The organism is Photorhabdus asymbiotica, from assembly GCF_003634575.1.
GTDB lineage: Bacteria > Pseudomonadota > Gammaproteobacteria > Enterobacterales > Enterobacteriaceae > Photorhabdus > Photorhabdus asymbiotica.
Genome location: NZ_RBLJ01000004.1, coordinates 403,701 through 634,386, shown reverse-complemented (window position 1 = coordinate 634,386; position 230,686 = coordinate 403,701). Strand labels below are relative to the sequence as shown.

The following is a 230,686-nucleotide window of genomic DNA, read 5'->3' as shown; positions in this document are numbered from 1 at the left end:
CATTATAAAAATAATCCCTTTCCCAGATAAGGCAATCCACGATATATAAAGCAACCTTGCATTGACTTATTTTTTACTTAATAGCCATGACACCAGACATTCAACCTATATAAGGCGACATATCAGCATGCCGCTGATATTCAAGACAATCTTTTGAGATATATTCTGCCGATACATACGGTTTTGTGTATTTCGGCGCGACACCCTCCACGGTAATTGATGGCCCCTTCCCAGCAGATGAAAAGGGAAAAAGCCAGTTAAAAAAGGTATCGCCTAACGCCCAGTAAATAAAATAGAGAAATAATAAGAGCAACGTTATTTTCAATATCTTCAATATTTTCATAACGGATTCCTTTTGATCGCAGTGTTCTCGTGTTGGCATTTAAGCAAACCGGTGATATGACTTTAGAAACATGACCTTATTTTCCAGACTCCCCTGATTGCGTTACTTCATATTCATATACATATACCGAAAATCGACTATTTGAGTACCTTTATCAATCTTTCCGCCAGGATATTCAACCCATTCGCCTTTCCCGTTAGTCACAGTCACCTTCGCCATTTTGGTTTCATCCAGTTTGGGCTTAAAGATAATTTTCCATTCCGTTCCTGGCGTTAATCTCAATCTAAAGGAACGCATGTTTAATACTTCACCCTGCAAAAATATTCTATTCGGACGTCCTTCAACTACTTTCAAAATAGGGTAAATAACCGGGCTGAAATCTATGGTATTTAATGCCGCGATTTCGCTAAGATTCGTCTGAACTGCATCGTTAATAAATGCAGTTAAACCTGTTCCCTCAGCCCCGGCTTCCTGAACAGCATCTTTCACCAGATGATGTACATCAGTATACCCTACAGTTACAAACGCTCGGTCAATTTTCCATTTGCACCGTCCCCCGCCATTAAAAGGTAATTTTGCTTGAAAGTAACCGGTTTGCGGATCAGCTCTCACATCCAAACGCAGCCCGTTATAAGTTGGTACCTTATAAAGTGACATATCAGCATGCCGCTGATATTCAAGACAATCTTTTGAGATATATTCTGCCGACACATACGGTTTTGTGTATTTCGGTGCTACTCCTTCTACTGTGATCCATTGATTATCTTTCGGCGGAGAAAGTGGTTCATCAGGGTCAGCGCAGCCTGAAGTTAATATGACTAACAATACCGGTAAGTATTTTTTTATATTTATCATGATCAGTCTTCCTCGATCCCTACAGCGTTATTTGTATAGCGCGTTAAAGCCAACACCCTGTTTATCTTGCTGCAAACTTTAATAACATTACTTTATGTAACGGGTATCTACCATTTGGGTATCGGTTTCAATATGTCCATTAGGATATTCAACCCACTCACCTTTCCCATCAGTCACGACAATCTTCGGCATTTTGGTCTCATCTAATTTTGGCTTATAGATAATTTTCCATTCCGCTCCAGGAGTTAATCTCAGTCGGAAAGGATACGAATCGACCACACCCTGTAAGAAAATTCTGTTTGGACGTCCTGCAACCACTTTTAAAACAGGGTAAATAGCCGGACTGAAATCTATAGTATTCAATACATGAGTTTCAGAAGCTTCAGAATAATTTGCTCGTTTCGCATCGTCGATAAAGGCGGTTAAACCTGTTCCCACATACGGTATAGCATCTTTCATCAAATGACTGACATCGGTATAACTCACTAATACAAAAGCCCGATTGATTTTCCATTTACACCGTCCCCCGCCATTAAAAGGTAATTTTGCTTGAAAGTAACCGGTTTGCGGATCAGCTTTCACATCCAAACGAAGCCTATTATAGGTCGGCACTTTATAAGGCGACATATCCGCATGTAACTGATATTCAAGACAATCCTTTGAAATATACTCTGCCGATACATGCGGTTTTGTGTATTTCGGTGCTACTCCTTCTACTGTGATCCATTGATTATCTTTCGGCGGAGAAAGTGATTCATTTGGATCAGCGCAGCCCGAAATTAATATGACTAACAATACCGATAAGTATTTTTTTATATTTATCATGATCAGTCTTCCTCGCTCCCTACAGCGTTATTTGTATAGCGCGTTAAAGCCAACACCCTGTTTATCTTGCTGCAAACTTTAATAACATTACTTTATGTAACGGGTATCTACCATTTGGGTATCGGTTTCAATATGTCCATTAGGATATTCAACCCATTCACCTTTCCCATCAGTCACGACAATCTTCGGCATTTTGGTCTCATCTAATTTTGGCTTATAGATAATTTTCCATTCAGAACCCGGCGTTAATTTGAATCGAAAGGGATACATGTTCATCTTACCCTGCAAGAATATTCTATTCGGACGCCCTTCAACTACTTTCAAAATAGGGTAAATAACCGGACTGAAATCTATGGTATTTAATGCCGCGATTTCGCTAAGATTCGTCTGAACTGCATCGTTAATAAATGCAGTTAAACCTGTTCCCTCAGCCCCGGCTTCCTGAACAGCATCTTTCACCAGATGATGTACATCAGTATACCCTACAGTTACAAACGCTCGGTCAATTTTCCATTTACACCGTCCCCCGCCATTAAAAGGTAATTTTGCTTGAAAGTAACCGGTTTGCGGATCAGCTCTCACATCCAAACGCAGCCCGTTATAAGTTGGTACCTTATAAAGTGACATATCAGCATGCCGCTGATATTCAAGACAATCTTTTGAGATATATTCTGCCGACACATACGGTTTTGTGTATTTCGGTGCTACTCCTTCTACTGTGATCCATTGATTATCTTTCGGCGGAGAAAGTGGTTCATCAGGGTCAGCGCAGCCTGATATTAATATGACTAACAATACCGGTAAGTATTTTTTTATATTTATCATGATCAGTCTTCCTCGATCCCTACAGCGTTATCTGTATAGCGAGTTAAAGCCAACAAGCCCTGTTTATCTTGTTGGGTGCAAATCAATGCTTGTTTTAACTGGTGATCCATCTGTAAAAATAATGCATCCCGTTGCCGAATATCAGCAACAATATCGGTCCTTTCATGCAGTGCTTTTTCAAATAATTGTTCCTGATCCCGGAAAAAATGATATTTTTCTGGTGCAACCAATTCTGCCAATCGTGCACCAATGTAACGAGCATATTTTAATGAACTATGATCAGGAAAACCCAGTGCGTCTTTCAACGCCGGGTTTTCATTCTGCGGAAACCATTTAACCTTATCCTCATCACTCATCCGTTGAAAAAATCTTTTCTGAATGTCACCGGCGCCTTTCAAATTATTTTCTGTTTCACTGTTTAATGACGGAATCAAATACAATTTTGTTTTGGTCGGTAAGGTAGTTCTGAGTCGAATATAGTTGCTGGGGTTACGTTCTTCCAACCATTCAATAACCAGATTGATTTTACAAAAATGCACTATTTTTCCGTGATGCAAAAACACTTCACCATTGTTGGTAAAATCCAACAATTCAACCGGGCTGAATAAATAACCTAGCGGTCCCCAACAATTATAAAGCCAGTTATCCAGATTTTTTTCTGGTGGTACCGCGGGGACAGGATCATCTTCATTCACGTGACGGTAATGGGTGATAGTTGCCAGCTCTTGTACTGCACTGCGTGTTAATGTTCGCGGCATCCCGTAGCTATAGAGACAAGGGTTATATTCTTTCAGTTGGGCGCTATGCAGTAATGCCAGCGCACCACCTAAGCTATGGCCGCAAACAAATAATCTTTTGTTTTTAACCAAATCCAAAATATCACTGGATACTGTTATATTTTTATTGCTGGGAACTCTTAACTCCCCAACCAAACTAAACGCATTCCAGAACCCTTTATGCACCTTACCACTGTGAATAAACCCACTACATAGCGCTTTTTCATCACAATCTAATCCCAGAGGCTGATATGTCGCATCCGTAACCGCATCCGCCATATTAGTTGTACCTCGCCAACTGATAATCAAATCATGCTTGTTAGCTACATAAAACAAATGAGTATTACCCTGTTTATTTTCTGCTTTTGAATTAACAAACTCCACCCGAGTATAACGCTCACTAAACGGTACATCATAGACAACCGGTGTCGCCGACAATGTCTCCATCTTATCGGGCAGCTTCGAAACATCCACCATTTGCCGGTTAAAAAAGTGGGGCACAGAGCCTTCAACATTAATATCACCGCTAGCATAAGCCAATACGCTCATCAAACTCTGGTTGTATGCATTGACAATTGAATATTCCTTCTGATGATGCAACTGTAAAACCCAGGCCCGGAATGGACACACTTCCAGTACATACCGACGACTTAATGGATGGACCTGATAACCTTTGGGTTCCGGGTTAGGGAAATGATAGGGTGGTGGAATATCTTTGGGGTCCCATCCTTTAAGCGACGGCAACCCATCACTGATCTGTCCAATAGTCACATAGCGATATTGGTGGCCTTCGGCTTCCGCTTTTGGCTTCACCACCGACGCCTCTTCACTGCGGATTTCTCGCAACGGGCGCTGTTCCATCTCATCGGCCAACGATTGGGCATCAATATACAATTTCACTGGATAAGCTGACAGGTCCTCTTCCCTCAGCACCCCGAAACCATCTGTCTTTCCCCGGCGCACATGATCCGGGAGTCCCCTACTTACCATGCTATAAGGCATATTGACTAAAGGTTTCCCTTGTTCATCTACTAACTGAAATTCCACCCAGTGTTTCAGTATCCTACAATCAAAACATTCTCGCGGATCTAATGTACTCATCGATATGATTTCCTTCTTTTCACACTACATATAGGCGCGCAACCCAAACATCATCTGTTGAAAGTCCCACAAGACTTCCCCCGTCTGACTATCAATCACCTTCATCATCAAAAAAGCGCCCATGCTGATGAAGAATGTCAACAAGCGGGTTACCACCAGACTGAACTGATACATCTCCCCCTGATTAGCGTAACAATCCGGGTTTAGGGTCAGGATAAGCTGGTGACCCCGCACTGGAACGCCCTTATCCAGGCGATCTATCGGGATGTTCTCCAACCGGACGATGCCGTTTATATGTGTCTGGATACGCCGGCTTAATATATGATCCGAGGAAAAATCAAATATCTTCAAAAGTTCTTGTAACGAGTTAGTTTTAAACATTATCCAAGCCGAGCCGGCAAAGCAGGAAATCAGCGACCAGAGCGATTCGTCATCTACCATCGGTGGGTAACAGGCAGAAACCGGAGTGATATTGCTGGCTGTCAGCCCCGTAGCGTTTTCTCCCGGCTGATTAATATCACCAATACCGAGATCAACGGCCTGCGAGTGATAACCGGTAAACTGACAAAAAATCGATTGCGGCAACAGGTTATTCGCCGGCTGACCATGACAGTCAAAGAAATGAAGCTGATGGCGGATATGCTGTAAAATATCGCAGTCCGTATTCAGTTGATAATAAAAAAGAAACTCAGCATCCGGCTGGAAATGCGCCGTTGGGGTAAATTTTTCAATCGGCAGATAGCGGTACGGCTGCCCACGTTTCAGCTTCGGCTCAGTCGATGCGTAAACGTGATTCAGGCTGAACAGTTGTTGCGTCTTATCTAATGGGATTTCATAATCGCTGCTCCCCTTGCTTACCGGGATTTCCGCACTGGTCATCGGCTCTAAGTGCCTTACCGGTACACAATCCAACAGAAAGGTTTGGGTAATATCAGTCAGCTCCAGATTGCCTTCAAACCGCAAAATCAGCTCAAATGTCCGATCAGCGTTCAATTTCACTGACGGATGATTCTGCTGCATATCAATGGTCACAAAATCATGGACATGAGGCAGATAATAATATTCTGTTACCAGTTGCAGAATAGAATATGGCGAGTTCTCCTTGGCGGGAAGAATGGAAACCTGCCGCTCTGTTCCCCACAGCGCCGATACCGGGTAACTGTTATGCAGCTTGATGGTTTTACCCTGCGTCCGTAACTGGATATCACAGAGATAAAAGTCAAGCCATAAGGCTAATTGTGCCGCCTGCTCACGATCACGTCCCAAAAAGAAATGCAGCGGGCGGCTTCGCCATTCCGGGGTATTGCCTGAATAATATAGCGTTAACGTTATTTCACTGTACTCTGCGGTTGTATTCAATTGCCGGTTAATCACCGTCAGCGGTTCGATATGCAGGGGACAACAGGTTTCAAAACACATTTTCTGTTCACCTTCGCCGGCAAAAATCGGTGTACCTGCCGGCAAAGTCGTCGAGCCTAAGTGATTTTCCCCAGTCGGTGAAAACTGAACGAGACTCGTTGGTGGTAACGGACGCAGCGCTTGCGGCCAAATACGCGTCATCATCCCTAACGAATATTCAGGAAAATTATCCTCAATCTTGTAGCGAATACGGGAAGCGATCAGTGCAAAGCCCTGCATTAATCGCTCAACTCCCGGATCACCGGCCCCTTCAGATAAAAAATCCGCCAAATGTGGGTTCTCTTTTGCGGCTTCCTGCGCCAGTTGCCGCATATAACTCAGTTCTTGCAGGAAAAGCGATTTTCTTCTATTCATCACACGCTCTCCTACATGATTTTTATCTGACAAAGTGTCTGTGAGGCGATTAAAACAGCCCCGCAGGAAGTTTTCATACCTTCCAGAGCGACCCCTTGTTGATTAGTCCCGACTGTTGTCGAAGTTCCTTCAACAATAGTTTGATGCCCACCACACTTTGGACAGGACACCGGATCGTTAACCCGCGCCACCCCCTTGCCCAAAACCTGAAAACACTCATCACCGCTTAATACAGAACCGCCGTGAGACGTTTTGTCACCTTGTCGTATGATATTTTTCAACATATAGATATCCCGTCAGAAATGAAAATGACTGATTGCGTCACCAAAGAAATAAGATAGTAAAAATCCTATTACCACAGGCAAAAAGCACCGCTTATGCCATGAGTTATGGTGCGTTGAATGACAGGCAGATAAAAATATATACCCATCAATTAGTCCCTCTGAATATAAGGGAACGGGATTTGAAAGTTCCGTCATACGGTCCATACGGCAGAACTCAAGTTATAATTATTAAATCATTACCAAATGGCAAGAAAAATTTTCATTTTTCTAATTTACGAAAAGTAAATTGGTAAGAAAGTATGACAAGTTCAATAAGGATTGTGTTATCACTAAACTCACGAAGAGAGAGATTATAAAAATAATCCCTTTCCCAGATAAAGCAATCCACGCTATATAAAGCAATCTGGCATTGGCGCGCAGATATTTGTTGATATATACCCAATAGATTTCAAGTTGCAGCGCGGCGGCAAGTGAACGCAGCCAACAAAGCAGCAACTTGAAGGATGAAGGGTATAAATCTCTTGGCCGCTGCCTGTTTTAATTTAAGGGAATGTTTCTGTTTTATAAAACTGCACCTTAATCAGTCAGAGTCTAACTTCTAGGGTGCAGTTCATTTTGAATGGGGGTTTGTCAGTAGTCTAAAAGATTACTTCTCTCGAATACCTTCGAGAGAAATTAATAAATCCGCTTCCTGTGATTTGGGACCCAAATCTTTTTGGAAATTAAAGTCTTTCAGTTTGATTTTACCATAAGCTTCAAAACCTGCGCGGTAACCACCCCACGGGTCATTACCTTCACCCATCAGCTCCGCATTCAGTACCACTGGCTTTGTCACACCATTTAAAGTTAGATCACCGGTAACAACATATTTCTCCCCCTCTTTTTTCACTTCGGTTGAAATGAATTTTGCTTCAGGGTATTTCTCTGCATTAAAGTAATCTTTACTACGCAGGTGTTTATCACGCTCAGCGTGGTTAGTATCCAAGCTGGCTATTTTGATCGTCACATCAACTTTATTCGCCGCCGGATTTTTCTCATCAAATGTAAAAGAACCACCAAAATCTTTAAATGTCCCATATAGCCAGCTATACCCTAAATGCTGAATGCGGAATCCAATAAAAGCATGCTGGCCTGGTATATCAATTTTATAATTGGCGGCCAATGCAGAACTTGCATTCAATAACAATGCCCCCGCAGTCAGACCAAGTAATGTCTTCTTCAACATATTTATCTCCATAATCGTTTTTTATATTATTCAGGACGGAAACCCAGCATACGCTTCAGGGTTACATCACGATCAATAAAATGGTGTTTTAACGCAGCAACAGTATGTAATAACGATAAAATCACCACTGCCCAAGCAAGGTAAAGATGAATCATTCCAGCGGTATCTGCCTGTTTGCCTTGACCGATTAATATGGCCGGCACAGTAAACCAGTCAAAGACAGTAATTGGCTGTCCATCAGCGGTCGAAATTAAATAACCACTAATCAAAATGCTAAATAGCAAGAGGTACAACAAAATATGCATTAAAATAGCACTGACTCTGGTCAAGCGGCTATAACTGGCTAATGGTTTTGGTGGTGGAGAAACAAAACGCCAGATAACACGTACAACCATTGCTATCAGCAGCACTATTCCAATGCTTTTATGAATTTCAGGTGCTTTGTGATACCACGTATCGTAATACCCCAATGTCACCATCCACAGTCCTAGTGCAAACATGCCATACACGACCAATGCAATTAGCCAGTGTAAAAGGACAGATAAATGACCGAATTGGTTAGCAGTATTCTTCCAAAGCATAATCGCTCCTTTTTAGGGTCAATGCTGGTGAGCTTTTTTAGATCAATTAAATCATAAACGATATTAATTTATTTTTTATTAAAAATTTCAACAAATAATTTGCAAAAGATTTTCAATTTAAATCAATAAAACTCATTTAACGACAAAAAAACACCAAATAACAATAAAATAGGAATAAATCACATTAAGAACAATGCACTAAAAACACATAATATATATTTTTTTATTATATTGAATTTTTAATTTTAACTAATGTAAGAATCAATTATCTTATTCTCTATTGTTCATTTTATAATTTTTTGTTTATAAGAAATTCAATTACCTAAAAAAACAAGTAACCATAGAGGAGAAATAACAATTTACTTAGCCTGATGTCCTTATACCTGACAAGTTTGACGCCAGCCTCAGCAGGTAGAAACGACAAAGTTATGCCGCCTTTAAATCCCTTATGCCTTTATACCCAATAGATTTCGAGTTGCAGCGCGGCGGCAAGTGAACGAATCCCCAGGAGCATAGATAACTCTGTGACTGGGGTGAGTGAAAGCAGCCAACGAAAGCAGCAACTTGAAGGATGAAGGGTATATATCGTATGTTCATTATTGGGACAATAAATAAAACATGAGGAATATCACTATTTACAGCAACAAATCTTACAGCATTAATCATGTAATAGTGGTAAAAATAACACCAATAAATTGTCAAAAATGAGGTTTTTATGTCAAATAACATCTTACAAGCGCTTGCTTTACTGAAGTCAAAAAAATGGGTCGACTTGACGCATAGCTTCGATAAAGATTCTCCACGTTTTTTTATGTTTGATTCAGCCGAGTTTAAAACTCTTTTTGACTATAAAGATGGCTTTTTTGTTCAACAATTTTCTTTTCCCGGTCAATACGGCACTCACATTGATGCTCCCTGCCATTTTGTTCCTAATGCCCGTTGTGTTGATGAGCTGGAATTAAAAGAATTAGTTTTACCTTTAATCGTACTTGATCAATCAGAAAGAGCGAAACTGGACCCTAATTTTTCCCTTTCTAAAGAAGATATTCTTAAATTTGAAGAAGAATATGGAATTATTGAGGCAGGTAGTTTCGTTGCACTCAGAACTGACTGGAGTAAGCGCTGGCCATCTCAGGAAAAAATGGATAATAAAGATGATTCTGGCAATAACCAAATACCTGGTTGGGGAATAGATGCCCTCAAATTTCTATTTGAAGAACGCCATATTAAAGCCGTTGGACATGAAACATTTGATACCGACGCCGCCAAAGATTTTAGAAAAAATAATGCGTTGTTGGGCGAAGGTTATGTATTAAAACAAGATACTTATCAGATAGAACTGTTGGCTAATTTGGACCAAGTACCTGTACGAGGTGCGGTCATTTTCAATATCGTGGCCAAACCTAAAAAAGTCCCTGGTTTTCCTGTTCGTTCGTTTGCCATACTGCCATGATTAGTCCCCATTCTGTCGGGCAAGGCAAACTGTAGCTCATATTAAAAGCCCCGCAGCCTTGAAATTAATGCTGCCCCATGCCGTATATTCATTACGGCATTATATACCCGTCATCTTTCAAGTTGCCTCTTTGTTGGCTGCACTCACCCCAGTCACAGAGTTATCTATGCTCCTGGGGATTCGCTCCCTGGCCGTCGCGATGCATCTTGAAATCCATAGAGTATAGTCACGATCATAATTTTCGAGAAAACACGTTTTTTGTCTCCACAACTTGGCACAAAGCAACAGTAAAGTGGAACATTATATGTTGAATATGGTATAAAACCTGCCGTTTTTTCTTATGAATCATTTTGTAGAAGGTATTGTTTGCTACAATATACCTATTCTCGTTCGTAATTTAAGGTAACCAGGTGAATATTCAGGCGATTCTTTCAGAAAAAGTCAGCCATGCGCTGATTGCAGCAGGTGCTCCAACCGACAGCGAAGCTCACATCCGCCAATCTGCTAAATCACAATTCGGCGATTATCAGGCCAATGGTGTCATGGCCGCTGCGAAAAAAGTGGGTATGCCCCCCCGACAACTGGCAGAAAAAGTTGTTAGCCTGCTGGATCTGCAAGGTATCGCCAGTAAAGTTGAAATCGCTGGCCCCGGCTTTATCAACATTTTTCTTGATAAAGCGTGGATTGCAGCAAATGTCGAAACTGCATTGAAAGATGAGAAACTGGGCATCACTCCAGTCAAACCACAAACGATTGTCGTCGATTATTCAGCGCCAAACGTGGCTAAGCAGATGCACGTTGGTCATCTGCGCTCCACGATTATTGGTGATGCCGCCGTCCGTACTCTTGAGTTTCTCGGTCATAAGGTTATCCGCGCTAACCATGTGGGTGACTGGGGAACGCAGTTCGGTATGCTGATTGCCTATCTGGAAAAAGTGCAAAATGAAAATGCCAGCGATATGGCGTTATCCGATCTGGAAGCTTTCTATCGTGAAGCGAAAAAGAATTACGATGAAGACGAAGAATTTGCCGTCCGCGCCCGCAGCTATGTGGTGAAATTGCAAGGTGGGGATGAATATTGCCGTACCATGTGGCGCAAGCTAATAGACATCACGATGGTCCAGAATCAACAAACCTATGACCGCCTGAATGTCACATTGACTAGAGATTCTGTCATGGGGGAAAGTCTGTACAACGATCTCCTGCCCGGTCTTGTCGCTGATCTAAAACAAAAAGGGCTGGCAGTAGAAAGCGACGGCGCAACCGTAGTTTACCTTGATGAGTATAAAAACAAGGAAGGTGAACCGATGGGCGTTATTATCCAGAAGAAAGATGGAGGTTACCTTTACACCACAACAGATATCGCCTGTGCAAAATACCGTTATGAGACCCTGCACGCAGACCGCATTCTTTACTACATCGATTCCCGTCAACATCAACATTTGATGCAAGCCTGGACTATCGTGCGTAAAGCGGGTTATGTACCAGAATCCGTGTCACTGGAACACCATATGTTCGGCATGATGTTAGGTAAAGATGGCAAACCATTTAAAACTCGCGCCGGTGGTACTGTCAGATTGACTGATCTGTTGGATGAAGCCATTGAACGGGCCAATACCCTTATCCGTGAAAAGAACCCGGATATGCCAAAAGATGAACTGAAAAAGGTCGTTGAAGCTGTCGGTATCGGCGCGGTGAAATATGCTGACCTCTCCAAAAGCCGCACCACAGATTACATCTTCGATTGGGATAATATGCTCGCCTTTGAAGGCAATACTGCACCTTATATGCAATATGCTTACACCCGTGTGACTTCCATTTTCAAGCGTGCCGGAATTGATGAAAACAGCCTGACACTGCCAGTTATCTTGAATGAAGAGCGCGAACAAGCGTTAGCCACCCGTTTGTTACAATTTGAAGAGACCATCACCACTGTCGCCCGTGAAGGTACACCACATGTTATGTGTGCTTACCTGTACGATTTAGCTGGGCTGTTCTCTGGCTTCTATGAACACTGTCAGATCCTCAATGCGGAAAGTGAAGCATTGCGTCAAAGCCGCCTGAAACTGGCGCTATTGACCGCTAAGACATTAAAGCAAGGTCTAAATACTTTAGGTATTGAGACAGTAGAGCGGATGTAACAGGATAATTGTTGCTTTTCTGAAAAATTGGCGTGATACGGGATATATACCCAATAGATTTCAAGATGCATCGCGACGGCAAGGGAGCGAATCCCCAGGAGCATATACCCAATAGATTTCGAGTTGCAGCGCTGCAACTCGGAATCTATCAAGTATATACCTGAACTTTATTACAAACCGCGTTGAGCGAAATCTTTCAACCGGAATCCCATTAAAGCTAATGCAGCAAAATAACTCCCCGCACCGACGATAACCACCGCCATTAATCTCAACAAACGGATTGCCATATTTCCCTGATCCCATGCTGGCATTAACCATAAAATTACCGCTAACACCGCAATCATTACCGAAATAGACACAGCCAGCTTAAATAAGAAAATTCCCCAACCGGCTAATGGCTTAAAGATATTTCGTTTACGTAATTGCCAATAAAGCATACTGGCATTAAAACAAGCCGCCAGACCGATAGAAAGGGCCAATCCTGCATGTTTTAATGGACCAATAAAAGCTAGGTTCATTAACTGAGTCAAAATCAAAGTCGCGATCGCAATTTTTACCGGCGTTTTAATATCCTGACGGGAATAGAAGCCCGGTGCCAACACTTTGACAATAATTATCCCCATCAACCCAAAGCAGTAAGCAATCAATGCCTTCTGGGTCATTTCGGCATCAAATGCAGTGAAATTACCATATTGGAACAGAGAAACTGTTAAAGGTTCTGCCAGAATGCCTAGTGCAACCGCACAGGGCAACGCCAGCAAGAAACAGAGTCGAAGCCCCCAATCCATCAGTCTGGTGTATTCCTCATGATTGCCGCTGGAAAAACTTTTCGCCAGTGAAGGTAACAGGATAGTTCCGAGCGCAACGCCTAACACACCGGAAGGTAATTCCATCAAACGGTCAGCGTAATACATCCAAGATACAGAGCCGGATACCAGAAATGAGGCGAAAATCGTATTGATAATTAATGAAATCTGGCTGACCGAAACCCCAAGAATCGCGGGTCCCATCTGTCGCATCACCCGCCATACTCCACTGTTACGGAAAGAAACGCGCGGCAATACCAGCATGCCTATTTTTTTCAGGTGGGGAAGCTGATAGGCGAGTTGCAAAACACCGCCAACCACCACCGCCCAGCCCAACGCCATCACCGGTGGATTACAATAAGGCGCGACAAACAACGCAAATACAATCATGCTGACATTAAGCAACGTCGGGGCGAAAGCAGGCACAGAAAATCGATTCCAAGTATTTAATATCGCCCCTACCAACGAAGTCAGTGATATTAGAAAAATATAGGGAAAAGTAATTCTTAACAGATTCGTCGTCAGAATAAATTTATCCGGGTTATCAGTAAAACCCGGTGCCGTAATATAAATCACCCACGGCGCCGCTAAAATACCCAGCACGGTAACAATCGCCAAGACTAACGTCAGCATACCGGAAATATAGGCAATAAACGTCCGGGTGGCTTCATCACCCTGTTGATTTTTATATTCTGCCAAAATAGGCACAAATGCCTGAGAAAATGCCCCTTCCGCAAATATACGGCGCAATAAATTAGGTAATTTAAATGCAACAAAAAAGGCATCCGATGCCGCGCCGGCGCCAAATATACGGGCAATAATGGCATCGCGGATAAATCCCAGCACCCGGGAAAACATAGTCATAGAGCTGACAGCAGCCAGCGACTTCAATAAATTCATCGTATTTATCTCAAAATCATACTAATTGATTTTAAATCAATAATATAAATGAAAATTAGCGCAAAATCTCTGCGACAAAACACTACATATCATAAAACACATCAATAAATTACCTCACCATTTAAAACGATAAAAGGGCCCTAAGGCCCTGTTTATGCAAGTCGTTATATCACGATTGAGTCACAATGACGCGAAAACTGCCTGTACGGCAGTGCACTTGTCGTTTCATTTGGTACCAAGGGGTCAAATTTTCTAAGCTGCCTGTACGGCAGTGCACAAGCTGCCCTTTATCATCAACTAAGCAATCCATTTCTAAGCTGCCTGTACGGCAGTGCACTTATGTGTAAAACCAGGTGATGCTGTTAAATTTTTCTAAGCTGCCTGTACGGCAGTGCACAACGATGTGTTATGCCTAAGTCAACTAGTGAATTTCTAAGCTGCCTGTACGGCAGTGCACTAATTTTTCAAAAGAAAAGGACGCATTATTCATTTCTAAGCTGCCTGTACGGCAGTGCACGGAGTCTATAGCGAGTTCGGATCTGACAGCCATTTCTAAGCTGCCTGTACGGCAGTGCACCCGACTATGACGGCGTGAGCATGCTTGCCGAGTTTCTAAGCTGCCTGTACGGCAGTGCACTGCTCCAGCCCCAGTTGTTGAAAACAAACGCTTTTCTAAGCTGCCTGTACGGCAGTGCACTGATTTATCCATAGAAACTACTGGTGATTTCTTTTCTAAGCTGCCTGTACGGCAGTGCACTCTAGCAAATACCGGCGCGTCTGAGTGCTCTCTTTCTAAGCTGCCTGTACGGCAGTGCACTATTCAGTTCTGATTGCGCTTCAACACTTGGATTTCTAAGCTGCCTGTACGGCAGTGCACCCGAGGAACACGGTTCCCGCTTGTTCAGCAACTTTCTAAGCTGCCTGTACGGCAGTGCACTTTCGGCAGAGAAATAGCCATATGTTTTCTTTTTTCTAAGCTGCCTGTACGGCAGTGCACTGTTGCATATTACCCCTAACCTACTGACGGTTAAAGTATATTTTAATAAAACAACGAAAAAACCCTTTTTTACAAGAGAAATAATATTCCATTGAAAATCAATAAATTAAAATCGCTCCTTAAAAAAGGGTCAAAAATAAGGCGCGGGGAATCTGGTAGATTTTCAACAGTCATTTAATTCATCATTACTAATCCGCTTTACTTTATCTGGTGACAGTACAGCTTAGTAATCAACTCTTTCCACTCCACTTTTCATCTGTCAATGCCGTTAATACATGATCCTGCCAGACTCCATTGATCATCAGGTATTTTTTGGCATAGCCTTCTCGCTCAAAACCCAATCGTTCCAATAATTTTCCACTACGATGATTATTCGGCATATAATTAGCCATAATTCGATGCATTCCCTGCTGACGTTGCATATAACGGATAGCTGGCTGTAAAGCCTCATACATCAGCCCTTTTCCCTGCCATTTTTCACCAAGAGAATATCCCAAATAACAGGCATGAAAAGCACCTCGCAATATATTACTGAAGTTTGCAACCCCCATCACTTCATTCTCATTCGGCTCAAGCAGCAAAAAATGAAAAGCCGCACTCTGTCTCTGCATTTCTGTAATTAAATTCAGTCGATTCATCCAACCAGAAGGTTGGCAATGACTTTTATCTCTGGTTGGTTCCCAAGGTTCAAGAAACTCATGATTTTCGGCATAATACTCAGCTAAACGATAAGCATCCCGCTCGTACACCAAACGTACTACCATTCGTTCCGTTATTAGACGAACTTTCGGTAAAGTGGAACGATAACCAAACATTATTTCTCCCTAACTATACCCGTTATCTTTCAAGCTGCCTCTTTGTTGGCTGCACTCACTCACCCCGGGAGCATAGTTATCTATGCTCCCGGGGATTCGTTCACTTGCCGTCGCGCTGCAACTCGAAATCTATTGGGTATATACAAATTTATCCGTCAAAAATTTAAGCCATTTACCTGTAAAATACACCTTCCAGTCATCACCTTACGACAAAAAAATATTATTCATAAATCACTATCCTAATAATTAAATTAAGTACAGAATACAGCAGAATTATATTATCCTCTCTTCTCAATATTCCAATGGTGAGCAATGTCACTGGTTTCGCAAGCACGTAGCCTAGGTAAGTACTTCCTGTTATTTGATAATTTACTGGTTGTTCTGGGCTTTTTTGTCGTCTTTCCTTTAATATCAATTCATTTTGTTGAGCAACTCGGTTGGGCTGCACTGGTCGTTGGTTTTGCACTTGGTTTACGCCAGTTTGTACAACAGGGTTTAGGCATTTTCGGTGGTGCAATTGCGGACCGTTTTGGCGCGAAACCGATGATCGTCACCGGAATGCTATTACGCGCTCTTGGTTTCGCGTTAATTGCCTTAGCCACCGAACCGTGGATACTGTGGCTTGCCTGCATATTATCCGCACTGGGGGGTACCTTATTTGATCCTCCCCGGACCGCGCTAGTCATCAAACTAACCCGACCACACGAGCGTGGCCGTTTCTTCTCGCTGCTGTTGATGCAGGACAGCGCTGGAGCGGTGATCGGCGCACTGATTGGCAGCTGGTTGCTGCAATATGACTTCCAACTTGTCTGCTGGACAGGAGCCGGTGTTTTCGTTCTGGCCGCCATCTGGAATGCATGGTTCCTCCCTGCTTACCGCATCTCTACTACCCGCACGCCCATCTGGGAAGGGATGAGACGTGTTGTTAAAGATCGCCGTTTCTTCACCTATGTATTGACATTGACCGGCTACTTTATGCTGTCTGTCCAAGTGATGTTGATGTTCCCGATTATCGTCAATGAAATCGCCGGAACACCCGCTGCGGTAAAATGGATGTACGCGATTGAAGCAACCCTATCACTGACTTTACTGTACCCAATCGCCCGTTGGAGCGAAAAACGATTCCGGTTAGAACAGCGTCTAATGGCAGGACTTTTCTTGATGAGCCTGAGTATGTTCCCAGTCGGTTTGATTGGTGAAATAAATACTTTATTTGGCCTGATTTGCTTATTCTATCTCGGTACCATCACCGCGGAACCTGCCCGTGAAACCTTAAGTGCCTCACTGGCTGATCCGCGCGCGCGTGGCAGTTACATGGGATTTAGCCGTCTTGGGCTGGCATTAGGTGGTGCCTTAGGTTATACCGGCGGTGGTTGGTTATATGATACCGGCAACACATTGAATATACCGCAACTACCTTGGTTCCTGCTTGGGACTATTGGCCTGATAACGTTATATGCCCTACACCGTCAATTTAACCAACGTAAAATTGAATCTGCCATGCTGAGTGGCAGTTAATGAGGTAAAATCTGCCCTCCAAAATAAAGGAGTCGATATGAGAAAATTTTTCTTGGGGGCAGTATTACTGCTAGCGGGGTTACTTAGTGGTTGCGATCAGTTCAAAGATGTCAGTATCAGCGAAGAGTTGATTAATGGCTATCTGGCGAAACATATCCATTACCAGAAACAGATTGAATTACATGGCCTTGCTAATGCAGATATAAAATTAACAGAACTTTCCAGCCAGATTGGTCGGACGGAACCCGACAAAATAGCATTGACTGGCCGAGCAGACGTTAACATTACATCCCTGCTTGGCCTGGCTAAAGCCGATATGAAGTTGACACTAAAAGCTCAACCTGTATTTGATCCAGAAAAAGGCGCTATTTTTCTGAAGGCGTTAGAAATCATTGATTATCAAATCACCCCGGAAAAAATGGAAACACCGGTTAACGCACTGGTTCCTTACCTGAACAAATCGCTCAGCGCATTCTTTGATACTCACCCGGTTTATGTATTGAAACCAGAGCACAGCAAAGCTGAAGCTGCTGCCAAGAAATTGGCAAAAGGGTTAGAAATCAAACCCGGTAAATTTGTTATCATGCTAACGGATAAATAATTTTAGATATCACCAAAAAGGCAAATAATTCAAAATTATTTGCCTTTTTATCATTCCAAACTAAGAGTCCAGCTCTTCTCGTAATACTTGTAACGCTTCTCGGGTAATAATTGCTAGTGTTCGATAAAAACCCGTTGTTGCATGAGCTTCCATTTTCCCCAGAAATTGCCCACACCACGGTAGCAGATATTCATCAAACAGCTCAATCTGCCCCTGAACTTCATCTTCTGCTGCTTGATCCTCCAGCCATGAAGCGGCTAACAACAGGGAACCAAACTGATCGGTTGACGCATCTGATACTGGCATACCGCGTTCAGTCAAAAACTGACGAACATCACTTTCACTCTCACTGGCATAATCAGAGCGACGGCTTGGTACACTGGCCTCATCATCACAAAACAGAGCAATATAATCAGCTTGCATTGCTGACAAATCGTAGTTTTGCTGCAAACGATCCAGCAACGCATCTTGCTCCAATGGCCATGATTGTTTCAATTTACCTTCTGCAATCATCATCAGAAGTGGTTTTAAAATCGGGTCTTGTGGCTGACGATTAAATAAAGTCCCTAAAATACGGCAGACCATTGAAAATTCATTCATCTCAGTTTCCAAATAAACAACTATTTTGCCGTTATTGTCCTCAATAGCCGGCCCTATTGTAAAGAGACGCGGGTTAATATCCCAATTTTATATCCACAACGCCAGTTGGTAATTCCCCTTTTTCAATTCGTTGAATATTTTCACTAACCGTATCCATCGCAATCTCGGGAATAGTAATAGCCGCAATATGTGGCGTCACTGTTATACGGGGATGAGTCCAGAACGGATGCATCTCTGGTAATGGTTCCTCAACAAACACATCTAACGAAGCCCCAGCGATATAACCTTTATCAATCGCCACCAACAGATCATGTTCAACCAAATGGGCACCACGTGCGATATTAATCAGATATGACTTTGGTTTTAGCTGGCTAAACAGCGATAAATTCAGAATACCACGGGTTTTTGGTGTATCAGGTAACAAATTAATCAGCACCTTACTCCCTGAGAGAAAATCGCCCAATTGATCTTCACCGTAAAAACTTTCTACCTTATTAATTTGCTTTGGAGTACGGCTCCAGCAACGCACCGTAAAGCCAAACTCAACCAAAGTTTCTGCGACACTGCGTCCTAATACACCCGCACCTAACACACCTACGACAAAATCTTTGCGATCATGGGATTCAAGTTGTTTCCACGTCCTTAGCCCTTGTTGCAGCTTATACTCATCCATGCGTCGCAAATAGTATAAAACCGTTGCTACTGCATACTCCCTCATTTGCAGCCCCATGCCTGCATCTTCAAGCCGCATCAATGGCACACCGGCGGGTAACATCCCTGGTTTTTGTTGTTCCTGCTTCAAAATAGCCTCTACTCCTGCTCCTAAAATAAAAATTCCCTTCAATCCAGAGCGATTTGCCAACATCTCATAGGGCGGAGCCCAAACCATTGCATAATCTGCGTGTTGATTATCGCCGCGTTTCCATTGACGGATATTAATATTTGGCAGTCGTTGTTGCATACCTTGAACCCACTGAGCCGCGCCAAAAAAGGGATGGTAAAAGATAATCTCCATGACTGTTTATCCTCATCTTATTTTTTCATACAGGGTTATCTGATTGACCGTAGGTTGCAAGTCCCTTTGTTAATCGTCATTACGAAAATTCTGAGAATGTTAAGTAGTTAACGAATTCATTTTTTTCTTATTAAAGGACTTGTATCTATCTATTTCAGCGGCATCAGATGGACATCAATTCATCGGGTTGCCGTTTATTTAGCTAAGCAATCAAAAAACCAAAGAAAATTATCAGAAGAGTGTTGACGCTTGTAACGCTTTTCCCTATAGTAGCGCCCCGTTGCAGCGACGATGTTAAACAGAGTGGCTGGGACAAAAAAACATGGTGAGGTGTCCGAGAGGCTGAAGGAGCACGCCTGGAAAGTGTGTATACGTGAAAACGTATCGAGGGTTCGAATCCCTCCCTCACCGCCAGAATTGAAGAGAAGCTCAGGTTAAATACCTGAGCTTTTTTATTGCATATAGCTGCGATGCAGGGAGGGTCGAGAACCCTCGTCAGGGTTCGACAAAACGGCTTGCCGTTTTGGACCGCCAACGGCGGCCCGCAGGGGGAGCGCAGCGAATCCCTCCCTCCCTCACCGCCAGAATTGAAGAGAAGCTCAGGTTAAATACCTGGGCTTTTTTATTGCATATAGCTGCGATGCAGGGAGGGTCGAGAACCCTCGTCAGGGTTCGACAAAACGGCTTGCCGTTTTGGACCGCCAACGACTCTCTGTGATTAACGAAGCTGAGGATATAGGGGAAATCAATCTTCCCGGATACAATCTACATCCTTTAACAGGAAACAGACAAGGACAGTGGGCAATTACCATTTCAGGAAATTGGCGTGTGACATTCGAATTTATCGATGGTGATGCGTACATCGTTAACTATGAGGATTATCACTGATGAAAATGTTTAACCCCCCTCATCCAGGCGAAATTATTGCTGACTCTTTGGAGGAACTGGGTTTAGGAATTCGTGACTTAGCGCGGGCATTGAATGTTGCTCCCTCTACGGTTCAACGTTTAGTATCGTGTAAAGCAGCAGTCACGCCAGAGATGGCAATAAAACTGTCACAAGTACTTGGCAGCTCTCCGCGGTTGTGGTTAAAACTGCAAGAAACTTATAGCCTCGATAAAGCAGAAAAGACCGTTGATATTTCCAAACTGACTCCGTTATTTAAATCCGCCCATGTATCTCATACTTAAAAATCAACATCCCAAGCTCAGGTTTACCCCCTGAGCTTTTTTACTTGTATATACCCCTGATGCGGGGAAAGTCGAGAACCTTCGCCTAGAGTTCGACAAAACGTTTCGCAAAAGCATTGAACAAATGAGCCTTTGACTGCTCCTCTTTCCAAAGAAACTATCAACTACCAAATGCTTCAGTTAAGCTTAAAGCACAACCTTTTTGTTTCCTCGTATTAACGCGACGTAAAATTTCAACCAATACACCAGGATATTGACCATATTCTCTGCTAATTATTCCGATATCATCGGTAACAATAAATGCCGGATAACTCGTTGATGATGCATCCATATAACTCATCAAACCAGGCATCCCATCAGGTACCGGTTTCAATGTTTCAGGATCAAGTGCTCGCGCATATACCCACGGCGGAACATGTTTACGTTGCATTTCATCCTCAAAGAAACAAGTGTTGAGTTCAACTTGATTAAATATATCACGGATCTGGTTAATATTACTGAGGTTGAAAGTGTCGAATAAAAGATGATTGAAATCATTACGCTTCAAAGATTCTTTTTCGTAACTTTTCCAGCCTCCCCCCGTTATAATATAAAGACTTTTATCTCCAGAAAATGAGATATTTTTATCTTTCATATAACGGCAGAGCAAATAAATAAAGTATGGCGAACCAATAAGACAAATATCTTTCCCTTGATGTTTTATTCGCTCAAGACTATTTAATGTCTGAACGAAATCTATGTGTTCTTCTGTTACGGTGAATGACGTAGGATATAATAACTCTACCAAGCTCATAACATATTTAAACCAAATATTATGAGCATTAAATCTATCTGGTCCCAGGTTGACCAATTCCATTTGATGATCGAACCAACTACCAATATATTTCATACCATAACTTACAGAGCCTAAGAGCCTCTCAATACTTAGTCTGTCACGTGGTACCTGACTTTTTAAGCCATTTGTGCCACTACTGGTAAACCAACTTTCAATTTCGTTCTCATTAGAAGTTAATAAGCGAGTAAACTTAAACACTGATGTTGGGAATACAGGTATATCATCAATTTCCGTAATATTGTCATCTACTTTATGTGCCTGACAGTAGTGACGGTATTCTTGACAATGTTTATAGTGATGACGAAACGCATCAAGCACAAGTTTTTTTCTAATCTTTTCCTGTTCGTCGTAAGACCAGACTAATGGATCACTCGAAAAAATCAAATCATCAATTTCTGAACTTGCTGTGATTTCTTGTTTATCAACATATGAAGTCATACCTGTTTTACCTCGGCAGCTAATATTAAAGGATATGGCAGAGTGACTGCTATACCCTTTTATACCCGTTATCTTTCAAGTTGCCTCTTTGTTGGCTGCGTTCACGCACCCCGGTCACATCGTTATCTATACCCTTCATCTTTCAAGCTGCTGCTTTGTTGGCTGCGTTCACTTACCCCAGTCACATAGTTATCTATGCTCCTGGGGATGCGTTCACTTGCCGCCGCACTGCAACTTGAAATCTATTGGGTATATGCTCCCGGGGATTCGCTCCCTTGCCGTCGCGATGCACCTTGAAATCCATAGGGTATATTACATGTGATACTTTTTAATATTATCATTGACAATATCAATTGCGTTTATTTGATGTGTAAAATCACTCATTGATTCAAAGGACAATAATATACCTTTTGCACCACATTTCTCCATTGCCAATTTAGCCGCAGTTGTACATTCCATATAATCTCCGACGGAGTTTTCTGTGATTATTTCTTCAAGTTTCTTTTCGAAATTTTCATTAGGGTGCATTGCAAGAATATAATCACTTATAAATGCACGCGTTTCCTCTTTAGCTTTCTCACTGTCTTCACTATAGTTAACCAATATCATTAACTGATGATCTATCTCTGCCAGGTCAACACCATATTCACCTGCTATGGCTTGATATCTTTTCGCATATTCATGTTTAACTTCATTGGAATCATCCCACTTAAAGATTAGAGGAATGCCTTTTTTAGCAGCCCACTCAACAACATGACAACTTGTTGCTGTTACATATTTCCGAGGCCCGTTTTGCGTATAAGCATGGGGATTCACGGATATTTTGGGGAAATTATAAAAATCGCCATTTGGATTACAATAGCCTGTTGTTAAAGCATCGTTAATAATGTCATAGCATTCTTCAAATAATTGCTGCTGGTATTGTTCAGGGCGATTGAAAAAATGCATTTCATCCTTTCTCTCGCAATCACTAAATCCTAAAATAAATCTTCCTTCGCTTAACTGATCCAATAAGCACGCTTCTTCCGCTATGCGGACAGGATGATGAGTTGTAATGACATGATTCAATGAACCAATTTTAATTTTTTCTGTTAGGCCAAGTAAAAAACCAGAAACAGTCAAAGGAGCGCCGACAACACCATTATCTGAAAAATGATTTTCACACACCAAAATCTGCTCAAAATTCAATTTGTCGACATATTCTGTTATTTCCTGCATGCGAGCTATACTTTGCTCTTGAATAGTTGTTGAATTGATAAAGTTAAGGAAGAACAAGCCAAATTTCATTTCATTTTCCTTAGCTAATATAATAGCGAACGTTGTTTTTCTTTAAGAAACGGCATTACATCAGACTGGAAGAGCTTCATGGAAGAGATAATTTCATCTACTGTTCCATTAGCTTCAAACCCACAACAAATATTTGATATTCCTGTGGCGTCAATGTCTGTTTGAATTATATCAATACATTCCTGCGGGGTTCCCACCGGATTGATTTCGTAACTGTAATCAACGCGACGATTAGTATTTTTATGTCCTTTTAAGACAAAGTCGCGCCATTGTCCTTTATTGAAATCATAGCCCTTTGTTTTGTCTGAATCATCAAAAATGGTTGTGGCATTAACATAGGAATCATACCAATGCCCCAGAAAATTCCGGCAAATTTCTTTCGCTTTCATTGAGTCATGGTCTACCGATGTTATATATGATAAGCAATGGTCGATATTATGAATATCGTGTCCATATTCTTGAGCGACCTCGTTATAAAGCTCAATTTGTGCTTTCTTTTCGTTAGTATTTATAATCCAACTTAAAATCATCGGTAAACCATGTTGAGCGGCCCATTCAGTCGTGGAAGCGGATTCAGCAACGACATAAATAGGTGCACCACCTTGACTATATGCCGTCGGCAGCACTTTTACCTTATGGAACTTAATATGTTCGTTGTCAGCTTCCATATATCCCTCAGTCATTCCATTTCGTATCAACTTATACCAACACTCCATTAAGGCACGACTGTTATTCATATCTGTGCCAAATACGCGAAAATCTTTATTGTAAAGCCCCCGACAAATACCAAATCGAAATCGTCCTTTTGACATTTGATCCAACAAATTCACCTCTTCAAGCTGGCGAACTGGATGAGCGGTGGGGAGAACAATAGCCGCAGTCCCTACATTCAATTTCTTGGTTGCGCCAAGTAAATAAGCAGCAGCCACATAAGGGTTACCAAGCAAACCAAACTCCGTGAAATGATGCTCAAGTAACCATACGGTATCAAAACCGCATTCCTCAGAGATGCGACCTAATTTAACCAACCGTTTCATTACCTCTGTTTGAGAAAATTGGGGGGGTTGGTATGTAAGCAAAAAGTTTCCAAATTTCATAGAGAGTCCTTATATTTCTATTTGAGTGATAGAGTTAACTATCTATCCCAATATACCCTTCATCCTTCAAGTTGCTGCTTTGTTGGCTGCTTTCACGCACCCCAGTCACAGAGTTATCTATGCTCCTGGGAATGCGTTCACTTGCCGCCGCGCTGCAACTCGAAATCTATTGGTATAGGTTTTAAGACAGCGAAATCACTTGATTTTCAATCTCAATTTTCATTCGGCGTTCATTGACTGCCGCAATGGTTAAATGTTCGAATGACGGCTCAATAATATCGACATCAATATCCAGACAACCATTATCCATCGCGATAGCGGCTTTCGTAACCGATTGATAAAAATTGCGCAGGACCACTAAGTTCTCACCCAAATCATGTGAGCTTCCTAGTAAAGAATATATCTTACATTGATGACTACGGATGCTTGATAGTAATGTAATAACTTCATCTTGCTTTACCCAATCGTCATTATTTGCAGTAAAAGCAATAAACGGTATATCAAGATGCATCATACTATTAATTGTAGAAGTTAAATCTTCCCAGCCAGAATCAAAGCAATCTCTCGCAAAAACCTCAGCACCCAATTTATGACCTTCAAAATCTAAATTATCTGGCAATTCATCAATAGGTAAGCTGAGATAATCAAATCCTAAAGCTCTTTCGAGAGTATATCTTAAGTTAACCACACCGACTGCGGTAATTAAAAACGAGACATTAATTTCAGATAGACTTGCATAAGCTATCCGCGCAGATAAGCTTGAAGCCAGCATACCGAGGTTATTTATTTTTCGTGTATTTAACCAATCAACCACTGCTAATAAACTCTGTTTTCCTATGGACATTGTAAATTCATCAATTGTCCCTGAACTCAATCCAACGTGGTGAAGAGAATCATAGCGGATCACATGAAATCCATTCTGCGACAAATACTCTGCCAGACCGGCAAAATGATCCATCCTGCGGGCAAAACCCGACGCAATAATAAGGGTATTTTTTCTCTTTGGACTATTTTCTTTTGGCAGCGTCTCCCAGACATGAATTTTTCTATTTTCTTCAACACAAATAACATGGTCGATGGTTTTATATCTGGATTTATTTTCCATATTCTTTTACCTATTATGGGACAAATACCAGGAACTTATCTTCTTCCAGGAATCGAGTCTGTTCTATTTCGACCGCAACATCTTTAGCAGTATAGTGGGATGGTCTTTCATGGGAAATATATGTCACCAATCGTTGTAAAGGTCTCATTCCATCATGAGCACCACCAACCCGAAATATATTATTCATTCCTGCTTCTACAATCCTTTCTGCACCTTTTAATGCTAATAAGTCTCGATACTTAAGCGCGGCCTCCCAAGGAAAAACAGATATGGTTTGCGTTTTATTTTTTCGCACATAAGGCAATATTTGCTCAATATTATCGACGTGATGAAGATACACACATCTGCCAAGTGGTTGATTTAGTTCTACACCCGCATTTGACTCAATAACCATCCAGCGCTGATGAACATCAACCTCTACTTTTAATCCAGCAAATAAACATTCTTTTTGAACTAAGGAATAGGCCGCCTTTTCATCAAAATCTTTTTTGGTGTTTGGTAATATATGCGCATATAAGTTCAATTTTTCTATCAACGCTAGCTTAAACTCTTCATAATGACTTCCCATGTAATATATATTTTGGGTGGAAAAACAAGCTTGCTGATCGTAAAAACAAACATCATGAGCCGCCCCTGTAGCTGCGGATACTAAATCAACAGGGTTATCAATAATACAAAAACTCTTTTTAGGACCAAACTTCATCACGTCAATATCGGGTGGTGCATGCTTTACAGCCCAATTAATCGCATCTTCCCCTCCCCAAGCAACAACGACATCCGCATGTTGCATAATCTCTTTTGCGAGTGATATATCGCCTTGATGTTGCCAATATACGACTGACAAAGAACGCGTTACCGGATGATGAGGGTCCACATCGATAAAACTTAGCGCTAATGCATTAGCGGTAAAAGGATCAGTTGATGAGGTTTTTATAATGCATTGATTCTTTGTTAAAATTGCACGCAATATAGACAGCACACCAGATAATGGCACATTACCCGTCAACAGATGTACGGATTTTCCTTTCGGAAAAGCTCTAATATAACTTTCATCCTGAGGTAGCCATTCATCCATAATATGGCGAGAACCAAGTTCATTTTTTACAAGATCATAAAGGCCACCTTTAGAGCACAAAATCATAGATATCCAGTTGGCCTCTAGCTTAGCCATTTCTTCTGAATATCCCATATATCTTTTTAGATCACGAATATATGTCCTGCGTCTTGAATATTCTTCATTTTTCCATCGTTGCCCTACCGTATAGAGAAAGTTGATAATGTTATGCAATTGCAATTCATTATTTTCATTATAATCAATAATGTTTTTTACTTGAGAATCATTCAATACTGGCAAATGAACACTATTATCACCAAAATTAATGGATTGCACTAAATCATCACTTTCAGGAAATATTTCAACTCGACCGTTAATAATGAATGAAATTTTTTTGTTCATATTTGCCATCCATTTAATAGGGCAATTTCAACTTAAATTGCTGTTTAACCCTCTTGCAAACGGGTTGTATAAATATTTGTTTCTTCTATTTTTGTCTTGCTGCAACGTAAATAACAAAACAAAATATACAAAGATGAAATTCTGGTTGCGAGTGACCTGTAACCTTTATCAGAATGCGATCATACTCTGCAATTTTCCGCTTAAAACTGTCAGTCTGGCTGAGTGAATCATCAACATGCTGCCTTCTCCGTTTAACAATATCTGTTAAAATAGCAAACGAAAATTTTCACATCAACAAGATTTGTTAATAAAAAGTTTCAATTAAATTGAACTATTTCAAATTAAAAGAATCGCAATTTTTTTATACGTGATAATATTCATGTAAATTATTATCTGGTTTACAAGTTAAGTTATATATAAATCAGGCAATTTTCCATAATTACCAATAGCATATACCCAATAGATTTCAAGTTGCAGCGCGGCGGCAAGTGAACGAATCCCCAGGAGCATAGATAACTATGTGACTGGGGTGAGAGAAAGCAGCCAACAAAGCAGCAACTTGAAGGATGAAGGGTATATATATTAAATTACCAACTCACGTCTGATGTAAGCAAGAAAGTCACTGAATTAACCTGTTCACGTAAATCATAAGAAATCTGCATACTGATTTCATCCGTAAAACGATATAGATCTTTCCAACCAAACTGCCTTTTTAAAATTTGTCTCGGTGGTATTGATTTAATCAGATCACCTAAATTTTCTCTAACCCATCCCCTATCCATAGAATGCTTCAACGGTGATGGCAATTCATTTGGAAATATAAACAAAGCTTTATCGTCTCTAAGCAATCTTAAAGTAATTTCGTTTAATATTTTACTATTCCGTTCAAACGACAAAAAAATCCCCTCTTTCACCATGTCAATACAAATATTAGGCACCCCAGGAGAACCACTTGGCTTATTCCTATAAGGAATTAGCCCTTCATCAAAAATTTCTTGGTAGGACTTGCCTAGGCTGTTTATTAGTGCCTCTGTATTAACTGTCATTTGTATAACCTCTGTTCTTGGTTAAGCTTGTGTATTTTGGCTCTGGCGTCTTCAAGTTGTGCTTCCGTTGCCCCATAATTTCTCAATGTTGGCTCTATCGTACTAAAATCACGATCTACAGCTGCTCTTAAGTCTTTAGAATCCTGTTCTATTTGAGTCTGAGAATTCCGGCCTCCATAAGTTGCGCTGAACTTCTGGTGAACCTCTGCCGGAATAATGATTGCTGCAACATCTTTTTCAAGAAGACTTAACTTATCCGTCTCTAAGTCAGGATATAACATTTTTAATCTCGCTCTCACAGCCGCTGCCGAAGGCATATGATCAGCATGCATCCCATTTCTTGGCCTACCTGCAAAATTTCTGTACAAATCCACTTCAAACAATTTCACCGGCGGTTTACTCAAATACACATACACCGGCGGCATATTCGGGATGGGAAGTACCAGAATATAATCGCGGAAATCCTTTTCTTCCGGCATCGGTAGCGATTCAATATCGCTGCCCACTTTGTCCGGGATCGGCAAGACGGTTATTTGCGATGGAATAAACGGCGGTTCTTCATTCCCGGTATGGGCCGGAACTTTAAATTCCTGTTCGTTCGGCGTCCATAAAATTGTCGGCCTGTTCTCTCCCGGCTCCCAGAACTCGTAATTCCCCGTGGTCTGGTTCAATCTCATCACATGAACCGGCACTTCATCCAGCCCACTTTCCGGGCTAACGTGATACCCCTGAACCGTCATCCTGCCGCTTTCTTCATCTCTGATCCAGCGGAAACGAACACGAGTCGGCGCTTTACCAAACTGTTCGGCTATTTGCCTGAGTTGATACTCACTTAAATAATCCTCCTCACCCTGATTCAGCGACGGCGAATAGAACAGTCCCATTAGCCCCACCGTTACCGGATTCGGGGCCACCAGCCAGCGTCCGGCACTGATGGCGCTACCACCGATGTAACGCATCGCCAGTGCTTCCCCTTCCGCTACTGCACTGCGGGCAGTCGCAGCCATCGCGGTCGCGGCGGCTTCGGTTTTATCTTTGCCATCACTCAACCACCGTTTATACCACGGTAATTTTTTATCCTGCGGTTTATCCGGCTCCGGCGAGTGTTTTCCGCCTTGTGGGGGCGGTTCTGGCTTCGGCGTCGTCACCGGCGCAGGCGATGACGAAACCTGATAGATCCCCATGCGCCCGAAATTATCCGCAGGTTCAGCGTCGGTTCCGGCATCAGTACAGCCTTTACCCCGCAGACAAGACTTGGTAAACACCGGGGTTGGCGGCGGGGCTTTTATCACCGGAGGCGGCCCGGATTGCACGCTTTCCGATTCCTTAACCGGCGATGAGATATTCTGAGCCGCCATATTAACCGGCGCTGTGGCCGGATGATTGGGCTGCTCCTGTTTTTCGTAACTGTCCCTCTCCGAATTAATAAACCGGGCCCGACAGGGGCAGGTACTGACACTGTCCAATGTGCCCGCCAGTTTGCGTCCCATGTCAAACACATCTGAAACACCCCCGACAATCATATAAGTACCGGGATGTTTACCACAGGTCACCTTATCCCCTTCACGCGCGGTTGCCCGCCCATTAAATGTCATGGTGTGGTCACCGGTAATAATCTGACCGCCACAGGTCGTCTTATCACCAACGAGCAAAAAATATCCTATTGCCATCTATTCGCTTCTCCATCGGCTGACCACATGAAGAATGGGTTTAGCTGAAATCACTATCATATTTTTACCACTTGTGAGTTAACAGATGGTTAATAATGCATCGAATTTAACTTAAGTTATATAGGAATAGTCCGAAAATGGCTGATTTTATCGCCTCGAATATATGTAATAACTTATTATTTATAACAAATTAAAAACACATAATTAACACTTTAGCCAACCAGGCCAATAAAAGGGAGGTGAACAAGGTACAACAGAAGTGATTGTTACAACCTATTCTTTTCGGATGAAAAATGAACGCGAACAGCCCACAAAACTATCGAGACTCTTCTGTTGAAAAAGGAAAATACGGCGGTAGTACTCAATTGCAATCAATGCTATTTAATGATTTATCGACGATGTTATCCTTGCCTTTATTTTACATTGACCTAATCCTCCATAAAATGCAGGGATATTAAAGTTTTTATATAATAAAAGGCAGATTTAAATCAACAAATGTACTTTTCAAAAAGATAGTTAACTGTATTTAATCGAAGCCCATTAACCATTAATAAAGAGTTGAAAAGCAATCAGTGTAAAAACGAACATTATTCGAACGGACGAGCATTTATACCCTATGGATTTCAAGATGCATCGCGACGGCAAGTGAGCGAATCCCTGGGAGCATAGATAACTATGTGACCGGGGTGAGTGAGTGCAGCCAACAAAGAGGCAACTTGAAAGATGACGGGTATATACCTAATAGATAACGATGTGACTGAGGTGAGTGAAAGCAGCCAACAAAGCAGCAACGTGAAAGATGCAGGGTATAAACGTATTCTCGCCGTTATTTTATGCAGTAAACCTTAAAAATAACACAATAAAAAGATGGATAAAACAATTAATCTGGCAGGATTTAAGCCCTTAAAAAAGGGGTGATTATCCGTAAAAACATAAAGAGGATACCTGATTAAAACTATTTATAATTGCCGGTAAAACAACGTAAAATCACAATATGCCATGATGATTAAACTTGATAAAAAGCGGACATTAAATAGTGGTGAAAACAATAGTTGAAACTTTATCCCGATTAAAACCAAGGATTAATACTATGACTTTTAAAATAGTTTAAAACTGGTTTATTATAAAACCATCAGTGAAAAATAAAAAAACTAACGCGGTGAATACTTATATCTCTTTTTGGAAAAAATGAAAATAAGAATATGAGTCGTTTAATCATAAAATATATTTTATAAAAGGGAATGATTTTATTAACGTTTTTAACCTGAAGTAAATTTTTTCGGATATATACCCAATAGATTTCGAGTTGCAGCGCGACGGCAAGTGAACGAATCCCCAGGAGCATAGATAACTATGTGACTGGGGTGAGTGAAAGCAGCCAACAAAGCAGCAACTTGAAAGATGAAGGGTATAGATTAAATAGTCATAATTAATACATTTTACCCCCCAAATAATAATTAAAAGATTGCTTTTCAATAAAAAGTTTCCTGATAAGATTTTTTCAGGTTATTTATTAACACTTCAACATTAACCACCATTATTTTTATAACCTCTTTATCCAATAAAAACATAAAATTGGAAAAACATTCAAATTATTAACCGAAATAATTTCCTTTTCAATAAATTGCTCTGCGTTTTTCTCTAAGTAACTTAATTAACATATTAATACTAATCACCATTGCTTATATAACCCCCGTTATTGGTTAAACCAATCTATCTGCTATTCAGAGAAATTTATCGTCTTCTTCAAACAGATATTCAAATTTCCCTGTCGGGATAAGTTGCTTTTCAATTAATAAATCCGCTGTTTTCCCTAAGCTATTAATAAACTCCTTAATACTCATACCTAACCTCTAGCATACAAACACGGATAATGGTTTACTAGCCACTATCCGCTGATTATAGTATGTAAAAAAGCTCTCTTTTCAGATAGTGTTGAAAGTAAGTGCTCTCACTCGACAATAAGCATCATAAATGAAAATGACTTCCACGTTTGAATAAGATTTTATACGATTTATATAAGCATCGTATCCACCAATAACACCTATAACAGGTGCTTTTATCATATCTTTTGACTCCGTAGGTTCTCCATATTCAGCTCTTACCGTTGTCTTATCCATTAAAGGTAAGAATGGATAAGGCAAACTACCATTATATTCATCATGATCACCATGTATATCGATTAGAGTTATCTGGACTGAATTCAATTGCCTAGATTTAGAATCAAAAACTAATGTGATTCCTTTTTCAGGTTCGCAATTGAACGATTCATCCCCTTCAAAATGAAACTTAAATATTCCTTTAGATATCTCACCATCTTCAACTAACGTTTCAGCGGTTCTTCCAAGATATTTAATTAATTTCGTAATGTCAGCCACTATTTATACCACCCTTGTTCTTTATTCAGTTGATGTAATTTTTCTCTTGTCCTGTTCAACTGCTCATCTGTATAGCCTTCTTCTCGTAGACCGGTAACTTGAGCATCAAAATTACTGTCTACCGCCGCTCTAAGATCTGATGCGTCTTTAACTTGTTTCGCCTTTGTATTCCTACCCTTATAAGTTTCACTATAGCCTCTGTGAACTCTATGGGGGATAGCTACGGATACACCACTATTGAGTATCTTATCTATGTCTTTATCTGTTGCAGCCTTACCTAACTTATTTTTTAGAAACAATTTCAACGCTGCCTTAGAAGGAATATGATCAATATCCAACCCATCATTACGACTACGTCCAGCCAGATCCTGATATTCTCCCACTTCCAACGGTTTCACCGGCGGTTTACTCAAATACACATACACCGGCGGCATATTCGGGATGGGAAGTACCAGAATATAATCGCGGAAATCCTTTTCTTCCGGCATCGGTAGCGATTCAATATCGCTGCCCACTTTGTCCGGGATCGGCAAGACGGTTATTTGTGACGGAATAAACGGCGGTTCTTCATTCCCGGTATGGGCCGGAACTTTGAATTCCTGTTCGTTCGGCGTCCATAAAATCGTCGGCCTGTTCTCTCCCGGTTCCCAGAACTCGTAATTCCCCGTGGTCTGGTTCAATCTCATCACATGAACCGGCACTTCATCTAGCCCACTTTCCGGGCTGACGTGATATCCCCGAACCGTCATCCTGCCGCTTTCTTCATCTCTGATCCAGCGGAAACGAACACGAGTCGGCGCTTTACCAAACTGTTCGGCTATTTGCCTGAGTTGATACTGACTGAGATAATCCTCCTCACCCTGATTCAGCGACGGCGAATAGAACAGTCCCATTAGCCCCACCGTTACCGGATTCGGGGCCACCAGCCAGCGTCCGGCACTGATGGCGCTACCACCGATGTAACGCATCGCCAGTGCTTCCCCTTCCGCTACTGCACTGCGGGCAGTCGCAGCCATCGCGGTCGCGGCGGCTTCGGTTTTATCTTTGCCATCACTCAACCACCGTTTATACCACGGTAATTTTTTATCCTGCGGTTTATCCGGCTCCGGCGGGTGTTTCTTATTTGGTGGCGGTGGTTCCGGTTTCGGCGGTGTCACCGGCGCAGGCGATGACGAAACCTGATAGATCCCCATGCGCCCGAAATTATCCGCGGGTTCCGCGTCGGTTCCGGCATCGGTACAGCCTTTACCCCGCAGGCAAGACTTGGTAAACACCGGGGTTGGCGGCGGGGCTTTTATCACCGGAGGCGGCCCAGACTGCACGTTTTCCGCTCCCTTAACCGGCGCTGTGGCCGGATGATTGGGCTGTTCCTGCTTTTCGTAACTGTCCCTCTCCGAATTAATGAACCTCGCCCGACAGGGACAGATACTGACACTGTCCAGCGTACCCGCCAGCTTACGCCCCATGTCAAACATGTCTGAAACACCCCCGACAATCATATAAGTACCGGGATGTTTACCACAGGTCACCTTATCCCCTTCACGCGCGGTTGCCTTCCCGTTAAATGTCATCGTGTGGTCACCGGTAATAATCTGGCCGCCACAGGTCGTCTTATCACCAACGAGCAAAAAATATCCTATTGCCATCTATTCGCTTCTCCATTGGCTAACCCGTTGGAGAGTGGATCTAACTGAAATCATCATCATGTTTTTACCATTTATTCGTTAACATAGCTGATGAATAATCAATCAGATCTCACTTAAAAAGAATATAGGAATACTCTGAAAATTGCGGATTTTATCGTCGAAAATGCATATAAAAGCCCATAGTCTGTAACAATTAAAACACATATAATTAACATTTGGCCCAAACAAACAAGAATAAACACGGACAACACGCAAAATTATCCATGGTTCTTCTATTGAAAAAGGAAAATACGGCGGTAGTACTCAATTGCCCATCAGTCAGTAATCAATGGGGTTTTTAATCAAAATTAATGCAAATTGTTATCCCCTCCCCTTTGGCTTTTTATTTCCTTATCGTTAAGCTATTAACACAAAACTTGATGTATACCTGTTATCTTTCAAGCTGCCTCTTTGTTGGCTGCACTCACTCACCCCGGTCACAGAGTTATCTATGCTCCCGGGGATTCGCTCCCTTGCCGTCGCGATGCACCTTGAAATCTATTGGGTATATAGCACTATCGTTTTGAACTAAAAGCATTATTACCGCAATTTGGAATATGATTCCTTTATTGCTTTTTCTATTACTTTTTTGGCTTATGCACAGATGAAAACTCGTAGAATGAACGGCATCCGGCCGTTTAGTGCTGTTATTGATGCCTGTTGGAAAGAACCATACTCTTTTACTCGTTTAATTAAAGATATTATTGCCGGTATTACTGTCGGTATTATCGCCATCCCACTCGCTATGGCTCTAGCTATCGGGAGCGGGGTTGCTCCACAATACGGGCTTTATACTGCCGCTATCGCCGGTATTGTTATTGCAATAACTGGCGGCTCTCGCTATAGCGTTTCCGGCCCTACCGCCGCTTTCGTCGTTATCCTCTACCCGGTATCTCAACAATTTGGTTTGAGTGGCCTGCTCATTGCAACGTTGATGTCGGGCATTATCCTGCTGGTGATGGGATTAGCCCGTTTTGGTAAGCTGATAGAGTACATCCCGCTCCCCGTCACACTGGGTTTTACTTCCGGCATCGCCATCACTATCGCAACCATGCAAGTAAAAGATTTTTTTGGTCTGCAACTGGAACATGTACCAGAGAATTATATCGATAAGGTTGCAGCTCTACTTCAAGCACTACCAACCCTACATTTGAGTGATACGCTGATTGGCCTGACTACCCTTTTAGTTCTCATTTATTGGCCTAAGTTGGGACTCAGATTACCAGGGCATCTTCCTGCTCTAATTGCGGGAGCTGCCGTGATGGGAATAATGAATTTATTTGATCAGGATGTTGCGACCATTGGCTCTAAGTTCAGTTATATTCTGAATGATGGGACGCAAGGCCAAGGTATCCCACCGATCCTGCCTCAATTTGTTTTACCGTGGCATTTACCTGATACGGGTTCCCATGACATTGAGATCAATTGGGAAACGGTTTCAGCCCTGTTGCCCGCCGCCTTTTCAATGGCCATGTTAGGCGCGATTGAATCACTGCTTTGCGCCGTCGTTCTAGATGGTATGACCGGTAAAAAGCATCACTCAAACAGTGAATTGATTGGTCAGGGGTTGGGAAATATTGTCGTCCCCTTTTTCGGTGGCATTACCGCCACCGCAGCAATTGCCCGTTCAGCTGCAAACATCAGAGCTGGTGCAACATCGCCAGTGTCAGCCATTGTTCACTCTCTACTGGTTCTACTGACTTTACTGGTATTAGCGCCTATGCTCTCTTATCTTCCACTTGCCGCTATGTCTGCCCTGTTGCTGATGGTTGCCTGGAATATGAGCGAAGTACATAAAGTTATCGATCTGATTCGCCGTGCACCAAGGGATGACATTATTGTGCTGGTGCTTTGTATGTCGCTCACGGTGTTGTTTGATATGGTTATCGCAATTACGATTGGTATCGTATTGGCTTCGCTGCTGTTTATGCGTCGAATCGCCAATATGACCCGTATTAGCCAATTACCACAAACAAATACAGATAACGGCCTGTTGGTTGTTCGCATCAATGGCCCGCTATTCTTCGCAGCGGCTGAACGTATCTTCACAGAATTAAAAGCAGAAAGTGCAGGTTATCAGACGATCCTCATGCAGTGGGATGCCGTTCCTGTATTGGATGCAGGCGGATTGCATGCTTTCCAGCGCTTTATTGATGAAGTGGGTAAAGATAAATATATCGCTGTTTGTGATATTCCATTCCAACCGTTAAAAACATTAGCCAGAGCCAGAGTTCAACTAATTGAAAATCACCTTAGTTTCCATGCAACATTGCCACAAGCCATGGAAGAATTACATTTCAATTGCAAAACAGATAATTGAAACCGTTATAAGGAGTCGGTTGGTAAATTTTTTTCAACATAATGGCGCTGTAATCCAGCGCCAGATCTATTAATTATTTGATGCATTACATTAGAAAGCGACTTTATTTACTGGTATCCAGTTCTGGGAAACCTTTTACCACGTCATCAATGGCTTTCATCTGAATCAGGAATGGTTCAAGTTTTGCCAACGGTAATGCGGACGGACCATCACATCTAGCATTCGCTGGATCAGGATGAGCTTCGAGGAACAGACCAGCAATACCAACCGCCATTCCGGCACGCGCCAGTTCCGCAACCTGAGCACGACGGCCACCAGATGCCGCACCAAACGGATCACGACATTGCAGTGAATGGGTCACATCAAAAATGACTGGATGTCCCCCCGTTGCCTGAGCCATGACATTGAAGCCCAGCATATCCACAACCAGATTGTCATAACCAAAATTGCTACCACGGTCACACAAGATCACCTGATCATTGCCGCCTTCTTTGAATTTTTCGACAATATTTCCCATCTGGCCTGGACTGATAAACTGAGGCTTTTTAACGTTAATCACCGCGCCAGTGCGAGCCATCGCCTCAACCAAATCAGTTTGACGTGCGAGGAACGCAGGCAGTTGAATCACATCAACGACTTCCGCCACGGGCTGAGCCTGTGCGGGTTCATGCACATCAGTGATAATTTTTACACCGAATTGTTTTTTCAGCTCCTGAAAAATCTTCATTCCCTCTTCCAGACCGGGGCCACGGTAAGAGTGAATTGATGATCGGTTAGCTTTATCAAAGGAGGCTTTGAAAACATAAGGAATGCCCAGTTTTTGCGTCACTGTCACATAGTGCTCGCAAATACTCATGGCCAAATCCCGTGATTCAAGGACATTCATACCACCAAAGAGAACAAACGGCAGATCGTTAGCGACCTTGATATCACCAATATTAACCACTTTCTGTTGCATACTTATACCTTCCGTTAAGGGCAAATAAATTAACTGGATAAATCAGTGCAGCACAATACATTGCTGCTCAATAGAATATATCTGCATTCTGATCATTTCTGCGATCGGGTCCTCCGGACAGTGTTCCACAAAATAATTCAAATCAGAAACCGCAATATGATTACAATCAAGTTCGGCATAAATTAGCCCTCTATCACGTATTTCATAAGGGTCATCCGGATCAAACATCAGAACAGCTTCACTGGCTTTCAACGCTAATTCCAGCTGCTTTTCTTCCATTAATGCGACTTTTATGGTCTCCAGTACTTTGAGTACGATGCTGATGTTATCGGCTTCCTGTAAATCATCCGCTGCTAATTTAGCAGTTTGGCTAATATTACCCTTAAGCCATACATCAAGCATGTATTCACTCAACGTTTCACCATTGGTTGGATTAATAAACCTTACAGGTTTATCCGGGCAATCAATACGCAGAATCAACTGTGTTGGAAAAACAACCGGCATCAATGACAGTTCTAAAGCCTGAGCAATATGGATCAGAATTACCCCTAAAATAACCGGCGAACCCTGACGAGAATGCAGTACCTTATCCAACCACAATGTATCTGACAGGCAATAAACACCACTGGCACCACCAAATTTCCAACTCTGATAAAAAAGCGCCAGCAATTTTTCCAGTTGTTCTTCTTTATTCATCTGTGGAGATATTTCACGCCTGGCTTCATCAATCAATGACTGAAGCTGTATCTCCACTGAGCGCTGAGGGAAGTCAGAACGAATGGCTCTTGATATTAACAAGATGCCACTACTTAAAGTTACGTTATTAAATTCATAATCAGCTATGGTTTTCATCACTTTTCCACTGGCCCAGTGTTATTCGTTCGTTACCGCCATAATCCTGAAAAGTCGCCACCTGCTGATAACCACTCTCAGAAAATAGGCTTCTTACAACGTCTCCCTGTTTCCAACCATGTTCCAGTAACAACCATCCATCAGGTAACAAAAAATTACGCGACAGATCAATGATCGTCTTCAGATCAGCAGTGCCCTGTTCTGCCGCAATTAATGCACTATCAGGTTCAAACCGAACATCCCCCTGAAACAGATGAGGATCTGCTTCATCTATATAAGGCGGATTACTCACAATCATATCAAATTGTTGATTATTCAACGAAGAGAACCAATTGCTGTTTAGAAAATCCACATTTTGTATTTTCAGTTTTTCAGCATTGCCCTGTGCCAACATGACCGCATCGGGATTGATATCAACACCTGTCACTTGACAGTCAGAGCGTTCGCTGGCAATCGCTAACGCAATTGCACCAGTTCCTGTGCCTAAATCCAGAATACGGCAAGGTGTTAATGATAAGCATTCCAATGCTTTTTCAACCAGACATTCAGTATCAGGACGCGGGATCAATGTGGCAGGAGAAACAGTCAATGATAACGACCAAAATTCGCGCTCGCCGGTAATATAAGCAATAGGTTCACCTTTTGCCCGACGAGCTAATAAAGTTTCAAGCTGGCTAAACTGTTCCGGGGAGATCTGTGTTTCGCCGAACGCCAGTATATAAGTCCGGGAATGGCGAGTGACGAATCCCAACAAAATTTCTGCATCCCGTTTAGGACTGTCACTTGCTGATAACTGTATTGTGGCTTGTTTAAGCCAACCCTGATAATTCATCAATCCTGCTCTGATAAAGCCGACAGTTGATCAGCCTGATACTCATTAACAATTGGCTGAATAAGCATGTCCAGTTTGCCTTCCATCACTTCATCAAGGCGATACAAAGTCAGGTTAATGCGGTGATCCGTCACCCGTCCTTGCGGGAAGTTGTAAGTCCGGTTGCGATCTGAACGATCACCAGAACCCAGCAAGTTACGGCGCTCAGAAGCTTCTGCTTCTTGACGTTTACGAACTTCAGCGGCGCGAATACGGGCCGCCAATACAGACATCGCTTTCGCTTTGTTTTTATGCTGTGAACGTTCATCCTGACATTCAACCACAATGCCAGTTGGAATGTGCGTGATACGAATTGCTGAATCCGTGGTGTTTACATGCTGCCCACCCGCACCAGATGAACGGAACGTATCAATACGCAAATCACTCGGGCTGATTTCCGGTAACTCTGCTTCCGGGATCTCCGGCAAAACTGCAACAGTACAAGCAGAAGTGTGAATACGCCCTTGTGATTCAGTTTCTGGTACACGCTGAACACGATGGCCGCCAGATTCAAATTTCAGATGGCCATAAACCTGTTCACCGGACACTTTAGCAATAATTTCTTTATAGCCACCGTGCTCACCATCATTAGCACTCATCACTTCTATTTTCCAACGGCGAGATTCAGCATAACGACTGTACATACGAAACAGATCCCCAGCGAAAATAGCCGCTTCATCACCACCGGTTCCTGCACGAACTTCAAGAAAGCAGTTACGTTCATCATCGGGATCTTTCGGCAACAGTAGCAGTTGCAGTTGCTGCTCCAGCTCCTCATTACGAGCTTTAGCGTCCTTGATTTCTTCCTGTGCCATTTCTCGCATTTCAGGATCATCAAGCATCATTTCAGCCGCTTTAAGATCATCCTGAACGGTACGCCAGGTCTTAAAACAAGTAGTCACATCAGTCAGTTGAGCATATTCCCGTGACAAAGCACGGAAACGTTCCTGATCAGCAATCACATCGGCATCACCGAGATGAGCCAAAACTTCTTCGTGACGTTCTTGTAATGCTTCCAATTTAGCAACAATAGAAGGCTTCATTCGTGGTTTCAGACCCTATTCAGAGATATGGTTAATTCTGTTCCAGCCCAAGGCTGTCACGTAATAAATTAAGACGCTCCAGGTCACCATCGCTGGCAGCCTGTTGGAGTGATTTGGTAGGAGCATGTATCAAACGGTTCGTCAATTGATGAGTCAATTGATTGATGACCTGCTCGACATTCGCCCCCTGATTGACAGCAGACAACGCTTTAGCTGTCATTTCAGCTCGCATCCGTTCTGCCTGCTCACGATATTCACGGATTGAGTTTACCGCTCCTTGTGAACGCAACCAGTCCATAAAATAACCGCTTTCCTGCTGAACAATATATTCAGCCTGAACAGCTGCCGCTTTACGCTGTGTAAGATTCTGTTGAATAATTGCTTGTAAATCATCAACGCTGTAAAGATAGACGTTATTCAATTTTTCTACATCAGGCTCTATATCACGGGGAACGGCTATATCAACCAGCAACATTGGTTGATTACGACGCAACTTTAATGCACGTTCAACCATACCTTTACCAATAATCGGCAAAGGGCTGGCAGTTGAACTGATGACAATATCGGCTTCGGCTAAACGTGTATCAATTTCAGGCAAAGTAATCACTTCAGCCTGAACTTCATTAGCCAATATCTGAGCCTTCTCTTTCGTCCTGTTAGCAATCATCATATGGTGCACTCGATGCTCTTTTAGGTGACGGGCTGCCAGCTCAATGGTTTCCCCCGCACCTACCAGCAAAATATTCAGCTCAGAAAGTGATTCAAAAATTTGCCGTGCCAGCGTACAAGCCGCAAAAGCAACTGAAACCGCATTTGAACCAATACTCGTTTCGGTTCTGACGCGTTTAGCAACAGAAAATGATTTCTGAAACAGTCGCTCCAACTCGCTCGACAAAGAACGACTGTGCTGTGACTCAGCAAAGGCTTTCTTTACTTGTCCAAGAATTTGAGGTTCCCCAAGCACCAATGAATCCAGCCCACTCGCCACTCTCATCAAGTGGCTAACCGCTTCATTATCGTGATGCCAGTAAACACTGGATTTCAAATCTCTGGGATTAAGCTGATGATATTCACACAACCAGTTAATTAACTGCTCATACAGATTATCCTGTTGCTCTACACTGAGGTAAAGCTCTGTACGGTTACAGGTTGACAACACAACGCCTCCCCTCACCAGTGGTTGCTGGAGAAGGTTATCAAGTGCCTCCCCAATCGCATCAGGGGAAAAAGTCACCCGTTCACGCAGAGATACAGGCGCAGTTTTGTGGTTAATACCAAGTGCTAACAAAGTCATATGAACTGCATTGAGTTATCAGCAGAGAGAAAATTCATCGTAAAAATGTTTTATACCCGTTATCTTTCAAGTTGCCTCTTTGTTGGCTGCACTCACTCACCCCAGTCACATAGTTATCTATGCTCCTGGGGATTCGCTCCCTTGCCGTCGCGATGCATCTTGAAATCTATTGGGTATAGACCCGTTATCTTTCAAGTTGCCTCTTTGTTGGCGGCACTCGCTCAACCCGGTCACAGAGCTATCTATGCTCCTGGGGATTCGCTCCCTTGCCGTCGCGATGCATCTTGAAATCCACAGGGTATATTTGATGAAATCATCACCCTTAATAAGGACTCTTCTTAAGCTGTGCATTCTACTTGATACGCCAGACCAATAAAAGACAATCAGCAATGTCTGATATCATTATTCAGAATATTTTTTCGAAATTTAACTGGATTAATACTTTATTCTTCATTATTAAGTAATGTAAAAATTTTCATGCTGTTAAACAGAGATTGTCGATGAAGCCAATGCAAAAATTATCACTCTTCCGCCTACTGCCACTCTCTTGTGTGCTACTAACTGCTTGTACATTAACAACACAGCCGGAAGGAACCGGGTCAGCTGATTCTCCTCAGTGGCGAGCACGCGAACAACAATTACAGCAATTGAATCAATATCAAACCCGTGGATCTTTTGCTTATCTGACTAATGAGAAAAAAGTTTATGCCCGTTTTTTCTGGCATCAATATAATCCTGAACGCTACCGTTTATTGCTGACTAATCCCTTAGGCAGCACTGAATTAGAACTCGTCGTTCAGCCCGGTATGACACAGTTAACAGATAATCAAGGCAAAAAATATTTTAGTGATAACCCTGAAGAGATCATTTATCAACTCACCGATATGCATATTCCATTGGATAATTTGCGACATTGGATAACCGGTCTACCCGGTGAAGCAAAAGACTTTACACTTGATTCTGGCTATTTATTGAAAACCGTCAGTTATCGACACAATGGCGCTACATGGTTAGTTAATTATCAATCCTACGATACTTCAACAATCCCCGCCCTTCCTAACCGTCTTGAACTGACTCAGGGCGATCGCCGCATTAAATTGAAAATGGATAACTGGACCACAAAATAATGACTCTGACCTGGCCCTCACCGGCAAAACTTAACCTGTTTCTCTATATCACTGGTCGCCGCGCTGATGGTTATCATCAATTGCAAACGCTATTTCAGTTTCTTGATTACAGCGATGACATTACGATTACCCCACGTCAAGATAATGAAATTCGTTTACTGACACCAGTAGACGGTGTGGAACCCGCTAACAACCTGATTGTTCGTGCAGCGCGTTTATTGCAATCCTACAGCCATCAACAAAATACGGGAATTGTTCACAAAGGTGCGGATATCCATATCAACAAGCGCTTACCTATGGGCGGTGGATTAGGTGGCGGTTCATCTAATGCTGCTACAGTGTTAATTGCACTGAATTATCACTGGCAAACGGGCTTCACAGACGAAACACTGGCAACCCTTGGCGTGAGTCTTGGTGCTGACGTACCCATCTTTATCAAAGGTCACGCGGCATTTGCAGAAGGTATTGGTGAAATCCTGCAACTAGCAGAACCGGAAGAAAAATGGTATCTGGTGGCTCACCCTGGTATTGAAATCTCAACTCTGCGCGTCTTCACAGATCCAGAATTAAAACGTGATACACCAATTCGCTCTCTGGCCGCATTATTAAAGGCTCCGTACACAAATGATTGTGAACCTCTTGTAAGAAAACGTTTTCGTGAGGTTGAACAGCTTCTTTCATGGCTGCTAGAATACGCGCCGTCACGCCTAACCGGAACCGGTGCATGTATATTCGGTGAATTCGAATCAGAAGCATCGGCCCGTAAGGTGTTAAATAAAGCCCCTGAGTGGTTGCATGGTTTTGTTGCGCGTGGCGTAAACAATTCACCTTTGCATAATTTTCGCTCTGGGATACCCGTGTTATTGAACCAATGAATAAATGTTTTATTTAACATTGGTCAACAATATCTCTCTGGACGCAAGCCTGAGGTTTTTCTCGTGCCCGATATGAAGCTTTTTGCTGGTAACGCTATCCCGGAACTAGCACAACGTGTTGCCAACCGCCTGTACACTAACCTTGGAGATGCTGCTGTCGGTCGTTTCAGCGACGGTGAAGTCAGCGTGCAAATTAACGAAAATGTGCGCGGTGGTGATATTTTCATCATCCAGTCCACTTGTGCACCGACTAACGACAACCTAATGGAATTAGTCGTTATGGTTGATGCACTGCGTCGTGCTTCCGCAGGACGTATTACCGCAGTAATCCCTTACTTCGGTTATGCCCGACAGGACCGCCGGGTCCGTTCAGCCCGTGTACCTATTACCGCAAAAGTGGTTGCAGACTTCCTGTCCAGTGTCGGCGTAGACCGCGTGCTAACAGTTGATCTGCATGCTGAACAGATTCAAGGTTTCTTTGATGTTCCGGTTGATAACGTATTTGGCAGCCCAATTCTGCTGGAGGATATGTTACAAAAAGAGCTGGAAAACCCTATCGTTGTTTCCCCGGATATTGGCGGGGTTGTGCGCGCCCGCGCTATCGCTAAACTGCTGAACGATACGGATATGGCTATCATTGATAAACGCCGCCCACGCGCTAACGTTTCTCAGGTGATGCACATTATTGGTGATGTCGCAGGCCGCGACTGCGTATTGGTCGATGACATGATCGATACCGGCGGCACATTGTGCAAAGCAGCTGAAGCTTTGAAAGAGCGCGGAGCCAAACGGGTATTTGCTTACGCAACTCACCCAATTTTCTCTGGCAACGCGGTAGACAACATCAAAAACTCGGTGATTGATGAAGTGGTTGTCTGTGACACCATTCCTCTGTCTGCTGAAATCAAGGCGTTAAATAAGGTTCGTACTCTGACTTTGTCAGGTATGTTAGCTGAAGCGATCCGCCGCATCAGTAATGAAGAATCAATCTCTGCGATGTTTGAACACTAAGTTTTATCTATAAACATCGCTTATTAAGAAAAAACCCGTTGTACAAAAGCTTCAACGGGTTTTTTGCTTATCTGGAATAATAATACTTTTCCATTAGCACAAACTACGACTAACTCTATTTTTGTTATGGATACCGATGATCATTGCGACGATAACGCTCATCGTAATTTCTCAACCACCAGTAACGATCTGCTATACCTTCCCGACCTCCAACACCGGCACCAGCCAGCCAAACAAGAGCACCAATAAAGACACCCAATAAAGCTGCTTCAGATAAAAACTCAGGCCAGCCAAGACTGAAGATATGGGGCAGTAATGTATAAGCGAGGCTACTCACTATGGTGAACATCCCGATGCCCATTAATACATTACCCACTATGAAGGCACTTTGACGTTTCATATGTCACCTCCAACCCTCTTCGTGAACACTAAGAACCAAAAGCTCAAAAGTTAAGCTTACTTGATATACCTGTTATCTTTCAAGTTGCCTCTTTGTTGGCTGCACTCACTCACCCCGGTCACATAGTTATCTATGCTCCCGGGGATTCGCTCCCTGGCCGTCGCGATGCATCTTGAAATCTATTGGGTATATATACATCTATATATAGTATAGCCCTATTTCATAAAAGGTCATTGCGGGCACGATCACAACTATACCCTTCATCCTTCAAGTTGCTGCTTTGTTGGCTGCTTTCACGCACCCCAGTCACATAGTTATCTATGCTCCTGGGGATGCGTTCACTTGCCGCCGCGCTGCAACTCGAAATTTATTGGGTATAAAAGAGATTTAACAACAAAACCCTAATCATTATGAGAAATGTAATGAAGAAATAATAAGTTAGGTAGCCTGAACTTCAGTTAAAGAGACGTTCAGGTTTTTAACTAAATATTGATGTATAACAATGATAGTTGTGAAACTCCATCCAGGTTATATATTTTCAAACAATGATTCCTACCGAGATAATAAAAATCATCTTATTTTCACACGACATGATAACGGTTAAAAACAGGGGATTTGTCTAATTTTTCAATGAGTAATCATGCAATTAGTATCCCCCAAAATATCCAGCGCCTAATATAGATCTGGGATTAATTTTATCCACGTTTGACTATATATCCGTCCATCAATGCAACTTACACGAACCAATGAAGATTGATTCATGAGAGGTACATGATGATGAGGATAACACTCTAGAGTAGCAACTCTAAATCTAAAATAGCCATTTTTATCGGTAGTCATATATTGGTCTTGACTACTCAATAACACAGAAGCTCCCATAGATACATCTATGTCTACATTAGGTTCACCTATGCCATTCTTATATAAATATCCAGCTATAATACCGTTTGAGAATGAAGACAACGCAACCGGAGATTCTGTGATCTCTAACCGATATGGATTATCCGTGAAACACATAGCTACAGCCTTTTCAATATCTCCCGCTTGCGCCGTTAGCGTTACTTTACCAGCACTATTAGATTGTATTAACGCCGTTATCTTACCCTCTTTATCTGTCATCCCCGACGATGGAACTACTGTTGCCCCATTATCTGCATAAAAGGTTATTTTTTGGTTTTTAACTCCATTACCCAACCGATCATACATCGTTGCAACTACCTTATTCTCATCGGTACTATTAATCCATGCATTATTTTCTTTTAATTTAAGATTAAGCGCTGCCACTGATTGAACAGCAGAAGTAAACTCGACCTGAAGAGGAGGGGCTTCTATTTGAGTATCAGCTTCCAAGCAAGCATACACATTCCCTTGACACGGAGTTGCATCAGTAGAGATTATTTCAACTGATACCTTACCCAGCACTCCCGTACCTTTTATAATTCTACGATCATTATTCTCTTTAAATACCATAGAATTATTATCTAACGTTAAAATTACATTCATCCCATGCAATAAATAGCCATCTTGAATTACGCTTACACCGACATATATCGGTTTATCCGCAATTTCCGTTTTTTCATTTAATATCCAATTTAATGTTTTAGCCTCTTTTGATGCTTGTTCGTCATTCATTTCATTCTCCAAGCTCATCACTATTATGTATATTTATATATATTATCATCGATTTAAAGTTAAAAAATGATTTCAACTTGATAACATTATGCTAATTAACAATATTCCTTACATTAAATAGAAGGAAAATGTTTAAAATTAATAGAAAATTGAATCGACTTATTAACATCGGGTAAACTTATTATCACATTATTTTTCTCTGCTTTGGTATTAGTGATATGGAAAGTTGTACAACCATCCTTACTAATTGCAACCTGCAACTCTCTTTCATTATCACCATAACCTGAAATTATCGCGGAACCATCAGTACGAACAAGTAATCTTTTACCGAAATAAACAGTACGATCCACAATCACATAACCACTACAAACACTCATGCCATCAGCAGGGACTTCCGAGGTAAATGAATAAGCTTCGATAATACCTCCTCCATCTCTCCACTCGCTAAATATTGCCTGACCTACGCCCGGTGTTACAGACCCGTCCTCCGCAGAAACAGTACAGCGAAAACTACCCGTTTCCTCAGATTGCAAATGGAAATAAGCCAACCCGAAACTATTGGGGGCAAATTGATATTTTGTACCATCCCCTTCAACAATACTTCCTGATTCAACACTCGCCAATAACCTCTTTCCTGGCGGCCCATAAACCGCAACCAAATTTTTCGGTTTTATTCTGGGATATTCATTAGATACCATCGGCGCACCTTCACTAATTGACATAATGACAGATGACATATCCGTTAGCGACAATATCACTGAACCTGGAGCAGAAACAGTATTGCCAACCTCATAATACCCGGTTCCCACGCCTTCCTGCCCCAAACAAAGCACATTTTCCGCCGGCACCACTAAAGAAACATAACCCTGCTTAACATCCTCATCACTGACTGTTATGGGTTGTGCATCCCAAGCCGCCCTCGCAATTGGCTCATAGTTGAAGTTATATCCTTGCCAGTGGAATATAACGCTGTCGCCTTTCTGCATCTGCTTATAACTAATATGCACATTTAATCCATGATGTTGTGCAAGAGACGAATAGTGAATAACGCCAGATGTTGCATCTGGATAAACTGATGGTAATAATTTTATCGATGGAGAATTAATAACTTTAATAACAGTCGGTTTAGAGAAATTTTCATTCTCGAAATCGTCAGCTGATGTATAAGTCACATTATAGCAACCATCAGGTATTTCAGAGAACGGCATAGTTACAGTAAAAAAATCAAGATTAATATTCTGAACATAATACGGTCGAGCAAGGACTCCACCAACACTTACCACGATCACGTCCCAGATTTTTATCTTCTTATTATAGGGTACTTTGATAATTAAATCTTGGTTCTGTTGAACAGAAACATCAATCAGACCATCATTATCTGCTTGCGGCAATTTTGGTGACGATAAAGGAATAACTTTATTGTCGTGATTAGTAATCATATTTCATCTCCCATTGGAATCGGTCTGAACGATAAAACAAGCTTGACTTTATCCCCTGAATCTGAATCAGGTGCTGTTAGCCAAACATTAACTTTACCTACTGTGTTGCTAGTCACATTCACTGTCGCACTACCATCCTCCTTTAATGGAATATCTGCCCAATCTTTATTATAACAATCAATGAGTGCATTATTATTCACTCTTATACGGATTTGATTAATATCATCATTGTTTTTACGGTCAATAAAAAGATATATAGAACAAGGCGTCTTCCCATCTGCCGGAGCGCCTGTAGTATAATTATAGGCGGTAAATACTATAGCTTCATCAGACTGCCGATAATTACCAAAAATAAGCGGAAAAGATATTATCTTATTAATATCTTCTTGTGGGGAAATCATTAAAACAGCCGAAAATTCTTCGCTATTTTCAATATTTTTATGTTCAAATGGAGAACGAACATAAAAATGTCCTTTTCCAGTCTCATCTAACGTCAATGTGATCTGATCTACATCAATGTTACCGTCTACAATAGAAGCACCGATAGATGTCGTAGCATAGAATTTATGCCCAGGTAGACCATATATAGTCACAATATTTTTAGGATTAAGATTAGGGTAATTGGTTAAATCACTTTTCGCCGCGTTTTCTGTGATAATCACACTTGATATGCTGTTATTCATACTGTCACCATTAACTCCATGATTTATTAATTAAAAATACAATGATAACGCTTAATAAAATATTATAGTTACGCAATAAATAAATCGCAGTTCACAAATAAAAAACATATTCGGAAAAATGGAAAATGCTCAAGCGTTTTCCCGCAAATAAATAAAAGCTCCAATCAGTTATGGAACCGTATCAATACGTCCAAACCAAACCTTAGAGTCCTTTATTCTTACACTATAAGTAATATAAACTAATCCTGGTCCATCATCATACGAGTCTACACCCGTGAAAGGTGCCTGACCAAGTAGAATAATCGCCTCTCCAGCCGCCACTTCGTCGGCAGTTACCGTATGGGGTTCAAGAGAATAAATTTTTGAAGATGGAATATCATTGACAACACCACTAACGTAAATGCGTACATTGATAACACTATCCACATCTATTTCATTTTTTTTACCCACAAAAATATGCGCATCCAGCCCTCCACCTAAAATTTTTACAAGATTGATCTTACCTCGCTGTCCAAGTTCTTCCTGATCTTTATGAGTGAAAATTCTAGGTGCCGCTAATGTACGCCTAATCTCTGGTGGTTGATTCGGTACTGACCTCGTTAAATTAAAATAGCGGGCAGATGACATAGTAACGTTTCCAATTACATCAACAACATAATAATACAACTCATTATCACCAATATTTGGAATATCAGAATATGGAACTAAAATAAATGGTTTATTAAACTGATTCATATTAGAAATCACAGCAGATTGACTTTGAGTTTCCTCACTATCTTCTCTAATCACTAAGAAAATTTGATCTCGTGGCTTAGCACTTGTATAAGATGGGATAATCACATGAAAACCTGTACTGCTATTTCCTACCTGTGGTGTTAATTTATCACCAACCAATTCTTCAATATTTGGTGCAGAAAGATTTGGAACAATATCTTCTATAATAAACAGAATGCTTGATGAAGCATTTTTTAAAAAATATGGCAGTTTTGTGAACATACGTACTGAATAGTTACCCTTAAATTTTTTAGGAAAAATTCTTAAGGCAACAAAACCTCTACTATTGGTATTAATATAATATTGATAATTATTATTTTCACTAATAAAAGGCGATATTTCTGCCGTAAGTTGTTCTCCATCATCCCCAAAAATACGTACTGGATTATCCGTTACCAAAGGAATTTGAAAATAAGGTAGCGGATCATTTGTTCCATTCAAAGCATATATATTAATGAGGAGGCTGCCATTGAAAAATTTAGAAGGTTGTTCATCATCTTCTGCCGGAGAGAGGTCTTTTATCAACGAATCGCCAATAATTATCGGTTCAAACGCGGCATGTGAAAAACCATTTTTATCAATAGGATGAAACGCAATCTCCAACTTAGCACCAAGGTCAGTAGCCTTATCCATTGAAAATGTTATGGTAAAATCATTAGCACCCGAATGAGCAGTAATAACAAATTTCGCAGTACAGGTATTTTTCTTGGTATCTCTTGAAATGCGGGGAACTTTATCAAAACTGGTATTTTTTGGGGTACTGTGCACTATGTCGGTCACTTCCGTTACTTTATGAATATCATCACCTAAATAAGTCACAGTAATAACAACCGGACACTCTTCTAAAACCGTTATTCCTGAAACGATATCTGCCGTAAGAGTCGACATAATCAAACCTCATATTAAAATTAAACATCAATAAGTAAAAAACACCTAATTTTCTATTAAAATAATGCACTTCCACAACGATGTTGACTACCTATTACCCCCTCCTAATTCTCACATAAATAAATTATTTACTTCGGCCATTATGTAATAACAATAACTCCATCATTCAGGGAATAAACATAAAAATACCTTTTCTAATGTCAATATAATCTGTCAAAATGGGAAGCACTAACGTGCATCCCAACAAATCCAATTAGCTAAACTTACTGTCCAGGTGAAACAGCATCAATGTGTCCATACCAAATCTTAGAGTTTTTATTCCTTACCTGATAAGCGATATATACTGAGCCTGGCGTGCCATCAGCATATGAGTTTACATATGAAAAAAACTCTTGACCAAGCTGAATAATACTTACTCCTGCCGCCAAGTCTTCCTTGGTTACTGTATAAGGATTAATAGTATTAATTGCTGAATATAGCTCCTCGTCCATAGTACCATTAACGTAAACACTTACATCAATAACATCATTTACATTGATTTCAGTTTCTGGCCCCACAGAAATGTAAACATCCAGTTCCCCTCCTAAAATATTTGCAAGATCTATCTTACCTCGCTGTCCGATTTCCACCTGATCTTTATGAGTGAAAATTCTGGGTGCAACTAATGTACGCTTAGCTTCTGGTGGTACATTTGGTACCGACCTCGTTAAATTAAAATAGAGAGCTGATGACACAGCGACGTTTCCTGCTACATCAATCATATAATAATATAACTCATTATCACCAACATTTGGAACACTGGCATATGGAACTAAAATCAACGGATTATCCAATTGATCCAGATCAGCTATTACAGCAGACTGGCTTTTAATTTCTTTATTACCTTCTCTTATTATTAAGAAAACTCGATCCCATGGCCTAGCATTTTCATAAAATGGGATAATCACATGAAAACCTGTACTCCTATTTCCTAGCTGTGGTATTAATTTATCACCATCCAATTCTGCAATCTTCGGCGCAGGAAGAGTTGAATAAATATTTTCTGTAATAATCAGAATGCTTGAAGACGCGTTTCTTGAAAAATATGGCAATTTTGTGAGCATACACACTGAATAGTTCCCTTTAGATTTCTTAGGGAAAACTCTTAAGGCAACAAAACCATCACTATTCGTATTAATATAATATTGATAATTATCTTTCCCGCTAATAAAAGGCAATATTTCTTCCGTCATTTCTCCTTGCTTAATCCCAAAAATACGCACTGGTCTATCCGTTACCAGAGGAATTTGAAAATAGGGTAACGCGTCTTTACTTTTACCCAGCGCATATATATTAACAAGAAGGCTGCCATTAGATTCAGAAGGCTCCTCATTATCTGCTGCCGGAGAGAAGTCTTTTATCAACGAATCGCCAATAATTGTAGGTCCAAACGCTGCATGCGAAAAACCATTTTTATCAATAGGACGAAATACAATTTCCAATTTTGCATCAGGGTCCGTAATCTTATCCATTGAGAATGTTATGGTGAAATCACTGGCACCAGAAGCAGCAGTAACAACAAATTTTGCAGTGCAGGTATTCTTCTCGACATCCCTTGAAATACGGGGGGTAGCATCAAAATGGGTATTTTCTGGGTTACTGTACATTATGTCAGTCGTTTCCGTTACTTTATGCGTATCATCACCTGAATAAGTCACAGTAATGACAACCGGGCACTCTTCTAAAACCGTTATTCCTGAAACGATATCTGCTGTAAGTGTCGACATATTAAACCTCATATTAAAGTTAAACACCAATCAGTAACAAACACTTAATTTTCTGTCAAAATAATGAGTTTATACAACGATGCTTACTCTCTATTACCTCCTTCCTGTTTGTCACATAAATAAATTATTCACTTTAGCCGTTAATGTAATAACAATAAATCTCTACTCGAAACATAAGCTTTATACCCAAATATACTCCATATAGTTACAATATATATGGGGTTAAAATTACGGTAATTGTTAAATCACTTTTCGCCATGTTGACCATTATTCATACTGTCACCATCAGCTCCATGATTCCTTGGTTGAAAATAAAATAACAACGATTAATAAAACATTATAGTATGTAATAAAGAAATCGCCAGTTCACCAATAAGAAATATGTTCTGAAAAATGGAAAATGCTTACGCATTTTCCAGCAAATAAATAAAATCCCAATCAGTTAAATTTATTTCCCAGGTGGAACAGTATCAAGGCATCCAAACCAAATCTTAGATTCCTTTTGACCTACGCTGTAAGTAATATAAACTGAACCTGGCGTACCATCACGATATGAGTCTACATTAGTAAAAGGCCCCTGACCAAGCGGAATAATAGCTTCTCCTGCCGCCACTTCATCGGCAGTTACCGTATGAGGTTCAACAGAATAAATTTTCGAAGATGGATTCTCATTTACAATACCATTAACGTAAATACGTACATTAATGACATTATTTACCTCTATTCCACTGCTTTTACCCACAGCAATATGGGCATCCACACCCCCTCCTAAAATACCATCAAGATTGATCTTAGCTGGCCACACAAATTCCAACTGCGTTCTATGATTAAAAATTATAGGTCTCGCTAATATACGCTCAATCTCTGGTGGTACATTTGGTACTGACCTCGCTAAATTAAAATAGAGGGAGGATGACATAGTTATGTTTCCCACTACATCAGCTACGTAATAGTATAACTCATTATTGCCAATATTTGGAACACTAGCATATGGAACTAAAATAAATGGACTATCCAACTGATTCAGATCAGTAATTACAGCAGATGCACTTAGCGTTTCATTATTATATTCTCTGATCATTAAAAAAATTCTATCTTTCGGTCTAACACCTTCATAGAACGGGATACTCACATGAAAACCTGTACTGCTATATCCTGTTGATGGCGTTAATCTATCACCGTCCAGCTCTTCTATATCTGGCATCACAAGCGTTGGAGCAATGTCTTCTGTAATAAACAGAATATTTGATGAAGATTTCCTTGAAAAACCCTGCAATTCGGTGAACATATTAACTACATAGTTCCCCGTTTCCTCCTGACTGGGAAAAATCTTTAAGGCAACAAAACCTTTATCATCTGTATTAATATAGTATTTATTATTATTGATCTCTTGAATAAAAGGAAATATTTCTTCCGTAAGTTGATCGCTATCATACCCAAAAATACGCACTAACTTATCCGTTACCAGGGGAATTTGAAAATAGGGTAGCGGCTCATTTTTTTCACTCAACGCATAGATATTAATAAGGAGGCTACCATTAAATTCAGAAGGCTCCTCATTATCTGCTGCCGGAGATAAATCTTTTATCAGAGAATCACCAATAACCATAGGTTCGAACGCTGCATATGAAAAACCATTTTTATCAATAGAATGAAACGCAATCTCCAATTTAGCATCGGGGTCCGTAACCTTATCCATTGAAAATGTTATAGTGGAATCACTGGCACCAGAATTAGCAGTAACAACAAATTTAGCAGTACAAGTATTTCTCTCAACATCTCTTGAAATACGGGGGGGCGTATCAAAACTGGTATTTTCCGGGTTATCGTACACTATGTCAGTCGATTCCGTTACTTTGTGAGTATCATCGCCTGAATAAGTCACCGTGATAACAACCGGGCACTCTTCTAAAACCGTTATTCCTGAAATTATATCTGCTATAAATGTCGACATATTAAACCTCATATTAAAGTTAAACACCAACAAGTAACAAACATCTAATTTCTATCAAAATAATGTTTCCCTATAATGATGCTGACTACCTATTATCTCCTCCCTACTTCTCACATAAATAAACTATTTACTTTAGCCATTACTGTAATAGCAATATATTCTTTATCCAAAAGGTATCGTAAAATACGATACAGCGCTTCCTCCTCACATTCAAAAAAAATAAGCCAGAAACCATCAGTATATGAGTCCATATATGAAAAAAACGACTGACTAAGCTGAATAACACTTACTCCAATTTTCGTATCTTCCTTGATTAATGCATGAAGATTAATAGTAATAATTACTTAATCTAACTCCTCTCCCATAGTGCCATTAACGTAAACACTTACATTAATAATATTATCTACACTGATTTCAGAGAATAATTAAATAATTGATTTTCCCTCTCTGTCCAAGTTCTAAATGATCTTGGTGAGTAAAAATTCTAGCTACAGCTAATGTATGAGAAACCTATGGTGGCCCATTAAGGATTGAATCTGTTAAAATAATGAGAAAATAGCATGGCTATGTTTTCACTATAAGTCACACTAATGACAACTGGGTACTATTCCGAAACCGTTATCGCTGAAACAATATATGTTGTAAATGTCGACATACTAAACCTTATATTAAAATTAAACCCTAATAAGTAAAAAACACCTAATCTTCTATCAAAATAACGCCCTTCGACGATGATGCTTATTACCTATTTATTACCTCCTTCCTACTTCTCACATAAATAAATTATTTATTTTAGGCATTACTGTAATAACAATAATTCGCTTATCATAACATAAAAATACCTTTTTCCAGTATCATCCAATACAATATTAGTATAACCAGAATGGGAAGCGCTAACGCGCATCCCAATAAACTCAATTAGCTAAATTAACTAAATTTACTGACCAGGTGGAACAGTGTCGATAAGTCCAAACCAAACCTTGGAGTTTTTATTCCCTACCTGATAAGTGATATATACTGTGCCCGGTGTACCATCAGCATATGAGTCCACGTATGAAAAAATCCCCTGACCGAGCTGAATAATACTCACTCCAGCCTCCACATCTTCCTTGGTTACTGTATAAGGATCAATAGTATCCATTACTGAATATAACTTCTCAGCCATAGTACCATTAATGTAAATACTTACATTAATAATATCATCTACATCGATTGCCATTTCCGACCCTACAGAAATATAAGCATCCAATCCTCCTCCTTGAATAATTAAGTAATTAATTTTTCCTTGAAGCTCAAGTTCTAAATGAGCTTGATGAGTAAAAATTCTGGCTACAGCTAATGTTCGATCAATCTGTGGTGGCTCATTAGGAACTGAACCCATCAAATTAAAATAGCGAGAAGATGACATGACTACATTTCCAATTGTATCACTCACATAATAATACAATTCATTATCGCCAACATTCGGCACACTGGCATACGGCACTAAAGCAACTGGCTGATTTAACTGATTAATCTCACTTATTACGGCAGCTCCACTTTGCTTTTCATTATCACCTTCTCGAATCATTAAAAAGATTTTATCTTTTGGTTTAGCATTTTTATAGGATGGAACAATCACACTAAATGCTGTACTCGTATTCCCTGGAGGAGGTGTTAATTTATCTCCATCAAGTTCTAAGATATTTGGTGCTGAAAGTGTTGGTTCAAGGTCTTCTGTAATAAAAAGAATACTTGATGAAGCGTTCCTTGTGAAACCTGTCAGCTCTGTGAACATTGCAACTTCATAACCGTTATTCTGTACTATCTTTCTGGGAAAAACTTTTAGGGCAACAAAACCCCTAGAATTCGTATTAATATAGTACCTATAGCTGCCTTTCAGGTGAGTAAAAGGAAGTATTTCTTCTGTTAATTTATCCTCATTATAGACAAAAATACGCACTAATTTGCTAGTTACCAGAGGAATCTGAAAATAGGGCAATGGATCATTCTTTTTACTCTCAGCATATATATGAACAGTGAGAGAAGGATTATCTATCAGTGAAGGTTTAACATCATCGGCTACTGGAGATAAATCCTTTATCAATGAATCACCAATAATTATAGGTTCAAACGCTAAACGCGAATATCCATTTTTATTAATAGTAATCAATTTTATATTCAATTCAGCTTTTTCTTTCTCTACATCCACTGAAAATGTTAGATCGATATCACCAGCACCAAGCTCGGCAGTAACAAAAAATTTCGCAGTACAAGTATTTTTCTCTATATCTCTTAAAATATTGACTTGGCTATCAAAAAGAGTCTTTTGCGGTATATTGTGAATTATGTTAGTAGATTCAGTTACCTTATTAGTGTCATCACCGGTATAATTAACAGTAATAACAATTGGACATTCTTCTAAAACAATTGCCTTTGAAGGAATATCTGCTGTAATAGTTCCCATATTATATTAAACCTTATAATTGAAGTTACACATCTGAGGAGAAATAGCCATCTATTTTTCCTCCCGTACAATCTTTTCTTTTACTTCGGTTAATTATCTATTACTTTTTCTTACTACTCGCATAAAACCGTATAAGCACTTTTATATTTATTTTTCAGGTCTAACACATGGGCCTGAATATAGCTATTATCATTTACTTGATTTACTAATAATCCAGCCAATGTTATCCTATCATGCGATAAACCATAAGCAGGATCACCTAATAAACCTGCTGCAATAAGATTTACCTCCGATGTGTTAACCATATAATCAATTGATCGGCCTATAGCAGCTTCACGCACAGTATTCCCTCTTTTACATGAGCGAAGAGGCTGCTTTTTGTCACTAAGATCCGACGACCCAGGTTGACCAACTCCAGGCCCTGCCGGATTAGGATCAACAAATACAAAGTGGTCAATTTTCACATCAGGAATAACATATTTTACATATCGCCCAGATAATGGATGTGTAAATGTCGCAGTTAATATAGCTCTTCCTACTTTTTTAACCTCAAAAAAACCACGAGCTTGATCCACATCAATCACACTTTTATCATTTGAATCAATGACACCATCATAATCAACCATGTCTGTTTTTCCAGGTAGATACTCAGGTATAAAACGCATCTTTTCCCAACCAAAGTGTACATATTTTTTGGGTACCGGAAGAGCTGAATGAATGGATTCATCATCGTTCTTCCTAACGCGATAAGGTACTATAAAGAAATTAGCAACATCCTGCTCATTAGCCTTAATTTCCACCGTTTTATTCTTAGAACCAACAGATAAATCATTCACTTTAGCCGTTACCATAACAGCAACAAACCCGCCGCTTTTGCTATATATCTGGTACTGAGCTTTCCCATCAGCATCTGTTTTACCATCACCCACTACCTGAGTAACCAGGTTTTTGTCAGTAATGGTAACTCCCTCACTATTTGTTGCACTCCAAGCCACTGTAACACCACTTTTCGCCTGCCCGGAAAAATCTTTTACCGTGGCAGTAAAGGTGTAAGTATGCCCCTCGCCTTCTCCTTCTGTTACGTGATCTGGACTAACAGTAAGAGATGCAAGCTCATCAGGACCGACAAAACTGACGTTTTTATCTACCTTCACCGGCGTTTGTTGGTTAGCCGTTTTAGCCGACACCTGCACATCCGTCACCATCACCGTACTACTTAAGGTCGCCGTTAGTTGACCCTGGGCGTCACTCACCGGACTGCTCTGTTTCGTCAGTTTTAGCCCGTCAACCGCGGGGTCTGTCTGCCAGTCAATCTCGATCGGTTGATCCACCACCAGATTGCCATGCCCATCCTTCACCGTCGCCGTGAAGGTATAAGTATCGGTGCCGTTATTATAGAGCGGGCCCTCTTTATCCACCGTCACGTCGGTGACATGATAGCTGTCGCTCAGCTCCGCAAAGCTGACTTTACTCCCCGCTTTCACTGCCGTTGGCTGACTGGCGGTTTTCGCCGACACCTGCACATCCGTCACCGCCGCCGTGCTGGTTAACGTCGCCGTCACCTGTCCCTGCGCATTACTTACCGCGCCGGGCTGTTTCGTCAGTTTTAACCCGGCCACCGCGGGGTCTGTCTGCCAGTCAATCTCGATCGGTTGATCCGCCACCAGATTGCCGTGCCCATCCTTCACCGTCGCCGTGAAGGTATAAGTATCCGTGCCGTTGTTATAGTGCTTCTCGTCTTTATCCACATCCACCGCCACGCTGGCGACATAATAGCTGTCGCTCAGTTCCGCAAAGCTGACTTTGCTCGCCGCCTTCACCGCCGTTGGCTGACCGGTCGTTTTCGCCGACACCTGCACATCCGTCACCGCCGCCGTGCTGGTTAACGTCGCCGTCACCTGTCCTTGTGCGTTACTCACCGAATTGCTTTGTTTCGTCAGTTTTAACCCGGCCACCGCGGGGTCTGTCTGCCAGTCAATCTCGATCGGTTTATCCACCACCAGATTGCCATGCCCATCTTTCACCGTCGCCGTGAAGGTATAAGTATCCGTGCCGTTGTTGTAGCGCTTCCCGTCTTTATCCACATCCACCGCCACGCTGGCGACATAATAGCTGGTGCTCAGCTCCGCAAAGCTGACTTTACTCGCCGCCTTCACCGCCGTTGGCTGACTGGCGGTTTTCGCCGACACCTGCACATCCGTCACCGCCGCCGTGCTGGTTAACGTCGCGGTGACCTGTCCCTGCGCATTACTCACCGCGCTGGGCTGTTTCGTCAGTTTTAGCCCAGCCACCGCGGGGTCTGTCTGCCAGTCAATCTCGATCGGTTGATCCGCCACCAGATTGCCGTGCCCATCCTTCACCGTCGCCATGAAGGTATAAGTATCCGTGCCGTTGTTGTAGCGCTTCCCGTCTTTATCCACATCCACCGCCACGCTGGCGACATAATAGCTGGTGCTCAGCTCCGCAAAGCTGACTTTACTCGCCGCCTTCACCGCCGTTGGCTGACTGGCGGTTTTCGCCGACACCTGCACATCCGTCACCGCCGCCGTGCTGGTTAACGTCGCCGTCACCTGTCCCTGCGCATTACTTACCGCGCCGGGCTGTTTCGTCAGTTTTAACCCGGCCACCGCGGGGTCTGTCTGCCAGTCAATCTCGATCGGTTTATCCACCACCAGATTGCCATGCCCATCTTTCACCGTCGCCGTGAAGGTATAAGTATCCGTGCCGTTGTTGTAGTGCTTCTCGTCTTTATCCACATCCACCGTCACACTGGCGACATAATAGCTGGTGCTCAGCTCCGCAAAGCTGACTTTACTCGCCGCCTTCACCGCCGTTGGCTGGCTGGCGGTTTTCGCCGACACCTGCACATCCGTCACCGCCGCCGTGCTGGTTAACGTCGCCGTCACCTGTCCCTGCGCATTACTTACCGCGCCGGGCTGTTTCGTCAGTTTTAACCCGGCCACCGCGGGGTCTGTCTGCCAGTCAATCTCGATCGGTTTATCCACCACCAGATTGCCATGCCCATCTTTCACCGTCGCCGTGAAGGTATAAGTATCCGTGCCGTTGTTGTAGTGCTTCTCGTCTTTATCCACATCCACCGTCACACTGGCGACATAATAGCTGGTGCTCAGTTCCGCAAAGCTGACTTTACTCGCCGCCTTCACCGCCGTTGGCTGGCGGGCGGTTTTCGCCGACACCTGCACATCCGTCACCGCCGCCGTGCTGGTTAACGTCGCCGTCACCTGTCCCTGCGCATTACTTACCGCGCCGGGCTGTTTCGTCAGTTTTAACCCGGCCACCGCGGGGTCTGTCTGCCAGTCAATCTCGATCGGTTTATCCACCACCAGATTGCCATGCCCATCCTTCACCGTTGCCGTGAAGGTATAAGTATCCGTGCCGTTGTTGTAGTGCTTCTCGTCTTTATCCACATCCACCGTCACACTGGCGACATAATAGCTGTCGCTCAGTTCCGCAAAGCTGACTTTGCTCGCCGCCTTCACCGCCGTTGGCTGACTGGCGGTTTTCGCCGACACCTGCACATCCGATACCTTCACCGTGCTGGTTAACGTCGCCGTCACCTGTCCCTGTGCGTTACTTACCGCGCCGGGCTGTTTCGTCAGTTTTAACCCGGCCATCGCGGGGTCTGTCTGCCAGTCAATCTCGATCGGTTTATCCACCACCAGATTGCCATGCCCATCCTTCACCGTCGCTGTGAAGGTATAAGTATCTGTGCCGTTATTATAGAGCGGGCCCTCTTTATCCACCGTCACGTCGGTGACATGATAGCTGTCACTGAGCTCCGCAAAGCTGACTTTGCTCGCCGCTTTCACCGCCGTTTGCTGACCGGTCGTTTTCGCCGACACCTGCACATCCGTCACCGCCGCCGTGCTGGTTAACGTCGCCGTCACCTGTCCCTGCGCGTTACTCACCGCACTGGGTTGTTTCGTCAGTTTTAGCCCGGCCATCGCGGGGTCTGTCTGCCAGTCAATCTCGATCGGTTTATCCACCACCAGATTGCCATGCCCATCCTTCACCGTCGCCGTGAAGGTATAAGTATCTGTGCCGTCATTATAGAGCGGCCCCGCTTTATCCACCGTCACGCTGGTGACATGATAGCTGGTGCCAGGCTCAGTAAAACTGACCTTTTTATCCGTAGTAACGCGTTCGCCATTAATACTGACACTGACTTGTATACCAGATAATGGTGTTGTACTTGTTAATGTTGCGGTTTGTTGTCCATTTTTATCTGTTGCCTCTGAATCAGGTTTTAATTTCAATCCAGGATCTTTTTGATTCGTATCCCAAACCAATTTAGCATTTTCTATCGGTGTCTTTTTATCAGCGCCAAGCAGAGTAGCTGTGTAGATATATTTCGCTTCTCCATCAGCAATTAAAGGATCTGTTGTATTAACACTCAAAGAAATATTACGTTGCAATACATGAGTTTGTATTTGCACCCTCTGCTGATCATCTTTGCTTGTACCTGTTATAGTATAATCATTTTTTCCATCCGGCTGATATTCCGGTAACTGAATCGTATAACCATTGGTATTTTTTATAATTCCGCCATTCTTCTGGAATAATTCAGGCATATCCCAAATAATATTTTTGAGTGGCGTATCTGATTGAATTTGTATTGGTTTAATTTCACCACCGTAACCAATTATTTCTATTACAGGGACTAATAATCTAAAATGTTTCTGCTTTTTCAGATAATTCAAAATAATATTATTATTTCTTTCTACTAAGTCGTAACGACTTCCTGCCAAGCTTCGTAGTGAACCAACATTTTCTGGTGAAAGCTGTTCTGATAACGGAACACCAAATCGGTAATTCATATTCAATGAAAATATGCCATCACTTTTTCCCTCTTTCCCTAATTTATAGTCAACTCCTGCTGTGATCAGTGGAATTGGCGTATAATTTACCCCAATAGTCGCTGCATATGGATCTTTTTGTCTATTGTTCGTTCCGAATAGCGCAACATTATCACCAAAATATTGTTCATATTTTATTTTAGCGCCGAGTGACGGCATTGCCGGTAAATACATGTCGGCAATAAGGTCATAACCATTTGCAGGGCGTTCATAATAATTGGTTAAATCACGGGAGTTATGCCAGTCACTCAAACGAAAATATGCATTAGCAGACATTTTTAGATAATTGGTCCACAGTTCACCACCTAAGCTAAATCGGCTGTTATTACCTGTTAAGTCATTATCATAAAAAGTGTTCGCCCCATACATCCAGTCATTTATGAATAAACGGGTCCCAATACCTAGGTTCACCGTATCACGGCTATCTTTATGACGATATCCATATTGGCTATAAATAAGCCAATGATCTTTATCATCATAGAAAGGAACGAGTAAGTCCACAGAACTTTCATCCAGGCGTCCACGATGATCAACATTTAAATTAATTTTAGCGGTACCAAACTGTGATAACCATTTCTGAGTGTTACTGGTTATCTGACTATTTAATTTATTGACAATATAATCCTGCGCTAATTTTTTCGGATCTTTATTTAACAATCCAAGGAATTCAGGGCCACGAGATAAAATTAGAGGAGGAGTATTTTGACTATCTTCTTTATGATTCTCATCCTTATGACTATTTTCGTATAACTGAGGTATTTTTGGTTTTTCACTGCTACCGTTTTTTTCTATTGCACTTCTCTTTGATAAAAAATAACCACACCGACTCTGCTCTGATCGCTTTTTCTCTTTATGAGTAATGTTTTCATGTAATTTCTTGTTAACCGGTTCGGTTGTCTGTTTTTTTCTATCAATATCATGCTTGATAACTGCTTCTGGATGATTCTGACAATTTTCAACATTAACCAAAGGCTTTACTGATTCAGATAAAGCTGGATAACTATTTAGTATTAGTGGCATAAGCACTGTAAATAAAAAACAGGCTATTAGCACACTCTTACTTACCTTATAACTTATTACATTACGAAAAATACGATAGATGCTCATCAGTAATACCATAAAGTTGTTACCATTATATTCAGTTATAGCTAATGGGCACATTAAATGACTTGCTATAACTTTGTATAATGAAAATAAATTATCAACCGATAACCATTAGTAATCACTTAGCAAAAATCTCCACAACACAAATTATTTCCCAGAGCAACATTAATTATTTACACTATTTTTTCATCAAAACATAAGAAAAAAACCCGTTGTACAAATATTTCAACGGGTTTTATGCTTACGTATGATTATAAATTCGCACTCAATTATTGTGATTTTTCCGGTAGTTGCACTCGCACATTAATCACTCTTCCATCGGGAATATCGCATAGTTCACCATCATGGTAATAAATGACTTCCCCGTCATCATTGATTCTCTTTACTCGCTTATTTTGAGCAAATATCGGCGCATCTTTATTTTGACGATGATAGCATTCGATGGTGATATCGCCGCTAGATGGGTCTACCAATTCACAAACCCAAATCAGGTTTAATCCATTGCTATCTGCCGGGACAATAGTACCGCCATGAATTCCCCATGCCCCATCTTTTGCAAAACCATTGCAGCCGCTAATGCGATATTTCCCTGTCTCTATCCGTTCGACCGTCATACCTTCCGCTTCACGAGTTAGCTCGTAATTTCCGTCTGGATAAATACTTACTACAGGGCTGGATACTTTGAGATTGCCGTTAGTATCTGCAATGCAGTTATCATTAAAAATGGCAATAGGATTATTGTTATATTTCAATCTATCGCCAACTGTCAGTTTGGCAGATATTTTTTCGTTATAAATATCAAAATCCTGTGACCCATCATTTGGAAATCCAACGTAGGCCGTTCTTTTTGTTCCCTCAATAAACTGAAAATATGCATGTCTACCCGTGTCATATGTTACATTAAAAACACCCCCAGCCCCCTTTAAATTTGCCGATGCAGCTTCAATCTGACCCGCAGGAGAAACAGAAAATACCCGATTGTTATTAATATATGCTGCCAACTCTCCACCGATTGTTAATTTGCCAGATTTCTTTTCATTGCAAATATCAAAGTCTTGTGAACCATCACCAGGAAATCCAACGTAAGCCGTTCTTTTCGTCCCCTCAAAAAACTGAAAATATGCATGCTTACCCGTATCATGTGTTACATTAAAAACCCCCGCGTTCCCCTTTATATTCGCTGACGCTGCTTCAATCTGACCCGCAGGAGAAACAGAAAATACCCGTCTGCCATTAATATCTATAGAATATCCATAGGTATCTACGCTACCGCCACGCACAATACCTGTTTTAACGTAATTGTCATACCAATTGTAAAGCGCAAACGAGACCATTGTACCTGCCGGTCTTCCACCAGATTCAGAAGCTAATACAACCGCATTACGTTCATTTGGAATTGTCTCGACTTGTTTAAACTTAGCGTTTCCCTTTATATTCACTGACTCAGCTTCAATCAAACCTTCAGGAGAAACAGAGAAAACCCGTCTGCCATTAATATCTATAGAATATCCATAGGTATCTACGCTACCGCCACGCACAATACCTGTTTTAACGTAATTGTCATACCAATTGTAAAGCGCAAACGAGACCATTGTACCTGCCGGTCTTCCACCAGATTCAGAAGCTAATACAACCGCATTACGTTCATTTGGAATTGTCTCGACTTGTTTAAACTTAGCGTTTCCCTTTATATTCGCTGACTCAGCTTCAATCAAACCTTCAGGAGAAACAGAGAAAACCCGTCTGCCATTAATATCTATCGTATATCCGTAAGTATCTACACTACTGCCACGTACAATACCTGTTTTAATATAATTATCATACCAATTGTAAAACGTATACGAGACTATTTCACTTGTTGGTCTAGCGCCCTGCGCAGAAACTAACATTGTCGCATTACGTTCGGTGGGAAGTGTTTCAACCTGTTTAAACCTAAAATACCCTGGATAATTTCCCCCATTGTTCGATACCGCATTTTTTGCCAACTCCACCGTTTCCGTTAAACCTATATTTTTCACAAAGGCATTTTTATCAGGAATATCAGCGCCGTTCTGATCTTTTGCTAATCGGTTATTAGCGTTATCATTTACATCGGAAACAAGCTTCTGAGTGACCGCCAGGGTATTACTATTGCCTATTTTATCTGTGAGTTGAACAACACCTTTTTGTGTTAATGAGGCATTTGGTACTTCTACTGCGATTTTTTGTTCTAACGCTCTATTTAATTGGACAACCAGTTTAGCGATATCCCCATTATCCAGAACATCATCGCCAGAATATGTCGCGATAAAATTAGCTACAACAGATGTTATTGTTGACGATTGACGTAATACCTTATTGAGTAGATGTACCGTAATATTATTTGGAGGAAACCCTGTCTTCAAACTTTGATCTATTTCATATCTCTCTTGACTCACTACATTAGCATTATTACCAATAGAAAAAGCTTTAAAATCATTCGTCGGTTTCATATATTCTCCTAAAATTAAACAATATCAATTCATAATCAATACATTGAGTTATTGTAAAAATAATTTTCTGTAATTTATTACAATTATATTCTAGCTTAGAAAAGGAATAATGGCGCATTGTTGCAACTTAAATTGCCCACTATTTTTTATAATTGATCGCAATGGAAAACCAAACACCTCGAAATCAGACATGTATCAGAGATATTCCCATGCAATATATGGAAATAATCCTTTTTCATCCATTTCCGAACTGGCCATTATAATTGCAAAGCTTATTAAATTTTTTCTTACAATTTCACATCATGAAAATCACTCATCGTTCAATAACCATCAGTAATCACCTAAAGCAAAGATCAGACAAACCGAATCGTGAGGTAATAATTGCTCACCTCACGCTTAAATTCATTGTTGTATTTGCTCATTAAGAAATACACCTTTATCAGTTGAATATTCAACTTTTGAGATGCAGTTCATTTGGTCCTGATGACATTATTTTTTTAACTTTTCCGGCAATTGCACGCGAACATTAATCACGCGTCCATCAGGGATATCACATAGTTCACCGTCATTATAATAAATCACTTCTCCGTCATCATTGATTCTCTTTACTCGCTTATTTTGAGCAAATATCGGCGCCTCTTTATTTTGACGGTGATAGCATTCGATGGTGATATCACCGCTAGATGAGTTTACCGATTCACAAACCCAAATCAGATTTAATCCATTGCTATCTGCTGGGACAATAGTACCGCCATGAATTCCCCATGCCCCATCTTTTGCAAAACCATTGCAGCCGCTAATACGGTATTTCCCTGTCTCTATCCTCTCGACAGTCACCCCTTCCGCTTCACGAGTTAGCTCGTAAGTTCCATCTGGATGAATATCTACAACTGGGCTGGAAACTTTAAGGTTGCCATTAGTATCCGATTTAGCGTTACTTGTTGACCAGACTTTATACCACGGATTCCATTTATTAATGCTACCGTCACCATTGCGCGCTCTATAGTATAATTCGCTCTTCGGCAAGTATGTGGCTTGCATCATCAACTCATAACCCTTAAAAGTCCCATATCCCCCTGAAAATCTAATACCTGGACCATATACACCCGGGCCGTTTAGTCCTGCTGGATATCCAAAATATGTCGAATTTTGAGGAATATTATCAAAATTATCGATTGTAGACGCTGTATTATTCCCGACAACAACCGGCTTGGTACTAATAAATTCTAAATCGAGATTTTTTACATCAGTCGCAATTTTTTGTTCTAATGCCCGATTTAATTGGGTAGCGAGTTTAACTATATCTCCATCGTCCAAAACATCATTGCCGGAATATGTCGCGATAAAATTAGCCACAACAGATGCTATTGTCGACGACTGACGTAATACCTTATTGAGCACATGAACAGTAATATTATCTGGTGGAAACCCAGTATTCAAACTCTGACTCTCTTCATATCTTTCTTGACTGACTACATTGGCATTATTACTAATAGAAAAAGCTTTAAAATCATTCTTAGGACTCATATATTCTCCTTAGATTAAATAACACTATTTTTAACAATATATCTCCTTCATCTTTCAAGCTGCTGCTTTGTTGGCTGCTTTCTCTCACCCCAGTCACATAGTTATTTATGCTCTTGGGGATGCGTTCACTTGCCGCCACGCTGCAACTTGAAATTTATTGGGTATATTGAATTATTATAAAATAATTTTCCGCAATTAGAGTTTAGCTTATAAAAATAACAATGAAATATTCTTATAACTTAGGTGATTAACTTTTTTTGCACGATGACTAGTAATAAAACCCCATAATTTGGAACTCCAAAAATATTAAAACCATTTGCATCCAATCTCTATAAGTTATTATTATTCTTTTATTTTATATCGAAAATATTCATAATAATGTTGCTTCGCTCTTTATTACAATTGCGAAACTTATTAAATTATTTCTTACAATTTTACATAATAAAAATGCCTCATCGATCAATAACTACCAGTAATCACTTAAAGGAAAGAACCGCCAAACTGAACTTTGTACTCGTCGCACCCGGCAGGTAAACTACCCTTCTTTTTGTTTTACTGCCAAAAGTGAAGAGAAATAGTGAGTAACATAAAATTAATCGTCGGTCTGGCTAATCCCGGTGCTGAATATGCTCAAACCAGACACAATGCCGGAGCTTGGTATGTTGACCTGCTAGCACAGAGCCACAATCAGTCATTGAAAGAAGAGAGTAAATTTTTCGGTTACACCGCCCGGATCAATATATATGGTCATGACGTTCGTTTGCTGGTCCCTACAACATTTATGAACCTCAGTGGTAAATCTGTCGCGGCCCTTGCCTCTTTTTACCGTATCCAACCGGATGAAATTCTGGTGGCACATGATGAACTGGATTTACCGCCCGGAGTGGCAAAAATGAAGTTGGGCGGAAGTCATGGCGGCCATAATGGTTTGAAAGATATTCAAAATAAATTTGGCAATAACCCTAATTTTTATCGCTTACGGATTGGTATCGGTCATCCTGGTGATAAAAATAAAGTTGTTGGTTTTGTACTGGGAACCCCCCCAACCAATGAAAAAAAGCTGATTGATGATGCGATTGATGAAGCACTGCGCTGCACTGACATCCTGATAAAGCAAGATATGGATAAGGCAATCAATCGGTTACATGGTTTCAAAGCCAGTGCCTGAGGCACAGAACAGATAAATCCTGTTTGCGAGATCGTGATAGCTCGCCATTCCGTGTATAATGGCGCCAATTTTTTTCTGATTCATCACAAAGGCTAGCACAGCCTTTTGATTTATAAGCAATTTAAGGTGAAAATTTATGGGATTCAAATGCGGTATCGTTGGCCTGCCTAACGTCGGGAAATCAACATTATTCAATGCGCTGACCAAAGCAGGTATCGAAGCAGCAAACTTCCCGTTCTGCACCATCGAGCCAAATACCGGTGTAGTACCTATGCCAGATCCACGGCTTGAACAACTGGCTGAAATTGTAAAACCTCAGCGAATCTTACCAACCACAATGGAATTTGTGGATATTGCAGGTTTGGTGAAAGGTGCATCAAAAGGTGAAGGTCTGGGCAACCAGTTCTTGACCAACATTCGCGAAACAGAAGCTATCGGCCATGTTGTGCGCTGTTTTGTTAACGACAATATTATTCACGTTTCTGGTCAGGTTGACCCTGCCGCTGATATTGAGATTATCAATACCGAATTAGCACTTTCCGATCTAGATACCTGTGAGCGAGCCATTCATCGCGTCCAGAAAAAAGCTAAAGGTGGTGATAAAGACGCCAAAGCAGAATTGGAAGTGCTGGAAAAATGTCTGCCTCATCTGGAACAAGCGGGTATGTTGCGGGCATTGGATCTCAGTACCGAAGAGAAAGCAGCTATTCGCTACCTAAGCTTCCTAACCTTAAAACCCACGATGTACATCGCTAACGTCAACGAAGATGGTTTCGAAAACAACCCATATCTGGATGCTGTTCGTACGATTGCGGCACAAGAAGGTTCCGTGGTTGTACCGGTTTGTGCTGCGGTAGAAGCTGATATCGCAGAGCTGGAAGATGATGAACGCGAAGAATTTATGGCTGAGCTTGGTCTGGAAGAACCTGGTTTAAATCGCGTTATCCGCGCTGGTTATCAGTTATTGAATCTGCAAACTTACTTCACTGCCGGCGTGAAAGAAGTCCGGGCATGGACCATTCCCGTTGGCGCAACTGCCCCGCAAGCTGCCGGTAAGATCCATACGGATTTCGAAAAAGGCTTTATTCGCGCCCAAACCATCGCTTTTGACGATTTTATTACTTACAAAGGCGAGCAAGGTGCAAAAGAAGCCGGCAAAATGCGTTCAGAAGGTAAAGACTATATTGTTAAAGATGGCGATGTAATGAATTTCTTGTTTAATGTCTAAATCATTTCTGTTGTCTCAGGGTAGTTTCATAGAGACGATATAAAACCATTAAAATCCACGTAGTTACGTGGATTTTTGTTTTCATAAGAGATAATTCCGAAGTGTAAGAATATATCTTATACTATAGAATATTAATTATCTGAATGAGGTGCATTATGGTATCGCGTACAATGACAGTGGATACCGGCGAAAAATTACGTGGTTTTGTAGAAAGCTTGGTCAAATCAGGTTATTACAAAACTAATAATGAAGTCGTTCGGGAAGGATTACGGTTGTTACAGGAAAAGCAAGCTGAGTCCAAACTGGAAGCGCTTCGGCAGCTAATTGATGAAGGTGATAACAGTGGCGACGTTGTAGCGTGGGATCTCAATATCTTCCTTACACGTATGAAAAATAAAACACACAATGTCCAGTAAAACATTTTTTCTAAAGCCTAAAGCTGAACAGGACTTATAGGCTATTTTTGAATACAGTTATCAAGAATTTTGCCTGGAAAAAACGTATCAACCAACAATTAATTGATAATATATTCATTATTAGAAGATAATAAATACATTCCAGAATAATATAATATTGAATTATTCAAAAAATAATTACAAAAAACAATTTTTACGACATAGACTTTACATACTACATTTTTACACTACTATTAAAATATTATATATAATTCGTACCCATTGTTCCAAGCATCATTAGTTTTAAAAAAATATATTTACCTCATAAAATAGAGCCATATATTATTGATATAAAATAAATTATAGTCCTTAATTTATATTGGGTAAAAAAATTAATAGTTTATCTAATAAATCCATGAGGAAAATAATTATGAAAAATATATTAACCAACTCTAACCATAAACTTAAAAAGGCGCAAGAATGGATAGAATACATTAAACACAAAGGCGGAGGATATCTTAAAACAGGGGAACATTCAGATAATGTTTTTACTCATTTTTTGAAAACTGAGAATCTTTCCGATGTGCAGAGTCCAGCCAATATAGCAGTAACCGATGAATATGCCGTATTTACCAAGAAATCTGCCACACCATGTAAATACCCCGTCAGCATCACTGAAGGTCTGCAAACTATTATTAATCTATGCCGAGTGGCTTCAGGTTATGACCCTTTGGACCCGGAAGGTAATGGCAATGCTGAAAAGTTTATTGCGTTTACAGATGAAATAGCAAAAGTTCCATTTCTCTCTTTACTATGGTCAGACACAAGTATTATTACTCAACAAAGTCATGATACCGATGTCCTGATTGATTCTTTTGTTGAAGCCTTTCGAGGGTTATCTCCTAAAGAGAAAATTACAATCAAGCTCTATCTAAAAGAGCTGATTCGTGCCGCTCTATCCTATGCCGATGCAAAAGAAAAACAATCTAATTTTGTACAATATGTACTTAGTAAATCACCAACTGGCGTATCACTCTTATTGTATTCCTCTGTACTGACAATAAAGGAAGTAAATAATAAAGGTACTATTAAATTCACATCTGATTATACGCTCTCACAAGCAGAATATAATCTCAGTCAGGCATCATGGGAAACTGTAAGGCCAATATTTAGTAAAGAAAATAAAACAACTATAGAATGCCTGATTAACTATATGACAACTAAGGTAAAAACATGAAATAAAATATCACGACAAACAGATTAATTGATCTATATCAATGAGATTGATACTCATATATTACTTAAATATGGAAACAATAAATTATCCTAAAATATAAATTTAATGTGGATAATATTTCATAATCGGTATTTGTATACCCATATGAAAACGTCACAGGGATAACCATTTACAAGTGAAGAACAAGTTAAATTACAACCTATCCATACTTAATATTTAATAGTGAAAAACTCTCAATTATGAATATAATTGATCCATATGAAAGTTTATTTGTTAGCAATTTAAAATCTATTAATACAAGTTTAAAAATAAAATTATTTTTTCGGAGGAAATTATCAAGACAAAAAATAAACCCAATAATATTAAATACATAACTACTAAGCAATCGAATTGTTAGAAATAGGGATTAACCCTACTCCCTATTTACAACAATACCATAACATTCAATATCTGGCTTAATAAATCTATTAAGGATAAAAATCATGGAAAATATCTTAAATAATCCTGATTATGCAGTTAAAAAAGCGAAAGAGTGGATAGAACATATTGAGAACGGAGGAACAAGGCTTCTTAAAGATTGGGAACGTTCAGACAATATTCTTATGGGTTATTCTGATGCTGGAGATTATTCCGATGTACAGAGTCCTGCGAATGGGGCTGCTACAGGAAGTTATATACAACTTGCAAGAGATTCTTCCTCATCCTCTAGCTCTCCGCTAAGCATTACCGAAGGCTTACAAACCGTTATTAATATGGCTCGTGCAGTCTCAGGCTATAATCCTTTAGATCCTCAAGGCAAAGGTAATAAAAAGAATTTCTTCTCATTTACCGCAGAATTATCTGGCGTTCCATTCCTTTCTTTGCTATCAACAAGCACACAAAATGTTGTGCAAAAAAGCCATGATGCAGAGGTTTTGATCAACTCTTTCCTGGAAAGCTTCTTAGGATTATCTCATCAGGAAAAAGAGCAGATGAAAATCCCACTGAGACAACTGGCTATCGCGGCATTATCCTATGCAGGTAAAAGGCAAGCTCAATCCAATTTCGTACAAAGTGTGCTTGCTACCTCACCAAGAGGTGGTGTGTCAGTCTTCTTGTATTGGTCTGAGTTTTCAATCTCCGCTTCCCCAGATGATAAAGGCATAATCGAATTCAAATCTCATTACCAATTGCCACAAGCAGAATATAATCTGAGATACGAATCATGGGTAAATGTAAGACCTGCATTCGAAAAAGCGCAGAAGGTATCATTAGAAGATTGGATTAACAGTATGACCACTCGGAGAAAACCAGGCAGTAATGTCAGGGCGCTTTGTATAGAATAATACGGTGAAATAATCCTAAGAATGGTGTCTGCAAAAGCGTGAAGTGGACACCATAAGTTTCATTGAACCAGCAATAAATCAATGTCATTACTTTTCAGTTGATCCAGTTCTCAACGCGAAGACCAGCAACCCGTTCAAATTCTCACACATTATTGGTTACAATAATCAATCCTTGGCTTCTGGCGTGCCCTGCTATGTATTTCAGCATCAGAACCCCTCACGCTCTTGTACTGACGGTTGCTCGCGTTCTGCCATAAAATCGTCCGTAACACCAGGACCATCAAACCAACTATCCCAAGACTCATCAATCGGAGTGATTATGCGAGTACGGCCTGCCTACAGCAATTATATCAACCCGCTTCATCCATCATGAGCACTAAAAAAGACATGTCAATCAGATATACCTGATTTTTCTTATTTAAACCCTCCAGATGTATTTGCTCTTACCTATAATATCGCCAATCAATTAATAGAGAGGAATTTCTCACAATCCCCATCATTATATTTTTCCGCGTTCAGACAGTAACATATGACAAAATTTACCTAAAATCTGCATAGCACGTTCCATTTTATCATCCCAATCAAAAGAGGCATTCAGACGAAAGGCATGGTTAAATTGTTCGCTGGTACAAAACATGCTGCCAGGTGCAATGCTGATCCCTTCTGCCAATGCTAGCTGGTAAAGTCGCTGTGCACTGAACAGAGGCTCAAATTCTAACCAAAGAAAATAACCGCCTTTTGGACAATTCACTTTTACTGACGCGGGCAGATAGTCACCAATCGCTCGTAACATTAAATGCTGGCGTTGTTCCAATGTGCGACGAAGGCGGCGTAAGTGGTTGTCATATCCCCCTTCCGCAAGATAATCAGCAATTGCTAATTGCGTCGGCATGCTGGCAGAAACGGTACTCATCATCTGTAACTGCTGGATTTTCTTAGCATGTTTTCCTGCTGCAACCCAGCCCACTCGAAATCCCGGTGCCAGGCATTTAGAAAATGAGGAGCAGTGCATAAAGTTATTTTTACTGTCCAGCGCTTTTGCCGGTACAGGTCGTTGCTGATCAAAATAGAGTTCACCATAGACATCATCTTCAATGAGTGCGACCTGATTATTGTTAAGGATATCCACCAACCGTAATTTATTTTCGGCAGACATTGTTCCCCCCAGCGGATTCTGGAAATGGGTCATTAGCCAACAGGCTTTTATTGGATATTTCTGCACCATCTCTTCCAATGCATCCAAATCAATCCCATTTTGTGGATCAGTTTTGATTGCGACCGCTTTCAGGCGCAGACGTTCAATTGCCTGTAAAGCACCGTAGAAAGCCGGCGACTCAATCACCACCCAATCGCCCGGCTCCGTAACCGACTGCAAACTGAAACTCAGTGATTCCATCGCTCCCGCGGTAATCACAATTTCTTCAGGCGAAACATGTATGCCATGCATTGCATAGCGGCGCGAGATATTACGGCGCAATTTATCATTACCCGGCGGTAAATTTGCCAAAGAGCTATGCGGTGCTATTCGCCTCGCAACTGCCGCTAACGCTTTGGAAAGTTTAGGCTGAATCAATAAGGATGGGTCTGGAAATGCTGAACCAAAGGGAATAATCGCAGGATCTTTACACGCCTGTAATACATCAAAAATAGAAGCGCTTATTTCCACGCTTTCACTTAAATGTAATCGCTTTCCCCCTTTTGCCGCCGCAAAGGGTTGCAAACGTTTAGCGACGTAATAACCCGATTGAGGACGAGAGATGATCCATCCCTGACTCTCTAGTAATTGATAAGATTGAACAACGGTCATTAAACTCAAACCTGATAACTTCACTGACTCTCTCAGTGAAGGTAATCTATCTCCCACCAGCCAGGTACCGTCTTCAATATGTTGAAGAATTTGCCGGGCAAATTGTTCATAACGCTTCATCAATTCACACCTCCTCGCAAACTGTTATAGTTAATATATAGAAAACTGTTCCTATTATAGTTATTTTTTTCATGTTTTACTTGTCCGCACACATTTCCTGCCTTTATTCAAACTAAAAATAAGAGGTCACTATGTTTGGTTTAAGTGCCCTGGAACTGGCCAGAATTCAGTTTGCGTTTACCGTTTCTTTTCACATTATCTTTCCGGCAATTACTATCGGGCTGGCAAGTTTTTTAGCCGTATTGGAAGGGTTATGGCTGAAAACACGTAATACCGATTACAAACTGCTATATCATTTTTGGTCGAAAATTTTTGCCGTTAACTTCGGTATGGGCGTGGTTTCCGGTCTGGTTATGGCCTATCAGTTTGGTACCAACTGGAGTTTTTTCTCCGACTTTGCTGGTTCGATTACCGGACCATTACTGACTTACGAAGTACTGACAGCGTTCTTTCTTGAAGCAGGTTTTCTCGGCGTTATGTTATTTGGCTGGAATCGTGTAGGTGAAAGATTGCATTTCTTTGCCACCTGCATGGTAGCTCTCGGTACGCTGATATCCACCTTTTGGATACTGGCATCCAATAGTTGGATGCAAACACCACAAGGCCATGAAATTATCAATAATCAGGTCGTTCCCGTCGACTGGTTGGCAATAATATTTAATCCCTCCTTTCCATACCGTCTGGCTCATATGTGTACTGCGGCTTTCCTCGCCTCAGCATTCTTTATTGCAGCTTCAGCGGCATGGCATTTATTGAAAGGCAATGACTCGACAGCAATGAAAAAAATGCTTTCCATGTCGATGTGGATGATCCTGATTATTGCTCCTTTACAGGCTTTGATTGGTGATGCTCACGGTCTTAATACCCTCAAACATCAACCTGTCAAAGTCGCAGCAATGGAAGGCCATTGGGAAAATCGCCCCGGTGAAGCAACTCCGTTAATTCTATTTGGCATTCCTGACATGGACCGGGAAGAAACCCGTTATGCCGTGGAAATTCCTTATCTCGCCAGCCTGATTTTGACTCATAGCATCGATAAGCAGGTTCCTGCCCTTAAGGAGTTTCCTCCAGAAGACCGACCAAATACTCTGATGGTTTTCTGGTCATTCCGGGTGATGGTCGGCCTTGGTATGTTGATGATCATTGCCGGCTGCTGGGGGCTATGGTTGCGCTATAAAAAGCGGCTTTATCAATCAAGAGCCTTCCTGCGTTTTATGTTTTTGATGGCACCTTCTGGCCTGATAGCCATTCTTGCTGGTTGGTTTACCACCGAAATAGGCCGCCAGCCGTGGGTAGTTTACGGTCTATTACGCACTAAAGATGCCGTATCTGCACACGGTGAAATGCATATGAGCATCAGTCTGCTGCTTTTTATCGTGGTTTACAGTTCAGTATTTGGTGTGGGTTACGCCTATATGATGAAACTTATCCGTAAAGGACCCAAAGAGGAGTTAGAAAATGGGTATTGATCTGCCGTTAATTTGGTTCATCATCATTGTGTTCAGTACCATGATGTACATTGTGATGGATGGTTTTGATCTTGGCATTGGACTGCTCTATCCCACGGTGAAAAATAGCAGCGACCGCGATTTAATGATGAACAGCGTTGCCCCCGTCTGGGACGGTAACGAAACCTGGCTGGTACTTGGAGGAGCGGGTTTATTCGGTGCTTTTCCTCTGGCTTATGCCGTTATCCTTGATGCACTGGCGATTCCTCTGACATTAATGTTATTCGGCCTGATATTCCGCGGTGTCGCTTTTGAGTTTCGTTTCAAATCATCCCCTGAACACCGCCATATCTGGGACAAAGCCTTTATCAGTGGCTCGGTTATTGCCACATTCGTTCAGGGGGTGGTCGTGGGTGCCTTTATACAGGGGTTCCCCGTTGAAAACCGTACTTATACGGGAGGACCTTTTGACTGGTTCTCACCCTTTCCACTGTTCTGCGGTTTTGGGCTGCTCATTGCCTACGCGCTGTTAGGCTGTGGCTGGCTGATTATGAAAACTGAAGGCCACCTACAACAGGAGATGTACCATGTCGCCCGCCCGCTCATTTTTCTGATGCTGGGTGTTATCGCTATTATCAGTTTATGGACACCATTAACTCATCCAGCAATTGCCGAACGCTGGTTTAGCTTACCTAATTTGTTGTTCTTCCTTCCTGTGCCGCTGTTAGTTGTCTGGTCCGGTTGGAAATTATTGCATTCAGTCAGACGCAGAGCACACTACACACCGTTTTTGTTAGCACTATTGCTGATTTTCCTTGGCTACAGTGGATTAGGTATCAGTATCTGGCCTAACTTGATCCCACCAGCAATCAGCTACGAAACCGCAGCAGCGCCACAACAGAGTTTAGGTTTTATGCTGGTCGGTGCCCTGCTTATCATTCCAGTGATCCTGGCTTATACCTATTGGAGCTATTATGTTTTCCGGGGGAAAGTTAACCATGAACAAGGCTACCACTAATCACAATACCCGGCGCCCTTCTGTATGGAAACGGATAGGCTGGATGGTGATGATCTGGTTATGTAGTGTGATGGCTCTTTTTGCTGTATCCAGTTTATTTCGCCTTCTGATGACAGCAGCAGGCATGAAATTAAAGTAATTGTTAACACTATTTAATAAATTGAGCTAAAGTTTTCATCAGTATTGCAGAACGGAATCTTAACCTGATGAAAACAAGTTCAAATAACACCATCTTCAAAAACCAAAAACTGTTTGTAATCAACTCTATTATAAATTTATTTTTACTTTTTATACTTTTGTTGATTAACAAACCATCAATTCCAGATTTAATTCTACCGTTACTGATAATGTTAAGTATTACAAATGTGTATTTTCTGATAAGAGTGGTACATAATTCTGCTCCTGTCAAAGAATGGCAACATTCAAGATACAAAGCAGAAATTAACGCATTGAAACAAAAAAACAGCCACCTGGATTTTCTCTGTCAAAGCCATTTCAAAATACAAAATTGCAAGCTGTTGCCTGAAAAGCTTCCAGAGATTTTTTCCCATCTCAATCGTCTGATCCCTTTCTGTGAAGCCAAAATCATCCTTTATCCATCACAACAAGAATATTCTTTCCGTACCCCCCACCAGTGCCCTTATTTCGATATGCCTCTGACTATGAGGTGGAATCTGGATGATAATATTGATAACTATGGAACACTCTGGATAAAGACACATAGAAATAGTGATCTTACCCCGGACGAAAAGAACCTGGTTCAAGATGTTGTTGCCTTAATGACAAGTAAGTTATTCCAGGAAAACCAAATCCAATGCCACCATCAAAGCATTTTGGCGGCGGAGAGAGCCTCTATTTCCCGTGAACTCCATGATTCAATTGCCCAATCGCTCTCTTTCCTGAAGATTCAAGTTAATTGCCTGTATATATGTAGTGATAATTTATCCAAGCAAAGTTTAGCCTCACTAAATATGATTAAAGATGAGTTGAATATCGCCTATCGGCAGCTAAGAGAATTACTTGCTGCTTTTCGGAATGAACAATCCCAATGCAATCTACAAGAATCTCTACAAGCTTTAATTAATGAATTTAACCACCGTTTAGGCTTCAACATTGAATTCAATTACCTGCTGGCACATCAGCATATCCCTGACAATTACAGTAAGCATTTGGTACAAATTATCAGGGAGTGTTTAAATAACTGCTATAAGCATTCTGGCGCAAACTGGATCAGTGTCCGTATTTATCCTATTGATGACAAAATCATTGTCGTTGTCAGTGACAATGGTCGAGGCGTTGATCTGAATACCATCAACAAAAACAAATTCGGATTAGCTATTATACAAGACAGGGTGAACATCATGGGTGGACAATTACAAATAAAAAATCGTAAACAAGGCGGTACAGAAATAGAAATTCAGTTTTTACTAGACTAAAAAAGCATATATACCCAAATGGTAAATACTAGCGTAGCTTATTGAATGATAATAATTAGCATTTGTGTCAATTGCTGTTACACTCATTTTAGCCATACCAGATAATTATGCTGTTAGTTAAAAAGGTAAACTCTCCGGAGGATTTTTGCGTGAAGACTAAAAAAATTGAAGAAAAAAACATTTATCGCCCTGCACCACCGAGACTTGTTCAAGTAAAAAATGTTTTTGATGTGACACCCAATATGCGAAGAATTACTTTCGCAAGTGAATGTCTGGATAGTTACCCGACTGAATGTGAGGGTGGACTTTTAAAAATATTCTTACCGCTTCCGGGACAAATAAAACCAATATTACCCACCTTATCCCCAGAAGGCCCGATATGGCCGGCAAGTGAACTTCGTCCAATTACCCGCGCTTACTCCGTTCGGGCTCTCCGGACCGAACAAAAAGAGATCGATATTGAGTTTGCGTTGCATCACGGTGGAGGACCCGCGGTGGAATTTGCTTATAGAGCAAAAATCGGTGACTGGATAGGCATTACCAACCCCGGTGGCCCTGATCCATTGCTGCCAAAGGTCAGTCACTACTATATGGCTGGCGACCCCAGCGCCCTACCCGCCATTGCGGCTTTATTAGAGACAATCAACAACCCAGATGCTACCGGGCAAGTGATTATTCGTGTCGAAAGTGAACTGGATATTCAAGATCTGAAAAAACCTGAGGGAATCTCAATCCATTGGGTTATTGGCAATGTTAAAGTCACCAACGATATCGTATCTCAGTTCAAATCCTGGTCATTACCCACAGAAGATGTCGCTTTTTGGCTCGCAGGTGAAGATAAATTGGTAAAAGAACTTCGTCGCTATATTCGCCGTGAAAAAGGTTATGAACGTCACCAAATATACGCCATTCCCTACTGGAGATATGGCTTTAATGAAGATGGTTATCACGACCTGCGCGAAGAGGTGATGGAGAGCTACAATTAATGCCTAACATCAGCCAATATACCCAATAAATTTCGAGTTGCAGCGCGACGGCAAGTGAACGAATCCCCAGGAGCATAGATAACTCTGTGACTGGGGTGAGTGAAAGCAGCCAACAAAGCAGCAACTTGAAGGATGAAGGGTATAAATACTGATGTGAAAAACTCAAGGGATCACGCCGGGCGAAACTTCAACGGCGTGTTCCCACAAGTTTATTGCATACGCTTATTCCATCTCCTACCTTTGCTTAACCAAAGAGATATTCATGTTATCAGCAAGATCACTGAGTACTGGGTTTTTGAAAACCGAAGAGCATGGCAAAAGAAATCCTGTCTCCTTTTGTAACCTGAATATAAATCTTACAACCAATAATGACTGTCCACCTAAATGGAAGAAATTATCGTTCCGGCCTACCTTATCAATGAGAAAAAGTTCGCTCCAGATCCCGGCTAACATCTCTTCAAGCTCATTTTTTGGCTGCTCATAATGCGAATGTCTATAAGTAGGTGGATCAGAATGAGATAAGGCTTTTCTATCTACCTTACCGTTCGACATTAGTGGTAGAGATTCGAGGACTACATAAGCCACCGGTATCATATGCGGCGGAAGATGTTGACAGAGATAACAACGCAGTTTCTTGACCAGATTTTCATCAGAAAATCCCTCAGATAGCGAGAAATAAGCCACTAAACACAAGTTATCCCCGACATCGTTTCTGGCAATAACCACCGCCTGATGAATACCATTATGCGCTTCCAGTAATCCCTCAATTTCCCGTAACTCAGTACGAAAACCCCAGATTTTAACTTGATGATCATGGCAATCAATATATTCAACATTATCATCATAACTGGCTACACCAGCGCTATCCTCCGCCTGAGCGCTATCCCTTCCTTGCAGTAATAATGCAAGTTCATCCGGTGGTAAGACATTAAGGTGAGATATGGATTGGTTCGGCTGCTCATTTAATGCCCAAGCCAACTGTTCCAACGCCTGCTGTACATAGTCACATAAGCGGGCCGCAGAAAGTGGAGCCGTAACCACAACCTGCGCGGTTAATCCTAAGCTATCACCATCATCTTCTACCGAGAGAGTGATTGGGTAGTTACACCTTTCATCTATCCCCAAAAGCTCCACATGAGGCCAATTGGATAAAGCAGGCTGTTCCTTATTGATTGTACTGTTACGACGGTAATTGATCAGGGATGAAAACAGCGGAGCCGGGGCAGATACACCACTACAACGCTGCACATCAGTCAATGGGATATGCTCATAGGTAAGCAGTTGCGATAAACGTTCATGGGTTTGGATTAACGCATCTGTGACACTCTGTTCATCAATATCCATGCGTAACGGCAAAAAGTTAATAAACAGTCCTACACTTTGTTCTGCTCCCGTATCACTGCCCATACGTCCAAGCAGTACAGTACCAGTCACAATCTGTTGCCGTTCACTGCTTTTTGCCAACACCAGCCCCCAGCCCAAATGCACCAAACTGGCCAAACTAACACCGTACCAGCAAGCCAAATCCCGTAAGGTTTTATTCAATTCCATTGGTAATTCAAGGTAATATTCATCAAGCGGTTCCTCACCCAGCATGGAATTATAAAAACTAAATGGCACAGTAGGTTCATCAATATCAGCCAATATCTGACGAAAATAGGCTTCATAAGCGTTATCCTCATTAACTTGACGAGAATGCGCAATCAAGTTACGAAACGGCACCGCTTCTGGCAGCAAGTTTCCCTGACCAAATAGAAAATAACCTTTCTCCCGATGCATGATTTCCTGCGTAGTATGATCTGCCAGCAAGTGATGCAACACTTCCTGAGCTAGCCAGCGTCCACTACCTGGCTCTCGTGCCACAATCAAACGCAGTAATGGCGCATCACTCAGTACCAGCTGATGATGAGAAATCGTGTGATATGCAGTGAGTTGTTCAAGAAAGGCGTCAGTCGATGTTGCAGAAAGTGCCACCTCTATCACCTGTAATGGGGCATTTCTAAGCACCACCTGAACCGGGCCACAAGCCAATCCTTCAACAAAAAAAGCAGTACGTAAAATATCGTGACGGTTAATCATCTGCTGCATAGCGTCAATATAGGTATCCAGACTGCTGCGATCATTAAACGCCATCCGAAGCATCATTTGATAGGGATCACCCCGTTGCGCCATCAAGTGGTAGAACAAAAACCTCTCTTGTAATGGTGATAAGGCGTAGATATCTTGAATATTGCGCATTCCACCCGGAACTTGACCAACCAATATATCAATATCTGCCTGACTGATATCAACCAGTGGCAATATTTCTGGCGTAATTCGTTCACATGCAGCATCAATCAAATTAGCTGGAATTGCTAGTAAATCGGCTTTCTCCAACAATAATGCCTGTTCAGACAGTATCGCTATGGAAAACAGTCGCCCTTCTTGTACGACATATTCCTGCTTTCTTAACTGTCCTATCAACTGTACGACCAACCACGAGTTACCACCGAGAGTAAAGAAATTATCATGGCGGCTAATACGTTCAAGCCCGAGTAATTCAGCCCAAATTCCTGTCAATAAGGCTTCTTTCTCCCCTTGTGGGGCTTCATAAGCCTGTCGATGATAATCCGAAATATTGGGGGCTGGTAATGCTTTACGGTCAAGTTTGCCGTTCGGTGTTAATGGGAAATTCGCTAATACCACAAAAGCGGCTGGTACCATATATTCTGGCAAGCTGGACAACAGATAATCGCGTAAGGTTTTTGAAACTTGTGTTGCTGACAGTTCAGGGGAAATAACGATATAAGCCACTAATCCCTTATTTCCCCTCTCTCCTTTAGTAGTAACAACTATTGATTCCAGCACAGACGGATGCATATTAATACGCGTTTCTATTTCACCCAGTTCAATACGAAAACCACGAATTTTTACCTGAAAGTCATTACGACCAATATATTCAATATTGCCATCGCGAGCATAACGTACCAAATCGCCGGTACGGTACATACGAGAACCCGGTTGTGGGTTAAAAGGATCAGCTAAAAAGCGTTCGGCTGTCAGTTCTGCACGATTTAGATAACCACGCGTAACACCAACTCCGCCAATATACATCTCACCAATAGCCCCTAAAGGTACCGGTTGTTGTTGGTTATCCAACAGATAAATACGCGTATTTGCCACAGGTTTTCCTATCGATACGGAACTCCCTCTATCACTTTTTTCATTGCCAAGATGGTAAATAGTAGACCAAACCGCAGTTTCTGTTGGCCCATATAAGTTCCAAATATCGCTACTGTTTTCAGATAATTTACCGACCAAACTGGTTGGCATTATTTCTCCACCACACAATATTTTTACACCTTTAAAAGCCGCGTGCTCCTCATCCACCACTAAATTATAAGTAGAAGGTGTTGCCTGAATCATCGTGATCTGATTATCAGTAATAGTCTTTATTAACGCTTCTTTATTCAGGAATAATTTCTTGGGCGCGATAAAAACTGCGGCTCCATTAATCAAAGGCAAATATATTTCCACTGCAACAATATCAAACGATATGGTAGTAGAAAACAGAACTTTCTCCTGTTTTGAGAATAATAACTTATCCGTCATGGTCAGCAAGAAATTAACAACATTACCCTGCTCAACCATAACGCCTTTAGGTTGTCCTGTCGATCCTGATGTGTAAATGACATATGCCAGATGATGAGTAGTTAATTCTGCTACATCAGGATTCTCTTGTGATAAATCCGTTAGTGATAACGAGTCAATGTCCAGATTATTATTTGCCGTTTCAAAATAATTTTTTAATGCTGCTCCACCAGCAATATCATGTAATACCAACACCGGCTTTGCATCTGCCAGAATATAACTCAACCGTTCTGGTGGATAATCTGGGTCAAGTGGCACATAACTACCACCTGCTTTCAAAATAGCGAGTAAGCCAATGACCATTGCCAAGCTTTGTTCAACACACAGGGCAACTCGGCTGTCAGGTACTACCCCACGCATGATCAAGTAATGTGCCAACTGATTTGCCTGTCGATTCAACTCCGCATAACTCAGTTTTTCCCCCGAAAATATCAGTGCGGTAGCGTCCGGTGAAGCGGCAACTTGCTGTTCAAACAGATGATGGATACAACATGCTGTTGGATATTCGGTTTGTGTTGTATTCCAAGTTTCCAATAATAATCTTCGTTCAGCCAATGGCAGAATATCCAATTGACTCACGGCAATTGCGGGTTGTTCACTTAATGCCCAAACTAATTGTTGTAACGCTTGTTGCAAATAACCGGATAACTGTAAAGCTGAAACTCTGGACATGGCGAGCAACCGAGTTGTCAGTTTTAAACTGTTGTCATCATCATGAATAATCAACATTAATGGGGCATTAATCTCATCAAAATGCTCAATACTATTATGATGATATTGATAGTGAATAAGTGCAGTAAATTCCGTTGCTGTAGAATAGATATTAGTGGGAATTATTAACAATTGTGATAAATATTCATCGATACCCAGTAATATATCTCTCACACTTTTTTCTTCAATATCCAGAAACAGGGGGTAAATGCCACAGTCCGATTGATAATATTGCAATGTGCCAATCATAACCTGTTGCTGTACACTGTATTTTGCTAATACGACTCCCCAGGCAAGATGGCATAAACTCGCTAAATCCACACCTGATTGATCCGCCTGCAAGCGTAACGCATCCGTCAAATTTGCAGACAATTTCACCTGATATTCATCATACTGATAACTCTCAAGTAAGTGACTTTCAGGACGATCATCAAGGCCAAAAGCCGTAATAAGCTCATGAGACTTTCCTGATTTTTCATATAATAAACCATTTCTATTTATCGGCAAATTTTGCATAATAATAGTATCCAAGTTTATTGAATTAATATCCAAAAAATATATTTAACTGACGATATTGCAACTGGTGGAATGAGTATTGGCTATTCTTATAATTGTTAGCTGCGCTCCCTTGCTGTTGCGATGCAGCTTGAAATCCATAGGGTATATAACCATCATCACACAATCTAAAATATTACCCATTATAAGTATACCCTTCATCCTTCAAGTTGCTGCTTTGTTGGCTGCGTTCATTCACCCCAGTCACATAGTTATCTATGCTCCTGGGGATTCGTTCACTTGCCGCCGCACTGCAACTTGAAATCTATTGGGTATAAATCCCAATTTCATCCAAAAAATAATAATTGGAAACACAAAGAAAAATTAAAAATATAATTCGACAATAAAGATATTATTATAGCAAATATTCTTTAACAACAATCATTGATGATAAAAATAATCTGTTCGAAATTAAACGATGAAAATATACCCGTCATCTTTCAAGTTGCTCTTTGTTGGCTGCACTCACCCCGGTCACATAGTTCACTATGCTCCCGGGGATTCACTTCCTTACCGTCGCGATGCATCTTGAAATCCATAGGGTATAGAACGGTTTTATCATAATCGCCACAAATGAATTTAAGATCACGCCGCGAGAATTTTTTCAAAAATTCTCGCGGCGTATTTCCCCGAATTATTCACTATAAGCCAGTAATGTTTTCCGGCACAGCTGAGAACGAATACAATCCTCTTGAGTAAAATGGATAACACTGATGGTCTCATCATCTGAAAATCTTTCTAATGCATCCTGTAACCCTGAAACCATCCCAACAGGCAAATCACACTGACTCACATCACCATTTACAATTACTGTCACATTTTCTCCAAGCCGAGTTAGAAACATTTTCATTTGGTTGACAGTAACATTCTGCGCTTCATCCAGGATCACAAATGCATTTTCAAATGTTCTACCCCGCATATAAGCAAAAGGGGCAATTTCTACTTTGCCAATTTCAGGTCGCAGACAATATTGCAGAAATGATCCCCCCATACGTTTTACTAAAACGTCATATACAGGCCGGAAATAAGGAGCAAATTTTTCAGCGATATCTCCGGGCAGAAAACCAAGATCTTCGTCTGCCTGCAATACAGGACGGGTAACAATGATCCTATCGACTTCCTTATTAATCAATGCATCTGCTGCCATTGCCGCACCAATAAAAGTCTTACCACAGCCAGCCTCCCCATTGGCAATAATCAGTTTTTTATAAGTTATAGCGCGCATATAACGATATTGAGTTTCAGTCCGTGGCAAAACTTCCGAAGTATCCCGGTTGTCACGCGCCATACCGATGGCTTCTACGCCGCCGAGTTGCACCAAAGAGGTCACGTTATCATCATCTCGGTAACGTTGATGACGCAAATCCCTTTTCATAATCCGTTTTGCTTCTCGACGTGATTTAATCGCTGCTTTCTGTCTACTCATAGCAGTAGCACCTTATCGTTGTTTTCACCCATGTGGTGGAATATCACCGATACAATAACTATACCTGTTATCTTTCAAGTTGCCTCTTTGTTGGCTGCTTTCTCTCACCCCAGTCACATAGTTATCTATGCTCTTGGGGATTCGTTCACTTGCCGCCGCGCTGCAACTTGAAATCTATTGGGTATACATCATTTCAAAAAGATAATCGCTTCCTTTCAGTTCATTTAAACGGTAATAAAACCACCACACACCCTGCCAGCTCTGATATTATTGCTAGTTCGAATCCCTCCCATTGAAAATCCAGTTAACATCTCTATCATCAACATTATTCGCGATTATTTCTGTTTAGTGAAAACTAACGAATCATTATGACAGTATAATGACAACCTTTAATTTATGACAAGAAAGCCAGAGAGTTTTTATTAAAGAATAATCGACTGTATTATCTGTTTATTTTTCCTTGAAATTTAACTAATGAAATAGCGTAATTTGATATTTACAGTGATGAATATTAATTAATATAAGCTAATCACTTATTAATATAGCGGCTTTTATACAGTAACTGGTTTAGTTTCTACGATATTGATGCATCCTATTACCACCTGGTAAAAAGGAATCTATCTGTCAGCCCCTTCTCCACCAGATGGTAACAATAACATATTACTGATTATAACAGAGCAAAATGATAGTTAATTATCTGTTCTATTAAGTACCCTTACAATTTTGAGCGCGTCGAAAACCAGCATTTTTTGCCTCAGTTTCTGTTTTAAAATAGATAGCATTCTTCTCCATAATCATCTTATACCCCGAACAATGGGAAAAATGATAAATTTTGCTATTATTATTGCCTTTAATTAATCCTGTACGTAGTGTATCTGATGGCGTCAGTTTTTTCCTACTATCTATTTGGTTACTGTTTCCCAACCCCTTTCTTTGCCCTGCTTGTGGAATACCCGCAGCCGAATTCTTATGCCACAACTCCCACTTCTGCTCACCAGTCACAAAAGGATTATGATGTCCCATAATACCAGCAATTCGATTATCTCTCTCCCGTTCCCATTTACTCGGTGGATATTGGCGATCCCAAGCCATGAATAATTGCTGTTGTTGGCGCGACATGGAAAGATTATAGCGATCGTGCATATAAAAATTAATTCGAGCTATCTGGCCTTTTACTGCATCTCGCGGTTCAAATGTTCGAGATTTAAAATCGACGTTACTGGTACACGCGCCATAAGAATTTGGCATATCCTTCGGTAACATCCCATAACTGAAATTACTGCGATCACTATTAACCTCTCCAACCGATGGCGCCAAATTATGCATATCAGATTCCATCGCCCTGAAAACAGGATCTGAAGAAACACAATTCTTTCTCCCTCCGTTTTGCCAACATTGCCGCTGATGACCAAACACCCAAGCAGGAACAATATGTTCCCATTCAATCCGTTCAGCACGGTTCTGTTGTGACCTGACTTGATAACCACACGAAGGAAGAATTGCACGCCCGCCGCTCTTACCTGTCCATTGCCAATGACAGCCACAATAAAGTGTCCCTTCCCCTGACTTAAATTGATCGTGATATACGCGGTGACGTAGTTCAGTTTTAGCTTGCTCAAAGCTCGTGGGAGCGGCAAAAGAAGATAAGGGAGTAATTAAGCTGAAACACCCGATATAAATTACCCCAAAATTAACTTTCTGTTTCAATGGTACACCTTATTTATTCAAAATATCATTTTGATCTTTCCCTTTTATGTTGCCTTATAATCGACCTATAAGACAAACATTGTTTCTCTGCATTTCTTCTTAACCCCTCTTTTAAAGCGAACGGCTATTTAACAAACTAATTGAAATATCATGAAAATCTAGTCTGACAACGCATAATTGATGCTAAAGCGCACAGAAAATAGCGGTTATTACATCATTAAAGCATGACTAATTGGGTATTATTGAATCAACACCTAGATTATGTTTTAGAGAAAGGACAAGAAATAATTATGAATAATCAAATCGAACAGCTGGTAAGAGAGCTATTACAAGTGGCAAAAAAATATGCAAAAAATGAAGATGTAACTATCATTACAAACAACCATTCAGACAATAATCTACAAATTCAGGTCATTATCTCTGATAGAAATGAGTTGGATATTACCCTGAATTCCCTGCCTGAATAAATATTCTGATTAACGGGCCCCCCTTATAATAAAAACTCAGTAACCAAATTCACTATACCCTTCATCCTTCAAGTTGCTGCTTTGTTGGCTGCGTTCATTCACCCCAGTCACATAATTATCTATTCTCCTGGGGATTCATTCACTTGCCGCCGCGCTGCAACTCGAAATCTATTGGGTATATACTATTTCATTTGAAAACGGTTAGAAAAATGCCAATCACGACTATCAAAGTACAAACTAGTCTTACTGGACCTATTTTCTCTTTAAGAATCCCCGCACTGAAAATAACGCCAAAAATCACACTAGTTTCTCTCAGGGCCGAAACCAACGCAGCAGGACTTCTTGAAAGGGCTAGGATAATCAAGCCGTGTGCAACCGACATGACTAGGCCATTGACCATACAAGTGCGTCCATTACGGCTGACATAATCTAACAATCGACGTCTGTTGACAGACGCAGCAAGCACAAACATCAAAATTCCTTCCAGTACAAACAGCCAAAGCACATATGAAAACGGATTACCGCTGAGACGTGCTCCCCGACTATCGAGCAATGTAAACACAGCGATAAAGGTGGCGGTACCGAGCGCAAAGCTAATTGCTCGTCCCTCATGATTATTCGGGAAACCACCGTGGAAAGTCAGCCACATGATCCCTAAAGCAATCGCAACAATTCCCGCAATCTGAGTGAATTCCAGATGAACACCGAGCAAAACAACGGAGATTAACGCCACAAGTAAAGGCGTTGCCCCACGTGCGATGGGGTAAACTTGACTCATGTCTCCATATTTGTAGCCAAGGCTCAAACAAACTCGATATCCAGCATGAAGAGGGGCAGAAATAATAAGGATCTTCCAAGCACTCACATCTATACCAGGCATGAACAAAAGTAATAACGCACAAAGCACACCTGAAGTAGCGGCCATAACGGTAAGAGACAAGAATTTATCTTCATCTTTCTTGACAAAAAGATTCCAACCAGCATGCATGATCGCAGAGACCATGACTAGGCCAAGTGAGATAGGGTCCATATCTTTTATTCCTTGCTAAAAGGCACTTAATTAACTATATCGCTATATTGGATGATCTTGCGGCAATACCACTATCTGGGGAATATTGATATGTTCTGGTTGTGTCATGACCCAGATAATTGTCTGAGCCACATCATTAGCACTTAATGGTCGAGCGATATCTCTTGATACTGAGGGATGTACTATAAGATCACGATGCAATTCAATCTGGACCAGACCTGGAGCAATACATGAAACCTTAACTGCACTTCTTGCAAGTTCAAGACGTAATGCTTCGCATAAAGCTTCGACAGCATGCTTAGTACCCGCATATCCACCAGCACTCTCACGTACTTTATAACCCATAACACTCGTCGTATGGATGAGATGCCCTTTCCCTTCGCGTAAAAAATGCTTCAGGACCGTATAAGTAAACCGAAATGCTGCTTCCACATTGACTCTTACCATAGAACACATTTTGTCAATATCGATCTCATTAATGGTTCCAGTGTGATTAATTCCTGCGTTATTGATCGCAAAGTCGAATCTACCAAATTTCTCCATGGCAGCATCGATTAAAGTGCCTGGAGTCTGCGCATCAGTTAAATCACCCGCAAACCAGCATAAGCTCCCTAACTCCCGCTCTAAAGCACGCAGTCGCGCTTCTCGCCGACCATGTAATACCAAGTTCATTCCATCAGCTGCCAGCCTGCGTGCTAAAGCCATCCCAATACCGCTGGATGCTCCCGTCACAATAGCCACCTTTCCACTGAGTTTAGGTTCCGTAATCATAGCTGCCTTCACTTTTTCCCGTCGTTTGTATGAAGTCTTTCTTCGCATGCCGTTCTAAATGCATTACTGATACAAAGATCTAAGGGTTGATCGTTATCCGCCCATTCAATATGCCACTGAACCCCCATGGTGAAAGCACTTGCTGAACTGAGTGAGATCGCCTCAATCACCTCATCTTCTGCGACAGCTTCTATTGCTATATTCTGCCCAGCCAGTGCAATGCCTTGGCTATGCAGGGAATTAACATCAAAAACACGATTATCGACGCCCTGATCACATAAAAGATATTCCAATAATGTTCCTTCCAAGATTTCTACTGCGTGCCGGGACTCGTATCTCTTCTCGTAAGGCAATGACTTGTCAGAACGATGATCAAGGAACCCTTCCAACGAATAAATCTTATTATGAAGCTCTCCTCCAAATGCAACATTAATCTCTTTCATGGTCTGCAAGCCCTACGGGTAAAATACGTGTAAATTTTCCCTTCTGCCATCGCACACCAACATTACTGGGTGAGCCAGTCAGCAAAACTCCATCTAATCGCGAAATAAGCGAGTTATATCCATCAGGACTATTGGCAATTTCTGGTGTAGCTGGAAGTAATATGGGAACGGCTTTTAGCTGCCTTACAACAAAATCCACATACTTGTGAAACACGGTATGGTGTGGCGTAGGGGGATAATCGCCAAAAGCAATGGACCTTAAACAGCAAGACACTCCAACTATAGGCCGTTTAATCATTAAACCAGGCCCTCGTAGGTTTACCAATAATGCCATAGGCTTTCTTCCTATATTCGATCTCCATTTCTGAATATGCATCAGCCTCTGATCGGAAATACTCATCGATTGAAGCACACGCTGCATTCCCAGAGGGGAAAGAAAGCTCCATTCGAAGAATTTCATGGCTGGCTTCAAATATGCTATCAACAAAATCAATGGTCGCTAATATATATGCCTTTTGGGATTCAGGCGTCGTGCCACAACTAGCCATGATTAACGTGAGAAATCGTTGAAACAACGGCGAATATTCAATATATCGCTTAGCATAAGTAATAATCCATTTTCAGCTGTAGTGGGTGTTACCACACAGATGCGTATATGCTTGAAATTGAGTCACCATATTCTCTCTCGCCATATCTGCGCAGCGAATCCAATCCTTGCTCTCCCAAGCGCCCAATAAATCAAGAAGTACGGAAAAATCAGAAGCCTTCCATCTATACATCAGATATTCAAAACGATGTTTGCCAATTTGCTGACGCAATCCATCAAGTCTATCGACACCACATAGCTCAATGGAATTAAATAATCTATGAATAAAAGCCATGTTACGATTATCCATGTACTTAGTCAGAAGCACGAGTGACCGTACCGCGTAGTCAAAAGTCTCCTGCACCACAGATGCCAATCGTTCAATCTCTTGTATGGTTCTATATCCAATATCCACTTTCACATGACTTCCAGGTATAACCGTGTGAATTAGGAACACCTCATCTTCAGGATTTTTTCCTGTAAGGATAGAGCGGTTCGAACTTAATACTCGGTAGTGTCTTTTTGGCTCAATGTCCTTCTCAAGCAAAAGTTTCTCTGTCACCACATGAACATCTATATCAGAGTAACGGTTACCAATACCTTCAATTAATGATCCCCCTAAAAAAGCCGCATCAGAATCTTTTAGATAGGCATTATCAAAAATAAATTTGAGGGTGAGAACCAACCCACCATTCAACATTTCTACATACTCGTTTTCCACCACACAATTTTTCATTTATAAATCCTTACCAAATTTATAGTCTTGAGAGTTTTGTGCAGCCCACTGAGCGAATACTTCATCGATGGCCTGAGCATCAAGCAGAGCGTGCACACCTTTTATGTCATGTTCAATTAATTCTGCTGCAATAGTCAGCACATCCCATGAATCTCTCTCAAGCCCGTACTCTCGAAAATGCGCTAAAATCTTTGCCAGAGTCATCGGTTGTCCTCGTGAGTAATCTCGCCAGACAGGAGACTGCGCACAACTGGCCGCTGAAAAACGGAGTCGTTGAATCACTTCATTAGGATTAACTGTATGAGCAGAATATTGTGACTCCAATTCAGCTACCGCTCGCGAGCACTGGATAACTAGATCATCTATTGATTGCTCTGTTGACCGACAAGTGTGCAGTAACATGCTAAGTTCAGTTGCATCAAAAAAGATGGAGAGCTCTCTCACCAAATCGGCAGGTTCGTCCGGAGTATGAACGAAGCCAAGCATTCGATTATGCATTCCAAGTACACTATGCAGTTGATCTGCTGTTCGCCGTGCTGCATGAGCAGAGCCCTTTAGACGCCAAAGTTTCACCGCCGTCGGCACCGAAGTTGGGGCACAATCACGTAACATGATCAATATTGATGGACTTTGAGAGTTAACCAAGTTTGTCAGCTCGATTCTGTCTGTAGTGGCCGCATTCCACTGAAATCGCCAAATATGGTGAGCCGCATTGCGCGACAGTTCCACACAAGCGATAGCCACTGGTGCAAAGCTCCGTTGGGCTAAATAGGAAATGACCTGACACGACAGTCTTCTGGCAATTGTCTCTGGCTTCAACAATATGAATGAGTGACCAAAAACGAAACTTCCCACATCCTTTCCGTACAGAGAAAGGATCACTCGCCAAGCCTCTTCAGGTACAAAATCGTTTTTATATGCTCTGATTTTCTCTGACTGCATAGTGAGATGTTCAAGCACATCTGCATATGTAATCACGTTCATTCGTCATCTACCATCTTTGCTAAACGCTCATTTAGTGGATCGAGAACATCATTGAGAGCGGCGACACATTTGACAACGCTCTTGCAACCCGATGATACGACTCATTCGACAACGTTCAGATGTATGTATGCATTTGAGAGTTTGAAGTGTTTTTTCGAAGTCATCATTAACAACGTGATAATCGTGCTCATCTGCATAGGCTAGATCTTGTAGGGCCATCCTTTGTTTGATATGAAGCTCTTGCCCCTGTTCTGTCCCCCTCTTCGAAAGACGATTTATCAGTTCTGATAAGGTCGGAGGCACAATAAATATACCAACCACGTGCTGTCGGAATTGTCTTCGCAAATTAAGATAGAGTTGAGGTGTATAGTCGAATACAAGATCACGCCCAGCCGATATGGCTTCTTGCAGTGGAGCAATTGGTGTTCCATGGACCAGGTAAAAGTCATTATCAATTTTAGCGTGTCCTCTCGCACCGAAGTTAACGTCCTTTGTAGAATTCAATCGACATAATAAGACGCCACCAGGCTGTAAAACCGCTCTTATTCGCCGAATAATACCCAAAGTCTCATCCCAGGAAAAATAGTGCAGCGACAAGCTGGAAATCACCACACTGGTCTTATCTATAGGGAAAGGATCTCGTAAATCCTGGACAAAAAATATAGCCGAAGGAGTACGAACACGCGCGCGCTTAACCATTGCAGAAGATATGTCTATCGCCTTCACTTTTAACCCAGCACGATGAATAATGGCAGTATCGCGCCCGTCTCCACAACCAATTTCTAGCACTTCTGAATCCTTAGTTCGGGCTTGGATAAGTGGCAGCCATCGCTCCAGCCAACAATCTTCCCGTTGTCTGCGCAACAAGGCGAGAAAACCACTCCTAATCAAGCCTTTCATCAGAAACGGGAGAGCGCGCCATTCAAATGTACGAAGCGATTTCATAATTTTCATTGATGACAACAATTTTTTATAAAGGGTATAAGTATGCCATGCCAGCCAGTTAGTGGGTGACTACTGATTGGCTCAGTGTCCGGTTCCTGCTTCAACGGGCGGCCTGACTGTACCCTCCCTCCACAGGCAAGCACGGCATGCCCTGCCGCTAAAATGTTACGGGTGCCGCAGACGCTGCGACTGTGCTACTGTGGGTTCGAGTCTGAATTTATAGGCTTTCAGGATGAGCATGGCATTCAATATGTCGTCATTTTGTTCGCTATCCTACGGCATATCTGGTTAATTTCAATGCAAAAATACAAATTTTGCGGGTTCATGCGGTGATGCGCCGTTGGAAGGGGTTAAACAATATATTCAGCATCAGCGTGGCTGATGATTCTTCGGGCTTTCCGAGCCCGTCCACATTCCCCTCCCGCCTTATGTCGGCGGGAGTACCCTTTAGAGGAAAAGATGGACTGAGTGAAAAGACAAAGGTACAGACTGGTAAATTCTTTTATTCTGGAGAGCCCATCAAGAGACAAATTACCGCGTTGAAATTCTCCATCCACTTGTATACCGCCAGTAAGTACCCTCATTTTAAAAGCAGACTGCATGGCTTTAAGCAAGGTAGCCGTCAGTAAAAGTTATTCTTTTTCTGTCAACAAAAGCCTATAAAGTACCCCGCCAATAATCCCGCCAATAATCGGCATCACCCAAAATAGCCATAGCTGCTCTAAAGCCCAAGTACCTTGGAATATAGCGGAAGCAGTACTTCGTGCAGGGTTGATTGAGGTGTTTGTGACAGGAATGCTAATTAAATGAATGACAGTCAACGCCAAACCTATTGCTAATGGCGCAAAACCTACAGGTGCGCGTTTATCTGTTGCACCAATAATGACTATCAGGAAAATTGCCGTCAAAACAACTTCTGCAACAATAGCTGACTGAAGCGAAAAACCACCAGGTGAATGCTCGCCAAAACCATTGGCTGCAAAATCACTAGCTGTCGCATCAAAACCAGCTTGCCCAGAAGCAATAACATATAACACTGCCGCCGCAAGAATACCGCCTATGACTTGAGAAATAATATATGGAATGATTTCTGCTGCTCTGAAACGACCACCAGCCCAAAGACCAATTGTCACTGCGGGATTGAAATGTCCCCCAGAAATATGCCCTACTGCATATATCATAGTCAAAACGGCTAAACCACATGCTAAAGCGACACCAATAAAACCAACACCTAATTCAGGAAATCCGGCAGCCAATACCGCACTACCACATCCGCCAAAAACCAAAACGAACGTTCCAAATAATTCAGCTGCTAATTTTCTTAACATGTTTTGTCCTCATCCAGTCATTAAAAAGCTACCTTGCTAAAATTAACTATAGCCAATAAATTAAAATCATGCTTATTTTTACTATAAACTCATAAATCGCCAATTTATGCAGTACTGCTGCATGAAACTCACTTTAAACATGGCATTCCATGCAACATTAATCCTGTGTAGATCCATTTTTTGGTGAAAACTGGATAACCTAAAATTAATGATCCTTAGAATAATTTCAATATTCCGTTTTAAAATGAAAAAATCCGGTGCATAAAACATAGGCACCAGATTATCACATTGATACAGGTCTTAAACGATGGGTACTATACCCGTTATCTTTCAAGTTGCCTCTTTGTTGGCTGCACTCACTCACCCCGGTCACATAGTTATCTATGCTCCCGAGGATTCGCTCCCTGGCCGTCGCGATGCATCTTGAAATCTATTGGGTATATACAATAAATGATTTTCTCATTACTGAATAAACAACTCATCTGACTACTAAAACTGAAATATTTGCATATCCGACAATCGCTGAAGCATTTGAGCCTAATAAATGGGTAGAAATGTTAGGCCGTCTGGAACCAATGATAATTAAATCTGCATTAATCTCACCAGCTGTCGATAATACTTTATCCCTTGGTGAACCAAAGGCTACAGAGAAAGATACCCGTTCCTTGGGTAAATCTATTTTTTCAGCAACTTTTGCCAACTCCTCTTCGGATCTAGCAATAGATTTCTTGGCAAAAGAGTTGAGCAAATCATAATGATAACTATAACTAATTGAAAATCTTGATATATCAGGGATAGAATGGAAAAGATGTATATTCGCATTAGACAACTTAGCCAAATACTCTGCATGCATAATCGCTTTATCGGTCAATTCATCCTCTGAAATTTCTACCGGTACTAAAATAGTCTTGTACATATGCACTCCTATATTTATATACCAAACCGAACTACTTCATTGAGTATATGAGATATTCCATTATTTGCTGTGAGTTGTTTAACTAAATCAAATAAATTATGCCATAACACCTTCTTTTCAATCATTCAGAGTCAAGATGCCATTTATGTAAAATTCGGTGAATAAAAGGTGTTACGACCAGTCCCAAAGTGATAAAGAACACACTTTCCAGAAATAGCCCGTATATAGCAATAAAATATTTACCGGATAAACTGACAGGAGCAGGATCTAATCCCTGTGAGCCAAGCATAGACAAAGCGTTTAGCAAAGATTCAGAAAATGAGTGCCCTTCTATCAGATAAAACCCCAATACACCCGGAATTATCCCAATAAAGAAAAATGTTGCCGCAATAAGATAAAAACGGGCCACTCGCCATAAAAAATGATCCAAACGAATCAGTTTTTCAGTAAATTTTTCCATAATGAATTCACCCTCAACACTTCTATATCAAATCTCAATGAAAATGAAGTCAATTAAAAACATACCAATACAGCTTTAACCTATTGATATATTATGGTAAGCCATCCGAAGATGGCCTACCAAGTTATCAATTAAATTTTTACTATACCCGTCATCTTTCAAGTTGCCTCTTTGTTGGCTGCACTCACTCATCCCAGTCACATAGTCATCTATGCTCTTGGGGATTCGCTCCCTTGCCGTCGCGATGCATCTTGAAATCCATAGGGTATATACCCGTCATCTTTCAAGTTGCTGCTTTATTGGCTGCTTTCACTCACCCCAGTCACAGAGTTATTTATGCTCCTGGGGACTCGTTCACTTGCCGCCACACTGCGGCTCGAAATCGATCAGGTATATTCTATCTAACTACCAAAACAGAAGTTTTCGAATATTTGACAACACCTGCTGCATTAGATCCCAGTAAATGAGTGGAGATATTGGGCCTCCTTGAGCCAATAACAATAAGGTCAGCACTAATTTCTATAGCAGTTTCTATTATTTCATCTCTCGGAGAACCAAAAGCAATAGAATAAGATAATTTCTCATCAGGAAAATCTATTGTATCAAGCAGCATCTTTAAATCATTCTCTGCTTTAATTGTCGCTTTATCCTTAATTTCTTCATATCCCAGTGAATATGCATTAACAATCGCTGATGAGATTGGTAACACATGAAGAATATGAAGCTTCGCGCCTGTTTTGTTAGCTAAAGACAGAGCATGCTTAACCGCCTTGCTCGTTAGTTCATCTTCTGAAATATCTACCGGTACTAAAATAGTTTTGTACATATGCACTCTCCTATATTTACATACCAAACCCGACGACTACACTTAGTATACTCAATATTTTATTGATTACTATTAGTTATTGAACCAAATGAAAACAATGACAAACAACAAGAAAAAACACTTATATTTCATATTGATGAGATCTATAATCAATGCTTCTCTCATCGCATTTCAGCTTATAAAATAAAAAATTAATCTTCATTATAATAATGAAATTATTACTACTTGTCATCAAAGCATATCAAAAATTTTTCTGTACAAGAAAAAATTAAGTTCCTTTATTCAATATATTATTTATCTCTTACAAAAAATTAATATCCAAAATACTTTTCATACATAATTTTCATTTAACATTCTTAATAAAACAGAAGCCATTTATCGCAGTAAATACCATTGAATATCTATATTGAACAGCAAAATCAATTATGAATTAAAATATCTTTTCACAGGCTGAAAAAGAAAAATATTTTCAACCATAGTACTATTTAATCAACAAGCTCAATAACAAGTTCTCTGACAATAGAACATTAAGTCTAATTTTCCCTGTACCTTCTTACTCATGGCTTTAAAATCGAAAGTTTTAGAGCAGAACTTTTAAACATGCCACTTCTGTTACCAGGACGTCAGTATCAATCAATGGGATGAAATCAATTTTAATCATGTCATTACTAAAGAATTAATTACGTAATGAAAATAATAGACATATCATATGATTTACCCCTTATTCTCCTGTATTTAATAAATAACTCTACAAAAATAAATGTTAATTTTTTGTTAAATATCTTATTGTGTAAATATTTATGTAGTTATTAATTCCATTATAATCAAAATATACAGAATATTTTTGTCACGAATAAATAATACATACAACTATATAAGACAATTCCCTTTTGTCTTTGAAAGATATAAGTATAATGTCCACATTCCGGATGAGTTTTTAGGAAAAATACCCTATTCTATTGTTTTATATAGTCTTTATTAAAAAATCAAAAAATAGATTACTGAGGTTAACTCTTCTGAAGCAGATTTAATACACACACAGTATCAATAAAGCTCATTATATGAGCATAGAGCCAATTGGAGACACTTTTTTGATTAATGTTTTGTTAGTCGATGATCATGAATTGGTCAGGGTTGGTGTAAAACGTATTCTTGATGACGTGAAAGGGATAACAGTTGCCGGAGAAGTCAACTGTGGTGAAGAGGCGATAAAATGGTGCCGAGTGAATAAAGCAGATATCGTATTAATGGACATGAATATGCCCGGTATCGGCGGCCTGGAAGCAACAAAAAGAATCTTGCGTTATTGTCCCGATATCCGCGTCATTATGTTGACTATCTATACCGAAAACCCCTTACCAATCAAGGTAATGCAAGCTGGAGCCAGAGGGTATCTCAGTAAAGCCTCTACCCCTCAAGATATGATTAACGCGATCCGTACTGTTAATGCGGGTCAACGCTATATAGCTCCCGATATTGCACAACAGATGGCACTGAGTCAGATTAACCCACAAAAAGATAATCCATTAAGTTGCCTGTCTGATCGCGAATTACAGATTATGCTGATGATCACAAAGGGACAAAAGGTCAGTGATATCTCCGAGCAACTTAATCTCAGCCCGAAAACCGTCAATAGCTATCGCTACAGAATGTTTAGTAAACTAAATATCGGTGGTGATGTAGAATTAACACATATGGCAATACGCTATGGGCTGTTCGACACAGAGAGTCTATTAAATAGTGACGGAACAATTTGATTCAAAAGCATTTTTAAAAACAGTAACCAGTCAGCCTGGTGTTTATCGAATGTATGACACCTCGGGAACGGTTATTTATGTCGGTAAAGCCAAGGATTTAAAAAAGCGGCTTTCCAGTTATTTTCGGGCGCGAGTCGCCAGCCGCAAAACTGAATCTTTGGTCAAAAATATTACTCAAATAGACGTTACTGTCACTCATACAGAAACAGAAGCGCTGCTATTAGAACATAATTACATCAAGCTTCATCAGCCCCGATATAACGTTTTGCTGCGAGACGACAAATCTTATCCTTATATTTTCCTCAGCACAGATAACCATCCCCGGCTGGCAATACATCGGGGAGCCAAACATTCTAAGGGCGAATACTTTGGCCCATTCCCAAATTCTCATGCCGTGCGTGAATCCTTAATCTTGTTGCAAAAACTTTTTCCGATCCGCCAATGTGAAGATAGTGTCTACCGCAATCGCTCCCGCCCATGTCTTCAATATCAAATTGGTCGCTGTCTTGGGCCTTGCGTTAAAGGATTAGTAAGTGAAGAAGAATATCAGCAACAGGTTGATTACATTCGTCTATTTCTTTCAGGCAAAGATCAACAAGTTTTAACCCAATTAATTAATCGAATGGAAGAAGCAAGTCAGCAACTAAAATTCGAAGATGCTGCAAAATATCGTGATCAGATTCTGGCTGTTCGTCAGGTCACTGAGAGACAATTTGTTTCAGGAACAGACGATGATTTGGATGTCATAAGCATTGCATTTGAAGCAGGAATGGCTTGTTTACATGTGCTATTTATACGCCAAGGTAAAGTGTTGGGTAGCCGCAGCTATTACCCTAAAATACCTACTGGGACAGAGCTTAACGAGATTGTACAAACATTTCTTGGTCAATTTTATTTACAAGGTAGCCAAAACCGAACTTTGCCATCAGAAATTTTGCTAGATTTTGCTCTGCAAGAAAAAGAAATTCTGTCCGATTCTTTATCTGAAATATCCGGTCGAAAAATTCATATTCAAACCCGACCTCGTGGGGACAGAGCCCGTTATCTGAAACTCGCCCGCACAAACGCTGCAACAGCTCTGGTTACTCGCTTATCTCAACAATCAACTATTCACCAAAGATTAGAATCTCTCGCTAAATTAGTTAATTTGGCAAAAATTCAAAGAATGGAATGTTTTGATATCAGTCACACTATGGGGGAACAAACTGTTGCATCTTGTGTTGTTTTTGATAGCAATGGCCCACTACGTTCTGAATATCGGCGCTATAATATAAGTGGTATTACTCCTGGTGATGATTACGCAGCCATGAATCAAGTATTGCGCCGTCGGTACGGTAAAGCATTAGATGAGTCAAAAATTCCCGACATTATTTTTATTGATGGCGGTAAAGGACAATTAACTCAGGCAATCAATGTATTCCAATCTCTTGAAGTTGAATGGGATAAAACACGTCCTCAATTGATCAGTGTTGCGAAAGGAAGCGATCGCAAAGCAGGGCTTGAAACGCTATTTTTTGCTACTGGAAGTGAAAGTATGGCATTGCCACCGGACTCTCCTGCCCTGCATGTTATTCAGCATATCCGTGACGAATCACACCATCATGCGATAACAGGGCACAGACAGCGTAGAACTAAAGTTAAAAATACCAGTATCCTGGAATCTATTGAAGGAGTTGGCCCAAAACGCCGGCAAATGTTACTAAAATATATGGGAGGTTTGCAGCCTTTGCGCAACGCAAATGTTGAAGAGATCGCAAAAATACCGACTATTTCTTATGCATTAGCAGAAAAAATTCATAATGCATTGAAACACTAAGTGCATTGATGCACCATACTTATAAATTCCACTATAGCCAGATAGTTAAGAAGCACTATGCAATTAAATATACCGACATGGCTCACCCTGTTCCGCATTGCCCTAATCCCATTTTTTATACTGGCATTTTATTTGCCATTCAAATGGGCGCCGATGGTTTGTGCCATAATTTTTATTGTCGCTGCGGCGACAGACTGGTTTGACGGTTTTCTTGCCCGCCTTTGGAAACAGACTACCCGCTTTGGCGCATTTCTTGATCCTGTTGCTGACAAAATCATGGTTGCAGCCGCACTAGTATTAGTTTGCGAGCATTATCATACCTGGTGGATAACACTACCTGCCGCAACAATGATAGCACGTGAAATTATCATCTCGTCACTTAGAGAATGGATGGCTGAATTAGGTAAACGCAGTAATGTTGCCGTTTCCTGGATGGGTAAAATAAAAACTACAGCGCAGATGGCAGCGTTGGTTGCTTTATTATGGCGCCCTAATTTTGAATTCGAACTTGGTGGATTCATATTGCTTTACGTTGCCACAGTGATGACGTTTTGGTCAATGTTTCAATATGTAAACGCAGCATGGTCTGATTTGCGTGAAGCTTGATCGAACTGACGTAAAAAACACCGAACGAACGCATCGTAACAATAATTGTGTTGACTCGATACGTTAAGTAAGTAGAATGCAACGCATCGAACGGCACATGAGGTTTACGAAAACAAATAAGTAAATCAGCCAGTTCGGAGTGGTGCGGGAATAGCTCAGTTGGTAGAGCACAACCTTGCCAAGGTTGGGGTCGCGAGTTCGAGTCTCGTTTCCCGCTCCAAAAAGCTAGTCAGGATAAATGATTAGCAGCTGATATTAAGGCGCGTTGGCAGAGTGGCCATGCAGCGGATTGCAAATCCGTCAACCTCGGTTCGACTCCGGGACGCGCCTCCAGATTCAGCCCAGGTGGTGAAATCGGTAGACACAAGGGATTTAAAATCCCTCGGCTGTAAGGCTGTGCGGGTTCAAGTCCCGCCCTGGGCACCATAATTAAAGCTTACTGAAGAACGGTAAGTTGCAGTAAAAAAGAGAACCGCCGCAAGGCGGTTTTTTTTATGTCTGAAATCACATGTTCAGAATGTATTTCTAACAGCTTAATATCCTGTCATCAAAATAATTATAACTGGGTTTCCTTATCCACTATGAATGATCGTCTATCTAATATATTACTGACTGAGCTAGCAACAAAATTGGGTATGAATGAACTTTCCTTTAATAAAGAAGGAAATTGTTTCTTATTGATCGATAATTCTATGCCAATTATCTTGCGCCGCCAGGAAGAATATTTAATCATTATTGGCCAGATAAATATAACACTTCCAGACTCAGCAAATACTAATACTCTCCAATATTTACTCAATGCAGCACTTAATCCGTTAACTAATCAAATGCCAGGTATTGGTTGGCATCAAGAATTTGGGGTCGTTGCATATAGAATATTAACTATACAACAGCTAACAACCAATCAGTTGGAAAATAAATTATCTGAATTTATTAATTGGGTAAATGAATTTTCAACATCGCTATTACAACAAAATACCTCGCAGTCGTCTTATGACAGGAGAATAATTTATGATCGAATTTAAGAATCTTGCTGCATTACAAAATGTCTCATCACAAATACAAGAACAAGTGCGTAACGAAGGTAAACTACAAATTGCTGGTCGTGAATATCATATTAATGCCGATCTACAACAAGTTTTACGTACACACCCGCAAAGTAGTCACTTTGCCCGTTTCTTTGAAGGGATAAGCAACTTTTTCTTAAATGGTAGTAGTGCCTCAGTCGCTAAAGAAGCGACTAAAACCCTCTTTTCCACGGAGGGGGCGCAACAACAACGTCTACAGAGCGCAGACTCTGTTAGCCATGCTCGCATGTTGTTTAAAGATGGCGGCCTACAAGTACCGGAACAAGTACTAGAAAGATTAAGAACGGCAGATACACATAAAATGACGGAAGCGATATCGGCTGAACATACTCTTTTACTACAGCGCGCTATGTCCGAGTCACTACAAGACACAAAAACGGGTAAAAAATTACAAGACCTGATGGGACACCAGGCAACAACTCAATTAATCAACAAACTGGTTGCTCCCCAGCAATCTTTTGTCAGTCTTGAACAATTACGTAAGCAACCTTCGGCGACTAACGCTATTGCTAATCTTGAGCCAGTTTTGATGATGGAAGAAAAGAATTTACTGGCAGCCCAACATCACCAAGAAGCAATAAGAGGTCAAGATCTTAGTCAGGGTATTTACGCTGAAACGCTTTCTGAAGATTTTTATAACCCAAACAAATTAACTGATAATGTCGACCGAGCGGCAGCCTGGATTCTCAAGGCATCGACTTCAGGTGGTAATGAATGGAGTAACTTCACTGCCCTCTTGAAGGAATATACTCATAATGGCAAGGATCTCACTGATAGCCAAGTTCTTAAGGAGCTTCATCATAGGCTGGTTCCAAATATAGAGCGTGATTATCGTGGCCCAGCCATCAGTGGAGGGAGTCTTCCTTCCAGTATAGGCGGTGCTGCAATGCTAGCACGTCATCTGGAAACATTGGATAAACAAGATCCCCAAATTGGAAAACAGCTGTTTGCAGCTGTTGTCGGCTTTCACGGTTTCACTGATGGCAATGGCAGGATGGGACGTCTTCTCTATGCGCTGACAGAACTTAGGGCTAGTCAATTCTCTCCTCTTTCTGTCAAGACAGAAAATGCTTTGCATGGAATTCACTGAGAAAAACCTGTAATAATCTAAGCCGCCGTGAGGCGGTTTTTTGTATCTGAAATTACGTTCCACTAGAGTTTTACAACTTTTACAACAAGTGCAGCCATGCACTCTGGCTCAGATGATGACGTTTGCGGCTATCTTTACTAGAGAAAGTCACAATAACCACTTTAAAAAACGCACCAACCAAAGTCAGTGCGTTAAATAAATCATTTATTGAATTGAGTTAATCCGGATAAAACTCTTGTGAAAAAATCTGATTTATATTCCAGATACATTCATCTGGAAATACATCCAACCCTGTTTCATCAGCAGCAGAAGAAACTGCATCAGCCCAAACTTTAGCAAACCAATTTTCATCAATAATTGTGCTTTTCAAACTGGGCGTTTCTTTTATATGCAATGCCAGTGCCTTTCTCTGTTCCTTGATAGTTCGTTGCCAACTTGAACCACGACGCCCAGGCTGGAATTGCCATTTTAGAAGATGGGCCAACAAAACTGCCATACGACTTGCCAGTTCACGTTTTTCACTCTTACCCACGTCCTCAATCTCCTCGGCAATATTGGCTATATCTATCTCAGAGAATTTACCTGCACGCAATAATGCTGCTTGCTCATTCGCCCAAGCGACTACATCAGTTTCGTAACGGGTATGACTCATGGTTGCCTCCGTTGATAAGTCTGCCATACAGATAATTCCTATGTGTTTTCTAAGCTGCCTGTGCGGCAGTGCACTGGGTTCAAACCTACAGGGGACAGTTTTCTAAACTGCCTGTACGGCAGTGCACATAATATTAGTCATTTTTCGACTAAACGACAATTTCTAAACTGCCTGAACGGCAGTACACATGAAGCAAGAAAACAGCAACATACAAATACATTCCTTTGGCATCATAACGCTATTACTGGAAATAAATGGCAGAACACGAAAAAATATTAAATCATCGGGATAATGATTAATTCAGGCTAAAGTTTCTATCAATTAACGATTACAATTTAAGAAATCTTCTATCCCCTTCATCTTTCAAGCTGCTGTTCGGTTGGCTGCGTTCACTTGCCACCTCGCTGCAAATTGAAATCTATTGGGTATATATTTACCCATTCAACACTCAATAAAATTAAATAATTCCCATATATGAATAGTACCTCATAGTTACATTCACTTATATTTAAAATTAATTTATCAAACAGTAATAAAACTTTATTTTTACAACAAATTAATTGTAATCATTAAACAAATCAGTTAAATAATTAAGAGCTGTCATATCAAATAGACTCATCTTATTTTCCACAACCATTCAATCTATCTTAACAGCACAATAGTACAAAATTTTTCAATTGATAAGTCACTATTTCCTTTTGCAGAATAAGATACCGTTAATTATATTGACCCTGTTTACCCTAAATGTAATCTACAATGGAATATACAATTAAACGATTCTCGTAATAAAAATATCGATAATAATTATGTTTCCGAAAAACTTGTCATTTATGGTAGTAAAGTATTAGACTGATTGCGTAATTCAAACATATCAAGCTTAGCACCTAAAAATGGACAAAAGGAATTATAATATGAGAAATAACGTAACCATATCACCTCAGATTATTAACACATTAACAGTAAGCAATGAACCTTGGGGAATCAAAGATAAAAATTCATGCTTCATTTACGGTAATCCAGCATTAAAATCTCTTCAGAATTTTTCAAATTCATTTGATTATGAAGGGCATTATGAAAATGAACTGCCTTGGGATAGTGCTCAATTTGCAGAAGAATTTATTAATCATGATAAAAAAGTGATGGAAAAAGGACACAGGATATGCTCACTAGAAACACATATATTTGGTAAAACGCAAACTCTATCATCTTATTTTTTTGAGAAATCACCTTTTTATCATGAAGATGGACGTTGCATGGGAGTTATATATCATGGATGGAAGGCAAAAGACTACTCATTAGCCTGTCTACATCAATATCACAACAAATTACCCACATCGATTATGTTCCAACCACCAACTGATCTTTTTACTCAACGTGAATGGGATGTCATTTTTCTTTTTTTACAGAAAAAAACTAAAAAACAGACTGGGCAGATATTGAATATGACCTATCGTACTGTTGAGTCTCATATGGTTCAGATATATCAAAAAATAGGCATTAACTCCAGCAAACAACTAGCAGAATATTGTCAAGCCAATAATTTTAATCACTATATACCAGAAAGATTTTTACTGTATTAAATTACGTATTAATTTCTAGTTTCTATATACCACCTTTGTCCATTATTAATGGAAGTAATAGCCAGTTCCATTGGAATATATTTTATTTATAAATATCACAGTCATATTCAATAATTTTTCAAAGGTTATTTATGCGTCAACCAGGATGTAAATGTAAAAAATCGCCTATTATTACCTCTCAGTTAACCAATACATGGGACAGAAGTTCAGATCCATGGTTTGTAAAAGATAAAGAATTACGTTTCATTTATGCAAATACCATATTTATTAAAGCTAATAAATTACCTGAAAACTTTAATGTTATCGGATATTCTGATAAAGAATTACCTACACCATTTAATTGTTTTGCTCATCTTTTCGAACAGCATGATCGTAAAGTCTTAGAATGTATGCAGCGGGTATCATCTATTGGGATTTATCCTCAAGGCTGCGGTCAACAACCTAAATCCTATTTTTGTAATAAATACCCACTAATGGATGAAAATAATCAATGTATTGGAATAATATCTCATGCCAAAGAAATAGACTATTTTGCAGTATCTCATTACATCAAGAATAATACCTCTATATCTATTCGGCTTAGGCCACCTAACAATATATTAACAAAGAAAGAATGGATTATCATTTTTCTATTCTGTTGTGGTATTAGCAATAAATGCATCGCCGATGAAATGAAAATTTCAGGCCATACTGTCGAAAAATATTTTGAATGTATCTATAAGAAACTATCAGTCAGTTCATCTATTGAATTAAGACTATTTTGCAAAGAAAATGGTTATGATACATTTATTCCATCAAAATATTTTAAACTTATCGGCCATTTTTTATTATAAATGTTCAATTTTATTCTACATATTTTTACATTGGTTATTTAATTAACATGAACGACTAATGAGATGAATATAGATTTGACAGAATAATTTTATATCAATAAATATAATTTATGATTTACATATTATATCGTTTACTTTTTGTCAACGATTTTCAACATCAGGGTAATAATTGATAATTATAGATGCGATAAGGTTCCGATTGTTACAGATATTTAAATGGAGTTTGAAATACAACTTTATCTTTCGCAACTATACTGTTTTAAGTAAGTTTTCTATTTAATTATGCTTTAAAAATTAAATTCAGAAGAATGTCGATAACCTTAATTTTATTTAAGTATAACTATTTAAAAAGCGCCTTAATCTTCCAGACTGGAAAGCTCCGATAGTCAACTCTACTGCCATATTCAACAAAAATCCTATCGAATTACGATACTTAGCATGTTACATTTAAGAAGAAATATTTAATGAATTGAACACCATTTGAATGAGATCTGCTTCCTCGGCACTGTTCTGTTTCAAAGGAATAATTCCTTTTATTTCATCATGTTATAAGTACCAGTTATCAGAATAATTCCTATTTCTGCAATTCATGACGGAACATTTATGATGCAGATCACTTATTGATCAATAGATTAAAAATCTAACTCATTAACCTGACTACTTAGTCAGCAGAACAAATAATTATTATATAAAATAATATTTATGGTGATATTTATTATTATTGAACATTTCTTTGTAAAACAATAAAGAATTTAATTAATAAATATATGTATTTTGACGAATAAATTATTATATTCTATTATATACCTAAGCTATTTTAAGTATAATCAGTGAACAAACCTCTCAGATAAAGACTTATTAACAGTGCAGGAATGACCATGAAAAATATAAGAAACAAACCCAATAATATCACCCCACAATTAATTTATACGTGGGAAAGAAGTGATGAACCCTGGGGAGCCAAAGATCTCCAGTCAAGATTTATTTATGCCAATTCCGCTTTTTATCGACTACTCAATCTGCCTGAAGATTTCGATATTACAGGGCTTTCCGTCAGTGAATTACCCTCACCTATTGCGGAATATGAAAAAGAATTTAGCCGTCAGGATCAAAAAGTTATTCAAACCATGCAACGAGTCACTTCACTAGAAACGCATCCAGTTGGCGAAAATCAGGTTAAGCAAACTTACCTCTGTAATAAATATCCGCTTTGTGATGAAAAGGGTGACTGTATTGGCATTACCTTTCATATATACAAAACACAGGATTTTTCTGTTTCTTATTATTATGAAAAAACATTGCCAGCAACACTAAAGTTTATACCACCTAACGATATACTGACTCAAACTGAATGGGAAGTTCTCTTTTTAACTCTGCGCTCAGTGGATGAAGAGCATATCAGTGAAGAATTAACGATGAGTACAGAAGATGTTGTTAATCATATTCAGTCTATTTACCAGAAATTCAATTTACCACACCATAAAGAACTAACAGACTTCTGTAAGGAAAATAAATTTGATCTTTATGTTCCAGAACGATTTATCACTATTGGTAGTATAGAACTAAGTTGACCACTAACTCAGATATTAAGCGTTAAACTCGAAAACTGTAAAAATGGAATGATAATATGAAGAATAAATTAACCATCTCACCGCAAGTAATTAACACATTGCAGCAAAGTAATGACCCCTGGGGAATAAAAGACAAAAATTCATGCTTTATTTATGGTAACCTAGCATTAAAATCTCTTAAAAACTTTTCAGATTCATTTGAATTTGAAGGACTTTACGAACATGAACTTCCCTGGGATGGCGCTGAGTTTGCACAAAATTTTATTGCTCACGATAAAAAAGTGATGGAAAAAGGGGAAAGAGTATGTTCACTTGAAACACATGTATTTGGCAAAGAGCAAATTCTATCATCTTATTTTTTTGAAAAATCTCCTATTTATCATGATGATGGCAGTTGTATAGGTGTTATATATCATGGTTGGCAAGCTCAGGACTTTTCATTAACCCGTCTATATCACGGAAAACTGCCAGCATCGATTATGTTCCAACCACCAACCGAAATTTTCACCCAACGGGAATGGGATGTTATTTTCCTCTCCTTACAAAAGTACACCAGTAAACAAATGGGCCGCATATTAAATATTTCCTATCGGACGGTCGAAGTCCATATGTCGCGGATATATAAAAAGATTGGTGTTAATTCCAGTTATCAATTGGAAGAATATTGTCGCTCGAATGATTACGATCTCTATGTACCAGAAAGATTTGTAAAGCCAGAAAGCAGAATGTTTCTTTAACCCATAAATTTATAGAGGACTTTTCCGACATGAAGAAGAACTATGCAATATCACCTCAAATTATTAACACAATGGAGATGAGCAATGAACCATGGGGAATAAAAGATAGTTCTTCAAACTTTATCTACGGCAATTCAGCAACAAAAAAATACATTCATAATTTCAAAGAATCATTTGATTACGCAGGACGCTACGATCATGAACTGCCCTGGGATGGTGCTGAATTTGCAAAAGAATTTATTACTCATGATAAAAGTGTCATGATCAAAGGAGAGAGAGTATGTTCTCTTGAAACACATGTATTTGGCAAAGAGCAAACTCTGTCTTCTTATTTTTGTGAAAAACAACCTTTTTATCATGAAGATGGGAGTTGCATAGGGATTATGTATCATCTGTGGAAAGTTAAAGAGTACTCATTGACTCACTTATATCAATATTATGACAAACTCCCATCATCCATTATACTCCAGCCACCGACAGATCTCTTTACTCAACGTGAATGGGATATTATCTTTCTCTTTCTACAGAAACACTCCAGAAAACAGATTGGACAGATACTGAATATTACCTATCATACTGTTGAGACTCATATGACCAAGATATATCGCAAAATTAACGTTAACTCCAATCAACAACTGGAAGAATATTGTCTGGCTAATAACTTTAATCACTTTATCCCAGAGAAATTTTTATTAGCTTAGATTACGTATTAATTCCCAGTTTCTCGATGCTACCTTTGTTCACTATTTATTGATAAAATAGATAGCTCTACGGGAATATGTTTTTCTTTATAAAGAATATATCTATACTCAAATGGGTTAAAAACAATAATTACCTCGAAGGATATGTATGAGTCAATCAGCATTTGGAAAATTTCCTTGTATTACCCGTCAGTTCACAAATATGTGGGATAGAAGCCCTGATCCATGGTTTGTAAAAGACAGAGAATCCCGTTTTATTTATGCCAATACGGTGTTTATAAAAGCCAATAAGTTACCTGAAAACTTTGATGTTATCGGATATACTGATGAACAATTACCAACACCAGTTAATGGTTTCTCTCATCATTTTAAAGAACATGATCGTCAGGTCTTAGAATGTATGCAACGAATATCATCTATTGGGACTTACCCTCAAGGCAATGGTCGACAACCTAAATCCTATTTTTGCGAAAAATATCCTTTGATGGACGAAAATAATCAATGTATGGGAATTATTTCTCATGCTAAAGAAGTAGAATATTTTACTGTCTCTCATTATATGGAGAATAGTACACATATAGCGGTCAGCTCCAAGCCACCTAATGATATTTTAAAAGAAACAGAGTGGATCATGATTTTTCTATTTTGCTGCGGTATCAATAACAAAGATATGGCCAATGAAATGCATATGTCATGCCGTACTGTAGAAAAATATTTCGAAAATATCTACGAAAAATTATCTGTCAGTTCAACTACAGAATTACGATCACTTTGTAAAGAAAATGGCTATGACCTATATGTTCCATCAAGATATTCTCTATCTATCGGCCACTTTTTACTGTAAGTCATCGATTTTACTATATTCTCTGATCTATCGATAATTTGGGTAATAATTAGGAATACAATTAATGATATTGCCAATTTTTCTATTTCATCAAGTTATAAAATCTTGACACTGATGCTTTATATTCCAAATACGTTGAAACGTTCTAACTAACTGATAATATACCGCCCATTGTGGCGGATGTACCGCTTTCAGAATAACCACCTACTTATCTGACTTCTAATCTTATTCTGACTTTTGATCACAGTAAGGCAATGGCCCGCGCACAACTTTCACTCAAAACTCGCATCACCGTTTCTGCACCACTTCGATTAGGATTTATTCGTATCATCCGCTTTTCTAAAGTGGGATCAGATTGACGGAATGTACTAGATAGCCGGTAAAACAATGGTGGAATTTCGAACTTTGATTCAGCACCAACTGGATAAGGCAGCGCACCAAGTTCATGTGCAAAGCAAAGGACTTGTTCTGCAATCTCGTCATAAAATTCCACCAACAACACCTTAGATTGTGCATTTGCAATAACTGCCTGTTTTACCTGCGGTATTATTCCCTGATTAAGCCGGGTAACCAGCGTTTCACTCACTTGAGCCTGCACAGCATGCATTACCGGCGCAAATACCAGCCCACGCAACACTTCTAACGCCTGAAATCCCTGCACCTGGCTTCCTCCGGAGTACATACTACGCCGGATGCTATCGATTGCCGCTTTTTGACCCGCCACGACACCAACACCTTGCGGTCCAAACAATTTAAAACTGGAAAAAGTCGACAACGCAGCGCCACATTCACAACCAATATGCTCTACTTTCATAACGGCGTAATTATCATCAACCAGTACCGGTAACGACGCCGCATTCATCAATGAAATCACTGTAGATAACTCATAAGAATCATCAATTTTCTGGCGCGTATGTTGGACCAACCCAGCTATCGGGCGATGTTGTAAAATCGCCGCACGTATTTGTTCAGATTGATTGAAATCAGCCCGTATAAGATTCAAACCCATCTGTTCAACAATGGTAGCAGTAGTAGGATATAACGGTGCATCATGAACCAACAGAGTATCACCCACGTTGACTAATGCCGCCAGACCACAGCGTATTGCCCCGGTTCCTGCTCCTTGTACCAATACAGCAGACTCAACGGAAAAGAAATCTGCAATGACACTTTCAACTCGTTGCGTCATTTGTGGTTGGTTCAACCCAGGAACTAATCCCAAATCGCCGGTAGTCAGAAAATCTGCACCGGGAAAGTGGCGGCAGATAATATCGACTAAATGAAACTGTTTCCGCTGTGCCTGTTCCATGTTCAAGCTACGTAATGGATAAGTGTTCAACATCTGCCCTCCAGCTCTCTCCCTTTATTATTGCTATCATCAATAAAGGGAGAAAGGATCTATTTATCCCTAATTATTTCGAGTTGTAGCGCAGCGGCAAGTGAACACATCCCCAGGAGCATAGATAACGATGTGATTGGGGTAAGTGAAAACAGCCAACAAAGCAGCAACTTGAAAGATGAAGAGTATATTCAATTAGCGGATACCCATCAGATAAATGACGTTAGCCAGAATACCAACAACAATCGTTGCAATCGGCCCAATAGCCATTTCAACTAAAGGACGTTTAGAAGTACGGTTAAGCAGATAAATGCCTGCCACCACCATAAATCCCATTCCCGGCAGAATAGCGTTGGAAGCAATCATTCCCCCCACTAATAAAGAAACCTCCAACATACGGGTAATGACGGTTCGGATATGATCGCCACAAGCTTTTACGCCGGGATATTTATCCAACCAAACAGCAATTTTTGCCAGTAGTTTGATTTCCATAAACATAATCACACTGCCAGCAATGAAGGCAATCCACAGGTTATTCGTGACTAATCCAGCAACAAACACGAATTTCATCCCCACCGGACTATACACTCCGGTAGCAATAGCCGTCATACCAACTAATGGAACAAAGCTGATTGCCCTAGCCAAAGCCACCAACGTGGCGTTAGCCCCTTCCCCCTGCGCCATCAATTGCAATGATACCGGCCCTTCCGCCAACAGGCTGAGTGACATCGAAGAAGCTACCGCAGTCAAGCCACCACTTAGCACCAATAACCAGATGTTATTTTGAATACGCTGTATCCGCGTGGAAAATAATCCAACTAACATCTCATTCGCACCTTTGGCTGGAACCTGTCCATCTCCTGCCACGGGAGCACGCTCTTTCATTGCAAAGTAGAACATCACAATCATCGAAATCAGTAGCGCTACCCCGTTGGGGTCCAATTGCACGGGTTTGCTGAGTGCTCCGCCAAAACTTAGTGACCCCATGGCTTTCGTCGCAATATACCCTGCCAGAGTCGCAATTAGCACCCATATCCCTTTGCGATATCCATATTGATACGCGACAACAATCGCCGGGAATAACGCAAAGCAGGCAACAATAGGATCGCCAACTTTACTCAGATTGTTCATGAAATTAACCGGCAAATGGGCAAAGATGTCGACAACAGACCGTAAACCCGTCATCAACGCGATGGCATATAACGCCCCCAAAACACCAGAAAGCACGAAACCTTTTTTACTGTTTGCGCACCAAGTGCCAATCACATCGGTGCCTAGCAGCAGGCTATGCACCAGAATAATCGGTGCTGTAAGTGAGAACGGAATACCAAAACCGATGACCAAACCAAAACTTAAGGCAAAACTGGTCGCCGCTAAGGTTTTACGATTCATACGCCCTTCAAGGTGTTCCGGCATGAGAGGACGCAGCCCATCATGGAATACCGCAATACCACGGTTAGCCATCATGGTAGAGATTCCACCAATGACAGCCAATAAACCGGCTTTCAACGGATCAATTTCCATTAAACGGGTGAAAAATTCATATTCCATCTTCTTGTCCTTATGAAGAAAAAATAGCCCTGGTAATCACCGGGATGACAGCCTCTATATCCTGACCAATAAAACCAAACGCGGTTTTCCCGGCGTTGACATACGCAATAATTTCTTCATCAGACAGGATTTTCCCCGGCATACTGAGCGTGACACATTTATCGCTCCCCACAATGGCAATTGCCATTGCCAAGGCTCCCCCACCGGTATTACAAGCCCCCAAATAATAATCTGCACTACCGTTCTTGAGTGCCATGGCAGCTTCAATGTCACTCATTAAGGTAATCGATGAAACTTTATCTCCAGACAAACGGCGTAAGGTGTCCGCAATTTTTTCTTTCTCAATTTGTCCTCCAATAACAAATCTCATATGTTTTCCTTTAGTTGAAAAATACCGTTGGGTTATCACGTAACATTAGATCAATTTCTATTTGCATTAATCCAGCATTCCTCAGCATAGGAACAAAGGTGCGGATTAAATATTCAAAACCATGACCACCATTGGCCTTCAAATGGGAACGACGGGTTATATCCATCGATAACATGACACGGTTAAGTAAACCGCGCTGGGACAATATCTGTAGCATGGCAACACGTTTTTCATCCGGGTAGTAATCGTTCTTGCCAATAGTGTCAAACTGTACATAAGCTCCCTGTTCAATCATACGCAGGATATTGTCCAAGTTGTCCCGTAAGTCACAATGCCCAATAACCACCCGCTCAATATCTACACCATGCTTTTTTAATAACGCCAGTTGCTCCAACCCCATGGTGCTTAATGAAGTATGTGTAGAGATAGGACGTCCTGTTGCTAAATGCGCTATCGCCGCAGCATGAAATACTTTCTTTTCATCAGGTGTGATAACTCCTTTACTGGAACCAATTTCCGCAATCACCCCAGCTCTCAGCGTTGTCCCATCAATACCCTGCTCAATCTCAGCAATCATTTCATCCGCCAGTTGCTGGGCGGTAGTATGCGCAACATGTCCAGGAAAAAAAGCAGACTGGTAATAACCCGTTGAGGCAATCACGTTAATGCCAGAATCCCGCATCAAATTCAGCATAAACTGTGGATTACGCCCCATGTAACGATTGGTCATTTCCACAATATTACTTACACCAAGGTTGACCAGTGTTTTCATCTCATCACAAATCAGGTCATATTGATCCAGCCGACAATCAATGTTGTTTTTAAATGACGATAAATCAATATGCAAATGCTCATGGGCATAGGTATAGCCGGACGCATCAATCCTATTTTGCTTAGTCATCGGAAAAGCTGTCCGAATAAAATAATGCAAATCAATTTACTCACCGGTCATTTCCCCATCAACAGGAATACAGTTCCCCTGGCTGTCATAAAGCCCTTCCAGCACCGGATGCCCTGACTGGATACCACTGACCAATGCCACATCACTGCGAGTCACAAATATCTGAGTGCGGAAGCACAGCACCACAGCACAGCCAACTGGATATTCACCGCTGAGGGAAAAATGGTAATCAATACTGGCACCATCCATCGGCAGCAAATGGGTAGATATAACCTGTCCGTTTGGCATAAAGACCAATGCGTTATGAGCCTGCCCACGGCGATAATGACCACCTCCATAGCAATAACTGTTGCCATTAAACCGGTGAGATATTTCTGTCAGATACAACATAGCAACACGTTCAGGCTGCTCTCCCTGAAAATTCGCAAGGATTGTACCTGTCAGTGCATGTCCCGGTTCTGCATGGGTAACGCCATACTTTGCCAATAACGGCAGTGTGCTACAGCTTGATGCCGATGGCGCATTTATCTGCGTCACCTCAACCCCTGCCTGCCGTAAAATGTCTCTTGCTTTCAGCAAAGTAAACAGGTTCGGTGCAGGCAGTGTTTGCTGCTGTTCCTCCTGCCACAATAAACAAGGAAAATGCGTTAATCCCACCAGTTTTACACCGGGCATCGCTATGATACGACGAGTAACAGCGTTCAATTCCGATAAATGAAAACCCGCTTCTTGACCGGGATAGAGATGATCATGATCATCATAAATTTTCAGCATAATGCATTGCACATGTCCCTGATGTTGCGCAATACCAGAAATTTCCTCCGCTTTTTCTAAAGAGAACACCGTGATCACTTCCGGGTGTTGCTGTATCACAGGGGAAACCATATTCCGCGGGATCTGTACCAGATGGCCTGCATGAATAACCGGAACCTTCCGTCTTATTAACGTTCTTGCTTCCTTGAAATCCACCGCTGTAACACCCTGATAGCCCAGTTCTATAAGCTTGTGTGCCAGCCAAGGATTACGTCCGATCTGTTTGGTCATCAGATACAGAGCAATATCATAGCGCTTCGCTACAGCAAGCAAGCGTCTGGCATTTGCCAACACCTGATCAACATCAATGACATAAGTATCAGGTAACAAACCTCCTTGCGCCCATAACATACGGGCAGTCTCAATCAATGCCGGATTTTGTTTGGTCAATGCATTAATAAATATGCTGTACCTCCTGTACTACTTACAGCAGTCAATGCCATTGCATACCCGTCATCTTTCAAGTTGCCTCTTTGTTGGCTGCACTCGCTCACCCCGGTCACATAGTTACCTATGCTCCCGGGGATTCGCTCCCTTGCCGTCGCGATGCATCTTGAAATCTGTAAGGTATATGATGTTTAAATCATCATTTTTTTGAATATTTGATGGAAAAAAATTTCCTTTTTCTCTGTTATCGCGCTATTACTGATCCTTTGCCTGCCAAAGGCTAAACAGGTTTGCCAGCAAATAACCCTCTTCACAGGGATGTAATTGCACGTCAAAATGTGCCAACAGCGAAGCGTTAATCACTCGCAAATGCGAAAAGGCATCAGACTGACGTACTTCCATCAACAGTTCATCATCCAGTGAACCAATTTGTTTTCCCCGGCGTGAGCGCATCAACGCATTCGCCATATGTGTTATCGCCATTTCCCCCAACGCATTCCTGACGGGGATTTGCCAATCCTGCTCAAGCTGAATCACGACCTGCAACATGCCATCACAGATATCCTGATCGATGACATTTCCTTGACAGAGCAGATTCAGTCGATTTTCCATTCCATTTTACTCCGTCCATTTTAAATCAATAACTTGGGTCCTGTTGACCAGACAGTACTCGTTGTTGATGAACCAACAATGCTGTTTTATCCACTGTGGTACGCAAAAGCTGCTGAATCGGAATATCATTAACTCTGGTTAAAATAACCGCTTCAGAAGCTTGCATAAAACAAACATTTCCACGCAACGGTACGGCAATAAGCTCCCGGAAACTTAATTCCATCTCCTTGCTAACGTTCCAAATCACTGCATCAATGTCACCCTTGGCCACCTTGTACAAACATTCGTGGTAAGAGATATCCACCAGCGTGATATCCTGTCCGGCAAAGTACACTTCAGTCATAATCTTCTGGTCAGCGGAACGATTGTCTAACCCAACTCGACGGATGTTATGCTCTTCACCCTTGCGGTAAACCAGTTGGTGTCCACCAACATAAGTGCATGGCCCCAATTCAAGTACAGCGAGAACATCACGCTGTTCCAGATAAGTTTGTGCTGCCAGACTTGACACTACAGCCATGTCATAAATGCCGTTACGCAGACATTCTACCCGGGCATCCGAACCTCTCATGTGAGCAAAGTAAAACGGAATACCCTCAAACTGCGCTTTTAAGCCACTCGCCAGCCCCTCGTACAATCGGGTATAAGGTAATGGCATCGCACAAACTACGTTACCGATATCAGCATGTACCAACAGCGCCTTGTGATTCATACTGACCAGATAACTGCCATTGCGACCCCTCCGATCCAGGCAAACCGCACCAGAACTCTCCAGTTTTTTTAATGCAAATTGTACCAATCCAACAGACAGCGCATAGTCAGATGCCAACTCATCAATCGTCTTCAAACGATTACCACAGCACTCACCTAGCAGATAACGTGCCAAGCATGCCCGAGCAACCCCCTCTTTTTTAAGCAACTCACGACTCATAGTTATTCTTCATTTTTTTGAATGTATTTATATCCAACTTAAAGAGATAAATAACAATCGGAAAATAACAAAAATGCGAATTCAGTCACGAATGAGGGCGTGATTTTTGCAATTGAGACGAAGAATCGGCCTTACCTTTGTACTGACGCAACTCAGAAAGGAGATTCTCGTTAGTGAATGAAAACTGGTTTCTGCTTCGGTAGCCAGGCCAGCCCGAAGAATGATATGAATCGGGTGAAATTACGGTATATCAGGACAGGCAACATCGATTTAAGGAAAAGATGAACACCTATAAGGCGTTCATTCCAGATAGATAATGGTTATACACTTCATCTTTCAAGTTGCTGCTTTGTTGGCTGCGGCTAGAAATCTATTGGATATATTACCTGTAACCTCTATTTCCTGGATTATGGATAAACCGTTAATCAAATCATTAGCAATCAACCAACAAAATGATAATCAACAGAAAAAAGTAGGCAAAATCCCATACGTAATCCCGGATAAGATGACCTTTATGTATGCGCCCTTAACAGGCGCATACATCAGAATCCCTTATTCAACTGAACAGGCATCAGCCCTTGGGATATAATCAAAATGTAATTCTCGATACCGGTTTCTTTTCATGCTCCAAACACCGTGAAAGCGTTCTACATTACTGGCGGTATACCTCACCGTGTGGCGAATATTGCTGTGTCCAAGATAATCTTGTATCAGTCGGGTATCCACTCCCCGGTCTGCAAGAGCAAAGCCACAGGCATGGCGCAACATATGCGGATGGGAATCTACTGAAATCTTAGCCTGTCGTCCCAATTGGTTAATCAGTTGATAAATACGCTGACGTGTAAGCGGTTTTCCGTAGCGTGACAGAAATAACCAATCGCTTTCCGCCCCTCGAAAAGTTTTACGTACTTCAAGCCACGCCTTAATCGCCTTGATTTCATAACCCAAGAGGGGATGGTTTGTACAAAACCCACCTTTCAAGCGCCGAATATACAAACTTTCATCATCCAAATCTATGTCAGATAACCGTAAATGCCTGGCTTCACTAACTCGTAAGCCATGCACAAAACTCATATATACCAGACAATAGTCGCGCTCCGGATTAGCGCTCATTTTCGCCATTGCCAGCATGCTTTCCACTTCGTATTGCGTTAGATGTCTTCGTTGACGCATTATGGTCTATCCCAAATATTTTTTATATCAACGCATGTAATATTCTGCGTTCTCTGTAACTGATTCAGACCCGGAACCAACCTTAAATCCCCCATGGTAAAAATGCCTGCACCGAAATGGCAGCAGATGACTAAATGAAATTGCTTTTGCTGTGCCTGAGCTTCACTCAAGCTGTGTAATCGATAGGTATTCAATGTCTGTTCTCCGGTCGCCCCCTATATTCTTACCATTACAAGATAAAAAGAAAAATACTGATTCGATTAACCATCACTCGCTAAATAAGTTGCCATGTCTAGAAAAACAACAGCAATTATCACAATAAACCCAACAATCATTTTAACAAAGGATATGCCAATCAGATCGATTTTTGCTGCAAATCACAAGGAAAGGTATTGATGCGGTAACGTTTGTCGACTCTTAATAGTGTTCAGTTTTTTTCTCAATTTTTTCGCCAGAAAGCTCCAGCAAAGTGATAAAACAGTAGTCTGGTAGCAATAACGTTAAGTGAAAAATATTTCGTTCCATTGCCTATTCCTGATGGCAACTTAATACGCTCTACTTACCTTTTCTCAACAGCGCTGATGGCTCAATCAGATGCGAAATTCTGTTTCTCAAAGCATCGCCAGGTCTTACCAATATTGCCACAGCAATACCCTTTATGACCAAGTCGTTTCTTTTCACATGATAAACTCAGGTATTATGACTCATCATTCCCCCTTTCTGCTAATTATTTATGCCAAAAATATGTTTTGCGAGTGTATTCACACGCTTAAAAGGCACATGTTACCTTTCGGTTATTTGTTATTTAAAACAATAAAATAGATATCATTCCGTCTTTTCCTCCAAGGGGTATTCCCGCCGACATAAGGCGGGGGGGGAATTGGGACGGGCTCGAAAAGCCCGAAGAATCATCAGCCACGCTGATGCTGAATATATTGTTTAACCCCCTCCAACGGGATAGGCAGTAGGATAATGAAAAGCATCATTAATATGTTGCAGGGTCTCGGCAAAGCTTTATATGGATAATCGGTTAGCGCCATTGCTACAGCGCAGTGAAAAAATCACCCGTGCGGAATACCGCGTGCTGTCTCTGTTGGTATGGCGGTAATTGCATTTACACGTGCATCAGCCAATCCATTGTCTTAAACTATAACGCCCGCAAATTCAAATTGGCAAAAACCACACAAGATAATCTCAACAACCCAGGAAAACAGGCACGCAGTCAGAACATGCTCTAACATCAGAATAAATTCGTGGTAAATGATTTGAATAAATTTAATGCTAACTTACCTACCTCAATAGGCATTATAGTTGCAAGATATCATGATGAATGAGTAGCAGCGTATAAAACCAGAATGTACACGTAGTAGTAAGGAGCAATTCACTTAGCTCTCTCCTTCAGCCCCTTACTACACACTCAAAAGTCAGTACTTTTGTTCGAATATTGCCCCTACTCGTCTTTCATGGAAAACAAAACAATCAAATAAGATAGAAATAAAATAATGTTAACAGTTATATTTTTCTATCTGTAAGTATTTTACATAAAAGAATAAATGATTTAATTAACAAATATAGGTAAAATGAAAAAATATTATCTTTTAACCAATTAATTATTGCAATCTATTATATGTTCAGGTTATTTTAAGTAAAATCAGTAAAAAAACCTTTCAGATAATCACTTAAATAAAAACTAATGAATTATCATGTCAAACATAAAAAATAAATCGAATAATGTCACTATGAAATTAATTGACACGTGGAAAAAAAGCAATAATCCTTACGAATATAATGGTCATTGTATCGGTATCATTTTCAATACGTATGACACTAAAAACTTCCATGTTTCTCACCGATTTTAGTCTCTACATGCTAAAAAGATGTTTACCGACAAAAAGCAGAATTTTTTCTTAAATCGAAATATTACATAAAAATAAATATGACTAGAGAAAACTCCATTATTTCATCACAAATAATAAATACCCTGGAAACGAGTAATGCACCATGGGGAATAAAAGATAAATTTTCCCATTTTCTCTATGGCAATGATGCATTGGCCAAACTTCAAAACATAAACTCTACGTATGACTATCGAGGTAAAAATGATAGTAAAACTACGTTACAACACCATGAATTATATGGATATTTTATTAAACATGCAAACCTCTCACTCAGCAAGAATGGGAAATCGTTTTCCTTTTCTTATAAAAATACAACAGAAATCAAATCAATTAATTACTTAACATCTCTTACAAAATCATAGAGAAATACATTAGAAAATTTATAGAAAATTAAACATTAACTCTGATTTACAACTGGAGGAGTACTGCAAAATAAATAATTTTAATCGCTATACACCAAAAAGGTTTTTGTTGTTTTACTTATAAATGTCGTTTATTCAAATTTTTTATAAGGTAATAATGTTATAAAGGTCAAATATGAGTCGATCAGGATGTAAAAAAGTCCCTTTTATTACTCCTCAGTTAACTAATATGTGGGATAAAAGCTCAGAACCATGGTCTGTGAAAGATAAGGAATTCCGTTTTATTTATGCAAATACCATGTTTATTAAAACAAATAAGTTACCTGAAAACTTTAATGTTATCGGATATACTGATAGAGAATTACCGACACCAGTTAATCAATTTGCTCATCTTTTTGAGGAACATGATCGTAAGGTCTTACAATGTATGCAACGAATATCATCTCTCAACACTCATCCTCAAAGCAAAAATGAGCAATCTATATCCTACTATCTCTGTAATAAGTATCCACTAATGGATGAAAATAAACAGTGTATTGGCATTATTTCTCACGCCAGAGAAATACATAATTTTACCGCGTCTCATTATATAGAGAATGACATTCCTATATCGATTAGATTTCAGCCACCCAGCAATATATTGAAAGAAAAAGAATGGATAGTTATTTTTTTATTCTGTCGCGGCGTCAACAATAGATGCATCGCCAGAGAAATGAAAATTTCATACCGTACTGTAGAAAAATATTTCGAAAATATCTATGAGAAACTATCAGTTAACTCAGCCATTGAATTAAGAATATTTTGCAAAGAGAATAATTATGATCTTTACATCCCACCTAAATACTTTCAGTCTATAGGCCATATTTTGCTATACCCTATGGATTTCAAGATGCCTCGCGACGACCAGGGAGCATAGATAACTCTGTGACCGGGGTAAGTGAGTGCAGCCAGCAAAGAGGCAACTTGAAAGATAACGGGTATATAAATAATCGATTTTATTATTACCTATTTCTCGCTGTTCTGTTTAATCAATCTGAGTTTCACTTGAATTTTTCCTAATCTGATATAGGCAATAACTTGATAAATCAAAATAAAGGGCTTAGAACGTGGTATATCATCATTTTTTTGAATATTCTTTTCCTTTTCTGTTGAGGATTTTTAGAAAATTAAGAAACCATAAAACTAGAGTGAGTATTGACTGAAACTTATAGTCGAATAACTTATTGGTAAAAGAGATCGAGACAGGGAACATGACCGGCCCCTGTTTCAATCCCAAAATTCTGGCTACCCTAAATCAACGAACAATAATTCCCAACAGAATACCTAACGCACCGAAATCAGCATCACTAAATGTCGTGTTAGCAATACCAATATCCCCAAGGACAGGCAATAAGAATACGGGTAAAAAAGTAATCAGAAAACCCTGAATAAAAGCACCGAGAATAGCACCTCTGCGACCACCTGTTGCATTACCAAAAACGCCAGCCGCAGCACCAACGAAAAAGTGTGGCACAACCCCTGGAATGATTACCGTCATCCCCAATGCATACAGAATAAACATGCCGATAACACCAGCAACAAAACTGCATAGGAAACCTACCAATACCGCATTAGGCGCATAAGGGAATACAACCGGGCAATCTAATGCAGGTTTAGCATTCGGAACCAACTTGTCGGAAATACCTTTAAACGCGGGAACAATTTCTGCAATTACCATTCTCACACCTTGTAGAATGATATATACGCCAGCAGCAAAGGTAATAGATTGCATTAACGAAAACATGAATCCATTTTTACCACCACTGACTTCTCTTACAAAATCACCACCAGCAAACAAGCAGGTGATCATAAAAATAATCGCCATTGTGAAAGCAATAGCGACCGATGTATCACGCAGAAACAGCAAACTTTTCGGGACATTCATCTCTTCCGTTGAATGCGCTTTATTGCCCAGTTTACTCCCAATAAAACCAGACAGAACATAAGAAAGCGTAGAAAAATGCCCAATGGCAACCTCATCAGAACCTGTCACTTTCTTCATATACGGATGAGCAATTGCCGGAAAAAAAACCATAGCAACACCGACAACCACAGAACCGATAACCACTAGCTTAGTTCCGCTAATCCCAGCTGTCGCCAGAATCACTGCCACCATCATAGACATAAACAGCGTGTGATGCCCTGTCAGAAAGATGAATTTCCAGGGTGTAAAACGTGCAATCAGGATATTGATTACCATGGCAAAGAACATAATCATTGCCATTTCTTTACCAAAACTTTTCTGCGCAATGGAAACAATCGCTTCGTTATTTGGTACTACGCCCTGAATACCAAAGGCATGTTGGAAAATTGCAGCAAAACCCCCCAGTGAAGAAACAACTAACCCAGCGCCCGCCCCCAAGATCACAAACCCCATTATAGTTTTTATGGTGCCTTTGATACATTCAGTCACTGGTTTTTTTTGTGCGATTAAACCAATAAGTGCGATAAATCCCACCAAGACCGCAGGTTCTGACAGCACATCACTCATCAGAAAGTGGAAGAATTCCATGGCTACCTCCGGTTACAGTGCACCAAGTTCAGTTAATGCCGCGGACAGACGCTGTTTCATCGCGGCTTTATCTACCATATTGTCCAGCGCAACAATTTTGCCATCGACTGCCTGAGCAACCAATTGCTCTGCAATATCTTTCGTGCCAACAAAAATATCGCTTTGAGTTGCCTTTGCTGATCCCAAATCAACGTGATCAACGCTAGCATCTATCCCTATATCTTTCAGAATATTTTTGATGCTCATTTCCATCATCAGGCTGGTACCTAATCCATTTCCGCAAACGACTGTGATTTTCATACTGTTTCCCATAGCAAAAAATAACGACTTAATATTTGTTAATCACGGCAAGAATCTCTTCCTTACTTTTGGCCCCCATTAATAGCTCTGTATCTTGTTGATTATCAAAAAGCTCTGCAAGTTGAGCGATCACTTCGACATGACTGTTACTGTCAGTCGCAGCCAGTACAATCAGTAGCTTAACCGGGTCGTTTTCTTCAGAGCCGAATTCAACACCCTGACTGACAACGGTTAATGCTAACGATAATTTGTTCACTCCCTCCTCAGGTCTGGCATGTGGCATAGCAATTCCCGGACCTATAACGTAATAAGGCCCAATCTCCTCATGAGAACGATAAATAGCATCAATATAACGGGGAGAAATTGCACCATTTTCCACCAGTGGTTGGCAGGCAACAGCAATAGCTTCTCGCCAATTTTTAATATTTGGGATCAATTGGATCACATCTCTGGTGAGTAAAGTTTTTAGCATCAGCTTCTCCTGGTCGAAACTTTATTCTGTTTAATGATGTTCAGCCTTCATGGGATGAAGCAGATCGCCAAAACACCATAAGTCCATTTCCGGTATCTCAAGTCATACCATTCGCAATGTGAATATATTTCATCCTCATTCTGTTAAATCTGACTTCAAATTCGCTTTCTGGTGATATTAGTCACAAATGGTAGCGCTATCTACAATCATAAGTCATAATTGTGATAGCGCTATCATTTGTTATCTGAACGATTTACCAGCATGGTAAGCACATCATGGTTTTTTTCCCCACGACTAACTTGAGATAAGGTAAAATCCCACCGTCAAATTCATAGCTGTTCATTAAAAAAATAGAAAAATATTTAATGGAAAAGACACGAAAACGCCGTAATACAGGGCGAGTAACATTACAAGATGTTGCTAAGTATGCCGGTGTCGGCTCAATGACGGTCTCACGCACATTGAGAACGCCAAGTATGGTATCGGATAAATTACGGGAAAAAATTGAACAGGCCATACAGGAATTGGGATATATCCCAAATGGTGCTGCTGGCGTACTCGCCTCAGGCCAAAGTAATATTATTGCTGTTCTTGTTCCATCATTGACAGATAAAGCTTGCGCTACATTTATACAGTCACTGCAACAAGTGCTGAATAAACACGCTTTCCAGGTTTTACTCGGATGTCATGAATATAACCGTAATAAAGAGGCCGAGATTATCATGACATTACTGCAAAGCAACGCAGCAGCACTGGTTATCTTCGGTTCTCAGTTGACAGATAAAACTTACAACAACATTTCTCATATTAATATCCCGATCATCAATGTTGCGGGAACCCATCAGCAACAGACGACTATCAATATAGAAATGGATTCTTCTGAAGCTGCCTATACCCTGACTGAGCATATGCTTAGCAAAGGTCGAAAATATATTGGCTATATTGGTGCACAAATGGATAACCGTTTACAAAATCAGCAAATTAATGGCTGGAATAGAGCAATGCTGCACCACTATCAGAATGCTGATCAAAGTATCACTACATCCGATGCTGCCAATATGCAATTTGGTCGTCAGGCAATTACTGAGATGTTATTACGTCAACCTGAATTGGAAGGTGTGATTTGTAGTCATGAAGTGATTGCCTTAGGAGTCATGTTTGAATGCCAACGTCGTCTGCTGAAAATACCTACTGATCTGGCTATCGCTTGTTTGGAAGGCTCAGATAATTGTGACCACACACAACCAACACTGACATCAATCCGCATTGACTACCCCAAGATAGGGAAAGACACAGGAAAATTGCTGGTAAAGTTGCTCAATAAACAAGATAAAGATGAACTTGAATGTCAAAATGATCAACATCATCTGTTTTCATATAAGTTCGAGCCCAGACAAAGCTCCTAGCAGAGTTGAGAATTCCAGTGATAGTGGCATAAATTGCTATGAAAACTTATATATACCCTATGGATTTCAAGATGCAGCGCGACAGCAAGGGAGCGAATCCCCGGGAGCATAGATAACTCTGTGACTGGGGTGAGTGAGTGCACAACTTGAAAGATAACGGGTAAAGTGCTACTTAGCCTCCTGTTGGCCTAGATTGGATGGTTTAAAAGGAAAGCCAGCACAATCTTCAACTCGATTTGCCATATCAGCAATTGTCGTTTCAGCAAGAGCAGTTTCCAACACACAAGTAATACGCAAAAACTCATTTTCCAATACCGGAGTAATATTGTGCCCAATATAACATTTAGGATTAGGTTTAGAGCGGTGCAACGTGAAATACAGCGGATCTTCAACTGCGCGATAAATATCTAGTAACGAAATTTGCTCCGGTGGCCGAGCCAGTAACGCTCCGCCTCCCTGGCCCATTTGTGAATAGGTAAGTCCTGCATCTGCAAGAGCACCCAGAAGCCGACGAACTACAGTCGGATTAGTATTCACACTTCTTGCGATATCTTCGGAACGCACGGCTTGCCCATGATGAAGCGCAATATCAGTAAGGATATGAATAGCTACGGCAAAACGGGTAGATGTTGGCACTGGAGGCCCCTGTATACCTTAAGGATGTTATTGAGGAACAGCAGAAAACGAGAAAAAGATCACACAATATGTAACTAATTTCGTCACATAATAATAAATAGTGAAATTCAGAATGTCAACCTGTTCGATTAACATCCTGATTCCTCCAGTTCTGCCGTCACATACGATACCATCGAAACTTCGTTACGTTGACCTCCATCTTAAACGGCATGAGCACGATCAATCTGAAGGGTATCAGCAGTCTGCTGTAATTTTACCAGCCGTCCGTCTCGCACTGTCCATATATGAACGAAACGAGAAATAAATCGTTTACCATTCTTTACTTTCCCTAAATAATTACCTAAAACAATCACATGATCACCTGACTCGAAAAATTCAGAACTTTTTACAGTAAATTCCTCAAAGTCATTAAAAAATGGCACAAAAAAATTATTAAATACGTCTTCAATTCCTTCATAAACCCCACCATGTAGAGCTCCTTCGGTAATATCCCAAATAATGTCATCCCCCATCAACTGGCGAACAATATTGATATCCCTCATAGACTCGTAAAAACGACGAACAATAGAAACATTTAATGAATCTGACATTGATAATTCTCCTTCAAATTATCCTATGATGAAAGATGGCCGGCTTTTAATAAACAGACCAACCTGATATCTTGGGATATTCAATCAAAAAGATCCGATGGAACCTTGAATTAACATCCCCGGAAAATAATTCGAGCATCTTTCATCTTAGGCTATCCATAGTGGGTAAGATATCCCCTTACTTAGGTAAGCATAAGTATCCATAGAAGCTCATCACACGTATTTTGGCATCGCAAACATCACTAGGTAGCACGGCAACCGAGTCAGTTTCTTTGCTAAATATTATGGTAACAATTGAAAGGATTGAATAGAATTGTTGAACCGGGCATTAAGCCCGGCAATAGAAAAGTTAAGCATACGCTTCATATCAATACTCTTTAACATTAAAATCGTGTAAATATTTATAATTAAGTAAGCGAGGGATAATCGGTATAGCCTGCTGCTCCAGGCACCATAAATGTTTCTGGCTTCGGTTCATTAAATGGCGCTCTGACTAAAAACCGGTGAGGGAGATCAGGGTTAGAGATGAACAATTCACCAAAAGCCACCGCATCAGCTCTGCCATCAGCAAGAATTTTTTCTGCACTATCTTTAGTCAGTTGCTCATTAGCAATATAAGTTGACCCAAAAGCATCCTTTATTTCCTTACTGAGATCCCCCTCAATAACAGAATCCCGCGAGAAGATGAAAGCAATACCGCGTTTACCAAGTTCACGTGCGACATATCCGAAAGTCATCACCGGATTGGAATCCTCCATTGAGTAACTACCACCGCGTGGAGACAAATGCATACCAACACATGATGCTCCCCAAACAGAAATACAAGCATCTGTCACTTCCAGCAACAACCGAGCACGATTTTCTATTGAACCACCGTACTGATCCTTACGTATATTGGCATTATCTTGCAAGAATTGATCGAGTAAATAGCCATTGGCACCGTGTATTTCTACTCCGTCAAATCCTGCCGTTTTCGCATTTTCCGCTCCGCGTCTGAACGCTTCGACAATGCCGGGAATTTCGTTAGCTTCAAGCGCCCGCGGAACCACAAACGGACGTTCTGGACGTAATAAGCTAACATGACCATCAGCCGCAATCTCACTCGGAGCTACTGGTCGTTCCCCATTAAGGAAAATAGGATCTGAAATCCGCCCTACATGCCAAAGCTGTATAAAAATACGTCCACCAGCAGCATGTACCGCATCCGTGACCAATCGCCAGCCAGCAACTTGTTCATCTGACCAAATACCGGGCGTATTAGCGTAGCCAACCCCCTGTGGAGTTACTGAAGTCGCTTCACTGATAATCAAACCAGCAGAAGCGCGCTGAGCATAGTATTCCGCCATCAACGCATTAGGAATACGCCCTTCTCCTACCGCACGGGTACGTGTCAAAGGAGCCATAATGATACGATTTGGCAAGTCGAGATCACCAATGCGAATTGGGTCAAAAAGTGTAGGCATATTTTTTCTCTCACATGTACTAAATAAATGCACTGCGTTGCAAATCATCAATACGTACATAAACCGAAAGCAAGCAATGTCAGTTGGAATGTATCCATTCTCGAACCTTCAACAACGGGGATGACCGCTGATATGAATTAATGTAACTTACACAGTTACATTAATCAAGAGAGATCTGATACCAGATGTCAGGATATCCACAAGATTAATGCGATGACACCAACACGTTCCTTCTAAATTACCCATCTGATCTTTTCATTAACTCCATTAGAAAAGGCACAGTGAAGCTCGGTTTTATCTTTTTTAGCCTACCCCCCTCAAAAATTAGCTATGATTACAAATAGCTTTCCTGATGCTGGCAAGCTGTTGGTTGATATATCAAAAAATTGTTGCCTAGAGGATGCATATATGAATTTATTGGATGGCTTACAAAAAAAACTGGACGGTTACTTTAATAAAACCAGTGAAATCAACTATGTAAAAATATTTGATACTCCCAAAATATGGGGGTTTCCTTTTGGAAAAGAGATAATGCCGCAGGCTGTCAAAAGAGCAGCGGAATTTGAAGATGCAATTGTAAGCATTCTGGAAAACATGCGTTATCGCTGTGATATTTCCTCCTTAAATGCCCCGGATGCAGAGTGGAGAAAAGTTATTCTATCGGCAATTGATCGCGCATTTACAAAGAAAATAAACAGGAAGGATAGAACTCAGATAAGGCTCTTATTCGCTCAAACGCCGACATCTTTGTTAAATGGTGTGGGTTCATACTTTGAAGGTACCCCTGAATATTTGGCATTGAAGAATGATATTATTAAATTAATGCAAGAGAGGAGAGCTCATTGGGAGTGTATACCTGAAATATGGATTGGTAGATTTTACAGGATAGTAGACGGACTTAAAATATCATTAGAGAAGAAGCTGCTACCAGAGGAAATGGTTTCTGAAACTGATACCAGAATGACATGGAACCATACAAAAATTATCGCAGTTGATGGAATTGAGTCATTTGTCGGAGGCCATAATTTAAATATGGATCTTTTTAGAAATTACCCTCCAGTTCATGATGTCTCTGTTAAAGTTATAGGAACGGCATCATTAAGCTCACAATTATTTTTAAATAATATGTGGGAGGCTGATACAGACCTCTTAACTAAAGAATTCTTTGATATAAATGGAAATAAATGGGTTAATGCTAATGGTATTGTGGGAAAGCCGGAAGACCCATTAAAAAAACAGCACATTACTGAATATATAGACAGAAAAAAAGAAGAATGCCTAAAAAATCCCCCTAAGGACCCAGAATATAAGCAAGCAAGCCGGATATTATCCGTAGGTAAATATTGGATTGGGCCTGATATGCGAACGGATTATAAAAAAGGCTCTGAAATAATGAAAGAGTTTATAATAAAGAATGCAAAGAAAAAAATTCGCATGTCCCAACAGGATCTTGTCAGTGCATGGAAAAAACAATGGCGAGATCATCATGTGTGCCGATGGTTGATCGAAGCATTACTTGCCAACCCCGAGCTGGAAGTTCAAGTTGTTGTATCGCCGCTTGATGCAGCAGCAGGAGCTGCTGGTGATCAATATTCTTTTGGTTCTGGAGCCAGAAGAACGTTTGAAATATTTAAATACTATTTGACACATGATGAGCATACCGATGAGAAGCTGGAAGATCCGGATGGAATCAGGCAGGCTGCACTGAAAAGAATAGAAGTTGCCCCTTTTTTCTTTACAGACAAAGTACCTGAAGATCTTTTAATTGAGGGTACTACATACAAATGGCCAACCACAGATGAAAATTCTTATACTGCCACGCTAAAAGAACCGTCTCTTTCTGAAAGACCTCCACAGGTAGGTGCTATAGGACGCCCATTCCGGTCCTTAGTTAAAGCAGGTGGTCCTGAGCAGGTATATCCCAAAGTTCCCCCTGCTCCTGGGAATCATGCAAAAGTAACAATAATTGATGATGAACTATACATAGTGGGTTCTGATAATCTCTATCCAGGATATCTTTCAGAATTCAACTATCTTATTGAGGGAGAAGATGCGGTGAAAACTTTCATAGAATCCTACTGGGAACCGTTGTGGAAATACTCAGGAAGACATTCATTTAATTACAAAAATGTTTGATATAAGTAACAAATGTACTGATATATTTCCCGCCAACTGCTGGCGGGAATATAATTTGAACAACATTAAGAAGATGACTTTTCAGAGTAAAAAACCAAATCAAAGCGTTTTTCAGTAATAACCTGAAGGCCAGCGGGACATTGAATCTGAGAAACTAGGCACTGGCAACCAAATTGCCCCTGTGAAAGACCCCATTTTCAAATAATCTAGGTTTGGAACCCGTTAAATTATTGACGATTAGATTTTGGCTATAGCCAAGTATTTTGTCATCTCATCATCAGGCACCATACCGCCGCCAGTTGCCCAAACCAAATGCGTAGCCTGCTTCATCTTTTCTACTGAAAGATGCTTGTTGTTCAAATAATCAAGGTTGCTACTAACACGAGCAGGACCAGCCATTCCAACTAACGCCGAAGGCTCTAACTGGATACCCTCATCACGATTAAGTAAACCCAACAGGTTATACATCTCCTGATCATTAATGGTGTAAAAACCATCAAGCAAGCGTTCCATAGCTCGACCGACAAAACCGGAAGCCCTTCCTACCGCAAGACCATCAGCAGCCGTCACATTGTCAATACCGATGTCCTGTACACTGATCTTGTCATGCAAACCGGTATATACCCCCAATAACATGCATGGAGAATGAGTCGGTTCAGCAAAAATGCAGTGCACATGATCACCAAAAGCCAGTTTCAGCCCAAATGCAACACCGCCGGGGCCACCACCAACCCCACACGGCAGGTAAACAAATAGTGGATGATCTTCATCAACCACAATATTCATCTGCTCAAATTGGGCTTTTACCCGGCCACCTGCCACAGAATATCCCAGAAATAACGTCCTGGAATTTTCATCGTCAATAAAGAAACAGTTGGGATCAGACTCCGCTTCTTTACGCCCATGGGCTACAGCTATACCATAATCTTGTTGATGTTCTACCACCTTGATCCCATGTGAACGTAGCTTTTGCTTCTTCCACTCACGGGCATCGGCAGACATATGCACACTGACATTAAAACCCAGTTTTGCACTTATAATGCCTATAGATAACCCCAAATTACCGGTAGAACCTACAGCAATGCTGTATTGGCTAAAAAACTGTCTGAATTTTTCAGAAAACAGTTTGCTGTAATCATCATTTTCAGACAGCAAACCAGCCTGTAATACTAATTTTTCCGCATGAGCCAATACTTCATAAATACCACCACGAGCTTTAATCGAACCGGAAATTGGCAAATGACTGTCTTTCTTAAGCAGAATTTTTCCTGTGATATCAACACCATAATACTGTTTCAGTGTTTTCTGCATCGCAGGAATAGCCACCACCTCTGATTCAATAATGCCATTCGTCGCTTTTGTCTCCGGGAAAGCTTTGCATAAATAAGATGCAAAACGCTTCAGACGTGCTTCAGCATCCCGAACATCATCAGCATCCAAACCTACGAAAGACAATCCCTCTTTAAAGGTTGTGTTACAAGGGTTAAACCAGAAGATTTCCTCTAATTTTATTAAACTTTTTACTAATGGATATTCATTTAGTAACTGTTGAATCTCTGTACTTTTCATTTGTGTGTTAACCCAAGATTAATGTTTCCCTGGTATACAAAAATAATGCTTATTTTCTTAATTATTAAATTTTTATTATATTAACTCTGTTATTGTTACTACAATTTCCTGCAAAATATCAGAACATCATCTTTTTTATCTTTCTATCTTCCCCTTGTTTTGATTAGTACGTTAATATTTAATTTTTTTATTATTTTGGCTATAAAGCCTGCCTATTTTATAGGCTTCCCTGGTATTGACATATTCGCACTTCTTATTTTTTAACGGCTGAACTATTATCCTTTCTATTTACACAATGGTAGAAAGTAGAAATGTCCCAGCCAACGCAACAACAGATGCAATAAATGTTGCGGTCGTATAATACTTAAAAGTTTCACTGAGCGTTGCTCCGCAATATTGCTTAACCAACCAGAACAGTGAATCAGTCACGATAGTACAGCCGATGGCACCAGAACCAATCGCTAAGGTAATGATTGCCGGGCTGATATCTGGATATAACGGCAACATAGGAGAAACAATCGCAGTTGCTCCCACCATTGCTACGGTTGCAGAACCAACCGCTGCATGCAAAATAATGGCAACCAACCAAGACAAAAGAATTGGATGCATATCCAGATTTGACAAAATAATTGCCAACGTATCACTAATCCCGCTTCCTTTCAGAATACTATTAAATGCTCCGCCTGCACCGATAATCAATAAGATATTGGCGATAGAGGCGAAACAATCTTCCGTTTTTGTCAACAGCGTACTCATACCGATATTTTGTTTAATGCCCAAAGTGTAATAGGCAACAAATGCAGCAAGAAACATAGCGGTAATAGGGTTGCCGATAAATTCGAGCACCATGTAAAACAAGGTGCCTTTTTCCATATTCAGTTCAGCAAACGTTTTAATCAGCATCAACCCAATTGGTAATAATATAGTAAACAATGTGATACCTAGAGGGGGTAAATCTTCCTCCCTACGAACCCCAATATCAGAAAATTCATCTGGAACCGATTTAAAAGGCAGACGGCTGCCAAGCAATCTCTGAAATAATGGACCACCGATCAAAGACGCAAACAAGCCAACTATTAGCCCATAAACAATTACCGAACCAATATCCGCCCCTAATTTATTCGTAACAAACAACGCCGCTGGGTGTGGAGGAACAATACAATGAACTGCCATTAATGCCGTACACAACGGAATCGCTAATTTCAACAATGACGTATTCGTTTTCTTAGCAATAGAAAATGCTAACGGGATCAACAACACCACCCCGACTTCAACAAACAAGGTAATACCACAAATCAGGCCAATCAGTACCATAATGATATCTGGTGAGAGCCATCGGCATTTTTGCAATGTGATACCAATACGCTCTGCTGCGCCAGATACCTCCATCATTTTGCCAAGAATGGTTCCCAAACCAATGACTGCTGCCAAAAAACCCAGCGTATTACCAATCCCTGCTTCAATGGCTCTCACCATCTCAACAGGGTTCATTCCCATTAATACGCCGACATAAAAACTTGCTAGCAATAACGCCAGAAAAGGGTGAATTTTTAATTTGATTATCGTAAATACGATTAACACAATACTTGTGAGTAGCGTACTAATCACCCAAGGTTGTGAATCCACTTAATCATTCCCCGCAGTTAACCTCTGTTCGTTGCGTATATTTTCACTATTGAATATGAATATTCAATTTTTGACAAATGATCAATACATAGCCATGCATGAACTCTGTTGAGCCAATTCAGTGATACTGATCAAAATTTTCACTTTATTTGCCACTCAAATCACTAAAACTATCTGAAATATACGACCTTGATGATACGGTTGTATTATCCCATCTTCGATGAAAAAGAAACATTATAAATATGTACACAGATGATAATTTCATGGTTGTCAACAAGCTACTCAATGGAAGCCAGTTATCAAAACTGCATACATTTGAGATAGCCGCTCGCCACTGCTCTTTCGTTCTGGCAGCTGATGAATTAGCTATTAGTGCCAGCGCAGTCAGCCATCGAATCAGTTCATTGGAGCAAGAACTGGGATTCAAACTCTTCCAACGTTTTCATAGAAAGCTTGAATTAACTTGTGAAGGCAAGCGTTTATTTTGGACAATTAAATCGACACTAGAACATTTGAATCAGGAAATTCTGGAAATAAAAAATCAAGAACTATCAGGAAACCTGACTATCTATTCTCGCCCGACCTTTACCCAATGCTGGTTAGTTCCCAAATTGGCTGCTTTTAATCAGCTCTATCCATCCATTAATCTGAACATCCTGGTTGGTAACGAAAACGTGAATTTCCGCGGTTATGGTATCGATCTGGCAATCTATTTTGATGATGTTATGTCCGACGAGTTGTCCCACCAATATCTAATGAGTGAATATATTACTCCGGTCTGTAGCCCACAATATGCCGAAAAATATGACCTGATAGGGAATATCGATAATTTGCAATACTGCACATTATTACATGATAAACAAGCATGGAGTTACGATTCTGACACAAAAGAGTGGGATACCTGGACAGAACATTTTGGTATCAGCCTGAACCCGTCGCAAAAATGTATAGTATTCGACCGCTCTGATTTAGCTGCTGTTGCCGCAATGCACCATGCTGGTATTGCAATGGGAAGAAAAAACATGATTGGGGAAAAAATTGCAAGCAAAGAATTAGTGGCCCCTTTTCCCAATACCGAAGTGCTATGTAAACAGTATTACTATACCTGTACCCTTCCCCAACAACAGAGTGAAAAAGTCAATGCATTTATTCAATGGCTGAAATCAATCATAGACGAATAGAAACACAGCCAGCCGTTAACAGATATAACAACTCCGTCCTGTTTTAAGTGGCGATAGCTAATCGCCACAGAATAGAAGAAAACTAATATATACCCTTCATCTTTCAAGCTGCTGCTTTTTTGGCTGCTTTCACTCACCCCAGTCACAGAGTTATCTATGCTCCCGGGGATTCGTTCACTTACCGCCGCGCTATAACTTGAAATCTATTAGGTATAAATAATTATCAGATATTAAAGAAAGAATAATTTCAAAGCCAATAATTGACGAATCTTACAACAATAAAGCGATTATTTATACTAATACAACCAGATTACTCCCCAAATATCCACCAAGAATAAAGTAATGATAATAGTTAGTGAATCGTGTATAAAATCTTAATTTTATAGAAAAATATATACTAATTATTTAAGTTGTGATATTTATTACATCCGTCGGTCTGCAAACCATTTTAAATAGTTAAAAAGTAGTTCATTACGAAATTATATAGAGTGTAATTAAATGCAAAAATTTTTACTAAGCTGTGGCATTATTTTTTCTGCGTGTGCAATAACCTTACCAGCTCAAGCTGAACAACATACCGCTTCTATCGGGTATGCCTATGTGAAGCCACAAGAAATTAAAGCACTAAACGGTGCAACAATAAGTTATCGATATGAATTGGATGATCAATGGGGACTGTTATCATCATTTACCTTTGCTAAAGGGGATGAAAAAGAGACCGAAGAATTCACTAAACTTGATACTAAGTATTATTCTTTGATGACTGGCCCGACTTATAGAATTAATGATTATGTTAGTTTATATAGCCAACTGGGGTTATCCAGAATTAATGTAAAACATTCCGCCACCTATGGAAATGGGTACACAGAGAAAGCAGAAGGAAACAATAATGCTTTGGGTTGGGGAGCCGGTTTAATTATCAATCCGACAACCAACACATCCGTTACAGTTGGTTATGAAGGCAGCCGCTTTGATATCGAACGTAATGAAGGAGATAAACTCGCCACTAATGGCTTTAATATAACCGTCGGCTACCGCTTCTAATTTAGTCAACAAAAAGATTATAGAATCATCAAGGCCAAATATTTTATATGATTTATCGCCTTGGTGATTTATTTAGAAATTTTGACTCAATTCTGCATATCAGAAAAATAAACTCATCGTTCCCCAAAAAAGCAACTCGGAATCTATTTAACATATTACGAATCTTTTATTGAGCAAAACCAGAACTAAACAAGGTTATTTCTACAATATTAAATATGGATAAGAAATATGGAATAAGTCCGAAAATCATCAAATTGATATTGATAAAGAATGGAAAGAAAACCCAGGACACCTGAAGTTGATTTAATAATATATACCCAATAGATTTCAAGATGCATCGCGGCGGCAAGTGAACGCATCCCCAAGAGCATAGATAACTCTGTGACTGGGGTGAGTGAGTGCAGCCAACAAAGAGGCAATTTGAAAGATGAAGGGTATATTATTTTCTTTGGATATTATATTATTTTTAACAATATTCATTCATTATTAGCAATGAAAGATGAGATAGTATTTTCTAGTATGATTTTTATTTGCTTCTTTTCATTTCCACTCATTTTGTATTATTTTACATCTGTATTTTTTTATTTTATTTTCAATAGATTACCTAATAATCATATGTCGTATATCAAATTCCTAGGTTCTATTATGATTATTTCTTTTATTACCAGTCTTCCAATATCTTTCTGGGTAGGTCATCAATTAAAAAATGACGGTTATTTGGTGTGTGATAAAATCTCATGGATGTCGCCTACAACCTATGTCAAAGACATTAAATTATGTGAATGAAAATTTTATAAATATTCTTCTCTCATATTTTCACCTGTTTAGCTCTCATTATTTGAGAACTTTTTTATTTTTTCATGGTGTTAAATTGCTTTAACTGGTGGGTTGTCGGGGGCTCGAACCCCGGACCAATTGATTAAGAGTCAACTGCTCTGCCGACTGAGCTAACAACCCAATACGAACAATTATTATCCTATATACAGTTATCGTCAATATTATTTATGACTATTTTTTTCCAAATGAATAACTCATATTCAATTTTAAGGATACTCATGAGTTAAATTGTAACCAATTTGTTTTTAAGATGAAATCAAGCTGTCATTATTATAGTAATTTGTGTCACAATATTTTCCGCAAACACCGTCAAATATAAGGCCACTTCAAAAGCCGTGACAATTTACCTAAGAAAATGAAAATCCTGGATACTATTTTATGGCAGAAAAAATACAAACTGCACTTTCCTCTAAACCCGAAGAGACACAACTGCAACGCAATCTGAGCAACCGACATATACAACTCATTGCGATCGGCGGCGCGATTGGCACGGGTCTGTTTATGGGATCAGGGAAAACAATCTCCCTTGCTGGGCCATCGATTATATTCGTTTATATGATTATCGGCTTCATGTTGTTCTTCGTGATGCGCGCAATGGGCGAATTACTGCTCTCGAATCTACACTATAAATCATTCAGCGATTTCTCCGCAGATTTACTGGGTCCTTGGGCTGGTTTTTTCGTCGGCTGGACTTACTGGTTCTGCTGGGTCATTACCGGTATCGCCGATGTGGTAGCAATCACCTCATATATCAGTTATTGGCAGCCCGATTTTCCACAATGGGCCACTTCCTTACTCTGTGTTTCATTGTTGCTGGCACTTAATCTAGCAACGGTAAAATTATTCGGAGAAATGGAATTTTGGTTCGCGATGATAAAAATTGTTGCCATTATTGCTCTAATTGTGACAGGCGCTGTTCTGATTGGTATGCATTTTCAATCGCCAACGGGTCATATCGCCTCGCTAGCAAATATATGGAATGACGGAGGATTATTTCCAACAGGATTAAGCGGATTTTTCGCCGGATTCCAAATAGCCATATTTGCTTTCGTGGGAATTGAATTAGTCGGTACTGCTGCCGCAGAAACTAAGGACCCGATGAAATCGCTTCCCAGAGCGATTAATGCCATTCCAATCCGTATTATCACCTTCTATGTGCTGGCACTCATAATTATCATGTCTGTCACGCCATGGCGTTCAATCATTGCAGACAAAAGCCCTTTTGTTGAGCTGTTTGTTCTGATTGGCTTGCCTGCCGCTGCAAGTATCGTGAACTTTGTGGTGTTAACTTCTGCCGCCTCTTCAGCAAATAGCGGTGTTTTCTCCACCAGCCGTATGTTATTCGGGCTAGCAAAAGAAGGTGATGCACCACAGCAATTTAGCCGCCTTTCACGCCGTTCAGTACCTGCATCGGGGTTAATTTTTACCTGTTTATGTTTATCCTGTGGTGTCGTGCTAATTTATTTAATTCCTGATGTTATGCATGTATTTACTCTGGTAACCACCGTTTCAGCCATTTTGTTTATGTTTATCTGGAGCATGATCCTATGTTCATATCTGGTTTACCGGAAACGTCGTCCTGCATTACACAAAGCTTCAATCTATAAAATGCCATTGGGCATTACCATGTCATGGGTCTGCCTGGCATTCTTTGCATTTGTTCTGATATTACTCACTTTACGAGATGATACTCGCCAGGCATTAATCATTACACCTATTTGGTTTCTGGTTTTAATTATTGGTTTTCAAATTGTAAAAAGACACAGAACACGTTTGTACAGCTAACTTATTCAAGTTGTTAATACCCATATGACCTGTTGGAATAACACTCCACAGGTCTTTTTTATTGCTGCAAGCTACAAAATTACCACTACACTTATTCTGCCGGTTAAGAAAATCTTTCTTACCAAATAAGGTCATTTCACCTTATTACATCAATAATATTGATGAATTAAAATGACAGGCTGCCATTATTGTAAACTTCGCAGCCACTTTTTAACCTTACTGGAGAAAGTAATTATGACGAAAATTCTCGTGCTTTATTATTCCATGTACGGACATATTGAAGCGCTGGCATCCGCAGTTGCAGAAGGTGCACAAAAAGTCGCTGACGTAGAAGTCACAATTAAACGCGTCCCAGAAACCATCCCACCAGAAGCATTTACCAAAGCAGGTGGTAAAACGGATCAATTTGCTCCAGTTGCATCCACCCAGGAGCTGGTTGATTATGATGCAATTATCATCGGCACCCCAGCTCGTTTTGGTAATATGGCTGGCCAAATGAGAAACTTTTTAGACCAGACAGGTAGCCTGTGGGCCGAAGGTAAACTGCACGGCAAAGTCGCCAGCGTATTCACTTCCACAGGTGTTGGCGGTGGTCAAGAGATGACCATTACTTCAACCTGGACAACGCTTGCCCATCACGGCTTTATTATTGTACCGATTGGTTATGGTATTCCTGAAATCGGGGATATTTCACAGCCGCAAGGGGGAACTCCTTACGGTGCCAGTACTTTCGCTGGCGGTGATGGTTCGCGCTTCCCCAATGAAAACGAATTGAAAATCGCCCGTTATCAGGGCGAGCATGTCGCGAAGATCACTAAGAAACTGAAAAACTAACTAGGGTGTGAAGGCATTTCGCCTTCACACGTTTTTACCTATTTCAATTTACTTAGTTTTGTATTGCGCCTCAGCATCAATAAAACGCTGTTGTGCTGCTCTGCTCGGTGCCTTGCCCAACAGACTCACAACCACAATTGCAATAGAAGCAAAGACAAAACCTGGGATAATTTCATACAAAGCAAACCACTGGTACTTCATCCACACCAATACCGTGACTGCCCCTACCAACATCCCCGCTAATGCACCATTCCGTGTCATACGTCTCCAGATAACAGAAATCAGTACGACCGGGCCGAACGCAGCGCCAAATCCAGCCCATGCATTACTGACCAAAGCCAATACTTTATTTTCAGGGTTAATCGCTATCACCATCGCGATGACCGCCACTAACAGCACCATGAAACGCCCTACCCACACCAACTCTTTCTGGCTGGCAGATTTACGAATAAAAGGCTTATACAGATCTTCCGTCAATGCACTGGCACACACCAGCAGCTGACAGCTTAAAGTACTCATCACCGCAGCCAGAATAGCGGATAGTAAAACGCCCGCTATCCACGGATTAAACAGAACAACCGCCAATTCCATAAAGATACGTTCACGATTGGCAGCTACCGGACCAGACTGGTCAGGATGCATTTCAAAATAAGCAATACCGAAGAAACCAACCGCAATAGTTCCTGCCAGACATAACACCATCCAAGTCATACTAATACGACGAGCTTTACGAATAGTGTGATGGGAATCTGCCGCCATAAAACGCGCCAGAATATGTGGCTGACCAAAATAACCTAGCCCCCAACCCAATAACGAGATAATGGCAATAAAGTTCAATCCCTTAAACATATCCAAATACGCTGGATTTTTCGCTGCTATCAGAGTAAGAGAGGTATCAATACCGCCCACAGAAAAAATGACGATAACCGGGGTCAGGATAAGCGCAAAGATCATTAATGAAGCTTGAACAGTATCTGTCCAACTGACAGCCAGGAAGCCACCGAGGAAAGTGTAAGCAATCGTTGCTACTGCCCCAAGCCACATGGCTTTCTGGTAACTGATACCAAAAGTACTTTCAAATAATAAACCTCCGGCAACAACACCAGAAGCACAATAGATGGTGAAGAAAATCAGAATAACAAGTGCAGAGATAATGCGCAGAACCTTGCTCTTATCTTCAAAACGACTGGTGAAATAGTCTGGTAGTGTCAAGGCATTGTTATTGACTTCCGTCTGAATCCGTAGCCTGCCTGCAACTAATTTCCAGTTAAGGTAAGCGCCTAAAGCAAGGCCAATTGCTATCCAACTTTCTGAAATCCCGGCAAAATAGACGACGCCAGGCAAGCCCATTAATAACCAACCACTCATATCCGAAGCACCGGCAGACAAAGCCGTTACCACACTGCCCAATCGCCTTCCACCCAAGATATAATCATCAAAATTTTTGGTTGAGCGATAGGCCAAAAAGCCTATCAACAACATTCCAGCAATATAGACAATAAAGGTGATTAGCATTGGTGTATTTACTGTCATGCAAGTTCTCCATAGTTTATCTGTGTTTGCAAAGCCGCAGTTCTCCTGGGTACACAGAGTTTTCCCTGTCAGGTTCAGGAACGTTGCACCTGATTGCACCTAAAGATGATTTATAATTCTAAATTGAAATAATTTTTTTTGTAACAAATTAAAAAGTTACAATGAATCCTAGATTAGCACTAGGTAATTTAACAACTAATTAACGCCATTTTTTACAAGAAACGTTTGCTGAATCACATTTATTTGATTTAAAGGTTATGCTTTTTAACCATTTCACGATTCTACCCCTGTGTTAACCATAAAATGGTAAACCAATATATATCAATTAGATAAAGTCACAATAATAAATATACCTGCCTAATTATAATAAACGGATTAATTTCACAAAAACAAAACAAGCAATTTGCATAAGGTTGCACAAAGTTGCAACATGTCAGATATTATCATGCAACTTAGATAAACCTTACCTATTAAAGGAGCGAGGATGGGTAGTACAACAATGGGCGTAAAGCTTGATGAGGCAACTCGTGATCGCATTAAAGCTGCGGCACAACGGATTGACCGCACTCCACACTGGCTGATTAAACAAGCTATTTTCAACTATCTTGAACGTCTTGAAAATGGCGAACAGATTGCTGAGTTATCTGCCAGTCAAGATCTTAAAGAAGAGAAGATAACTGGAGAAGAAACTACAATAGATTCCTCTTATCAACCCTTCCTCGACTTCGCAGAACATATCCTGCCTCAATCAGTAAAACGTTCTGCAATCACTGCTGCTTATCGTCTGCCAGAGACACAAGCTGTTCCCATGCTGCTACAACAGGCACAGTTGCCAGAAGAGCAAGCACAAGCAACTCATAAACTGGCTTACAGCATTGCAGAAAAATTACGTAACCAGAAAAACAGCATTGGCCGTTCAGGTTTAGTTCAAGGGCTGTTACAGGAATTTTCACTTTCATCTCAGGAAGGCGTTGCCTTGATGTGCCTTGCGGAAGCTCTGCTCCGTATTCCTGACAAAGCCACCCGTGATGCACTGATCCGAGATAAAATCAGTAATGGCAACTGGCATTCCCATTTGGGCCAAAGTTCATCCATGTTTGTCAATGCAGCAACATGGGGGCTATTATTTACCGGCAAACTAGTTTCTACCCATAACGAAGCCAAACTTTCTAACTCATTGAATCGCATTATTAGCAAAAGTGGTGAACCATTAGTGCGTAAAGGCGTAGATATGGCAATGCGTCTGATGGGTGAACAGTTTGTGACAGGCGAAACTATCGCTCAAGCGCTGGCCAGTGCACGTAAATTGGAAGAAAAAGGATTTCGTTATTCCTATGACATGCTGGGTGAAGCTGCTTTAACGGAGAAAGATGCTCAGGATTATATGGTTTCCTACCAACAGGCGATCCATGCTATCGGTAAGGCATCCAATGGCCGCGGCATTTATGAAGGACCTGGAATTTCCATTAAGCTTTCTGCCCTGCATCCACGCTATAACCGTGCTCAATATGAACGAGTCATGGATGAGCTGTATCCGCGTCTGCTTTCCCTGACATTACAAGCATACCAATATGATATTGGTATCAATATTGATGCAGAAGAAGCAGATCGGCTGGAAATTTCCCTCGATTTGCTGGAAAAACTCTGTTTTGAGCCACAACTGGCTGGCTGGAATGGCATTGGTTTCGTTATTCAGGCTTATCAGAAACGCTGCCCATTTGTTATTGACGCAATAATTGATTTGGCACAACGTAGCCGTCGTCGTCTGATGGTGCGATTGGTAAAAGGTGCTTACTGGGATAGCGAAATTAAACGTGCCCAAATAGATGGGCTGGAAGGTTATCCAGTTTACACCCGTAAAGTTTATACCGATGTTTCTTATCTGGCTTGTGCCCGCAAGTTACTGTCAGTACCGAATTTGATTTACCCGCAGTTTGCTACCCACAATGCTCATACTTTATCTGCTGTTTATCATATGGCCGGTCAAAATTATTACCCTGGTCAATATGAATTCCAATGTTTGCATGGCATGGGAGAACCACTGTACGAACAAGTCGTTGGGAAAATCGCTGATGGCAAACTAAACCGCCCATGCCGCATTTATGCGCCAGTAGGCACGCACGAAACGCTATTGGCCTATCTCGTCCGTCGTCTGCTGGAAAATGGTGCTAACACTTCCTTCGTCAACCGTATCGCTGACACGACACTGCCATTGGATGAACTGGTTGCTGATCCAGTGAAAAAAGTTCAGAAGCTGGCTGAAGCCGAAGGTCAAATTGGTCTTCCACATCCGAAAATCCCTCTGCCTCACAGCCTGTATGGCAAAGATCGCGTAAACTCAGCCGGTTTGGATCTTTCTAACGAGCATCGCTTAGCTTCTCTTTCCAGTGCACTGCTCAGTTCTGCTACCGAAGAGCGGTACAGTGAGCCACTACTGGGCGGTAACTATTGCCATCAAGGTGAGTTACCGGCAGCTAAACCAGTCATTAATCCAGCGACTCCTCTGGATATCGTTGGCCATGTGCGTGAAACAACCGAACAAGAAGTCAGTCATGCACTAGATGTCGCAACAGAAGCTGGAGCAATCTGGTTTGCAACTCCACCATCAGAACGGGCTGCAATTTTGATTCGTGCGGCTGAACTGATGGAAAACCAGATGCAACCATTACTGGGTATTTTGGTTCGGGAAGCAGGCAAAACCTTTAATAATGCGATTGCGGAAGTACGAGAAGCCGTCGATTTCCTCCATTATTATGCCGGGCAAGTTCGCCACGATTTCGCTAATGATACCCATCGTCCACTGGGACCCGTTGTCTGTATCAGCCCATGGAACTTCCCATTGGCTATTTTCACTGGACAGATAGCTGCTGCACTGGCCGCTGGAAACAGTGTTTTGGCAAAACCTGCTGAACAGACGCCATTAATTGCCGCCATTGCAGTCAAGATACTGCATCAAGCTGGCATTCCCCACGGTGTACTACAATTATTACCTGGCCGAGGTGAAACCGTTGGCTCTCTTCTGGTTGGTGATGACAGAATACGCGGTGTGATGTTTACTGGCTCTACTGAAGTTGCCGGTCTGTTACAACGCAATATTGCCGGACGACTTGATGCACAAGGACGACCAACTCCTCTCATTGCCGAGACAGGTGGTCTAAATGCAATGATTGTTGACTCTTCTGCTCTCACAGAACAAGTTGTTACTGATGTTGTCGCCTCTGCTTTTGACAGTGCTGGTCAACGTTGCTCTGCCTTACGTATTCTTTGCATTCAGGAAGATGTGGCAGAAAGAACCATTACCATGCTGAAAGGAGCAATGTCTGAATGCCGGATGGGTAATCCTGAACGCCTTTCTACCGATATCGGGCCAGTCATTGATGCGGAAGCCAAAGCCGGTATCGATCGCCATATTCAGGCAATGCGTACCAAAGGACGCACGATTTACCAGGCAGCGTACAACAATCCGATTGACAGTAAAGAGTGGGAACAAGGCACCTTTGTTAAACCAACGCTAATTGAATTAGAAAGCTTTAATGAACTGAAAAAAGAGATCTTCGGCCCTGTTCTACATGTTGTCCGTTTTAAACGTGATGAACTGGATAAATTGCTGGATCAGATTAACGATTCCAACTACGGACTGACATTAGGTGTACACACTCGTATTGATGAAACTATTGCACAGGTCACAGCGAAAGCAAAAGTGGGTAACCTGTATGTTAACCGCAATATGGTAGGGGCTGTTGTTGGTGTACAACCGTTTGGCGGTGAAGGCTTGTCCGGTACAGGTCCGAAAGCGGGTGGTCCGCTCTATTTATACCGTTTACTCTCTTGCCGCCCTCAAAATGCAATTAATCAAACGCTGGAACGTCAAGATGCTGAATATCCACTGGAAGCCAATGCGCGTTTGGCACTGATGGCTCCATTTGACGCATTGGCGGAATGGGTTACCAATCAGCACAACGAAGAGCTAAATCAGCTGGTTCAACAGTACAAACTGCTCGCACAAGGTGGCACGACTCGCCTATTACCTGGACCTACAGGTGAACGCAATACTTACACCCTGTTACCTCGTGGTCAGGTATTGTGTCTGGCGGACAATCAACGGGATACCTTGATCCAACTGGCCGCAACATTGTCTGTTGGCTGTCAGTTACTCTGGCAAAATGATGAAATGCATCAACAATTGTTCCGTCAATTGCCGGATAGCGTCCGTAAAGCAATCAATCTGGTTCAGGACTGGCAACGTGAAGATACAGCATTCGAAGCGGTTATTTACCACGGCGATTCTGATCAACTCCGTCAAGTCTGCGAGCAAATTGCTCAACGCAAAGGACCTATCATCTCCGTACAAGGTTTTGCCCGTGGAGAAACTAACCTATTGTTAGAACGTCTGCTGCATGAACATTCACTGAGTATTAATACCGCTGCGGCAGGAGGCAATGCCAGCCTGATGACTATCGGGTAATACTTAAAACAACTAGGGGAACACCTCAAAGATGTGTTCCCCTGAAATTGGTGATCTCTTTACTGTTATATTTCCAGCTTAATGACCGCCCTGCTGCCAACTCAAATACTGCTCATACTTACGCAAGGCAATGTTGTAGTTACTGAATGCCGACTGTGATAGTTTCTCACTCAGTTTTTCCTGGATTTTCTCTGTTGTGAACTCTTTTACAGGGTAATTGCTTGAAGTAAGCAATTCATCCAAACGTCGTAAGCGAACCACGTACTCACGAACAGTACTGTGGCTCATTTCCGTTTGTTCAAACAGATACTGTTTGAAAGACATGATGTCAAAATAATCTGTCTCGCTGTTGCAATAAATCTCACTGCAAAAACGGCATAATGCGACAAATTTATCTTGCAACTCATCCCAAGTCTTATCATCAATCAACTCCGTCATCTCGGAAATTGACTCTTTATTGATCACTTGGCCATTAAAAACCAAAGAGATGCGATCAAGAGCTTTGTGACAATGCAAGCAATGAGTTTGACTATGTTTGTAGTCTTTAATGTAACGGCTGAGCGGCCGTTTCTTTTGTGTTGTAACAGACATAAGAGATAAAGCCCTGTGTGTAGTCTTAAACAAAAAACAAATAAGCAAAAAGTTACTTTTCCGGATTTAAGCGAGCCCGCAGACGTTTAATCGCCTGGCTATGTAACTGACTTATGCGGGACTCCCCGACTTCAAGTACTGCGCCAATCTCTTTCAGATTAAGTTCTTCCTGATAATACAGCGTCAGAACCATTTTTTCTCGCTCGGGTAACGAATCAATGGCATCAATTACCCGTTGACGAACATCACTTTCCAACAATTGTTGTAAAGGATTGGTTTCATGCCCTTCTTCAATGACAGGTTCACAGCTTTCACCATGCATTTCGTGCCATTCGTCGTAAGAAAACAACTGACTGTTATTCGTATCTAACAGTATCTGCCGATATTCTACCAGATCAATCTTTAATTCTTTAGCAACTTCCTGCTCACTGGCTGGACGGCCTAAGTCTTGCTCAAGTTTACGGATGGTTTGCGTCACTTCGCGCGCATTACGTCGCACACTACGCGGAGCCCAATCACGGCTCCTTAACTCATCCAACATTGCACCTCTGATGCGTTGTACCGCATAAGTGGTAAACGCGGTTCCCTGTAAGGAATCAAAACGTTCCACCGCATTTAGTAAGCCGATTCCTCCGGCCTGAAGCAGATCATCCAGCTCCACACACGCAGGTAATCTAACTTGTAGCCTTAACGCTTCATGGCGAACTAATGGTACATAGCGCTTCCAGAGGCTGTTTTTGTCCATCACGCCTTCGGCGGTATACAAATCGCTCACAACAACAGACACCTTTGGAATAAGAGACTAACTACCATTATCCAATCCCCTAACAAGGGCAATCGTTTGAACAATGTAGTAAAAGCGCTTCTTTTTCACCTATGCGAAATTTATTGTCCGCCTAATAATAACACAAATTTTAGGCTGTTCACGATAAACGACTAAAAAAGAAGGACCGGCGAACCGATCCTTGATTTATTTGGATTTTTATGTGAATCAGATTCACATATTGCCTTAACCGCGCAGCAGAGACAATACAGAATTAGGAACTTGGTTAGCCTGAGCCAGAACCGCAGTACCTGCCTGTTGCAGAATTTGACCACGGCTCATGTTAGACACTTCGGTTGCGTAATCAGCATCTTCGATACGGCTACGAGCAGAGCTCAGGTTGTTAACAGTGTTGTTCAGGTTGTTAACGGTAGATTCCAGACGGTTCTGGATCGCACCCAGAGAACTGCGCAGGCTGTCAACTTGTGCCAGGGCGCTATCCAAAGCTTTCAGCGGCTCTTTCGATGCTTCAGCTGTGATATCCTTGCCCGCTGTTAATTTACCATCTTTAGCAATAGTGGCTTGGAAAGATTTTGTTTTACCATCGTTATCCTTACCAATAACAACATATTTGTCAGGATCAACTGAACCATCGTCCTTAACGGCATGATAAACATTCACATTTTTTAGGTCTTTAACTTTAACATCAGCAGAGTAATCTATCTTGCTTTTTGTACCAGCGCCTTTACCATCATCAACCTCTGTAACTGCATCACCATGCGGAACTTCCGCAGAAAGAGTAAATTTCTCCAGTTTCAGGGCTTCTCTATCAATTTTTTTCAAATCAATGTTGATAACTTCATTATCATTAGCACCAACCTGAATAGTCATTTTGTTATCTTCACGCAGTACACGAACACCGTTGAACTGAGTTTGCTCGGAAATGCGATCAATTTCATCTAAACGCTGAGTAACTTCTTCCTGGATAGATTTGATATCGCTCTCAGAGTTGCTTTCGTTTTGTGCCTGAACAGTCAGTTCACGAATACGTTGTAAGTTAGTGTTAATTTCGTTCAGAGCACCTTCGGTAGTCTGTGCAATAGAGATACCGTCATTAGCGTTACGTGCTGCCTGAGTCAAACCTCTAACATTTGCAGTAAAACGGTTAGCGATCGCTTGACCAGCCGCATCATCCTTCGCGCTATTGATACGCAGGCCAGAAGACAGACGCTCGATAGCGTTACCCAAAGTACCCTGGGATTTGGTCAGGTTATTCTGAGTCAGCAGGGACAGACTGTTGGTGTTGATGACTTGTGCCATAGTTAGAGTTCCTTTTTAAAATCAAGTCGATATATAAGTTTGGGGTTTTACCCACGGTGTTCATCACCGCCAACAGTTTTATCGGCGCTCCTCAAAGAACCTTTAATTTTTCTTGAAAAAACTTTTTCTTTTTTATCACTCTTCCCTTATAAGCCAAACAGCGCCAGTTCTTCACGACTATTCCTACCATCAAAAAATTATTTTTATTAGTAAACTTTTTTCGAAACTTACCGATAACCGGTTCAATAAAGATTTACTAATAAAGGAGTCAATATGGCTAGCATTTCTTCATTAGGGGCCGGATCGGGGATGGAATTAGGCCCTATACTGGATAAACTTCAGGCAGCAGAACAAAAACGTTTAGTTCCTTTGACAGAACAGCAAACCAGTTATAAAGGTAAGTTAACGGCTTTTGGTACGTTAAAAAGTAGCTTAGAAAAACTGGAAACCGCTTCTGAATCACTGAAAAAATTCGATAAACTGAATACAACTACCGTCAGTGACAAACATGACGCATTCACTGCCAGTACTGATTCTAAAGCCACCCCAGGTAACTACAGCATTACCGTTGAACAATTGGCACAGGCCCAATCATTACATACAGAAAAAGTCAGTAATATCAAAGCGCTCCAAGGTGAATCTTTGGGCGAAGGTAAAACCCGGACCATCACTATCACCCAACCGGGTGAAAAAAAGCCGATGAAAATCGTGCTGACAGACGAACAGACGTCCATTATTGAGATCAAGGACGCAATTAATAAACAGGAAGGTAATGTCAGCGCCAGTATTATGAAAGCGAAAGATGGCGAAAACAATTTAGTGCTGACAGCTAAAAAAGCCGGTACTGAATCAGTGATGACAATTAAAGTTGAAGGTGATAACAAACTTAGCCAACTTCTAGATTATTCTTCAGAGAAGAAGGGCAAACTAACTGAAGCAGTTAAAGCCCAAAATGCGCATTTAACCGTTAATAACATCTCAATTGAGCGGCAGACAAACCATATTACTGATGCACCAGAAGGCATTATACTGGATCTGAAAAAAACGACCGAAGATAAAGATAAACCTGGAAAACATAAGCCAGAAATGCTGGTCGTATCCCGTGATATTGAGCCGATGAAAGAGGCGATTAAAAACTGGGTTGATGCTTATAATGAGCTGCAAACAACGTTTGATTCGCTAACCAAATATAAGCCAGTAAAACAGGGTGAAGAACCTTCGAAAGATAACGGCGCTTTATTAGGTGACAGTACATTACGTGGAATCCAGAACCAATTAAGAAGCCAAATTTTCAGCTCTCAGGCTGTTAATGATATTCCAACCCTAAATAAACTGGGGATTAAACAAAAGTTTGACGGCAAACTGGAAATTGATAACGAAAAACTGGAAAAGAACCTGAAAGAAAAACCGGCTAATGTAAAAGCATTCTTTATGGGTGACGGTAAAGAAACCGGTTTTGCCACCCAAACGCATAAACTATTAAAAGATGCCTTGGATAGTCATGAAGGTACCTTAGTTACCGCGACCAACGGTATTAACAAGCGTCTCAAAACACTTGAGAGACAAGTAGACAGGACGAAAGATAATATTAACCAAACGATTGAACGTTATAAACGCCAATTTTCACAACTGGATAAAATGGTCTCTTCTCTAAAACAGACCAGTAACTTCCTATTACAGCAGATGAGATAATTAAAGGAAATTATGTATCAACGTTCGGCAAGTCAATTATATGCCCAGATAGATGTGGAAAGCGAAATCATGAACGCTTCCCCCTATCAGTTGATTCAGATTTTGTTCAACGGGGCGCTTAGCGCCCTACGTCGAGCAATTATTCTGATGGAGCAAGGAAATATCGCAGAAAAAGGTGCAGCTATTTCCAAAGCGATCAATATCATTGATAATGGCCTCAAACAGGGGTTAAATAACGAGAAAGGCGGAGAGCTGGCACACAATCTTGCTTCCCTTTACGACTATATGACCCAACGTTTACTCCAAGCTAATTTACGCAATGATGAGACAGCCATTACCGAAGTTATAAAGTTACTCACCGAGATTTCAGAAGCTTGGCGGCAAATTGGCCCTCATTACAACGCCAGTCAGGATATTGTTTAATGGATAATGAAATGGATCTTTTGTCAGCTTACCAACAGATCCTAAGTTTAAGTGAGCAAATGCTTAATTTAGCCAAAAATGAAAAATGGGATGAGCTTGTTGATATGGAAATCACCTACCTCAAGGCAGTAGAAGTGATTAGCCAATCTTCAATATCATCTGCCACCTCTCTTTCATTACAACAAAAAATGACCAACATTTTGCAGATAATTTTAGATAATGAAAATGAGATTAAAAAACTACTACAGAAAAGACTTGATGAATTAAGTAAACTCATCAAACAAGCAGGCCGACAGCAACTATTAAACGATAGCTACGGCCAATTCCCTGTTGAACCCTATCATACCCTTACGGAACATAAGTAATTGAGAAATAAAGGTGATGTACTCTCATCACCATTATTTACTCGTTTTGTGAGCTTGGTTTAGGGTGTATTGATTGCAATTCAAATCATAAGAAATAGATAAGAAATCTTGGTAATTAAATAGTGTCTGCTAGAAATGAGCAATGATAAATAAAATAAATCGGTATGAAAAACCCCAAAGTACCGTAATTGATTGCTGATGTTTAGCAATAAAGATAGAGAAGAAACATCGTTATAACCTTGAACCTAATACAATTCAGACTAGCCAATACTCCTCTGAATACCTCGAAACTCATCCACTTTATGATATTTCAGAAAATCATATTTAATTGAAAAATAAATCATTTTCCTATTTTATTATTTTTACGTCCCCAAAATGGGAAAGGAAATTATTCTATTCTCCACTTCGACAGATTATGGTTTCTATCTCATTCAAAGAAAAGCCCGATCAACATATTTTACTCTCCACCAAAAACTTGACCTACGATACCCACTTCCGTAATAGTGTAGCTATATACAACACAATGCCATAAAGTTACAAATTCAGCTAACCACATTAAATACAACTAAAAAACCAGATGGTATGAATGCCCCGGGTTGGAAACTTCATCCGTAAAAAGAAACTGATTTAAATGGTCAGTGGGCCATATCGGTTAATGACAATTGGCGACTAACATTTAGATTTGAAGGCAAAGATACCATTCTCATTAACTACCAAGATTATCACTGAGGAATAATAACCTGAGCAGAATGTATAACCCGGCACATCCCGGATTTGTTTTACGCGAATATCTTGGAGATATAGCTGTCACAGACGCTGCAAAATCATTAGGCATAACTCGCGCCGCATTATCCCGTATATTAAACAGCAATGCCGGTATATCCGCTGATATGGCATTACGTCTAGAAGCAGCATTGGGAACCAGAGCTGAAATGTGGACTGAAATGCAATCTCAGTATGAGCTATGGATTGCCTCTCAACACAAAAGACCAGAAATAAAACCGATGGAATATCCTGTTTGCAGCGCCGCAGAAATTATCCACGACACTCGCGATCTCTCTTATTAACGATAGACATCAATAGCTTAATATACCTACACCTGCATATTCATAATTTCCTGATACGAAGCTACCAGCTTATTTCTTACCTGAACGCCCATTTGCAAAGCAATACTGGACTTTTGCATATCCACCATTACATCATTCAATTCAATACCAGGTACACCCAGCGTAAAATCCTGAGCTTGTTTTGTAGCATTCAAACGTGTTTGGTTAATTTTACCAACAGCTGCCATCAGTTGACTGGCAAACCCTCCCTGCAATGGCATTGGCTTCGCAATGCTTGCTGACTGTAGTGCCTGAGCCTGCATCTGTTGCAGTACCCCTTCAATTGCTTGAATTGACATAAAAACCTCGTGTTAAACCACCCTACGCAATTCAATGCCATATTAACCCAAGGTTTATACGGCATATCTTTAGACTGCCACCCTAACATAGCCCCCTCAATCTAAAGCGGGTAATTAACGTAAAAAGTCAGGGCTTATTGTGCCATTAAAAGATGAGTGAACAGCGAATAATGACAAGACTGAAAATAGGAAGAATTCTTTCGCTTGCGTATGGGGAGTCTGTTTTGTTACGCCACGCTTTTAGTATTCATGTTGAACAGCAAGGCAAGGATCGTCTATGAGTGCCGCAACAACCGACATTGAAAATCAAACTAATGGTTTCAGCACTATCATTAACCGGATAAAAGCTGATCCTAAAGTGCCATTATTGGTTGCAGGCAGCGCAGCCATTGCTATTGTCATTGCCCTTTTCCTGTGGTTACGCAGCCCCGATTATCGGGTGCTTTACAGTAATCTAAGCGATAAAGACGGTGGCGAGATTGTCACACAACTAACCCAATTAAATATCCCTTACCGCTTTGCCGAAAATGGCTCTGCTATCATGATCCCTGCCGGACAGGTACATGAAACACGGCTAAGACTGGCACAACAAGGATTACCTAAGGGTGGAGCCGCCGGATTCGAGCTACTCGATAAAGAAAAGTTTGGTATCAGCCAGTTCAGTGAACAAGTTAACTACCAAAGAGCATTGGAAGGTGAACTGTCACGGACAATTGAATCTTTGGGGCCTGTGCAAAATGCCCGTGTTCATCTTGCACTACCCAAACCGTCTCTGTTTGTTCGTGAACAAAAGTCCCCTTCCGCATCCGTTACCGTTGGATTGTTGCAAGGCCGTACACTGGATGAAGGCCAGATCAATGCCATTGTCCATATGGTTTCCAGCAGTGTTGCTGGGCTTCCACCAAGCAATGTCACTATTGTTGATCAGGCCGGGCGTCTATTGACACAAGCCGATGCCACCGGGCGCGATCTGAATACCAGTCAGCTAAAATACATTCAGGAAGTAGAAAACCGCTTCCAGCAACGTATTGAAGCTATTCTGACCCCGGTCGTCGGTCGTGGTAACGTTCACGCCCAAGTGACTGCCCAAGTAGATTTCTCGCGCCGTGAAGAGACGGCTGAAGAATACAAACCCAACCAACCCCCTAATCAGGCCGCAGTTCGCTCAAAACAGCTCAGTGAAAGTGAGCAGAGTGGCGGCCCTCTGGTTGGTGGCATTCCCGGCGCACTTTCCAATCAACCAAGCCCGCCACCAAGCGCGCCGATTGAGAAACCCAATACTAAAGAGAGTAATAAAAGCGACAAAAGCGATAAGAAAACATCATCCTCAGGTAACAGTAATGAGCGCATGGTGAACAATAATCGCAATAACCGCCGTGACGAAACCACAAACTATGAAGTGGACCGGACTATTCGTCATGTGCAACAGCAAGCTGGCGGAGTTGAACGCCTGTCTGTCGCGGTTGTCGTCAATTATGTCACTGTCGAAGGCAAAAATGGCCCAGAAACGCAGGCATTAACCCCGGAACAACTGGCGAAAATAGAAGCGCTGACCAGAGAAGCGATGGGCTTTTCCAAAGAACGTGGCGATAGTTTGAATGTGGTTAACACACCATTTACTGAAAGCAAAGAGAATATCGAGGTTATTCCAGTATGGCAGAACCCTATTCTGCTGGAAAAAGCCTTTGATTTTGGCCGCTATCTTCTCTTGATACTGGTGGCATGGCTTCTGTGGCGCAAAATGGTGGTTCCTCAACTTGCCAAAAAACGTGCCGCAGAAAAAGCCGCGCTTGAAGCACAAAAAGCTCAGAAAAAGCAAGCAACTGAATCCAGTGCAGAAATGGATGAAAGAACCCGTCAGAGACTGACACGCCAACGGGTCAGTGCTGAAATTCAAAGCCAACGTATCCGCGAACTGGCAGAAAAAGATCCTCGCGTTGTAGCGCTGGTGATCCGTCAATGGATGAGTAACGAACAATGAGCCTAAACGGAACAGAAAAAAGCGCCGTCATGTTAATGACCCTGGGAGAAGATCAGGCGGCAGAGGTGTTTAAACACCTGAATTCCAGGGAAGTTCAGCAACTTAGTATTACCATGGCAGGTATGCGCCAGGTTTCTAACCAGCAATTGGCCGATGTACTGGCAGAATTTGAAGAAGATGCTAGCCAATATGCAGCACTAAGTATCAATGCCAGTGATTATCTGCGTTCAGTGTTGATTAAAGCACTCGGTGAAGAGCGCGCCTCCAGTCTGCTTGAGGATATTCTCGAATCCCGCGAAACCACCACCGGTATTGAGACCCTCAACTTTATGGAGCCCCAAATGGCCGCCGATATGATCCGTGAAGAGCATCCACAGATCATCGCCACCATTCTGGTGCACTTAAATCGCGGACAGGCAGCCGATATCCTAGCGCTATTTGATGACAAATTGCGTAATGACATCATGCTGCGTATCGCCACTTTCGGCGGAGTCCAACCGGCTGCGTTGGCCGAACTGACAGAAGTGCTCAATAACCTATTAGATGGTCAGAACCTCAAACGCAGCAAAATGGGTGGCATTCGTACTGCGGCTGAAATCATCAATCTGATGAAAAGTCAGCAGGAAGAGAATGTTATCGAAGCAATGCGCACTTACGATAGTGAATTGGCACAAAAAATCATTGATGAAATGTTCCTGTTCGAAAACCTCATTGATGTAGATGACCGCAGTATCCAGCGTCTGTTGCAGGAAATCTCTACCGACTCCTTGCTCATTGCACTAAAAGGCTGCAACCAGCAACTACGCGACCACTTCCTCAATAATATGTCTCAACGTGCCGCGGAGATTATGCGCGACGACCTGGCAAACCGCGGTCCGGTGCGTATGTCTCAGGTAGAAAGCGAACAGAAAGCCATCCTGCTTATTGTTCGTCGTCTGGCAGAAAGCGGTGAGATTATCCTGAATGGTGGTGACGATAGCTATGTCTGATAAGTTGAACAATGCCGGCTGGCAGCCATGGAAACCCAACGAACTCACACAATGGGAGAAACTGCGGGCCAAACCAGAGCCTACTGACGACCCACAGGAAACCGCTGAGCATGATGAAATCCTTCAGCAAGCGGCGATGCTGGATAGTTTGAAAGAACAGGCTCGACAGGCAGGACATGAGCAAGGATTTGCCGAAGGTCAGGCTCAAGGCTATGAAAAAGGATACCAGGCCGGCCTAGAAGCCGGTCTGGAGCAAGGATTGCAGAATGCCATTCAGCAACAACAACCTATCACAGAACAGTGGCAAAACATGCTGGCCGATTTCCAGCATTCACTTGAAGGTCTCGATACCATTATTGCATCCCGTTTGATGCAGTTATCGCTGACCGCCGCAAAACAGATCCTTGGTCAACCGGCGATTTGTGATGGCACTGCCCTACTCAACCAGATCCGTGAATTTATCCAACAGGAACCGATGTTCAGTGGTAAACCGCAACTCCGGGTTCATCCACAAGATCTTCCAATGGTTGAGAAGCAACTGGGAAATACGCTCTCACTACACGGTTGGCGTTTACTGGCAGATAACAAACTGCACCCTGGTGGTTGCAAAATCAGTGCAGATGAAGGCGATTTGGATGCCAGCCTGGCTACTCGCTGGCATGAATTATGCCGGTTGGCAGCGCCGGGAGAGTTGTAATGACGGCAAGACTCGGACGTTGGTTAGCAACGCTGGATGCTTTTGAGAAAAAGCTAGAGAAAACTTCGCCGGTTCGTCGTTATGGACGTCTGACCAGAGCAACGGGGCTGGTCATGGAAGCAACTGGCTTACATCTGCCGCTGGGAGCGACATGTCTGATTGAGCGACAAAATGGCGGCAATATTGAAGAAGTTGAAAGTGAAGTCGTTGGTTTTAATGGCGACAAGCTGTTATTGATGCCGCTTGAAGATCTGGAAGGTATTGTACCCGGCGCCCGTGTTTATTCTCGTCCGTACAGCGGCGAAGATTGCAGCAGTGGGCGCCAGTTACCGCTTGGCCCGGAACTGCTGGGACGGGTGTTAGATGGTGCTGGCCGCCCACTAGATGGCTTTCCGTCACCCGATACTGGCTATCGCGCACCACTTACTACACCACCAATTAACCCGCTGCAACGCACGCCAATCAGCGAAGTATTGGATGTCGGCGTACGGGCGATCAATGCCCTCCTGACAGTAGGCCGCGGGCAGCGCATGGGCTTGTTTGCCGGTTCTGGCGTGGGTAAGAGTGTTCTGCTTGGCATGATGGCACGTTATACCCAGGCAGATGTGATTGTCGTTGGCTTGATCGGAGAACGTGGCCGCGAAGTTAAAGATTTCATTGAAAACATCCTTGGCGCGACAGGTTTAGCCCGCTCAGTGGTTGTCGCCGCACCTGCCGATATTTCACCGTTATTGCGGATGCAAGGCGCATCCTACGCTACCCGTATCGCTGAAGATTTCCGGGACCGGGGTAAGCATGTATTGCTGATCATGGATTCATTGACCCGCTACAGTATGGCGCAGCGTGAAATTGCATTAGCAATCGGCGAACCACCAGCAACCAAAGGCTATCCTCCTTCGGTTTTCGCTAAACTTCCGGCACTGGTGGAGCGTGCGGGGAATGGTGTTAACGGCGGTGGCTCAATTACCGCGTTTTACACCGTCCTGACTGAAGGGGATGATCAGCAAGATCCAATAGCCGATGCGGCCAGAGCTATTCTGGATGGCCACATTGTGCTTTCCCGTTCACTCGCAGAATCAGGGCACTACCCGGCGATTGATATTGAAGCCTCTATCAGCCGCGCCATGACATCGCTAATTAATAAACAACATTACCGGCAGGTACAACAATTCAAACAACTGCTTGCCAGTTATCAGCGTAACCGTGACCTAATTAATGTTGGTGCCTATGCAGCAGGCAGTGATCCGCTCCTGGACAAAGCGATAGAACTTTATCCCTACATGGCACAATTTCTACAACAGGATATTGAAGAGCGTAGTGAATATGCGGCTGCCTGTACTCAACTACAGCAGTTGTTACCTGTGTAACGTAATGATTTTCTGTCTGTTGCCATTAAAGCGAGGAATAAGATGCAGCAACAATCACCTCTCATGACCTTGCGTGAACTTGCACAAAATGCAGTGGAAAAAGCAGCTACTCACCTTGCACAGGTTCGTCAGAACCATCAGCAAATGGAGCAACAACTTGCAACATTGATAGGTTATCAAGATGAGTACCGAGTACGCCTGAACGACACGCTAAGTAGCGGTATGCCGTGCACGGCCTGGCAAAACTATCAGCAATTCATGAAAACGTTGGAAAAAGCGATTGAACAGCACAAATTACAGCTCAATCAATGGCAACAGCGGCTTGATACCGCTTTATCACAATGGCAGGAAAAACAACAACGTCTCAATGCCTTCGATACTTTGCAACAGCGGGCAGATAACAACCGAAGATTACATCAGAACCGAACGGAGCAAAAACAAATGGATGAGTATGCCCAACGTAGCACACAATGGAGAAGTAAATAATGAATATCACTCTTTTGCCTGCTGACTTAAAACCGGCAGAAAACCAGCAAACATACAGTGACTTAATCACTGACTCCGAGCAACCTTCAGCTTTTGCTCAATTTCTTAATCTGGAAACCGAACCGGCACAAAAAGGTATGATCAAACCGGGAAAAATATCATCCAAAGAAGGAAAAGAGAGCACGGATGATACCAACAACGGTTTATCACCCTTATTATCTATCTCCCCTGAAATACCAGCGGAATCTATTAACGCCTCACTGATTCCCCTTAATGCAAAAGCAGAAGTCAACAAACAACCGGCTCCTGTTGATGAAAAACTCATGTCAGCCGAAGAATTGGCTGCAAATTTACCTGTGCAATTATCTGGGTTAGCCATCAGATCAGAAAACCAGCAAGAAGCGCCTCAACTTACTGGACTCATTGCACATAATGCTAAAAACCTTCGGGATTTTTCTAAAGAATCCAAGGTGACAGAATTACCAACAGCAAAAAATCTTCTGACTGATACGCCAGAACAGACAAAACAGGCGGAAAAAGTAGAAGAACTTTTTAAAACCAAACCTGAAAACGAACTTGGGCAGCATCCTCAGGTAAAACCCAAGCTTGCTCCGGCAACTATTCAGCGCGGAATTCAACCTGAAAGTACAACGCAAAATCATCCACGTGAATCCGTACTGATTCAGACCACTGCTCCAGCTGAGATCCAGTCCACGCCGATCACCACAGAAAATCAACAAACCGGGCAAATCTCCGCCGTAACGACCTCTCCCTTGCTTTCCGCAGGGCACAATCAAACAGCCCAGTTTCAGTTATCCAGTGCCTCTACCCCCTTATTGAATGCTCAATTGGGTAGTGAAGAGTGGCAACAACAATTAAGCCAGCAAATCATGTTGTTTAACCGCAATGGCTTGCAACAGGCCGAACTACGTCTACACCCACAAGAACTGGGCGCATTACAAATCCGCATGTCTGTTGAAGATAATCAGGCACAATTACATCTGGCATCAGCGCACAGCCATGTCCGGGCTGCGTTAGAAGCGGCATTACCTAACCTTCGTCACGCTTTAGCAGAAACGGGTATTCAACTGACTCAAAGCAGCATCAGCAGTGACAACTCCACACCGTGGCAACAAGAACAACGGTCTGGTTCACAAAATTCTGGCAGCGGCAAAGGCCATAACGCTAACACCTCACCAGAAAGCCTTTCTGCTACAGAAACCACCATAAATTTAACACCTCATCAGCTGGCATCAGCCCGAGGAGGTGTAGATATTTTCGCCTGATGGGGGAAAGTATTTATACCCAATAGATTTCAAGATGCATCGCGACGGCAAGGGAGCGAATCCCCGGGAGCATAGCTAACTATGTGACCGGGGTGAGTGAGTGAAGCCAACAAAGAGGCAACTTGAAAGATCAAGGTTCACAACAAACGAACGAGTTAGTGGTTTTTTCCCCGTTTGTTCCGGCTATTGCCAGAGAAAATACGCGGGATAATGACTATCGATATTGATGGATAAGCAAGTCCGCCACGGAATGAGTGGACACTTGTCCGCAACGAAAACAGGAATTTGTCTGTCCATGTCTGACTATAGCTACGAGCGTAAACGCAAAAATCCATTTTGGATGATACTGTTAGTACTGATTGCCGTTATCGGTGCCGCCATCGGGGGATACAGTTGGTGGGCATTTAAACAGGCAGAAAAGAGTGACTCTGTGGCATCGAAAACCATAGAAGTCCCTGTATTTATGACTCTGGAACCTTTTACCGTCAATCTGATCGACAACGAAGATCACTTTGACCGTGTGCTCTATGTCGGCGTGACTCTACGTTTAGCCGATGAAAAAACCCGCCAGCGCTTCCATGAGTATCTACCGGAAATTCGTAGCCGTATGTTGTTATTACTATCGCGCCAGAAATCAGCAGAACTGGCTCATGACAACGGCAAATTGCGTCTGATGAACGATATCAAGCAAACGCTGAGCCCAACATTGGTACCCGGTGAGCCGGATCAGGTTATCACCGACGTACTGTTTACCACGTTTATTCTGCGATAATCAGCATGAGTGACAATATTCTTTCACAGGCAGAGATTGATGCTCTGCTCAATGGCGACAGTGTCAGTGACGACACAGAAAATACTGCATCCCGGGAAAATGAGGTTCGTCCTTATGATCCTAATACACAACGCCGAGTTGTCCGGGAACGCCTGCAAGCACTGGAAATTATTAATGAACGCTTTGCCCGTCATTTCAGGATGGGGTTGTTTAACATGCTCCGCCGGAGTCCTGATATTACGGTTGGAGCAATAAAAATCCAGCCTTATCATGAATTTGCTCGTAATCTGGCGGTACCGACCAACCTTAATCTGGTTCACCTGAAACCATTACGAGGAACAGCGCTGTTTGCATTTGCGCCAAGTCTGGTTTATATCGCCGTAGATAACCTGTTTGGTGGTGATGGGCGCTTCCCGACCAAAGTAGAAGGCCGCGAATTCACAAATACTGAGCAACGGGTGATTAACCGGATGTTACGGATGGCGTTGGATTCCTATCGTGATGCGTGGGATTCCATTTTCAAAATCGAAGTGGAATATGTGCGCTCTGAAATGCAGGTGAAATTCACCAACATCACCACATCACCGAACGATATTGTTGTTACAACACCGTTTCAGGTGGAAATCGGGGCACTGAGTGGTGAATTTAACATCTGTATTCCATTTGCCATGATCGAACCATTACGGGAACGATTGACCAACCCACCGCTGGAGAATGTCCGGCAGGAAGACAGTCTGTGGCGAGAAAGCCTGGTAAAACAGGTTCAGCACTCAGAACTGGAACTGGTCGCTAATTTTGTAGATATCCCGCTGAGATTGTCAAAAATCCTGCAACTTCAGCCGGGAGATATACTGCCTATTGATAAACCCGAACGCCTGATCGTTCACGTTGACGGTGTGCCGGTGCTCACCAGCCAGTACGGAACATTAAACGGGCAATATGCCCTGCGTGTCGAACATCTTATTAACCCTGTTTTAAATGCTCTGGATGAGGAACAGCCCAATGAGTGATGCTAAGCAACCCACAGATACCGCTGCAACCGGATCTGCCGAAGATATGTGGGCAGAAGCTCTGGAACAACAGGCCGCGCAACAACCAACCTCTGACAGTAGCGCGGCAATTTTTGAATCTCTGGAGCCTCAGGATGCACTGGCTCATTTATCAGATATTGACCTGATTTTGGATATTCCGGTCAAATTATCCGTAGAGCTGGGCCGGACAAAAATGACTATCAAACAACTACTGAGATTATCTCAAGGCTCAGTCGTTTCTCTTGATGGTCTTGCCGGGGAACCGTTGGATATTTTAATCAACGGATACCTGATTGCTCAGGGTGAAGTGGTGGTTGTATCGGATAAATACGGCATCCGTATCACCGATATCATTACACCTTCTGAACGTATGCGTCGCCTGAGTCGCTAACATGGCTTTCCAGCCTTCTCTTCATCATGGCGCGACAGAACCTGTCGCGCAAACCCAGGCTGTGACTCAGGTAGCAACCTCCACCCCACTTCCCGCTGGTCAAACATTGATGCAAGTCAGCAGTGCGCTGGCGGGGGTTTTGCTGTTAATTTTCACCATTACCTGGTTAATACGTCGTATGGGGATAATTCCCGGCAAAGGAAAAACTCAGCAACATCTTAATATCAAAGCCAGCTGCTCTCTTGGGCAACGTGAACGTGTCGTTATTGTCGAAGTTGAAAATGACTGGTTGGTATTGGGTGTTACTGCCCAGCAAATTAATTTGTTACATCAAATGCCAATACCTGAATCCAGCCGTAATAACCCCGAAGAACAAGCCGTAAAACCAGCACTGTTTGGTCAGATTTTAAAAAACACGTTGATGCGCCAAGGCAAGGATGATGAAAAAAAGTAGTTCTTTCTTTATGACCAACCCTAAATTTGCGTTGTCATGCCGCCTGGCGATTACGCTTACCGCGCTTATTTTACCCATGGATGCCGCGGCACAATTGCCAGGGATTATTAGTCAACCACTCGCTAATGGTGGACAAAGCTGGTCACTGCCGGTTCAGACTTTAGTTTTTATTACCGCACTGGGTTTTATTCCCGCGGCTTTGCTCATGATGACCAGTTTTACCCGTATTATTATCGTATTGGGTTTACTGCGTAATGCTTTAGGCACTCCATCGGCACCACCTAATCAGGTTTTACTCGGGCTGGCTCTATTTATGACATTTTTCATCATGTCGCCAGTTTTCGATAAAGTTTATCAAGATGCTTATCTGCCTTTTAGTGAAGATAAAATCAGCCTAGAAACCGCTTTAGAAAATGGCGCTAAACCATTGCGGCAATTTATGTTACGTCAGACAAGAGAAAATGATTTAGCTCTGTTTGCTCGTCTTGCTGATCAACCGCCGTTTGAAACAGCGGATTCCGTTCCTATGCGCGTCCTGATGCCAGCATTTATTACCAGCGAATTGAAAACAGCTTTCCAGATTGGTTTCACTTTGTTTATCCCATTTCTGATTATTGACTTGGTAGTCGCCAGTGTCTTGATGGCATTGGGGATGATGATGGTGCCCCCTGCCACTATCTCATTGCCCTTTAAACTTATGTTGTTTGTATTAGTTGACGGTTGGCAATTATTACTAGGCTCTCTGGCACAAAGTTTCTACGGTTGATCTAACAAGAGATAAATATCATGACTCCTGAATCGGTAATGGCATTGGGCACAGAAGCAATGGAAGTCGCACTGGCGCTGGCGGCACCGTTACTTTTATCGGCTTTATTATGTGGTTTAATCGTGAGCTTATTACAAGCTGCAACACAGGTTAACGAAATGACGCTGTCATTTATCCCCAAGATTCTGGCGGTATTTGTCACAACGGTTATCGCGGGTCCCTGGATGCTGAATTTATTTCTGGATTACATGCGAGAACTCTACAGCAACATACCCGCGATAATTGGCTGATTATGATCTCCTTTGATAGTGCAATGCTGAGCCAGTTTGTCAGTGAGTTTTTTTGGCCGCTGGTTCGGGTACTTGCGTTGTTCAGTACTGCGCCATTATTCAGTGAAAAACAGGCAACTAAGAAAGTCAGAATCGGGCTGGCCGTGATGGTAACGCTGCTCTTGATGCCAAACCTGCAACCGGCCCAAATCCCCATCTTCTCTGTTGCGGCATTTTGGGTGATAGTCCAGCAAATCCTGATTGGTGCATCACTTGGCCTGACTATGCAAATTGCTTTCTCCGCTGTGCGTCATGCAGGTGAAATAATTGGTTTACAAATGGGCCTCTCATTCGCGACCTTTTTTGACCCTTCCGGTGGCCCCAATATGCCCATTCTGGCGCGAATTTTTAACTTATTAACTTTACTTTTGTTTTTGGCTTTTGACGGTCATCTGTGGCTATTATCAATTCTGGCGGATACATTCCAAGTTATTCCAGTACAACCCTTACAACTCAATGCACAAGGATTTTTTCTTTTGGCACAAAGTGCCAGCATGATATTTATCAACGGCATGATGTTGGCTTTACCATTAATCACGCTATTATTGACATTGAATTTATCATTGGGGATTTTAAACCGGATGACACCACAACTTTCTATCTTTGTGGTTGGTTTTCCGTTAACGCTCACCACCGGTATATTAGTACTCACGCTTTTAATCCCCATGTTAGCACCATTTAGTGAGCGTATGTTCAGTGAATTATTTAATCGATTGGCGATAATTATCAGTGGAATGGTTATTTAAAAGCATTTTTTAAACCAGAATTGGTTTAAAAAAGAATAAGTATTATATACTGCATAAATCGTGCGGTTTAATGTTGTAAAATTTTATCGACAAGCAAGAGAAAAATGTATTTTAGCATTTTAGCATTTTAGCATTTTAGCATTTTAGCATTTTAGCATTTTAGCATTTTAGCATTTTAGCATTTTAGCATTTTAGCATTTTAGCATTTTAGCATTTTAGCATTTTAGCATTTTAGCATTTTAGCATTTTAGCATTTTAGCATTTTAGCATTTTAGCATTTTAGCATTTTAGCATTTTAGCATTTTAGCATTTTAGCATTTTAGCATTTTAGCATTTTAGCATTTTAGCATTTTAGCATTTTAGCATTTTAGCATTTTAGTATTTTAGTATTTTAGTATTTTAGTATTTTAGTATTTTAGTATTTTAGTATTTTAGTATTTTAGTATTTTAGTATTTTAGTATTTTAGTATTTTAGTATTTTAGTATTTTAGTATTTTAGTATTTTAGTATTTTAGTATTTTAGTATTTTAGTATTTTAGTATTTTAGTATTTTTAACTTGGTTATTCCGTTTTATTTCCGAGTATTAACTATACCCTTCATCTTTCAAGTTGCTGCTTTGTTGGCTGCTTTCACGCCCCCCAGTCACATCGTTATCTATGTTCCTGGGGATGCATTCATTTGCCACCGCGCTGCAAATTGAAATCTATTGGGTATAAATAGTTTAATTTTGTACAGTGAACTTTCCGAGGCAATGGCCCCTAATATGGTTACACATCAATCATAGCCCATGCCCTGATAACCCCAATGTGACCTAAGACACCATTATGACGTGGATAAAGTCCAGTGAAATGACCATATCAAAACCCGACATGACCCGGTATCTTAATCTGTTTTTATATTTCTAATTATGTTAATGATATGTGAATTAATTTAATGAAATAAGGAAGGGGTAATGAGACGAAAAACGGGATTTTTCTTTGATGAACATTGTTTTTGGCATAGTACTGGTATGCATATAACGACTCTGCCTGTCGGTGGTTGGGTTCAGCCTCCTTCTGGAACTGCACATGCTGAATCGCCAGAAACAAAAAGGCGGTTGAAAAATTTGATGGATGTATCAGGCTTGAGCCACTCTTTGCACCTTTCTTCGGCATCGACTATTGATGAGCAAACACTACGTAAAATTCATCCTGAAAAGTACCTGAAGGAGTTTAAGCAAATCAGTGATAATGGTGGAGGAATGCTTGGTATAGAAGCCCCCCTGGGACCAGGAAGCTATGAAATTGCCAAACTCTCAGCTAGCCTTGCTTGTGCTGCGGTGGAAACAGTACTTAGCGGTGAGCTTGATAATGCTTACAGCCTTTCTCGACCACCAGGTCATCACTGTTTGCCTGATAAATCCATGGGATTTTGCTTTCTAGCAAATATCCCATTGGCAATTGAACAGGCAAAAGCACGTTTTGATTTAAAACGAGTTGCGGTCATTGATTGGGATGTTCACCACGGTAATGGTACTCAGCATATTTATTGGAATCGTTCTGATGTTTTGACTATCTCGATACATCAGGATGGTTGTTTCCCTCCAGGATATAGCGGTGAAGATGATATCGGGGAAGGTGAAGGGACAGGTTATAACCTGAATATCCCATTACTTGCTGGAGCTGGACATAATAGCTATATCTATGCAATGACACAGATAGTACTTCCTGCGCTTAAACGTTTTAAACCGGAACTGATTATTGTTGCCTGTGGCTATGATGCGAATGCGGTAGATCCTTTGGCAAGGATGCAGCTCCATAGTGAAAGTTTTCGGGAGATGACCCAGCTAGTGCAACAGACAGCAGATAGTTTATGCGACGGAAAACTCGTCGTTGTTCATGAAGGCGGGTATGCAGAATCTTATGTACCATTCTGTGGGTTGGCTGTACTTGAACAGATGAGTGGCATTCGTACTAAAGTCAAAGATCCAATGTTAGATTTTATACGCTTGCAGCAGCCAAGAGCTGAGTTTGAGCTATTTCAACAACAGCAGCTTGATAAACTTAAAGAAAAATTTGGTCTTTAAACTTTATTGCGTAGGTTTGCTCCACATAGCTTGGGAGCAAACCTGCAAGGCTAATAACACATTTCCCCAAGAAGTTTCACCCTCCTAGCATATCAGCTTAAATTAACTTAAAAAACTTGATTATTTTTAGTGTAGGGTTGTAAGCCAGAATTGTCCAAAATTTTGTTAGCCTAACGTAAGACATTGAATCATAGCATCTAGGTCAATTTCTTTCTCTTCCCGTTCCATTGCACCAGAAACCCCTACTATTAAAATTAAAAAAATTTGAATGCCGTATCTCAAAAATAAAATTATTTATAGAATAAACATAACCGGTAGATTCAAATAATAAATTCATAGGACAAAATTTTTATTTTGACATTTATCCAATACCTATGGTCATTTAGAATGATTTCTTTTGATTTTAGTTTAAATAAATTTTCATCTCATTATGAAAACAAATTAAAACATCTGAAAATCATAATATTGAGTTTATTTTTTAATCCATAGAATATTCAGCCGTGTATTAAAAGTTTATTGTATTAAGCATGAATTACATTTCCTTGCTATTTTAGCATTATGTTTAATTATTTTTTTACCCACCTATTATTTTAGAGATAATCAAACAGAAAACTAAAGTACCCGTTGTTTTCAAGCCACACAAACTTAACCATTCTTTGTAAATTATCAACCAATTAGATTGTCAGTTTAATCCAACCCAAACAAATTTCTCCAATATATTGCATGATATTCATAATTCTGTTCAGATTAATTAAACTCGATTTTGTCTCTTGACTGCAAAGATATTCAAGTACTGTATACCCTATGGATTTCAAGATGCATCACGACGGCAAGGGAGCAAATCCCCGGGAGCATATACCCAATAGATTTCAAGTTGCAGCGCGGCGGCAAGTGAACGAATCCCCAGGAGCATAGATAACTATGTGACTGGGGTGAGTGAAAGCAGCCAACAAAGCAGCAACTTGAAGGATGAAGGGTATAGATAACTCTTGACCGGGGTGAGTAAGTTCAGCCAACAAAGAGGCAACTTGAAAGATGACAGGTATATTTCATAATACAACAGAATTGGTTCTTAATCCTATCTGCTAAATGTAGCTTGCACCACATTATTCTAACTGTATAAACTCAGCTTTGAGATTTCTGAAAATAGGTCGCGCTAATGCTTATTGTCGTGACCTATTATTGGCGCTTCTGGTATAATTTCTGACAGTTGTACGTGTGAAGAGGCTTATTTTTATGACTTTTCGTACTCCTATCTTATTACTATTTACACCTATGTATTATGTATATCGACCTAAAAGATACATTGTCACATTATTTTCTTGATCTATCTTTCTGATAAATTTTCCTCTATAGGTAGCCAACTGTCTTTCTGTTTAATTACTATCAAATCCTACGCACTCAGTATTAACTGCAAAAAACAGTTAATACTGAGTTATTTAAAACAAACCATAGTTATCTTGAAATCACCACTTTTCCATTGATTAAAGAGAAAAATGGGCTAAATGTGCGGCCATTTTCACCATTCCTATCTCTAATTAATAATGGAGATGGTGATCCATGTGCGACTTCAAATCGGAATAGTCGGCTATCCATATAACGTATCAGTTTATATTTTTTCCAATCTATCGGTACAGCCTGATAACCGTTATCAAAATCTCGCTTAAAATCGAAAGAATCAAAATAACTTTGTTCTGTGCTGTTATTGGCCTGTGCATGTTCATGCAACATTAATTTGGCTGCCGATTGTAAAGCGGCTAAATCTCTATTTTTCATTATTTGCCAGATATCTTCATAGGCTTTTTTAACTAACTCTGTGCTTGCTACCGTCTCCGGCAAGGGAGTAGCTGTAGTCCAGGCCCAAATAGGTAGATCATTTAATGTCACTGTCCGTTCCGTATGATAATAAAACTCACTAGAGTATTCTTTCGTCATAATCTTACTGGACTGTGCAGTATCGATATTAGAATTAACAGACTGCTTACTATCAGGTTCCAATGTGCCGTCCTTATCTACCACTCTGGTAATAATATTCGTGATTTCATCGGAATCGTAGGGAGTCACCTTAACCAGACGAACCTTGCATTTTGCATCTTTTTCTTTATAAATATATTTATCATCCCGGGCACTTAATGGCCCTATATCAAGACTGAGAATGTTTTTACCATTTTGTAATAGCGGGGCAATGTTATATCCGGTTGATATAGTGCCAAATATAGAGCTAAAGTTATCTAAGGTAGTGATTCCATTAACCTTAAATCTACAAAGTACCCTATTAGTTTCTAAGTAGCTAATATATTTAACTTTATCCATAGTATTTTCTCCATAAGTTGATAATGAAAATAAGGCCATAAAAAATAGAAAAAATTTCTTCATTACGATAACCTCAATTTGTATGTCGACTTTTCTTTTGGCAGTTTCGGATATACCTCCCATTTTTCTCGTTTTTTATTACCACTTTTTTGACTAAAACTATCTTCTTTATTTTCAGATGGTGCTACTCCCACCCCAAACTCCACATAATAGCTAGCAGTAATCCCTTCATGGAAAAACACCAGATATAACCCCTTATCCTGCTTATCCAGTTCAAAGCATCCTTGTGCCTCAATATCTGCATCAGCTTTAAAATACCCCTCCACCAGATAATATTTAAACCCCGCCTGAATATTGGTTTCCGCCTTAATAGCTAATGTACCTTTAACCAGATCCCCCAGCTCGAATTCCATTTCATGCGCTTCATTGCTGGCATATTTAAACGCTAAGTTTAACGCCCCTTCCAACACCATATCTAATTGTGCCCCCAGATAAGCCCCATTCCGCCCTTCTTCCACCACCTCCTTGCCTTTTAATCCCTGTTCCCGAATTAACTTAATTAATTTCTCAACACCGAATTGCGTGGCAAATGCCTCAATTAAATCCAGTCGCAGTTTTATCCCTATCAGCGGTGCTAACTCCACCTCAATGGCATGCTCAAAATAAGCCGCATTCCCATGCGTGGCATTCACCAGTTTACTGTCGCCGCCTAATTTTATTTCCGGGGTCTGAATTTCCGTTTTCAGCAGTTTTATTTCCTGACTGCCTTCACTGGAAAACAGTTTTTGCACGGTCTCAATCGCCTGACTGCTTTTATTCAATACACCCAGTTTATTCCGTTTTTCTTTAAATTCCTTTTCCAGTTCACGGGTCAGCGTACGCGAATAAGGGCCCAGGGTGTAAGCAAAACTCCCTTCGAGATTTAATGTGTCAGTTAATTCATAACCCGCCGTGTGTTTATGCCAGTTTTGACCCGGCCTTTTCGCATGCGGATTGGCCTTCTTTCTTTTCTCCAGCGCTTCCGCTTTTCTTTCTTCCGCGCTTCTTTCCCGGATTTCCTGTTCCGCCCCAATGGTCACATCAATCATCCATTCATATTGCGGCAAAACATGAATTGTCGTATCAAGGGCATCCACCGTTCCCAATAATAATGCCTTCACTTTATCGTCCGGCAAGGGAAATGAACGCCGGGCAAAGGGCTGGCCGTAACATTGCGTGAGGGTAAGAATATAATCTGTCCGCGGTAAATGATTCAGCTCCCCCCGCTGAAATAATGACGACGCAATAAAACCCAGTGGATCATTTTCTATCAAATCGACCAGCAGGTTATCACGGGCAAAACTCACTTTATAATCCGTGCCCGGCCCCGCCATCGGATTCTTACCCAATTCATAAAATTGAAACGCCGCATTATCCGGGCTATAAAAAATCGCCCGGGGACATTGGGCATTTTCAGTGATACACCGTTTTCCCACCAGTGAAATAGTCACCGGGATACCACCGGTTTCATCAACCACCCAAATATCCCCGATCGGTTCAATCTGGTTATAATTGAAAACCCGTTTACCGACTTTTAACACTAATTTGTGAATACAAGGGTCCGGGATTTTACAATCACAAACCGCACTGCGCATATTAACTGAAAGCATCGTTTTTCTTTTCCCTCAGTATTAACTGCAAAAAACAGTTAATACTGAGTTAGTTAAAACAAACCATAGTTATCTTGAAATCACCACTTTTCCATTGATTAAAGAGAAAAGAGGGTTAAACGTAAATCCATCTTCACTATTATTTTTATCCTCAATTAACAGTGGAGATTGTATCCCATCTTCAACTTCAAACCGGAATAACCGGCCACCCATATAGCGCACTAATTTATATTTACTCCAATCTATCGGTACTGCATAATAACCTTTATCGAAGTAATGTTTAAAATCCAGCGAATCAAAATCGATTTGCTCAGTACTATTATTCGCCTGAGCTTCCTCATGCAACGTTAACTGATAAGCTGTTTTTAATGCTATTAAATCCTGGTTTTTCAACATTTGCCAAATATCTTCATAGGCTTTTTTAACCAGTTCAGTACTTGTCGCCGTTTCCGGTAAAGGGGTAGCCATAGTCCAGGCCCAAACAGGGAGGTCATTTAATATAATCTCCCGTTCTGTATGAAAATAAAATTCATTAGGGTACTCTTTCGTCGTAATCTTACTGGATTGTGCAGTATCGATATTAAAATTAACGGACTGCTCACTATCAGGTACCAATGTGCCGTTCTTATCTATCGCTCTGGTAATAATATTAGTGATTTCCTCAGAATCGTGAGGAGTTACCTTAACCAGGCGAACCTTGCATTCTGCATCTTTTTCTTTATAAACATATTTATTCTCCCGAGCACTTAATGGCCCCATATCAAGACTGAGAATATTTTTACCATTTTGCAATAGTGGAGCTATATTATAACCTGTCGATATCGTGCCAAATCTTGAATCAAAATTATCTAATATAAATATCCCATTTACTTTTAACATACAGAGTGCTTGTTTTGTTTCTAAGTAACTAATATATTTAGCTTTATCCATTTTATTTTCCCCATAAGCGGATAATGATAACGAAAATAACGTCATAAAGAATAAGAAAACTCTTTTCATCGTGATAACCTCAATTTATATGTCGATTTTTCTTTTGGTAACCTCGGATATATCTCCCATTTTTCTTGTTTTTTATTACTACTATTCTGATTAAATTTACTACTTTTAGTTTTTGATCTACCTTTCCCCACCCCAAACTCCACATAATAGCTAGCAGTAATCCCTTCATGGAAAAACACCAGATATAACCCCTTATCCTGCTTATCCAGTTCAAAGCATCCCTGTGCCTCAATATCTGCATCAGCCTTAAAATACCCCTCCACCAGATAATATTTAAACCCCGCCTGAATATTAGTTTCCGCCTTAATAGCTAATGTACCTTTAACCAGATCCCCCAGCTCGAATTCCATTTCATGCGCTTCATTGCTGGCATATTTAAACGCTAAGTTTAACGCCCCTTCCAACACCATATCTAATTGTGCCCTCAGATAAAGCAGGTTATCGCGGGAAAAACTAATTTTATAATCCGTGCCCGACCCCGCCATCGGATTTTTACCCAATTCATAAAATTGAAACGCCGCATTATCCGGGCTATAAAAAATCGCCCAGGGACATTGGGCATTTTCTGTGATACATCGTTTTCCCACCAGTGAAATAACCACCGGGATACCGCCGGTTTCATCAACCACCCAAATATCCCCGATCGGTTCAATCTGGTTATAATTGAAAACCCGTTTACCGACTTTTAACACTAATTTGTGAATACAAGGGTCCGGGATTTTACAATCACAAACCGCACTGCGCATATTAACTGAAAGCATCGTTTTTCTTCTCCCTCAGTATTAACTGCAAAAAACAGTTAATACTGAGTTATTTAAAACAAACCATAGTTATCTTGAAATCACCACTTTTCCATTGATTAAAGAGAAATAGGGGCTAAATGTGCGACCATTTTCACCATTCCTATCTCTAATTAATAATGGCGAATCATTACTATCTTCAATTTCAAACCTGAATAACCGGCCCCCCAGATAACGCACCAGCTTATATTTTCTCCAGTCTATCGGTATGGCCTGATAACCGCCGTCAAAATTTTCCTTGAAGTCTAAAGAATCAAAATAACTTTGTTCTGTACTATCATTAGCCAGCGCATGTTCATACAACATTAATTTAGCCGCCGACTGTAATGCCGCTAAATCTTTGTTTTTCATTATCTGCCAGATATCTTCATAGGCTTTTTTAACCAACTCCCTGCTTGCTTCTGTTTTCGGCAAAGGGGTAGCCGTCGTCCAGGCCCAAGCAGGCAAATCATTTAATGTTACCGTCCGCTCCGTATGATAATAAAACTCATCAGGGTATTCTTGCGTAGCAATTCTACTGGATTGTGCAGTATCAATATTAAAATTAATAGACTGCATACTGTTAGGTCTCAGTATTCCATCTTTATCTGCTACCTTGGTGATAATATTCGTAATTTCCTTGGAATCGTAGGGAGTCACCCTCACTAATCGAACCTTACATTCTGCATCTTTTTCTTTATAAACATATTTATCATCCCGAGCACTTAATGGCCCCATATTAAGGCTGATAACATTTTTACCGTTTTGTAATATCACTGCAATATTATAGCCAGTTGATATAGTACCGTTAATCGAGCCAAAATTACTTAAAGTATAGATCCCATTGACTGTGAGTACACAAAATGCCTGATTTGTTTCTAAATAAGCAATATATTTAACTTTATCCATTGTATTTTCTCCATAAGTTGATAGTGAAAATAAGGTCATAGAAAATAAGAAAAATTTTTTCATTCCGATAACCTCAGTTTGTATGTCGACTTTTCTTTTGGTAACCTCGGATATATCTCCCATTTTTTTTGTTTTTTGTTATCCACTTTGCTCCCTTTTATAATAGATTTACCATTATTTTCAGATGGTACTAATCCTACCCCAAACTCCACATAATAACTGGCCGTAATCCCTTCATGGAAAAACACCAGATATAACCCCTTATCCTGCTTATCCAGTTCAAAGCATCCTTGTGCCTCAATATCTGCATCAGCCTTAAAATACCCCTCCACCAGATAATATCTAAACCCCGCCTGAATATTAGTTTCCGCCTTAATAGCTAATGTACCTTTAACCAGATCCCCCAGCTCGAATTCCATTTCATGCGCTTCATTGCTGGCATATTTAAACGCTAAGTTTAACGCCCCTTCCAACACCATATCTAATTGTGCCCCCAGATAAGCCCCATTCCGCCCTTCTTCCACCGCCTCCTTGCCTTTTAATCCCTGTTCCCGAATTAACTTAATTAATTTCTCAACACCAAATTGCGTGGCAAATGCCCCAATTAAATCCAGTCGCAGTTTTATCCCTATCAGCGGTGCTAACTCCACCTCAATGGCATGCTCAAAATAAGCCGCATTCCCATGCGTGGCATTCACCAGTTTACTGCCGCCGCCTAATTTTATTTCCGGGGTCTGAATTTCCGTTTTCAGCAGTTTTATTTCCTGACTGCCTTCACTGGAAAACAGTTTTTGCACGGTCTCAATCGCCTGACTGCTTTTATTCAATACACCCAGTTTATTGCGTTTTTCTTTAAATTCCTTTTCCAGTTCACGGGTCAGCGTACGCGAATAAGGGCCCAGGGTGTAAGCAAAACTCCCTTCGAGATTTAATGTGTCAGTTAATTCATAACCCGCCGTGTGTTTATGCCAGTTCTGACCCGGCCTTTTCGCATGCGGATTGGCCTTCTTTCTTTTCTCCAGCGCTTCCGCTTTTCTTTCTTCCGCGCTTCTTTCCCGGATTTCCTGTTCCGCCCCAATGGTCACATCAATCATCCATTCATATTGCGGCAAAACATGAATTGTCGTATCAAGGGCATCCACCGTTCCCAATAATAATGCCTTCACTTTATCGTCCGGCAAGGGAAATGAACGCCGGGCAAAGGGCTGGCCGTAACATTGCGTGAGGGTAAGAATATAATCTGTCCGCGGTAAATGATTCAGCTCCCCCCGCTGAAATAATGACGACGCAATAAAACCCAGCGGATCATTTTCTATCAAATCGACCAGCAGGTTATCACGGGAAAAACTCACTTTATAATCCGTGCCCGACCCCGCCATCGGATTTTTACCCAATTCATAAAATTGAAACGCCGCATTATCCGGGCTATAAAAAATCGCCCGGGGACATTGGGCATTTTCAGTGATACACCGTTTTCCCACCAGTGAAATAGTCACCGGGATACCGCCGGTTTCATCAACCACCCAAATATCCCCGATCGGTTCAATCTGGTTATAATTGAAAACCCGTTTACCGACTTTTAACACTAATTTGTGAATACAAGGGTCCGGGATTTTACAATCACAAACCGCACTGCGCATATTAACTGAAAGCATCGTTTTTCTTCTCCCTCAGTATTAACTGCAAAAAACAGTTAATACTGAGTTATTTAAAACAAACCATAGTTATCTTGAAATCACCACTTTTCCATTGATTAAAGAGAAATAGGGGCTAAATGTGCGACCATTTTCACCATTCCTATCTCTAATTAATAATGGAGATGGTGATCCATGTGCGACTTCAAACCGAAATAATCGTCCTCCCATATAGCGCATTAATTTATATTTTTTCCAATCTATCGGCACTGCCTGATAACCATTATCAAAATCTTCCTTAAAGTCCAGAGAATCAAAATAACCTTGCTCTGTACTATTATCAGCCTGTGCATGTTCATATAACATTAATTTGGCTGCCGATTGTAAAGCGGCTAAATCTTTATTTTTCATTATTTGCCAGACATCCTCATAAGCTTTTTTGACCAGTTCAGTACTTGCTTTCGTTTCCGGCAAAGGGGTAGCTGTAGTCCAGGCCCAAATAGGTAGATCATTTAATGTCACTGTTCGCTCGGCGTAATAAATACCCTCATCCTTGAGATTCTTTTCCGTAACTTTACTATACTGCGCAGTATCGGTATTAAAATTAACGGATTTCATACTATTAGGCTCTGCTATACCATTTTTATCGGCCACACTGGCGATAATATTCGTAATTTCATCCGACTGGTAAGGTGTCACTCTTACCAGTCGAACTTTACATTCCGCATCCTTATCTTTATAAATGTACCCCTCTTCTGCATCACTAAATGGTGCCATTTCGATATAGATAGTATTTTTACCATTTTGTAACAATGGTGCAACATTGTATCCAGTTGATATAGTACCAGTCATTGAATTGAGGTTACTTAATGTATACATCCCATTAACCCTAAGGACACACCGTGCCCGATTAGTTTCTAAATAAGTAATATATTTGACTTTATCCATTGTTTTATCCCCATATGCCGATAATGAAAATAATGCCATAAAGAATAAGAAAGATTTTTTCATTACGATAACCTCAGTTTGTATGTTGACTTCTCCTTTGACAATTTTGGATATATTTCCCATTTTTTTTGTTTCTTATCATCCCTTTTACTATTTTGTTTAGAAGATTCATTACTATTCTCAGATGGTGAAACACCTGCTCCAAACTCCACATAATAGCTAGCAGTAATCCCTTCATGGAAAAACACCAGATATAACCCCTTATCCTGCTTATCCAGTTCAAAGCATCCCTGTGCCTCAATATCTGCATCAGCCTTAAAATACCCCTCCACCAGATAATATTTAAACCCCGCCTGAATATTAGTTTCCGCCTTAATAGCTAATGTACCTTTAACCAGATCCCCCAACTCGAATTCCATTTCATGCGCTTCATTGCTGGCATATTTAAACGCTAAGTTTAACGCCCCTTCCAACACCATATCTAATTGTGCCCCCAGATAAGCCCCATTCCGCCCTTCTTCCACCGCCTCCTTGCCTTTTAATCCCTGCTCCCGAATTAACTTAATTAATTTCTCAACACCGAATTGCGTGGCAAATGCCTCAATTAAATCCAGTCGCAGTTTTATCCCTATCAGCGGTGCTAACTCCACCTCAATGGCATGCTCAAAATAAGCCGCATTCCCATGCGTGGCATTCACCAGTTTACTGCCGCCGCCTAATTTTATTTCCGGGGTCTGAATTTCCGTTTTCAGCAGTTTTATTTCCTGACTGCCTTCACTGGAAAACAGTTTTTGCACGGTCTCAATCGCCTGACTGCTTTTATTCAATACACCCAGTTTATTGCGTTTTTCTTTAAATTCCTTTTCCAGTTCACGGGTCAGCGTGCGCGAATAAGGGCCCAGGGTGTAAGCAAAACTCCCTTCGAGATTTAATGTATTTGTTAATTCATAACCCGCCGTGTGTTTATGCCAGTTTTGACCCGGCCTTTTCGCATGCGGATTAGCCTTCTTTCTTTTCTCCAGCGCTTCCGTTTTTCTTTCTTCCGCGCTTCTTTCCCGGATTTCCTGTTCCGCCCCAATGGTCACATCAATCATCCATTCATATTGCGGCAAAACATGAATTGTCGTATCAAGGGCATCCACCATTCCCAATAATAATGCCTTCACTTTATCGTCCGGCAAGGGAAATGAACGCCGGGCAAAGGGCTGGCCGTAACATTGCGTGAGGGTAAGAATATAATCTGTCCGCGGTAAATGATTCAGCTCCCCCCGCTGAAATAATGACGACGCAATAAAACCCAGCGGATCATTTTCTATCAAATCGACCAGCAGGTTATCACGGGAAAAACTCACTTTATAATCCGTGCCCGACCCCGCCATCGGATTTTTACCCAATTCATAAAATTGAAACGCCGCATTATCCGGGCTATAAAAAATCGCCCGGGGACATTGGGCATTTTCAGTGATACACCGTTTTCCCACCAGTGAAATAGTCACCGGGATACCGCCGGTTTCATCAACCACCCAAATATCCCCGATCGGTTCAATCTGGTTATAATTGAAAACCCGTTTACCGACTTTTAACACTAATTTATGAATACAAGGGTCCGGGATTTTACAATCACAAACCGCACTGCGCATATTAACTGAAAGCATGTTTTTTCCTTAGCCAATATTAACACTACCACCACCAATCATTATTCCACCGCAACTCACCGCATCACCGGTTCTCGCAGCAGGTTTACCATCAACAAAAACGGTGCTGGAGCCACCAGCAATGATTCTTGAATGAGATGAATGTGGCGCCAAAATGTCGCCCTGACGAGCCAAAGGAATACCATCAACGTTTACACTGGGCGATCCCGAAATAACCGGCGTTGCTTTACAATCACCATGCTCCGTACCAATATCACCAATCTTTACTGCATTACCCATATTTCTTGCTCCATATCTGACAGGATTAAAATAATTAGTCTTTAAAGTGGGACCAAGGGGATGATGAATCGCCTAGTTCCTGCAATAGCAATTTTTCTGCGCGTATATGTCCAGGCTCACAAATATTATTTAATATGCGTTTACAGCGTTCAGGCGCGAATTCAATAGATAGGTATCTTTGCGAGAAGAATAACTTTAATATTCCCCGAACACTGTGATCATCCGTAATACCGATATTACTTAATTCAGTAATTAGCGACCGAATATAACCTACATAATCAAACCCTTCGATAGTTTCCCATTCGATAATTAATGCCGCCAATATCTGTACATAACGTTCAACAAAAGCAGCATCAATTTTTTCCAGTTGTTCTGGCGTTATCGATAAGAGTTTTCTTTTACTGCTAGCGCCCTGCGGATATTGTTCCCTGATAGCAAGAAAATCATGGCTCTGAATATTGCCCTGATAACAGGTAGCAATTTTATCTATCGGCCCCATAAAGCAGTGAATTTCCCAGTCACTGAGTACATTAAGAAAATCCCAGATATTGCGCGGGTCATAAAACCGAAAAAATACCGGTTTGTCCTGACCAGGTAATAAGACTTGTAAATATTTACGCAAATGCCGACGTAATGTTTTCATATCCGCCTGAGTACTTAAGTAAATTCCCCAAGGCGTTTTCCATTCATCTAAATAAAGTTGGACCTTTTCTGTTACTTCCACTAAATAAGGTGCAACTTTCAGTAATTCAGGTGGTAAAGATTCATCATAAAGGCAAGTGAAAGGGGGATCAAAATGCTCCAATATCAGAGGCAGTTGGGATTCCGTTGCGGCATCAATCACCGCATAAAGTTTTTCTTTATCCATTATTGATTTTTCTCCATCGGACAATGTGCAACAAACATCGAACCAGCCTGAGCCGCACTTTGTAAAATCGCTGGATTAGTCGGTTGTAATGAGATGCCGGGACTGCCCCCCGAATTCAGGTTAATAGAAGAACCTTGGATATCTACCCCGCCGTCATGGATGACAATAAAACTATTGCCTACTTTCAGGGTAATTTTGCTCCCGCTTTTTATCGTGATGTCATCATTAGCATCAACGCTAAGTACGCCCTGTATTTTCTGTATTACATCACCTTTGACTTGCAAAGCTTTATCACCATCAACCTGATCAATATAGTCACCCGTCGTTTTATGCTCCTGTTGCCCCTCAACGGTCACTTTGCGGTTGTTGGCAATCACCAGTTCGTCATCATGTCCAATACGGGTTGTGCGGTTGTAATTAATTTGCTCATCACGGGAATTGAGCACCTGAATCGCCAGATTTTTCTGGGCGTGAATAAACACTTCCTCCTTATCTTTCTCATCTTCAAAACGCAGTTCGTTAAAACCATCTCCTTTATGGGTTTTTGAACGGATTGACATCTGAGTTTTTGCCATCGGCAGAGGGTTCGGCACGATGTTGCTGGCATGGTAGGTCCGCCCAATAATAATCGGCTGGTCCGGATCGCCATGCAAAAAAGCCACCAGCACTTCCTGACCTACCCGAGGGATAGCAATCATCCCCCAGCGCTGACCGGCCCAAGCCTGACTGACTCTGATCCAACAGGAACTCTGGTCATTAAATTTGCCATATTCGTCCCAAGCAAACTGTACCCGTACCCGCCCATATTCATCACAAAAGATTTCTTCTCCTTCCGGACCCACAACAGTCGCAATCTGCAAGCCATCAATATTCGGTTTGGGATAAGGAGAAGGACGCCATACCCGATTACAATCTCCAAAGGTGAAGTGGTTGGTTAAGGTGGTGCCTGGCTCGCCAAAACGGGATTCACCCGCCTGCGGTTGTTTACCGTAATGGCTGATTTGAATCACTTGCCAAAGAGCATTAAATTTCTCTTTCGGGTGATCAGCAAGTGTGAACCCCGCCGCCGCCGAAAGGGCGAAACAGTCACTTTTCCCTTGCCCTGACATTGCATCACAACGCAGCGCTTCCAGACGATATTGACTTATTCGCTGGCCAATCTCGTCTTTATAACGTCCGGGAAAATCATAATAATCGTAACTGCACAAATCTGAACGTTGATGATTGAGTTGGCGTTCGTGATAGTAATAGTCAGCAGTCCAGCGGGGATTTTTGAAAGTGCGATCCCGCAAAATAACACGCGCTATTCCAACTCGTTCATACCAACGAAATTGATTGATACAGCACTGGCTCCCTGTGCTATCCGATTCTGGGCGGTAAGGCAATGTACGATTGCCATTTACTCGATAAGAATCCACAAAAACAATTGATGCTGCACCCTGAGTTTGGTCGAACACAAAATAATAAAATATCCCTTCATCAGCCAATAAACGATGGAGAAACGTCAGGTCACTCTCATCATATTGCACACAAAATTCCCGTTCAGGATGCTCATAACGTAGATCACAGGTGAAGTTTATGACGCCATTCTCTTTCAGCAATATTCCGACAATATCGGTAACGGACTGATGCTGAAAAATACGGGAGTTCACCCGCAACCCTGCACGCCATAAGCCGGGATGCAGTGTCAGGGAGTAATGACTACGGTGATGGCCTATCGTGCTTTGTTCAAATTGAGTCACAATCCCGGTCACACTGCGTTCTGGTTGTCCGTCACGATAAACAGTCAGTGTTGCAGAATTATCCAGCACATCGGCAAAATCAATCTCCGGGTCAGCGCTGGTTAATGTAGCTTCCAGACTGAACAACGTTGATAGTGCTTCATTAAGGGTAAATTCAACCACCGCAAAAGTTTGCTCTGGGAGATTACCTACCGTAAGAGTAAAAACCAACCCTGAATCTGCCATTACATCCCTCCTGACTGAGTTATGTTGAGACCCAGGAAATAAAAGAAATCGCTTAAGACAATCATAATTCAACCTTATTTTACTTACATAATTACCGAATCTATTTCACCACTAGATAAATTCATCCAACTTTAATTCTGCCTTCAATTATCAACAGATCATTAGATTGATTTTTCAACATATGAACGGGAGCATAGAAAAAGAAAGGCATAATTAACTTATTTTAAATAAAATGCGAAATTTTATTCTGTTATAAGTGAGAGATTTTCACAGTATATAACAATGTAACTGGGGTGAGTGAAAGCAGCCAACAAAGCAGCAACTTGAAAGATGAAGGGTATATTTAATAAGTTATAATGAATTACAGTGATTTAATTAGTTAAAATCTCTGACCTGTTTTAGTCATAAAAAGAGAAAACCAAATTAGCACAACATCTCAAACGACAAATTCATTTATCTTATTCCTTTTACGTCACTGATAATTTTCAATATTTAACTGTTCTGGATAAGTGTTAAGTTAAATTTCACAGATAAGACAATCTGTACTATATGCATATTCATCGTCATGATAAGGAAACAATAAAATGAGAATAATATATATAAACCCTACCCAAACTTTTGAGCTTTATGCTAACGGAAATATAGTAATGCCTTCTACTCATCACCCTAACTTTACTATAAAAAACAATGGTCCAGCACTCATTAGAGCTGTAAATTACTGGTCATCTCCATTCGGAGATTACAATCAGTATACTTTTATTGATATCCAACCCGGTGAAACTAAATCTTTACAAAGGCTGCCTAACCCTGTTTATTTCTATAAAGTTGTTGTTATCAATATTAGTGGCTATCAACACGCAGAAGCTGAAGTTACTGAGTTATACCCAAGTCCACATCCGGCACTTTAAGTTTCAACAATATATTTTTAATATAGCATTTACTTTATTCAATGAAAAAAATCGCTGGCTTGAAAACCAGCGATTAAATTAAAAATGAAAACTGAATTAACGAAACATTTCAAACATCGACATGCCTTTCATATCGACAAATGTTTTATACGATGCCTGAAGTACGGCTTGCTGCTGATAATAATTCGAAATCGCCGAATTCCATTCAACGTCAACCAGTTGACTCAAACGACTTTTATTAGCCAAGCTGCGTTCTGCCCCCAGGCTATTTAAATCATCTATTTCTCTCAATTGCAAACCCAGCACTGACTCCACCGAAGAGACATTATTCAACGCATTGCGGGCACCGCGGTTTGCCTTATTCAGCAATTCCACTGCATCATCACGAGTTTTTTGATCAGCCCCTTCAAGTGGCGTTTTCAATGACTTAATCGCCATGTCTATCACTTTAAATACATCAGATTCACTGGGATTACCATCTGGCTCTTTTACCGGGTTACTCGTCGATGAGAGAAATACTTGTTCCCCGGTATGTCCGATGATCATAGCGCGGTTGCTATCCACTTTTTGCGTCAGTTCCTGATAGCCACCTTGATAACTGACCGCACCACTTTTACTTTCATCAAAAGGTTTTACATCCGTTTTATAGCCAGCAAAAATATAGCGACCATTACCATCAGTGGTGTTACCCAGGTTAACCAGTTGTTCTTTAAATCCTTCCAGTTGAATAGCCAGCGAGTTACGATCTTCATCACTTAACACACCATTTACTGTGGCTACCAAGCTTTCATGAACATTTTGCACCACCCCGACAACTTTGGATACCACGCTTAATTGCATAGACATTGAATTCTTGGCAAATGAACGAGCAGTCATATATTGCTGGTTCTGAGATTCAGCCTGAGCAACCATAACCCCTTGAGAGGCAGCCATCGGATCATCAGACGGATTTATCACCTTTTGACCACTGGATAGCTGTGCTCCTTGTTGCATCCATTTTGACTGAGCAGTCGTGATGCTAACCATTTTTTGGTCGTACAATACATTGGTACTTACGCGCACAATATTATTCCTTTTAAATATTCAGCTAAATGCCCAAGATATCTGGGTATCCTCAGGCTATTTTTTTATAAGTGACACACTTTATTAGCGACGTAGATCCAAAATGGCATTAAACAAAGTTGTGGCTGTCTGAATCACTTGCGCATTAGCCAGATAATATTGCTGTAAACTTTGCAATGCGCCGTACTCTTCATCTATGTTGACGCCAGAAACCGACTGCTGTTCGACACGAAGCTGATTAGTAATGTTCCTCTGCGTTTCTAAATCAACATTCGCTGTACTGGTCTGGTTACCAATAGTACTGACCATCGATGCATAAGCACCAGAAAACGATGCTTTACCCTCTACCAATTTTTTACTTTGTAATTCAATGAGTTTTTTTGCATTAACGTTATCACTCGGCCCACCATCTTTAGTGCCAGCCGCCGCCAATTGCGATGCATCTTTAATATTAATTTCCATGCCACCAATAACACCATTAACCGCTTTCAATGTGTATCGGTCATATTCTTTTACATCGGTTGGATTAATTTCAACTTTCAATCCATCAAATTCCAGTGTATTACCCGTCACTTTGGCAGAAATATCCGCTTTATCTGCAGCACGCTGGATTTTCCAATTAGCCCCATCGTAGCTGAGATGATAATCGCTGGCTTTTACCGCTGAGGTATCTGTATATTCCACTTTAAAATCAGCTGAACCTTTATTTTTACCATTAGCAATAATATCCGGCTTGTTAATCGTGAAGAAATCTTCACCTTGTCTACCTTTTAAATCAAAACCAGAACGGTGAACCTGATTAAATTGATCGCCCAATACCAATGCCAATTGGTTTAACTGATTACGGGAATTATCCAACACTTCACTACGTGCCCGTAATGTGCCACTTAATTCACCTTTATCAATGTGTCTTTCATCAATTTCAACAACATCACCAAAACCACGATCATAACCTAATGTAATGCGACTGCTATCCGCATTGGATGAAATCGCTTCCACTCGGTAAGCGGTTGTCCCCTGAACCAGCGTCAATCCACCAGCAAAAGTCACATTATAAGTGTCACCGTCCTGCTGAGTCACACTCACACCGACCAGTTTATTCAGTTCATTAACCAATTGATCGCGCTGATCCAGCAATGAGTTTGGTTCAGCACTACCACCACCTCTCATACGGGTAATTTCACCATTGAGTTTAGCAATTTGCTGAGCATAGTTATTAATATCATCGGCAGAATTAGCGATTCCCCGATTAATGTTATTTTCCATTTTACGCAGGAAGGTATCCGCACTTTTCAACTGGTTCATCAATCCCTTTGCTTTGCCAATGGTTGTCGTTCTGGCTGCATCATCTTCAGCATTACTAACGACATTTTGTAAACTGGTAAAGAAGTCATCAATGGTATTCGAAAGATTATTCGCTTTATCTGCCAGCAAATTATCAATCTGAGAGATTTGTTGAGAATAAGTGGTTAATGCCCCTTGTTTTGCCTGAGCGCTAGAAAGTTGCTGATTAATGAATTCATTATATTGACGGTTAATACTGGCGACAGTAACACCATTCCCGATAAAACCAACGGATGTCATCGTGCCACCGTTTTGATTGATAACGGTTGATTGCCGGTTATAACCAGGAACTCGCATATTTGCGACATTATTACTCAGGGTTCCCAGAGCAATCTGAGCAGCCTGAAGGCCACTCATCGCGGTATTAATAAGACTGTTGGACATCAGAAGATCCTTTTGCGTTTTAGTTATGTCTCCGCTGGTGGCGGCAAACAATCCTTCAGATAGGTAAAATAGTGTCTGAGTTGCTGTAATTTATCGGCTAAATTCAGTAAAACTTGAGCAAAATATAGATCAGAACAATTCGCTCAAATCGTGGGTATAGGCTTTCACCGCTTGTTCTCCGACACCTTTTAACTGCTGAATAACCGATACCAGCTTTTTGGCATATCCAGGATCAGTGGCATAACCTGCCTGTTGCAAAGAATAAGCCCCCTGTTCCGGGGTAGCAGAGCTGACAACCTTAGCGTAACGCGGGCTTTCTGTGAGTAGTTTGACGTAATCTGTAATCGCTTCCACGTAAGAGCCATAAACACGGAAGCTGTCTTTCATTTTCTGCGGTTCGCCGTTGATATATTCGGTGGTCAGAATATGCGTTACCGACCCTTTCCAGTCCTTACCAGCCTTAATACCAAATAGATTATGACTTGGTTTACCATCAGCAGTCAGAATCTCTCTTTGCCCCCAACCAGATTCCAGCGCCGCCTGAGCAATAATCAGCAAATGAGGAATACCACTGCGTTGGCTAGCTATCTGGGCAGGAACCGAAAGGGTGGAAACAAAGTTCGCGTTGTTGAGCGGTAACGGTTTAGGCGGCGTTTCAAGTTTCGGTGCCGTCCGGCGGATAAATTGCTCAAGCGCTTGCCTTGGCAAGGTTTGCAAAACTTCGTTATCCAAAGTCATGGGTATCTTGCCCGCTATTTCACTGGGGGCGGTTTTAGTGTTAGAAAGCTGCTTGAGTATCATATCGCCAAAACCTAGCCCCTTCTGAGCAATATTCTGCGCGATTTGCTGATCATATATCGAGGTATAGAGGTGTGTCTGTTCACTGTTCAACATGCCATCTTTAGGCAGAGCTGAACGCATACTTTTCAGCATCATCTGAACAAAGAGTCCTTCCATCTGTTGGGCTACTTGCCGTAGTCCCTGTTGTGGATCTTTTGCCAGATTAGATTTTAATGTGTTAACCGACTGTACATCATAAGCAGCCCCGGACAGGGTTAAAAAATCATTCATCAAATGATCTCCAGCTTCGCCCGCAGACAACCCGCACTTTCCATTGCCTGTAAGATTGACATTAAATCATTCGGTGTTGCGCCCAATGCATTCAGTGCCTGAACGACACTATTCAAACTCGCACTGGCGTTAACCCGCTGCAACGCGCCACCTTGTTCACGAACCGCTACGCCGGTATTACGAGTGACAACCGTACTTCCGCCGGCTAATGGTGTATTAGGCTGATTAACAACCGTCTGATTCTCAACGGTTACAGAAAGATTCCCCTGAGCAACCGCGCAGCTATCCAGCATCACATTGCGGTTCATTACCACAGAGCCGGTGCGGGAGTTGATAATCACTTTGGCATCACCCACATCAACACGGATAGTCAGGTTTTGCACATGAGAAAGGAATTTAACCTGCTCGCTCTTATCTCTCGGCATACGCAATTGCACCGTGCGAGCATCCAACGGCGTTGCTGTCCCTGTTCCTCGCATCCGGTTGATCGTATCGCTGATTTGCTGCGCGAGTGAGAAATCTTCGTTATTTAATTGAAGATTCAATATGCCATTTTCACCAAACTGCGTAGGCAATTCACGTTCAATCACTGCCCCATTGCTAATTCGGCCACCAGCAAGCTGATTAACTTTCACACTGCTACCACCCGTGCTGGCACCAGCACCACCAACCAAAATGTTCCCCTGGGCCAGAGCATATATCTGATTATCAACGCCTTTTAAGGGTGTCATCAGCAAAGTACCACCACGTAAGCTTTTAGCGTTCCCCAGCGAGGAAACTACCACATCAATATTCTGTCCGGCACGGCCAAACGGTGGCAATTTAGCCGTTACCATGACAGCAGCCACGTTTTTCAGCTGCATATTAGTGCCCGGAGGAACCGTAATCCCTAATTGGGATAACATGTTACTTAAACTCTGGGTAGTAAATGGTGTCTGAGTAGTCTGATCGCCGGTACCATCCAGCCCCACGACCAATCCATAACCAATCAACGCATTTTCACGTACTCCTTGAACTGTGGTCAGATCACGAATACGTTCTGCGGATGCCGTGGTTGTCACCAGAGCCAGCAATACCAGAAGAAGGCTGACAGCACTTTGTTTTATCATCACCATCCCCTTTTAAAACGGTGCAACATTCAAGAAGAAACGCTGTAACCAACCCATGTTCTGCGCTTCATTAATATAACCATTCCCCACATATTCAATACGGGCATCAGCCACTTGATTGGAACTGACGGTGTTATTAGCATTAATTGTCCGTGGGTTAACGACACCGGAGAAACGAATAAACTCAGTTCCTTGATTGATGGCAATCTGCTTCTCACCGACCACATGTAAGTTACCATTTGCCAATAACTGATCGACCGTCACGGTAATCGTCCCTCTGAATGTGTTATTGGCATTAGCGCCGCCTTTCCCACCGAAAGTATTTTCACCTTCCATGTCTAAATCGGTTTTATCTCCACCAATTAACCCCTTAAGAAAACGAGGAGTCAGTGTCGCGGAAAAAGACGTTTTTCCATTGCGGCTGGCATTGGCCGAAGAATTCTTACTGGCGCTGACATTTTCCTGCAATGTAATCGTCAGGGTATCGCCAATATTTCGTGGTCGGCGATCTTCAAATAGCGGCTGATAACCATAATAAATAGGCTGTACTACTTGGAAAATAGCGCCATTGGGAACCGGCGCAGTTGTCGCAGAAGGTGCTGCGGTGGTTGCCCCCTCAACCAAGGGTTTTTGCGGTATATACGCACAGCCCGTTAGTGATAATACTGCCAGTGCTATACTACAACGCCATTTATTCGCCACATTTTTCCGTAAATGGCGGAACTGACAAACGGCGCTGGTCTCGGCAACAGCCATTGTATCCATCTTCGATACTCTTAATTTATCCCTGAATAACGGGGAAACTGAATGTTCCCCGCGGTTCTGATTGACGATTAGGTTATAACTGAGTCAGTTTTTGTAGCATCTGATCAGACGTCGATACCGCCTTACTGTTAACTTCATAAGCACGCTGTGTCTGAATCATGTTGACCAATTCTTCAGCGATATTGACGTTAGATGTTTCTAAATATTTATGCTGAAGCAACCCAGCGCCATTTATTCCTGGTGTATTTTCAATCGGTACGCCAGAGCTGCTGGTCTCTACATAAAGGTTTTCACCAATACTTTCTAACCCATTCTCATTGATAAAGGTTGTCAGGGTAAATTGACCCACTTGCTGAGGTGCCGATTGCCCCTGTACTTTCACACTGACAACACCATCACTGCTAATGGCGATATCTGTTGCGTTATCAGGAATGGTAATGGTAGGGAATACCAAAAAACCGTTAGCGGTCACCAACTGCCCGTTTTGATCTTCCTGAAATGAACCGTCACGGGTGTAAGCACTGCTACCATCAGGTAACTGAACCTGAAAGAAACCCTTCCCTCTAATGGCAACATGATGATTGTTATTGGTTCCAGATAAGTTTCCCTGACTATGTATGCGTTCTGTTGCTACCGGACGTACCCCAGTACCTATCTGTAAACCAGAAGGTAAGCGGGTTTGTTCCGATGACATCGCTCCTGGTTGACGAATAGTTTGGTAAAGCAGATCTTCAAAAACCGCACGCTGGCGTTTAAAACCATTGGTGCTGACGTTTGCCAGGTTATTGGCAATCACATCCATATTGGTTTGCTGGGCATCCAACCCAGTTTTAGCAATCCATAATGATCGGATCATCGGTTTTATCCTCTGTGTCTAAATCAACTCATTGATAACAGCTGATTAGCACGTTGTGCATTTTCATCTGAGCTATGGATGACTTTCATCTGCATTTCAAAACGGCGGGCGTTGTCAATCATGCTCACCATGCTTTCCATCGGGTTGACGTTACTTCCTTCAAGCGTACCGGGCATTAATTTCACCTCATCGCTGGCAGGTAAGACATCACCCTGTAACTCCCGGGCTTGCTCAGTCATATGAAAAAGACCATCATCGCCACGAACCAGCTGATTGTCCTCAGGCTTCACCATTTTCAATTTGCCAAGTTGCCCCAGCAAAGTTGGCGGATCACCGGCAACCAAGGCAGAGATCGAGCCATCAGCCGCCAGGGTTAATTCAGCTTGTGGTGGAACATCGATCGGGCCGTTTTCACTCATCAGCAAGTTACCCTGGACAGTTAACTGACCGTCCGCTGAAATTTGAATGCTGCCGTTACGGGTATAAGCCTCAGAACCATCTTCAAGCTGAACCGCCAGATATCCTCCCTGCCCAATCGCTACATCCAGAGGACGCGCGGTATAGTTCATCGGCCCCTGACGATTGTCAGAACCAGGCGTTGAAGCCACAACCAAAGTACGGGTGTTAAAGGCAGCCCCTTCAACAGGCACTGCCCGCAAAGCGGCCAGTTGCGCCTTGAAACCCGGCGTCGATGCATTAGCCAGGTTATTTGCCGTTACCGCTTGATGTTCCAAGGTCTGACGGGCGCCGCCCATTGCGGTATAAATGACATGATCCATAATGCTATCCTGAAACTATCAGCGCATACTGACCAGCGTTTGCAGGATCTGATCCTGAGTCTTGATGGTCTGCGCATTGGATTGATAGTTACGTTGGGCCACGATCATATTGACCAACTCTTTGCTCATATCAACGTTGGATGCTTCCAGCGTACTACTGAGCAATTCGCCAAAGCCACCTGATCCCGCAATACCGATAATCGAACTACCTGAAGCGCCCGTTTCTACCCAAACGTTGTCACCTTGTGCTGCCAGTCCTTCCGGGTTAGCAAAGTTAGTCAGAACAATCTGACCTAATACCTGGGATTGCAGATTGGAATAGGTACCGATAACACGGCCATCTTTTTCAATGCGGTAGCCATTGAATTTACCTGCGGCATAACCGTCTTGCTTGGGTGCCAATATGCTATCAGCATCAATTTTCTGCTGTTTACTACCATTAAAATCAATAGTGATATCAGCGGCATTAGAACCATTCAGAGAGGGAACATTAAATGTAAACTGATTATTGTCTCCAATGAGTTTGCCATTGCCATCAAATTTCAGCGTTCCCAACGAAGCTGCTTTAGCGCCCTCAACCGTACTATCCTGAGCATGAACCTGCCATTCGTTATCGTTTGTTTTTACAAAGAAAACCCTGACATTATGCGGGTTACCCAAACTATCAAAAGTCGTCACACTGGTAGTATAGTTATAAGAATCCGCTTCTTCTGGTGAAAAAGCCCCGGTTGTTTTTTTATGCATTGAGTTAAGGTTTGCCGTCATCGTGACTTTAGTTGTTGCTTTAGCCGACAGCATATCCTGAGATATTGTGATCGGTTCTGGGTTAGCTCCCTTTTGAATCTCTGGTGCCCCCCCATTGACACTCACTGCCGGGTAACCGGTCAACTTCATGCCCTGCATATTAATAATGTTACGGTTCTCATCTAATTTAAACTCACCGTTACGGGAGTAACGGATTGTGCCATCACTGCTTTGCATACGGAAAAAACCGCCCTGAGTGATCGCCATATCAAGTGTTCGGTTAGTCGTTGTCGGCGTACCATCTTTAAAGTTCTGGTTAATACCCGACATTTTTACTCCCAAACCCACTTGAGAACCGGCGAAGATATCAGCAAAAGCAGCCGAACTCGATTTAAAGCCATATGTTGCTGCGTTAGCGATATTGTTACCAATCACATCCAAATTAGCTGCTGCCGCATTCAAACCACTTACTGCCTGCGAAAAGGCCATATTTCTTCTCCGTTAAAATACTTGTTTGTTAAAGAATCTGACGTACCTGATCCATTGTGACAGTACCGATCCGTCCTAAATCTAACTTGGCGCCATCCGCATCACGAGTAACACCATTCACCCTCGCGAACCTTAATGGTTGAAACACTCTCTGTTCGCCTTTATAGCTGGCTGCTATGGTGATTGTATAAGCGCCGCCCTCAGCTATAGCACCATCTTCTTTTGTACCGTCCCAAGGGAAACTATGAACACCCGCTTCTAACGCACCGATATCAATTTGGCGTACAACTGCGCCTTGCTTATCAGTAATGGTGACTTTCACACTATCTGCCGGTCTTTCTAACTCAATACCAAATGGTGTCGTACTGATGCTCCCATCTTTTTCGTTTGTACCAACCAGAATGGTATCCCCAGGGATCATCACACCTCGCCCAATCAGAGCTGATACCTGTAAAGACTGATTATTATTAATCTGACCAACAATAGACCCGACTGTGGTATTCAGCTTTTCGATCCCTTCTAGCATGTTGATCTGCGCTAAATGGGCTGTTAGCTCATTGTTCTGCATCGGATTAGTTGGGTCTTGGTTTTTTACTTGCGCGATCAGCAATTGCATAAAATTGCTATTCAGCTCTTCGCTATTCTTCTTGTTTGTCTTGCTGTTCTGGGCCAACTCCCTGACCGTCGTGTTATCCTGAGATCCGTTTATTGAACTGGTAATTGCCATGAGTCGCTCCTGCTACTGACCTAACGTTAATGTTTTCAGCATCAGCGATTTAGTCGTATTAAGCACTTCAACATTAGCTTGATAGCTACGGGAAGCCGAAATGGTGTTAATCATTTCCCCAACCACATCAACGTTTGGCATTCGCACATAGCCTTTTTCATCGGCCAATGGGTGTCCCGGCTGATACTCAAGGCGGAAAGGGGTTGGATCATCAACTATTTCACTGACCCTGACACCACCAGTTTCTTGTCCCGCCGGTGCAGCAACACGAAAAACCACCTGTTTAGCCCGATATGGCTGACCATCAGGCCCCGCAACACTATCGGCATTCGCCATATTACTGGCACTGACATTTAACCTTTGGGATTGAGCTGATAATGCCGAACCGGCAATATCAAAAACGCTGAGTAAAGACATGGCCTTTATCCTTGCTGTAAAACTGACATCATGCTTTTAACCTGAGAGCTGGTCGCCGTCAGCTCGGCCTGATATTTCAGGCTGTTATCCATAAAATTGCTGCGTTCCATATCCATATCCACCGTGTTGCCATCCATCGCTGGCTGATAAGGCACGCGATACAGCAAGTCCATTTCCATCCTTTTCTGAGGCTGAATAGGAATATGCCGATCCGATGTCAGCGTCAGCCCGATCCCGTTTCCGGTGACCCGACCGTGTGCAATGGTTTTTTTCAGTTGTGCGGCGAAATCAATATCCCGCGCCTGATAGCCAGGCGTATCCGCATTGGCGATATTAGCGGACAGGATTTCCTGTCGCCGTGATCGCAATGACAAGGCTTCCTGCTGAAAATGAAAGGCTGCATCTAATTTATCGAGCATATTCCTCCCTCTGATGTGACTTATCTGTGTTGTGAATCTTTAATAGCGCCTTCACGATCGCGAAGTTCGCAGTAAACAGAATAAACGCTGAAGGAAAAGCCTATCGGATGAATAGACGCTAATTGAATTGCTATTTATCCCATTAACTGACGCTCAACACAGATACACTGTGCGCCATTAAACGACGGCGGATTTATTGACTTTATCAACAGAAATAATGAGAGCGAGAAGATGCAAGCTATAAAGATTATCGGGCTGTTCGCATTTTTCTTTATTATGCCGATGGCATGGGGCAATCCTTTACCTCAGGCTATAACGCATTATTTCAAGCAAATACACCGGGATAATCACCATAACGTCTCTGTTGAAATCAGAACACCGGAACCGCAATGGCCTCAATGTGAATTGCCAGAAATTCAGCCACCGGTTGGTGGTCAAAACTGGGGAAATATCTCTTTGCCCGTCGTCTGTCATCAACAACGCAAATTTATTCAAGTCGCGGTCAGTGTCACGGGAAACTATCTGGTTACCCGTCGTGCTCTCTCGCGTAATGATGTTCTATCAGAGAAAGATGTTCAGGTCAGAAGCGGGTTACTGGAAAAACTACCTCATGATCTGATTTTTAACAAAAATGAAATAAAAAACGGCGTTGCGGTGCGCAATATCCCGGCTGGGCAGGTTCTCACGCGCACTATGTTACGCCGCCCATGGGCAGTGCGATCAGGTCAAAACGTGGTGGTCATCGTACAGGGAGATGGCTTTCAGATACGGAATGAAGGGAAAGCTATTAATAATGCTGCTACTTCTGATAAAGTCAGAGTCCGAATGAATTCAGGACTCGTTATAACCGGCCAGGCGTTAGAAAACGGTAGTGTAAAAATCATGTTATAAGTTACTAAAGTTTTCTTTTACTGTGCCGATATAACCAGCAGAGCACGACTTGCAGGTACGCAAATGGCATGTAACCTGCTCCGATCCATAGGTGAACCTATGCCTGGCCATAAAGGATAATAATTATGAGTATCGAACGCACTCAACCCTTATTAGCTATCGCCGCTGTTCAACAGCGACCGACTAATGAAAGCGCCCAGGGCACCCGCAAAACCTCCGGCGTTACTTTACAAAGCAGCGATGCACAAGTAAAACTGAGCGAAGCACAAACAAAACTGGTTCAACCAAGTAGCCAGGATATCAATATCCAAAAGGTGCAAAAGTTGAAAGAAGCAATTGCTCAAGGAACTTTAAAAATGAACAGCGGTAGAATCGCAGATGCTCTGCTCAAAGAAGCCGCCGAGAATTTTCAGCATTATAAGAAGTAGTTAAATCTGTTATGGAAGAACTGCAACAATTACTCGAACAGCAAGTGACTCATTTAACCTCGCTGACCCAAATAATGACGGAAGAGCGGCATATTCTGTGCGAGGGTTTTATTGAAGCACGTGATTTGCACCGGGTAACAGAACGAAAAAATTTCCTGTTATCCGCGCTTAGCCATTCAGAGCAGCGGCGTCTTAATTTAAGCCAAGCGCTAAACGTCATTGCACCTTATGATAAGCAACCTATGCTTGCCACATTATGGCAACAGATTGGCAAAGCAATTATTCGGGTTCGTGATTTAAACACGCATAACGGCTCGTTGTTAACTCAGCATCTTGATTTAAATAGTAAAGCCATTGCTTTCCTAAAAAGTCATCATAGCCCATCTTTATACGGTTCAGACGGCCAGGCTGCCCGTCACAGCATGCTTTCCGGCCACAAAGTCCAAGTTTGATTCAGTGCATTACCGCCTATTGCGGTAGTGCCGTTTTCCTGTTACAGCCTTCCATACCTATTTATTTCATATTTTCAAAAATATAAACCGCACCGGCTTTAGATTTAGAATCAACACCTTCTGACGTTGCACCAACAGCCAAACTCGTCCCCGCCTTATTCAGGCCAACAGGTCCACCAAAACCATTTAAATTGTCTGAATTGCCTGAAGGGTTCAAAATCTCCATCGGTGTTTCCATATTCCACTTATTATTCAGACAGGTATACACATACACCCGATAAGACGCTCCCACTGCCAGACGATCTCCCGCATCATTCAGTTCGAGAGAACCGCCAAAATATTTGCCACTTACAGGGGCCAAAAACTTAATGGGATTTTCTCTATCCCAGATCCCATTCGTGCGCGTATACAAATAAACCTCCCCATTAGAGGATTTATAAAACTCCGTACCCACCACCAGACGATCTCCCTCTGCATTCAGACTAAAAGTCTGGCTAAATTCACTCTCAGGGTGAGGGTGATTGAACTTAATGGGGTTTTCTCCATCCCAGATCCCATTTGTGCATGTATACACATAAATCGTGTTTCTTGGCTCCAAACCGTGCACCGCCAGACAGTTTCCCGCGGCACTCAGGTGGGCAACCAAGCCAAACTCATAAAAATTCGGAGGGAGCGGAATCTGAATAGGGTTTTTTGTATCCCAGATCCCATTCCTGCGCATAAATATACGGAGCGGAGAGTAATGTTTGGCCCCACCCACTAAACAGTCTCCTGCGGCGCTCAAGCTGACACTCGTACCAAAGTATTCACTTCCAATCGGAAACACTACGGGATGTTTTGTATCCCAGACGCCATTCGTGCGCGTATATACACAAACCCGCCCTTGGTTATAAGTGGGATACGGCAACATGTTTCCCAACGCCAGGGTATCGCCAGCTGCATCCAGACTGACATCCCATGAAGATCTATGATATTCATCTTCATAAGCTTCAAATACAATCGGCTTGCTTATATTCCACTCACCACTCTTTCGGCGCGTATATACATAGACTCTATTAGTCATCCCAACTGCTAAGCAGTCTCCCGCCGCGTTCAGGCTAACCGAACGACCAAAGTACTCATTCTCTTTGGGGAAGGGAGAAACAAGGCGCGTTACCATGGTGCGTTTCAAACCCAACACCTGCGCGATTTCCATCCGCTCACGCCGCGATAAACTGAAAAAATCCGCAAACTGAACCTGCCGATCGGCATCCAATTTCAGATACCCTCCCCCATCAAACGAGAGTCCCCCTTCTGGTTTCAGTGATAGCGCCAAAGCGCCTTGATTAGCGTTTAACCCGCCAGAATGGTGAGTGTTGAGGGTCAGTTTTCCTTTGTCATCTCGTTTCAGCCCTGCGGTTGGGCCATCACCCTGAACGCCATCAATGATTTCATATGCTTTATAGGCTTCATCAATCACATGGGAAAAGGCTTCCGGCATGAGCCGCACGCCAGATTTAAAACTCGCTTTTAATGAGTCAACGGTATTAATTTCTTTATCAATCATCACATTTCCTCAAAAGCCAGCCGTATTTAGACAGTCACCGTCACCGGTTTTCTGTCTTCTGTATGGGCATAATTGATATTCTCAAAGATATAAACTGCACCGGCTTTGGATTTAGCATCAACACTTTCTGACGTTGCACCAACAGCCAAACTCGTCCCCGCCTTATTCAGGCCGACAGGCCCACCAAAACCATTTAAATTGTCTGAATTGCCTGAAGGGTTCAAAATCTCCATCGGTGTTTCCATATTCCACTTATCATTCAGACAGGTATACACATACACCCGGGAAGCTGCACCCACTGCCAGACGATCTCCCGCATCATTCAGTTCAAGAGAGCTACCAAAATATACGCTACTTGCCGGGGCCGAAAACTTAATGGGATTTTCTTTATCCCAGATCCCATTCGTGCGCGTATACAGATAAACCTCCCCCTTTGTGGTTTTATAAAACTGCGTACCCACCACCAGACGATCTCCCTCTGCATTCAGGCTAAAAACTCTGCTGAAACCAGATGTTTCACCTTCAGGGTGACTGAACTTAATGGGGTTTTCTGTATCCCAGACCCCGTTTATACGTGTATACACATAAATCGTGCTTTTTGGATCGAAATCATGCGTCGCCAGACAGTTCCCCGCAGCACTCAGATGGGCAATCCAGCCAAACTCATAAAAATTTGGAGGGATCGGAATCTGAATAGGGTTTTTTGTATCCCAGATCCCATTCCGGCGCATAAATATACGGAACGGAGTGTAGTGATTGGCCCCACCCACCAGACTGTCTCCTGCGGCGCTCAAGCTGACACTCACACCAAAGTATTCACTTCCAATCGGAAACACTACGGGATGTTTTGTATCCCAAACGCCCTTCGTGCGCATATACACACAAACCCGCCCTTGGTTATAAGTGGGATACGGATACATGTTTCCCAACGCCAGGGTATCGCCAGCCGCATCCAGAGAGACATCCCATGAAGATCTATGATATTCATCTTCATAAGCCTCAAACACAATCGGCTTGCTTATATTCCACTCACCACTCTTCCGGCGCGTATATACATAGACTTGATTATTCATCCCAACCGCTAAACAGTCTCCTGCCGCATTCAGGCTAACAGAAACGCCAAAACGCTCATTTTCTTTGGGGAAGGGAGAAACAATGCGCGTTACCATGGTGCGCTTCAAACCCAACACCTGCGTGATCTCCATCCGCTCACGCCGCGATAAACTGAAAAAATCCGCAAACTGAATCTGCCGATCGGCATCCAATTTCAGATACCCTCCCCCATCAAACGAGAGTCCCCCTTCTGGTTTCAGTGATAGCGCCAAAGCGCCTTGATTAGAATTTAATCCGCCAGAATGCTGGGTGTTGAGGGTCAGTTTTCCTTTATCATCTCGTTTCAGCCCTGCGGTTGGGCCATCCCCCTGAACGCCATCAATGATTTCATATGCTTTATAGGCCTCATCAATCACATGAGAAAAGGCTTCCGGCATGAGCCTCACACCAGATTTAAAATTCGCTTTCAATGAGTCAACGGGATTAATTTCTTTATCAGTTATCATAATTTCCTCGAAAACTGTATTAAACAGTCACCGTCATCTGTATGGGAATCATTTAACATTTTCAAAGATGTAGACTGCACCGGCTTCGGACTCAGAACCAAACTTGTATGGACCTGCGCCAACAACCAAACTCGTCCCCGCCTTATTCAGGCCGACAGACCCACCAAAACCACTTAAATTGTCTGAAGGGTTCAAAATCTCGATAGGTGTTTCCATATTCCACTTATTATTTATGCAGGTATACACATATACCCTAGAATATGCTCCCACTACCAAACGATCTCCTGCATCATTCAGTTCGAGCGCGCGGCCAAAATACGTTACGTCACTTGCAGGAGCCGAAAACTTAATGGGATTTTCTGTATCCCAGATCCCATTCGTGCGCGTATACAGATAAACTTTCCAATCAGCGGGTTTATTCTCATTCGGCATCATCCCCATCGCTAAGCGATCTCCCTCTGCATTCAGGCTAAAAGCCCTGCCCAATAATAGATGATTTTCAGGGGGACTGAACTTAATGGTGTTTTCTGTATCCCAAGTCCCATTTGTGCGTGTATACACATAAATCATGTGACTGCCATCATCAAGCGCCGCCAGACAGTTTCCCGCGGCACTCAAGCGGACAACTTTGCCAAATCTATAAGGAACCGGAAACTGAATAGGGTTTTCTGTATCCCAGATCCCGTTCGTGCGTGTAAACATAGAGAACATAGGGTAATACCCGCCTCCGTACCCGCCCCCACTCACCAGACAATCTCCTGCGGCGCTCAAGCTAACATTCTCACCAAAGTATTCAGCAACCCGCGGAAATACAATGGGGTGTTTTGTATCCCAGACGCCATTCGTGCGTATATATGCATAAACAATAGAGGGCGAACTGTTTCCCAACGCCAGGCAATCCCCCTCCGCATCCAGACTGACATCCCATGAAGACATACGAGATCGATTTTCAGAATTCTCAAGTACGATAGGCTTTCTTATATTCCACTCACCACTCTTCCGACGCGTATACACACAGACTTTACGATTCGACCCAACCGCTAAGCAGTCTCCCACCGTGTTCAGGCTAACCGAGCTACCAAAATACTCATCTTCTATGGGGGAAGGAGAAACAATTCGCGTTATCAGAGTACGTTTCAAACCCAACAACTGCGTGATCTCCATCCGAGCTCCCCGCGATAAACTGAAAAAATCCGCAAACTGAATCTGCCGAGCGGCATCCAATTTCAGATATCCTCCCCCATCAAAAGAGAGTCCCCCTTCTGGTTTCAGTGATAGGGCCAAAGCGCCCTGATTAGAATTCAACCCGCCAGAATGGTAAGTGTTGAGGGCCAGTTTTCCTTTACCATCTCGTTTCAGCCCTGCGGTTGGGCCATCCCCCTGAGCGCCATCAATGATTTCATATGCCTTATATGCCTCATCAATCAAATGGGAAAAAGCTTCCGGCATGAGCCGCACACCAGATTTAAAACTCGCTTTCAATGAGTCAACAGTACTAATTTCTTTATCAGTCATCACATTTCCTCAAAAGCCAGCCGTATTAGACAGTCACCGTTATCTGTCTTCTGTTCTCTGTCTTCTGTCTTCTGCCTTCTATACGGTCATCAATTGACATTCTCAAAGATATAAACTGCACCGGCTTCGGATTTAGAATCAACACCTTCTAACGCTGCGCCAACCGCCAAACTCGTCCCCGCCTTATTCAGGCCGACAGGTCCACCAAAACCATTTAAATTATCTGAATCGCCCGAAGGGTTCAAAATCTCGATAGGTGCTTCCATATTCCACTTATTATTCAGACAGGTATATACATACACCCTGGATGACGCTCCCACTGCCAGACGATCTCCCGCATCATTCAGTTCGAGAGAACCGCCAAAAGATACTCTATTTGCCGGGGCCGAAAACTTAACGGGATTTTCTCTATCCCAGATCCCATTCGTGCACGTATACAGATAAACCTCCCCATTATAGGGTTTATAAAAATACGTACCCACCGCCAAGCGATCTCCCTCTGCATTCAGGCTAAAAACCACGCTAAAACGAGAGGATTCACCTTCAGGGCGACGGAACTTAATGGGGTTTTCTGTATCCCAAATCCCATTTGTGCGTGTATAGACATAAATCGCGGAAATGTAATCATCACACACCGCCAGACGGTTTCCCGCAGCACTCAGGTGGGCAATCGCGCCAAACTCATAAGCATCCGAAGGGGCCGGAAACAGAATGGGTTTTTCTGTATCCCAGATCCCATTCCGGCGTATAAACATACGGAACGGAGAGGAGTATTTGCCCCCAGCCACCAGACAGTCTCCTGCGGCATTCAAGCTGACATTCGCACCAAAGTTTACAGCGACCCGCGGAAACACAACGGGATGTTTTGTATCCCAAACGCCCTTCGTGCGTGTATATACACGAACCACTTCGGGCCATATGTCTCCCAACGCCAGACAATCTCCCGCCGCATCCAAACCGACACGCCATGAAGATAAAACATATTCAACATCCTCAAACACAATCGGCTTGCTTATATTCCACTCACCACTCTTCCGGCGCGTATACACATAGACGTGACTATTCATCCCAACCGCTAAACAGTCTCCCACCGCGTTCAGGCTAACAGAGCTACCAAAAGACTCATCCGTTCTAGGGAAGGGAGAAACAATGCGCGTTATCAGAGTACGTTTCAAACCCAACAACTGCGTGATTTCCATCCGCTCCCATCGCGATAAACTGAAAAAATCCGCAAACTGAATCTGCCGAGCGGCATCCAATTTCAGATATCCTCCCCCATCAAAAGAGAGTCCCCCTTCTGGTTTCAGTGATAGGGACAAAGCGCCCAGATTAGAATTCAACCCGCCAGAATGGTGAGTGTTGAGGGCCAGTTTTCCTTTGTCATCTCGTTTCAGCCCTGCGGTTGGGCCATCACCCTGAGCGCCATCAATGATTTCATATACCTTATATGCCTCATCAATCACATGAGAAAAGGCTTCCGGCATGAGCCGCACACCAGACTTAAAACTCGCTTTCAATGAGTCAACAGTACTAATTTCTTTATCAGTCATCATATTTCCTCAAAAGCCGTATTAGACAGTCACCGTCACCTGTTCTCTGTCCTCCGTTTTCTGTCCTCTGTCTTCATTTGACATTCTCAAAGACATAGACTGCACCAGCTTCAGACACAGAACCAACCTCGGCTGAAACTGCACCAACCGCCAAACTCGTCTCCCACCTATTCAAACTGACAGCCTGACCAAAACCATTTAAATTGTTTGAATTGCCTGAAGGGTCCAAAATCTCGAGAGGTGTTTCCATATTCCACTTATTATTTAGACAGGTATACACATACACCCGGGAAGCCGCCCCCACTACCAGACGATTTCCCACATCATTCAGTTTGATAGCGCTGCCAAAATACGTTACGTCACTTGCAGGAGCCGAAAACTTAATGGGATTTTCTGTATCCCAGATCCCATTCGTGCGCGTATACAGGTAAACCTTCCCAGCAGTAGGGACATTATAATCCACCCCCACCGCCAGATGATCTCCCTCTGCATTTAGGCTAAAAATCCGATTAAAACTGGACGAATTATCTTTAGAGGCAGCGAAGCTAACGTAGTTTTCTCTATCCCAAACCCCATTCGTGCGTGTATACACAGAAACCCCGTTGTACACATACCCCGCCAGACAATTTCCCGAGGCACTCAGACAAACCTTGACAAAATAAGGTAACTGAATGGAGTTTTCTGTATCCCAAATCCCGTTCGTACGTGTGTATATATAGGACATAGAGGCACCGCCCACCACCAGACAGTCTCCTGTGGCGTTCAAGCAGACATTCGCATTAATAGAGTATCCACGTTGATCTTCCAGCGGAAACACAATGGGATTTTTGGTATCCCAGACGCCATTCGTGCGCGTATATACATAAGCCTTCACTTTTTTAACATCCATGTAGTATTCCACCAAGTATCCCACCGCCAGGCAATCTCCTACCGCATTCAAACTGACATCCCAGGAACTACGAGATTTATCTTGATCATTCTCAAACACCGTAGGAGCACTTATATTCCACTCACCCTTCCGACCCGTATATACACAGACTTTATTATCCATCCCAACCGCTAAGCAGTCTCCCGCCGCGTTCAGGCTAATAGAAGTGCCAAAACGTTCATTCACTTTAGGGGAAGGAGAAACCACACGCGCCATCATGGCAGGTTTCAAACCCAACACCCGCGGGATCTCCATCCGCTCCCACCGCGATAAACTGAAGAAATCCGCAAACTTGACCTGCCGATCGGCATCCAATTTCAGACGCCTTCCTCCATCAAAAGAGCATCCCCCTTCTGGCTTCAGTGATAGGGCCAAAGCCCCCTGATCAAGGTTTAACCCGCCAGAAAGGTGAGTGTTGAGAGCCAGTTTCCCTTTATCATCTCGTTTCAGCCCTGCGGTTGGGCCATCACCCTTACCGCCATCAATGATTTCATATGCCTTATATGCCTCATCAATCAAATGGAAAAATGCCTCAGGCGCAGGCGGAACACCGGACTTAAAACTCGCTTTTAACGATTCAACAGAACTCATTTCTTTATCAGTCATAATATGTCCTCAAAAGCCGTATTAGACAGTCACCGTCACCTGTTCTCTGTCCTCCGTTTTCTGTCCTCTGTCTTCATTTGACATCCTCAAAGACATAGACTGCACCAGCTTCAGACACAGAACCAACCTTGGCTGAAACTGCACCAACCGCCAAACTCGTCTCCCACCTATTCAAACTGACAGCCTGACCAAAACCATTTAAATTGTCTGAATTGCCTGAAGGGTCCAAAATCTCGAGAGGTGTTTCCATATTCCACTTATTATTCAGACAGGTATACACATACACCCGGGAAGCCGCCCCCACTACCAGACGATTTCCCACATCATTCAGTTTGATAGCGCTGCCAAAATACGTTACGTCACTTGCAGGAGCCGAAAACTTAATGGGATTTTCTGTATCCCAGATCCCATTCGTGCGCGTATACAGGTAAACCTTCCCAGCAGTAGGGACATTATAATCCACCCCCACCGCCAGATGATCTCCCTCTGCATTTAGGCTAAAAATCCGATTAAAACTGGATGAACGATTTTTAGCAGCCATGAACTTAATGGGGTTTTTCTTATCCCAAATCCCATTCGTACGTGTATACACATAAACCACGTTTATTGGATCATGAGAATAATCGACACCATATCCCGCCAGACAATTTCCCGAGGCACTCAGACAAACCTTGGTAAACGAGTGAATCAACTTAAAGGGGTTTTCTGTATCCCAAATCCCATTCGTGCGTGTATATATGTAGGACCAAGAATCGCCCGCCACCGCCAGACAGTCTCCTGTGGCGCTCAAGCTGACATTGTGACTACCAGCGTATCCACGTTGATCTTCCAGCGGAAACACAATGGGATTTTTGGTATCCCAGACGCCATTCGTGCGCGTATACACACAAGCCTTCACTTTTGGAATAACATCAATGAAATATCCCACCGCCAGACAATCTCCTGCCGCATTCAAACTGGCGTCCCATAAAGAACGATGAGATTGATCTTGATCATCCTCAAACACAGTGGGAGCGTTTATATTCCACTCACCCTTCCGGCCCGTATACACACAGACTTTATTATCCATCCCAACCGCTAAGCAGTCTCCCGCCGCGTTCAGGCTCACAGAAGTGCCAAAATGTTCATTCGCTTTAGGGGAAGGAGAAACCATACGCGCCATCATGGCACGTTTAAAACCCAACAACTGCGTGATCTCCATCCGTTCCCACCGCGATAAACTGAAGAAATCCGCAAACTGAACCTGCCGATCGGCATCTAATTTCAGACGCCTTCCTCCATCAAAAGAGCATCCCCCTTCTGGCTTCAGTGATAGGGCCAAAGCCCCCTGTTCAAGGTTTAACCCGCCAGAAAGGTGAGTGTTGAGAGCCAGTTTTCCTTTATCATCTCGTTTCAGCCCTGCGGCTGGGCCATCACCCTTACCGCCATCAATGATTTCATATGCCTTATATGCCTCATCAATCAAATGGAAAAAGGCTTCAGGTGCGGGCGGAACACCGGACTTAAAACTCGCTTTCAATGAGTCAACGGTACTAATTTCTTTATCAGTCATCATATTTCCTCAAAAGCTGTATTAGACAGTCACTGCCACCAGTTTCTGTTCAGGGAAATTTAAACCCGCTACCCGATTATTAAGAATACTTAGTGCCCGCATTCAATAACAACTTGGCAATTTTTTTCTGCGTCTCCTCAGGAAGCAATTTAAAAGCTTGGGCCGAAACCGCTACAGTCCCATCTACCGACAGCACCCCGGATTTATCCAACATCAATCCCCCATCGAGCTGTAGCTTCAACGCAAGCCCTTTCGGTTCCAGCGAGATGCCATCACCAATCTTAACCGCCAAACGGTTGTCGATAACCTGCAACCCAACTCCCGGATGATAAGTTTGATCACTATCCCGCCAACCAAAAAGCTGTCGCCACAACATGGCCCAATCAATCAGTGAATAAAATGCAGCCTCAGTCGGGATCTTGCCAGGGGCGAAGTGAGCACTAAGCTGGCTAACCGTTTCATCTGTTATCTCTTTCGCCATCGTTTTTTCCTCATTTAGCTAGTCGTAAAGGTAAACTTTCCCTTCTCCACTCTTCCAGCCACTGGCGCCAATCGCCAACGTATTGCCGTCACCGCTAAGACAAATGCCGGCACCAAATTTATGGTTTAATTCCCCATCCACTGCCAGTAATCTGCCCTGCGTAATCCATTGTTCATCCTGATAACTAAACCACCATCCTGCACCGGTTTGCACCCCTGTGTTATCTTTGCCAACAGGTGTTGACACCACCAGTACCCGACCGTCGCCACTCAAAGAGAGTTCGCTGCCAAACCTTTCCCCGGCAGTCACCGCTTCTCTCAGTATCCCCATGGCTTGCCATGCATTACGGTGACGCAGGTACAAATAGACCGCACCAACATTGCCCTTCTCTCCCGGACACCCCACCGCCAAAATATCGCCGCTATCGTTCAGGCTGAGACTGGCACCAAAGCTGTCGCTGCTGTCGAGTGAAGGAGAAGTAAGCGAATTGAGTGGCGGTCGCGGCTGCCAGTATGTCCCGTAACGATGAAATAGCGTCACTTCACCGTTATTACCGTTACGCCCCGTTGCCGCTACTGCCAAGGTTGAACCATCCGCACTCAAGCTTAGTTTGCCGCCAAACATATCGCCCTGAGCCGGAGAAGCTAAGGTCAGACGCTCACCAAGCTGTGACCATTTCTTTCCGTCATACTGATAAAGATACACCGCGCCACAATTCGTCAATGAACCCGATCCCCAGCCATAAGCACCGACTGCTAATAGGGTGCCATCTGCGCTCAGGCTCACAGAACAACCGAAATGCTGCTGAACGTTCGCCTCACTCAGCCAAAGTTTGGCCGATTTTTCCCACACGCCATTTGCCAATCTGTGATAAACGAACACTGAACCATGTCCACCATCACTGCTCCGGTTCTCAATACCCACCGCGAGAACATTACCGTTTCGATTCAGGCTTATTGCTCTGCCACTATAACCACTGATGTAATCAGCAAATTGCTGCTGCCAACCGTTATCAGTATGAGAAAATAGATATACAGGTTCCTTAGCCTCTGCCCCACTAAGCGCGATAGTTTTCCCATCGCCGCTGACACTGACAACAGTGCCAAGGTTTTTATTGTTACCGTTGGCCGGCAAATCAAACGCGGGCAATTGCACCTGACTAGCTGCCATCTCGCCAGCATGAATCAGCCAACGGTAAAGTTCTCGTTGTTGTTCCTCCGTAAAACTCTCAAACAATTCCAGCGACAATTTAAAGTCGGGGCGTAATCCCAATTCGCCATTAATAAACTGTAAGCCGCTGTCCTTATTAATATTGACCGCAATTTCACGGTCTTCTCCGATATGTACCCCTTCACCGGGATTCACTAAGAGTAAATTCACCTCATCCAGATCTCGGTTCAATCCTGCTCCTGGACTATTATCGATCTGACCTGGGTCCAGCCCGGCTAAACGCCGACCTTCCGCCGCTATTTGCACCAATTGAGTATAATTTTCACTTTTCGGCATGGAATATAATTTAAACCAAGATTTAACCTCCTCTTTATTCACCAGATTATTTTCGCTGGATGCAGATGTCTTATTGTTAGCCATTAATACCTCCCAGAATGACAGATAAGTTAACGTTGTCATATTCCGTTCTATTCTTTTATTTTCGGGATAAACAATATTCTGGCTTTATCCCTCTCTTGATATTTCTCTTCATGCTAACTGGCCACTTTATCGGTAAATTTTGCCGAATCGTCTGGCGTGGCGATATGTTTAACTCCAAAACCGGGCATTCCTTCTCTTGGTACAAACAGCACCTCTGCGGCTTTTAACTGCTCGTAGTCTTTCTTACGCCAGAAAAGTTCTTCATCGGCAAACTTCGCCAAATCGTCAGGTGTAGCAACATGTTTAATCCCCACCCCGCGTATTTTTTCTGCTGGTATAAACAACACTCTCTTAGCCTCCATCTGTTCGTAGGTTTTCTCATTCCAGTAGCCTTCTTCATCGACAAACTTCGCCAAATCATCGGGCGTAGCGACATATTTAATTCCCAGACCAAGTGGAGTCTCTCCTGCTGGCGTAAACAACACTTCCGCAGTTTTCATCTGCTCATAAGTTTCTTTATTCCAGAAGAGTGCTTGATCGGCAAACTTCACCAAATCATCGGGTGTAGCAACATGTATCACGACAATATCTTCTTGATGTAGCGGCGGATCAGTGGACATAAGTTCCCCCCATTAATAAAGCCAGACCTCGGTATAGTTAATGCTGCCCTCGAAAGACACTCTCCCGATGACTCTTATTTAATATTTAACTTGACTACGCTATTCGTTTTTCGTATGACACAACCAGTTATATTTAAGCATTATAGAAAAGTGAATTTTTGCCAGCCATTTAATAAAATTTTAATTACTTTTTTTTAAAAATCTCACATAAAAAAACATCATTTAGATAATATTTCACCAATATCGCAATAACCATTAATTTAATTATATTTAGATTAATCAACTAAAAATCTTATTAGAACAAACATAATAATCAATGATACGTATATACCCAATAGATTTCGAGTTGCAGCGCGGCGGCAAGTGAACGAATCCCCAGGAGCATAGATAACTCTGTGACTGGGGTGAGTGAACGCAGCCAACAAAGCAGCAACTTGAAGGATGAAGGGTATAAATGTTACATATTTATACCGAACTATTTCATTGCGACACAATGAAAACATTTTACTTTAATAATCAAGAAAATAACTGGCACACTTAAGTAAGACCAGAATCAGAATTATCCACATTAAATAATTCATAATTGGGAAGAGCCGATAAAATGAAGAAGAGGGAGAGTTAATATATACCCAATAGATTTCAAGATGTAGCGCGACGGCAAGGGAGCGAATCCCCGGGAGCATAGATAACTCTGTAACCGGGGTGAGTGAGTGCAGCCAACAAAGAGACAACTTGAAGGATGAAGGGTATAGAATTTTAGTCGTATATAGAACATGAGAGTTACCTCGCATTTTGTTTAAGATTGCAAATCTATACCAAAATCGGTAACTCTCAATTTTTCAAGACTCCGTGTCAGCGAAAATCGTGCTTAATACAGATTAAATTATTTAATCGCTTACTTTCCAAATATCCTGGTTTTAGCTGGTATTCCGTCTGAGAATTTTGTACCACTCCAATCTATCTGATTGGGCGGTATGCCGAATTTTTTCCATGTTAATTTCACGGGTACTCCGAGTATACATGCAGCAATAAATCGATGCTGACCATCCATTATATGGGTAAGCCCTGTCTGGCTATTGCGCCAGACAACAATTGATATTGGATTTCCCTTTGTTTTGAAATTTTCTATTTTTTCGTCGACAACTTTTTGAAAAACTTCTGCTTGAGCAGGTAATGGTGCTGAATTTCCAATATCACTTCTTCCCACAGGGCTGCCTTTTAATATTGACGTGTCATATGTGTCCTCATTTCCTTTTAGTTGAGGTCCGTTTGCTGTTTTTCTTAATGTTACGGGTTTTAACATATTTTTATACATATTTAACTCTCATCCTTTTGAATTGTGTGGGGCATCAGATATTACTGAATTTTCTTTTTTCGTCACCAACTTTGGTGTATTATTTTTTATCTTTCCTTTATCATTATTTTATTCAATATTCGACTGTTTAGCCCGTTGTTTATTATTCTCACTCAATATGACTTGATCTGTTTTTAAGCTATTTCGAAAATCTTTTTAAGATCAGCTACGGACATAATATCATCATCTATGAATTTAAAATAAAAAACATATTGAAAATAAACATATTAAAAAAACATTCTTATATAAAATCATTAATTAATTTAAATACCGACCACGAAAAACACGTTCCCAACAACACTCATTTAATAAAAAATCAATTGCCTTTCCTTATAAAATTTCACATAAAAAGATATCATTTAAATAATATTTAAATTGCTATTATTATCTTAAAAAACATAAAATAACCAACAACACCACCTAAATTTAATTATTTAAAAATAACCATTTTATTCTTATACAATAAAAACATCATAATTATCCATTTTAAATAATTCAGAATATGAAAGTGATAAAACAATAGTTAAGAAAAACCGTTTTTTGTCTGTCATCATGTTTTTAAATTCTGGAAAAAAGAATATACCCAATAGATTTCGAGTTGCAGCGCGGCGGCAAATGAACGCATCCATCCCCAGGAGCATAGATAACTCTGTGACTGGGGTAAGTGAAAGCAGCCAACAAAGCAGCAACTTGAAGGATGAAAGGTATATCTGTACCAAAATTACCATAATGATTATATCAGGCCATTTTAGAATAAAATGGCCCCTTTCTATATGATACAGCTATCCGTTGCCGCCAATTGTCGCCGTCATACGAATTTGGCGGTTATCACTGATTTCAAGGTTAGATAAGACAACCAATTGAGGTAAAGTCCTCCGCAAGAAACGTGATAGTAGCGGACGTAATGCATGGTTAACCAACAGTACCGGAGGTGCGCCCAGCATTTCCTGACGTTGCAAAGCTTCAGTCGCCTGCTGTTGCAGCTTATCCGCTAATCCTGGCTCCAAACCACCGCCATTTTGTAACGCCTGAATTAACAAACGCTCAAGGCTAGCATCCAATCCGATGACCTGAATTTCCTGTGCTCCCGGGAACCACTTCTGAGCAATCGCCCGGCCAAGCGCAATTCTGACGACAGAAGTCAACTCATAAGGATCAGTTTGTCCCGTGGCATGCTCAGCCAGAGTTTCAATAATTGTCCGCATATCGCGGATCGGCACTTGCTCAGACAACAGATTTTGCAAAACCTTATGCAAGGTTGTCAGACTAACAATATCGGGAATAAAGTCCTCAGTGAGTTTTGGCATCTCCTGACTGACTCGCTCAAACAGTTGCTGAGCCTCCTGACGCCCAAACAATTCATTGGCATATTGCGTCAACAGATGATTCATGTGGGTAGCGACAACAGTACTGGCAGCCACCACAGTGTAACCCTGAACCTGAGCCTGTTCTCTGAGACTGTCATCAATCCAAACCGCAGATAATCCAAAAGCCGGATCTTTAGTGATATCCCCTTGCAATTCGCCGACTGCACCGCCAGGGTTTATTGCCAGCCAGCGCCCCGGATGTGCTTCGCCGCGACCAATTTCTACCCCCTTCATTAAAATACGATAGCCAGCTGGTGCCAGTTCAAGGTTATCCCGGATATGAACTACGGGAGGTAAATATCCCATTTCCTGAGCAAATTTCTTACGAATTCCACTAATTCTCCCCAACAATTCCCCATTCTGGCGAAAATCAACCATTGGAATCAGACGATAACCCACTTCCATACCCAAAGGATCTTCAAGCTGAACATCGGACCATGAAGCTTCTGATGTCTGCTGTTGTTCTTCCGATTTTGGTTTTTCTATATTTATCGCTGGGCTATCGGCACGGCGATACAGATACCAGCCAAGACCTGCCAACGCCGCAGTAAACAACAAGAACACAAAATTTGGCATCCCCGGAACCATACCCAACAATCCGAGAACACCGGCACTCAACATCATCACCCGCGGATTATTGAACAGTTGAGTGACCATCTGCTGACCAACATCCTGATCGGTTGCCACACGGGTCACAATCACACCGGCAGCGGTCGAAATAATTAAGGCGGGTAGCTGTGCAACTAAGCCGTCACCAATGGTTAACAAGGTATAAGCTTCCCCGGCATCGCCCAGACTCATGCCGTGTTGAGCCACACCAACAATTAAGCCACCAACAACGTTGATAACCAGAATCATTAATCCAGCAATCGCATCACCGCGCACAAACTTACTGGCACCATCCATCGAACCATAAAAATCAGATTCTTGTGTGACTTCAGCACGGCGTTTCTTCGCTTCTTCCTCACCGATTAATCCGGCATTCAGATCAGCATCAATCGCCATCTGTTTACCCGGCATGCCATCCAACACAAAACGCGCACCAACCTCAGCGATACGCCCTGCACCTTTGGTAATTACCATGAAGTTAATCAATACCAAGATAATAAATACCACAATACCGATAGCGAAATTACCGCCAACCAGAAAGTGACCGAATGCCTCTACCACGCGCCCCGCCGCCGCAGAGCCGGTATGCCCTTCCAATAAAATGATACGCGTTGAAGCCACATTAAGAGACAAACGCAATAAAGTTGAAAACAACAATATTGTCGGAAACGCCGCAAAATCCAGAGTACGCCGGGTAAACATGGCCACCAGCAATACCATGATTGATAGGGCTATATTAAAAGTAAATAACAAATCAAGCATGAATGGTGGCAATGGCAATACCATCATCGACAAGATCAAGAGGATCAATACCGGCCCAGCAAGAATTTGCCATTGCGAGCCTTTCATATTGCCCGGTAAACGAAGTATAGAGGCCAGATTAGCCATGACGATTATTTTCTCCAGCAAAATCCAGTGCTGGCGGCACTGGCAGATTTTCAGGTTTCTTCGGCTTCAAGCCGCCTTCCCGTTTCCAACGTTTCAATTGGTAGACCCAGGCAAGAACTTCCGCTACTGCCGCGTAAAGTGTTGCGGGAATATGCCCCCCAACTTCACTATGGCGATAAAGCGCCCTGGCAAGTGGCGGTGCCTCAAGGAGTGGAATGCGGTTTTCTGTACCCATTTCTTTAATCCGCAAGGCAATTATTCCCGCACCTTTCGCCAATACCTTTGGCGCACTCATTTGTTTTTCGTCATATTGCAGAGCGACAGCATAGTGAGTTGGGTTAGTAACAATCACATCCGCTTTCGGAACATCCGCCATCATACGTTGACGAGCAGCTGCCCGTTGTTGCTGACGGATACGTGCCTTAACGTGTGGGTCCCCTTCTTGTTCTTTAAATTCATCCTTTATTTCCTGACGAGTCATTCTCAGTTTTTTCAGGTGGCTGTATATCTGGTAAACAACATCGAAAGCCACCATCGGTATTAACATGAAGACGACCACATAACCGGCAAAGATCAGCATCTGCATTGCATCATCCAGTGCTAACAGTGGAGGTTGAGCTATCAGCCGTAACATAGAGGGCCAGTTCATCCAAAGAAACAAAGCGGCGCCAATACCGACAAACCCGGCTTTAAGCAACGCTTTAAATAATTCAGCTAACGCATTCATTGAGAAAATACGTTTCAGACCTGAAATCGGATTTAATTTTTTCGGATCAAATTTGATGGATTTGGTACTGAATACTAATCCACCCAACAGCGCCGGGGCACTTAATGCCACTAACACTAATCCGGCAAAAACCGGCAACAAAGCCCAAACAGCTTGCCGAAGCAATCTGCCAATCTGCTGAACCATCTGCTTATCATTGCTGACCATGCTATGGTCGAAATTAAAGCCTTCAAACACCATCAACGACAATTCATGCGCAATTGACTGACCGCTTAGCCAGAGCAAACTTAAGCCGCTGGTCAGCATCAATATAGAACTCAGCTCTCTGGAACGGGCAATCTGCCCCTCTTTGCGGGCTTTTTCCCGTTTATGGGGCGTGGGTTCTTCTGTCTTCTCAAGATCGCTATCTTCAGCCACGGCTTTCCTTGTTAACTTTCAAAACGCGGTCGGTCAGAAAATATGGAATCAAATGGCCGTTAGCATGACAAAAGAGAAAAAATTCGATGGCTGGAACAATGAGAAATTTGGCGGGGTATTTGTAGGATCAAGTTCGATATCTAAGGCGATTCAGCAAAGACAAATGCGATTCCCTGCAACATTTTCCATGGAGATTTACTGTTTCTTAACCAAATTTCAATGTTAGTGGCGAAAAATCAGCCCTCCCCTCATCATTTTCAGAACATTCTAATATATCTTTAAGTGAAATTCTCATGCATTATTAATCATTGATTAACACTTAAATGGTAATTATATGATAGTTATTTTGATTAAAACCACTTTTAATATGGTAAGCCAATGGAGAAGCGAATAGATGGCAATCGGATATTTCCTGCTCGTTGGTGATAAAACCACCTGTGGCGGCCAGATTATCACTGGTGACCACACGATGATATTTAACGGGCGGGCAACCGCGCGTGAAGGGGATAAGGTGACCTGTGGTAAACATCCCGGTACTTATATGATTGTCGGTGGTGTCTCAGATATGTTTGACATGGGACGCAAGCTGGCTGGCACACTGGATAGTGTCAGTACTTGCCCGTGTAAAGCTCGGTTCATTAATTCGGAGAGGGACAGTTATGAGAAACAGGATCAGCCCGCTGACCGGGCCATGGTGCCTGTTAATATGGCTGCGCAGAATTTCTCGTCGCCGCCGGGAAAAATGGCAGGCGTTCAGCCTGCTCCGGTTCCTCCTGTTGCGAAAGCACCACCGCCGGTACCGGTGTTCACAAAATCCTGCTTGCGGGGCAAAGGCTGTACCGATGCCGGAACTGAGGCTGAACCCGCAAATAACTTTGGCAAAATGGCGATATACCAAGTTCCGTCATCATCGCCCGCCCCCGCCACGGCACCAAAGCCTGAGCAACCTCCACAGGGTAGCAAACACCCGCCCAAACCGGATAAACCACAGGATAAAAAATTACCGTGGTATAAACGATGGTTTAGCGGCAGCAAAGATAAGGCCGAAGCCGCTGCTACTGCCGTGGCTGCTACCGCCCGCAGCGCGGTAGCGGATGGTGAAGCACTGGCAATGCGTTACATTGGTGGTAGCGCTATTAGCGCCGGGCGCTGGCTAGCAGCCCCCAATCCGGTAACAGTCGGATTAATGGGAATATTTTATTCGCCGAAATTGAATGAAGGCGAGGAGGATTACTTAAACCGGTACCATCTTAGTGAGATTGCTGAGCGATTTGATAAAGCGCCAACCCGAGTTCGTTTTCGCTGGATCAGAGATGAAAAAAGCGGCAGGATGACGGTTCAGGGGTACCACGTCAGCCCGGAAAGTGGACTGGATAGAGTACCGGTTCATATGATGAGGCTGAATCGGACTACCGGTAATTATGAATTCTGGGAGCCAGGAGAAAACAGGCCGACGATTTTATGGACGCCGAATGAGCAGGAATTTAAAGTTCCGGCCCATACCGGAAATGAAGAGCAGCCGTTTATTCCGTCGCAAATAACCGTATTGCCAATCCCGGATAAAGTGGGCAGCGATATTGAATCATTGCCTATGCCGGAAGAGAAGGATTTTCGTGATTATATTCTGATCCTCCCCATTCCGAATATGCCGCCGGTGTATGTGTATTTAAGTAAGCCGCCGGTGAAGTTGTTAGAGGTGGATTTGTATAGTAATTTTGCGGGTAGGCCAAGGAATGGGATGCATGCTGATCATATGCCTTCGGCTGCTGCGGTTCGGGCCTATTTTAAGAAAAAATACCCCGATGCAAAAGAAAATGAGCTAAGAGAAATGGCAAAAGATGTTGCAGCTCTCATCATTCCAGCAGAAGTTCACCAAAAGCTTAGTGCAACTTATGGAGGTAGAAACTCACCTGTTCAGATCGAGCAGGACTCAAAGGATTTACATGCCGCACTTGAGCGAGATTTTAATACGATAAAACCAGCATTGAAGAAATATGGTGTAAAAGAAGAACAACTTGAAAATGCCAGATCCAAAATGCACAAACTTAATCAGGAACAGGAGTTATACAAATAATGGCGACTAACATTGAAGCATTGATTAATTATCTGGGTAAATCCTATCAGGAAATTTTTGATGAAGGATTAATACCTTATAAAACTAAGCCAAGTGGTTTTCCTGGTGACGATATTATTTGTCTGGAAATGGCAAAAGAGGGCATATTTTTAGCATTTTATCGGGAAGGAAAACGTTTAAAGGAAATTACATTGATTTTGCTAAATGAGAAGAAACCTCTGTATAAATTTCCCAACGAATTGCCATCTCCTTTAGTGCCACTGATGACCCGGCAATGGGTTCATGAACAATTTGGTAAACCTGAAAAATCACTTTCTCCAAGGAAAAGATTAAAGAAAGATATTGGTTGGACAGAGTTATATACTCTCCTAGGTTTTCGAGTTCCAGTGAATATGCAAGTTGATTACGATCTATCTGAGCATGTCAAAGAAGTGGCATTTTTACCCCCCTCAGAAGTACGTTGGTAGTCAATAAAGGAGTTTTTTCTTGAGAGCCAATTCATTAATCAGCAGTTTAAAAGGCTATATTGAAAATGAATTGGCTTAATTGAGAAAAGAGGTTATATAAATAATGGCTGATGTTGTTGCAATCATAAATAATTTAGGACAAACAGTCGATATATTGGTTGAAAAACAACTTATTTCGGCTGAAAAATTTGAGTACATTTTTAATAGTGACGAGGAATTCCATTATCAGCCTGAACCTGGGCTCATGCTAGTTTTTGATGAACTCACAAAAAAATTAATCTCTGTATGTATTAGTTTGACATCATACCTGCCCGAAATTGAAGTTTATAAAGGCAGTATGCCTCCACCATTTCAGTCTGAAATGGATAAAACTACAGTGAGGGCTATTTTAGGTCAACCTTCTGAGATTAATGAAGCTACAGAAGTACCAATTATTGGTATGGTTGGCGGTTGGGATGTTTATATCAATTGTTTAAAAGACTTATATCCAGCAATCAATATTGTGTTTGGGTACACAGTACGTCAAACAGTAAGTGATCTAACCTTTAAAAGATCTGAGTAAAGAGTAATATCTCACTATCTATTTTGGATAGCATAGGCAGCGATATTGAATCGTTGCCTATGCCGGAAGAGAAGGATTTTCTGGATTATATCCTGATCCCATCCATCCTGAATATGCCGCCGGTGTATGTGTATTTGAGTAAAAATAAAGACACTCAGATTTAGACTGAAACAAAGAAATTACTGCCTGTATCAAATGCATATAATCATTGGGAAAAACATAAGCATGAATTTCCTGAACTTAAAAACTCTAAAGAATATGTTGATGCTACTCATGACTTTGTTAATAATCCTCCTAGTGGAACCTTAAGGAAAAAGAGAGCAAACGGTGATGAAATTTTTTATCACCCACTTTCAAACACATTTGCATCAAAGAGCAAAGATGGTATTCCCAGGACAATGTTTAAACCGGAAAGAGGAATAGAATATTGGAACAGACAATGATGAAATATAATACTTGTCCGTGTTGCGGTAAACGGACAATTGAGCGTTTAGGGGAATATGAAATATGTCCGATATGTAATTGGGAGGATGATCCTGTTCAATCAGCAGACCCACATTTTTCAGGAGGAGCTAATTCTATGAATTTAGAAGATGCGAAGAAACTCTATCTTTCAAAGAAAGATTGATTTTAGAGTTAAATATTCTTTGTAGTATTTCATTGCTTTTATTGTAAGTGATTAATATTTAGGTAAAATTACTATCAAATGAATTATTCGCATAATATTATCAATAAAAAATAGTGGCTTATAAGGACTGAGCTCTGCAACCAGCAGAGTTCAGTCATAACTATATATACCCTTCATCCTTCAAGTTGCTGCTTTGTTGGCTGCTTTCACTCACCCCAGTCACATAGTTATCTATGCTCCTGGGGATTCGTTCACTTGCCGCCGCGCTGCAACTCGAAATTTATTGGGTATATATATTAAAATAATTTCAATAGTCCTTTCCACCTTTTTCATTAAAATAGAATGTTATCTCTAATATATTTATCCATTTTATTTCCAGTAAATATAATGTTTCATAGGCTAGTACCTGATCCCCTTCATGAATATCATGGCATTCTCGTAATTCATCAAGCACTAGCACATATTTAATTTATCCCAAGTTAAACCTTTAATTCCTCTGGGGTTCCCTCTCTATATGGCACCAGCGTCGTCCTATCTTGTGAATCAACCGCACAATGATTATTACCGACAACAAGCATGACCAAATCGCTGGTTGCTTTAATTGCGTGATCTATTTGTCCATTCACAAAATAACAAACCCCAGGCTCTATTTCATGCTTTTCTCCCGCATAAATAACATAACCCGTTCCTGCGAGTACAAATAAGATATGATGCCCTAAGTGAGTATGATTCTGCATCCCCTCATTTTTGCTGAAACGAATTAGATCAGCACCAAAGCCATCAAACGAAACTAATCCCTCGCCCGTTCCCATACTATTAACCATTTTATGGTTTCTAGCCATTGTATCGACAACAAGATGTTCACCATTCCAGTGACAAAATCTATTTTTAATAAATTTCATATTACCTTCCTTTATCTCTACAAATAAAATTTTATTTTAAAGTAACTATCCCTCTATCAAATGAAATAATATTTCCCAGTAAAATCCTAATCTTCAAAAAATTATATTGACAAAGAAATTAACTGGTTGTTAACAACATATCAAATAGAAATATGTAATTCCATAGTAGTATTTTACAAAAACTCACTTTGTGATAACAATCACTGTAAAATTCTTATTTTAAATATCTTTGCGGAAGATAACTTCAGTTTAAAATAATATCTGGCAAAATTTAGGCTAATTACATTATTAATCCATGACAATAATTGTGTTAATTAAGCCCAGCCTTAACCCTCACTAAGAATAACCATTTCAAAGAGATATGAACGTCATCTTTTATTTTAGCCAATAAATATATACAATTAATTCTGCTACTACTCTCAATAAAAATATTATTATACCCTTCATCTTTCAAGTCGCCTCTTTGTTGGTTGCACTCACTCACCCCGGTCACATAGTTAACTATGCTCCCGGGGATTCGCTCCCTTGCCGTCGCGATGCATCTTGAAATCTATTGGGTATAAACACTATTTTCTTAGCTAAATCCGTCGCATCCCCCCTTTCAATGCAAACGGGAACATAAGACAAACAAAAAAACCCCACAATCTTTTTCGATGATTGTGGGGTTCTGCAACTATTTCATCATACTCTCTGGTTTTCCCGTTCCGCTTCACTTCCTACAACTTTGCAACCACAGATTCATTGTTAGGTAACCAGTAACGCCGATGTTCAAAAGCATATTTAGGCAATCGAATACGCAACGGTTTTTGCCCAGCAGGCCAGCAGGTACGCCAATCTATATCCTGACCTTGTAACCATAAAAATCGAGAGTCGTCCTCTGCCATATGGAGCCATTGTTCTTCATTGACTGAAGCAGACGACACAAAATCACGTAACTGGCTCAGGAGATCTTGTCTTGACGTCGCAACAAACAATGCACGATGAGGTAAAGCAGCCCTACCAAACTGCAATGTCCAGCTCACCGCTTGCAAATCGATATTTGCATCGCTTTCAATAAAATCTCCCAGCATAACAACCATTTTTTGCAACGATGCCGGGCTATTAGCGGCAATAGGATAGTAATATTTCTCCGAACTGGCTTTAACCGATTGCTGGGTTTTAGTCGGAGCTTCCTCCAAAATAACATGAGCATTACTTCCACCCAACCCAAAGGAACTTAATCCAGCAAAACGTTTTTGCCCTGCCCCCATCTGCCAGGAGTGTACTTCCGTAGCCAATTGTAAACGCGTATCCGTGCTATCAATTTCAGGATTCAAACGCTGAAACGCAGCACAAGGTACAATAGATTTATGCTGTAACATCAATAAGACTTTAACTATGCCAGCTAATCCCGCAGCGCCCTCTAAATGTCCTATATTGGCTTTTACTGAACCAATATAACAAGGCTGCCGGGTTTCTCCTGATTTATCATGGTGAAAGACTTCGTTAAGCGCGTTAAATTCTATCGGGTCCCCCAGAGAAGTCCCCGTTCCATGTGCTTCCATGTAACTGATTTGCTCCGCAGAGATGCCTGCCTGCTGCAAACAATCATTGACTAATGCAATTTGCTGCTCTGGATTAGGTGAAGTCAGTGAGTTGGCTCGCCCACCATGATTTACCGACGATGCCCGAACGTATCCATAAATCAGGTCCCGATCCTCTAATGCCTGTTTGTGCGTTTTCAGAAATAGGCACACCGCCCCTTCACCACGGACAAAACCATTAGCATCTGCATCAAAAACCCGGCAACACCCATCTTTAGATAACATTCCCGCTCGATAATAAGCAGCCATGTTAAATGTGTTGCTCAATAGATTAATACTGCCAACTATCGCCTGTTGGCATTCTCCAGAACGCAATGAATTTACAGCTTGAGTCAATGCAGTTAACCCGCTTGAACATGCGGTATCAATTTGTAAACTCGGACCAATAAAGTTGTAATAAAATGATAGCCTGTTTGCCAGAAGGCAATTCAGTGTTCCCGTCGTTACATAAGCATTTGCCATCGTCATATCAGCCGTAACGAGCTCACGATAGTCATTACTGCATGAACCGATAAAAACACCCGTTTTTGATCCTGAATAGCCCAGCGGATTAGCCCCACTATCTTCGATGGCCTGCCAGGTCAGCTCCAATAGCATTCTCTGTTGCGGGTCCATCATCGCTGCTACCCGCGGAGAAATACCAAAGAATGGCGCATCAAAACCATCAATACTATCAAGTAAGCCAGCTTTTAATGCCTTTTGAGGCACCGGAACAGCGTAAGGTTTCCCAGATGCAAGCCGTTCCTCGGGAATCTCTTTGATCACACTGCGACCAGATTTTAAAATTTCCCACATTTGCTCAGGAGAATCTTCTGCTCCAGGGAGCCGGAAAGCCATGCCTACAATAGCAATAGGCATCTGTTTCGTATCACCAGCATCGCTTATTGATGGAGCAATAGCGTTCAGATGTTCCAACAAGACAGATTTGGCTATCTGCTGTTCATCTGGACTGAGTGAATGATATATGTGATACAGATTATCCATGCTGCTTCCCTCCTTCTATGAGGCGCTGCAACCTTAATGCGGCTTCACCATCAAGGTCACGTACTGCATTAGTAAAGTCATCTAAGGAATGCTTTTTCTTCTCAGTCAGTTCAGTGCTGGAAATGTCAAGATACTCAATTAATCGATGCGGCGAACTATAGCGCCAGAACAGGGTTGGAGATAATTTTCGATGAAAATCCCGTGACATCAGTTCCGCAAGTTTTACCGCTTTAAGCGAATCAATACCCAAATCAGCCCAGGTACGTTGCATCATTGATTCCGTAAAATCTTCATCCCAATTCAGGAAATCAGCCAAAAGTGTACGTAACTGACCAGAGGCCGATTTGCCAGGTTTACTTTCCATTTGATTGGCAACTGATTGTGAGCCAGCCAGAGCACGAACCTGAGTAATAACCTCAGTAATGAATTCAGACGCTTCTACCCCATTTAGCAAATAGTGATTAAATGCCAGAACCAGGCTCATTTCTTTGTTGTGAGGCGCACCGATAAACAATGTTGACTGAGATGGCGGCACAATCACAGGTACGGCAAAGGTAGCTCCATCGTTGCCGGTATATGAAATCATCATAGGAACATCAATATCGACGGGCAGTTTTTCAGCATCTGGATCAAGTACACTATTCAGATGCTGTCTGAACTCGAAAAAGCCCATTGTCTGCGTTCCCGGTACTTTTAACGAACTCAAATCACCTTTTTCGTCCAGAAAAGCAATGCCTAGGTTGATATCCGTATAAGTGTGATAACGTTCTTGATCAAGCGGTCTCGAACGCAACATCGGGAATTTTTTCAGTGCCTGAGCAACGGCATAAGTGATGACCTGAAATGGCGTTATCCACTCTTGTTGACCGGAGGTTTCCGTTAAATGACGAATGGCTTTATCAACAAGCTCAATTGGTAATGGTTTCGCCGCCCAACAAGGCTGTACGGTCGCACTATTTAACCGGATTGCACGATTAAGACGTTGCTGATCTCTTGACAGAAAACCTACATTGCCATTTTCTGCATTACTCTTTTCTGCCGGTTTGGTTTCGCGGTGCTGTTGAAGATAATCATCAATATGGCTTGGCAATAATGTCCCATGTTTTTCCGCCAGTTGGCTAAGAATTTGTGGTTCAATGTGATGTTCTTGTGCGTACTGACGGGTTTTTGGCGGAATACGCGCAGGAGGCGCTGATACCTCAGGAACTGCCGCCACTATCTCCACTTTTTCCAGCGGAGGCAACTCTTCACTGACAGGGGAAGGCTCCGCCAACTCGCCAACAGCTCTAATGACGGCAATAGCCGATCCAACTGGGATAATGTCATTTTCCGCCGCCAGCCATTTTTCCAATATCCCCTCAACATCAGATTCAATGGTAAAAGCAGCCTTATCCGTCTCCATTTCATAAACAGGTTCATCACGCTTGACATAATCTCCCACCTGCTTAAGTAACTGAATGACGACAACTTCCGTGGTTCCTTCTCCCATCGGGGGAATAAACAACTGTGCCATAAGTTCTCCTTAGCTCATTACCGCATAGACGGAGGCCAAAATGTCATCCGTGCTGGGTAAAACAGCTTTTTCTAAACAAGGATTAAAAGGAATATGAATATCTTCACGCGTTATCAGGCGCGGAGGTGCCAGTAAAGAGAAGAAATTGTCATTCTCATCCAAAACATCAGCAATAATGGATGCACCAACACTGGCCGTCCGGGTATCCTCTTGCACAACGATAAGCCGCCCGGTTTTGCGCAAAGATGCCGCAATCCGTTGTTTATCCCAAGGTACCAGACTACGTAATTCGATCACTTCAATGTCAATATTGTTTTTTTCTGCCTGAAGAGCCGCCATCGTCGCAAGCTGAACGGTATTCCCCCAGGCAACCAATGTAATATGCTGACCAGCCCTGACAATATTTGCCTGCCCAAGCGATACTGGCGTCACCTGCCGGCGCTCATGACGTTCTCTCATCAGGTGTTTAGGGATCAGGATCAGACTCGGCATATCCAGACTTAATGCGGTACGGAACAGTGCGACGGTATCGGCGGGTGTTGTTGGAACAAGCACATTAATACCGGGAATATGCGCTAAGATGCCGTCCGAACTTTGGCTGTGCCATATACCACCGCCAGGAAGATAAGCGCCATAAGGAGCATATATCACCACCGGACAACGCCATTTTCCCACGGTTCTCCAACTTAAAGTGCCAAGTTGTGACTGTAACTGATTGAGGCCCAATCCAACAAAGTCGATAAATTGCAGTTCCACAATCGGACGCCAACCACAAGCGGACAATCCAACAGACGAACCAATAATCGTGGCTTCAGAAAGAGGGGCATTAAAAACGCGATCAGGATAACGAGTAGATAAGCCGCGAGTGAAACCAAAAACCCCCCCTTTAGGATCTTCAATATCTTCACCAAATAACAGCACATTCGGATGCTGACTCAACGCCTCATCCAAAACCTGATTTACCGCTTTAACCTGTGTCTCTTCAGCTTCCATCTCAATATGTACGACAGGAGCGCTTTCACGATTACACAAATAAGTACTGACAGTTGCAGGATCAGGCTCTGCCTCGTGATAAACACGCTCAAATATTTCCGCTACATCAGCTTTAATTTTCTCTTTTTGTTCAGCCAATTCCTGCTCATTAAGCGCCCCTTTTTCCTTTAAATAGGCAACATAATTTTCAATAGGGTCCTGGAGTGTCTCCAGCTCATCCGGGGTACGGTACAGTTTGTGAGAATCTGAGTTGGAATGAGAATCTAACCGATCGACACGACAAACCAAGATGCAAGGAGTCCGCTCAAATCGCGCCTTATTGAATACCTCCTGTGCAACAGGGAATACGGTTTCCGGCTTGCGAGCATCAACACGGCGGATCAAACACTCGTCAAATATTCCCAATCGATACGGAGCCATCTTCTCCGTTGACGTACTAATACCCAGTTTATTATCAGAAACCACAAAGACGACGGGCAACCGCCTTTCAACCGCAAAGCTGACCGCTTCATAAAATTCGCCCTGCCGGGTCGCCGCATCGCCAACACCACATACAACAAGGCCATTCTTATTGTCCAATACGCTTGCCCAGGCTGCTCCTGTCGCAGGAATACATTGGGTTCCTGTCAGACTGACTACCGAGAAAATATTATGCTCTTTAGAGCAAAAATGATTCGACATGGTCCGGCCAGCTGAGTGAGAAGTGGCCTTTCCCATCAGTTCCCTTGTCATTTCAACAATAGACATACCACGCGCTAATACTAATGCCCGATCACGATAGTAAGGAACCAGCACATCATTCTTTTCCATAAGCTGTGGCAACACTGCCAACCCTTCATGTCCAGCAGCCGACACATGGAACCAAGCTCGGCCTTGCCGTGTGACTATTGCACTACGATTATCAAATTCCCGTGACAGCAGCATGTCATAAAGTAACTTTTGCTCATCCAAACAATCATTAATTGAAGGGCTGTGTTCCTTAAGAGGTACTTCATTGATCTGTACGTCTATCACTCTCTTTTTCCTCACAAATAGTTAACGTGGTAGTTGTCGTTATTGCGCTTAAAGTTTGATAAAAAAGCAAACACGGGGTAGTCCCGTTCATGATTACTTGAGAGACTATAGATCCCGATAAAGAAGTGAACGTAGGGTTATTGCCTACACGAATTGCAAAAGATAGAAGTATACGGCCACAATTTTTAATTACGTTTATACCCGTCATATTTCAAGTTGCCTCTTTGTTGGCTGCACTCACTCACCCCAGTCACATAGTTCGCTATGCTCCCGGGGATTCGCTCCTTTGCCGTCGCGATGCATCTTGAAATCCATAGGGTATACACCGTCATCTTTCAAGTTGCCTCTTTGTTGGCTGTACTCACTCACCCCAGTCACATAGTCCGCTATGCTCCCGGGGATTCGCTCCTTTGCCGTCGCGATGCATCTTGAAATCCATAGGGTATACACCGTCATCTTTCAAGTTGCCTCTTTGTTGGCTGTACTCACTCACCCCAGTCACATAGTTCGCTATGCTCCCGGGGATTCGCTCCCTTGCCGTCGCGATGCATCTTGAAATCCATAGGGTATATACACCCAACATGGGGAGAAAGATTATCTCCATAACCATAATAAATGGTTTCGGCTGTCATGGTATTCCCTAAATTTTTAGCATTGTCCTGAACATAATGTGACACCATTTAAAAAACTCCAACCGATGAACAACAGCCATTCGTTAAGAGTGGAGCCAACAAACATCGGCATTTCCATGATTACAATACAATTAAAAAAACAGGTTCTTACCTATGTCTTTAAATCCTGTAATGATAAGACATAAAAATAATTCATTACTTTGCTAAATTATTTTAATAATCAGATTTTTTCGACAAGCTCTTCATTAAGCATTTTTATGTTTAACCAAGACATAGCTTCAATAATAACACGTATTATACCAATTGGACTTGAGACTTTATGCTCACATTAGAATTCATTATATTTTGTGATGAATATCAATAATCACCTCCTCATATCAAGCAATAGATAAAACTGAATTGACGAACTCATCCAGCATCAATCCTGATATTTTATTAAAATTTAGATTATTATCTCCTCTGTTTTATCATAAAAAAAACTGTAGTAATGCTGGAATGATCACAAAAAGGGCACCAAAAATTTTAACTATATGATTATTATGAATTTATCACCCCAAACACGCTGATATTATAATGCAATTAATAGGATATCAACATATAAAAACATATTTCATAACTCTTTGAATATATTATTAATCATTCAAATAGTAAATTAAAAAAATGATAAAAAGAAAGATAATTTCTAAAAGGTCGAGTTGAACGAACTTATCTCTATGTTATATATAAGTTATTTCCATAAATGATAGAATCAAATACATTATTCATTTTCATACTTCGAGAAATGATGAATTAATGATTAATTCATGCAATTATTTCCATTTCAGATGTTCTTTATTATTTTAAACAACAAAGGCTGTAACGGACAGCCTCCTTTGTTTAAGTGTGGTTATACCACTCTCATACATCATCAATGATAACTGAATATATCTTCAAGCCGGTTATCTGAGTGGCAAACGGGACTATCAAACGATTCATTTTACACACGCGAATTCCACGATCTGGACGCCGGATTAGAATTCTACACGCCACAGACGACACAAACCGCAGATAGCCGTCGTCTGATGATCGGCAGGATGAATAAACCAGACGACAATCTACAACAATTGCGTGGCAAGCATACCCGCTGGCAGGGTATCGCCAGCTTTATTCCGTCCCTAAACATCTCTACCGCCGAACTCATAGTGTAGAAGTTTTTATCAATCATAGTGAAGCAGCGATGAATTCCCGCTACCCCCTACCCTACAGCTATTACTACAAATACGCGGAAAAGCGAAATTGACACTGTAATACTGGCTGCTGATGCAATAAATACCAGAATAAAGGATTAGCCGATGAAATCTGATACTGTCAGTGAAGAAAATGAGGAATTTTATCTTAATCTCGATCAATACCATTATGATTAATTAAATATTTTTTCAATATATTTATATACAAATGTAATTATTAACTTTGCTATATTTTTCTAATCAGAAAATAAATGTTTTATTCATCTCTTTTGCTAATTGGTTAATTTACTTTAATGACTCACAATTAATTCTTACGAGATTAAAGTAACGTAGAATTAGAACATAATAATGACACGAACAGAAATACACATTAATAACATATTACATCGCTCACCTTAATTACGTATTCTTAGGATTTTACCTAATCCAGGAAAATAAAAACAGATAACGTACAGCAGTATTTTATCTTAAATTAACCAATTGAAAATAATGAATAATTATGAGACTGAAAAATTACAAGTACCTTTAAAACATATTAGTTCTCATGAAACACACAATGTCCAATATCATTATCAAAATTTTTTATTATAATTACTATATTACTCATAGGGTTTATTGTTCAAGGGTTTAAAGCCCTCTTTTGATCTATACTGAGTACCAGTAGCAAAATCAATAGTATTATTAACTAAAATCCATAAAGCAGATAAATGGAAGATAGAATTTAATGATTATCATATCGTTCCTATCAGAATAATTAGACAAAGATTGTACCAATAAAAAATTAGCATGAAAAATTAAATCCATATTTTATTATGAAAATAGCAAAAACTGATTGATATTTAAAAGAAATTGGCAATCCATTTTTATTTAAGCAATACAATGAGCAGAGTTTTATTACTGATATACCCGTTATCTTTCAAGTTGCCTCTTTGTTGGCTGCACTCACTCACCCCAGTCACAGAGTTATCTATGCTCCTGGGGATTCGCTCCCTTGCCGTCGCGATGCATCTTGAAATCCATAGGGTATAAACCTTTATTTACTGAATGAATACTGGATAGCCCTTTAATTTCAAAGTTAATAATATACTAAATTTAAAATCAATTAAAATTAATATGATATTTATCCCCCTTCTATAATAATGTAAATTTTTTTTGCCAAATAAAAAATAAAAACCCGAGTTGACATTGTATATTTTACGATCTATTTTCTGTTTAAATTTTAATGAAAATATTTTTATTTTTGGATAGTTTATGTAGTTTATTATTACTTTTATTATATATAAGAGTGATTTTTTAAAATACAATAAATCATCCGGTAATAAAAAGATGATGATAGGTGATAAATAACTTCAACTAATCTATTGATATTCCTAATTTTAGCTCAGTAATACATACCTTTAATTTTTTTAAATTAAAGAAATAGATACCCAATAGATTTCAAGTTGCAGCGCGGCGGCAAGTGAACGAATCCCCAGGAGCATAGATAACTATGTGACTGGGGTGAGTGAAAGCAGCCAACAAAGCAGCAACTTGAAGGATGAAGGGTATAAAACATATTCTTATAGGTGTTTCTTAAAATCAGCAAATATAACTAAATAATTTTTTGATTTAATTAGTATTAACTGGTTCTTCCTAAAATATCGTAATTAATTTAATACGATGTCGTTTTAGTTCACCCTAATAAAGAGATATTACAATGGGCTGGAATACATTTACTCACGCACCAGATAGTTATCACCTTGCTGTCGCACATATTCGTAACAACTTGCACCAGCAAGGTTTTGCTACTTTCAATGCCGCCGACCTTGACCTTTCTGACAGTGAAAAAATCGATCTTATCTCTCTTTGTGAATTATCGAAGTCACTGCCGTTAGATCGATTTGGTGAAGGGGGTCGGCACCGCAGTTATTGTGAAGGAGTGTGGGACTATGAAACAGAAGCTATTCATTGGAAAACAGGTTATCAGCAGCCCGACGGTCACATAGAGGTTGATTATCATCAGGGAAGTGAATATCAACCTGAATTTGGTGGTGTGGTACGCAAATTCCTACGCATGCCTGATGAAATACTTAATAAAGGGCTACTGAATAAACTCATTTGGCACGATTTGAGTCTAACCGGTATGAAGGAGCATTATTCCCGTTTGCTGTGTGGTGTGCATATGATAAGAATGCAAGCACTACCTGGTAAACCGGCAAAAATTACGCCTAACTGTTTTCATCGTGACGGTCAGCCATTCACCGCTGTACATTTGATTGAACGTTACAATGTCGAAGGCGGTACAACGCATATCGCGCCACCTTCTTATGCAAATTGCCAGCTTGAACAAGTACCTGCTCATGAGATAACTCGTTTTCTCCTCAATGATCCCCTTGATAGCTATATCATCGATGATGCAGCGATTTGTCATTACATCAATCCCGTCACTTGCGTTGAAAATGCCAGTGTTGGAGCCCGTACTATCATTCTGATTGATTTCACCCCACTAGAACAGAGCGACACGTGTCCCCCGTAGCGCTTTTGCCCTGAAAGTGGCCGACAACCCGGAGTGATAGTTTTTACAGCAATCACTAAGCTGCAAAAATCCTTTTATCTTAGGAAGAATTTTGTGAGTAATTATTCAAACACTTTATCGAATGTTCCATTCTTACTGCCAACGCCAGCTCAACGCCGGCTATGGCTTATTAGCCAAGGAAATATGGATTCAGCATTATATAACGTGCCATTTTCGCTACGTTTGCGTGGTACGTTAGATAGAGAAGCACTTGAACAAACTATTATTTTTATGATTGAGCGTCATCCGGTGTTGCGTTCACAATTTCATGTTCTCAATGGAGAATTGCAGATAGCATTAAATCCGCAGTGGCCTGAATTACGTATCAGTGATCTCAGCTATTATTCTCCGGAGGAACGCGAAACCCAAATACAGTCAATCCGTGATAACGAAGCCAGATATTGTTTTAATCTCAGTCGTGATTTGCCTTTTCGTTGTTTATTGCTTCGTCGGCAAGAGAACGATCATCAGTTGATATTTACTCTTCATCATATTGTATTTGATGATTGGTCTACCCACGTTTTTCTTAATGATTTTAGCCATGCCTATAACCAGTATAAAACCGGCCAACAGCCTAACTTGGCGACAATGACCTACCCACATGTCAGTTCTGTAACAGATATTCATATGAATAGCGCCCGCCAGAAACGCTTACGCGACTATTGGGGAAAACAACTGGCGGAATTGCCTGAACTACATAAATTACCTACAGATCGACCACGGCTATTGGAACAACGGGGACGTGGTGCGGTATATCAGAAATCACTTTCTTTACCTCTCGTTGGGCGTATTTCTAAAATCTGCCAACGTTATAGATTAACACCTTATATGGTGGCAATTTCCGCTTTTGCCGTATTGCTGAGTCGCTATTCACACGATAACGATATCGTTATTGGTAGTCCATTTGCGAATCGTCACAATGTTGATGAACATGTTCGCCTTGGCTTTTTTATCAATTTGTTACCACTGCGTTTTCGCTTTACCCCGGGAATAAGTTTCAGTGATCTATTAGTTCAAGCACGCGATGTATTGCTTGATGCATATGAAAATGCTGATTTGCCGTTTGATGAAATTGTCGATGTAGTACAGCCCCTGCGTTCTCTGAGTCATGCCCCTGTTTTTCAGATTATGTTTGATTATTTAAAGAGTCCGGGCCAAGCATTGCAACTGGATGGGTTAGAAACAGAAATACAATTTATCCATTCTGGTACGGCTAAATATGATTTAACGTTATCGATAGAGGAATCGCCGAATTCACTACTCTGTCTGGTTGAGTTTGATACCGATTTGTTTGATAACCTCACCATTACTCGCATGGTGAACCACTATGAGGAATTGTTGGATAGTTTGTTAAGTGAACCTGAACGTTCTGTCGCCAAATGTAGCATGTTGCCGCCAGAAGAGCTGGAGACACTGACTCGCTTCTCCCGACCGGCAGAACCGCTGCCTGTATTGGAATTTATTTCGGTAGCTGAGCGCATCAAGTCACAGGTGCGTAATCATCCAGATGCACGGGCTATTGTCTGGCGTGATCAACGTTTCACCTATGCACAACTGGACAGGTATGCGCAATGCCTGCTCGCGAAGATGCGCCAGTGTGGTGTTGAACCAGGTTGCCGGATTGCCGTATTTATGAGCTACCGGCCAGAAATTATTATCTCTTTTTACGCTATTCTCTCTGCCGGCGCAGTTTATGTGCCGTTATCCCCTTCTGATCCCTGCTTTGCCGATAAGATAAATGACGCACAGCCTGCACTGATCCTGACCAGTGAACAAGATGCGGTTAGTTTGCTTGATTTTCGTACCATCACACTGGAAATTGATGGGCTGTTTCGTCAACCCTCGCCGCTGGATGTGCAGCCAATTTGGCCGGTTCAAGAGAGTGATTCAGCCTATGTTATTTACACTTCTGGTTCAACGGGTAATCCGAAAGGGGTAGAGGTAAGCCACGGTAGTCTGCATGCATCGTACCATGCCTGGTGCTATGACTATCGTTTCACCCGACCCGGTGAGCCGGTATCGCTACAACTTGCGGCACCGATTTTCGATCTCAGTGTAGGGGATTTCAGTCGTACTCTAGGCTGTGGTGGATGCCTGGTTATGTGTCCGCGTGAGTGGTTGCTAGATGCGCCTGAAATGCACCGCTTGATGATAAGCGAAGGCGTAACCTTCGGTGATTTTCCTCCTGTAGTACTGCGTCAATTAATTCAGTTCTGCCAAGATAATGGGAAACGTCTGGATGGATTATCGACACTGGTGTGTGGAGCCGATGTCTGGTTCGGTCATGAGCTGCATGCAGCGCAAGCGCTTTGCCGCCCAGATGCGCGTATTCTTGGTTCTTACGGTGTAACTGAGGCCGCCATTGATAGCACTGTTTTTGATCCGGAAACACATCCATTGGAAGCCGGGCGAGTAATTCCATTGGGTAGGCCGCTGGCGAGCTGTGAGCTGTTTATTGTTGATGAACACCTGCAACAGGTGCCAATTGGTGTTAGTGGTGAATTGTTGATCGCTGGTGTTACTGTAGCAAAAGGATATCTCAACAATCCTCAACTCACAGCAGAGAAATTTATTACCGGCAAATTCGATAGCCAGGGCCGTTTTGTGGCAAACAATAGCGGTACACGATTCTATCGCACTTCAGACATTTGCTGTTTCCTGACTGACGGCACCATTGATTTCATGGGTCGCAGTGATCATCAGGTTAAAATTCGCGGTTTTCGCGTCGAATTAGGGGAAGTGGAAAGTGCATTACTGAAACACGCAGATGTGCACCAGTGTGCGGTTGTCGCCTGTAATGACAGTACTAATAATAAAGTGTTAGTCGCCTATGTTGTTTCATCGGCTGATAATGACAAGTTACGTGATTATTTGTCCCAGCGGCTACCCGGACATATGATGCCACGTGCTTTTGTGTTTCTCGATAAATTACCCACCACACCTAACGGAAAAGTTGATCGCAAGCGCTTACAGATTCCAGATTTTTCACTACCCGAAAATCAGGAATCGATGACAGAACCGGTTAACGCCCGTGAAGAACAATTGCTGGCATTATGGAGAGCAGCTTTAGGAGTTCAGGCCCTCGGTACTGAAGATAATTTCTTCTATTGTGGTGGCAATTCATTAATTGCTGCCAATCTGATTACGCAGATCAATAAGACATTTAATATTCAGCTTAAACTTTCCGCTATTTTCAATTATCCGACAATCGTCGGATTGGCCTCGTTACTGGATAATGTTGAAAAGAGCGGTGTCAAACAGAGTGTGACTGTGCAGCACATTGCGCAGGTTAGTGATTTACTATCATTCGGTCAGCGCAGTTTGTGGTTGATTGCGATGCAACGGCCAGATGATTGCAGTTACAACGTGCCTTTCACATTGCGTCTGCATGGTCATCTGCACTTTAGTGCGTTAATGCAGGCACTGAATGACATAGTGCAACGTCATGATGTATTACGTACCACATTCTCCAGTCAAGTCAGTAAAGTAAACGGGCCGGATGGAACATCTAACTTTGAACCCAGTTATCAGGTTGCATCTGAATTAACACTCCCCCTGCGCCAACAAAATATCTCCGGCGGTGAGTCTGCGCTGGCATTGAAGTTGCGGGAAGAAGTGATGGCAAGTTTCGATCTCGTCAATGGGCCACTCATCCGTGCGGTACTGTTTACGTTGTCCCCACAAGAACACGTGCTTTGTATTACTCTGCATCACATTATTTCCGACGGTCGCTCGCTGGCAATACTTTTTGATGAGTTACGGCACTGCTATCAGGCACGTCTAGCCGGTAAGGCACCCATGCTACCCGTGTTGGAAGCAAACTATGGGCATTTCATTACCTGGCAGCGCACTCGACTGACTGATCCTGCGGTACAGCAACAGATTCATTTCTGGCGTCAACAATTGGCGGATGCGCCAGCTACTCTGACAATAAATGATATGACCGCACCCACTAACGAAGCGGCTGCAATAAGTTGCGTTATTCCCCACGTGTATGTTGAAGGTGTAGAGAAACTGGCTCGTGAACAGAACTGTACACCATTTATGGTCTGGTTAAGTTTGTTTGCGCTTCTGTTGCGTCAGCAAAGTGGCGAGCCGGATCTTATCGTCGGAACGCCCGTGTCGCTGCGCACCATACCTGCATGGGATGCGTTGATTGGCTACTTTGCTAATACTTTACCAGTACGTATCAATAGTCGTGAGTTGCAAACTTTTCAGCAACTACTGATGTATACACGGCAAGTTAGTCTCAACATTCTTGAAAATCGTGATTTACCGTTCGATTATTTGGTACAGACCCTTAATTTGCCTCGTACAGCGGATAAAAATCCTATTTTCCAAACTATTTTTTCCTGTGAATTGGATCAGCCAACCGGTGCAACGTTGGGGGAGATGAAAGTTTCAGACGTCGAGTTGGGGGATTATCGCGCCAAAATTGATTTGGAACTGGCTATTAACCGCGTAAATGGTCAGGTTTACGCTCACTTTATGGCAATGCCGGGGGTGTTATCTGCCGTCACTCTGGAACGGATGAGTGAACATTTGCTGGCTATGTTGCCACAACTCATTGAAAAACCAGCTACCGCCTTAGCTGATTTGTTGACGATGAATTCTGGCAGTATTGTCCAACCAGAACTCGCTGTTGATAAGCCACAGGGGCTGTTTCCGCTGTTTCAGCAGAGCCTGTCCCGACATGGCGAACATGTGGCGCTGGAAAATGATGAATTGAGTCTGAGTTATCAGCAGCTTGATACATTGACGGCATATGTGGCTCAGCAACTACAACAAGCAGGTATAGGCCGTGGCGATCGAGTTGGCATTCTGATGGGGCACCATCCACATAATGTCACGGCAATGCTGGCAATTAACCGGATTGGTGCGGTGTTTGTACCACTGGCTCCTGATAACGCCGAACCAGCAAATCGGTATATGATTGATAACGCGGAAATAAAAGCGATATTGTGCCGAAATGAAACAGCACCTTTGTGCCCGCGTCTTGGTCTGGTAGCAATTAATATCGATGAGTTAGATATAGCCAACGCCCCCTATATGGCTATAGCGACGATCTGTCAGCCGGATGACTGCGCTTACGTTATTTACACTTCGGGATCGACGGGTAAACCGAAAGGCGTTGCAGTCTCCCACCGCAGCGTCTGCCACAACATTCTGGCAATCCGCGATGAACTGAAACTTGAACCTTCTTCTCGCATAGCACAGTACTCTTCGCCCGTATTTGATGTGATGTTGGGAGAAATTTTTCCAGCACTTGCAGCAGGTGCTTGCGTGGTCTTCGGTAAGAAACAGCAACTGTTACCAGGCAGTGAATTGACAAAGTGGCTGACACACAAACAGATTACTCACATGTGGATTGTACCTTCCGCGTTAGCGATAGTGCCGTTAGTACCGTTACCTCATCTTCAGGTACTTATCGTAACGGGTGAGCCTTGTATGCCTGAAGTTGCCCAGCGCTGGTCTATAGGGCGCCGGCTGATGAATGGGTACGGCCCTACTGAATGTGCAATTGTAGTATCCCTTACTGATTATCATGCCGCAGGACAAAATCTGGTGCTGCGTCCAATGGGGGATGTTCGCTTCTATCTGCTTGATGAACAGAGAAAGCCCGTGACACTGGGGGAAATGGGTGAACTTTATTTAGCTGGAACCTGTGTTGCACAGGGCTATCTAGGCCTGGATGAAAAAACCGCTGAAGTATTTTTACCCGATAGCTTTGCACCACAATTAAAAGCTCGCATGTATCGTACTGGCGATATTGTGCGCCAACGCATGGATGGTGCACTGGAGTTTGTGGGTCGGGTTGACCGTCAAGTAAAAATCCGCGGTCATCGAATTGAACTGAATGCTGTACGGGCCGCCCTAAGTGCATTACCGGGTGTACGTCAAGCTGAGGCGCTGGCGATCACCGATAGCCAAGGGAATAAAGAGCTGGCGGGATACATTGTCGGCGAAATCAATCGTAGTGAGATCCTGAACGGATTACGCCAGCAGGTGAGTGAAGTGATGGTACCAACGGCGCTGTTCTTTCTTGATGCGCTGCCTATTGGTATTACAGGAAAAGTCGATTTAAAAGCATTGGCCGAAATGAAACTGACACGTGCCGGCCAGCATCAATCTTCTCCTTTGCCAACCAAAGTTGTGTCATCACTTAGTCGCGTTGAGGCTATCTGGCGTGAACTGCTGGAGAGAGATGAGATCGATTATGACGAGAACTTTTTTGATGCTGGTGGTCATTCACTACGAGTTATGGCGCTATTCCAGCAATTAAATGAAGAGTTTGGCGGGGACTTGTCTGTAACCGATATCTTCGCTCATCCCACCATTCGACAACAGGCGCAACTGCTGGACACGTTGTCGCAGCAAAAAACACCCGTTGCAGTTGCAGTCACACCGCCGATAGTCACTAAAGAGACAGCAACATCAACACCGGATATTTCGACTCTGGATAGCAATGCTATTGCGATTATCGGTATGACTGGCCGCTTTCCACAAGCACCGGATCTCGACACTTTTTGGCAGCAACTGTTGGCAGGTTATGATGCCAGTGTGACGTTGTCTGATGAGGAATTGCTACAACGTGGTGTCGATCCCGCGCTGTTAAATCACCCGCAGTTTGTCCGACGCGCACGTTTACTGGAGGGTTGTGCGGAGTTTGATGCACGTTTCTTTGGTTATTCACCACGTGAAGCACAGGTGATGGACCCGCAACAGCGGTTGTTTCTTGAAATGGCCTGGGAAACATTGGAATTATCTGGTTATGGCAATGATAGTACACCGCGTTCAGTGGGAGTCTTTGGTAGCAGCGGCTTCAACTATTACCTGCTGGAAAACGTCATGCCAAATAAAGACCGGATGCATCTCGACCCCGGTCAGTGGCAAATAGGTAATGACAAGGATTTTATCGCGACACGTACTGCTTACAAGCTGAACCTTAGCGGACCTGCTGTCAGTATTGGCACCGCCTGTTCGTCATCACTAACTGCTATTCACTTTGCCTGCGAAAGTTTACGACGCAGTGAATGTGACATGGCGTTGGCTGGTGCTGTAGCACTGGACCCGCAACAGGTTGGCTTTGTCCATGTCAGTGGCGGAATTATGTCTCCAGATGGTCTTTGCCGGCCATTTGATGCGGCGGCCAACGGTACAGCCAGCGGCAGTGGCGGTGGGATGATATTACTAAAACGTCTGTCTGCTGCTTTGGAAGATGGCGATACTATCCAGGCGGTAATTAAAGGTTCTGCTGTCAATAATGATGGCGCACAAAAGGTTAGTTACACGGCACCAAGTATTGACGGCCAATCTTCAGTGATTAAAGATGCGCTGCGTAATGCCGGGGTATCACCCGCCAGCATCAGTTATATCGAAGCACATGGTACGGCGACCTCTCTAGGCGATCCGATAGAAGTACGGGCGCTGACTCAGGCTTTTCTGGAACAGTCTGATGGTGAGACATTGCCTGTAGGGAGTTGTGCAATAGGTTCTGTGAAAGGAAATATAGGGCATACTGATGCCGCCGCCGGTATCGCGGGTGTAATCAAAACCGTGTTGGCGCTGCGTCACCAGACTTTGCCACCCAGTATTCACTATCATCACCCCAATCCTGAAATCCACTTTGAACAGACGCCATTTTATGTGATCAATACAGCATACCCGTGGCCGCAAACAAGTAAGCCACGTCGTGCCGGCGTAAGTTCTTTCGGCATTGGTGGTACTAATGCCCACCTTATTCTGGAAGAGGCTCCACATCAGCAAGATATCCGTATATTCGCTGACCAACGCTGGCATCTGCTGCCAATTTCAGCG

The 230,686-nt window shown here is 41.7% G+C and carries 191 protein-coding genes, 5 tRNA genes, 7 pseudogenes and 1 CRISPR repeat array (1 of these 204 running past the window's edge); of the genes and pseudogenes, 81 read left to right on the top strand and 122 right to left on the bottom strand.

The genetic code is table 11. The features are described 5' to 3' along the window. Positions 1-109: 109 nt before the first annotated feature. The 9 genes and pseudogenes from BDD30_RS18635 to BDD30_RS18595 all read right to left on the bottom strand — a co-directional run. Positions 110-343, bottom strand: a pseudogene (locus tag BDD30_RS18635) (hypothetical protein); the annotation flags it as partial. A gap of 102 nt (positions 344-445) precedes the next feature. Beyond that, complete coding sequence (locus BDD30_RS18630) at positions 446-1,198, bottom strand: hypothetical protein (RefSeq protein ID WP_015834626.1); 753 nt, start codon at positions 1,196-1,198, stop codon at positions 446-448. An 87-nt stretch (positions 1,199-1,285) separates the two neighbouring features. Then, entirely contained in the window at positions 1,286-2,023 is a 738-nt protein-coding gene (locus BDD30_RS18625; RefSeq protein ID WP_015834627.1) for a hypothetical protein, read from the bottom strand. An 87-nt stretch (positions 2,024-2,110) separates the two neighbouring features. Then, positions 2,111-2,848, bottom strand: a complete 738-nt coding sequence (locus BDD30_RS18620; RefSeq protein ID WP_015834628.1) for a hypothetical protein — start codon at positions 2,846-2,848, stop codon at positions 2,111-2,113. Positions 2,849-2,850: 2 nt separating this feature from the next. Continuing rightward, a complete protein-coding gene (locus BDD30_RS18615) occupies positions 2,851-4,725 on the bottom strand; it encodes a lipase family protein (RefSeq protein ID WP_015834629.1) in 1,875 nt (624 codons plus the stop codon). A 24-nt stretch (positions 4,726-4,749) separates the two neighbouring features. Continuing rightward, positions 4,750-6,498 carry a type VI secretion system baseplate subunit TssF gene (locus BDD30_RS18610; RefSeq protein ID WP_049795204.1) on the bottom strand — a complete coding sequence of 583 codons (1,749 nt, stop codon included), beginning with the start codon at positions 6,496-6,498 and terminating at the stop codon, positions 4,750-4,752. Positions 6,499-6,509: 11 nt separating this feature from the next. After that, the gene (locus BDD30_RS18605; RefSeq protein ID WP_015834631.1) at positions 6,510-6,782 is read right to left on the bottom strand and encodes a PAAR domain-containing protein; all 273 of its coding nucleotides are present in this window, start codon (positions 6,780-6,782) and stop codon (positions 6,510-6,512) included. A gap of 646 nt (positions 6,783-7,428) precedes the next feature. Further along, complete coding sequence (locus tag BDD30_RS18600) at positions 7,429-8,007, bottom strand: YceI family protein (protein WP_015834632.1); 579 nt, start codon at positions 8,005-8,007, stop codon at positions 7,429-7,431. A gap of 26 nt (positions 8,008-8,033) precedes the next feature. Continuing rightward, positions 8,034-8,588, bottom strand: a complete 555-nt coding sequence (locus BDD30_RS18595) for a cytochrome b (protein ID WP_015834633.1) — start codon at positions 8,586-8,588, stop codon at positions 8,034-8,036. Between the two features lie 715 nt (positions 8,589-9,303). Between BDD30_RS18595 and BDD30_RS18590 the strand changes: the two genes are divergently transcribed. After that, entirely contained in the window at positions 9,304-10,041 is a 738-nt protein-coding gene (locus BDD30_RS18590) for a cyclase family protein (RefSeq protein ID WP_015834634.1), read from the top strand. Between the two features lie 410 nt (positions 10,042-10,451). Then, positions 10,452-12,182 (top strand): arginine--tRNA ligase, encoded by a 1,731-nt coding sequence (argS, locus tag BDD30_RS18585; RefSeq protein WP_015834636.1) that lies wholly within the window; start codon positions 10,452-10,454, stop codon positions 12,180-12,182. A gap of 170 nt (positions 12,183-12,352) precedes the next feature. Here the strand turns inward: argS and murJ are convergent, their stop codons facing one another. Both murJ and rimJ read right to left on the bottom strand, forming a co-directional pair. After that, the gene (murJ, locus tag BDD30_RS18580; protein ID WP_015834637.1) at positions 12,353-13,888 is read right to left on the bottom strand and encodes a murein biosynthesis integral membrane protein MurJ; all 1,536 of its coding nucleotides are present in this window, start codon (positions 13,886-13,888) and stop codon (positions 12,353-12,355) included. Between the two features lie 249 nt (positions 13,889-14,137). Beyond that, positions 14,138-14,885: direct repeats of the CRISPR family, unit length 28 nt; unit sequence TTTCTAAGCTGCCTGTACGGCAGTGCAC. Positions 14,886-15,115: 230 nt separating this feature from the next. Next, positions 15,116-15,700 carry a ribosomal protein S5-alanine N-acetyltransferase gene (gene rimJ / locus BDD30_RS18575; protein WP_015834638.1) on the bottom strand — a complete coding sequence of 195 codons (585 nt, stop codon included), beginning with the start codon at positions 15,698-15,700 and terminating at the stop codon, positions 15,116-15,118. Between the two features lie 312 nt (positions 15,701-16,012). On the opposite strand from rimJ, the gene mdtH reads away from it, so the two are divergent. Continuing rightward, positions 16,013-17,218, top strand: coding sequence for a multidrug efflux MFS transporter MdtH (gene mdtH / locus BDD30_RS18565; RefSeq protein ID WP_015834639.1), 1,206 nt, complete (start codon positions 16,013-16,015; stop codon positions 17,216-17,218). A 37-nt stretch (positions 17,219-17,255) separates the two neighbouring features. Next, entirely contained in the window at positions 17,256-17,819 is a 564-nt protein-coding gene (locus BDD30_RS18560) for a lipoprotein (RefSeq protein ID WP_015834640.1), read from the top strand. Positions 17,820-17,879: 60 nt separating this feature from the next. On the opposite strand, the gene BDD30_RS18555 is transcribed toward BDD30_RS18560, so the two are convergent. Then, positions 17,880-18,419 carry a TorD/DmsD family molecular chaperone gene (locus BDD30_RS18555; RefSeq protein ID WP_041381934.1) on the bottom strand — a complete coding sequence of 180 codons (540 nt, stop codon included), beginning with the start codon at positions 18,417-18,419 and terminating at the stop codon, positions 17,880-17,882. Positions 18,420-18,492: 73 nt separating this feature from the next. After that, positions 18,493-19,434 (bottom strand): glyoxylate/hydroxypyruvate reductase GhrA, encoded by a 942-nt coding sequence (gene ghrA, locus BDD30_RS18550; protein WP_015834642.1) that lies wholly within the window; start codon positions 19,432-19,434, stop codon positions 18,493-18,495. A gap of 324 nt (positions 19,435-19,758) precedes the next feature. On the opposite strand from ghrA, the gene BDD30_RS18545 reads away from it, so the two are divergent. From BDD30_RS18545 to BDD30_RS18535, 3 genes are all read left to right on the top strand, one after another. Then, positions 19,759-19,848: transfer RNA gene (locus BDD30_RS18545), tRNA-Ser, on the top strand. 210 nt (positions 19,849-20,058) lie between these two features. Then, positions 20,059-20,322, top strand: coding sequence for a type II toxin-antitoxin system RelE/ParE family toxin (locus BDD30_RS18540; RefSeq protein WP_041381936.1), 264 nt, complete (start codon positions 20,059-20,061; stop codon positions 20,320-20,322). Then, positions 20,322-20,624, top strand: a complete 303-nt coding sequence (locus BDD30_RS18535) for a HigA family addiction module antitoxin (protein WP_015834644.1) — start codon at positions 20,322-20,324, stop codon at positions 20,622-20,624. The genes BDD30_RS18540 and BDD30_RS18535 overlap by 1 nt, the downstream gene beginning before the upstream one ends. Positions 20,625-20,784: 160 nt before the next feature. On the opposite strand, the gene luxE is transcribed toward BDD30_RS18535, so the two are convergent. The 9 genes from luxE to BDD30_RS18485 form a co-directional block, all read right to left on the bottom strand. After that, the gene (gene luxE, locus BDD30_RS18530; RefSeq protein ID WP_015834645.1) at positions 20,785-21,897 is read right to left on the bottom strand and encodes a long-chain-fatty-acid--protein ligase LuxE; all 1,113 of its coding nucleotides are present in this window, start codon (positions 21,895-21,897) and stop codon (positions 20,785-20,787) included. 312 nt (positions 21,898-22,209) lie between these two features. Continuing rightward, positions 22,210-23,184: a luciferase subunit beta gene (gene luxB / locus BDD30_RS18525; protein ID WP_015834646.1), complete on the bottom strand. Its 975-nt coding sequence runs from the start codon at positions 23,182-23,184 to the stop codon at positions 22,210-22,212. Between the two features lie 14 nt (positions 23,185-23,198). After that, positions 23,199-24,281, bottom strand: coding sequence for a luciferase subunit alpha (gene luxA / locus BDD30_RS18520; RefSeq protein WP_015834647.1), 1,083 nt, complete (start codon positions 24,279-24,281; stop codon positions 23,199-23,201). A 181-nt stretch (positions 24,282-24,462) separates the two neighbouring features. Then, the gene (locus tag BDD30_RS18515) at positions 24,463-25,386 is read right to left on the bottom strand and encodes an acyl transferase (RefSeq protein ID WP_015834648.1); all 924 of its coding nucleotides are present in this window, start codon (positions 25,384-25,386) and stop codon (positions 24,463-24,465) included. Positions 25,387-25,399: 13 nt separating this feature from the next. Next, complete coding sequence (gene luxC / locus BDD30_RS18510) at positions 25,400-26,842, bottom strand: long-chain-fatty-acyl-CoA reductase LuxC (RefSeq protein ID WP_015834649.1); 1,443 nt, start codon at positions 26,840-26,842, stop codon at positions 25,400-25,402. A gap of 587 nt (positions 26,843-27,429) precedes the next feature. Continuing rightward, positions 27,430-27,888: a DUF6392 family protein gene (locus BDD30_RS18505; protein WP_015834650.1), complete on the bottom strand. Its 459-nt coding sequence runs from the start codon at positions 27,886-27,888 to the stop codon at positions 27,430-27,432. Then, positions 27,885-29,558 carry an S-type pyocin domain-containing protein gene (locus BDD30_RS18500; protein WP_015834651.1) on the bottom strand — a complete coding sequence of 558 codons (1,674 nt, stop codon included), beginning with the start codon at positions 29,556-29,558 and terminating at the stop codon, positions 27,885-27,887. The genes BDD30_RS18505 and BDD30_RS18500 overlap by 4 nt, the downstream gene beginning before the upstream one ends. Positions 29,559-31,483: 1,925 nt before the next feature. Then, entirely contained in the window at positions 31,484-31,936 is a 453-nt protein-coding gene (locus BDD30_RS18490; RefSeq protein WP_015834654.1) for a DUF6392 family protein, read from the bottom strand. Beyond that, positions 31,936-33,582, bottom strand: coding sequence for an S-type pyocin domain-containing protein (locus tag BDD30_RS18485; protein WP_015834655.1), 1,647 nt, complete (start codon positions 33,580-33,582; stop codon positions 31,936-31,938). Before BDD30_RS18485 ends, BDD30_RS18490 begins: the two co-directional genes overlap by 1 nt. 643 nt (positions 33,583-34,225) lie before the next feature. Between BDD30_RS18485 and dauA the strand changes: the two genes are divergently transcribed. Beyond that, complete coding sequence (gene dauA / locus BDD30_RS18480; protein WP_041382844.1) at positions 34,226-35,941, top strand: C4-dicarboxylic acid transporter DauA; 1,716 nt, start codon at positions 34,226-34,228, stop codon at positions 35,939-35,941. Between the two features lie 103 nt (positions 35,942-36,044). On the opposite strand, the gene kdsA is transcribed toward dauA, so the two are convergent. The 5 genes from kdsA to hemA are packed head-to-tail and all read right to left on the bottom strand — an operon-like array spanning position 36,045 to position 40,959. After that, complete coding sequence (gene kdsA, locus BDD30_RS18475; protein WP_041381943.1) at positions 36,045-36,899, bottom strand: 3-deoxy-8-phosphooctulonate synthase; 855 nt, start codon at positions 36,897-36,899, stop codon at positions 36,045-36,047. Between the two features lie 42 nt (positions 36,900-36,941). Continuing rightward, a complete protein-coding gene (gene sirB1 / locus BDD30_RS18470; RefSeq protein WP_015834658.1) occupies positions 36,942-37,751 on the bottom strand; it encodes an invasion regulator SirB1 in 810 nt (269 codons plus the stop codon). Further along, a complete protein-coding gene (gene prmC, locus BDD30_RS18465) occupies positions 37,735-38,583 on the bottom strand; it encodes a peptide chain release factor N(5)-glutamine methyltransferase (protein ID WP_041381945.1) in 849 nt (282 codons plus the stop codon). Before prmC ends, sirB1 begins: the two co-directional genes overlap by 17 nt. Beyond that, positions 38,583-39,665 (bottom strand): peptide chain release factor 1, encoded by a 1,083-nt coding sequence (gene prfA, locus BDD30_RS18460; protein WP_015834660.1) that lies wholly within the window; start codon positions 39,663-39,665, stop codon positions 38,583-38,585. The genes prmC and prfA overlap by 1 nt, the downstream gene beginning before the upstream one ends. A 31-nt stretch (positions 39,666-39,696) precedes the next feature. Further along, positions 39,697-40,959, bottom strand: a complete 1,263-nt coding sequence (hemA, locus tag BDD30_RS18455) for a glutamyl-tRNA reductase (RefSeq protein WP_015834661.1) — start codon at positions 40,957-40,959, stop codon at positions 39,697-39,699. A 500-nt stretch (positions 40,960-41,459) separates the two neighbouring features. On the opposite strand from hemA, the gene lolB reads away from it, so the two are divergent. The 3 genes from lolB to prs all read left to right on the top strand — a co-directional run bounded on the left by lolB (position 41,460) and on the right by prs (position 43,972). Continuing rightward, the gene (lolB, locus tag BDD30_RS18445; protein ID WP_015834662.1) at positions 41,460-42,086 is read left to right on the top strand and encodes a lipoprotein insertase outer membrane protein LolB; all 627 of its coding nucleotides are present in this window, start codon (positions 41,460-41,462) and stop codon (positions 42,084-42,086) included. Continuing rightward, positions 42,086-42,961, top strand: coding sequence for a 4-(cytidine 5'-diphospho)-2-C-methyl-D-erythritol kinase (gene ispE / locus BDD30_RS18440; RefSeq protein ID WP_015834663.1), 876 nt, complete (start codon positions 42,086-42,088; stop codon positions 42,959-42,961). The genes lolB and ispE overlap by 1 nt, the downstream gene beginning before the upstream one ends. 63 nt (positions 42,962-43,024) lie before the next feature. Continuing rightward, positions 43,025-43,972, top strand: a complete 948-nt coding sequence (gene prs, locus BDD30_RS18435; RefSeq protein WP_015834664.1) for a ribose-phosphate diphosphokinase — start codon at positions 43,025-43,027, stop codon at positions 43,970-43,972. A gap of 124 nt (positions 43,973-44,096) precedes the next feature. Here the strand turns inward: prs and ychH are convergent, their stop codons facing one another. From ychH to BDD30_RS18375, 11 genes are all read right to left on the bottom strand, one after another. Next, positions 44,097-44,372, bottom strand: a complete 276-nt coding sequence (ychH, locus tag BDD30_RS18430; protein ID WP_015834665.1) for a stress-induced protein YchH — start codon at positions 44,370-44,372, stop codon at positions 44,097-44,099. A 672-nt stretch (positions 44,373-45,044) separates the two neighbouring features. Beyond that, positions 45,045-46,004 (bottom strand): Ig-like domain-containing protein, encoded by a 960-nt coding sequence (locus BDD30_RS18425; protein ID WP_041381948.1) that lies wholly within the window; start codon positions 46,002-46,004, stop codon positions 45,045-45,047. 113 nt (positions 46,005-46,117) lie between these two features. Continuing rightward, positions 46,118-47,443 carry a hypothetical protein gene (locus BDD30_RS18420; protein WP_015834667.1) on the bottom strand — a complete coding sequence of 442 codons (1,326 nt, stop codon included), beginning with the start codon at positions 47,441-47,443 and terminating at the stop codon, positions 46,118-46,120. Then, positions 47,440-48,126 (bottom strand): hypothetical protein, encoded by a 687-nt coding sequence (locus BDD30_RS18415; protein WP_015834668.1) that lies wholly within the window; start codon positions 48,124-48,126, stop codon positions 47,440-47,442. The genes BDD30_RS18420 and BDD30_RS18415 overlap by 4 nt, the downstream gene beginning before the upstream one ends. Positions 48,127-48,294: 168 nt before the next feature. Next, complete coding sequence (locus BDD30_RS18410; protein WP_015834669.1) at positions 48,295-49,788, bottom strand: hypothetical protein; 1,494 nt, start codon at positions 49,786-49,788, stop codon at positions 48,295-48,297. Positions 49,789-50,051: 263 nt separating this feature from the next. Further along, positions 50,052-51,554 carry a hypothetical protein gene (locus tag BDD30_RS18405; protein ID WP_041381951.1) on the bottom strand — a complete coding sequence of 501 codons (1,503 nt, stop codon included), beginning with the start codon at positions 51,552-51,554 and terminating at the stop codon, positions 50,052-50,054. Between the two features lie 448 nt (positions 51,555-52,002). Next, the gene (locus tag BDD30_RS18400; protein WP_041381953.1) at positions 52,003-53,508 is read right to left on the bottom strand and encodes a hypothetical protein; all 1,506 of its coding nucleotides are present in this window, start codon (positions 53,506-53,508) and stop codon (positions 52,003-52,005) included. Positions 53,509-54,445: 937 nt separating this feature from the next. Next, on the bottom strand, positions 54,446-55,954 hold the full coding sequence (locus BDD30_RS18395) for a hypothetical protein (RefSeq protein ID WP_015834672.1): 1,509 nt from the start codon (positions 55,952-55,954) through the stop codon (positions 54,446-54,448). A 113-nt stretch (positions 55,955-56,067) separates the two neighbouring features. Further along, positions 56,068-61,938, bottom strand: coding sequence for an inverse autotransporter beta domain-containing protein (locus BDD30_RS18390; RefSeq protein WP_249039940.1), 5,871 nt, complete (start codon positions 61,936-61,938; stop codon positions 56,068-56,070). A gap of 266 nt (positions 61,939-62,204) precedes the next feature. Next, entirely contained in the window at positions 62,205-64,406 is a 2,202-nt protein-coding gene (locus BDD30_RS24360) for a phage tail protein (protein ID WP_015834674.1), read from the bottom strand. Positions 64,407-64,895: 489 nt separating this feature from the next. Continuing rightward, a complete protein-coding gene (locus tag BDD30_RS18375; protein ID WP_015834675.1) occupies positions 64,896-65,933 on the bottom strand; it encodes a phage tail fiber protein in 1,038 nt (345 codons plus the stop codon). Between the two features lie 577 nt (positions 65,934-66,510). Between BDD30_RS18375 and pth the strand changes: the two genes are divergently transcribed. The 5 genes from pth to BDD30_RS18350 all read left to right on the top strand — a co-directional run bounded on the left by pth (position 66,511) and on the right by BDD30_RS18350 (position 71,286). After that, the gene (gene pth, locus BDD30_RS18370) at positions 66,511-67,101 is read left to right on the top strand and encodes an aminoacyl-tRNA hydrolase (RefSeq protein WP_015834676.1); all 591 of its coding nucleotides are present in this window, start codon (positions 66,511-66,513) and stop codon (positions 67,099-67,101) included. A gap of 136 nt (positions 67,102-67,237) precedes the next feature. Beyond that, positions 67,238-68,329, top strand: a complete 1,092-nt coding sequence (ychF, locus tag BDD30_RS18365; protein WP_015834677.1) for a redox-regulated ATPase YchF — start codon at positions 67,238-67,240, stop codon at positions 68,327-68,329. A gap of 155 nt (positions 68,330-68,484) precedes the next feature. Continuing rightward, complete coding sequence (locus BDD30_RS18360) at positions 68,485-68,745, top strand: type II toxin-antitoxin system ParD family antitoxin (protein ID WP_041381955.1); 261 nt, start codon at positions 68,485-68,487, stop codon at positions 68,743-68,745. Positions 68,746-69,154: 409 nt separating this feature from the next. Further along, positions 69,155-69,961 carry a hypothetical protein gene (locus BDD30_RS18355; RefSeq protein ID WP_015834679.1) on the top strand — a complete coding sequence of 269 codons (807 nt, stop codon included), beginning with the start codon at positions 69,155-69,157 and terminating at the stop codon, positions 69,959-69,961. 482 nt (positions 69,962-70,443) lie between these two features. Further along, complete coding sequence (locus BDD30_RS18350) at positions 70,444-71,286, top strand: hypothetical protein (protein WP_015834680.1); 843 nt, start codon at positions 70,444-70,446, stop codon at positions 71,284-71,286. Positions 71,287-71,493: 207 nt separating this feature from the next. Here BDD30_RS18350 and BDD30_RS24355 read toward each other — a convergent pair. Continuing rightward, a pseudogene (locus BDD30_RS24355) lies at positions 71,494-71,619 on the bottom strand (AbrB/MazE/SpoVT family DNA-binding domain-containing protein); the annotation flags it as partial. 166 nt (positions 71,620-71,785) lie between these two features. Next, positions 71,786-73,213 carry an aminotransferase-like domain-containing protein gene (locus tag BDD30_RS18340; protein WP_041381958.1) on the bottom strand — a complete coding sequence of 476 codons (1,428 nt, stop codon included), beginning with the start codon at positions 73,211-73,213 and terminating at the stop codon, positions 71,786-71,788. Between the two features lie 131 nt (positions 73,214-73,344). Between BDD30_RS18340 and BDD30_RS18335 the strand changes: the two genes are divergently transcribed. From BDD30_RS18335 to BDD30_RS18315, 5 genes are all read left to right on the top strand, one after another. After that, entirely contained in the window at positions 73,345-74,682 is a 1,338-nt protein-coding gene (locus BDD30_RS18335) for a cytochrome ubiquinol oxidase subunit I (RefSeq protein WP_015834682.1), read from the top strand. Beyond that, entirely contained in the window at positions 74,672-75,679 is a 1,008-nt protein-coding gene (gene cydB, locus BDD30_RS18330; protein WP_015834683.1) for a cytochrome d ubiquinol oxidase subunit II, read from the top strand. Before BDD30_RS18335 ends, cydB begins: the two co-directional genes overlap by 11 nt. Continuing rightward, positions 75,660-75,818, top strand: coding sequence for a DUF2474 domain-containing protein (locus tag BDD30_RS18325; RefSeq protein ID WP_071823719.1), 159 nt, complete (start codon positions 75,660-75,662; stop codon positions 75,816-75,818). Before cydB ends, BDD30_RS18325 begins: the two co-directional genes overlap by 20 nt. A gap of 67 nt (positions 75,819-75,885) precedes the next feature. Continuing rightward, positions 75,886-77,115: a histidine kinase gene (locus tag BDD30_RS18320; protein WP_015834684.1), complete on the top strand. Its 1,230-nt coding sequence runs from the start codon at positions 75,886-75,888 to the stop codon at positions 77,113-77,115. Positions 77,116-77,222: 107 nt separating this feature from the next. Next, on the top strand, positions 77,223-78,101 hold the full coding sequence (locus BDD30_RS18315) for a siderophore-interacting protein (RefSeq protein ID WP_015834685.1): 879 nt from the start codon (positions 77,223-77,225) through the stop codon (positions 78,099-78,101). Between the two features lie 234 nt (positions 78,102-78,335). On the opposite strand, the gene BDD30_RS18310 is transcribed toward BDD30_RS18315, so the two are convergent. The 3 genes from BDD30_RS18310 to BDD30_RS18295 all read right to left on the bottom strand — a co-directional run bounded on the left by BDD30_RS18310 (position 78,336) and on the right by BDD30_RS18295 (position 86,130). Continuing rightward, on the bottom strand, positions 78,336-82,958 hold the full coding sequence (locus tag BDD30_RS18310) for a non-ribosomal peptide synthetase (RefSeq protein ID WP_049795205.1): 4,623 nt from the start codon (positions 82,956-82,958) through the stop codon (positions 78,336-78,338). Positions 82,959-83,631: 673 nt separating this feature from the next. Beyond that, positions 83,632-84,423, bottom strand: a complete 792-nt coding sequence (phoH, locus tag BDD30_RS18300) for a phosphate starvation-inducible protein PhoH (protein ID WP_015834687.1) — start codon at positions 84,421-84,423, stop codon at positions 83,632-83,634. A 705-nt stretch (positions 84,424-85,128) separates the two neighbouring features. Then, the gene (locus BDD30_RS18295; protein ID WP_015834688.1) at positions 85,129-86,130 is read right to left on the bottom strand and encodes an endonuclease; all 1,002 of its coding nucleotides are present in this window, start codon (positions 86,128-86,130) and stop codon (positions 85,129-85,131) included. A gap of 290 nt (positions 86,131-86,420) precedes the next feature. Here BDD30_RS18295 and BDD30_RS18290 point away from each other — a divergent pair, with 290 nt between their 5' ends. Beyond that, a complete protein-coding gene (locus BDD30_RS18290) occupies positions 86,421-86,597 on the top strand; it encodes a hypothetical protein (RefSeq protein WP_197535134.1) in 177 nt (58 codons plus the stop codon). Positions 86,598-86,784: 187 nt separating this feature from the next. On the opposite strand, the gene BDD30_RS18285 is transcribed toward BDD30_RS18290, so the two are convergent. The 9 genes and pseudogenes from BDD30_RS18285 to BDD30_RS18255 form a co-directional block, all read right to left on the bottom strand. Beyond that, positions 86,785-87,627, bottom strand: a complete 843-nt coding sequence (locus tag BDD30_RS18285; protein WP_015834689.1) for an EamA family transporter — start codon at positions 87,625-87,627, stop codon at positions 86,785-86,787. Between the two features lie 42 nt (positions 87,628-87,669). After that, a complete protein-coding gene (locus BDD30_RS18280) occupies positions 87,670-88,398 on the bottom strand; it encodes an SDR family oxidoreductase (RefSeq protein ID WP_015834690.1) in 729 nt (242 codons plus the stop codon). An 8-nt stretch (positions 88,399-88,406) separates the two neighbouring features. Further along, positions 88,407-88,841, bottom strand: a complete 435-nt coding sequence (locus BDD30_RS24800; RefSeq protein ID WP_015834691.1) for a gamma-glutamyl-gamma-aminobutyrate hydrolase family protein — start codon at positions 88,839-88,841, stop codon at positions 88,407-88,409. Continuing rightward, a complete protein-coding gene (locus BDD30_RS24795; RefSeq protein ID WP_197535135.1) occupies positions 88,828-89,301 on the bottom strand; it encodes a gamma-glutamyl-gamma-aminobutyrate hydrolase family protein in 474 nt (157 codons plus the stop codon). Before BDD30_RS24795 ends, BDD30_RS24800 begins: the two co-directional genes overlap by 14 nt. Before the next feature lie 160 nt (positions 89,302-89,461). Then, positions 89,462-90,163 carry a hypothetical protein gene (locus BDD30_RS18270; protein ID WP_015834693.1) on the bottom strand — a complete coding sequence of 234 codons (702 nt, stop codon included), beginning with the start codon at positions 90,161-90,163 and terminating at the stop codon, positions 89,462-89,464. Further along, entirely contained in the window at positions 90,164-91,147 is a 984-nt protein-coding gene (locus BDD30_RS18265; RefSeq protein WP_015834694.1) for a nucleoside-diphosphate kinase, read from the bottom strand. A 48-nt stretch (positions 91,148-91,195) separates the two neighbouring features. After that, positions 91,196-92,014: a methyltransferase domain-containing protein gene (locus BDD30_RS18260; RefSeq protein WP_197535136.1), complete on the bottom strand. Its 819-nt coding sequence runs from the start codon at positions 92,012-92,014 to the stop codon at positions 91,196-91,198. Positions 92,015-92,097: 83 nt separating this feature from the next. Beyond that, positions 92,098-92,274 (bottom strand): annotated as a pseudogene (locus BDD30_RS24345) (hypothetical protein); the annotation flags it as partial. Beyond that, positions 92,258-92,332: a helix-turn-helix domain-containing protein gene (locus BDD30_RS18255; protein WP_231849234.1), complete on the bottom strand. Its 75-nt coding sequence runs from the start codon at positions 92,330-92,332 to the stop codon at positions 92,258-92,260. The pseudogene BDD30_RS24345 and the gene BDD30_RS18255, both read right to left, overlap by 17 nt. 73 nt (positions 92,333-92,405) lie before the next feature. On the opposite strand from BDD30_RS18255, the pseudogene BDD30_RS18250 reads away from it, so the two are divergent. After that, a pseudogene (locus BDD30_RS18250) lies at positions 92,406-92,474 on the top strand (IS200/IS605 family transposase); the annotation flags it as partial. Positions 92,475-92,724: 250 nt separating this feature from the next. On the opposite strand, the gene aqpZ reads toward BDD30_RS18250, so the two are convergent. From aqpZ to BDD30_RS18225, 5 genes are all read right to left on the bottom strand, one after another. Then, the gene (gene aqpZ, locus BDD30_RS18245; protein ID WP_015834696.1) at positions 92,725-93,420 is read right to left on the bottom strand and encodes an aquaporin Z; all 696 of its coding nucleotides are present in this window, start codon (positions 93,418-93,420) and stop codon (positions 92,725-92,727) included. Between the two features lie 478 nt (positions 93,421-93,898). Further along, positions 93,899-94,336: a universal stress protein gene (locus BDD30_RS18240; RefSeq protein WP_041381962.1), complete on the bottom strand. Its 438-nt coding sequence runs from the start codon at positions 94,334-94,336 to the stop codon at positions 93,899-93,901. Between the two features lie 121 nt (positions 94,337-94,457). Continuing rightward, positions 94,458-94,796 (bottom strand): hypothetical protein, encoded by a 339-nt coding sequence (locus BDD30_RS18235; RefSeq protein ID WP_015834699.1) that lies wholly within the window; start codon positions 94,794-94,796, stop codon positions 94,458-94,460. A gap of 75 nt (positions 94,797-94,871) precedes the next feature. Continuing rightward, on the bottom strand, positions 94,872-94,997 hold the full coding sequence (locus BDD30_RS24790; RefSeq protein WP_282958052.1) for a hypothetical protein: 126 nt from the start codon (positions 94,995-94,997) through the stop codon (positions 94,872-94,874). A 196-nt stretch (positions 94,998-95,193) separates the two neighbouring features. Continuing rightward, on the bottom strand, positions 95,194-95,622 hold the full coding sequence (locus BDD30_RS18225; protein ID WP_015834700.1) for a universal stress protein: 429 nt from the start codon (positions 95,620-95,622) through the stop codon (positions 95,194-95,196). Positions 95,623-96,713: 1,091 nt separating this feature from the next. On the opposite strand from BDD30_RS18225, the gene uvrY reads away from it, so the two are divergent. The 8 genes from uvrY to BDD30_RS18185 all read left to right on the top strand — a co-directional run bounded on the left by uvrY (position 96,714) and on the right by BDD30_RS18185 (position 101,979). Beyond that, positions 96,714-97,379, top strand: coding sequence for a UvrY/SirA/GacA family response regulator transcription factor (gene uvrY / locus BDD30_RS18220; protein WP_041381964.1), 666 nt, complete (start codon positions 96,714-96,716; stop codon positions 97,377-97,379). Next, on the top strand, positions 97,363-99,195 hold the full coding sequence (uvrC, locus tag BDD30_RS18215; RefSeq protein WP_015834702.1) for an excinuclease ABC subunit UvrC: 1,833 nt from the start codon (positions 97,363-97,365) through the stop codon (positions 99,193-99,195). Before uvrY ends, uvrC begins: the two co-directional genes overlap by 17 nt. Before the next feature lie 57 nt (positions 99,196-99,252). Beyond that, positions 99,253-99,801, top strand: coding sequence for a CDP-diacylglycerol--glycerol-3-phosphate 3-phosphatidyltransferase (pgsA, locus tag BDD30_RS18210; RefSeq protein WP_015834703.1), 549 nt, complete (start codon positions 99,253-99,255; stop codon positions 99,799-99,801). Positions 99,802-99,945: 144 nt separating this feature from the next. Beyond that, positions 99,946-100,021: transfer RNA gene (locus BDD30_RS18205), tRNA-Gly, on the top strand. 39 nt (positions 100,022-100,060) lie between these two features. After that, a tRNA-Cys gene (locus BDD30_RS18200) sits at positions 100,061-100,134 on the top strand. 6 nt (positions 100,135-100,140) lie between these two features. Further along, positions 100,141-100,227, top strand: a tRNA-Leu gene (locus tag BDD30_RS18195). A gap of 68 nt (positions 100,228-100,295) precedes the next feature. Next, a complete protein-coding gene (locus BDD30_RS18190; RefSeq protein WP_015834704.1) occupies positions 100,296-100,826 on the top strand; it encodes a type III secretion system chaperone in 531 nt (176 codons plus the stop codon). Continuing rightward, positions 100,813-101,979, top strand: a complete 1,167-nt coding sequence (locus BDD30_RS18185; RefSeq protein WP_015834705.1) for a VopS family T3SS effector adenosine monophosphate-protein transferase — start codon at positions 100,813-100,815, stop codon at positions 101,977-101,979. The genes BDD30_RS18190 and BDD30_RS18185 overlap by 14 nt, the downstream gene beginning before the upstream one ends. Positions 101,980-102,196: 217 nt before the next feature. On the opposite strand, the gene BDD30_RS18180 is transcribed toward BDD30_RS18185, so the two are convergent. Further along, a complete protein-coding gene (locus BDD30_RS18180) occupies positions 102,197-102,631 on the bottom strand; it encodes a DUF29 domain-containing protein (RefSeq protein ID WP_041382855.1) in 435 nt (144 codons plus the stop codon). A 911-nt stretch (positions 102,632-103,542) separates the two neighbouring features. Between BDD30_RS18180 and BDD30_RS18175 the strand changes: the two genes are divergently transcribed. The 6 genes from BDD30_RS18175 to BDD30_RS18150 all read left to right on the top strand — a co-directional run bounded on the left by BDD30_RS18175 (position 103,543) and on the right by BDD30_RS18150 (position 108,897). Further along, positions 103,543-104,211: a PAS and helix-turn-helix domain-containing protein gene (locus tag BDD30_RS18175; protein WP_041381966.1), complete on the top strand. Its 669-nt coding sequence runs from the start codon at positions 103,543-103,545 to the stop codon at positions 104,209-104,211. A gap of 131 nt (positions 104,212-104,342) precedes the next feature. Then, on the top strand, positions 104,343-105,044 hold the full coding sequence (locus BDD30_RS18170) for a helix-turn-helix transcriptional regulator (protein WP_015834708.1): 702 nt from the start codon (positions 104,343-104,345) through the stop codon (positions 105,042-105,044). A gap of 878 nt (positions 105,045-105,922) precedes the next feature. Then, a complete protein-coding gene (locus BDD30_RS18165) occupies positions 105,923-106,615 on the top strand; it encodes a PAS domain-containing protein (protein ID WP_015834709.1) in 693 nt (230 codons plus the stop codon). Between the two features lie 56 nt (positions 106,616-106,671). Further along, a complete protein-coding gene (locus BDD30_RS18160) occupies positions 106,672-107,352 on the top strand; it encodes a helix-turn-helix transcriptional regulator (protein WP_015834710.1) in 681 nt (226 codons plus the stop codon). A gap of 29 nt (positions 107,353-107,381) precedes the next feature. After that, complete coding sequence (locus tag BDD30_RS18155) at positions 107,382-108,053, top strand: helix-turn-helix transcriptional regulator (RefSeq protein ID WP_015834711.1); 672 nt, start codon at positions 107,382-107,384, stop codon at positions 108,051-108,053. Between the two features lie 148 nt (positions 108,054-108,201). Further along, positions 108,202-108,897, top strand: coding sequence for a helix-turn-helix transcriptional regulator (locus tag BDD30_RS18150; protein WP_015834712.1), 696 nt, complete (start codon positions 108,202-108,204; stop codon positions 108,895-108,897). A 241-nt stretch (positions 108,898-109,138) separates the two neighbouring features. Here the strand turns inward: BDD30_RS18150 and BDD30_RS18145 are convergent, their stop codons facing one another. From BDD30_RS18145 to BDD30_RS18110, 8 genes are all read right to left on the bottom strand, one after another. Continuing rightward, complete coding sequence (locus BDD30_RS18145) at positions 109,139-110,236, bottom strand: aminotransferase class V-fold PLP-dependent enzyme (protein WP_041382856.1); 1,098 nt, start codon at positions 110,234-110,236, stop codon at positions 109,139-109,141. A gap of 195 nt (positions 110,237-110,431) precedes the next feature. Then, the gene (locus BDD30_RS18140) at positions 110,432-111,787 is read right to left on the bottom strand and encodes a YhfT family protein (protein ID WP_015834714.1); all 1,356 of its coding nucleotides are present in this window, start codon (positions 111,785-111,787) and stop codon (positions 110,432-110,434) included. Between the two features lie 10 nt (positions 111,788-111,797). After that, positions 111,798-112,157: a DUF2620 domain-containing protein gene (locus BDD30_RS18135; RefSeq protein ID WP_015834715.1), complete on the bottom strand. Its 360-nt coding sequence runs from the start codon at positions 112,155-112,157 to the stop codon at positions 111,798-111,800. 10 nt (positions 112,158-112,167) lie between these two features. Beyond that, positions 112,168-113,058, bottom strand: a complete 891-nt coding sequence (locus BDD30_RS18130) for a phosphotriesterase-related protein (RefSeq protein ID WP_041381969.1) — start codon at positions 113,056-113,058, stop codon at positions 112,168-112,170. 36 nt (positions 113,059-113,094) lie between these two features. After that, positions 113,095-114,276: a YhfX family PLP-dependent enzyme gene (locus BDD30_RS18125; RefSeq protein WP_041381971.1), complete on the bottom strand. Its 1,182-nt coding sequence runs from the start codon at positions 114,274-114,276 to the stop codon at positions 113,095-113,097. A gap of 237 nt (positions 114,277-114,513) precedes the next feature. Next, a complete protein-coding gene (locus tag BDD30_RS18120; RefSeq protein ID WP_015834718.1) occupies positions 114,514-114,870 on the bottom strand; it encodes a hypothetical protein in 357 nt (118 codons plus the stop codon). Between the two features lie 25 nt (positions 114,871-114,895). After that, positions 114,896-115,801 carry a GntR family transcriptional regulator YhfZ gene (gene yhfZ, locus BDD30_RS18115; RefSeq protein WP_015834719.1) on the bottom strand — a complete coding sequence of 302 codons (906 nt, stop codon included), beginning with the start codon at positions 115,799-115,801 and terminating at the stop codon, positions 114,896-114,898. Positions 115,802-116,353: 552 nt separating this feature from the next. Further along, on the bottom strand, positions 116,354-116,974 hold the full coding sequence (locus BDD30_RS18110; protein WP_015834721.1) for a tyrosine-type DNA invertase: 621 nt from the start codon (positions 116,972-116,974) through the stop codon (positions 116,354-116,356). A 1,018-nt stretch (positions 116,975-117,992) separates the two neighbouring features. Between BDD30_RS18110 and BDD30_RS25105 the strand changes: the two are divergent. The 4 genes and pseudogenes from BDD30_RS25105 to BDD30_RS24785 form a co-directional block, all read left to right on the top strand. Next, a pseudogene (locus BDD30_RS25105) lies at positions 117,993-118,070 on the top strand (MurR/RpiR family transcriptional regulator); the annotation flags it as partial. Positions 118,071-118,910: 840 nt separating this feature from the next. Continuing rightward, positions 118,911-119,234, top strand: coding sequence for a hypothetical protein (locus tag BDD30_RS18095; protein ID WP_015834722.1), 324 nt, complete (start codon positions 118,911-118,913; stop codon positions 119,232-119,234). Positions 119,235-119,409: 175 nt separating this feature from the next. Beyond that, complete coding sequence (locus BDD30_RS18090) at positions 119,410-120,150, top strand: helix-turn-helix transcriptional regulator (RefSeq protein ID WP_015834723.1); 741 nt, start codon at positions 119,410-119,412, stop codon at positions 120,148-120,150. Positions 120,151-120,158: 8 nt separating this feature from the next. After that, positions 120,159-120,293: a hypothetical protein gene (locus BDD30_RS24785; protein ID WP_282958051.1), complete on the top strand. Its 135-nt coding sequence runs from the start codon at positions 120,159-120,161 to the stop codon at positions 120,291-120,293. A gap of 235 nt (positions 120,294-120,528) precedes the next feature. Here BDD30_RS24785 and ulaA read toward each other — a convergent pair whose 3' ends face one another. The 3 genes from ulaA to BDD30_RS18075 are packed head-to-tail and all read right to left on the bottom strand — an operon-like array spanning position 120,529 to position 122,557. Next, the gene (ulaA, locus tag BDD30_RS18085) at positions 120,529-121,785 is read right to left on the bottom strand and encodes a PTS ascorbate transporter subunit IIC (protein ID WP_015834724.1); all 1,257 of its coding nucleotides are present in this window, start codon (positions 121,783-121,785) and stop codon (positions 120,529-120,531) included. A gap of 12 nt (positions 121,786-121,797) precedes the next feature. Beyond that, positions 121,798-122,085, bottom strand: a complete 288-nt coding sequence (locus tag BDD30_RS18080; RefSeq protein ID WP_041381976.1) for a PTS sugar transporter subunit IIB — start codon at positions 122,083-122,085, stop codon at positions 121,798-121,800. Positions 122,086-122,113: 28 nt separating this feature from the next. Beyond that, on the bottom strand, positions 122,114-122,557 hold the full coding sequence (locus BDD30_RS18075) for a PTS sugar transporter subunit IIA (protein ID WP_015834726.1): 444 nt from the start codon (positions 122,555-122,557) through the stop codon (positions 122,114-122,116). A gap of 365 nt (positions 122,558-122,922) precedes the next feature. Here BDD30_RS18075 and BDD30_RS18070 point away from each other — a divergent pair, with 365 nt between their 5' ends. After that, the gene (locus BDD30_RS18070) at positions 122,923-123,963 is read left to right on the top strand and encodes a LacI family DNA-binding transcriptional regulator (protein ID WP_015834727.1); all 1,041 of its coding nucleotides are present in this window, start codon (positions 122,923-122,925) and stop codon (positions 123,961-123,963) included. 168 nt (positions 123,964-124,131) lie between these two features. Here BDD30_RS18070 and BDD30_RS18065 read toward each other — a convergent pair whose 3' ends face one another. The 3 genes from BDD30_RS18065 to BDD30_RS18055 form a co-directional block, all read right to left on the bottom strand. Next, on the bottom strand, positions 124,132-124,599 hold the full coding sequence (locus tag BDD30_RS18065; protein ID WP_015834728.1) for an Rrf2 family transcriptional regulator: 468 nt from the start codon (positions 124,597-124,599) through the stop codon (positions 124,132-124,134). Positions 124,600-124,799: 200 nt separating this feature from the next. Then, positions 124,800-125,189 (bottom strand): nuclear transport factor 2 family protein, encoded by a 390-nt coding sequence (locus BDD30_RS18060; RefSeq protein ID WP_015834730.1) that lies wholly within the window; start codon positions 125,187-125,189, stop codon positions 124,800-124,802. A 407-nt stretch (positions 125,190-125,596) separates the two neighbouring features. Next, positions 125,597-126,652, bottom strand: a complete 1,056-nt coding sequence (locus BDD30_RS18055; protein ID WP_015834731.1) for an alkene reductase — start codon at positions 126,650-126,652, stop codon at positions 125,597-125,599. A gap of 408 nt (positions 126,653-127,060) precedes the next feature. On the opposite strand from BDD30_RS18055, the gene BDD30_RS18050 reads away from it, so the two are divergent. Continuing rightward, positions 127,061-128,788, top strand: coding sequence for a phospholipase D-like domain-containing protein (locus BDD30_RS18050; protein WP_041381979.1), 1,728 nt, complete (start codon positions 127,061-127,063; stop codon positions 128,786-128,788). Positions 128,789-129,025: 237 nt separating this feature from the next. On the opposite strand, the gene dsdA is transcribed toward BDD30_RS18050, so the two are convergent. Together dsdA and dsdX are read right to left on the bottom strand one after the other, a co-directional pair. Beyond that, a complete protein-coding gene (gene dsdA, locus BDD30_RS18045; protein ID WP_015834733.1) occupies positions 129,026-130,357 on the bottom strand; it encodes a D-serine ammonia-lyase in 1,332 nt (443 codons plus the stop codon). Between the two features lie 288 nt (positions 130,358-130,645). Next, a complete protein-coding gene (dsdX, locus tag BDD30_RS18040) occupies positions 130,646-131,983 on the bottom strand; it encodes a D-serine transporter DsdX (protein ID WP_015834734.1) in 1,338 nt (445 codons plus the stop codon). A 242-nt stretch (positions 131,984-132,225) separates the two neighbouring features. Here dsdX and dsdC point away from each other — a divergent pair, with 242 nt between their 5' ends. Next, positions 132,226-133,164 (top strand): DNA-binding transcriptional regulator DsdC, encoded by a 939-nt coding sequence (dsdC, locus tag BDD30_RS18035; protein ID WP_015834735.1) that lies wholly within the window; start codon positions 132,226-132,228, stop codon positions 133,162-133,164. Here dsdC and BDD30_RS23760 read toward each other — a convergent pair. Continuing rightward, positions 133,134-133,310 carry a hypothetical protein gene (locus tag BDD30_RS23760; protein ID WP_170152970.1) on the bottom strand — a complete coding sequence of 59 codons (177 nt, stop codon included), beginning with the start codon at positions 133,308-133,310 and terminating at the stop codon, positions 133,134-133,136. The genes dsdC and BDD30_RS23760 overlap by 31 nt on opposite strands. 352 nt (positions 133,311-133,662) lie before the next feature. On the opposite strand from BDD30_RS23760, the gene BDD30_RS18030 reads away from it, so the two are divergent. Together BDD30_RS18030 and BDD30_RS18025 are read left to right on the top strand one after the other, a co-directional pair. Continuing rightward, a complete protein-coding gene (locus tag BDD30_RS18030) occupies positions 133,663-134,208 on the top strand; it encodes an Ail/Lom family outer membrane beta-barrel protein (protein ID WP_015834736.1) in 546 nt (181 codons plus the stop codon). 381 nt (positions 134,209-134,589) lie between these two features. After that, positions 134,590-134,994 (top strand): DUF1240 domain-containing protein, encoded by a 405-nt coding sequence (locus BDD30_RS18025; protein ID WP_015834737.1) that lies wholly within the window; start codon positions 134,590-134,592, stop codon positions 134,992-134,994. Between the two features lie 95 nt (positions 134,995-135,089). Here the strand turns inward: BDD30_RS18025 and BDD30_RS18020 are convergent. Beyond that, positions 135,090-135,165, bottom strand: a tRNA-Lys gene (locus tag BDD30_RS18020). Positions 135,166-135,423: 258 nt separating this feature from the next. Between BDD30_RS18020 and cycA the strand changes: the two genes are divergently transcribed. Next, positions 135,424-136,830, top strand: coding sequence for a D-serine/D-alanine/glycine transporter (gene cycA / locus BDD30_RS18015; protein WP_015834738.1), 1,407 nt, complete (start codon positions 135,424-135,426; stop codon positions 136,828-136,830). A gap of 234 nt (positions 136,831-137,064) precedes the next feature. Beyond that, positions 137,065-137,664 carry an NAD(P)H:quinone oxidoreductase gene (gene wrbA, locus BDD30_RS18010; protein ID WP_015834739.1) on the top strand — a complete coding sequence of 200 codons (600 nt, stop codon included), beginning with the start codon at positions 137,065-137,067 and terminating at the stop codon, positions 137,662-137,664. A 48-nt stretch (positions 137,665-137,712) separates the two neighbouring features. Here wrbA and putP read toward each other — a convergent pair whose 3' ends face one another. Then, complete coding sequence (gene putP / locus BDD30_RS18005) at positions 137,713-139,197, bottom strand: sodium/proline symporter PutP (protein WP_041381983.1); 1,485 nt, start codon at positions 139,195-139,197, stop codon at positions 137,713-137,715. A 484-nt stretch (positions 139,198-139,681) separates the two neighbouring features. On the opposite strand from putP, the gene putA reads away from it, so the two are divergent. Beyond that, a complete protein-coding gene (gene putA, locus BDD30_RS18000; RefSeq protein WP_015834741.1) occupies positions 139,682-143,662 on the top strand; it encodes a trifunctional transcriptional regulator/proline dehydrogenase/L-glutamate gamma-semialdehyde dehydrogenase in 3,981 nt (1,326 codons plus the stop codon). Positions 143,663-143,740: 78 nt separating this feature from the next. Here putA and fliZ read toward each other — a convergent pair whose 3' ends face one another. The 3 genes from fliZ to BDD30_RS17985 form a co-directional block, all read right to left on the bottom strand. Further along, complete coding sequence (fliZ, locus tag BDD30_RS17995; RefSeq protein ID WP_011146218.1) at positions 143,741-144,253, bottom strand: flagella biosynthesis regulatory protein FliZ; 513 nt, start codon at positions 144,251-144,253, stop codon at positions 143,741-143,743. A 52-nt stretch (positions 144,254-144,305) separates the two neighbouring features. Next, positions 144,306-145,028, bottom strand: coding sequence for an RNA polymerase sigma factor FliA (locus BDD30_RS17990; protein WP_036771487.1), 723 nt, complete (start codon positions 145,026-145,028; stop codon positions 144,306-144,308). Positions 145,029-145,262: 234 nt separating this feature from the next. Beyond that, a complete protein-coding gene (locus BDD30_RS17985; protein WP_015834744.1) occupies positions 145,263-146,336 on the bottom strand; it encodes a flagellin FliC in 1,074 nt (357 codons plus the stop codon). Between the two features lie 273 nt (positions 146,337-146,609). On the opposite strand from BDD30_RS17985, the gene fliD reads away from it, so the two are divergent. The 5 genes and pseudogenes from fliD (at position 146,610) to BDD30_RS17960 (ending at position 149,883) form a co-directional block, all read left to right on the top strand. After that, entirely contained in the window at positions 146,610-148,028 is a 1,419-nt protein-coding gene (gene fliD, locus BDD30_RS17980) for a flagellar filament capping protein FliD (RefSeq protein WP_015834745.1), read from the top strand. Positions 148,029-148,040: 12 nt separating this feature from the next. Continuing rightward, complete coding sequence (fliS, locus tag BDD30_RS17975) at positions 148,041-148,451, top strand: flagellar export chaperone FliS (protein ID WP_015834746.1); 411 nt, start codon at positions 148,041-148,043, stop codon at positions 148,449-148,451. Continuing rightward, positions 148,451-148,816 (top strand): flagella biosynthesis regulatory protein FliT, encoded by a 366-nt coding sequence (gene fliT / locus BDD30_RS17970; protein WP_015834747.1) that lies wholly within the window; start codon positions 148,451-148,453, stop codon positions 148,814-148,816. Before fliS ends, fliT begins: the two co-directional genes overlap by 1 nt. Positions 148,817-149,446: 630 nt before the next feature. Beyond that, positions 149,447-149,545 (top strand): annotated as a pseudogene (locus BDD30_RS24340) (peptidase); the annotation flags it as partial. An 11-nt stretch (positions 149,546-149,556) separates the two neighbouring features. After that, positions 149,557-149,883 carry a HigA family addiction module antitoxin gene (locus BDD30_RS17960; RefSeq protein WP_049795207.1) on the top strand — a complete coding sequence of 109 codons (327 nt, stop codon included), beginning with the start codon at positions 149,557-149,559 and terminating at the stop codon, positions 149,881-149,883. Positions 149,884-149,909: 26 nt separating this feature from the next. Here the strand turns inward: BDD30_RS17960 and fliE are convergent, their stop codons facing one another. Further along, positions 149,910-150,221, bottom strand: a complete 312-nt coding sequence (gene fliE, locus BDD30_RS17955; RefSeq protein ID WP_015834749.1) for a flagellar hook-basal body complex protein FliE — start codon at positions 150,219-150,221, stop codon at positions 149,910-149,912. A 277-nt stretch (positions 150,222-150,498) separates the two neighbouring features. On the opposite strand from fliE, the gene fliF reads away from it, so the two are divergent. From fliF to BDD30_RS17885, 14 genes are all read left to right on the top strand, one after another. Further along, positions 150,499-152,202, top strand: coding sequence for a flagellar basal-body MS-ring/collar protein FliF (gene fliF, locus BDD30_RS17950; RefSeq protein WP_015834750.1), 1,704 nt, complete (start codon positions 150,499-150,501; stop codon positions 152,200-152,202). Further along, positions 152,199-153,191, top strand: a complete 993-nt coding sequence (gene fliG, locus BDD30_RS17945; protein WP_015834751.1) for a flagellar motor switch protein FliG — start codon at positions 152,199-152,201, stop codon at positions 153,189-153,191. Before fliF ends, fliG begins: the two co-directional genes overlap by 4 nt. Beyond that, positions 153,184-153,888 (top strand): flagellar assembly protein FliH, encoded by a 705-nt coding sequence (gene fliH, locus BDD30_RS17940; protein ID WP_015834752.1) that lies wholly within the window; start codon positions 153,184-153,186, stop codon positions 153,886-153,888. The genes fliG and fliH overlap by 8 nt, the downstream gene beginning before the upstream one ends. After that, entirely contained in the window at positions 153,888-155,255 is a 1,368-nt protein-coding gene (gene fliI, locus BDD30_RS17935; RefSeq protein WP_015834753.1) for a flagellar protein export ATPase FliI, read from the top strand. Before fliH ends, fliI begins: the two co-directional genes overlap by 1 nt. A 42-nt stretch (positions 155,256-155,297) precedes the next feature. Continuing rightward, the gene (fliJ, locus tag BDD30_RS17930) at positions 155,298-155,741 is read left to right on the top strand and encodes a flagellar export protein FliJ (protein WP_015834754.1); all 444 of its coding nucleotides are present in this window, start codon (positions 155,298-155,300) and stop codon (positions 155,739-155,741) included. Then, entirely contained in the window at positions 155,741-157,027 is a 1,287-nt protein-coding gene (locus BDD30_RS17925) for a flagellar hook-length control protein FliK (protein ID WP_015834755.1), read from the top strand. Before fliJ ends, BDD30_RS17925 begins: the two co-directional genes overlap by 1 nt. 295 nt (positions 157,028-157,322) lie before the next feature. Beyond that, the gene (gene fliL, locus BDD30_RS17920) at positions 157,323-157,799 is read left to right on the top strand and encodes a flagellar basal body-associated protein FliL (RefSeq protein ID WP_041381988.1); all 477 of its coding nucleotides are present in this window, start codon (positions 157,323-157,325) and stop codon (positions 157,797-157,799) included. Between the two features lie 5 nt (positions 157,800-157,804). After that, positions 157,805-158,809 (top strand): flagellar motor switch protein FliM, encoded by a 1,005-nt coding sequence (gene fliM, locus BDD30_RS17915; RefSeq protein ID WP_015834757.1) that lies wholly within the window; start codon positions 157,805-157,807, stop codon positions 158,807-158,809. Further along, the gene (gene fliN, locus BDD30_RS17910) at positions 158,802-159,221 is read left to right on the top strand and encodes a flagellar motor switch protein FliN (protein WP_041381990.1); all 420 of its coding nucleotides are present in this window, start codon (positions 158,802-158,804) and stop codon (positions 159,219-159,221) included. The genes fliM and fliN overlap by 8 nt, the downstream gene beginning before the upstream one ends. 1 nt (position 159,222) lies before the next feature. Next, positions 159,223-159,675 carry a flagellar biosynthetic protein FliO gene (gene fliO, locus BDD30_RS17905; protein ID WP_015834759.1) on the top strand — a complete coding sequence of 151 codons (453 nt, stop codon included), beginning with the start codon at positions 159,223-159,225 and terminating at the stop codon, positions 159,673-159,675. Between the two features lie 76 nt (positions 159,676-159,751). After that, positions 159,752-160,441: a flagellar type III secretion system pore protein FliP gene (fliP, locus tag BDD30_RS17900; protein ID WP_121302778.1), complete on the top strand. Its 690-nt coding sequence runs from the start codon at positions 159,752-159,754 to the stop codon at positions 160,439-160,441. A gap of 20 nt (positions 160,442-160,461) precedes the next feature. Beyond that, the gene (gene fliQ / locus BDD30_RS17895; RefSeq protein WP_015834761.1) at positions 160,462-160,731 is read left to right on the top strand and encodes a flagellar biosynthesis protein FliQ; all 270 of its coding nucleotides are present in this window, start codon (positions 160,462-160,464) and stop codon (positions 160,729-160,731) included. Between the two features lie 2 nt (positions 160,732-160,733). After that, complete coding sequence (fliR, locus tag BDD30_RS17890; protein ID WP_015834762.1) at positions 160,734-161,516, top strand: flagellar biosynthetic protein FliR; 783 nt, start codon at positions 160,734-160,736, stop codon at positions 161,514-161,516. Positions 161,517-162,469: 953 nt separating this feature from the next. After that, complete coding sequence (locus BDD30_RS17885; protein ID WP_015834763.1) at positions 162,470-163,582, top strand: class II histone deacetylase; 1,113 nt, start codon at positions 162,470-162,472, stop codon at positions 163,580-163,582. Between the two features lie 1,455 nt (positions 163,583-165,037). On the opposite strand, the gene BDD30_RS17880 is transcribed toward BDD30_RS17885, so the two are convergent. From BDD30_RS17880 to BDD30_RS17830, 11 genes are all read right to left on the bottom strand, one after another. Continuing rightward, positions 165,038-165,958 carry a hypothetical protein gene (locus BDD30_RS17880; RefSeq protein WP_015834764.1) on the bottom strand — a complete coding sequence of 307 codons (921 nt, stop codon included), beginning with the start codon at positions 165,956-165,958 and terminating at the stop codon, positions 165,038-165,040. Continuing rightward, the gene (locus tag BDD30_RS17875) at positions 165,958-167,544 is read right to left on the bottom strand and encodes a hypothetical protein (RefSeq protein ID WP_015834765.1); all 1,587 of its coding nucleotides are present in this window, start codon (positions 167,542-167,544) and stop codon (positions 165,958-165,960) included. The genes BDD30_RS17880 and BDD30_RS17875 overlap by 1 nt, the downstream gene beginning before the upstream one ends. Positions 167,545-167,613: 69 nt before the next feature. Further along, positions 167,614-168,474 carry a hypothetical protein gene (locus BDD30_RS17870; protein WP_249039939.1) on the bottom strand — a complete coding sequence of 287 codons (861 nt, stop codon included), beginning with the start codon at positions 168,472-168,474 and terminating at the stop codon, positions 167,614-167,616. A 65-nt stretch (positions 168,475-168,539) separates the two neighbouring features. Beyond that, positions 168,540-169,304 (bottom strand): hypothetical protein, encoded by a 765-nt coding sequence (locus BDD30_RS17865; protein WP_015834767.1) that lies wholly within the window; start codon positions 169,302-169,304, stop codon positions 168,540-168,542. 69 nt (positions 169,305-169,373) lie between these two features. Continuing rightward, the gene (locus tag BDD30_RS17860) at positions 169,374-170,294 is read right to left on the bottom strand and encodes a hypothetical protein (RefSeq protein ID WP_015834768.1); all 921 of its coding nucleotides are present in this window, start codon (positions 170,292-170,294) and stop codon (positions 169,374-169,376) included. Next, complete coding sequence (locus BDD30_RS17855) at positions 170,291-171,886, bottom strand: hypothetical protein (RefSeq protein WP_015834769.1); 1,596 nt, start codon at positions 171,884-171,886, stop codon at positions 170,291-170,293. The genes BDD30_RS17860 and BDD30_RS17855 overlap by 4 nt, the downstream gene beginning before the upstream one ends. A 69-nt stretch (positions 171,887-171,955) precedes the next feature. Continuing rightward, complete coding sequence (locus BDD30_RS17850) at positions 171,956-172,876, bottom strand: hypothetical protein (RefSeq protein ID WP_015834770.1); 921 nt, start codon at positions 172,874-172,876, stop codon at positions 171,956-171,958. Further along, positions 172,876-174,468, bottom strand: a complete 1,593-nt coding sequence (locus BDD30_RS17845) for a hypothetical protein (RefSeq protein WP_015834771.1) — start codon at positions 174,466-174,468, stop codon at positions 172,876-172,878. Before BDD30_RS17845 ends, BDD30_RS17850 begins: the two co-directional genes overlap by 1 nt. Positions 174,469-174,477: 9 nt before the next feature. Next, positions 174,478-174,747: a type VI secretion system PAAR protein gene (locus BDD30_RS17840; protein ID WP_015834772.1), complete on the bottom strand. Its 270-nt coding sequence runs from the start codon at positions 174,745-174,747 to the stop codon at positions 174,478-174,480. 34 nt (positions 174,748-174,781) lie between these two features. After that, a complete protein-coding gene (locus BDD30_RS17835; RefSeq protein WP_015834773.1) occupies positions 174,782-175,615 on the bottom strand; it encodes a DUF4123 domain-containing protein in 834 nt (277 codons plus the stop codon). Beyond that, positions 175,615-177,582 (bottom strand): type VI secretion system Vgr family protein, encoded by a 1,968-nt coding sequence (locus BDD30_RS17830; protein WP_041381995.1) that lies wholly within the window; start codon positions 177,580-177,582, stop codon positions 175,615-175,617. Before BDD30_RS17830 ends, BDD30_RS17835 begins: the two co-directional genes overlap by 1 nt. 584 nt (positions 177,583-178,166) lie before the next feature. Here BDD30_RS17830 and BDD30_RS17825 point away from each other — a divergent pair. Further along, the gene (locus tag BDD30_RS17825) at positions 178,167-178,490 is read left to right on the top strand and encodes a hypothetical protein (RefSeq protein WP_015834775.1); all 324 of its coding nucleotides are present in this window, start codon (positions 178,167-178,169) and stop codon (positions 178,488-178,490) included. A gap of 96 nt (positions 178,491-178,586) precedes the next feature. Here the strand turns inward: BDD30_RS17825 and flgL are convergent, their stop codons facing one another. The 11 genes from flgL to flgB form a co-directional block, all read right to left on the bottom strand. Next, complete coding sequence (gene flgL / locus BDD30_RS17820; protein ID WP_015834776.1) at positions 178,587-179,552, bottom strand: flagellar hook-associated protein FlgL; 966 nt, start codon at positions 179,550-179,552, stop codon at positions 178,587-178,589. Positions 179,553-179,636: 84 nt separating this feature from the next. Next, complete coding sequence (flgK, locus tag BDD30_RS17815; RefSeq protein ID WP_015834777.1) at positions 179,637-181,280, bottom strand: flagellar hook-associated protein FlgK; 1,644 nt, start codon at positions 181,278-181,280, stop codon at positions 179,637-179,639. A 129-nt stretch (positions 181,281-181,409) separates the two neighbouring features. Further along, positions 181,410-182,351 (bottom strand): flagellar assembly peptidoglycan hydrolase FlgJ, encoded by a 942-nt coding sequence (gene flgJ, locus BDD30_RS17810; protein ID WP_015834778.1) that lies wholly within the window; start codon positions 182,349-182,351, stop codon positions 181,410-181,412. Beyond that, the gene (locus tag BDD30_RS17805; RefSeq protein WP_041381997.1) at positions 182,351-183,460 is read right to left on the bottom strand and encodes a flagellar basal body P-ring protein FlgI; all 1,110 of its coding nucleotides are present in this window, start codon (positions 183,458-183,460) and stop codon (positions 182,351-182,353) included. Before BDD30_RS17805 ends, flgJ begins: the two co-directional genes overlap by 1 nt. A 12-nt stretch (positions 183,461-183,472) precedes the next feature. Beyond that, entirely contained in the window at positions 183,473-184,225 is a 753-nt protein-coding gene (locus tag BDD30_RS17800; protein WP_015834780.1) for a flagellar basal body L-ring protein FlgH, read from the bottom strand. A 73-nt stretch (positions 184,226-184,298) separates the two neighbouring features. Further along, positions 184,299-185,081, bottom strand: coding sequence for a flagellar basal-body rod protein FlgG (gene flgG, locus BDD30_RS17795; protein ID WP_015834781.1), 783 nt, complete (start codon positions 185,079-185,081; stop codon positions 184,299-184,301). A 23-nt stretch (positions 185,082-185,104) separates the two neighbouring features. Then, positions 185,105-185,860: a flagellar basal body rod protein FlgF gene (locus BDD30_RS17790; protein ID WP_015834782.1), complete on the bottom strand. Its 756-nt coding sequence runs from the start codon at positions 185,858-185,860 to the stop codon at positions 185,105-185,107. An 18-nt stretch (positions 185,861-185,878) separates the two neighbouring features. Then, positions 185,879-187,093 (bottom strand): flagellar hook protein FlgE, encoded by a 1,215-nt coding sequence (gene flgE / locus BDD30_RS17785; RefSeq protein ID WP_015834783.1) that lies wholly within the window; start codon positions 187,091-187,093, stop codon positions 185,879-185,881. A gap of 28 nt (positions 187,094-187,121) precedes the next feature. Then, the gene (gene flgD, locus BDD30_RS17780) at positions 187,122-187,820 is read right to left on the bottom strand and encodes a flagellar hook assembly protein FlgD (RefSeq protein ID WP_015834784.1); all 699 of its coding nucleotides are present in this window, start codon (positions 187,818-187,820) and stop codon (positions 187,122-187,124) included. A 12-nt stretch (positions 187,821-187,832) separates the two neighbouring features. Then, positions 187,833-188,237: a flagellar basal body rod protein FlgC gene (flgC, locus tag BDD30_RS17775; protein WP_015834785.1), complete on the bottom strand. Its 405-nt coding sequence runs from the start codon at positions 188,235-188,237 to the stop codon at positions 187,833-187,835. A gap of 5 nt (positions 188,238-188,242) precedes the next feature. Continuing rightward, entirely contained in the window at positions 188,243-188,656 is a 414-nt protein-coding gene (gene flgB, locus BDD30_RS17770) for a flagellar basal body rod protein FlgB (RefSeq protein ID WP_015834786.1), read from the bottom strand. A gap of 231 nt (positions 188,657-188,887) precedes the next feature. On the opposite strand from flgB, the gene flgA reads away from it, so the two are divergent. The 3 genes from flgA (at position 188,888) to BDD30_RS17755 (ending at position 190,427) form a co-directional block, all read left to right on the top strand. Further along, positions 188,888-189,547: a flagellar basal body P-ring formation chaperone FlgA gene (gene flgA, locus BDD30_RS17765; protein ID WP_015834787.1), complete on the top strand. Its 660-nt coding sequence runs from the start codon at positions 188,888-188,890 to the stop codon at positions 189,545-189,547. 125 nt (positions 189,548-189,672) lie between these two features. Continuing rightward, complete coding sequence (flgM, locus tag BDD30_RS17760; RefSeq protein ID WP_015834788.1) at positions 189,673-189,975, top strand: flagellar biosynthesis anti-sigma factor FlgM; 303 nt, start codon at positions 189,673-189,675, stop codon at positions 189,973-189,975. 11 nt (positions 189,976-189,986) lie between these two features. Further along, positions 189,987-190,427, top strand: coding sequence for a flagella synthesis protein FlgN (locus BDD30_RS17755; RefSeq protein ID WP_015834789.1), 441 nt, complete (start codon positions 189,987-189,989; stop codon positions 190,425-190,427). A 61-nt stretch (positions 190,428-190,488) separates the two neighbouring features. Here the strand turns inward: BDD30_RS17755 and BDD30_RS17750 are convergent, their stop codons facing one another. The 10 genes from BDD30_RS17750 to BDD30_RS17700 form a co-directional block, all read right to left on the bottom strand. Then, positions 190,489-191,976: a hypothetical protein gene (locus BDD30_RS17750; RefSeq protein ID WP_015834790.1), complete on the bottom strand. Its 1,488-nt coding sequence runs from the start codon at positions 191,974-191,976 to the stop codon at positions 190,489-190,491. A 23-nt stretch (positions 191,977-191,999) separates the two neighbouring features. After that, the gene (locus BDD30_RS17745) at positions 192,000-193,532 is read right to left on the bottom strand and encodes a hypothetical protein (protein ID WP_015834791.1); all 1,533 of its coding nucleotides are present in this window, start codon (positions 193,530-193,532) and stop codon (positions 192,000-192,002) included. Positions 193,533-193,580: 48 nt separating this feature from the next. After that, positions 193,581-195,050, bottom strand: coding sequence for a hypothetical protein (locus BDD30_RS17740; RefSeq protein WP_015834792.1), 1,470 nt, complete (start codon positions 195,048-195,050; stop codon positions 193,581-193,583). 86 nt (positions 195,051-195,136) lie between these two features. Beyond that, positions 195,137-196,600 (bottom strand): hypothetical protein, encoded by a 1,464-nt coding sequence (locus BDD30_RS23755; protein WP_015834793.1) that lies wholly within the window; start codon positions 196,598-196,600, stop codon positions 195,137-195,139. Positions 196,601-196,670: 70 nt separating this feature from the next. After that, entirely contained in the window at positions 196,671-198,134 is a 1,464-nt protein-coding gene (locus BDD30_RS17730) for a hypothetical protein (RefSeq protein WP_041382000.1), read from the bottom strand. Positions 198,135-198,204: 70 nt separating this feature from the next. After that, the gene (locus BDD30_RS17725) at positions 198,205-199,686 is read right to left on the bottom strand and encodes a hypothetical protein (RefSeq protein ID WP_015834795.1); all 1,482 of its coding nucleotides are present in this window, start codon (positions 199,684-199,686) and stop codon (positions 198,205-198,207) included. Between the two features lie 76 nt (positions 199,687-199,762). Further along, positions 199,763-200,164 carry a hypothetical protein gene (locus tag BDD30_RS17720; RefSeq protein WP_015834796.1) on the bottom strand — a complete coding sequence of 134 codons (402 nt, stop codon included), beginning with the start codon at positions 200,162-200,164 and terminating at the stop codon, positions 199,763-199,765. A gap of 18 nt (positions 200,165-200,182) precedes the next feature. Further along, positions 200,183-201,754 (bottom strand): FG-GAP repeat protein, encoded by a 1,572-nt coding sequence (locus BDD30_RS17715; RefSeq protein WP_041382003.1) that lies wholly within the window; start codon positions 201,752-201,754, stop codon positions 200,183-200,185. Positions 201,755-201,867: 113 nt separating this feature from the next. Continuing rightward, positions 201,868-202,374, bottom strand: a complete 507-nt coding sequence (locus tag BDD30_RS17710; protein ID WP_015834798.1) for a hypothetical protein — start codon at positions 202,372-202,374, stop codon at positions 201,868-201,870. Between the two features lie 895 nt (positions 202,375-203,269). Then, positions 203,270-203,689 (bottom strand): hypothetical protein, encoded by a 420-nt coding sequence (locus tag BDD30_RS17700; RefSeq protein WP_015834799.1) that lies wholly within the window; start codon positions 203,687-203,689, stop codon positions 203,270-203,272. 690 nt (positions 203,690-204,379) lie between these two features. Between BDD30_RS17700 and BDD30_RS24780 the strand changes: the two genes are divergently transcribed. Continuing rightward, the gene (locus BDD30_RS24780) at positions 204,380-204,505 is read left to right on the top strand and encodes a hypothetical protein (protein WP_282958050.1); all 126 of its coding nucleotides are present in this window, start codon (positions 204,380-204,382) and stop codon (positions 204,503-204,505) included. A 5-nt stretch (positions 204,506-204,510) separates the two neighbouring features. On the opposite strand, the gene flhA is transcribed toward BDD30_RS24780, so the two are convergent. Then, a complete protein-coding gene (gene flhA, locus BDD30_RS17695) occupies positions 204,511-206,592 on the bottom strand; it encodes a flagellar biosynthesis protein FlhA (RefSeq protein WP_015834800.1) in 2,082 nt (693 codons plus the stop codon). Next, on the bottom strand, positions 206,585-207,736 hold the full coding sequence (gene flhB, locus BDD30_RS17690; protein ID WP_015834801.1) for a flagellar biosynthesis protein FlhB: 1,152 nt from the start codon (positions 207,734-207,736) through the stop codon (positions 206,585-206,587). The genes flhA and flhB overlap by 8 nt, the downstream gene beginning before the upstream one ends. Before the next feature lie 394 nt (positions 207,737-208,130). On the opposite strand from flhB, the gene BDD30_RS17685 reads away from it, so the two are divergent. The 5 genes and pseudogenes from BDD30_RS17685 (at position 208,131) to BDD30_RS17665 (ending at position 211,467) form a co-directional block, all read left to right on the top strand. Further along, positions 208,131-209,810, top strand: a complete 1,680-nt coding sequence (locus BDD30_RS17685; RefSeq protein ID WP_015834802.1) for an S-type pyocin domain-containing protein — start codon at positions 208,131-208,133, stop codon at positions 209,808-209,810. After that, positions 209,810-210,277 carry a DUF6392 family protein gene (locus tag BDD30_RS17680; RefSeq protein WP_015834803.1) on the top strand — a complete coding sequence of 156 codons (468 nt, stop codon included), beginning with the start codon at positions 209,810-209,812 and terminating at the stop codon, positions 210,275-210,277. The genes BDD30_RS17685 and BDD30_RS17680 overlap by 1 nt, the downstream gene beginning before the upstream one ends. Positions 210,278-210,380: 103 nt before the next feature. Continuing rightward, on the top strand, positions 210,381-210,839 hold the full coding sequence (locus BDD30_RS17675; protein WP_015834804.1) for a DUF6392 family protein: 459 nt from the start codon (positions 210,381-210,383) through the stop codon (positions 210,837-210,839). Between the two features lie 26 nt (positions 210,840-210,865). Continuing rightward, a pseudogene (locus tag BDD30_RS24890) lies at positions 210,866-211,282 on the top strand (S-type pyocin domain-containing protein); the annotation flags it as partial. Beyond that, positions 211,267-211,467, top strand: a complete 201-nt coding sequence (locus BDD30_RS17665) for a CPCC family cysteine-rich protein (protein WP_387795100.1) — start codon at positions 211,267-211,269, stop codon at positions 211,465-211,467. The pseudogene BDD30_RS24890 and the gene BDD30_RS17665, both read left to right, overlap by 16 nt. Positions 211,468-211,946: 479 nt before the next feature. Here the strand turns inward: BDD30_RS17665 and BDD30_RS17655 are convergent, their stop codons facing one another. The 7 genes from BDD30_RS17655 to BDD30_RS23745 all read right to left on the bottom strand — a co-directional run bounded on the left by BDD30_RS17655 (position 211,947) and on the right by BDD30_RS23745 (position 218,958). Beyond that, the gene (locus tag BDD30_RS17655; RefSeq protein ID WP_015834805.1) at positions 211,947-212,369 is read right to left on the bottom strand and encodes a cupin domain-containing protein; all 423 of its coding nucleotides are present in this window, start codon (positions 212,367-212,369) and stop codon (positions 211,947-211,949) included. 310 nt (positions 212,370-212,679) lie between these two features. After that, complete coding sequence (locus tag BDD30_RS23240; protein ID WP_147408141.1) at positions 212,680-212,862, bottom strand: hypothetical protein; 183 nt, start codon at positions 212,860-212,862, stop codon at positions 212,680-212,682. Positions 212,863-213,085: 223 nt separating this feature from the next. Next, a complete protein-coding gene (locus BDD30_RS17650; protein ID WP_015834806.1) occupies positions 213,086-214,936 on the bottom strand; it encodes a type I polyketide synthase in 1,851 nt (616 codons plus the stop codon). Next, the gene (locus BDD30_RS17645) at positions 214,929-216,449 is read right to left on the bottom strand and encodes a biotin/lipoyl-containing protein (RefSeq protein WP_015834807.1); all 1,521 of its coding nucleotides are present in this window, start codon (positions 216,447-216,449) and stop codon (positions 214,929-214,931) included. Before BDD30_RS17645 ends, BDD30_RS17650 begins: the two co-directional genes overlap by 8 nt. A 9-nt stretch (positions 216,450-216,458) precedes the next feature. Further along, positions 216,459-218,456, bottom strand: coding sequence for a dehydrogenase E1 component subunit alpha/beta (locus BDD30_RS17640; protein WP_121302747.1), 1,998 nt, complete (start codon positions 218,454-218,456; stop codon positions 216,459-216,461). A 237-nt stretch (positions 218,457-218,693) separates the two neighbouring features. Continuing rightward, complete coding sequence (locus BDD30_RS23750; RefSeq protein ID WP_158307071.1) at positions 218,694-218,834, bottom strand: hypothetical protein; 141 nt, start codon at positions 218,832-218,834, stop codon at positions 218,694-218,696. After that, positions 218,818-218,958, bottom strand: a complete 141-nt coding sequence (locus tag BDD30_RS23745) for a hypothetical protein (RefSeq protein WP_170152969.1) — start codon at positions 218,956-218,958, stop codon at positions 218,818-218,820. Before BDD30_RS23745 ends, BDD30_RS23750 begins: the two co-directional genes overlap by 17 nt. A gap of 1,047 nt (positions 218,959-220,005) precedes the next feature. Here BDD30_RS23745 and BDD30_RS17630 point away from each other — a divergent pair. From BDD30_RS17630 to BDD30_RS17620, 3 genes are all read left to right on the top strand, one after another. Further along, on the top strand, positions 220,006-220,275 hold the full coding sequence (locus BDD30_RS17630) for a hypothetical protein (RefSeq protein WP_081461592.1): 270 nt from the start codon (positions 220,006-220,008) through the stop codon (positions 220,273-220,275). Positions 220,276-222,010: 1,735 nt separating this feature from the next. Then, on the top strand, positions 222,011-222,829 hold the full coding sequence (locus BDD30_RS17625; protein ID WP_015834809.1) for a 2OG-Fe dioxygenase family protein: 819 nt from the start codon (positions 222,011-222,013) through the stop codon (positions 222,827-222,829). 93 nt (positions 222,830-222,922) lie between these two features. Next, positions 222,923-230,686, top strand: the 5' portion of a protein-coding gene (locus BDD30_RS17620) for a hybrid non-ribosomal peptide synthetase/type I polyketide synthase (RefSeq protein ID WP_231849137.1). The gene runs 4,686 nt beyond the window's last position; 7,764 of the gene's 12,450 nt are visible here — the first part of the coding sequence; the start codon lies at positions 222,923-222,925; its stop codon lies beyond the right edge, outside the window.

Excerpts from the sequence above, each read along its gene's own strand:
- BDD30_RS17845 (WP_015834771.1), bottom strand. The coding sequence starts at position 174,468 with ATGCTTTCAGTTAATATGCGCAGTGCGGTTTGTGATTGTAAAATCCCG.
- BDD30_RS18090 (WP_015834723.1), top strand. The coding sequence starts at position 119,410 with ATGAGTCGATCAGGATGTAAAAAAGTCCCTTTTATTACTCCTCAGTTA.
- BDD30_RS18605 (WP_015834631.1), bottom strand. The coding sequence starts at position 6,782 with ATGTTGAAAAATATCATACGACAAGGTGACAAAACGTCTCACGGCGGT.
- BDD30_RS18265 (WP_015834694.1), bottom strand. The coding sequence starts at position 91,147 with ATGAACGTGATTACATATGCAGATGTGCTTGAACATCTCACTATGCAG.
- dauA (WP_041382844.1), top strand. The coding sequence starts at position 34,226 with ATGAAAACTCGTAGAATGAACGGCATCCGGCCGTTTAGTGCTGTTATT.
- BDD30_RS17860 (WP_015834768.1), bottom strand. The coding sequence starts at position 170,294 with ATGAAAAAATTTTTCTTATTTTCTATGACCTTATTTTCACTATCAACT.
- BDD30_RS18395 (WP_015834672.1), bottom strand. The coding sequence starts at position 55,954 with ATGGGAACTATTACAGCAGATATTCCTTCAAAGGCAATTGTTTTAGAA.
- BDD30_RS18315 (WP_015834685.1), top strand. The coding sequence starts at position 77,223 with ATGCTGTTAGTTAAAAAGGTAAACTCTCCGGAGGATTTTTGCGTGAAG.
- dsdA (WP_015834733.1), bottom strand. The coding sequence starts at position 130,357 with ATGAAAAGTACAGAGATTCAACAGTTACTAAATGAATATCCATTAGTA.
- BDD30_RS18070 (WP_015834727.1), top strand. The coding sequence starts at position 122,923 with ATGGAAAAGACACGAAAACGCCGTAATACAGGGCGAGTAACATTACAA.
- BDD30_RS17655 (WP_015834805.1), bottom strand. The coding sequence starts at position 212,369 with ATGAAATTTATTAAAAATAGATTTTGTCACTGGAATGGTGAACATCTT.
- rimJ (WP_015834638.1), bottom strand. The coding sequence starts at position 15,700 with ATGTTTGGTTATCGTTCCACTTTACCGAAAGTTCGTCTAATAACGGAA.
- fliZ (WP_011146218.1), bottom strand. The coding sequence starts at position 144,253 with ATGTCTGTTACAACACAAAAGAAACGGCCGCTCAGCCGTTACATTAAA.
- ychF (WP_015834677.1), top strand. The coding sequence starts at position 67,238 with ATGGGATTCAAATGCGGTATCGTTGGCCTGCCTAACGTCGGGAAATCA.
- fliM (WP_015834757.1), top strand. The coding sequence starts at position 157,805 with ATGAGTGACAATATTCTTTCACAGGCAGAGATTGATGCTCTGCTCAAT.
- BDD30_RS17680 (WP_015834803.1), top strand. The coding sequence starts at position 209,810 with ATGGCGACTAACATTGAAGCATTGATTAATTATCTGGGTAAATCCTAT.
- luxE (WP_015834645.1), bottom strand. The coding sequence starts at position 21,897 with ATGACTTCATATGTTGATAAACAAGAAATCACAGCAAGTTCAGAAATT.
- BDD30_RS17720 (WP_015834796.1), bottom strand. The coding sequence starts at position 200,164 with ATGGCGAAAGAGATAACAGATGAAACGGTTAGCCAGCTTAGTGCTCAC.
- BDD30_RS17650 (WP_015834806.1), bottom strand. The coding sequence starts at position 214,936 with ATGGATAATCTGTATCACATATATCATTCACTCAGTCCAGATGAACAG.
- BDD30_RS17745 (WP_015834791.1), bottom strand. The coding sequence starts at position 193,532 with ATGATAACTGATAAAGAAATTAATCCCGTTGACTCATTGAAAGCGAAT.
- fliH (WP_015834752.1), top strand. The coding sequence starts at position 153,184 with ATGTCTGATAAGTTGAACAATGCCGGCTGGCAGCCATGGAAACCCAAC.
- BDD30_RS18165 (WP_015834709.1), top strand. The coding sequence starts at position 105,923 with ATGAAAAATATAAGAAACAAACCCAATAATATCACCCCACAATTAATT.
- BDD30_RS23755 (WP_015834793.1), bottom strand. The coding sequence starts at position 196,600 with ATGATGACTGATAAAGAAATTAGTACTGTTGACTCATTGAAAGCGAGT.
- BDD30_RS18180 (WP_041382855.1), bottom strand. The coding sequence starts at position 102,631 with ATGAGTCATACCCGTTACGAAACTGATGTAGTCGCTTGGGCGAATGAG.
- BDD30_RS18185 (WP_015834705.1), top strand. The coding sequence starts at position 100,813 with ATGATCGAATTTAAGAATCTTGCTGCATTACAAAATGTCTCATCACAA.
- BDD30_RS18110 (WP_015834721.1), bottom strand. The coding sequence starts at position 116,974 with ATGCGTCAACGAAGACATCTAACGCAATACGAAGTGGAAAGCATGCTG.
- fliS (WP_015834746.1), top strand. The coding sequence starts at position 148,041 with ATGTATCAACGTTCGGCAAGTCAATTATATGCCCAGATAGATGTGGAA.
- BDD30_RS18625 (WP_015834627.1), bottom strand. The coding sequence starts at position 2,023 with ATGATAAATATAAAAAAATACTTATCGGTATTGTTAGTCATATTAATT.
- BDD30_RS18355 (WP_015834679.1), top strand. The coding sequence starts at position 69,155 with ATGAAAAATATATTAACCAACTCTAACCATAAACTTAAAAAGGCGCAA.
- BDD30_RS17855 (WP_015834769.1), bottom strand. The coding sequence starts at position 171,886 with ATGCTTTCAGTTAATATGCGCAGTGCGGTTTGTGATTGTAAAATCCCG.
- fliJ (WP_015834754.1), top strand. The coding sequence starts at position 155,298 with ATGCAGCAACAATCACCTCTCATGACCTTGCGTGAACTTGCACAAAAT.
- murJ (WP_015834637.1), bottom strand. The coding sequence starts at position 13,888 with ATGAATTTATTGAAGTCGCTGGCTGCTGTCAGCTCTATGACTATGTTT.
- hemA (WP_015834661.1), bottom strand. The coding sequence starts at position 40,959 with ATGACTTTGTTAGCACTTGGTATTAACCACAAAACTGCGCCTGTATCT.
- BDD30_RS18600 (WP_015834632.1), bottom strand. The coding sequence starts at position 8,007 with ATGTTGAAGAAGACATTACTTGGTCTGACTGCGGGGGCATTGTTATTG.
- fliN (WP_041381990.1), top strand. The coding sequence starts at position 158,802 with ATGAGTGATGCTAAGCAACCCACAGATACCGCTGCAACCGGATCTGCC.
- BDD30_RS18375 (WP_015834675.1), bottom strand. The coding sequence starts at position 65,933 with ATGAGTCCTAAGAATGATTTTAAAGCTTTTTCTATTAGTAATAATGCC.
- BDD30_RS18270 (WP_015834693.1), bottom strand. The coding sequence starts at position 90,163 with ATGAAAAATTGTGTGGTGGAAAACGAGTATGTAGAAATGTTGAATGGT.
- BDD30_RS18130 (WP_041381969.1), bottom strand. The coding sequence starts at position 113,058 with ATGACTAAGCAAAATAGGATTGATGCGTCCGGCTATACCTATGCCCAT.
- sirB1 (WP_015834658.1), bottom strand. The coding sequence starts at position 37,751 with ATGAAAACCATAGCTGATTATGAATTTAATAACGTAACTTTAAGTAGT.
- BDD30_RS18420 (WP_015834667.1), bottom strand. The coding sequence starts at position 47,443 with ATGATTACTAATCACGACAATAAAGTTATTCCTTTATCGTCACCAAAA.
- phoH (WP_015834687.1), bottom strand. The coding sequence starts at position 84,423 with ATGAGTAGACAGAAAGCAGCGATTAAATCACGTCGAGAAGCAAAACGG.
- BDD30_RS18240 (WP_041381962.1), bottom strand. The coding sequence starts at position 94,336 with ATGTACAAGACTATTTTAGTACCGGTAGAAATTTCAGAGGATGAATTG.
- putP (WP_041381983.1), bottom strand. The coding sequence starts at position 139,197 with ATGACAGTAAATACACCAATGCTAATCACCTTTATTGTCTATATTGCT.
- BDD30_RS18170 (WP_015834708.1), top strand. The coding sequence starts at position 104,343 with ATGCGTCAACCAGGATGTAAATGTAAAAAATCGCCTATTATTACCTCT.
- BDD30_RS18290 (WP_197535134.1), top strand. The coding sequence starts at position 86,421 with ATGAATAATCAAATCGAACAGCTGGTAAGAGAGCTATTACAAGTGGCA.
- BDD30_RS18285 (WP_015834689.1), bottom strand. The coding sequence starts at position 87,627 with ATGGACCCTATCTCACTTGGCCTAGTCATGGTCTCTGCGATCATGCAT.
- BDD30_RS18280 (WP_015834690.1), bottom strand. The coding sequence starts at position 88,398 with ATGATTACGGAACCTAAACTCAGTGGAAAGGTGGCTATTGTGACGGGA.
- wrbA (WP_015834739.1), top strand. The coding sequence starts at position 137,065 with ATGACGAAAATTCTCGTGCTTTATTATTCCATGTACGGACATATTGAA.
- flgG (WP_015834781.1), bottom strand. The coding sequence starts at position 185,081 with ATGATCCGATCATTATGGATTGCTAAAACTGGGTTGGATGCCCAGCAA.
- BDD30_RS18140 (WP_015834714.1), bottom strand. The coding sequence starts at position 111,787 with ATGGAATATGAATTTTTCACCCGTTTAATGGAAATTGATCCGTTGAAA.
- BDD30_RS17885 (WP_015834763.1), top strand. The coding sequence starts at position 162,470 with ATGAGACGAAAAACGGGATTTTTCTTTGATGAACATTGTTTTTGGCAT.
- yhfZ (WP_015834719.1), bottom strand. The coding sequence starts at position 115,801 with ATGAGTCGTGAGTTGCTTAAAAAAGAGGGGGTTGCTCGGGCATGCTTG.
- prmC (WP_041381945.1), bottom strand. The coding sequence starts at position 38,583 with ATGAATTATCAGGGTTGGCTTAAACAAGCCACAATACAGTTATCAGCA.
- flgE (WP_015834783.1), bottom strand. The coding sequence starts at position 187,093 with ATGGCCTTTTCGCAGGCAGTAAGTGGTTTGAATGCGGCAGCAGCTAAT.
- BDD30_RS18325 (WP_071823719.1), top strand. The coding sequence starts at position 75,660 with ATGAACAAGGCTACCACTAATCACAATACCCGGCGCCCTTCTGTATGG.
- BDD30_RS18500 (WP_015834651.1), bottom strand. The coding sequence starts at position 29,558 with ATGGCAATAGGATATTTTTTGCTCGTTGGTGATAAGACGACCTGTGGC.
- BDD30_RS17840 (WP_015834772.1), bottom strand. The coding sequence starts at position 174,747 with ATGGGTAATGCAGTAAAGATTGGTGATATTGGTACGGAGCATGGTGAT.
- BDD30_RS18515 (WP_015834648.1), bottom strand. The coding sequence starts at position 25,386 with ATGGAAAATAAATCCAGATATAAAACCATCGACCATGTTATTTGTGTT.
- flgA (WP_015834787.1), top strand. The coding sequence starts at position 188,888 with ATGCAAGCTATAAAGATTATCGGGCTGTTCGCATTTTTCTTTATTATG.
- BDD30_RS18415 (WP_015834668.1), bottom strand. The coding sequence starts at position 48,126 with ATGAATAACAGCATATCAAGTGTGATTATCACAGAAAACGCGGCGAAA.
- BDD30_RS18615 (WP_015834629.1), bottom strand. The coding sequence starts at position 4,725 with ATGAGTACATTAGATCCGCGAGAATGTTTTGATTGTAGGATACTGAAA.
- fliD (WP_015834745.1), top strand. The coding sequence starts at position 146,610 with ATGGCTAGCATTTCTTCATTAGGGGCCGGATCGGGGATGGAATTAGGC.
- flgK (WP_015834777.1), bottom strand. The coding sequence starts at position 181,280 with ATGTCCAACAGTCTTATTAATACCGCGATGAGTGGCCTTCAGGCTGCT.
- flgC (WP_015834785.1), bottom strand. The coding sequence starts at position 188,237 with ATGTCTTTACTCAGCGTTTTTGATATTGCCGGTTCGGCATTATCAGCT.
- prfA (WP_015834660.1), bottom strand. The coding sequence starts at position 39,665 with ATGAAGCCTTCTATTGTTGCTAAATTGGAAGCATTACAAGAACGTCAC.
- BDD30_RS17875 (WP_015834765.1), bottom strand. The coding sequence starts at position 167,544 with ATGCTTTCAGTTAATATGCGCAGTGCGGTTTGTGATTGTAAAATCCCG.
- cycA (WP_015834738.1), top strand. The coding sequence starts at position 135,424 with ATGGCAGAAAAAATACAAACTGCACTTTCCTCTAAACCCGAAGAGACA.
- BDD30_RS17625 (WP_015834809.1), top strand. The coding sequence starts at position 222,011 with ATGGGCTGGAATACATTTACTCACGCACCAGATAGTTATCACCTTGCT.
- BDD30_RS18620 (WP_015834628.1), bottom strand. The coding sequence starts at position 2,848 with ATGATAAATATAAAAAAATACTTACCGGTATTGTTAGTCATATTAATA.
- BDD30_RS18030 (WP_015834736.1), top strand. The coding sequence starts at position 133,663 with ATGCAAAAATTTTTACTAAGCTGTGGCATTATTTTTTCTGCGTGTGCA.
- fliF (WP_015834750.1), top strand. The coding sequence starts at position 150,499 with ATGAGTGCCGCAACAACCGACATTGAAAATCAAACTAATGGTTTCAGC.
- BDD30_RS24795 (WP_197535135.1), bottom strand. The coding sequence starts at position 89,301 with ATGAAATTCTTCGAATGGAGCTTTCTTTCCCCTCTGGGAATGCAGCGT.
- BDD30_RS17685 (WP_015834802.1), top strand. The coding sequence starts at position 208,131 with ATGGCAATCGGATATTTCCTGCTCGTTGGTGATAAAACCACCTGTGGC.
- BDD30_RS18190 (WP_015834704.1), top strand. The coding sequence starts at position 100,296 with ATGTCTGAAATCACATGTTCAGAATGTATTTCTAACAGCTTAATATCC.
- BDD30_RS18610 (WP_049795204.1), bottom strand. The coding sequence starts at position 6,498 with ATGAATAGAAGAAAATCGCTTTTCCTGCAAGAACTGAGTTATATGCGG.
- BDD30_RS18050 (WP_041381979.1), top strand. The coding sequence starts at position 127,061 with ATGAATTTATTGGATGGCTTACAAAAAAAACTGGACGGTTACTTTAAT.
- fliP (WP_121302778.1), top strand. The coding sequence starts at position 159,752 with ATGGATGCCGCGGCACAATTGCCAGGGATTATTAGTCAACCACTCGCT.
- BDD30_RS18120 (WP_015834718.1), bottom strand. The coding sequence starts at position 114,870 with ATGGAAAATCGACTGAATCTGCTCTGTCAAGGAAATGTCATCGATCAG.
- BDD30_RS18155 (WP_015834711.1), top strand. The coding sequence starts at position 107,382 with ATGAAGAAGAACTATGCAATATCACCTCAAATTATTAACACAATGGAG.
- flgJ (WP_015834778.1), bottom strand. The coding sequence starts at position 182,351 with ATGAATGATTTTTTAACCCTGTCCGGGGCTGCTTATGATGTACAGTCG.
- luxA (WP_015834647.1), bottom strand. The coding sequence starts at position 24,281 with ATGAAATTTGGAAACTTTTTGCTTACATACCAACCCCCCCAATTTTCT.
- BDD30_RS18150 (WP_015834712.1), top strand. The coding sequence starts at position 108,202 with ATGAGTCAATCAGCATTTGGAAAATTTCCTTGTATTACCCGTCAGTTC.
- BDD30_RS18095 (WP_015834722.1), top strand. The coding sequence starts at position 118,911 with ATGACTAGAGAAAACTCCATTATTTCATCACAAATAATAAATACCCTG.
- BDD30_RS17645 (WP_015834807.1), bottom strand. The coding sequence starts at position 216,449 with ATGGCACAGTTGTTTATTCCCCCGATGGGAGAAGGAACCACGGAAGTT.
- BDD30_RS18060 (WP_015834730.1), bottom strand. The coding sequence starts at position 125,189 with ATGTCAGATTCATTAAATGTTTCTATTGTTCGTCGTTTTTACGAGTCT.
- BDD30_RS18340 (WP_041381958.1), bottom strand. The coding sequence starts at position 73,213 with ATGAAGCGTTATGAACAATTTGCCCGGCAAATTCTTCAACATATTGAA.
- fliE (WP_015834749.1), bottom strand. The coding sequence starts at position 150,221 with ATGTCAATTCAAGCAATTGAAGGGGTACTGCAACAGATGCAGGCTCAG.
- flgM (WP_015834788.1), top strand. The coding sequence starts at position 189,673 with ATGAGTATCGAACGCACTCAACCCTTATTAGCTATCGCCGCTGTTCAA.
- BDD30_RS18555 (WP_041381934.1), bottom strand. The coding sequence starts at position 18,419 with ATGAATGAATTTTCAATGGTCTGCCGTATTTTAGGGACTTTATTTAAT.
- BDD30_RS18425 (WP_041381948.1), bottom strand. The coding sequence starts at position 46,004 with ATGAATGACGAACAAGCATCAAAAGAGGCTAAAACATTAAATTGGATA.
- BDD30_RS18485 (WP_015834655.1), bottom strand. The coding sequence starts at position 33,582 with ATGGCAATAGGATATTTTTTGCTCGTTGGTGATAAGACGACCTGTGGC.
- BDD30_RS18160 (WP_015834710.1), top strand. The coding sequence starts at position 106,672 with ATGAAGAATAAATTAACCATCTCACCGCAAGTAATTAACACATTGCAG.
- BDD30_RS17835 (WP_015834773.1), bottom strand. The coding sequence starts at position 175,615 with ATGGATAAAGAAAAACTTTATGCGGTGATTGATGCCGCAACGGAATCC.
- ychH (WP_015834665.1), bottom strand. The coding sequence starts at position 44,372 with ATGAAACGTCAAAGTGCCTTCATAGTGGGTAATGTATTAATGGGCATC.
- fliT (WP_015834747.1), top strand. The coding sequence starts at position 148,451 with ATGGATAATGAAATGGATCTTTTGTCAGCTTACCAACAGATCCTAAGT.
- BDD30_RS17925 (WP_015834755.1), top strand. The coding sequence starts at position 155,741 with ATGAATATCACTCTTTTGCCTGCTGACTTAAAACCGGCAGAAAACCAG.
- BDD30_RS17675 (WP_015834804.1), top strand. The coding sequence starts at position 210,381 with ATGGCTGATGTTGTTGCAATCATAAATAATTTAGGACAAACAGTCGAT.
- BDD30_RS18535 (WP_015834644.1), top strand. The coding sequence starts at position 20,322 with ATGAAAATGTTTAACCCCCCTCATCCAGGCGAAATTATTGCTGACTCT.
- BDD30_RS18310 (WP_049795205.1), bottom strand. The coding sequence starts at position 82,958 with ATGCAAAATTTGCCGATAAATAGAAATGGTTTATTATATGAAAAATCA.
- BDD30_RS17825 (WP_015834775.1), top strand. The coding sequence starts at position 178,167 with ATGAGAATAATATATATAAACCCTACCCAAACTTTTGAGCTTTATGCT.
- fliQ (WP_015834761.1), top strand. The coding sequence starts at position 160,462 with ATGACTCCTGAATCGGTAATGGCATTGGGCACAGAAGCAATGGAAGTC.
- BDD30_RS18410 (WP_015834669.1), bottom strand. The coding sequence starts at position 49,788 with ATGTCGACTCTTACGGCAGATATCGTTTCAGGAATAACGGTTTTAGAA.
- flgD (WP_015834784.1), bottom strand. The coding sequence starts at position 187,820 with ATGGCAATTACCAGTTCAATAAACGGATCTCAGGATAACACGACGGTC.
- BDD30_RS18390 (WP_249039940.1), bottom strand. The coding sequence starts at position 61,938 with ATGAGCATCTATCGTATTTTTCGTAATGTAATAAGTTATAAGGTAAGT.
- BDD30_RS17850 (WP_015834770.1), bottom strand. The coding sequence starts at position 172,876 with ATGAAAAAATCTTTCTTATTCTTTATGGCATTATTTTCATTATCGGCA.
- BDD30_RS17790 (WP_015834782.1), bottom strand. The coding sequence starts at position 185,860 with ATGGATCATGTCATTTATACCGCAATGGGCGGCGCCCGTCAGACCTTG.
- BDD30_RS18235 (WP_015834699.1), bottom strand. The coding sequence starts at position 94,796 with ATGGAAAAATTTACTGAAAAACTGATTCGTTTGGATCATTTTTTATGG.
- BDD30_RS18225 (WP_015834700.1), bottom strand. The coding sequence starts at position 95,622 with ATGTACAAAACTATTTTAGTACCGGTAGATATTTCAGAAGATGAACTA.
- BDD30_RS17725 (WP_015834795.1), bottom strand. The coding sequence starts at position 199,686 with ATGATGACTGATAAAGAAATTAGTACCGTTGACTCATTGAAAGCGAGT.
- fliL (WP_041381988.1), top strand. The coding sequence starts at position 157,323 with ATGTCTGACTATAGCTACGAGCGTAAACGCAAAAATCCATTTTGGATG.
- cydB (WP_015834683.1), top strand. The coding sequence starts at position 74,672 with ATGGGTATTGATCTGCCGTTAATTTGGTTCATCATCATTGTGTTCAGT.
- BDD30_RS17715 (WP_041382003.1), bottom strand. The coding sequence starts at position 201,754 with ATGGCTAACAATAAGACATCTGCATCCAGCGAAAATAATCTGGTGAAT.
- mdtH (WP_015834639.1), top strand. The coding sequence starts at position 16,013 with ATGTCACTGGTTTCGCAAGCACGTAGCCTAGGTAAGTACTTCCTGTTA.
- BDD30_RS18590 (WP_015834634.1), top strand. The coding sequence starts at position 9,304 with ATGTCAAATAACATCTTACAAGCGCTTGCTTTACTGAAGTCAAAAAAA.
- luxB (WP_015834646.1), bottom strand. The coding sequence starts at position 23,184 with ATGAAATTTGGCTTGTTCTTCCTTAACTTTATCAATTCAACAACTATT.
- fliO (WP_015834759.1), top strand. The coding sequence starts at position 159,223 with ATGGCTTTCCAGCCTTCTCTTCATCATGGCGCGACAGAACCTGTCGCG.
- lolB (WP_015834662.1), top strand. The coding sequence starts at position 41,460 with ATGAAGCCAATGCAAAAATTATCACTCTTCCGCCTACTGCCACTCTCT.
- BDD30_RS17710 (WP_015834798.1), bottom strand. The coding sequence starts at position 202,374 with ATGTCCACTGATCCGCCGCTACATCAAGAAGATATTGTCGTGATACAT.
- BDD30_RS18350 (WP_015834680.1), top strand. The coding sequence starts at position 70,444 with ATGGAAAATATCTTAAATAATCCTGATTATGCAGTTAAAAAAGCGAAA.
- BDD30_RS17985 (WP_015834744.1), bottom strand. The coding sequence starts at position 146,336 with ATGGCACAAGTCATCAACACCAACAGTCTGTCCCTGCTGACTCAGAAT.
- fliI (WP_015834753.1), top strand. The coding sequence starts at position 153,888 with ATGACGGCAAGACTCGGACGTTGGTTAGCAACGCTGGATGCTTTTGAG.
- kdsA (WP_041381943.1), bottom strand. The coding sequence starts at position 36,899 with ATGCAACAGAAAGTGGTTAATATTGGTGATATCAAGGTCGCTAACGAT.
- flhA (WP_015834800.1), bottom strand. The coding sequence starts at position 206,592 with ATGGCTAATCTGGCCTCTATACTTCGTTTACCGGGCAATATGAAAGGC.
- BDD30_RS18080 (WP_041381976.1), bottom strand. The coding sequence starts at position 122,085 with ATGAAAATCACAGTCGTTTGCGGAAATGGATTAGGTACCAGCCTGATG.
- BDD30_RS18055 (WP_015834731.1), bottom strand. The coding sequence starts at position 126,652 with ATGCCTACACTTTTTGACCCAATTCGCATTGGTGATCTCGACTTGCCA.
- BDD30_RS18400 (WP_041381953.1), bottom strand. The coding sequence starts at position 53,508 with ATGTCGACATTTATAGCAGATATAATTTCAGGAATAACGGTTTTAGAA.
- BDD30_RS18335 (WP_015834682.1), top strand. The coding sequence starts at position 73,345 with ATGTTTGGTTTAAGTGCCCTGGAACTGGCCAGAATTCAGTTTGCGTTT.
- fliR (WP_015834762.1), top strand. The coding sequence starts at position 160,734 with ATGATCTCCTTTGATAGTGCAATGCTGAGCCAGTTTGTCAGTGAGTTT.
- BDD30_RS24360 (WP_015834674.1), bottom strand. The coding sequence starts at position 64,406 with ATGAAACCGACGAATGATTTTAAAGCTTTTTCTATTGGTAATAATGCT.
- aqpZ (WP_015834696.1), bottom strand. The coding sequence starts at position 93,420 with ATGTTAAGAAAATTAGCAGCTGAATTATTTGGAACGTTCGTTTTGGTT.
- putA (WP_015834741.1), top strand. The coding sequence starts at position 139,682 with ATGGGTAGTACAACAATGGGCGTAAAGCTTGATGAGGCAACTCGTGAT.
- flgB (WP_015834786.1), bottom strand. The coding sequence starts at position 188,656 with ATGCTCGATAAATTAGATGCAGCCTTTCATTTTCAGCAGGAAGCCTTG.
- BDD30_RS17870 (WP_249039939.1), bottom strand. The coding sequence starts at position 168,474 with ATGGATAAAGCTAAATATATTAGTTACTTAGAAACAAAACAAGCACTC.
- BDD30_RS18405 (WP_041381951.1), bottom strand. The coding sequence starts at position 51,554 with ATGTCGACACTTACAGCAGATATCGTTTCAGGAATAACGGTTTTAGAA.
- BDD30_RS17865 (WP_015834767.1), bottom strand. The coding sequence starts at position 169,304 with ATGCTTTCAGTTAATATGCGCAGTGCGGTTTGTGATTGTAAAATCCCG.
- BDD30_RS18630 (WP_015834626.1), bottom strand. The coding sequence starts at position 1,198 with ATGATAAATATAAAAAAATACTTACCGGTATTGTTAGTCATATTAACT.
- BDD30_RS17800 (WP_015834780.1), bottom strand. The coding sequence starts at position 184,225 with ATGGATACAATGGCTGTTGCCGAGACCAGCGCCGTTTGTCAGTTCCGC.
- BDD30_RS18175 (WP_041381966.1), top strand. The coding sequence starts at position 103,543 with ATGAGAAATAACGTAACCATATCACCTCAGATTATTAACACATTAACA.
- fliG (WP_015834751.1), top strand. The coding sequence starts at position 152,199 with ATGAGCCTAAACGGAACAGAAAAAAGCGCCGTCATGTTAATGACCCTG.
- BDD30_RS17805 (WP_041381997.1), bottom strand. The coding sequence starts at position 183,460 with ATGATAAAACAAAGTGCTGTCAGCCTTCTTCTGGTATTGCTGGCTCTG.
- BDD30_RS18595 (WP_015834633.1), bottom strand. The coding sequence starts at position 8,588 with ATGCTTTGGAAGAATACTGCTAACCAATTCGGTCATTTATCTGTCCTT.
- BDD30_RS17700 (WP_015834799.1), bottom strand. The coding sequence starts at position 203,689 with ATGTATAAAAATATGTTAAAACCCGTAACATTAAGAAAAACAGCAAAC.
- pgsA (WP_015834703.1), top strand. The coding sequence starts at position 99,253 with ATGCAATTAAATATACCGACATGGCTCACCCTGTTCCGCATTGCCCTA.
- BDD30_RS17755 (WP_015834789.1), top strand. The coding sequence starts at position 189,987 with ATGGAAGAACTGCAACAATTACTCGAACAGCAAGTGACTCATTTAACC.
- dsdC (WP_015834735.1), top strand. The coding sequence starts at position 132,226 with ATGTACACAGATGATAATTTCATGGTTGTCAACAAGCTACTCAATGGA.
- ghrA (WP_015834642.1), bottom strand. The coding sequence starts at position 19,434 with ATGGAGATTATCTTTTACCATCCCTTTTTTGGCGCGGCTCAGTGGGTT.
- BDD30_RS18505 (WP_015834650.1), bottom strand. The coding sequence starts at position 27,888 with ATGACAGTTAATACAGAGGCACTAATAAACAGCCTAGGCAAGTCCTAC.
- BDD30_RS18135 (WP_015834715.1), bottom strand. The coding sequence starts at position 112,157 with ATGAGATTTGTTATTGGAGGACAAATTGAGAAAGAAAAAATTGCGGAC.
- ispE (WP_015834663.1), top strand. The coding sequence starts at position 42,086 with ATGACTCTGACCTGGCCCTCACCGGCAAAACTTAACCTGTTTCTCTAT.
- ulaA (WP_015834724.1), bottom strand. The coding sequence starts at position 121,785 with ATGGAATTCTTCCACTTTCTGATGAGTGATGTGCTGTCAGAACCTGCG.
- BDD30_RS18320 (WP_015834684.1), top strand. The coding sequence starts at position 75,886 with ATGAAAACAAGTTCAAATAACACCATCTTCAAAAACCAAAAACTGTTT.
- BDD30_RS18560 (WP_015834640.1), top strand. The coding sequence starts at position 17,256 with ATGAGAAAATTTTTCTTGGGGGCAGTATTACTGCTAGCGGGGTTACTT.
- BDD30_RS18360 (WP_041381955.1), top strand. The coding sequence starts at position 68,485 with ATGGTATCGCGTACAATGACAGTGGATACCGGCGAAAAATTACGTGGT.
- BDD30_RS18075 (WP_015834726.1), bottom strand. The coding sequence starts at position 122,557 with ATGCTAAAAACTTTACTCACCAGAGATGTGATCCAATTGATCCCAAAT.
- BDD30_RS17830 (WP_041381995.1), bottom strand. The coding sequence starts at position 177,582 with ATGGCAGATTCAGGGTTGGTTTTTACTCTTACGGTAGGTAATCTCCCA.
- BDD30_RS17880 (WP_015834764.1), bottom strand. The coding sequence starts at position 165,958 with ATGAAGAAATTTTTTCTATTTTTTATGGCCTTATTTTCATTATCAACT.
- BDD30_RS24800 (WP_015834691.1), bottom strand. The coding sequence starts at position 88,841 with ATGAAAGAGATTAATGTTGCATTTGGAGGAGAGCTTCATAATAAGATT.
- luxC (WP_015834649.1), bottom strand. The coding sequence starts at position 26,842 with ATGAACAAAAAAATTTCATTCATTATTAACGGTCGAGTTGAAATATTT.